Raw genomic sequence first — 230686 nt, 5'->3', positions numbered from 1 at the left:
CCACATTTTCATGGGCAGAAACAACAAAAAATACGTGATCAAATTCAAGGCGAACAAGAATATCAATATGCTCAACAGAATGGGCGTTATCAAAGTGAATTGGCTTTAAAGGCATTATCTCAACCGTTAAATAGAATTGAAGTTGAAATTGATGCGCTATGTACTTATGTCGATTTAAGTCAGGTCGAAATTCCAGTTGAATTTTCAAAAGGTTTTGTGAGTGCTCGAACCAGTCAGCCCTGTCACGGTCAGGCTTTTTTTGCAGGAACACCTGTTGATGGTCATGGTGCACCGAAAGTGATCACGCATGGAATGTCTGTTTTGGCGCAATGGGTGAGAAAGAAACGCTTGGCCAATCCAGAATCGCCAGAGTATGCCAAATACCAAGCCTTATATGCTTCGCAAGGTGTGAAGAATATTGTGATTGAGGCAGGAGATAAAAAAATACTGGGACAAAATATTGATGCTGTACCAGGAATTTTTGATCCACTCATTAGTGAAATGAATAAACAGGTTAAAGCTGGAGCAATTCAGGAAAGTCCTTTAGTACCAAGTGTTGTGCCTTTGCAACTGATTCAATTGGGGCCTTTGGTTTTGGTTTGTTGTCCAGGTGAAATCACCACCACAGCAGGGCAACGGGTGATGCAAACCGTACAACAAGCCATCTCTGCAAATTCGAGTATTAAAAATGTCTGGTTATGCTCTTATTGCAATGACTATATGGGCTATATCACAACCTTTGAGGAATATCAGCAGCAAGCCTATGAAGGAGGACATACTTTATTTGGACAATGGACGTTAAGTGCGGTTCAATTTAAATTTCAGCAATTGGCGCAACAACTGAGTCTTGCTAAAGATCAGCGTGTGTACGATCAAAGTACCCGACCTAAACCTATCCCGAAACAAGAATTAGCAAAAAGAACCAATCAGGGCAATATAAAAACTGCAGTTAGCCAAGGGGTTGCAGGATGAGTGAAGCACATCAGGTTACATGGTCGAATTGGTCAGGCTATCAACAGGCACACCCGCAACTTATTTTAAAACCTCAGAGTTTGACCGAATTAGAGGTTGTAGTTGCTAGTCATACTAAAATTCGGGTGGTAGGAGCAGGGCATTCTTTTTCACCACTGGTCTGTACCGATGCAACGTTAGTGTCTTTAGATCATCTCGTTGGTGTTGATGTTATCGATGAAGAGCGTTGTATTGGGGAAATTTGGGCAGGCACACGTTTGTACCATCTAGATCAATATTTACAGCCGTTCAATCAAACGTTAATGCAACAAGGTGATATTGATCAGCAAAGTCTAGCTGGTGCTGTGTCTACAGGCACACATGGCACAGGTGAGGGGCTGTATTGTATTTCAGGATATGTTGAGGATTTTGAATTACTCACTGCCTCTGGAGAGTTATTGCAATGTAGTCGTACAGAGCATCCCGAAATCTTTGCAGCAGGGCGTGTAGCTTTGGGAAGTTTGGGTATTTTGACGAAAATCAGGATGCAGAATCGTCCTCATTATAAATTAAAAGAATGTATTCAACTTTGTCCATTAGCGGACATGCTGCAAAATATACAGCAATGGAAAATCGAACATCGGCATATTGAATGTTTTATTTTTCCTTACTCTGATCAAGTCATGTTAAAAACATTAGATGATACAGCGGAAGATTTACAACCACGTAAAGCATCTTGGCCATCTGAAGATAGCTTATTGACGCTGTGTTCTGAGTTGACCAAAACATTTCCTACGCTGAATCCGTATTTGCAAAAAATGCTCAGTATTTTTGTTAAACCAACGACCTATGTCGATTGGTCGAGTCAGATTTTTCCGACCCCGCGGACGACTAAATTTAACGAAATGGAGTATCAAATTCCAGTAGCACAGGGCTTAACGTGTTTACAAGAAGTCTTAGCGGCCTTACGAAAAAATAAAGTGTCAACTTTTTTCCCCTTAGAGTTCCGTTTTGTGAAAGGAGATGATATTTGGCTTAGCCCTTTCTATCAGCAAGATTCGATCTCCATTTCTGTACATCAATATCATAAGCAGGATCCATACCTAATCTTTAATGTGGTGGAGCCAATTTTCCAGAAATATCAAGGACGTCCACACTGGGGGAAAATGCATAGTATGACGACTGCACAGTTGCGAAAGTGCTATCCAAAGTGGGATGATTTTATGCGTTTACGTGAACAATTAGATCCTGAACGAAAATTTTTAAATCCATATTTAGAACAGTTATTTTTATCAAAAAAATAGAAAGAATAGGGCTTAATGATGTCGGATATTTTTTTTGAACAATTAAATTATGATCTTAAACAGGTTGCAGTCGGTTTACCTCAGTTGATTGTGGATCAACAGGCACTCGAACAAAATATTCAATATGTAAAAGTAAAATTATTGCAGGCACAGCATTTACAGCCACGTTTGGTGGTTAAGTCCTTGGCGTGCCTGAATTTATTAAAATTACTCAGTGAGCAGTTGCACACACAACGTTTTATGCTTTTCCATTTACCGCAATTGCACTCTATTTTAGAAAACTTTATCGCTGCGGATGTGCTTTTTGGAAAGCCAATGCCAGTGAGCGCAGTCTCAAACTTTTATCAACAGTATCCAGAATGGGCTGCTGTAAAAATTCAATGGTTAGTGGACACTGAGCAGCGTATATTACAATATTTAGCGGTTGCACAGCAGTTTTCGCTACAGTTACAGATTAATCTTGAGATTGATGTTGGGTTGCACCGTGGTGGTATTCAATCTGAGCAAGAGCTGATTCGAATTTTGAATCTTATTCAAAACCATCCGCAATATTTAAGCTTAAGTGGATTGATGGGCTACGATGCCCATGTTACTAAAATACCGAAGTTCATTAAAAAACCAGCTATAGCTTATCGGGAATCTCAAGCCATTTATTTAAATTATAAAGAGTTGATACGCCAACGATTTCCTCATTTATACCGTGATGATCTTTGTTTTAATGGTGGTGGCAGTCCAAGTTTTCATTTGCATGTTCAACAGAGTATTTGTAATGATTTATCTTTTGGTTCGATGTTACTCAAACCAAGTGATTTTGATTTAGCATCATTAGCTGTTTTACAAACAGTGTTATGGATTGCTACGCCCGTATTAAAAGTCCTGCCTTATACGCAACTGCCGGGAATGCCGGTATTGAATAAGCTTCCACATTCATCCAAAGCATTGTTTGTTTATGGCGGATATTGGATGGCAAATTACGTTTATCCTCAGGGAAGTCATCCGCATAGATTGTATGGGCGAAGTGCCAATCAGGAATTGGTTAATGTTCCGAAAAACGCTAAAATTTCGGTCGATGATTATGTATTTTTAAGACCGACCCAAAGCGAAGCCATTATTCCGCAATTTTCAAAATTGTATTGTTATAAAGATCGAGCTTTTGAAGCTTGGGAAACCTTTAGAGAATAAAAAATAGCTTTGAGAAGGTTTTAAAATGGAGCAATGAACGCTGTGATTGGATGACGGATAATCCAACCATTTTGTGAGAGATTTATAGTGATATTTAAAAAATAATTACAATTAAATTTAAAAATCGCACTTAAAACCAGCTAATTTAAGATTAATGTCAGTCTAAGGTTTATAAATACTCAGCAAAGGTGTAAAATTTTGCATACTTTCATTTTCGTTCCACCGATTTTATCTTTTGAGCTTAGTCTCGATCATAATCTCGCGGTGATATGCTCCATTGTACGGGGCATCACTCCTTAAGGATTTTTCTTATGCCGATTATCACATTGCCAAATGGCGATCAAAAAACTTTTGATCAAGCAGTTTCTGTTATGGAAGTTGCACTCAGTATTGGACCCGGTCTTGCGAAAAACACAGTAGCAGGACGTGTAAATGGTCGCTTAGTTGATGCAAGTGATTTAATTACCGAAGATGCAACATTAGAAATTATCACACCTAAAAATCAAGAAGGTGTTGAAATTATTCGCCATTCTTGTGCGCATTTAGTTGGTCATGCTGTTAAGCAATTATTCCCTGAAGCGAAAATGGTGATTGGTCCAGTCATTGAAGAAGGTTTCTACTATGACATCTGGATGCCACGTCCATTTACTTTAGATGATATGGCTGCGGTCGAAGCGCGTATGAAAAAGCTCATCGATCAAGACTATGACGTCGTGAAAAAAATGACACCGCGTGATGAAGTGATCGAAGAGTTCACAGCCCGTGGCGAAGACTATAAATTACGCTTGATTGCAGACATGCCTGAAGAAACACAAATGGGCTTGTACTATCATCAAGATTATTTGGATATGTGCCGTGGTCCGCACGTACCAAATACTAAATTCTTAAAATCATTCAAGCTAACTAAAATCTCTGGTGCTTACTGGCGCGGTGATGCCAAGAATGAACAGTTACAGCGTATCTACGGTACCGCTTGGGCAGATAAAAAAGAACTGGCTGCTTATGTAAAACGTATTGAAGAAGCAGAAAAACGTGACCATCGTAAAATTGGTAAAGCTTTAGACTTATTCCATATGCAAGAAGAAGCACCAGGTATGGTGTTCTGGCATCCGAATGGTTGGACGATTTACCAAGTTCTTGAACAATATATGCGTAAAGTTCAGGAAGAAAATGGTTATCAAGAAATTAAAACACCACAAGTGGTTGATATTTCTTTGTGGGAAAAATCAGGGCACGCAGCGAATTATGCAGAGAATATGTTCACGACTCATTCTGAGAGCCGTAACTATGCTGTGAAGCCAATGAATTGTCCTTGTCATGTACAAGTCTTCAACCAAGGTTTAAAGTCTTATCGTGATCTTCCAATCCGTTTAGCTGAGTTTGGTTCATGTCATCGTAATGAACCATCAGGTTCGTTACACGGCATTATGCGTGTCCGTGGTTTTACTCAAGATGATGCACATATCTTCTGTACCGCAGATCAAGTCGCTAAAGAAGTAGAAGATTTTATTAAACTGACTTTGGACGTTTATAAAGACTTTGGCTTCGAAGAAGTACAAATGAAACTGTCTACACGTCCTGAAAATCGTGTAGGTACAGAAGAAATGTGGGATAGTGCAGAAAAAGCATTGTCTGATGCTTTAGATGCAGCAGGATTACCTTGGGATTTACAACCAGGTGAAGGCGCATTCTATGGTCCGAAAATTGAATTCTCTTTAAAAGATTGTTTAGGTCGGATCTGGCAATGCGGTACAATCCAGTATGATCCGAACATGCCGTTACGTTTAGAAGCTTCATATGTAACAGAAGATAATGATCGTGATCATCCTGTTATGTTACATCGTGCAATTCTTGGTAGTTTTGAACGTTTTATTGGTATACTAATTGAACACTACGCGGGCTTTATGCCACCATGGTTGGCTCCAGTTCAAGCATGTGTAATGAATATTACCGATTCTCAGGCGGTTGCATGTGAGCAAGTCGTCGCAAAACTCAAAGAAAATGGAATTCGAGCAATTTCAGACTTGAGAAATGAGAAAATCGGCTTTAAGATTCGTGAACGTACTTTAGAACGTATTCCTTATTTATTGGTTCTTGGTGACCGTGAAGTAGAGGAAGGTACAGTCAATGTTCGTACTCGTTCTGGAACAAATTTAGGTACTATGTCAATTGATGCATTTGTTGACTTAGTGAAAGTAGCCGTAGCCGAACGCGGCCGGTATATTGTGGAGTAAGAAAGATTAAACAGCCTGACCGTAACCAACAACAAGGTGCTAAAAGCAATCGTCCTGCACTAAACGATGAGATTAAGGCAAAAGAAGTACGTCTTGTTGCTGCAGATGGGGAACAAAGAGGCATCGTTTCACTTGCTGAAGCGTTGCGCGCTGCTGAAGAAGTTGATCTTGACCTCGTTGAGATCGTTGCGAATGCAGAGCCGCCTGTTTGTAAAATTATGGATTTCAACAAACATTTATTTGATCTGAAGCAAAAGCAAAAAGATGCGAAGAAAAAGCAGCATCAAGTTCAGGTCAAAGAAATTAAGCTACGTCCTGGTACAGACATTGGTGATTACAACATCAAGCTGCGTGCTATTCTTCGATTCTTGGAAGAAGGTAACAAGGTCAAAATTACTTTACGTTTCCGTGGCCGTGAAATGGCTCACCAACAGATCGGTTTGGCTCAATTGCAAAAAATTGAAGCTGATGTAGCTGAACACGGTATTGTTGAGCAAGCACCGAAAATGGAAGGTCGTCAAATGGGTATGCTACTTGGACCGAAAAAGAAAAAGTAAGCAGCTTGATTGTCAAAAAAGCACTGCATAAGCAGTGCTTTTTTATGGCTACTATTCCGAATGTAAAATATTGGGGGAAAGAAAAAGACTAGCACTGGCTGGTCTTTTTCTTGATGATTTATTTCACTTCGGGTGACGTCAGTTGTTGTGTTACTTTTTGACCAATTGGAATTTGCCGTGCTAATTTTTCTTCAGGAATAACACGCTGCAATTCTATTTTTAATAGGCCATTTTCATAGTCTGCACGCTGAACTTCAATATGTTCATCTAAACGTAAAGATAATTTAAATGAACGATCGGCAATGCCTTTATGCAGAAATTCAACGCTTGTATCAGATTTTTCTTCAACTGATTTACCTGTGATTGTGAGTACTTGATTTTCAAGATGAATCTCAAGTTGATCTTCATTAAACCCCGCCGTTGCAACAACTATGCGATAGTTATGGTCACCTGTTTTTTCAATATTATACAATGGGTAATTTGGTGTATCACTTTGCATTGCATGATTCAACAAGTCATTGAGTCGGTCAAAACCAATGCTACGACGGAATAATGGACTAAGACTTAAATTGCTCATTGATAGAACCTCCTGAAATTAGCAAAGTTATATAAACAAGTTTTTATCTCTGTATTTGCAGATCCTACAGCAATTATTGCCGTACCTTAAATATAGGATTGCTTTTTTAGATTTCAAGAAAAAAACTCAAAAATAATTAAATTTTTTTGAGAATAGTTCGTTAAATAGCGTGATTACATCGATTAAATTCTACTGTTTATTGTCATAAAACATGCTATAACTAGCGATAAAGCTCAATAATGTGATGTAAAAACGAGAAGGGCAAAAGGTAAACAACATGATTGATCTATATTATTGGGGCACACCCAATGGTCATAAAATTACAATAGCATTAGAAGAAATGGGTCTGGATTATCAAATATTCCCAATCAATATTTTGGAAAATGACCAATTCCAAGCAGACTTTCTTCGAATTTCTCCAAATAATAAAATTCCTGCGATTGTTGATCAGGATGGTCCCAATGGACAGTCGATTTCTGTGTTTGAGTCAGGTGCAATATTACAATATTTAGGACGTAAAACAGGTTTATATTATCCAACGGATGAACAAGAGCGTGTTGAGGTAGAGCAATGGTTGATGTGGCAAATGGGAGGTTTAGGTCCTATGTTGGGGCAAAATCATCACTTTAGTAAATTTGCCAAAGAACAGATTCCTTATGCGATTGAACGCTATGTCACAGAAACAAAACGGTTATATGGTGTTCTCAATAAACAATTGATTGGACAGAAGTTTGTTGCAGGAGAGTATTCGATTGCAGATATGGCGATTCTGCCGTGGATCCTTCGATATGAATGGCAACAGATTCAGATAGAAGACTATCCTTACGTGAAAGAGTATATCGAGCGTATGACTGCAAGACCTGCAATACAAAGAGCTTTGTCGATTAAAGTTTAAAATTCTTTTATGCTAAACTTAAACCACCGCTGCAGGTGGTTTTTTAATATGAGATTAGGATAATGAAAGCATTTTTTATAAATTTTACTCGTATCCTAGAGGTCAATCCGAAACTCTATTGGAGTGTGATAGCCGGTATTGCGGGATGCTTAATTTTATATTTTGCTGAAATTATTCATATTCAGAATTTATTAACGCACTTAGACTCAGCCGATAAGGTCATGCAGCGAGCAGTTTTAGAACCTATTGCACAGCGTTATCAATGGGCACGGATTTTAGTCATCTGTCTGGCAATGATTTGGGCAAATTGGGAATACTTTAAGACTAAAAAGGCTTTGAATCTTAAGTAGAGTTCTTAATTTAATGAATTATGGGCTTGAGAATGAGCATGAAAGAGACGTATCTTCAGCATGTTATGATTTCCATTGGGCTTTTAGTCATTACTGCAATATTGTGTAGTTCGATGCAATATTTTTTTGCACTTGAAGAGTTTTGGTTGGTAGTTTTTACGCTGACATTCATTTCAGGTACTGTATTTTCATTGATCTTTGCATGCGTACAAGCGAAGTTAAAGTAACCTTTACTCAATACAATGATTTTAGTGATTTTACTTTCTATCTATTTATTATTTTATTTCTTTGCTTATACGCATTTGAATGTTGATTGGAATGCTATTTCTGAAGGTAAGTTGGAGTTAACGGTATTTCAAAAATTTACCCTATCTAAATTATCTTATTGGTGTGCTTTTCTATTTCCATTGCTGATTTCTTTTTTGACGAATAGATTTAGAATTAAATCTATATGTGCATCCATGTAATGGCTTATTTTTTATTATTTATTTCTGCATTTGGTGCAGCAACTTTACTGCCTTTACAATCAGAAGCGGTATTGATTGGTTTGTTGGTTTAAGTTAAATATTCTGTTTTTTGGCTGATTTTAGTTGCGTCTTTCGGCAATGTTTTAGGTTCATGTGTAAATTGGTATTTGGGACTGAAAATAGAACAGTTTAAAGATAAAAAATGGTTTCCTCTTTCTGAAACTAAAATGCTAAAAGCCGAAAAAATTTACCAAAAATATGGATTTTGGTCTTTATTACTGAGTTGGATGCCCATTATTGGTGATCCTATTACGTTAATTGCTGGATTGATGAAAGAAAATTTTTGGCGATTTTTACTGATCGTTTCCATTGCAAAAACAGGTCGGTATCTTTTTATTTATTGGGTTTTTATCGGAATTGTATAAATAAGCTTATAAAAAATAAAGGCTCAAAGTGAGCCTTGATTCAGAATAAAAGATCTAGCGGCACTCATCCAGTTTAAATTGGATTTCATCGTTTAATGTTGATTTTTTATAAATCCACAAAGTTTTGTAGCTTCTATTCGTTATGATCTTCACATTCGAAATAGCATCAATAACGTGCTGGTCTAGAGCGTTAATGCCTGAACGCTTTTTCAATTTCACACGACTAACTTCGCCGTGTTTATTCACTTTGAATTTAAACTTGATAAGGCGATCTTGACCTTTTAAAAGGCTTTCATCTAGTTGGAGCGATGGTTGTTGAGTATATTTGAATGGAACGGATTTATTATTTTCCTGCTTTAACCAGTTCTTTGAGGCAAAGGTATAAGTACAGTTATTTTTGTTCGATCGTTTATCTTCAGAATCATCTACTTTTAAGGTAAATGTTTGAAAGCCAATAATGTCTAAAGCTGCACCATCTTTAATATGAGGTTTTACTTTTGCATTACGTACAGCGCTTACTAATTTTTGATCCAACGCTTTTAAGCCAGTACTTTCTTGAATATCAGATTTAATGACGTTACCTGTTTTATCGGCGTAAACACGAACAATGGCAGATCGATCTTGATTGGCTAAATCAGCACTTTGATATTGTAATTGTGGAAATTTAATCCATTGAATACGTGTCGTAAGATGAGGTGTTTCATTTTCCGCTTGAACATTAATGGTGGGGAGTTGCTGCGGAGCACTCTGTAGGGCAGTGATCGGTAAACACATCAATACAGCAAGATAAAGCGTTCTATTCATATTCTGTTCCACCACACATTGAAGGATGTATAAAGTGTGTAATTTAAAATGAGCAGAGTATTTCCTGATTTTGCATAACTCGCAATAGAAAAAAGAAGAGAATAGGGTTTATCTTGAAAATTATTTTGAGCAATGTCTATGCTTGAGTTGATTGGTTTTAATTTAAGAAAACCGGAATTTATTCATTTAATTAAAGGCTATCAGGGTTTTCTGAATTTAAATAATAAGTATTAAGCAAAATTAATTCAGTGTTATCACGGCTAGTTTCAATATTGCAGTAGAGCCAAAGTATTTCGTGTGGAGGATGGGAATGCCGTTTTGTCATGCTGTGCAAAATATAGGCGTGAAGTGTTTAGGCTGTAAGTAGAATATGTCGGGTGGTTTTTGAAATACTGTGCTTCAAACAAAGCACATGCGCATTAAATTTCAGAATAGGCGCTTTTGTTTTATACGATTTTGCTTTAGAATATTGGCTCCCTTACCTGCAGGTCGTTTTTGCAATGGTGCAGACGTTCCGAACAGGTGTTCAAAAGAGGTTGTTATGCCTAAGATGAAAACTCGCCGTGGTGCAGCTAAGCGTTTCAAAGCGACTGCTAACGGTTTCAAGCGTAAACAAGCGTTCAAACGCCACATTTTGACCAAAAAATCTGCTAAACGTATCCGTCAATTGCGCGGCTGTGTAATGGTTCACGTAAGTGATGTTGCTTCAGTTCGTCGTATGTGCCCATACATCTAAGGAGATTATAAATGGCTCGTGTAAAACGTGGTGTACAGGCGCATCGTCGTCATAAAAAAATTCTTGCTCGTGCTAAAGGTTACTATGGCGCGCGTTCACGTGTTTATCGTGTAGCGTTCCAAGCGGTAATCAAAGCAGGTCAATACGCTTACCGTGACCGTCGTCAAAAGAAACGTCAATTCCGCGCTTTGTGGATTGCTCGTATCAATGCTGGTGCTCGTTTAAACGGTTTGTCTTACAGCCGTATGATCGATGGCTTGAAAAAAGCTCAAGTTATTATCGATCGTCGCGTACTTGCTGACATCGCTATGCATGATGCAGTTGCATTTACTGCTTTAGCTGAAAAAGCTAAAAGCGGATTAGCTGCTTAATCATCGTAGATGGTTCAAAAAAGACCGCTTTTAGCGGTCTTTTTTATTTGTATTAGATAATTTGTAGTTTGCTTTTCTTTATAGGGAATTTCATTCTTGTTAGTTTTTCTAATATTGGTATAGAAATATTTAGTTCTTCAGAGATTTTTTCAGCAGATATATTATCTTCCAATATGACATTAATAGCATCTTGAAGTAGAGAAGGAGTTTCTTCTAACATTATAGGGTCTTCAACTTCTTGTTTTGATTCACCATGAACTCTTAAATGAATTACTCCCGTTTTGTATTGATTGTCATCAATTAAATTAAGTTGTTTAGCTCGATATAAAATAGCAGCTTTGCTAATCCCCCAAATTTTTTTGAACTCACTCATTTTAGCCCAATCAAATCGTCCGCCTTTAAATAAAATTGGGAAATTCGTTCTAAGCATAGATTGTGGCAATAAGAGAGAACTGGCAAATCTATGAGCTTGTGATTCAGTTAACGTATCACCTGTAATTACACCATTGTGTAAAACCATATGTCCAACTTCGTGTGCTATATCAAAACGTTGTCGACAAACACTTTTTTTACTTGTGTTTCTGACAATAATTGGCTTTTGGCAAATCAAGGACAGAGCATCGACTTCATTTGAAATAGAATCAAAATCAGTGATAAGTATTCCAATATCTTCACAAAATTCAGTTAAGTTTTGAATAGGTGCTAAACCAAGTTCAAATTGAACTCTAAAATCATCAGCAATTTTTTCGATTTGATCACCAGTTAGTATTGTATGGTCTGTGTCTATAGAATTGATCAAGTATTCAGGTAAATTGACATGTTTTTCAATAAAGCGTAAAAGACGATTTAATTGTTCAGCTCTTGCAATAACAACTTGTTTGGCAAATTGTCTGGATGTTTTTAGACTTCTAAAATGAATTTGATCCTCTTGTAGTGGTGAATGAACTTGATAAAAAAAATCTTCTTTGACATTAAATATGTTACATAAGCTTGCTAAAAGCTCTTCAGTTGGATAACTAAGTCCTGTTTCAAGTTTATGAACATATTGTTTTGACTTGCCAAGTTTATCAGCTACATCTTCAAGGGAAAATTCATTAAAAAGTCTAAGTAGTTTTAGCTCTAGTCCGTTAAAAGAATTAAACATTTTGAAACCTAATTGCAGATTCAATTTTCATTTGATTTGTCAGCAGTTTTACGTTTACTTGATAGATTGCGAGCACGCTTTTGATTATTGCTATCAGGCGTATACAAATCATTAGTAGAAATTGAAGGGGTGAAACTTGAAGAATTATATTCCCAATATGAAACAATATTTTCATTAATGTCATAACTGACAAAACGAACAGTTGCTAGTGGAAAGCCATCCTCATCGAGAGAATACATTAAGAGAAAGTTGGAATAATATGGTAAACCAATATCGCTAAACAAACTTAATTGATCATTTAAAACAAAAGCACCCTTTTTAGTTGGGTAATAATAATTTTTTTCTTCAAAAAAGCGACATGGCGTTTGACCGACTTTGAAAATAAATTTATTAGTTTTATCTAATATTTGAATTCTGAATGGACATAAATTACTTCGAAATTCTCTTAAAAAACAATTGTGTGTTCGTTTGAAAAATACAGTGCCAAAGGTATAATTATCATCATCTTGATCACGTGTATCTCTAAAGCTTTTATCAAAAGATTGAAGCATTAGTTTAGCAATGTATGTTAATTTTTCATCAGTTAGCTCATTGTCAAAAGTCGAGGGGTGGGGGTAATCTGCCATATAACGGTTCCTTTGTTTGGAATTTAACCTAAGATTAGCGAGTCTTTAATTTATTTCATAATTCAATAAACGTCAACCAAAATATTTCATTTTTTAAAGTTTGTCACCTGAGGCTTTTATGCGTAAACAATACCACTTCCGCCAAGTTGGCGTGGATACTTATATTTGGGATGTACATCATTTAGTGCAATTAAGTCAGAATTGTAAAACCAAGGAAGTGCTTTTATTTGAGATTAAAGAACTCAATGAAGCCTATTGGTTTCCAAACACACATCCGACGACACAGCAAATTATTGAGCATATCCGATTGATCAATGATGCAGATTTAACTTATCCCATTATTTTATGTGCAGAAGGGCGAGTAATGGATGGCATGCACCGCGTTGCAAAAGCCAAATTACAGAATTTATCTATAATCAAAGCAGTGAAATTTGAAATAACGCCTCAGCCTGATTTTATCAATATCGATGAAGATGAGCTTGAATATAATGATTAAAGTTTTGAAAAGGTATTACATAATTTCAACAGGAAAGTAGTGTTTGTTAGGAACTGACTCCAATACATTAGAGAGATAATAAAACAGGAGTTTTCCATGTTGGTCGAAATAGAAGGTTTAAAACAAGGCTCGATAGAAGTTAAATTGGAAATTTTACCTAGAGTGGGAGAAATGTTAAAGATCATGTATGGCGCGGATGCTGAGGTACATGGTGAAGTAACTTCAGTGAGTCATTATATTAATCAGCATGCAGATGAACATAAAATATCAATTGCTTTAAAACCCATTAATTAATCGATTTTATAGAGAATATAAAGCAGCTAAAATAAGCTGCTTTTTTATTAAGTTTGTATTTTAGATCTTAAAGACCAAAATAATATGCACAAATACAAATAATCACGGTAATGACAATTAAGGTCAGAACACTAAATTTCCCAACCTTATGATCAGAATGATTCGGTTTAGGTCGAAAAGCTTGTCTGCTCTCTGTAGTTATATTATCAAAAGGTGAAGTAATTTCTTTTTGGGTTAAACGTGCTGATTTGTAGTGATTGGCAACTTTTACGACAAATTTTGCAGTTAAATCATCCAGTTTTTGCGCAAAATGACGTAAATTTAATTGCTCGTCAGGCGTGAAAATCACACCATCTGGATGGTATGGCTGTTGAATTTTCGCTTGGATAAAATTCGATAATGCATCTAGGCGATGTAAAGTTTCATGCGCATAGGTCGCTGGATAATCCGTAGGGAATAAAGATAAAAAATTATTTTTTAGAGGTGCTTCTTCTACATCATTGAGTTGGGTGAAAATCCGACCATCATAAGGTAAATCGATATTCGCTGGTTCTGTAAAACCTTGTGCATATTGAGTATCAAATAACTCATTGTTGGTATAGACCTGAATATCATCCCAATTGGGTTGAGCCAAATCTTGATCAATACGTTTGATTAATTTTGGATTTAGCTCAAAACGCCAAAAAGTTTCATTTCTGATATTCGAACACTGTTCAGTTGGAATTTCATAATCATTGTCTGCGGTATACCATTCAGCCAGTTCTTTACCAAAAATCCATGCGGTTTTTTTTGTCTTTTCATGGCTGACAATAAAATGGGTAATTGGTAATAATTCTACATTTGCATTGGGATTTTGTTCATCATTGAGCACACTTGAACTGTGTAGGCTGATTTTGTCTACGCCTTGTTTCTTCAGACCTTCTAACCAAATCTGAAAATGTTGTGCGAGTAAATGCTGCGACAATAAGTCTCTAAAAAGAAGTGAATGTTGATTAAATATAGAATGTTGTACCCAGTGATTAAAACTTAAATTTTGGGTTAGATATTCATTGCCATAGGTAACCAGTGTCAGTTGCTGTTTCCAAATTTGATCGAGTGCCATTTGTTATAGATCTCAGTGACATTATCTCTGTGAAAGTCTGATTATCTTATCCTTTTTCTGATGGAAAATACTAATCTAATTTTCCTGTCTAGTAGGCTTCATCCATCTGCATAAAAACTGTTAGAATAATGGGTTATATTATTTTTTAAATTGTTGCTTTGAGAGTTACTATGTCACTGGAAGCCCTGACCACTGAAGCGCTCGCTGCGATTGCAGCAGCTCAAGACCTTGCTACACTCGATCAAGTACGAGTGCAATTTACAGGGAAAAAAAGCCAGCTCGCGGAACAATCTAAGGCACTCGGTAAAATGGATCCTGAAGAACGTAAAGTTCAAGGGGCTGCTATTCATGCGGTACGTGAGGCAATTACATCTGCACTGACTGAGCGTCAAACTGAATTGCATAAAGCTGCATTAGAACAAAAACTTGCAAGTGAAACTATTGATATTAGCTTGCCAGGTCGCGGACAAACTGTGGGCAGTATTCATCCTGTTACCCAAGTTCAAGAGCGTATCTGCCAGTTCTTTACCAAAGCAGGCTTTGTGGTTGCGACTGGTCCAGAAGTTGAAGATGATTATCATAACTTTGAAGCATTGAATATTCCAGGGCATCATCCTGCGCGTGCAATGCACGATACTTTTTATTTTGATGTGAATCATTTATTGCGTACCCATACTTCTGGTGTGCAAATACGTACCATGGAAACACAACAACCGCCAATTCGTATTGTATGCCCAGGTCGTGTTTATCGTTGTGACTCAGATCAAACCCATTCACCGATGTTTCATCAAATCGAAGGTTTGTATGTTGCCGAGAGAACCAGCTTTGCAGAGTTGAAAGGCTTATTGGTTAATTTACTGAATGAGTTTTTTGAGAAAGATTTAACAGTACGTTTCCGTCCGTCTTATTTTCCATTCACAGAACCAAGTGCTGAAGTGGATATTATGGATGAACGTGGTCGTTGGTTGGAAGTGTTAGGCTGCGGTATGGTGCATCCAAATGTGCTACAAGCTGCGGGTATTGATCCTGAAAAATATACAGGTTTTGCATTTGGTTTAGGCGTAGAGCGTTTTGCAATGTTGCGTTATGGCATTAATGACTTACGTATGTTCTACCAAAATGATGTGCGTTTTTTACGCCAATTTGCTTAAGACAAAATTCAAAATTTTTAAGGTTTTATAGATATGAAAATTAGCGAAAATTGGCTACGCACGTGGGTCAACCCTGCAATTGATAGTGCAACGTTATCTGATCAATTGACTATGTTGGGTCTAGAAGTTGATGAAATAACACCCGCAGCGAAACCGTTTAGTGGTGTGGTAATTGGTGAAGTCTTAACAGTAGAACAACATCCTGATGCAGATCGTTTACGTGTAACTACAGTTAATATCGGTTCAGGTGAGCCATTACAAATTGTATGTGGTGCGCCTAACGTGCGTGTAGGTATGAAAGTGCCGGTTGCGACAATTGGTGCGGTATTACCGGGTGATTTTAAAATTAAGAAAGGCAAACTTCGTGGTGTTGAATCACAAGGAATGCTGTGTGGTGCTTCAGAAATTGATCTTGAAGACAAAATTGATGGTTTGTTAGAGCTACCAATTGATGCACCCGTAGGAATCAATATCCGTGAGTATCTGAATCTTGATGATCATGTTATTGATATCAGTATTACCCCGAACCGTGGTGATTGCTTCAGTGTCCGTGGTATTGCACGTGAAATTGGGGTGATTAATCAATTACCTGTGATCGCTCCAGAGATTAAAGAAGTTGCTGCAACCATCGCAGATGTGAAACAGGTTGTGGTTGATACTGAAGGTTGCCCACGTTACTTAGGTCGTGTGATCAAAAATGTAAATACTAAAGCAGCAACGCCTGCTTGGATGGAACAAGCTTTAGCCCGTTCTGGTATCCGTCAACATAGTATTTTGGTGGATATTACCAATTATGTATTGATGGAGCTAGGTCAGCCTTTACATGCTTTTGATGCTGCCGCTGTTCAAGGTGCAGTACATGTACGTCAAGCAACAACTAATGAGACATTAGTGTTGTTAAATGAGCAAGAAGTTGAACTATCAGAAAATGTAATGGTGATTGCGGATGACGTGAAAGCATTGGCAATTGCAGGCATCATGGGTGGCTTGTCTTCATCAGTGACAGACCAAACCACAGAAATTTTCTTAGAGTCAGCATTCTTTGCACCGTTACACATTGCAGGGCGTGCACGCCGTTATGGTTTGCATACCGATGCATCGCAACGCTATGAGCGTGGTGTCGATTTTGAATTACCAATGATCGCGATGCATCGTGCTTCTCAGTTGATTCAAGATTTGGCAGGTGGTGAGTTTGGCCCAATTACGATTGCTGAGAAAGTGGAGTTATTACCAACGCGTGAAGCAATTGAATTACATCAGACTCAAGTTGATCAATTGCTAGGTTATTCAATTGAATCTGCATTTATTGCTGACGCATTACAACGCTTAGGTTGTAACGTAACAGCGAAAGCAGAAGGTCAGTGGAGCGTTGTTCCGCCATCACATCGTTATGATATGGCAATTTATCAAGACTTGATTGAAGAGGTTGCGCGTATTCACGGCTATGACAATATTCAGATGAGTCTGCCTGTGATGGATGTCAAGCTCGCAAAGCATCAAGATCAGTTTGATCTTGTACAATTGCGTCAAACTTTGGTGACTTTAGGTTATCAAGAAGCGATTAGCTTTAGCTTTGCAGATTTAAAACTTGAAAAACAGCTTAATCCGAATGTAAATCCATTGGCTTTAGCCAATCCGATTTCAAGTGATTTAGCCGTGATGCGTTCAACATTGTTGTCTAGTTTGATTCCATGTGTACAGCACAACCTGAATCGTCAACAGAATCGTGTACGTTTCTTTGAGTTAGGTTTGCGCTTTGATTATCAAAATGCGCAAAGTATTCATGATCTGAAACAAATTCCAACTTTGGCGATGATTGCTGTCGGTTCTAAGCAGGCTGAATCATGGCATGGCAAAGCACAGCCTATGGATTTTTTTGACCTTAAAGGTGATGTAGAAGAGATATTGGCTGCAGGACGTGTGAAGGTTGAGTATGTACGTTCTGAGCGTGAATGGTTGCATCCAGGACAATCTGCAGAGATCTTGGTTGCAGGAAAATCGATTGGTTATTTGGGGCGTTTACACCCTTCATTAGAAGATGCACTAGATTTGGGCATTACTTGGGTTGCTGAACTGGATCAATTGGCTGTTTTGCAAACTTATGTATCTAATTTTACAGAATTATCACGATTTCCGTCAGTAAGACGTGATATTGCGCTTTTAATTAGTGATAATATTAATGTTAGTGAAATTCAGCAACTTATCGAAAAAACGGGTGGGGAGCTGTTAGACTCAGTTTGGTTATTCGATGTGTATACTGGTCAAGGTGTTGAACAAGGCAAACGCTCTCTAGCATTTGCAGTATTATGGCAGCATCCATCACGTACACTTGAAGATGCTGAAATTAAATCGGGTATGGATAACATTATTCAAGTGTTAGGAAATACCTATCAAGCGACATTGAGGGCCTCATGACAGCATTAACAAAAGCAGAAATGGCTGATCATTTAAGTGAGCTTACGAGTTTAAATCGCCGCGAAGCAAAACAAATGGTCGAATTGTTTTTTGATGAAATTAGCCAAGCATTAATTGCTGGTGAACAAGTCAAATTGTCAGGATTTGGTAACTTTGAGCTACGTGATAAACGTCAGCGTCCAGGTCGTAATCCAAAAACGGGTGAAGAAATTCCGATTTCTGCTCGTCGTGTTGTAACGTTCCGTGCTGGTCAGAAGTTTAGACAGCGTGTAGGTACTGAACAAATTGATGAATAGTTGATATTTTGTTATGAGAAAGCCTTAAGTTCTTACTTAGGGCTTTTTTGTGGCTAATTTATTTTTATTGAGTAACAGTATATTTTAATATGCTTATCGTGATTATTGAGTGTTGCATTGATTGTTTGGTAATAATGGAATTTGTAAAAGTATAGGTATAAAAAAAGAGAACCAAAGGTTCTCTTTTTTTTAATAACAATCTAAGCGATTATTATTTTGCAACTGAAGCAGCAGCAGCATCAACAGTAGAAGCAGCAGCATCAGCAGTAGCTTCAACAGTAGAAGCAGCAGCTTCAACAGTAGAAGCAGCTTCAGAAGCAGTAGCTTCAACAGCAGAAGCAGCAGCTTCTACTTGAGAAGCAGCAGCTTCTGTATTTGGAGCAGCTTCTTCAGTTTTTTTAGCACAACCAACGAAAGCTAAAGTAGTAGCAACTGCAGCAGCAATAGCGATTTTTTTGAATAACATGGCATCACTCTCATAAATTATAATTGAGATTTAAAAAACCAAATTAGCCTGTTTTTTGCTTTTTGCATGAGCAGTCTAATCGGTATGCGGACATGCTATCACTGCGCATTTCGAATTACTACTAGCTGCGTGAAAAAAATTGACAAAACTGATGAAAAAAAGACTCTTTTTTAACAGGTATTTACAATTGAAAATTCAATATGCATAGGAAAGTTAGAGATAACTGCTTGAAGAATAAGATGATATTTTTATTAATATTTTAAAATTCAATTGTTTATGGTTGTTTTTACAAAAAATAACATTGATTGTATGTTTATGTAAGCAATGTCAACCAATAAAAAAGCTATCCATAGAGGATAGCTTTTTTAGACTGCAATAATGAAATTAGTTTGCCGCTTTACGTTTCATTTGATCAAAGAAATCATCATTGGTTTTGGTTTCTTTCATACGATCCAATAAGAACTCCATTGCTGCAAGTTCATCCATAGGATGGAGGAGTTTACGCAAAATCCATACTTTACGTAAATTTTCTTCACTCATGAGGCGCTCTTCACGACGTGTTCCTGATTTTTTAATATTCATTGCAGGGAATACGCGTTTTTCAGAAATACGGCGATCAAGGGTAATTTCTTGGTTACCTGTACCTTTAAATTCTTCGTAGATCACATCATCCATTTTACTACCTGTCTCAATCAAGGCAGTAGAAATGATGGTTAATGAGCCACCTTCTTCAATATTACGTGCAGCACCAAAGAAGCGTTTTGGACGTTCAAGCGCATGTGCATCCAAACCACCTGTTAGTACTTTGCCAGATGAAGGAATAACAGTGTTATAGGCACGGGCTAAACGAGTAATCGAGTCAAGCAGAATAACCACGTCTTTACGATGTTCAACCAGACGTTTTGCTTTTTCAATTACCATTTCAGCAACTTGGACGTGACGTGCAGGTGCTTCATCAAAGGTTGATGCAACAACTTCACCACGGACAGTACGTTCCATTTCTGTAACTTCTTCAGGACGTTCGTCAATCAGCAGTACAATCAGGAAAACTTCTGGATTATTACGAACGATCGACTGTGCAATTGTTTGTAACAACATGGTTTTACCGGCTTTTGGCGGTGCAACAATAATTGAACGTTGACCTTTACCGATTGGTGCAATCAAGTCAACTACACGTGCGGTTAAGTCTTCGCTTGAACCATTACCTAATTCCATGATCAGTTGTTCTGTCGGGAATAATGGTGTTAAGTTTTCAAAAAGAATTTTATTGCGTGAGTTTTCTGGGGTGTCATAGTTAATTTGATTCACTTTTAACAGTGCAAAATAACGTTCACCTTCTTTAGGTGGGCGAATAGTACCGGTAATGGTATCGCCAGTGCGTAAATTGAAACGACGAATTTGTGAAGGACTTACGTAAATGTCATCTGGACCTGCGAGGTACGAACCAGAAGCAGAACGTAAGAAGCCGAAACCATCAGAGAGAATTTCAAGAACACCATCTCCGAAAATTTCTTCACCATTCATTGCATGGCGTTTAAGGATCGCGAAGATAATGTCTTGCTTACGATTACGCGCCATTCCTTCAAGGCCCATAAATTCAGCAATCTTAATGAGTTCGCCAATCGGTTTTTTCTTGAGTTCAGTTAAATTCATATATGATCAGATTAAAATTAGGATGTGTGTGGCACACAGATAAAGGAAAAAGCAGCAAAAGTCGTCCGCAGTACAAGAATTGAGATGGAATTGTTTTGCACAATAACAAACTCAGAATCTGATTTGTTCTTTCGAGGAGAAATGTGTAAAACAATTTCTATTGCCGAGCGGCGATCTTATGTGTTGTGTTTTAAGAAACTGGAAAAGGAAACTCCAGCGTTCCTTGCATAAGAAATATAAGTGAGATCAATGGATTTGTCAATTTACAAGCGAAAAAAATGCGTTATAAAAAATATAACGCATTTTGCATCTCGATTTAGAACACTAAATTAGATGTTTTCATCAATGAAGCTGACTAATTTAGATTTAGGTACTGCACCAATCTGTTGTGCAACTACTTCACCATTTTTGAACATGAGTAAAGCTGGAATATTACGGATGTTGTAATTTACAGCAGTTGCTTCACATGCAGTTACATCAACTTTAACGATTTTGACTTTGCCTTCGTATTCAGCTGAAAGTACTTCAAGCACAGGTGCAATGGCTTTACATGGTGCACACCAACCTGCCCAAAAATCGACAATAACAGGGATATCCGATTTTAAGACATCAGCTTCAAAGTTTGCATCAGTGGTATTAATAAGATTGCCAGACATAGTCTTGCTCCAAAATATTTTAAAGATGAATATAGCTATGGATATAAGTATTACATAGTCATCTTTAACAATGTAGGGGAATACATAAATTTTCATTCTTAATTGTGGATTTGTCCAATTGATGATCACGATATTGTTAATCGGTCTAATCGCGTTGTCATACAATTGTCATATATGTTGAAAAAATAATGACTCATTCATTCGGATAAATAAATGGCTTTTAAATTACGTGTATGTGAATTAATCTAGGCATAATTCTAAAAGAGTTTGTATCAATAATGTCTGATTTTTTAATTGATGAAGAATTACTTGCAGCTATCGATATGGGGTCAAACAGTTTCCATTTAGCGATTGCTCGTGTGGATCATGGCGAAGTTAAAAAAGTCGCATCAATGTCAGAAAAAGTTCAGCTTGCTGCTGGATTAGATGAAAATAAAAATTTAACTGAAGCTGCGCAACAGCGTGGTTTGGCATGTTTGGCCCGCTTTGTGGGTCGTTTAAGCTCAGTGCAACCGAATCGTTTAAGAATTGTTGCGACCAATGCGTTGCGTCAAGCTAAAAATGGGCATGAATTTATTCAAAGAGCCGCTGAAATTTTACCAAAACCTATTGAAATCATTGCAGGACGCGAAGAAGCCCGTCTGATTTATTTGGGTGTGTCACATACGATGGCGAATAGTGGCCGTCGTTTGGTCATCGATATTGGTGGTGGTTCTACTGAACTCATTATTGGTGAAGAGTTTGAACCTATTCATACAGAATCACTACAGATGGGTTGTGTGGCGTATAGCAAAACTTATTTTACTGATGGTGAAATTAATCAAAAAGATTTTGAAAAAGCCGTTGTTGCTGCACGTAAAGAACTTTCTGGTATTGCGAATACTTATAAAGCCGAAGGCTGGGATACTGCAGTGGGTTCGAGTGGTACCATTAAGGCCTGCCGTCAGATTATTGTGAACATGGGCTGGAGCGATGATAAAGAGAATCTAACTCGCGAAGGCTTAGAAAAACTGAAAGATAAGTTGCTTAAATATAAGCATGTTTCAGAAATGGAATTTGACGGTTTAAAAGAAGACCGTCGAGCAGTTTTACCTGCGGGTTTAGCCATTCTTTATGCGGTATTTGAAGTATTGAATATTGACAAATTGGTCTATTCAGATGGCGCATTACGCGAAGGTGTAATGTACGATTTACTGGGTCGTTTCAAGCATGAAGATATTCGTGATCGTAGTGTACAAGCGATGATGGGGCGTTATGGCGCGGATCTTAAGCAAGCGCAGCGTGTGGTCGATACAGCGCAACATTTATTTGATGCTGTGGCTGAAAAATTAAACTTGAATAGTGACGATAGTGATTTACTCCGTCGAGCGGCTTATTTGCATGAAATAGGTTTGGCGATTAGTCATGGTGGTTATCACCGTCATGGAGCATATTTATTACAGCACTCCGATATTGCTGGTTTTTCACAAATCGATCAAAACTATTTGTCACATTTGGTCGCTCATCATCGTCGTAAACTACGCAATGATGCTAAAATTGAGGTGCTCAGAGCTGGTGGTAATAAGCTTGTTTATCTCTCTTTATTACTTCGTCTCGCAGTTTTACTGAATCATAGTCGTAGTGATGAGATGCTTCCTGCCATTGAATTAAGTGTGCTTGATGCGCAACAATGGCAGCTCAGCGTTTCTGGCGATGCCAAACAATGGCCATTACTGGTTGCAGATTTGCATGATGAGCAAGCGCAATTTAAGCATTGGGATATTGAGTTGAATATTCAGTCAGAACAATTTATCGATTAACAACCTATCGATGAGTGATCTATCGGTTTATTAGGGATAATGCTCGACTTATGAAAAATAAAGCTACTCCATCTCAAGCATGGAAAACAGTCCAAATTGCCCGTCATCCTGACCGTCCGCAATTCTTGGACTATGTGGGAGATATTTTCACAGAGTTTGATGCTTTACATGGTGACCGTGTTTTTGGTGATGATGGTGCAATGATTGGTGGTCTTGCACGTTTAGATGGCCAAGCTGTGATGGTGGTCGGTCAACATCGTGGGCGTAGTACGCGTGAAAAATTGCAGCATAATTTTGGGATGAGTAATCCTGAAGGCTATCGTAAATCTCAACGTTTGCTAGATATGGCTGAACGTTTCAATTTACCTGTATTTACGTTTATTGATACCATGGGTGCATATCCGGGCGTAGGCGCAGAAGAACGTGGTCAGGCAGAAGCGATTGCTACCAGTTTGGCGCAACTTTCTAGCTTAAAAGTTCCTGTTATTGCAACAGTTTTAGGTGAAGGTGGTTCAGGTGGTGCACTGGGTATTGGCGTTGCTGACCGTGTGATTATGTTGTCACACAGTATTTACTCTGTGATTTCACCAGAAGGTTGTGCTTCTATTTTATGGAAAACAGCTGAAAAAGCTGAACAAGCCAGTGAAGCTTTGGCTTTAACTGCAGATAAATTGCAAAAAATGGGTATTGTTGAGTATGTTGTTGATGAAGGTGAAGGTGCACATTTGCAGCCTGAACAAATCATGGACAAGTTGAAAGTAGTACTCAAACAAGCTTTAAATGAACTACAACCAATGAGTGCTGAAGAACGATGCGAAGCACGTTATCAACGTTTAATGAAGTTTGGCAGCAACAATTTAGGCTTAGTGTCTTAACACAATTTGAGGCATTTCCAGAAAATAGTTCTTTTCTGATTGGATGTAGTGGCGGCATGGATTCCATGCTGCTTTTGCATCTAATGGCTGAAATATTTCCTAGAAAAGTTCGTGCAATTTACGTTAATCATCAATTACAACAACAAAGTACTGACTGGGCACAATTTGTTGCAGATCAATGCGATTATCTAAATCTTCCCTCTATTCTTCAATCTGTGACTGTATTAGACGGTAACCTCGAAAATCAGGCACGCGAAGCCCGCTATCAAGCATATCTAGATCATCTACAAAGCAACGAAATCCTTATTCTTGCTCATCATCAGCAAGACCAAGCAGAAACTTTAATGTTGCGGCTGCTTTCAGGTGCAGGTGTACAAGGTTTAGCTGCGATGCGCCAAGTCGATATTCGTGATCATTTCACGATTTGGCGCCCCTTGTTAGATATCTCCCGTGAGCAAATTTGCCAATGGACGGCACAACTGAATATCGCTTATGTGGATGACCCAACTAATTTAGATACCCATTATGATCGTGCGTGGTGTAGACAAGAACTTTGGCATATTTTGCAAAGTCGCTATCCTAAAATGCAGCAAGCGGTGGCACGAACGAGTTATTTAATGCAAGACGCTGATGAAATTTTGAAACAAGTTTTAATACAAGATTTAGCACTATGTGGTAATCAAAATCAGCTTGATTTGTTGAAATTTCAACAACTATCCGCTGCACGACAACGACAACTGCTGTCTGCTTGGATGAAAGGTCAGGATACATATCGTCCATCTTTTGAAATGGTACAGCGTTTACAAGCAGAAGTAATTGACTCTAAATCAGATGCACAAGCGGCATTGCATTGGAATGGTTATTATTATGTGCGCTATCAAAAAGTTTTATATCGTTTAGAAAAAGCCGTTTATCTGGCAGAAAAGAAAAGCCTACTTACCGATCAGCAGCTTGGGTTTAAACTCAATCAATTACTCAAATTAGCTTCAGGCCATTTTGAAATTCAGACAACATCTATAGGTTTGTCTTGGGATTTATTGGAACACGATTTAACGTTAAAACAACGTGTCGGTGGTGAGCGAATCCATCTTTATGGCAGAGTTGGAAATTGGCCTTTGAAAAAAGCGATTCAAGAAGCGCATATTTTTCCTTGGATGCGTCATACAATTCAAATATTAAGCATAGATAATGTTATGCTTGGTGTTTTTACACCGAAAGGTTTTTGGTTGGCACAGTCAAAATACTGTGAAGTCGGTGGATGGCGACCAAATTTAATTTCTTAGTTGCAAAGTTCAGATCGAGCGTGATTCATGGGTACAGCTTTAAATTGTAATATTTGTTTTATTGGTGGCGGGAATATGGCTCAAGCCTTAATTGGTGGCTTGATTAGTCGAGGATTGCCTGCAACACGCATAACGGTTTCTGACCCCGTAGAAAAAGTAAGACAATTATTGCAAGAAAAAGATGTACAGGTCATGGATGATAATATTGCGGCCATTCAAGATGCCAATATTGTTGTCTTGGCAGTGAAACCACAGGTGTTAGGGAATATTTTAAAGTCACTTAAGGGCCTGTGTGATGAAAAATTAATTATTTCCATTGTTGCAGGTGCTGAAATTAGTACAATCTCAGCATTAATCGGTACAGAACGCGTTGTTCGGGTGATGCCGAATACACCAGCACTGGTGCAAACTGGTGCGCATGGAATGTATGCGACTGCCGCTGTAGATGCGAAAGACCGTGAACTCGCAACGCAAGTGTTGGCCGCAACAGGTTTAACCCTTTGGGTGGATTCAGAAGCGCAAATTGATGCAGTCACTGCTGTATCGGGTTCAGGGCCTGCATACTTTTTCTATATGATGGAAAGTATGATTCGCGCAGGTAAGAACATGGGCTTAGATGAAAAGGTGGCGACAGCGTTAACCTTGCAAACAGCACTTGGTGCTGCACAAATGGCAATTACCAGTGCAAATTCACCTGCTGAATTACGTAAAAATGTAACTTCACCGAATGGCACAACTCAAGCCGCTTTAGAAGTGTTTGACCGCGCTCAAATTTCACAAAATATTCAAACGGCTCTTGCTGCAGCTCAAAAACGCAGTCAAGAATTAGCTCAAGAATTAAGTGATAGCACGAAATAAATAGACTTACTTTAGGAACGATCCAATATGGGTGCAAATTCTGCGCAAATTTTTGGCATTATCATTAACGTAGCAATTTTGCTCGTATTCTTCCGTTTTTTAATGCAATTGGCGATGGTTAGTCCATACAATCCAGTGGTCTTGTCGACTGTGAAAGCCACTAAAATTGTCGATGTATTTAGTCGTATTTTTCCGACTTTAGCGAAAGGGCGAGTAAATACTGCTGCCTTGGCATTACTCGTCGTATTGTATTTACTGAAAATTTTTGGGGTGATGTATTTATCAGGGGCAATGCCGAATAGTCCTGTGCATTTGCTCATTTTGACTTTTGTTACCATGATTCAGGATCTGATTCGTTTCTGTCGTTATTTAATTTTTGCGACGATTATTCTGAGTTGGGTAGTGATGTTTACCCAGTCTAGATCACCCTATATTGAAGTGATTCAAGAACTTGCAGAACCATTATTGGCACCATTCCGTAAAATTTTACCGAATATGGGCATGATTGATTTATCTCCAATTTTAGCGTTCTTGGCATTATTAATTGCTGAAAAGATGATGGATGCAGCAGCGATTGCATTGTTGACTGGTCTTTAATCGACTGATTTTGAATGTAAAAAGGACTCCGAGGAGTCCTTTTTTATTAGGGGGATTATCTTAGATTAAAGAAAAATTTTAGTTTTCAAGACATCCCTCTAATCCTCTCTCACAAGGAGAGAAGATTCCCAAAGATATTAATGCGCCTCATCCCAATTATGACCTTTACCGACTTCAACCAGTAATGGAACTGAAATTTGCACCACATTTTGCATCGCTTCGGCAATTTTAACTGCTAGCTGATCTGCAATGGCTTCATCTACCTCAAATACTAATTCATCGTGAACTTGGAGTAATAATTTGGCCTGATTTTTCGGCAAGATTTTATCGACTGCAATCATGGCCAATTTAATGATTTCTGCTGCGCTACCTTGCAGAGGCGCATTAATTGCAGCACGTTCCGCCGCTTTACGAATCATCATATTGCGTGCATCTATATCAGGTGTATATAAACGACGACCTAAAATAGTTTCGACAAAACCTTGTTCTGAAGCCACTTGACGCGTCCGTTGCATATATTCATAAATGCCTGGATAACGATGGAAATATTGTTTGATATAGTTTTGTGATTCTTCACGGGTAAAGCCCAACTGACGAATTAAACCAAATTCAGACATTCCATATAATAAACCGAAATTGACGGCTTTGGCCTGACGACGTTGATCATGGGTGACATCATCTAGTGCTACGCCCAAAACTTCAGCCGCTGTACGACGATGCACATCTTGTCCATGATTAAAAGCATGTACCAATGCTTCATCTTGAGAGAAATGTGCCATTAAACGTAATTCAATTTGCGAGTAATCGGCTGCAAGAAGTACTCGACCTTGAGGAGCAACAAAGGCTTTACGAATTTGACGACCAATTTCTTCACGAATCGGAATATTCTGTAAGTTTGGATCGGTAGAAGATAAACGACCTGTCGCAGTTAAGGCCTGATGATAACTGGTATGTACTCGATGTGTTTCAGGGTTGGCTTGTTTGAGTAAGCCATCGGTATAAGTACTTTTGAGTTTTGATAAACCACGATATTCCAGAATCAGTGCCGCAATGGGATGTTCAAGTTTTTCTAAAATACTTTCACTGGTACTGTATTGTCCAGTTGCGGTTTTTTTGCCACCTTTTAGACCGAGCTTGTCAAACAGGACTTCACCGACTTGTTTCGGTGAAGCAACATTGAACTTTTCACCCGCTATTTCAGTGATTTGATTTTCCAAGTTTTGAATGGTATTTGAAAAATCTATGCCTAATTCACCTAAGAAACTTAAATCCAGTTGTACGCCATTTTCTTCCATGCTGGTGAGTACACTGGCTACAGGCATTTCAATGTTATGTAAAATATCGATTAGTGGTGGAATTTCCCGAAGTTTACGATCTAAAACTTCGTATAAGCGATAGGTTACATGTGCATCTTCCGCAGCATAATGTGCAGCTGTTGCTAGCTCAATTTGATTAAAGGTTTTCTGTTTAACCCCTTTGCCAGCAACTTGTTCATAGGTGGTGCTGAGATGGCTCAGGTATAAACGTGCAACATCATCCATGCCGTGACGGGTTGCTACAGAATTTAAAACATATGAAGCCAGCATAGTATCGAAATACCAGCCTTGCAGATGAATTCCGTGATTTTCAAAAATATGTGCATCATATTTTAAATGATGGCCAATTTTTTCAATCGAAGCATCTTCTAAAATAGGTTTAATTTGTGTCAATACTACTTCACGATTTAGTTGTTCAGGTGCGTCTTCATAATCGTGTGCCAGTGGAATGTAGTAGGCATCTTTTGCATCAAAGGCAACTGAAAAACCGACCATTTCTGCAATACGATAATCCAAACTGGTGGTTTCGGTATCAATGGCAAAGCGTTTTTCGCTACTTAAACGTTGAAATAATGTGTCCCAGTCCGCTTGGCTAAGCACGGTATGATAAGTTGCTTGCCCCAGTTGATCATCGACACTACTACTGGTGGCATGATCTTCCTTTGCAGTAATTTCTTGGCTTGGTTCAGCGGTTGCAATGACTTTAGAAGTTTGTTTATAGGTTGAGCTATTGGGATTGTTGGGGTGATCTAACGATTGTAATTGGTTACGGAACTCGAGTTCAGTATATAAATTTCTCAATGCGGATACATTGGGATCGCATAATTTGAGATCTTCATAGGTCAAGTTTAAATCTAAATCAATCACAATACTGGCGAGTTGATGATCAAGTGCAATGCCTTCAACATTGTCTTTAATATTTTGTCCAACTTTCCCTTTGATGTGATCAACATTTTCTAAAATGCCACCAATTGAACCGTATTCAGTCAGTAGTTTTGCTGCAGTTTTGGCACCGACACCGGGTACGCCACGAATACCGTCCGAAGCATCACCCATTAATGTTAAATAATCGATAATTTGGTTAGGCCACACCCCAAATTTTTCAAAAACCCCATTCACATCCATAGGTTTGTCTTTAAAACTGTCTTCAAGCGTGACTTTATCGGTGACCAACTGCGCCATATCTTTATCGCCAGTTGAAATGAGGACTTGGTATCCTTCTTTTTCAGCTCGTTTTGCTAATGTGCCAATCACATCATCAGCTTCTGCACCGGGAAGTGTATATAACGGAATCCCCAAAGCACGAATCAGGGCATGCAGGTATGGAATTTGTTGAGCAAGCTCATCGGGCATACTTGGACGATCACCTTTATAAATCGGTGAAAGTTCATGCCTAAAGGTCGGTTCAGGTGTATCGAAAATCACCGCCATATGTGTCGGTTGAATACGACGCATGAGTTTTTGGATGGCAGAAATCGCCCCACGAATTGCGTTGGTTTGCAAGCCGGTAGATGTAGTTAATGGTGGTAGTGCATGGTAAGCACGAAATAAAAAATATGACCCATCGACCAATACAAATGGTGGCATTAAAAAAATCCTAGTCCAAATAACCAGTTTATTGTACGTGATTTTTTGCTCTTACGCAGAGTCATGATATTAGAGGCTTTACCGAATACCTAATGAATAGCTGAATTGTGCTTGCTGTACTGTTGTATGATCAAATGACTCAGGAAAGAGAAATTGACAAGATGCTGAAAGGGCAGAGCGAAATCCGAATGATTTGGTTGATGGTGTTGATCATCATCGCTGTTGGTGCATGGTTTCTAGAGCTAAAAGTACTGACCTACATCTGTGGTTTAGCATTTGTGGTGAGTGTGATGCACTATGTCGATGCGATTCAAACATCGATGCAAGACATGACACAACAAGTGCAAGTCAAATTTCAGTTGAGTTCAAAGGTTCCTCTATATATTTCATCTATTATCGCCGTTGTTGGTCTTAGTATGCATTGGCGATGGTTGGTTGGGTTAGGCTTAACATCTTGGGTATTCTTTTTTCTGCGTTGGCTCAGGCGTTTAGAGCGTTATTTACTGAATATCAAATTTCAATTACAACAAAATCAATATTCAGTCTCTGCTCAATCGAGTTTGACGCCACAAAATACAATGATGAGAAGCACATTGGACTCATCCGTAGCTGCTCAAACATCAAGTGGTTCATTGGGTTTTATAGATCAATTGAAACAGTGGCTATTGCAAGGTAATCCTGTATTAAAAGCTGCGGTTTTGGTGTTAGTGATTGGTATTATTTTATTATTACGTTTCGTGACTGAGCATTGGCAATTTAGCTTAGCGTTAAAACTCACTATCGTCGCAACGGTTAGTGTTGTGGTAACGATATTGGGTTATCTGCTACGACAAAAAAATCGGAGTTTTGCTTTAGCTTTGCAAGGATTGGGCTTAGCTGGATTATTTTTGACGTTATTTTTTGCTTTTTATAATGATGTCATTTCTTCTTTTTTAATCGCGAGTTTATGCTTTATCGTCATTATAGGCATCACGCTGTGGCTTAGCTTAAAACAGCAAAGTATTGAGCTGGCTTTAATGGCGATGGTGATTGCAGCGATTGCACCATTTACTGTACCGATTCGGGCAATCACCACAAGTGAGTTAGTGGGCTATTATTTGGTGATTAATATCGCAATAGCTATATTAACCACATTACGACCATGGAAAATTCTGAATCAAATTGCTTTTTTAATGACAGTGGCTGTTGCTGGAAGTTATGCCTTTATACATGGGTATCGCGATGAGCGGGCTGTACTCACTGTATTGGTTTTAGCACATACTGCAATTTTTATTTGGCTTAGTCTGCGTTTTAGTCAACTGCTTGCAAAGCAAGATTTAGAGCAATTTAAGTTAAAACCAGCTTTAGATATTGCCTTAATTTTTGGCGCACCAATTATCGGCTATATTTTTTTATATTTGATGTATTTTAATGAAAAGGTGTGGCAAGCGGGTTTGAGCTGTGCTTTTGCGCTGCTCTATGCAGTGTTATATCAATTTGTAAAACGGAATCAGTCGATTCAATTCATTTCAAACAGTTATTTAAGTTTGATGCTGATTTTTATGGTACTGATTCCACCGATTTTATTACATGAGCAATGGAGTGTCGTGGGGTGGGTGATTGAGGGCTTAATCATTTTTATTTATGCCTTATATTACGACTCGGCGATTAGTCGTTATTTGGCTATGGCACTGTTGCTGGTCGCTGGATTGTTCAGTCTATATTATTTAGTCGAGCTACCTGAATTTCCAAGGACAATGTATTGGATTCTCAGTTTGAGCTATTTTGCTGTGGTCATCCTGAGTAATAGTTATAAAGATTTTCAAAAACAATTAACGACATCCATTGTTATTTTCTTTAGTGCTTTGATGTTGTCTGCAACCTGCATGTTGTTGATTTTACTACTCGATCATTTTCATGGCCCAAATCAGTATATTGGCACTTTGCTCATCATCACGATTACCTATGTGATCATGAATGAATGGCTGTTATTCAATAAAGCATTGTGGTCATGGGTGATTCCGAAGTGGGTAGGGCTGATTCCTCTTTATATTTTTGTCCTTATTTTATTGTTTGATCGTAGTCAGAATGGTGCAATCGTTTGGCAATCTACATTTGAACGTTGGGGTGTTGCAGGCTCAGGGTTATTACTCATGGTACTTTGGTTAAGACCCATGGCAGCGCTACGTTTAGAAAAAGAATGGGTGAGCTTGGGGGGATTAATCAGTTTAGGTTTCATGAGTCTGAGTTTGATTCCATCTATGCCGTATATTAGTGTGGTGGTTTTACCCTTGCTATTTTGTGGATGGTGTTTTCTGCAAAAGAACAGCCAAGATTGGAGCAGTTTCTGGCAAACTCGTACAGGCTTAGCTTTAGTAATGCTCTGGATCATTTGTTCACAACTTTTTTCACAACATGCATTTCAGGCGTATCTTTTCCCTATTTTAAATCCTTTTGATGTAGTCACGATTATAACGTTCGTAGGCTTTGGTTGGATGCTGAGTTTGCAACTGAAAGTAGGCATGGATAAAGGGATTATTGCTGTGTTATCTGTTCTAAGTCTACTTTGGTTGAGTAGCTATGTGCTGTTACGTGCTTTGCATTATTATTTTGCGACCCCTTATAACCAAGTAGCATTGTGGCAAGATTCACTGGTTCAATTGAGTTTTACTTTACTTTGGGTCAGTTTGGCATTTATTAGCATGAGTTGGGCTAGCCATAAACAACTGCGTCCAATGTGGATTTTGGGTGGAAGTATTTTAGTAATTGTGACGCTAAAATTGGTCTTATTTGATTTATCACATATCGGTACATTAACCCGAGTGATTTCCTTTTTAGGCGCAGGTTTGGTAATGTTAATTATTGCTTATGTTGCTCCGATTCCAGAACAGAAGAATGGATTAGAATCTAGAGATAGCTAGTAGTACTATATTGATATTCGACAGTATGTTGTGCAATTTAATCTTGATCACACCGACCTTATTTAAAGAATAACCTTAGAGAGTACAGATAATAATACTGGGATTAGCTGGCACGATTGTCATTCAAGTTGATATAACGATCGTGCGCCTAAATTGAGAGAATCAAAGTTGCTTATTTTGTTATTTTTCTTGTTTTAAATCTTGAGCATTTGCATAGTGATCAAGGTTGTCTTGCTCTACAGCACTGTTGGGAGTAGTTCCTCGATCTACAAAACCAATTTTAGGGACTGGAATCTCAATTTGATTTTCTACAAAACGATTGCGAATCCTTTCGTGAATTTCATCTTTGACTTGCATGAAGTTTTTTTGCTGACACCAAAGCGCAAACAATAGTTCAATGGATGATTCACCAAAGGCGGTCACACTCACACGCGGTTTAGGATCTGCTAAGACCAATGGATAGTCATTGGCTACTTCCAATAATACCGCTCGAACTTTATTGATATCTTCATTAAAGTTGATGGCTAAGGTAATCGGAATTCGCCGTATAGGGAATTTGGAAAGGTTATGTACTGGTGCCCGAATTAACTGCTCATTCGGCAAACGCACGTAGACATTGTCCCAAGTCAGTAATTTGACTGAGAGTAAATCAATGGAAATAACCTCGCCTTCAATGGTATGTCCACGAATCAGCGTAATTTGAATGGTATCGCCAATTTCAAAAGAACCTTCACCAATTAGAAATAAACCACTGATTAAGTTGGTCGCAGAAGTTTGTGAGGCAAAACCTAAAGCCACGGTTAAAATACCCGCAGCACCTAAGAAAACACTCAGCTTAAAACCGGCTTCTTTTAGGCCTGTAACAACAAACAACATAAAAATAAAATAAAAAATTCCTCGGCGCCAAACCAATCGTTGATGTGCATTAAACCTTGAACCGATCGTACGAATAAAGGTATTGGAAATAATACGAGCCAATACAAAACCGACTAAGCACAAAGATAAAGCGACCAGTAATTCGCTTAAGCGTTCAGTGTTGATATTGGTAAAAATCCCTTTCAGGCTATCAGCAATATCTTTAGGAATACTTGAACTGAGCATGCGGATCTCTTAAAAAATTGAGTCAAACATATTAAATAAAGCGCCACCTGGTGAACGAGGTGGATGTACATAAGCGACTTCACCAGCGAGTGGTGGGGTTCTATTTTCAATTTTGATACGTGCGGGACGATCATTGCCTTCATAAATGACTTTAATTTGAGAGGTCCACAGTCGTCCAGTGCTTTCACTATAATATAATGGCAGTGCAGGAACAGGGACATTCATACGATCAAAGCGCAACTGATGATTGCTGACATTATGAAAGTCGATGGGCGTAACAGCACGGAATGCTCTGGGTTTTAATAAATTGAGTTCAGTCCGCCCATCCACAGCCGTGGCATAACACATTTCACCGCTACGATGATCAGGGCCAAACCAAGTATCTTTGGGTAAAATAACTGGAATATCAAACAAGGGTTCTTTTTGAGCTTGAAATAAGCCAGAAACCCAAAGTGGGGTACTGATATATAACGTTCCACGTTGACCTGCAGGAATATAAATTGGGTCAACAGGACGAATTACGACTGAACGATCGGCCAAACGTGGCATGAGCTGAAAGGTATTATGTGTTTCTTTAAACATGTAACGTTCAACATGTACAGGTTGTGGGAAAGCAAAATTAACATCCTGAATGCAATGCCATTGTTGTTCGTAGTCATATTGATATCGAGGGCGGTAATATTCCAATCGCCATTCTTGTAAACCACGGGTTAGACGTAATAAAGTCGAACCAAACTGCCATGCTTTAGATTGATTCAATTCAAAATGTTGTTCTCCCCACCATTTGAGATTGCGGAGTTCAGGTTCTAGATGCTCATTTATTTTAGACACCAGCGTTTTCCCTATATTGAATTCTTTGAAAAAACAGACTTCACGCTGTCATTTGCTTAGAGTACACTCAAAACAATTCTAATCATCATTATAAGTTGTAATGCAAGTACTTAAACAATTACAAATACCCTATAGTTTTGCGAAAAAGCATGGAGTGCTGTTACGTTACGAAGGTGATCAAGCTTTTATTGTTCGTCGCCACGATACTGCACCAATTGCTATTCAAGAAGCTCGCCGTTATTTAGGCCGTGTAGCACAATATCAACTTTGTGCTGATACTGATTTTAATCACATGCTCAGTTCAAGTTATGCGGGTGAAACCGGTGAATCTCAACAAGTCGCAGCAGGTTTAGAAGATCATCCCGATTTACTCAGTTTAGCAGATCAAGTTCCTGAAACAGAAGATTTGATGGATCAGGAAGATGATGCCCCGATTGTCCGTTTAATCAATGCCTTACTTTCTGAAGCAATTCGTGTGGGTGCTTCTGATATTCATATTGAAGCTTTTGAGAAAAAACTATCAGTCCGTTTACGCGTAGATGGGCAACTACGTGAAATTGTACAACCCCGCCGTGAACTTGCACCATTATTGGTTTCACGTATTAAAGTCATGGCAAAGTTGGATATTGCAGAAAAGCGTATTCCTCAAGATGGTCGTATTTCTTTAAGACTTGCAGGTCGTGAAGTGGATGTCCGTGTATCAACATTGCCATCTTCACATGGTGAACGTGTGGTGATGCGATTGTTGGATAAGCAAGCAGGTCGTTTAAACATGACCCATTTAGGTTTGATGCCGAGAGATTATGAGCGTTTAACACAATTGGTGCATCGCCCACATGGCATTATTTTAGTGACGGGGCCAACAGGTTCAGGTAAGACCACCACACTTTATGCTGCATTATCAGATCTAAATGATGGATCTAAAAATATTCTAACGGCTGAAGATCCAATCGAATATCAATTGGAAGGTATTGGGCAAACCCAAGTTAACACCAAAGTGGATATGACTTTTGCGCGTGCTTTAAAAGCTATGTTACGTCAAGATCCAGATGTGGTAATGGTCGGTGAGATTCGTGATTTAGAAACTGCGGAAATTGCTGTGCAGGCATCGCTTACAGGTCATCTAGTACTCTCAACGCTGCACACCAATACTGCCATTGGTGCTGTGACACGGTTAAAAGATATGGGGATTGAACCCTTCTTATTGGCTAGTTCTCTTATTGGAGTAATTGCACAGCGATTGGTGAGAACACTGTGTACGCATTGTCATGGTTGGCGTGAAGCTGATGATTTTGAGCAGGCTATTTTTCAAAATTTAAGTGTGGAACAGCATTTGAAATTGCCTATTCCACAAGGTTGTGATCATTGTTCTCATACTGGTTTTACAGGGCGTACCGCCATTTATGAAATTGCCCCGATTGATGATCAAATGCGCCGTTTGATTCATGGTAATGCAGCAGAATATGAGTTGGAAAGTTATGTTCGCCAACAATCTGGTTCTATTCGTGATGATGGTTTAAGAAAAGTGCTCAAAGGTAAAACAACTTTAGAAGAAGTATTGCGTGTAACCAATGAATCTGCTGATTAGGCTGATTCATTTTTATTCATATTAAAATGTAGATTATAAGAGTGAAAATAAAAATTTTAGTGCTATGTTCCAGTGTTAGCCTGAGTTTTAGTAATCTCGGTGTTGCCCAAGTAAATAACTTTAAAGTTTATAAGCAATGTACCGATGAGATGGAATGGTCTTGTGATGTGATACGCGAGGTAAATGCTAAAAAAGAGATATATTTTAAGGACATTAAATCACCGAATGTGGAACGGCTCAACGCAGATTATTATCATATTATGGCATCTTGTGGAAATCCTTGCCAAGTCCATGCTTTTATTGGACGTGATAAAAAGCATGATGACAGAACAGATGGTTTCGTTACGGTAGATCCTAAAACGCAGTGTTTAATTGAAAGTGATGATAAAAAGAATCGAATTACCGCACGACGACTAAATTCAGATAAAAAAATTGAACTGGTGAAGCTGAATCAAAAGTTATTTAATGAAGTCTGGATTCCTGATTATGGTAAATATATGCCTTTTCAGAGTCAGTCACATTTTGATGGACATGGAAATTTAGTGTTAATTGCTGATTATATAGAACCAATACAAGGTAAATCACAGTTTAAAAAGACGTATTTGAACCCATGTAAACTCTAAAGATACATGTAAGCCCTCAAGAAAAAAGGCACTCTAAATTAGTTAGAGTGCCTTTTCGAATTAGATAATTACACTTTTAAAATCAAACAATCACATTTAGCGTCACATCAATATTGCCACGGGTTGCATTTGAATATGGGCAAACGATATGTGCTGCATCCACCAATTTCTGCGCTTCAGCTTGATCCATTCCTTCCAAGTGAATATTTAATTTCACTTCAATACCAAAACCTGTCGGAATGGGGCCAATACCCACTTCGCCTTCAATAAAAGCATCTTTTGAAATGTTGAGCTTATCTCTACCTGCAACAAATTTCATTGCACCAAGGAAACATGCAGAATAACCCGCTGCAAAAAGTTGTTCAGGATTAGTTCCACCACCTGCGCCACCCATTTCTTTCGGTACAGCTAATTTTACATCTAAAATTTCATCTGATGATGTCGCACGTCCATCACGACCACCGGTTGCTTTGGCTTTTGCTGTATATACAACTTTTTCTAAAGACATTTCTATTTTCCTGAAGAAATTTTGATGAGTCTTTATCCTGTAGGATTTTATGAAATAAATAAGCGGTGATTTTGTAAAATTATTGAGGAGAATGCAAAGTCAGGGGGATTAGAATGAAATCAGTTTACGATGTAGCATCAAGGGCATAGAGGCTCGAATTATATTTTGTTCTTCCATATCAAAAGGAACAGTAATCAGTTGAGAGCCTTCATTTTCAATAATATTGAGTAATTGACCACGACTATTGGTTGCACCGGCATGCCCCCACGTCTGACGTTTTTCTCCATGCCAGCCCTGTTGAGCCGCACCTAAAACCTGACATTGGCTGTCCATAGCACGTGCTTGTAACAGTAATTGCCAGTGCATTTGACCTGTTATATAAGTAAATGCAGCAGGTGCAGTTAAAATACGAGCACCTTGTGAGCGTAGAGTTAATGATAGCTCTGGAAAGCGTAAGTCATAACAGACCATTAAGCCAATATCACCAAATGGTGTTCTAGCAACAACAACATCGGTACCAGGCTCAAAAAACTTAGATTCCTGATAACCACCCACAGCATCACTGACTTGTACATCAAATAAATGAATTTTGTCGTAACGAGCTTCGGTCTTTTCTGGGCTAATACATAAACTGACTGTGCGTACACGACCATCTCGAATAACAGAACCATCTGGACGGAAAGGGCAAGGCAGCGTACCTGCAACAATCCAAATCTGATAGTGATGGGCGAGTTGTTCTAAGCGGTGTTGAATCGATTCAAACTGTGCCGCAGTTTCACGTTGCATTCCAGCAGCAAAACAGACAAAGTTTTCAGGAAATACAATCAATGAGGCACCATCTGCTTTACTTTGTTGTATCAATGACTCAATCACACTGAAGTTTGCTTCAATGTCATTTTGGGAATTCATTTGGACAACAGAAAGTAAAGTCATGGTCAATGTCTGAATTGAAAATTAAGCGTTTTGCTTATTAGGAGATGCGCAATCCATGGTATTTTGCTGTTTTTCCAGCTGCTTAACTAATGGCTCAAACATGTTTTGATTGTTTGCATTAAGTTTCATGAGTGTTCTGTGTGCATCAAGAACGGTGCACAGCATAGTATTGTGATTAATGTTGTCATCCATTAAGGCTTTGGTGCAAACATTCGGATCACCGCAATAATTCAAGATGACAAAAACCTGCCCTAAGCCCATGCTATTGGCTAGAGTGCTAATATCAGGATTGGTAGATAACATGACCGCTTGAATATGATGAACTTGTTTCAGCTTTAAGCCTAACTTTGCCAAGATACCTAAAACAGTACTATCGATAAATGTGGTTTCGGTTAAATCAACAATTGCGCCAATGACGTTTTTTTGTTGTTCAATCCTTGCCAAAAGTTTGTCTAGACTTATACAAGATTGGGCACGCACTTCGCCAATAAGCTTAAAAATATGCGTTCCATTTAAGCTTGCATATTCAACATGACCTGTTGACATATAAATGCCATTTGCAGAAAAGGATAGGAAAATTATCACATAGCGCAACTCTATACTCAAGTGGTTGAGTAGCAGAGAATAGTCTATATGAAGGTATACTACTGATTATAAAGTTAATTCATTCTGCGTAAACTGAGGATAGCAATATCATCAGCAACATGATCCGGTGCTTTGAATGATTGATTCTGCAAATGATAGACCAATTGTGCAAATTGTTCATTCAAACCACCATCAAATGGCTCAAGTGCACCATCTGAACAAATAATAAACCGTGCATGACGCGTTAAAGTGCATTCGAACTCTTCAACTTCTAAGTCTTCAGTGAGCCCTAAGGGAAAGCTACTGGTGTTTAAGACACGTGGGGCTTGATTGGGTTCAAAAATAATGGCAGGTGGATAATGTCCAGCACTTGACCATTTTAACGTATGGGTTTCTAAATTCAGCGTTCCAGCAATCATGGTAATGTGCTTTTCAATATTTTCTTGGACCAGCATACCATTGAGTTTCTTAATCAATTCTCTGGGTGTTTTTGAGCGACCATGAAAGGCAGCCATCCAAGATGTCAGTAAACTACTGGTGACACCATGTCCAGAAACGTCAGCTAAATAGAATATGATTTCTTTATCGCTAATTTTCCAATAATCATACCAATCTCCAGATAAGTACGCTGAAGGTTGAAATAAGGTTTCAACTTGATAATTTTGTAGTTCTATGGGGTTAGGCAGTAATTTTCTTTGTAATTCAGCGGCAGAGGGAAGATCACGGCTGTCTTGATTACGTTTATATTGTGCATCAATCTTAGATAATGAATGTTCAGGATGAGCAGGCAGTCTATTCCAGACCCAACCCGCTAAAGCACCTAATTCCCAGGCTTGAGAAAGTGCGGTCCCTTCATTTTCATTGGCTATTACAATGGTTGGCAAAGACCATTGATGATGTAAAAAATCTTGTACATCGGCAATTGCGATAATAGTCGGATCATAGAGATGAATGTCTTCTATTTGAATCATCTGCAGACTCGGAAGCGCATTTAGCACTTGGTCTAAATTGGGAATGTTTCGAGTAGGCTGAATGAAATACATAGAGTTGATAGATGATCCTAAGTTCATGACTGATTATCGTACTAAGATGAGTAGATGTACTATAGATAATCAAATTTTGCTAGTAAGATAAAATTACTTACTAGCAAAGACATTGAATAAAACATTAAAATTATGGCGTAGAGTCTGTCTCAGAATCGTCATCTATAAATGAAATAGCAGCTGCATCTAAACCCTTTTTCTGGGCAATGTTATAATTCAAACGTTGTAAATAAATATCACGAATTGCTGCATATTTATCACCTTGTAAAACATCTTCAAAATCTAATAAGCGTGAACGAGCATTAATCCCACCCAAGATACGATTTCCCCAAATGAGTCCAGTTTGATCACGGGCACTTCGTATCTGCCATAAAGGATTTGCATAACCTTCAGCAATATAGTCGATAGAATTACGCAGAGTGCTTGGGCCAAGTATAGGTAACATGAGATAAGGACCACTTGGAATACCATAATAGCCTAGTGTTATTCCTAGACTCTCTTCTTCAGTATTTAAACCTAAGTGACGCGCAGGATCGGCCATGCCTAACGAAGTTAATGTATTAATGGTAAAACGACCGACCGACTTTAATGCACGGACTGGGCGGCCTTGAACCAATTGGTTTGCAGCATTCCAAGGTTCGCTCAGGTTTTTACGAAACAATGTATAAGAGCTACGAACATCATCAGGCACTTTTTCTTTATATTGCACAGCAAGAGGGCGAGCGATGTATTGATCTAACTTATCATTAAATTGAAAGATTTCACGGTTGAGTGGTTGCAGCGGATCTTTCATTTGATCTGATTGTGCTGCATTGGCATTTACTTTTAAATCAACGCTCTTAATATTCTTAAGTTCTTTTAACGCCTCTAGGCGTGGATGTTTTACTGATTCTAATGATTGACGCTCTAAAAGAGCGTTGTCAGCGGGCTGCACTGAATTATCTTCGGATGATAATGCATCTTGAGCAGAAACTTGAGATGTTAAGCCAAGAGTAAGCAGAGTTGCCCATAAGATATTAAGACGATGCATAAAAAATCCTAAAAGATGATAAACAAAAGCTAAATCTAGCAATACAGTACTCAGTATATTCTAGCAGCCATTAAAAAGAACGTATTAACGCAAATTTGATCAAAAAATGTGATAAAAAGCATTTATTGATTAATAAACACCCACTCGAATAAATTAATTGAGAAAGGGGGTTGTACTGGTTCTGAAATACTGTAGAATGCACATCCATCGGCGGTGATGTTAAACAAAACCTCTGATAAATCAATAAGTTGATTGAGTTATTAAGATTTTCGAAAGAGATTTTAGGGTTTGATTAAAAAATGATTTATTAGAAAATAAGTTAAGCAAAACCAGTTGACTTTCTCTCGAAAGAGGGTAGTATAGCCGACCTAGCTTGCTGATGACGAATCAGCAAGAAGATCATTAAGAGCTTATGAAGAACAACTTGTGTGGATTTTTACTGGTTGATTAATCGAAATTATTTTCATTGATTGATGGTAGAAATTACTCGAAGTTTATTTGAGAAATATTTGTCAGAAAATTGATGAGCCAAGATTGGTAGCCTTTAAGCTACTACTGATTTTAAACTGAAGAGTTTGATCATGGCTCAGATTGAACGCTGGCGGCAGGCTTAACACATGCAAGTCGAGCGGATGAAAGTAGCTTGCTACTGAATTTAGCGGCGGACGGGTGAGTAATACTTAGGAATCTGCCTATTAGTGGGGGACAACATTTCGAAAGGAATGCTAATACCGCATACGCCCTACGGGGGAAAGCAGGGGATCTTCGGACCTTGCGCTAATAGATGAGCCTAAGTCAGATTAGCTAGTTGGTGGGGTAAAGGCCTACCAAGGCGACGATCTGTAACGGGTCTGAGAGGATGATCCGTCACACTGGGACTGAGACACGGCCCAGACTCCTACGGGAGGCAGCAGTGGGGAATATTGGACAATGGGGGGAACCCTGATCCAGCCATGCCGCGTGTGTGAAGAAGGCCTTTTGGTTGTAAAGCACTTTAAGCGAGGAGGAGGCTCCTTTAGTTAATACCTAAAGTGAGTGGACGTTACTCGCAGAATAAGCACCGGCTAACTCTGTGCCAGCAGCCGCGGTAATACAGAGGGTGCAAGCGTTAATCGGATTTACTGGGCGTAAAGGGTACGTAGGTGGTCTTTTAAGTCGGATGTGAAATCCCTGAGCTTAACTTAGGAATTGCATTCGATACTGAGAGACTAGAGTATGGGAGAGGATGGTAGAATTCCAGGTGTAGCGGTGAAATGCGTAGAGATCTGGAGGAATACCGATGGCGAAGGCAGCCATCTGGCCTAATACTGACACTGAGGTACGAAAGCATGGGGAGCAAACAGGATTAGATACCCTGGTAGTCCATGCCGTAAACGATGTCTACTAGCCGTTGGGGTCTTTGAGACTTTAGTGGCGCAGCTAACGCGATAAGTAGACCGCCTGGGGAGTACGGTCGCAAGACTAAAACTCAAATGAATTGACGGGGGCCCGCACAAGCGGTGGAGCATGTGGTTTAATTCGATGCAACGCGAAGAACCTTACCTGGTCTTGACATAGTAAGAACTTTCCAGAGATGGATTGGTGCCTTCGGGAGCTTACATACAGGTGCTGCATGGCTGTCGTCAGCTCGTGTCGTGAGATGTTGGGTTAAGTCCCGCAACGAGCGCAACCCTTTTCCTTATTTGCCAGCGAGTAATGTCGGGAACTTTAAGGATACTGCCAGTGACAAACTGGAGGAAGGCGGGGACGACGTCAAGTCATCATGGCCCTTACGACCAGGGCTACACACGTGCTACAATGGTCGGTACAAAGGGTTGCTACCTAGCGATAGGATGCTAATCTCAAAAAGCCGATCGTAGTCCGGATTGGAGTCTGCAACTCGACTCCATGAAGTCGGAATCGCTAGTAATCGCGGATCAGAATGCCGCGGTGAATACGTTCCCGGGCCTTGTACACACCGCCCGTCACACCATGGGAATTTGTTGCACCAGAAGTAGGTAGTCTAACCGCAAGGAGGACGCTTACCACGGTGTGGCCGATGACTGGGGTGAAGTCGTAACAAGGTAGCCGTAGGGGAACCTGCGGCTGGATCACCTCCTTAACGAAAGATTGACGATCGGTAAGAATCCACAACAAGTTGTTCTTCATAAAGATGTATCTGAGGGTCTGTAGCTCAGTTGGTTAGAGCACACGCTTGATAAGCGTGGGGTCACAAGTTCAAATCTTGTCAGACCCACCAATCTAACGAACACAAGGTTGATGGAGGAATTCATTGAACTTGAGTCACTAGACAAACAGATAGATCATTCTTACGATAGCTGGGGACTTAGCTTAGTTGGTAGAGCGCCTGCTTTGCACGCAGGAGGTCAACGGTTCGACTCCGTTAGTCTCCACCATATATATAGCTAGGTGATTACAGAATTTAATGAATAAGATAGATGCTTAGGTGTTTATATAAATGTTTATTAAATTCTGTGATTTATCACAGTATCTTGACCTGACGAAGGCAAGATAAATCATTAACAGATTATATTTGAGTTGAAATAAATTGTTTAAGGCTCAGAACGAATTAAACATTTAATTGTTACACGCAAGTGAAATGATTGATTGGATATGACGAACTGAGAACTAGCGATTAACTGAATCAAGCGTTTTGGTATATGAATTAGATTGAAGCTGTATGGTGATTAAATTCACAATACTTCGAACTGTATGGCGAAAGCCTGTTGTTGCATCCCTTGTAGGTGCTAACGACTGTTTGGGGTTGTATAGTCAAGTAATTAAGTGCATGTGGTGGATGCCTAGGCAGTCAGAGGCGATGAAAGACGTAATAGCCTGCGATAAGCTCCGGGGAGGCGGCAAATATCCTGTGATCCGGAGATTTCTGAATGGGGAAACCCACTTACCATAAGGTAGGTATCGCATGATGAATACATAGTCATGCGAGGCGAACGAGGGGAAGTGAAACATCTCAGTACCCTTAGGAAAAGAAATCAATTGAGATTCCCTTAGTAGCGGCGAGCGAACGGGGACCAGCCCATTAAGTTATGTGTGTTTTAGCGGAAAGCTCTGGGAAGTGCTACCGTAGAGGGTGATAGTCCCGTACACGAAAGGGCACACATAATGATGACGAGTAGGGCGGGGCACGTGAAACCTTGTCTGAATATGGGGGGACCATCCTCCAAGGCTAAATACTCCTGACTGACCGATAGTGAACCAGTACCGTGAGGGAAAGGCGAAAAGAACCCCTGTGAGGGGAGTGAAATAGATCCTGAAACCGCATGCATACAAGCAGTGGGAGCCGGCATTGTGTCCGGTGACTGCGTACCTTTTGTATAATGGGTCAGCGACTTACATTCAGTAGCAAGGTTAACCGTATAGGGGAGCCGTAGAGAAATCGAGTCTTAATAGGGCGTTTAGTTGCTGGGTGTAGACCCGAAACCGGGTGATCTATCCATGAGCAGGTTGAAGGTTGGGTAACACTAACTGGAGGACCGAACCCACCGTCGTTGAAAAGCCGGGGGATGACTTGTGGATAGGGGTGAAAGGCTAATCAAACTCGGTGATAGCTGGTTCTCCCCGAAAGCTATTTAGGTAGCGCCTCGGACGAATACCATTGGGGGTAGAGCACTGTTTCGGCTAGGGGGTCATCCCGACTTACCAAACCGATGCAAACTCCGAATACCAATGAGTACTATCCGGGAGACAGACTGCGGGTGCTAACGTCCGTAGTCAAGAGGAAAACAATCCAGACCGCCAGCTAAGGCCCCAAAATTATAGTTAAGTGGGAAACGATGTGGGAAGGCATAGACAGCTAGGAGGTTGGCTTAGAAGCAGCCATCCTTTAAAGAAAGCGTAATAGCTCACTAGTCGAGTCGGCCTGCGCGGAAGATGTAACGGGGCTAAAACTATATGCCGAAGCTGCGGATTTGCAATTTATTGCAAGTGGTAGGGGAGCGTTCTGTAAGCCGATGAAGGTGTATTGAGAAGTATGCTGGAGGTATCAGAAGTGCGAATGCTGACGTGAGTAACGACAATGCGAGTGAAAAACTCGCACGCTGAAAGACCAAGGGTTCCAGTCCAACGTTAATCGGGGCTGGGTGAGTCGACCCCTAAGGCGAGGCCGAGAGGCGTAGTCGATGGGAAATTGGTTAATATTCCAATACTTCTGTGTAATGCGATGAGAGGACGGAGAAGGTTAAGTCAGCCTGGCGTTGGTTGTCCAGGTGAAAGGTTGTAGGCATGTATCTTAGGCAAATCCGGGGTACTCTATGCTGAGAACTGATAGCAAGCTAGTTTACTAGCGAAGTGGCTGATACCATGCTTCCAGGAAAAGTCTCTAAGCTTCAGTTACACAGGAATCGTACCCGAAACCGACACAGGTGGTCAGGTCGAGTAGACCAAAGCGCTTGAGAGAACTCTGCTGAAGGAACTAGGCAAAATGGTACCGTAACTTCGGGAGAAGGTACGCTGTCGACGGTGATTCCCCTTGCGGGATGAGCGGTTGACAGCCACAGAAACCAGGCCCCTGCAACTGTTTATTAAAAACATAGCACTCTGCAAACACGAAAGTGGACGTATAGGGTGTGATGCCTGCCCGGTGCTGGAAGGTTAATTGATGGGGTTAGCGTAAGCGAAGCTCTTGATCGAAGCCCCAGTAAACGGCGGCCGTAACTATAACGGTCCTAAGGTAGCGAAATTCCTTGTCGGGTAAGTTCCGACCTGCACGAATGGCATAATGATGGGGGCGCTGTCTCCAGCAGAGACTCAGTGAAATCGAATTCGCCGTGAAGATGCGGTGTACCCGCGGCTAGACGGAAAGACCCCGTGAACCTTTACTGCAGCTTGACATTGAACTTTGATCTTACTTGTGTAGGATAGGTGGGAGGCTTTGAAACCGAGACGCTAGTTTCGGTGGAGCCAATCTTGAAATACCACCCTGGTAATATTGAGGTTCTAACTCTGCTCCATTATCTGGAGCGAGGACCATGTCTGGTGGGTAGTTTGACTGGGGCGGTCTCCTCCTAAAGAGTAACGGAGGAGTACGAAGGTGCGCTCAGCGTGGTCGGAAATCACGCGTAGAGTATAAAGGCAAAAGCGCGCTTAACTGCGAGACCCACAAGTCGAGCAGGTACGAAAGTAGGTCTTAGTGATCCGGTGGTTCTGTATGGAAGGGCCATCGCTCAACGGATAAAAGGTACTCTGGGGATAACAGGCTGATACCGCCCAAGAGTTCATATCGACGGCGGTGTTTGGCACCTCGATGTCGGCTCATCTCATCCTGGGGCTGAAGCAGGTCCCAAGGGTATGGCTGTTCGCCATTTAAAGAGGTACGCGAGCTGGGTTTAGAACGTCGTGAGACAGTTCGGTCCCTATCTACCGTGGGCGTTGGAAATTTGAGAGGATCTGCTCCTAGTACGAGAGGACCAGAGTGGACGAACCTCTGGTGTACCGGTTGTAACGCCAGTTGCATCGCCGGGTAGCTATGTTCGGAAGGGATAACCGCTGAAAGCATCTAAGCGGGAAGCCTACCTCAAGATAAGATTTCCCAAGGACTTTATGTCCTCTAAAGAGCCGTTGAAGACTACGACGTTGATAGGTTGGATGTGGAAGTGCGGTGACGCATGAAGCTGACCAATACTAATTGCTCGTGAGGCTTGACTATACAACACCCAAACAGTTGTATACTTCATATTAATTCATGCAAAATGCTTGATTTAGTTAACGCTAATACTTAAACTTCAACTCAAATATTTCTGTTAATAACTCATTTGACGAAAGCTAGGCATTCAATAAGACCTTGGCGAGTAAGCATAAACAGTTGTGCTGGCGACAATAGCAAGAGTGAACCACCTGATCCCTTCCCGAACTCAGAAGTGAAACCTCTTAGCGCTGATGGTAGTGTGGGGTTACCCATGTGAGAGTAAGTCATCGCCAGCTCATTAATTCTAAAAACACCCCAACTTAACAGTTGGGGTGTTTTTTTATGGGAAATATGTATGGAATAAAGGGGAATAAAATAAAAAGAAGAAAGTTGTTTAAATTATATTTACTATTGTCTGATTTAATTAAAAAATAGTTGATTTATAATAATTAATTTAACCATTAATAGATAAAGATGGAGTTTTAAATGTTAAAAACGGTTTATACGAAAGGGAAAAAACAGCATATTTTAGGGCTTATCGGGTTAGCGAGTTGTTTGGCAACGAGTTATGCACAGGCTATACCTGAAAATTTATTAAAACAAACGATTGAAGCTGAAAAAAGTGTCTACGTAAATACCTTAAAAGATTTAGTAAATATTGAATCTGGAAGTAAAGATCTCGAAGGTGTAAATCACATTGCCAAATTAGTTGCTGCGAGATTAAAAGAATCCGGTGCTGAGGTAAGTATTCTTCCTACTGATGATATTTATCGTATGGATGATACACCTGAACAGACAGGCCCTGTCGTTAAAGCTGTGCTTAAAGGTAAAGGTAGCAGTAAGATTATGCTTATTGCACATATGGATACAGTATATTTAAAAGGGATGTTAAAGGATCAACCTTTTAAAGTTGAGGGTGATAAAGCGTATGGTTTAGGCATTCTTGATGATAAACAGGGTGTTGCAGCAATCATTCATACATTAGAAACATTGAAAAAATTAAATTATAAAGATTATGGCACAATCACCGTTTTGATGAATTCTGATGAAGAAATTAGTTCACCAGGCTCGCGTAAATTAATTACTGAAACAGCGCAAAATCAAGATGTTATTCTGTCTTTTGAAGGTGGTGGTAAGGATGGTAGTTTACGTTTAGCGACTAGTGGTATTGGTGCTGCGTATTTGAATATTAAGGGTAAATCTGCACATGCGGGTGTAAAGCCAGAAGATGGCGTAAATGCACTGACTGAATTATCCTATCAGATTCTACAATTGCAGGATTTATCAAACCCTAAAACAGGGTTGAAATTAAACTGGACGGTCGCAAGTTCGGGTAAAACTCGAAATGTAATACCAGATTCTGCAACTGCACAAGCTGATGTTCGTGCATTGCAGGTAGCAGATTTTCAACAAGTGGAAAAAATTTTAAATGAGAAAATTAAAGTAAAAAAATTATCTGAGAGTCAGGTGAATATAAAATTTGAAGTACGACGACCACCTTTGGTTGCTAGTGCTCAGGCGAAACAGTTGGCTGAAAAAGCACAAACAATTTATAAAGATGAATTCAATTTACCTTTGAAAATTATGTCTGAAGCTACAGGTGGCGGTACAGATGCAGCATTTGCTGGATTAAATTCAAAAGCTGCAGTACTAGAAGGGATGGGGCTTTCTGGTGATGGTGCACATTCTAACAATGCCGAATATATTCAGATGGATACTATTGTTCCACGTTTATATTTAGCAACACGATTAATTATTGATTTATCAACGTCTAAGAAATAATTTAAATTAAAAATCTTCGCCTTTGGGTGGGGATTTTTATCTTTAGTTGAATATACGGAAACTTAACAAAATCTCAGTAAATTTAAATGGATAATGACTAGGATTTCATTTTTTGTGTTGCTTGGACAGGCGTATACTGAGTGGGTATAAGGAGAGCTTATGTCTGAATCAGTTGAGTCCGCACGCTATATCGAGTATGGCACTAAACCTTTTGCCGCGATTTTACTCTCCTTATTCTTGGCTGGTTTTGCCATATTTTCATCATTATATTGTGTTCAACCGATGATGCCTTTTTTGGCTAAGTTCTTTCAGGCCACTGCAACGCAAAGTAGTTTTCCTTTATCTTTTTCAACGATTGCTTTAGCACTCGGACTTCTTTTTGCAGGTTTAATTTCTGATCGTTATGGTCGTAAGAAAATTATGGCCATTTCTTTATTTTCGACTGCAACCTTATTATTGATCAGTTCTTTTTTACCTTATTGGGGAATTTTTTTAGCCACTCGAATGATGCTTGGGTTGGCTGTGAGCGGTGTAGCTTCAGTTGCCATGACCTATATTGGTGAAGAAATTGCACAGAAAGATGTTGGTTTTGCCATGGGGCTTTATATTTCAGGTACGGCAATTGGAGGGATGGGTGGTCGTCTAATTGCTGGGGTGTTACTAGACTATATTTCGTGGCAAGCAGCAACCCTAATCATTGGCTTACTCAATCTGCTTATTGCAATTACTTTTTATCTTGCGCTACCTGCATCGCAACATTTTAAAGCTTATCCGATTCAATGGTCACGTTTTAAAGACTCATTTAAAAAGAATTTTTCAGATGTAAAGCTTCGCTTATTGTTTGCTGAGGGTTTTATTCTCATGGGGTGTTTTGTGACTGTGTTTAATTACATAAGTTATCATCTTTTAGAAAAGCCTTTTGAACTTTCACAAACATGGATTGGTTTAATTTCAATCGCTTATTTATCAGGTATATATAGTTCACCTCGTGCTGCAAGTTGGAGTAAAAAGTATGGTCGGGGCACGGTATTGACCTGTATGTTCAGCAGTATGATTTTAGGTTTGTGGATTATGCTAATTCCATCTATTTGGGTAATTTTACTGGGGTTACTGATTTTTACCTTTTCATTTTTTGCAGCACATTCAACTTCAAGTAGTTGGGTTTCAGTGCAGTCATTACAGTATCGAGCCGTTGGTTCATCCTTATATCTCTTTTTCTATTATTTAGGATCCAGCTTTTTAGGTAGTAGTGGTGGTTTAATCTGGGAAAATTATGGATGGTTTGGTCTAACAATAAGCATTACCTGTGTTTTACTTATTGGCTTATTTTTGGCTTGGAAGTTAAATGGTATGCTTGAAAATAAGATGGTTTAAATTTTTTAAAGATTATCTTAGATAAAATTTTATACGCTAAGATGTATAAGAGCGTGCTGTTAAAACATAAATATATATTTCATTTTTAAAATTTGATTTTACAAAAACTGCTGAGACCTTTTTGATTCATAGCATGATGTCACTAGATTATTAGACTTTATCCGTGAAAAAAGCAATAAAATGATAAATTGTTGTTTGTGTATGTTTTTTAATCAAGCAACATGAATGTAATTCATGCTAAAATGATCGGCTTTCATCTTAGATCTCTCCCGATCGCCATCTGCCAATCGAGATAAATAACCATGTCTACTGCTTATACTGCTCAAACAGCGCCTACTGCGTTGTTTGATTACGACAAATATTGGGCGTCGTGTTTTGAACCCGCACCATTTTTGCCGATGTCACGCGAGGAGATGGATCAACTCGGTTGGGATTCCTGTGACTTTATTTTGGTCTGTGGTGATGCTTATATCGATCATCCATCCTTTTGTTCGGGCATTATTGGCCGTACTTTAGAAGCACAAGGTTTCCGCGTCGGAATTATTGCACAACCTGATTGGACCAATGCTGAAGCATTCCGCGTTTTGGGTAAGCCCAATATCGCATGGGGTGTCACAGCAGGGAATATGGATTCGATGATCAACCGTTATACGGCTGACCGTAAAATTCGTTCAGATGATGCCTATTCACCAGATAATCAACCGAATAAACGTCCAGACCGCGCAGCAACAGTGTATTGCCAACGTGTGCGTGAAGCTTATCCAGATGTGCCAGTTTTATTGGGCGGAATTGAAGCTTCATTACGTCGTATCGCACACTATGATTATTGGTCAGACAAAGTCCGTCGTTCAGTATTGATGGACTCAAAAGCAGATTTATTGATGTACGGTAACGGTGAGCGTTCAATTACTGAAGTCATGCATCGTTTAGCACGCGGCGAAAAAATTCACGAAATTACCGATGTTCGTGGCACGGCATTTATCGTGAATAAATTAAACCGTCCATCTAAAGCTAAATTTGTGGAAATCGCATCGAATGATGTGGATGCCATTGGCCGTGTTGATCCGATCATCAATCCTTATGTGATGACTGAAGATTTAGATGGCTGTGAAATTGAAAAAGATAAGGGTAATTCTTTAACCCAATACCAAAATTTCCAAAAAGAAATTGTAACGAATCAAATTGTTCGTGAAGGGGATCAACTCGATCCTGATACACAAATTGTGCAAATGCAACCTTCATCGAGAGCGATTAAACATAAATTACCGCCACGTGAGTTGGCTGTGATTCGTTTACCTGCCTTTGAAGAAGTGTCGGAAGATCCTGTTCTGTATGCACATGCCAATCGTATTTTGCATTTGGAAACCAATCCGGGCAATGCACGTGCCATGGTACAAAAACATGGTGAACGTGATGTATGGCTCAATGCACCACCAATTCCGTTAACCACGGAAGAAATGGATTACGTGTTTGACTTGCCGTATGCACGTCTGCCACATCCAGCCTATGCTGAAGCACGTTTTCCTGCATTCGACATGATTAAATTCTCTGTCAACATCATGCGTGGTTGTTTCGGTGGCTGTACGTTCTGTTCTATTACCGAACATGAAGGCCGTATTATCCAGAACCGTTCTGAAGAATCGATTCTGCGCGAAGTGGAAAAAATTCGTGATACCGCACCGGGTTTTACCGGCATCATTTCAGATTTGGGTGGACCAACAGCAAACATGTACCGTTTGCAGTGTAAAGATCCTGAAATTGAGAAGAATTGTCGTAAACCATCCTGTGTATTCCCAGGTGTGTGTCAGAACTTACATACTGATCATGCACCGTTAACCCAGTTATATCGTAAAGCACGTGCTTTAAAAGGCATTAAAAAGATTTTGATTGGTTCAGGTTTACGTTATGACTTGGCTGTGTTAAACCCTGAATATGTCAAAGAACTGGTACAGCATCACGTTGGTGGTTATTTAAAAATTGCCCCTGAACATACCGAAAAAGGCCCATTAAATAAGATGATGAAGCCGGGTATTGGGGCTTATGATCGCTTTAAACAAATGTTTGATCGTTTTAGCAAGGAAGCAGGTAAGGAACAATACCTCATTCCTTACTTTATTGCCGCGCATCCGGGAACAACGGATTACGATATGATGAATTTGGCGATTTGGTTGAAAAAGAATGGTTTCCGTGCTGACCAAGTACAGACTTTCTATCCATCACCAATGGCAACAGCGACCACCATGTATCACACCGGTAAAAACCCACTAGCAAAAGTGGCGCGTTATACCGAAAATGTTGACATTGTGAAAGGTGATAGACGTCGTCGTATTCATAAAGCCTTCTTACGTTATCATGATTCAAATAACTGGCCATTACTGCGTGAAGCATTGAAGGAAATGGGCCGTGCGGATTTAATTGGTAACTCGAAACAACATTTAATTCCGACCTATCAACCGGTGGGAACTGAAGGGCAGTATCAATCGGCACGTAAAAAGAATTCAACGGTTGCCGGTGATTCACAAAAACGTAGTGGCGATAATACTGCACGTAGTGCTCAAGCAACGACTCAAGCGCGTCCGTCAAATACCAAAAAACGTCCTGAAAGAGGGCAGATTTTGACTCAGCATACAGGTTTGCCTCCACGTGAAACAGGTGATGCGAAAAAACCGTTTGGTGGCACAAAGCCGAAGGGCAAGTCTAAGCCAAAATCGAAAGCCTAATTTTGATCAGTGAATAAAGAAGGATGCTCAGGCATCTTTTTTTATTGATTTAATTTTCCGACATGACATGATCGTTGAGAAGATTTAGCTCGATACAGAGGCGTGCATAGCTTTTGCTATTTTTTAAAAATTGAAGAGTAAAAATGTGGACTAGATTGTGCTTAACAATGAACATTTGAGGTTATATTGTTAGACAATGAGTTTGTATTTCCATCGGATAGATTTGTATTTCCATAAAAAAATCATTATAACAATGAAGATAAGTTATTTATTTATGTTAACGCATAGATGAAAGTAATTTAAATGATTCAATTTATAATTAAAAAACAATGTAATAAGTCATAGGGTTGAAAATAATAAATTGGAATGATTTTCAAGGTTTATAATAGTTTTGTTGTGATTCGATAGAATTTCTTAACAGAAAGTTTTAATTCCATGGGTTAATTATATAATTGGATGAACAAAAAACGGTGATTTAGCCGAATTATAAAAAAAGAAGGAATGGAAAAAATGGACATGATGGTTTTTGCAAGTTTAGTCATACTTGCTATCGTGATTGTCTTTGCTTATAACGGACTGAAAAATAAGCAAAAAAATGATAGCATTTTAAGACAAAGAGCTGTTCTTAATTCGAGTGAGCAGATTACTTTTACTCGTCTTAAAGAGCTTTTACCAGAAGCAAATGTATTGGCACATGTATCATTTGATGCATTGCTAACAACAAAATATTCACATACACGTCGTAAATATCAAAAGATGTTTGCCAACTTTGTGATTTTGGATAAGGATTACCGTGTAATTGCCGTGGTTGCTTTAGATGATCCAAACTTAGTGAAACGTTCTAGTGCTGCAACGTATCAATATGCATTATTGGAAATGGCCACCTATCGGGTTGTTCGTTATATAGGGGTACCCGAATATCAACAATTACGAGATGACTTTTTAATGGAATCCTCTCAGCTACAAAGTACTGATGCTGAATATCCACCTATCTTTGGGAAGTTAGATCTATACCATGATGGTGTGGCTAAAACTCGTGTTTTTGGCTAAATAAAAATGCATGTTTGTCATGCATTTTTATGGTCATGGAATTGTTATTCGGTGACGTATATATCTGCTGTTGTGGTTAAATCTAATAAGGTTTATTCAGGTTTAACCGCAACCACCGTCATTTCGACTAAAACCTCAGGTCTATACATTTTGGCTTCTACGCAAGTTCGAGGTAAGGCTTGTATATCAGAACACCATGCATCCCAAATTTCATTCATGCCGGCATAATCATGTTCAATGTCTTTGAGGAAAATAGTCACAGACATAATATGACTTTTATCTGTGCCTGCATCTGCTAGAAAACGATCAATGATGTCTAAAGTTTGTTGCGTTTGACCTTGGATATCAAGGCTTAAATCCGATGCAAGTTGTCCTGCTAAATGGACTAAGTTACCTGAAATTGCAATTTCAGAAAAACGTTTTTCTACGTGTAAACGCTGTACAGTCATGCTCGATCCAAAAGTTGATGATGATCTGATAAATTGTACGTGATCCAATTTATTCTGCAAATCACACTGTATTTTTAATGTATAAAAGCTGAAATAAAAATTTGATTGGAAAAATATTGTGAGCTTTGTGCTTGGAAATCTGAGCGAGGATGTTTTTTATTGTAGTTTTGATGGAAAGTGTAGTCATAGCATTGCAATTAATCGCACCCAGATGATGGCTGAGAGCCCTGTAATCTTTGGATTTGATCGTCACACCAATCACAGGACAATAGGCTAAAAGTAAAGGTGATTTCTAGCCTCTCGGCATATACATGGGTAATGTATAGCGCAGATAAGATTACTCTAAAAATAAGTGAAATGGGGGAATAATTGTTTTATTTTTACTCATTCGATTAAAAAATATTCTATTTTATTACATCACCAAAGGGATAATTGAGATTGTTCTTGCTTCTCTGAGAGTTGGTAAACACCGACACCAGCTAAACGAAATTGAAAGTGCTCTGGAATTAACATTTCTTGTATCAGTTGTTGGATCACCAAAATCATTTCTTGTTGGGAGTTTAAAGGCTGTTTAAAGCTTTTACTGTGTTGTAAAACCTGAAAATTTTTGAGTTTTAATTTTACCGTGACACCACGTGCTTGAAATTGTTTTTTTTCTAAATTGTTCCACACTCGTTCAATTAAATTGTTCCAATAGGGCAGGCATTGTATTAGGGTGAAATCTGAATCAAAGGTGATTTCTTTAGAAATTTGTTGTCTTTGGCGTTCGGTTTGTACAGGGCGATCATCAATGCCTTGTGCATATAAGAACAACTGTTTGCCATATTTACCAAAGTGTTGGATAAGCATAGCTTCTTCTATTTTTTGTAAATCTCCCAACGTTTCTAATTGTAATAATTTTAATTTTTCCTGAGTAACTTTACCGACCCCAGGGATTTTTTTGAGTGGCAGATCTTGAATAAAATGTTGTACCTGATGTGGCTTAATAATGCAGATTCCATTGGGCTTATGCCAATCGGATGCAATTTTGGCTAAGAATTTATTCGGTGCAACGCCTGCTGATGCAGTTAGGCCTGTACGGGTGAAAATATCGGCTCGAATTTGTTCAGCCACTTCGGTGGCACTTGGAATCTTTTTTAAATTCTCAGTCACATCTAAATAGGCTTCATCTAAAGATAGAGGTTCAATGAGAGAAGTATATTGTTGAAAAATGGTATGAATTTTATCGGATGCTGTTCGATATTTTTCAAAATTAGGTTCAATCACAACCACTTGAGGGCATAGCTTTCTTGCCTGTGACATCGACATGGCAGAACGGAGTCCGAAAGTTCGTGCCGGATAGGATGCTGCAGCAATGACGGCCCGTGGATGATGTGAGGCAATCACCACAGGTAAGTGTTTTAACTCAGGTTGGTCTTTTAATTCGACAGATGCATAAAAGGCATCCATATCGATATGTATGATTTTTCTCATGTGCGACATGATAAAAGTGAATGCTGTATTCTAACCGATGTGAGTTAAATTTTATTTGTTCATCAATTTAAAGCGTCAATTACTGTCATCGTTAGCATTCAATTCTGCTTGGGAAAATTGCTGATTTGGTTCTTTTCTAAAAATAGATTCCAGTCCTGTTGTGAACCATGGAATATATTGAGGTCAACCACTGTGTTAATCCCTTTAATCTGACCTTGATTGGTTTTTTGCCAAAAAGTCCAAGGGCGTTGGTCTTTTAATTCGGGTGAGCCTTTGTATTCACGAATCCAAATGGGGGGTTGTTTGAATTGATTCAGTAAAATAATATTATAAAAGTTTTTTGAGGTATAAAAAATTGGTTGTTTACCATAATGCTGCTGTAACCGGTCATGCATAATTTTAATTTGTTTTAATAACTGTTCTTTACTGAAATGATTAATACAGTTGCTGTCATATTCCAAATCAATGACTGGGGGGAGAGCATACGCTTTATTCGGGACAGTTTGAATAAAATTCTGTGCTTGAATATCACCATCACGACAGAGGCGATAAAAGTGATAAGCGCCAATACGTAGACCTTGTTCATGTGCACTGAGCCAATAGTCCTGAAATTTATCATCCTGATAATCACCACCTTCAGTGGCTTTTAGGTAGACGAATTGATACTGCTTGGGCGAGATGATTTTCCAATCAATGTCGCCTTGATGATGAGAAACATCAAAACCTTGCACGGGATAAGATTCTGCCGCAGTATTTTGATGAAATGATACAAGCAAAACGAATGTGATACAGCATAATAAGGCTATTCCAATAGAGGATGAATATCGCCCAATAGAGTAGGGTTTTAACGCTCTTTTTTTCATGAGCTAAGTGATCTATTTGCAGAGCTCATTATCATAACGTGCAACAGCCTGTCCTTTGTATTTAAAAACTATATTGGCATATCTTTGGGAATTTGAGAAAAAATATACGCTGTGATGATGTTGATTGCACCCAAACAAATCAATGTGGTGTGAAAGGCATGGGTGATTTGATCTGTACCATAGTAAGTTGTAAAAATATTGAGTAAGGTTCCAGCGAGTGCGACCCCAATACTCATCGATAACATCATAATCATCGATAAAAAGCTATTGCCACTACTGGCATCTTGTTGAGGTAAATCTTTTAAAGTCAGGGTATTCATACTGACAAATTGCAATGAATTCAATGCTCCAAAAATAAAGAAATGGAGCGCACGTAGCCACATCGGCGTATCGGCGGTGGTGAGTGAAAAACTGGCAATACATGCACCGACGAGAACGGTATTGATAAGTAAAAAGTGCCGATATCCGACCCGTTGAATAATGGGGCGGATAATCGGTTTAGAGAATAATGAACCGAGCACCACAGGGGTCACCATAATACCTGCCATAAAGGGTTCGACTTTAAACGCCACTTGCAACATTAGCGGTAAAATAAATGGAATCGCATTCCCACCAAAACGAGCAAAAAAATTGCCTATGATGCCAATGGTGTAGACTTTATTTTTAAATAATTGACTACGGAACAAAGCATTTTGATGTGTATGTGCATGATAAGCATAGAGCCCAGTCGCAACAAAACCGGCAATCAATAAAATATAACTAAAGTTACGAGATATTTCTCGGCTTGCAAGACTTTCAATGCCTAAAGCCATACCGACCATGGCAATGATTAATAAGATAAAACCACTCAAATCGAATTTTTGTACCGAGGGCTCGGTTTTATTTGGCATAGCTTTAAAGGTGACGAACATACCCAACAGACCAATGGGGAGATTAATCAGAAAAATCCAATGCCAAGTTGCGTACTCAACTAAATACCCGCCTAAAGTGGGTCCCATCAGTGGACCGAGTAAACCCGCGAGGCTCATCATACTCATGGCAGATAGGAACTGTACTCGTGGAATGATTTTCAGCATCGCTAAACGGCCGACAGGCAAGAGTAATGCACCACCCAAACCTTGGATGACCCGAAAGAAAATCAATTGATAAAAATTGTGAGATAAACCACAACCTAATGATGCGAGCGTAAAAATGACAATCGCAGCAAAAAATGTATTCCGGACACCAAAACGATCTGCCAGCCAACCACTTAAGGGAATACAGGCGGCTACTGACAGTACGTAACTAATGATCACACCATGCATTCGCAACGGATTTTCATTCAAGCTTTGCGCCATAGCAGGCAGCGCCGTATTAATAATGGTTGTGTCCAAACCTTGCATAAAAAAGCCGATGGAGACGAGAAAAACCAATAAACGAAATTCGGGCTGTAGACGTTGGTGCGTTGGCGTAGCAGTCATGACCATTGCAAGGTGATTGTTTTGTTTAGTCTAATGTAAAGACATTCGACATAGTGTATGAAACTGTAGTCAAGCCACTGCAATACCACAAAAAATTGATGATGCTCTGTTTGAAAATAATTTAAATGTTGAGTAAGTATGCCGTTGGTTTTGGATGACATGGAAAAATAGACCTGAGCAAAGCTATGCAAAAGTGTCATAATCTGCACTTAGTAAATTTGTACTGAGGTGTCTGGTGTTCGTAAAAAGGGTTACAGATTAATGGGGATTGAACTTTTAATGATTGTAGGCTTCTGTTTAGCTGCCTATTCAATCGTAGGAAATGATGTGCCACAAACCTTGGGTACATTTATCTCTTCCAATGCACATCGACCATGGTGGATGCTGTGGTTATACACTAGCAGTATTTTAGCAGTGGTATTGATGTATGGCTGGTGGACTTCAGGCGTTGGAGATGCATCTTATGGGCGATTGGAAACTATTCCATTCCCTCAAGGGGGTATTACTTGGCTGTATATCGTGCCGCCTGTACTACTTATTCTACTCACCAAATATGGTATTCCAGTCAGTACGACATTCTTAGTGCTAACGATTTTTTCACCGAGTAGTTTGGGCGCGATGCTGACTAAATCCATGCTGGGTTATGCCGTAGCCTTTGTCGTTGCGATTATTGTTTATCGAGTGGTGATTAAAAGCGTTACTGTATATTTTACAAAAACGCGGCATCTACCGACACCAAAAACTTGGGTTGCGATTCAATGGATTTCAACCGCTTTTTTGTGGAGTCAGTGGCTGATTCAAGATCTCGCCAATATTTTTGTGTATGTGCCGCGAGTTGTGCCACTGGAATTTATGCTGTTTGCGATTTCTGTTTTTATTGTTTTACTTGGCGTGGTTTTTTATCAACGTGGTGGAGCAATTCAGCAGATTATTGATACTAAAACTGGTGTGGCAGATATTCGTTCTGCGACCATCATCGACTTTATGTATGCAATTATTTTATTGGTATTTAAAGAGTTAAGTAATATTCCAATGAGTACCACTTGGGTTTTCCTTGGATTGTTAGCAGGGCGTGAATTTGCCATGTCACTGCATTTACATGAAGTGAATAAGTATCGAACTTCTCGCAATGTCAGTAAAGATGCTATGAAACTCATGGTTGGGTTGCTAATGAGTATTTTACTGGCAACGACGTTGCCGTGGTTTTATCATTGGATTGAAGGTTGATACATAGCTGTATAAAAACAGCGAGTATTGAACTCGCTGTTTAAATTTCAAATGATGCTTAAACTACAAAATGTTCTGGACTGTCTAAACTTTTAATCGCATTGAAAATTTGATCTGCATGGTTACATACAATTAATTTAGCGCGATGTTGCGGCGGTAAAAAACCTTCTTCTACTGCATGATCGAGTTGCGCAATCAGGTGGTCATAGAAACCGTTCACGTTATATAGCATCATGGGTTTTTGGTGTTGATTGAGCTGACTCCAAGTTGCCACTTCTAGAATTTCTTCAAATGTGCCTAAGCCACCTGGAAGTGCCACAAATGCAGCTGCACGATCTGCCATCATCGCTTTGCGTTCATGCATGGTTTGGACAATGTGTAATTCAGTCAAATGATGATGCGCAATTTCATAATCAAGCATAAATTCAGGAATCACACCGACGACTTCACCACCATGCTCGGTGACAGTATCTGCAACTTGTCCCATTAAACCAATGCTCGCACCACCATAGACAATGCCGAAACCAAGTTCTGCAATACCTGTGGCTAAGGCAATGGCTTTTTCTCGGTAAATAGGATTATTCCCAGAGCGTGAACCACAATAAAGTGCAATCAGATGTTGAGAGGTTTTAATTTTAATATCGGTAAATTCATTTTTCATGTGTTGCAATACGCTATTCTTCAATTATTTTTTCACCTTAACTTAGCATGTTCTGTTTTATCTCTCTAGTTTAAGTCACATAAATGACTTACTTACTGACTAGATTAATATACTAAGTAATAAACTGTTCCGTTGTTGTAAAGAACAGTAATGCCCGTGTTTGAATGACAAAAAAGATGAAATTTTTAGCGATTTTACCTATACTAAAGTTAAGTTTCTCAACAAATGAATCATCATGGGTAGTGGTTGTCGTCGCTCCAAAATTACACCGTTTTTTGAATCAATAAAAGATCAATATAAATTGAAGAAAATCTTCAAGTTTCTCATTTTAGAACATCAAAATGCTGAAATATTTTTGGAGCAAGCTCAATGATATTAGAATGGATGTCAGATCCTTCTGCATGGGTCGGCTTAGCAACTTTAGTTGTATTAGAAATTGTTTTAGGGATTGATAACCTTGTCTTTATCGCCATTTTGGCGGAAAAACTTCCTCCAGAACAGCGCAATACGGCCCGAATCGTGGGGCTATTATTGGCACTATGTATGCGGATGGTCTTACTTGCATCCATTGCATGGGTCATCACGCTTACCGAACCTTTATTCCATATTTTAGAGCATCCATTTTCGGGTCGTGATCTGATTTTATTGTTTGGTGGTGTATTCCTGTTGTTTAAAGGCACCATGGAACTACATGAACGCCTTGAAGGTGGTCAGCAACTCAAAGATGAAAATCCAGTTCATGCCGCTTTTTGGATCGTGATTGCGCAAATTGTGGTATTGGATGCGGTATTCTCGCTCGATAGCGTCATTACTGCGGTGGGAATGGTTAAAGAACTCTCTGTGATGATGATCGCCGTGGTGATTGCGGTCGGTATTATGTTGTGGGCTTCTAAACCACTCATGACATTTGTAAATAAACATCCAACAGTGGTGATTCTATGCCTTGGCTTCCTGATGATGATCGGTTTTTCGCTGATTGTGGAAGGCTTTGGCTACCATATTCCTAAAGGTTATTTATACGCGGCCATTGGTTTCTCTGTTCTGATTGAATTTATGAACCAAACCATGCGTAAGAACCAAGAAAAATTAGTCACCACGAATGATTTACGTTTCCGTACCGCATCTGCAGTGATGCGTATGTTGGGGGGCAAAAGTGCCAATGGTTCCGATAATCTCAATAATCATGTTGAAGATGTTTTAGCCACGCAAGCGATTGCCAATGAAATGTTTGACCCTGAAAATGGGGCATACCATAGTGTGATGGTTCAAGGGGTTTTAAGCTTATCTGAGCGTCCGGTTAAATCGGTGATGACACCACGTCCCGAATTGGAATGGATTGATTTAAATGATGACCATGCCACGGTGAAAGAACGTTTAATGTCGATGACGCATTCACGTTTAATTGTGGCACATGGCGAGTTGGATAATATTGCCGGGATTGTGCTGACCCATAAAGTATTGAATGACTATATTGAAACGGGCATCTTAAGTTTTGAAAAACATTTACGTGAGCCAGTCATTGTGCATGAAAATGCGCAAGTCTTAATGGTGATGGAGCAATTACGTCAAGCGCCCTTACAAATGGCCATTGTACTGAATGAGTACGGTTCTATTGAAGGGATTGCAACACCGATCGATGTATTGGAAGCGATTGCAGGTGAGTTTCCAGATGAAGATGAATTAGAGACCACTGCTGAAAGTTTGGAAGATGGCTCATTAATTTTGGAAGGTTCAACCGATATTCGTTATGTGTCGTTGCTTCTGGGACGTGATTTAGTCGATGAGTCGGAACAGTATTCAACCCTTTCGGGTTATATCTTATCTCATTTAGGTCGTTTGCCTGAAAATGGTCAGCGGTTAAAAGCAGATGGTTATCTGTTTGAAGTCGTGACCATGGATGGGCATAAGATTGAAAAAGTACATATTGTTGAGCTGAAAAAATCTGACAATGAATGATCTTGAATAGAAATTTGAAGAGGCCAGTCGCAAGACTGGCTTTTTTATGTAAAGGTCAAATTGATAATGTTATTGATGCTTAGCTTTGTGAAACAAGATTAAAATTTAACGCTCATTATTCAGTACGCCTAAGTGAACAAGGTCTTAAGCCATTAGAGTGGTGAGGTATCGTTAACTACATTATTAGCCTTAGATTTTGATCATATTGTTGCAGCACACGGTAAGGTATTAGGTTATACAGCCAAAGATGAAATATAGAAGGTTTTAGCCTCGGCTTTTAAATAAAATTTTGCTCATGAGCAGAGCGACTTGAATTATTATGCAGCATCTTTAATTCTTGGTGATGTTATGTCAGGTCAATTATGCCCTTGTGGTTTAGGGTTTTATAGCGAATGTTGTCAGCCCTTACATTTGGGTAAAGTGCGTGCTCAAACGGCAGAGCAGTTAATGCGTTCTCGTTATAGTGCATTTGCTCAGCATGAAATTGATTACATCATTCACACCACAGCACTGGGTCAGCAAGCTGTATTGGATCAAGCGGCTATCGCAGATTGGAGCAAAGCCAATCAATGGTTAAAACTGGAAATAGTCAGCACGAATGAAAAGCTGGACAAAACGCATGCTCAAGTCGAATTTAAAGCGCATTATCATGATGGGCAACAGATTAAAATTCATCATGAAATTTCGTATTTTGTGAAACATGCACAGGCGTGGTATTTCTTAGATCCAACCACAAATCTGCAAATCACCATGAAGCAACCTTGTATTTGTGGTTCGATGAAAAAATTTAAACAATGTTGTGTAGAATATATCTAGTTTTTTTCAAAAGATGTTTTAAAATAGCGCGCATCTTTTACCCATCAGCGGATGACGGGCAATGTTACTCACCATTATTTACATTATTGCGATTACAGCAGAAGCCATGACTGGAGCATTGTCGGCTGGCCGACGAAGTATGGATTGGTTTGGTGTAGTACTGATCGCCTGTGTAACCGCACTTGGTGGTGGTTCTGTGCGTGATGTTTTACTTGGGCATTACCCACTGACTTGGGTGAAACATCCTGAGTATTTGGTTCTGACTTGTTGTGCGGCTTTTGTCACCATTTTAATCGCTAAATGGATGCGTCATTTACATTCAATTTTCTTATTATTAGATGCCTTAGGTTTGATTGGTTTTACCATTATTGGTTGCCAAATTGCGTTACAGATGGGACATGGTTTTGTGGTGTGCGCCGTTGCTGGTGTACTTACCGGTGTATCGGGCGGTATTCTGCGCGATATTCTGTGTAATGATGTACCACTGGTGTTTCGCCGTGAATTGTATGCCTCGATTTCTTTTGTCGCGGTGGTTTTCTATTGGTTCTGTACAGACGTAGGATTGTCTTTAGAAATTACGGTGATTTCGACCTTAATTTTTGGTTTTTCCTTACGTTGTATCGCAATTTATTTCGGTTTAGAAATGCCAAAATTTATCTATAAAGATGATGATGAGCAATCAGCCTCTTCTAAAGATGAAACTTGATCTAATTCTTACGAAATTTTATCCTATAAAATGACCTTGTCTTGTCGCAAGGTCATATCAATAAGCATATAAAATATTCAATCCTGTTGTGAAAGCAGTACCACTTCTTTTAGCAAATTCAGAGATCGTGTTATGGACTTAGTCTCACGCGTACAACGTCTACCCATCGGTAAATTTCACTATACTTTACTGTGGGTGATTGGATTGGGCTGGATGTTTGATGCGATGGATACTGGTTTAATTTCCTTTATCTTGGCGAAGATGGCTGAAGATTGGCAAATGTCACCGACGGAAAAAGGCTGGGTGGTTTCCATCGGTTTTGTAGGCATGGCGATTGGTGCAGTCTTTTCAGGGGGCTTAGCAGATCGAATTGGGCGCCGTACTGTATTTGCAATGACCCTGGTGATCTATAGCATTGCGACAGCACTGTGTGCCTTTGCACCAAACTTAACTTGGCTTTTGGTCTTTCGTTTTATTGTCGGTTTAGGCTTGGGTGGGCAACTTCCTGTTGCGGTGACTTTAGTCAGTGAATATATTCCCGCTCAAGTTCGTGGTCGTTTTATCGTGCTTTTAGAAAGTTTTTGGGGGCTGGGGTGGTTGGCTGCCGCTTTAATTTCCTATTTTGTGATTCCTCAATTGGGTTGGCAGATCGCGTTTCTCATTGGTGGCTTACCCGCAATTTATGTATTTATTATTTTAAAGAAAGTCCCTGAATCAATCCCATATTTAGTCAATCGTGGGCGGATTGAAGAAGCCCATGCTTTGGTACAAAAATTGGAACGTCAATGTGGTGTTGAAGTTATTCAACAAATTGAGGTGAAGCCGGTTGCTTCGCAGCAAAAAGTATCTTTTAAGCAATTGTGGTCAGGTGGTTTCGCACGGCGTAGCTTAATGTTATGGCTAATTTGGTTTGGAATAGTGTATTCCTATTATGGAATTTTCACTTGGTTACCAAGTTTGTTGGTGAAACAAGGTTATAGCATTGTACAATCCTTCGAATATGTTCTTGTGATGATTTTAGCGCAACTTCCGGGTTATGTTGTTGCTGCATGGTTAGTGGAAAAGGCTGGACGTAAAGCAACATTGGCTGGTTTTATTGGCATGTGTGCAGTCTCTGCGTATTTCTTTGGACAAGCCACTACGGTCAACATGATCATGCTGTGGGGCTGTTTAATGTCATTCTTTAATTTAGGTGCTTGGGGTGTTTTGTATACCTATACGCCTGAGCAGTATCCTGCCAATATTCGTGCATTTGGTTCAGGCTGGGCCTCGGCAGTGGGACGTATGGGGGGTATTGTTGCACCCCTAGTGGTAACCCATATGATGGTCATACCGAATGGTTTTAGTCATGTGTTTATGATGTTTACTATTGTACTTTTAGCCGTTGCATTGGTGATTTTAGTTTTAGGTGAAGAAACCAAAGGCAAGACTCTAGAGTCGATTGGTTTATAAAAGTTGGGTGAAAGTGGATGGTTTTTGATTGATCATCCTGTATAAAGTGCATAGTTTTACATCATAAGACGCAATTTGTCGCAGAGTTACCTGACAGCCCCTTGTGTAGTCTAACTCTGCGACATAGCATAAGAACTTAGATACAATAATTATTGATTAGGATTAAAGGTTGTTATGACAATCCTTACGCATCAGGCGACAGAAAACCGTTCCGTAGCAGAATTTACCGAACAAGCTTATCTTAACTATGCCATGTACGTGATTATGGATCGTGCATTGCCGCATATCAGTGATGGGTTAAAACCCGTTCAGCGTCGTATTGTTTATGCGATGAGTGAATTGGGGCTAAAAAATAGTGGTAAGCCAAAAAAATCTGCACGTACAGTGGGTGATGTATTGGGTAAATACCATCCCCATGGTGACTCCGCTTGTTATGAAGCGATGGTGTTGATGGCGCAGCCTTTTAGTTATCGTTATCCCTTTATTGAAGGACAAGGCAACTGGGGTTCACCTGATGATCCGAAATCATTCGCAGCCATGCGTTATACCGAGGCCAAACTGTCACTATATAGTGAAGTGTTACTGTCTGAGTTAGGTCAAGGCACGTGTGATTGGCAGGATAACTTTGACGGCTCAATGAAAGAACCAGTGAATTTGCCTGCACGTGTTCCAAATATCCTGATGAATGGTACAACAGGGATTGCCGTTGGTATGGCCACCGACATTCCACCGCATAACTTGCGTGAAGTGATTAAAGGCACAATTGCACTTATTCGTAATCCAAACCTAACTGATGAAAAAGTCGCAGAATATATTCCTGCCCCAGATTTGCCGACCAAAGCTGAAATTATTACCCCACCTGAAGAATTATTAAAAATTCAAACGACAGGTCGTGGTAGCTATCGTATGCGTGCAATTTATACGGTAGAAAAAAATGAAATTGTGATCACTGAATTGCCTTATCAGGTTTCAGGTTCGAAGGTTATTACCCAAATTGCAGATCAAATGCAGGCCAAAAAATTGCCATTGGTCAGTGATCTGCGAGATGAATCAGATCATCGCAATCCAACGCGTTTGGTGGTGGTGCTGCGTTCAAATCGTATTGATGCTGAAGCAGTGATGAGTCACTTATTTGCAACCACAGATTTAGAATCGAGCTATCGTGTCAATATGAACATGATTGGTGCGGATAGTCGCCCACAAGTTAAATCAATTCGTCGTATTTTATTAGAATGGATTGAAATTCGTAAGAATACGGTCACACGCCGTCTGCAATATCATTTAAATAAAATTGAAAAGCGGTTACATATTTTAGAAGGCTTGATTGTTGCTTTTCTTAATATTGATGAAGTCATCAAAATTATTCGTGAGGAAGATCAGCCTAAACCAGTATTGATGTCGCGTTTTAATATTGATGAGATTCAAGCAGAAGCTATTTTAGAACTCAAGTTACGCCATTTGGCAAAGCTTGAAGAAATGGAAATGCGCCGTGAACAAGATGAATTGGAAGCACGCGCAGCCATTATTCGTGAACAATTGGCTAACCCTGAATCTTTAAAATCACTCATTATTAATGAACTAAAAGAAGATGCCAAAAAATTTGGTGATGATCGTCGTTCGCCGTTGGTGCAACGTGGTGAAGCAACGGCAATGAGTGAACAAGACTTTATGCCAGCTGAACCAGTTACGGTAGTGCTGTCTGAAGCGGGTTGGATCCGCTCAGCCAAAGGGCATGATATCGATGTAGAAAAACTGAATTTCCGTGTGGGTGATCAGTATCTCAGCCATGCCCAAGGCAAAACCAATCAAAAAGTTTATGTATTGGATGAAACTGGTCGGAGTTATGCTTTAGCGATTAATAGCCTACCTTCCGCACGTGGCTTTGGTGAGCCATTAAGTTCGAAATTATCACCTGCCAATGGTATTGGTTTCATGCAAATTCTGATTGCTGATGATGAGCAGGAAATGATTGCAGTCAGTTCTAAAGCGTATGGTTTTAAAACGCAGGCGAAGCAGTTAGATACCAATGCCAAAGCGGGTAAAGCATTCTTAACCGTGCCTGAAGATGCACAAGCGCTGCCACTACAAGTGGTGGCTGAAAGCACGCATTTAGCAATGCTCAGTGATGCAGGGCGTTTATTACTTGTGGATTTGGCAGAATTACCAATTTTGAATAAAGGTAAAGGCAACAAGTTGATGCAACTTGAAGCCAAAGATCAGATTATTTCAATGGTGATGTTGAATTTAACTGAAATGATTCATATAGTTGCAGGTCAGCAGCAATTAAAGTTAAAAGGTGATGACCTATTGAAATATCTGGGTAAGCGAGCAACTAAAGGTCAACTCTTACCACGCGGATATCAAAAAGCAAATAAACTGTTCATTCAAAGATAAAACTAGCATCCATTGATCAAAATACGTTATATATGGGGGGTATTTGTGAAAATGGATGCAATATTAAGCACAAACAAGCCAAAAAACTATGCTTGATATTGAAAAAAGTTTAAAACCAAGGATTACTAATTGGAGAATATGGCATTATGGAAAAGATTTGGTTCGCTGAATACCAAAAGACTGGGATTCCAGAAACAGTAGAATTACCACCTGAGAACAGCTCGCTGATTGATATCTTTGAGCGTAATTTCCAGAAATTTGGTTCACGAGATGCCTTTATCTTTATGGATAAAGCCATGTCGTTCAGTGAACTTGAGCTTGCAAGCCGTAAATTTGCTACATATCTTCAAAGTTTAGGACTGGCACAAGGTTCTCGCGTTGCAGTAATGATGCCAAATGTCCTGCAATATCCTGTAGTTGCCTTAGGTGTATTTCGTGCTGGTTTAGTTTTAGTTAATGTGAATCCGTTGTATACAGCACGTGAGTTAGAGCATCAACTGAATGACTCTGGCACTGAAGCTCTCGTGATTATTGAAAACTTTGCGTCTGTATATCAATCTATTATCGGTAAAACACCAGTCAAGCACGTGATTGTGGCTTCTGTGGGAGATATGCTTGGGACGCTCAAAGGGACGTTAGTTAACTTTGTGTTACGTAAAGTACGTAAACAAATTCCAGACTGGAATATCCCAGGGCATGTTAAGTTCAATACGGCGATCGCGAAAGTGAGCCCAAATAATTATAAACGCCCAAACATTACCTTAAGTGATACGGCAGTCTTGCAATATACTGGTGGTACGACAGGTGTTTCTAAAGGTGCTGAATTAACACATCGCAATCTTGTTGCAAACTTAATGCAAGCAGATGGTATTTTCCAAAGTAAGTTTGGTACGGGCGATGCATCTAAAGATGATCGTATTTTCTGTGCATTACCGCTGTATCATATTTTTGCATTTATGGTTTGTGCGTTGTACGGTATGTACAAAGGTCAAGCCAATGTCTTGATTCCAAATCCACGTGATTTACCCGCTGTCATTAAAGAATTAGCCAAGTACCAACCTGCATTCTTTCCAGCAGTAAATACGTTGTTTAATGCTTTAGTGAATAATGAAGAATTTAAACAGCTAGATCATAGCAAGTTGAAAATGGCGATGGGCGGTGGTATGGCAGTATTGCCATCTACAGCAGCGGCATGGAAAAAAATCACCGGCACCAATATTATTGAAGGTTATGGTTTATCAGAAACCTCGCCAATTGCTACAGCGAATCCACCTGCATCTGAAGAGTTTAGTGGTACGATCGGTATTCCTTTACCGTTAACTGATGTGGCTATTTTGGATGATGATGGTAATCACTTGCCACAAGGTGAGCAAGGTGAAATCTCGATTCGTGGTCCACAGGTAATGAAAGGCTATTGGCATCGTCCAGATGAAACAGCTAAAGTTATGACTGCAGATGGTTTTTTCCGTACTGGTGATATCGGCATCATGGATGGGCGTGGTTATTTTAAAATCGTAGATCGTAAAAAAGATATGATTTTAGTATCAGGTTTTAACGTGTATCCATCTGAAATTGAAGAAGTGATTGCAACACATCCGAAAGTTTTGGAAGTTGCAGCTATTGGTGTTCCTGATGAAAAATCAGGTGAAGTACCTAAATTATTTGTGGTGAAAAAAGATCCAAGTTTAACGACAGAAGAAGTATTGGCATTCGCGAAAGAAAACTTAACTGGTTATAAACGCCCACGTTATGTTGAGTTTATGGATGAATTACCAAAATCAAATGTCGGTAAAATTTTACGTAAAGATTTACGTAAATAATTGATCTGTTACTGTAAAAAAGCGCCGAATTCGGCGCTTTTTTATGGAGAAAAATATATTAAAAATGAAAACTTAAGCGAGTAGATTAATGATGGAGATTATTTATGCATATTGGATTTAAAAAACCATTGGTCAATGTAGGGGCGACCAAAACCGAGAATCCCAGTAAAGGTCAACATGGTACCCATTTGACGACCTAATGCAGAGAGATGAATTGTGCCATAGCTCAAATAAATATCGATAAGACAATAAGCAGCAATAATTGCCAACCATAAGTAGACATTCATTTGTTTGATCCCCACTGCATAAAAGGCAATGACTAGAACAAAAAAGGTTCCCAATGTTGATTGCCAATTGAAATTGGCACAAATGACACAGAGTAAAAAGGCAGTAATAGGTAACACGATTTTAAGGACACGATCAATTTGTCGCTGTTGTTGGCGCTGTTTTTCTAAAATATCAAGCATGATTTTTTGATCTGGCTGCATCTGGTGATCTCCACTACACAATTTTGCAAAACTCTTTACTTAACGAAAATTATAGCAACATTGCCATGTTATGATATTGCTCTGAGAGACTTCATGATGAGAATAAATTCATGTCTGGGATAGATGGCATCATATATTTAATTTTAACTGCCTGTTTACTGCCTTATCTATTTACCATTATTGCTAAAAAAGCGGGTGGCTTTAAGGCCCAAGATAATCAAAATCCACGTGAATTCTTAGCAAAAAAAACCGGATTAGCTGCGCGAGCAAATGCAGTACAACAAAATAGTTTTGAGAGTCTACCTTTATTTATTGCTGCGGTACTCATGGCAGAATATATGGTGATTTCTCAGCATGTTATTATGACATTAGGCATCGCGTATATTATTTTACGAATTCTTTACGGGATTTGTTACCTGTGTAACTGGTCAACCTTGAGATCTGTCATTTGGATGTTATCCATGGCTTGTCCAATTTTTTTACTGGTAATCATCATTAGAATAATTTGATTAAAATTTCAGATCAGCCGGCGTATCTAATTTGTCTATTCAAATTGTATAATCGACAGCAGTGCGCTGAATTAAGCGTTATAATCGACAAGATTTTAAATAAGACCTCACTGTTAAAGAGTATCCCATGAGCTATAGCAATATTCCTGCTGGTAAAGATGCACCAAATGACATTTATGTCATCATTGAAATTCCTGCAAATGCAGCACCAATCAAATATGAAGTAGATAAAGATTCTGACGCATTATTTGTAGACCGTTTCATGGGTACAGCAATGTTCTATCCAGCAAACTATGGTTATGTGCCAAATACTTTGTCTGAAGATGGTGATCCATTAGACGTACTTGTGGTTACCCCATTTCCATTAATTCATGGTGCTGTGATTCGTTGCCGCCCAGTGGGTAAATTGAATATGGAAGATGATGGTGGTATTGATGCAAAATTGATTGCAGTTCCACATGAAAAATTAACACCGTTGTATAAAGATGTTCAGGAATATACCGATCTTCCGCCATTATTAATTAACCAAATTGAACACTTCTTCCAGCACTATAAAGATTTAGAGCCAGGTAAGTGGGTTAAATTGACTGGCTGGGAAGGTTCTGAAGTGGCTAAAGCTGAAGTACTTAAATCAATTGAAGCTGCGAAAAAATAAGCTGAAATTGCCAGCTCAAATATAGAAATTAAAATTTGAGCGCAATAAAAAAAACCTACACCATTGGTGTAGGTTTTTTTATGCAGTGATGATTCTAATGTTGGATTAGAATAATTTCACAGGAATATCAAGGAAGATACGCCATTCGTTGGTATCACCAATATAGGCATTGGTTTGATAGGCATCACTTGCGCGGTAATAAGAATTACGCACACGCAGGCTGGCATCTTTGGCAAAACCACTTTGAATGGTGTATTTGACTTGGTTAAAAAATTCACGTTCTTGAGCATTATCAGTGATATCTCTTACTTTGATATCCCAACCATAAACAAACGCAGTGGTCCAATTTAACCCTGGAACACCATAACCACCAAAGTCTACATTATATTGAATTTGTGCAGATTTTTCATGGTTACCAATGAAGTCAGATAGGTAAGAGTTAGGTAAATAGATGCTTTGGAATCCATCTGCATTTTGGCCATAATCATAACCAACATCACCAGTATTTTGTTGATACGCCAACATCACACTGTGCGAGCCTTGGTTATAAGTTGAAGACAATGCCCAAATATTATTGGTTTTTTCTACGCCTGCTTGACCTGTTTGAGCATAATTAGCATCTACTGGACCAGTTGCAGAATAAGTCGTCGCATTTTTATCAAATTTGGTGTGATAACCACTGACATCAAAAGTTAATGAGCTTTGATTTGCCAATGGGTATTTATAGTTGGCATTCACATAATGACGATCAAGTTTGTCTTGAATATCCAAGCCATAATAAGAGGCCGTAAGTTGATCATCAAATTTGTATTTAGCACCCCAAACCACAGCGCGGTCTAAATGATTGCCATCCGTATTAATCTGATCAGACATTTGGTTTTTAGTAAATTTACCAGCTACCAGTTCTAAATCTTTAATTTCACGGCTGGTTAATAAAGTCCCTTCGAAATACTCAGGCACTAAACGCGTGGTATTACTGGCAAGTACAGGCAAGTCTAAAACTTGAGTACCATAACGAACCGTGGTATTGGAAATACGTGCTTTGACATTCGCACCACCACGTGTCCATTGATCATAGGCATCAACGTTACCATTTGCATCTTTTTCACCATGATTTTTAAGCGCAATCATGTTATTGCCCGCGTGGTTATTGGCTCCAATTTTAAAAGAGAAGTCACCCACAGCGCCAACACCAAAGCCAACAATACCTTGGGTAAAGCCTGAGTCCGCAGTTAAGATTGCTGTTTGAGCCCATGAGCTGGTGTCAGCAACTCCATTTTTTTTATCACGGTTAATATAGCCATTACGCAATAAAACAGATGCATCTGCATCTTCAACAAATCCTTTTGCTTCACTTTGCTCGCTCGCATAAGCTGAAGAAATTAAAGCAGCTTGTATTAATACTACTAATGTTAGTTTTGGTGCCTTTAACATTCCATGCCTCATAAAATGACGAATTACAATTTTGTTTTAAACTAACTTTCAAAATTTGACTAAATTGTATAATTAATTTACAAAAAATGGATATTTTTTATTAACTTTTATTTCACAAAGGTTATGCAAATTATGAATAATCAGCGCATTGTTTGATCTATTTAATGAAATCAGCACTGTATTCGTGTTCTTGGTTCTAACGTCAGCTTGGTCTAAAGATTAAAATATTCGAATGATCACTTGAATTTTTAAATTAATTTTACTCAAAAGTTAAAAAATAAGTAGAATCGACAGCCTTATTTTCTCCCTCTGTTTAGTCGTATGTTTTGTTTATTATCGAAAAAGATCTTGGTATTACCTTTAATTTTGACTTCTTGTTCTGTTTTTGCTGAAAATTCGGTTGGGCATGGCGTGCTGACAGGTGATGTTGGATTAGTCTCACAATATATCTATCGTGGTGGGGTAGAGAATGATGATATCGCAATGCAAGCGGGCTTAGAGTATGCACATCAGAGTGGTTTTTCTGTGGGTTATTGGGGATCTACGCTTGATTATGATGCAACAGATGAAACTCATGCTCATGGTTTTGAACACGATATTTATATTTCTTATGCACAAGAGCTGCATCAAAATTGGGCATATAAGCTTCAGGCGACATCCTATATTTATCAAAATGGTGGAACTGTTGAAGGTGAAAAAGGGGAGCAACGCAAAACCACATCTTTTGATGTCTTGGCTGAATTAGCTTACAAAGATCTTACTTTAGGAGCCGCGGTTTTACTTGCAGATGCATTATCTGGAAATGCGGGTGATGTTTATTTAAGTGCTGCTTATAGCTATGCATTACCGCAAGACTTCAATTTAAATACCTCAATGGGCGTGAGTGCCTATAATAGTCATCATGATGACAGCCTGTTACAAACCAAAAAAGATTTTGCTTTTAATGAAGCGAGAATTGGGGTGAGTAAAAATATTCCACATTTGGGTGCCACAGCATCATTAGACTATATCCTTGGTGGTCAAGATCGTTTAGGTAAGGATTTAAAAAATCATGTGGTTTTAGGACTAAAATATAATTTTTAATTCCAAAATGTAGATGAAAAAAAGAAGTGTATCTAAAATTCAGTAGATGCACTTTTTTTACGCATAAAATATTCACATTTAAAAAAATTATGTTTCTATACGAAAAATTCATTGCATTTTACGCGTATAAAAGCATGCCGAGTACATCATAAAATTGAGATAAACTTTATGTTTTTCATCTCATTATCAATAGAAAATTTACGACTATAGTCTTCATACTCTAGGTCTTGCTATATCACTGAAGACGATCAATATGAGTGCTTTATTCCTCCTTATCATTTGGCAAGTGCGGCTTTTTATTTATAAGTACCGGTATTTTTTAAAACGAGCGAATTTAAAAAATTATTTAATATCAGTTTGTTGAGTGTATTTGTCAATAATCTGAGGTTATAAAAAAACAAATTGGCACAGCAATTGCTGTATCTAAATTGAATTTATTCAATGAACCAAAAGAAAAAATGTTCGCTTAGGGGAGTTTATCCAATGAAATTTACACGTAAAGTATTTGCACTCGCAGTTTTATCTTCTTCCGCAACAATGACAATGGCTGAAGAAAATACGACACTCTCAAAAATGGGTTTAAGTTTTTCGGGAAATGCGGCATTAACAACGGATTACCGTTTTCGAGGGATGACACAAACACTATCTGACCCGGCTGTTCAAGGCAGTTTTACCTTGGCGCATAAATCGGGTATTTATTTTAGTGCTTTTGCTTCTAATGTGAATTTTGGTACTGCTGATCCGCATTTAGAGTTAGATCCATCGATTGGCTTTACAACGCCTTTAAACATATCAGCAAGCGTTAAACCTATCCTCGATATTGGTGTCGTAGAATATAATTATCCTAGTGCAGCAGATGACTTTAACTGGACTGAAGCCTATGCAAAACTAACTTTTGCTGATATTGGAATTAAAGGAAGTAGCTTACTGACCAATGTGAATTACACCAATGACTGGGCAGCAGTAGGTGGGAACAGCTGGAACTTTACCTTGGCCTATTCTGCGCCGATTGCCGATACTGGTTTTGGTGGTGTGGCGAGCGTGGGATATACGACCATGGATAAAGAGGCCTTACCAGATGCCAAAGATAACTATGTCGATTGGAAAGTCGGTGTAAATTATGGCGTGAAGTCTATTCCAGGTTTAACCGCTGAACTTGCCGCGATAGGGACCAATATCGATACCGATGGATTAAGTGATGCCACGCAACGTGGTTTAGAAACGGGTGCGGTCTTTACATTAACTAAAGCATTCTAAAATATTAGAGCGAATGAAAAGGTGACTTAGAGTCACCTTTTCTACACTTGTAGTACTTAAAATTAAGAATGTTATTGAGTCGCTTCAAAAGCGGGATGATATTTAACTTCCCCTTGAGGAAATGAGCCTTCAAAAGAAATGGCTTGAAAATACTCCAGAGGAACGTCTGCTAAAATAAGCCCAGAAATGACTTTAAAGCCAAATTTTGAATAATATTGCGGATCTCCTAATACCACACAACCCGCAGCACCCATGTGTTTGAGTTGATCCAATACTTGGGTCATTAAAGCAGAGCCAACACCTTGATTTTGATATTCCGGTGCAACTGAAATAGGCCCTAGCCCATACCAATTCAGTGCTCCTGAAGAAATAGTGATGGGAGAAATGGCAACATGTCCCACAATCTTATGTTGATATTCTGCCACTAAAGAAATCGTTAAAGCATTTGCTGCTCTTAATGCATTTACAATAAATTGTTCAGTATGGCTGCTATGTTCTACATCCGCAAAAGCTCTTGCCGTAAGGTCGAAAATAGCTTGAATATCATTCTGTTGTTCGCTACGTAGTGTGACCTCTAACATATAAGACCTATATTTGGGTTAATGTGCATTAAGTTTCATTGCTTCGATAAGATAACGCTTCACTTAAATGCATACTTTGAATTTCATGGCTCTGAGCCAAGTCTGCAATGGTTCGAGCAACGCGTAAAACCCGATGATAGGCACGTGCAGAAAGATTGAGTCTTTGTTGTGCCAATTCAATCATTTTTTGAGATGTTTGATCAAGGAAGGCATATTTTTCAAGTTGTTGTGGTGATAAACCATGATTTAAATAACCTTGGCGCTGTATTTGTAGCTGATAGGCTTGAATGACGCGCTCACGTACCGTGTCAGATTTTCTACAGGTTTGGTATCTTGTAATTCTTGTGCTTTGAGTGGGGGGACATCAATATGTAAATCAATGCGATCTAGCAACGGGCCGGAAATACGATTTTGATAGCGCTTAATGGCTTCAGTGGAACATTGACAACGATTATCTTGATTAAAAGCATAACCGCATGGGCATGGATTCATCGCGGCAACAAGTTGAAAATTTGCGGGGAACGTAATTTGTCGTGAAGCCCGTGAAATGACAATTTCCTTAGATTCTAAGGGTTGTCTTAAAACCTCTAAAACTTTTCGATCAAACTCAGGTAACTCGTCGAGAAATAAAATTCCGAAATGAGCCAAGGTAATTTCGCCTGGTTTGGGATGAGAACCTCCTCCAACTAAAGCAATGGCTGAAGCAGTATGATGCGGGGCTCTAAATGGGCGTTGACCAAAATGATGTCGTGTATTCGCAATTGAGTAAATGCTGGCAACTTCTAAATTTTCTTGTGCATTTAAAGGGGGCAAAATACTGGGCAGTCTTGAGGCTAAAAGTGTTTTACCAGTACCCGGTGGTCCTTTAAATAGGATGGAATGTCCGCCAGCTGCGGCAATTTCTAAAGCACGCCGTGGTCGTAATTGTCCTTTGACATCGACTAGATCAAATTTATAGGTGTTTTGAGTATGAGTCTCAGGATTTAGTGTTGCTTCAATTTTGTGCGTATTTGCAAGATGGTCACAGACTTGTTTTAAGTGTGAAGCTGCGAAAACTTTGAATTCTGGCAGTTGAGCTGCTTCTGCCGCATTTTCCTGCGGCAGCAGCAGTCGATGTTTGGCAAATTGGCATGCCATTGCAATGGTTAGCGTTCCTGTGACAGGGCGTAAATGCCCATCTAGCGCTAATTCACCAATAAATTCAAAATCATCTGTTGCATTCTCTGGGAGTTGGCCAGAAGCAATCAATATGCCTAGAGCAATAGGAAGGTCTAGACGGGAACCATCTTTGGGTAAATCTGCAGGTGCTAGGTTAATGGTTAAGCGCTTTGTGGGAAATTGAAAACCACTATTAATAATGGCAGAGCGAACACGGTCCTTACTTTCTCGTACAGCAGCTTCGGCCAGTCCAACAATGGTTAATGACGGTAATCCCTGACTGACATGCACTTCAACTTCTATCAATGGCGCATGTAACCCGAGTAGCCCTCGAGTATAAATTTTAGCAAAAGACATGTTTTTTCCTATTTTGCTTTATTTTTAATCGTTTTTATTCTGTTTTTGCACTAAAGTTGTGCGAAATTTATGGGTTAAATTTTTGGATCAATACATCTAAAGCTTTAACTTGATCTTGAAGTTGGTTTAAACGCACATTGGCATTGTGTAGGGCTATTTTTTGGCGTTCAATTTCATCTTTAGAAACCAAGTCCATTTTTGCTACTGTTTCATTGAGTAGAGTGCGAATATTGTGTTCTAAATCTTTTTTAGGTTGATCAACATGTTCCAAAATGGCGTGTAATAGAGTTTCAATCATGAGCATTCCAAAGAGTCTTACTTTATTTTTTTGCAGTGTAGCATTGCTTAAAGATAGACCCTAGTATTAACTGATTAAGATGGATTTATTCGATAAAAAAGTATAAAAAATCCATGATAAAAACGATGATTTTTAAAGCTAAAACTACATTTTAACGTATAAAATAGAGTATAAATGTAATTGATACTGAAACTGATTAACCTTCCCCCAACCGTTAAGAAAGTTTTGGCATGAATTTTGAACATAAAACCTTACTGGTGGAAAACGCCGAAGGAAAACAACATGAAACTCGTAACTGCAATTGTAAAACCATTTAAGTTAGATGATGTGCGTGAAGCACTCTCTGAAATTGGCGTCCAAGGGATTACCGTAACAGAAGTTAAAGGTTTTGGTCGTCAGAAAGGCCACACTGAACTCTATCGTGGTGCTGAATATGTGGTTGATTTTTTACCTAAAGTGAAAATTGAAATCGCAATCAGTGATGACATGGTCGATTCAGTGATTGAATCTATTACCCGTGTTGCAAGCACTGGGAAAATTGGTGATGGAAAAATCTTTGTCACTAATTTAGAGCAAGTTATTCGTATCCGTACAGGTGAAACAGGTCCAGATGCTGTTTAACTTGGCATAAAGTTTGCTAGTTATGCTTATTGGTGCATAACTCAAAAATAGGTTGGGGGATACGAATGAAAAGAATGCTATTTGCGCTTAGTTTGTCTGGCGCACTATTGGGTGGATCTGTATTAGGTGGCTCAGTTGCGTGGGCTGAAGAAAGCACAGCTGTGTCATCTACTATAGCGAGTGTTACCAATTCAGGTAGCGAATCTATAACGACAATAACAACTCCACCTGTTACAGCAGTTCCTGCTGAACCTGTAAAACAACAGCCAAGCTTAAATACTGGCGACACCGCATGGGTTTTAGTTTCTACTGCGCTTGTTTTACTGATGACCATTCCCGGTTTAGCACTCTTTTACGGTGGTATGGTTCGTAAAAAAAATGTTTTGAGCACCATGGCACATAGTTTGGTTGCGGCTGGAATTGTCAGTATTGTCTGGGTAGTGATAGGTTATTCCCTCGCATTTGGTACGGGTAATGCCTTTATTGGTGGTTTAGATAAAGCCATGCTTTCAGGCATCACCACAGAAGCCTTAACAGGTACAATTCCTGAAATCCTATTTGTTATTTTTCAAATGACCTTTGCCATTATTACCGTTGCGATCATTAGTGGTTCAGTCGCTGAGCGAATGAAATTTAGCGCCTTTGTTGCCTTTATTGCGCTTTGGGTTGTCGCTGTATATGCTCCGATTGCACACTGGGTCTGGGGTGGTGGTTGGTTAATGAATGATGGCGCACTTGATTTTGCTGGTGGTACAGTCGTTCATATTAACTCAGGTGTTGCTGGTCTTGTTGCGGCGTATATGCTCGGTAAGCGTATGGGCTTAGGCAAAGAATCTATGGCACCACATAACTTAACCTTAACAGTATTGGGTGCAAGCCTCGTATGGGTGGGCTGGTTTGGATTCAATGGTGGCTCTGCATTAGGTGCAAATGGCTCAGCAGCCTATGCTTTAGTTACCACACAAGTTGCTGCCTCAGTTGCCTCAGTGACATGGCTCATTGTTGAAAAAATTGTTCGTGGTAAAGCATCAGTTTTGGGTGCGGCATCGGGTGCTATCGCTGGTTTGGTTGTGATTACACCAGCAGCAGGTTATGTCACCGTTGCTGGAGCATTGCTAATGGGTGCTGTAGGTGGTGTGGTTTGTTTCTGGGGCACGACTGCGTTAAAGCGTCTCTTAAAAGTTGATGATTCACTCGATGCCTTTGGTCTACATGCGGTCGGTGGTATTGTTGGTGCAATTTTAACTGCGGTATTTGCAAGTTCATTTATTATGGGCGATAAAGCGCCAGCAGATATGCTGCATCAATTATGGGTACAAGTGGAAGGCGTGTTGGCGACCATTGGCTACTCGGCGGTTGTGACTTTTATCTTACTTAAAATGATTGATGTAGTGATTGGTCTTCGGGTTGAATCTGATGATGAACGTATGGGACTCGATTTAAGTCAGCATGGCGAACGGATTGAATAAGCATTTAAAGCAATAACTATATATTGTGTAAAACAGCCCATTTGGGCTGTTTTTTTTCCATATCTTGCGTAAAGCTCAACAAAATTAAGATTTTTTGCTACACTAGATCTATCCATAAGATGTGTGTAATTAAACCACTATGCATTGTCCATTTTGCAACGCCGCAGATAGTAAAGTGATCGATTCGCGTTTAGCAGCTGAAGGCTGTCAAATTCGTCGACGTCGTGAGTGTATCAGTTGTAGTGAACGATTTACGACCTTTGAAAGTTATGAGGTGGTGATGCCACGCGTGACCAAGTCAGATGGTAAAAACGAACCCTTTGATGAGGAAAAGTTACGCCGCTCTCTTCGGCATGCTTTACAAAAACGACCTGTAACACAAGAACAAATTGAAACCGTATTAAGTGATATTCAATTACAAATCCGTCGTTTAGGTGAACGTGATGTGCGTTCGCGCACCATTGGTGAAATTGTGATGCAGGCTTTATTTGCGCTAGATCATGTAGCCTATGTACGTTTTGCTTCTGTTTATCAAGACTTTCAGGATGTTGAAGCTTTTCGTCGTCAAATTGAGCAAATGCAACATCGTGACCATGAGCACTAAGAAATTGTACTGTCTAAAATATGATCCTTCAGTAGGAATACTATGTCTGATTTAAATCAAGATGCTATTCAGCAAGACCGCATGTGGATGCAAAAAGCGATTGCACTTGCCAAATTGGGGCAGTATTCCACGCGACCGAATCCAAATGTTGGATGTGTCATCGTTAAAGATGGGCAATTGGTCGGTGAGGGTTTTCATCCTAAAGCAGGACAAGCACATGCTGAGGTCTTTGCTTTGCAGGCTGCTGGTGAAAAAGCACAAGGTGCAACAGCTTATGTGACTTTGGAGCCTTGTGCCCATTATGGACGTACACCACCATGTGCCAAAGCTTTGGTCGAAGCCGGTATTGCAAAAGTCGTGATTGCTTGTGCTGATCCAAATCCATTGGTTGCAGGGAAAGGTGTTCAGATTTTAAAAGATGCAGGTGTTGTCGTAGCCGTTGGAATATGTGAATTAGAAGCCAAGCAACTGAATAAAGGCTTTTTAAAAGCCATGGCAACGGACATGCCTTATGTGCGTCTAAAAGTTGCATCGAGTTTAGACGGTCGCACCGCGATGGCTTCAGGTGAGTCAAAATGGATTACAGGTGCTGAAGCCCGTGAAGATGTACAACATTGGCGCGCAATTTCAGGTGCGGTGATTACTGGAATTAATACGGTATTGGCCGATGATTGCCAGCTCAATGTACGTCAGTTACCAGATGTGGATATTACGACGATTGTTCAACCGAAGCGAGTGGTTTTAGATCGGCAAGGGCGGTTACCTTTAAATGCGAAAATTTTAGAAGTTCCAGAAACTGTGATGGTGATGGGGCCATTTCGTCCAGAACTTGCTGGCTTAGGCGTGGTACAATTAGAGGTTCAGTCTTTAAGCGATCTGTTAAGAACCTTAAAAGATTTTCATATTTATGATGTATTGATTGAAGCAGGTGCAACACTGGCTACCGCATTTTTGCAGGAACAATTGGTTGATGAAATGATCAGTTATGTCGCTCCGACATTTTTAGGCCAATCAGCACAAACTATGTTCAATGCTAAATTTAACACTATGGCAGAACAACTTCGTTTTAAGCTTGCAGATGTAACCCAAATGGGAAATGACCTTCGCTTAAGCTTAATCCCTTTGCAAGAGACAGTATGAATCCAGAGTCTTCGGTTTATCACAAACGTCGTCATGCTGCGCGTACGACGGATGAGTATCTTTTTAACCAACTTGTCCCCTATTTAGGGAATAAGCGCCGATTATTGCATTTAATTTTAGAAGCACTTGAGATTACAGGGACTTTAAATACAGGCAGTAAACGTGCTCCAATTTTTGCAGATTTTTTTGCAGGAAGTGGGGTGGTTTCGCGTTTAGCTCGTCAAAATGGTTATCGTGTCATTGCCAATGATTGGGAACCGTATAGCCATGCTTTAAATCATGCAATTTTGGCCTGTACAGAAGCACCGGCATTTAAAGAGTTGGGTGGCTACCAAAAAGCAATAGATTATCTGAATCGTTTACCTGAGGTAAAAGGTTGGGTAACGCATAATTTGTGCCCGCGTAATGATGAAATTTATGATCCAAGTCGTGATCGTCTGTTTTTCAAACGTCGGAATGGGATGCGTATTGATGCCATCCGTCAGCAAATTGCAACGTGGCAGGCACAGGGCGCAATTGATGATGTCGAAATGAGTGCCTTGCTGGCACCTTTACTGTATTCGGCGAGTTTTGTGAGTAACACCAGCGGTGTATTTAAAAGTTTCCACCATGGTTGGGGCGGTAAAACCCAGACAGCTTTAGAGCGGATTGAATCATTATTATGGTTATCACCTAGTCGTTTTTCTCCAGTGGGGGACACGAAACAAAAAAATCCAATGGCAGAAATGTGGTGTGTAGATGCACAACATTTGGCCAACCAAATGAGTGGCTTTGAGGTGGATGTCGCTTATTTAGATCCACCGTATAATCAGCATGCTTATAGCAGTAATTATCATGTGTTAAATTCATTGACCCTGTGGGATCAAACTGATTTACCGACACCGGATACCAAAGGCTTTAAAGGTGGAATAGATCGCGCTTGGCGTAAAGAACGTCCAAGCTCTTATAATTCGTCTAAATATGCGCAAGAAGCTTATGAAAAATTATTGTCGACGATTAATGCACGTTATATTCTGACCAGTTACTCGACTGATGGTAATATTGCAGCCAAAGATTTGCTCAAGGCCAATCTAGAGCGTGGCAAAGTGACGTTATTGACCCAAGACGTGCCACGTTATCGCGTCAGTAAGCAACGCCAGTCTGAGCGTGCGCGTGTATTAGAGTTTATTGTGATTACTGATACACATGCGAAATCAGGACCACCCTTAAGACAATTATTAGGACAGCTTTATCATTTTGCAGAATTGGGTGGGGTCGATACGTCGGGTGCCAGCACACAATTGGCATTGTGGTAAAACAATACGAGATCTAGCTTATGTTCACAGGCATTATTGAAAGTTTAGGTAAAGTTGAAAGCTTACAAAGTGTAGGCGGAGATGTACGTTTACGTATTCATACCAATTTAGATATGTCTGATGTCCACTTGGGTGATTCTATTGCCACCAATGGTATTTGTTTAACTGTGATTGATTGGGGCGAGAACTGGTATGCTGCCGATGTTTCACGAGAAAGTTTAAATCGCTCAACCTTAGCGAATTGGAAAGTTGGACAAGCGGTTAATGTCGAAAAAGCGATGTTGCCAACCACACGTTTTGGTGGGCATATTGTCAGTGGTCATGTCGATGCGGTTGGTGAAATCACCGTAGCACGTTCCGACGCACGTTCTTTGTATTTTGAAGTAACTGCACCAGTTGAAATTGCGAAATATTTAGCAGAAAAAGGTTCAGTAACTGTCGATGGCATTAGCTTAACCATCAATTATTTACGTGGAAATATTCTTAGTTTAAACCTTATTCCACATACGGCTGAACGAACCAATATTGGTACATGGAAGGTGGGTGCTCAAGTTAATTTGGAAGTGGATATACTTGCGCGTTATATTGAGCGTTTATTGTTGGGTGATAAAGCCGCTGAGCCTAAAGCAGAGTCAAAACTCAGTATGGCATTTTTGGCGGCCAATGGTTTTTTGAAGTAAAATAAAAAAATTAAAATAACCTTATTTTAAAAACTTTTTTCATAGTAATGTGTTTGTAATAACACACGATTTCAATGAAAAAAATGAACGAGAGAGCAAGGTATTGATTGATTTTTTATTACATCTTGAACAATTGCTACCAGTCTTACTTGAGAATTATGGTTTATGGATTTATGCCATTTTGTTTCTGATTATTTTTGCAGAGACAGGCTTTGTTTTTATGTTTTTTCTGCCTGGTGATAGCTTGCTCATTGCAATTGGGGCATTATGTTCAACCACGGAACTCATACATTTACACTATATGGGTGTATCGCTTTTCATTGCCTCAGTGTTAGGTTATTTGGTTAACTTTTACTCAGGTCGGATCTTGGGTTTAAAGTATTTTAATGAACATTCACGCTGGTTTAAGCCCGAATATGTTACCAAAACTAATGCTTATTTCGACCGGCATGGTGGAAAAACAATTTTAATTGCCCGGTTTATTCCCTTTGTACGCTCTTTTGCGCCATTTGCTGCGGGTTCAGGTTATATGAATTTGATGAGCTTTATGGTGTATAACATATTGGGTGGATGGATTTGGATTAGTTTACTGCTAGGGATTGGCTATGGTGCCGGAAATTTATTTTCAGCATTATTGAATCAATTTTAAGGGCTTAAATGCTTGATCAGTGAGCCGAATAAACAAGCCCAATAGTGGGCTTTTTAAATGCTTGAATTATTTTGAATGAGGTCTGTTTAAAGCAAATTTTCTAAGGATTTGGTTGCGTCATTGAAAATAATCCTTGCGAGTAAAATGATTGGCTGCTCAGTAGAATCGAGCGCATCAGATTCAAGAACTGTGCAGACAATCCAGCCTTATTTTTCTATTGAAAATGTTGAATGCTTTAAAATATAAGCAATTTCTTCCTGAGCTGCACTTTGTAGTTTCTCTCGAAAAAATTGCACTGTTTGCTCAATTAAAGTTTCTGCTTCTAATTCTAAGCGTAGACGTACACTCTCAAGTTCAGACATCATGTCTGCATCTTTAATTCGGAATTGACCCTGTGCATAATCAATCGCAGGGAAGTCAGGGTTTTTATGATAACGACTACAATATTCAGCAATTTCAAAATCGATTTTTTGCCCTAAAGCAATGAGAGCTAGGCGTTGTATTTCAAACTGCTTAATTTCATCTTGCTGTAATTCTAGGTTGTACGCAGCTTGTCGTGCGCGCTTTTCTGCAAGCGAATTTTCAAGTGCGAGTTGTTTACGAACTCGAGCCTCTTCAATCAATTGCGCTTTTAAATCGGCATAGGCCTGTTCAACCTGTAATTGGGAAACTTGCATGGCACGCAGATCATTATCGAGCCATTGCTGAAGATCAGATTCAGAGGTGAAAAGGTCACAGATGCGATGGAGGTCATCAAAAAAAGATTGGCGCACAGCTTCAGGCGCATCTAACCAACGCTTTTTAAAATCTTGACCGACATTTAATGCCACCACGCATCTCCTTTTAAACGTATATTTTTAACAATACATTAATGTTCTGAAAATTATAGTTTGAATGTTTGGGGCGTTATCCCCAATCGGCGATAGGTTTTGAACTTCTCACGACCAATTTGTTTTGCATTTTCATCATTTTCAATGATTTCAATAATGTGACTAAATTGGGGCAATTGTTCAAGTGCCTGATTGTTAAAATTAAACACAATCCATTCATTTGATGTTGGCAAATCCGCCGAAATGCAGATTGGAGCATGTATTTGCTCAATACCATGTGCCAAAAAACTACTCGGATCAAAGCACCATAAGTACTCATCGAGCTGTTGCTGCAATTCTAGATCTGGACAATATAACCAAATTTTTTCAGATTTACGCAAAATTTTACGGCATAAACGACAAGCGCTATCGACTTGTCGTTCAGGACTTTTTTCAAAAAGATAAAAGCTAACTTTAGCCATTGTTTTTCGCACGATTCGCAAGGAATTGCATTAATAATGGTACAGGACGACCTGTCGCGCCTTTATTTGCACCAGAATTCCATGCAGTACCGGCAATATCTAAATGTGCCCAGCGATAGTCACGAGTAAAGCGTTGTAAGAAACACGCCGCGGTTACAGCACCTGCTTTAGGGCCACCGATATTGGCAATATCTGCAATTGGTGAGTCGAGTTGTTCTTGATAATCATCAAGTACGGGCATACGCCAGACACGGTCAAAAGCGGTTTGCCCAGCTTGTGTTAATTCAGCAGCAAGTTCATCATCAGGGGTAAATAAACCAGAAACCACAGAACCCAAAGCAACCACGCAAGCGCCGGTTAACGTCGCAATATCAATGACAAGAGCAGGATTAAAACGTTTGATATAGGTTAATGTATCACACAGTACCAAGCGACCTTCGGCATCCGTATTTAAAATTTCTACGGTTTGACCGCTCATGGTGGTAACAATATCACCCGGACGTGTTGCTTTTCCTGAAGGCATATTTTCTGCAGCAGCAATTGCAGCAACCACATGAATAGGTAATTGTGCTTCACAGAGGGCACGCATGGTTCCAAGTACCGATGCTGCACCACACATATCAAATTTCATTTCATCCATACCTAGTCCAGGTTTGAGTGAAATACCGCCAGTATCAAACGTTACGCCTTTACCGACAAGGACAATCGGTGCTTGGTCTGTATGGGCTTTATATTCAAGCGTGATGACACGGCCTGGACGATTTGAACCTTTACTGACAGCTAAAAAGGAATTCATTCCTAAGTCAGCCATTTGCTGTTCATTGATCACGGTTACTTTTAACAAATCGGGATATTGAGTTGCCAGCGCAACAGCTTGTTCTGCAAGATATTCAGGGAAACAAATATTTCCCGGACGATTGCCTAAGTCACGTGCAAAATTTTGACCATGTGCTACTGCTTCAAGCAAACGTAATTGTTCTGTAGTGAGGGTAGATTGCGTTGCGATTAGCTCAATTTGTGCTAAAGCAAAGGTATTTTTTTTCGATTTATATTCATCAAAGGCATAGGCAGCCTGAGTCAGGCTTAAAGCAAATAAATAATGCAATTCAACTGGAAGCGCTGAGATATCAATACTGATCTGTTTGAATTTTTTTTGTGACGCTTTGATAATGGTTTGTGCGATTTTTGCTAATTTAGCGGGCTTAAATTCAGCAGCTTGATCTAAACCAATTAAACTACTATTGGCATGTCCAGCAATTTTTCCGATCAGCGGTAAAACTTCATTCAGGCTAGCTTTAAATAGGGTTGCACTGATGAGATCATCTAAATCATTGATTTTATATGTTGATTGAGATTGTTTTAAGTTGTCAGCATCGACCAAAATGAATAAAGCTTGGCTAGCAGTATCGGCTAAGAGTGAGGTGTTTAGTGTAAGTTTCATAGCGTGTATGTGTGCCTTTTAAGACGATTCAAATCATTAAACCATTGAACCACTAGCAATGATAGAATTTCAATGTGGTTTTATATTTTTAATATTCGAGTAAACTACTCTTGTTCATTTAACCCAATTCTGGAAGCTTACTTTGATTATAAGACGTTACCTTGTTAAACAAGTGGTGTCGACCTCTTTGGTTGTGGTTACGCTGCTCACACTGATCATGATGGGTGGGCGTTTGATCAAATATTTTGGGGTCGCTGCGCAAGGTCGCTTAGATGTCAGTATTTTGTTTAGCATCATTGGCTATCGATTACCTGAATTTTTAACCCTGATTCTTCCATTGGGTTTTTTTATTGGATTAATGCTAGTTTTTGGTCGTCTCTATGTCGATCATGAAATGGCAATTTTTAATAGTAGTGGTATCAGTAAACATCGACTCGCACGCTTACTTGTGCCTGTAACGATTGTTTATTTAATTATACAAATTGCATTGATGGTGTGGATTTCACCTTGGGGATTACGTCAATTTTATCAATTGACTTCAACTCAAGCGATTCGTACGGGCTTTGATTTAGTACGTCCAAAAGAGTTTATTTCATCGGGTGCTTATACTATTTACGCAGGATCTTTGTCTGAAGATCGTAAAAATTTAAAAGACGTCTTTTTTTATCAGCGTGCTGACAAAGCAGATAAACCAGATGTGATGATTTTAGCCAAAGAAGCTACACGTGTTGAAATTGCCAATGATACAGCCAGTGTAGTCGATCTGGTGCAAGGTCATCGCTATGAGGTTTTTCCAGGTACAGCAAAATACACCCAAATCGAATTTCAATCATATCGTCTACGTTTAGAAAGTGATAAAGAAGCCAAATTTGAAAGTACTGAAGTAGAAGCCTTACCATTTTCAAAATTGTGGGAAACACGTGAAGACCCCGTGATTGTCAGTGAGTTAGGTTGGCGTATTTTTGTACCATTCACTATTTTTGTGGCTTTGGCACTCGCGGTTGCACTCTCTGAAGTCACCCCTCGTCAGGGACGTTATTTAAAACTATTTCCAGCCTTGATGATTTTTGCCAGTTTAATTGTTGCTTTAATGGCGATTAAAACCCGTGTCAGCAAAGGTGAGATGGGAATTGGGGCTTATCCTGCGGTATTGATTTTTTATATGATGGCCGCGGCTATTTTTTCTAGAAAACAAAAATTAGCACCGAAAATTAAGAACCAAATTAAGCGGGTGAGATCATAATGTTAGCACGTAAAATTTTAGCCAAACATGTGACCAAAACCACTGCACTTGCTATGTTGGGTGCGATGTTAATTTTGGCGGTATTACAGGTTTTATTTACGTATTTAGGTGAATTAGGCGCATTAAAACCAGGTTATGGGGCATGGCAAGCTTTTCAATTTGTTATGTTTGGAGCACCGTATTATTTAAATCTGATTTTGCCTATTGCTGCTCTCATTGGGGCAGTATTGGGTTTAGGTGCTTTAGCTTCAAATAGTGAATTGATTGTGATGCGTGCAGCAGGCGTTAGTTTATGGCGTATTGTGGGTTGGGTGATGCGACCAGCTTTACTCTTGGTGGTCTTTTCTTTTGCTTTAACAGAATGGGTGATTCCCTATACCACTGAACAGGCAAAGAGCGTGAAAAGCAATCATAGTGTTGCAGCCTTGGGCGAAGTGAAAGGCTATTGGACACGTGAAGGTCAGCGTTTTATTTATATTGATTATGCCAATTCACAAGGCAATTTAAAGCAAGTTCAAGTCATCGATTTTGATCCAGAATATCGCCTTAAATCATTACTCAATGCTGAACAAGGTCAGTTTATTCAAGATGGGCAGTGGAAACTGACGAATGCCACGCAAATGAATATCCTTGCTCAAGGGAATGCTGATTTAGTCCAAAGCGCACAACAAAATTTAGCTTTAGCTTTAAAACCCAAATATGTCCATATGGTGACGATTGATCCTGAAGATTTAGCACCAAGTCAATTGGTGAGTTTTATGCGCTATATGAATGAATATAGCCAAGTGCCAAAAACCTATCAATTGGTCTTTTGGCAAAAAGTAGGTTCGCCATTTGCGTTATTGGTTTTAGTTTTGGTGGCTTGTTCATTTGTTTTTGGGCCATTACGGCAACAATCCATGGGCTTTCGTTTAGTGATCGCTTTATTTGTTGGTTTGGGTTTTTACTATTTGCAGGACTTCCTCGGCTATGCAAGTTTAGTGTATTCACCTTCACCAGCATGGTTTGTTTTTGTCCCGATAGGACTGATGTTGATTGTGGGTAGTTATTTGCTACATCGAGCCAAATAAATCACATCTAAAGTTGGAATGGGCTGGGTGGCTTTAAACAATCCAGTTTGAATAGAGTCTTACCTCAAAAAGCGGTAAGATATTGCGATAAATTTGTAGATAAAAAGAGTGTAATTATGACGGATGCAACTGCTGGCAAAATCCCTCACGTATTGGTGATTATGGATGGTGTGGGTCATCGTGAAGCGGTCAAGGACAATGCATTTCTTGCTGCAAAAACGCCGAACTTAACGGCAATGCAACTCAAGCATCCGCATAGTTTGATTTCAGGTTCAGGCGAAGATGTTGGTTTACCTGATGGTCAAATGGGCAATTCAGAAGTAGGGCACATGAATCTTGGTGCAGGTCGTGTGCTATATCAAGACTTTACTCGAATTACCAAAGATATTCGCACAGGTGCTTTCTTCGAACATCAAGTCCTGATTGATGCGGTAGAAAAAGCCAAAGCAGCCAATGCTGTGGTGCATATTATGGGTTTGTTATCTGAAGGTGGGGTACATTCTCATCAAGATCATATCATTGCTATGTGTGAGCTGGCATTGAAACGTGGGGCAACGGTTTATTTACATGCATTCCTTGATGGTCGTGATACGCCACCACGCAGCGCACAACCCTCTTTAGAAAAATTAGATGCAGTATTTGCCAAATATCCAAATCAAGGGCGCATTGCCACGATGATTGGCCGTTATTTTGCGATGGATCGTGATAACCGTTGGGATCGTGTTGAGCAAGCTTATCGTTTACTCACAGAGGGTGAGGCATTTCGTGTGGTTTCCTCTGCGGTTGAAGGCTTAGAACAAGCCTATGCTGCATCAGAAAATGATGAGTTTGTTAAAGCTACGCGCATTGGTGAAATTGCGAAAGTTCAAGATGGGGACAGTATTGTCTTTATGAATTTCCGTGCGGATCGTGCTCGTGAAATTACCAAAGCTTTTGTTGAAAAAGACTTTGCTGGGTTTGAACGTAAAGTGGTTCCAACCTTATCTACATTTGTCATGTTAACGCGCTATCAAGCATCAATTGATGCTGCTGTGGCGTATATGCCAGATGCCTTAAAAAATTCAATTGGGGAATATTTATCTAATCTAGGTAAGACCCAATTACGGATTGCTGAAACTGAAAAATATGCGCATGTCACCTTCTTCTTTAGTGGTGGACGTGAAGATGAGTATCCAGGTGAAAAACGTATTTTAATTCCATCACCGAATGTTGCGACCTATGATTTAAAACCAGAAATGAGTGCTTATGAAGTTACTGATGAGTTGGTCAAAGCAGTGAACTCACGTGAGTTCGACTTATTGGTGGTGAACTATGCCAATGGGGATATGGTTGGTCATACGGGCATATTTGATGCAGCTGTTAAAGCAGTAGAAGCTGTTGATGCCTGTTTGGGGCGTTTGTATGATGCAGTGATGGCAAATCATGGGCATATGTTAATTACAGCCGATCATGGTAATGTGGAACAAATGCAAGATTATGTCAGTGGGCAAGTCCATACACAGCATACAACTGAGCTAGTACCGTTTATCTATGTGGGCCCAACTTCAGCAACGATTGCTGAAGGTGGCGTATTGGCAGATGTTGCTCCGACCTTACTCAGTCTAATGCAGCTGCCTATTCCAGATGATATGCAAGGGCATAATCTGATTACCCTTAAAGCATAAATATGTTTCTCAAATAGGTGAATGAATGACTCAAGCTTGGAAATATATTGCTGTGTTAACAGGGGTGCTGACAAGTGGTAGTCATTCAGTCTGGGCTGTAGAAAAAGTTTCTGCAGCACTGGATTTTGATGAGGTTATGGAAGAACAGCGTATTGCTGAAGTGCCAATTGAGTCCATCCAACAGTTTGTACAAATTTATGGCACAGTTAAAGACAACTATGTTGAAGAAAAGTCGGATGACGTTCTATTTTTACAAGCGATTAAAGGCTTAGTTGGAGGCTTAGATCGTTATTCTCGTTATTTAACTCAAGAAGAATATAAGCAACTGTTACAATATACTGAAGGGGACTTAGCCACAGCTGACTTTGATGTGAGCTATGACAGCCATGCTCATCAATGGCAAATTAAAAATTTGCATGAAAACTCAGACTCTTTTCAACTTGGTTTAAACAATGGTTTTACAATTTTTAAAATTGACAATCAAGAACTTAAAAATTTAAATAAACAACAAGTAGATGATTTATTGCATGGTTCGATTGGTTCAAGCTTTCAATTACAACTTAATGCTAAAAGTCCAGTCATTACGATTGTCCGTAATAAAAAGTTAGATGTAGCAGATATCGAATCTGAGTTATTACATAATCAAGTTTTAGTTTTAAAGATTAAAGTTTTTCAACAGGATACAGCCAACGAAATTAAAAGATTATTGGAAGAATATAATTCAAATAAATTAAAAGCAGTTTTGATAGATTTAAGAAATAATCCAGGTGGCTTATTGTCTGCTGCAGTAGAAACTGCTGATTTATTTTTAAGCCAAGGTCTGATTGTTTCAACGCAAAGCCGCTCTGAAGGTGATCAGCAATTTCAAGCTTTACCAGGGGATGATTTTCCTCATGTAAAGTTAGGCATTCTCATTAATGGCCGTTCCGCCTCTGCCGCAGAGGTTTTTACCGCAGCATTGAAAGAGCATAAGCGTGCTTGGATTATCGGTGAAAAAAGCTATGGTAAAGGCGTAGTGCAAAAGCTTTTTCCTTTAGCCAATGGTGCGGCATTACAAATGACGGTATCGCATTACTATACACCCAATGGCTTGATGATTGATGGGCAAGGTATTCGCCCAAATCAGGAATATCCTTGGCCATTGGAGATGAAAGAAGAGACTTATCTCAATAATGTTACAGAGCTATTATTGAAACATAAAGAGTAGAGGTCTCGACTTTATATTTATCCCCAGATAATTTAATTTTATCTATAGGCTAGCTAGTCTTCGGTATCTAAGCCAAATTTTTTCAAACGATAACGTAAAGACCGAAAGGTCATGCCTAGTTTTTTAGCCGCTAGTGTTCTATTCCAATGGGTTTGATTCAGTGCTGTCAGCAGAACTTCTTTCTCGACGTTCTCTAAAAATTGCTCTAAACCTTCTTCAGGAATTTTTGCTGCATCTAGCGGTTGGGCTTGAGTGATTTGGATAAAATCCGATTTTTCATTGGACTCTTTCACTAGCGTTGTATAGCTAGATTGGGGTTGCAAATGTGAAGGCGCAATGAATTCTTCATCGCACAGTGTGATTGCCCGTTCAATGATATTTCGCAGCTCTCTGACATTCCCAGGAAAATAATTTTGGAGTAAAAGCGCCTGTGCTGCATTGTTCAGTTGCTTGGTTACAATGCCCCATTCGCGACAAATTTGTTCAATAAAATGATGGGCAAGGATGAGAATATCTTGCCCACGCTCACGTAATGGAGGCAGTGCAATATCCATGACATGAATACGGAAGAATAGATCCTGTCGAAACCGTCCATGTTGAACACGTTCTTCTATATTCTGATGACTGGCACTAATAATGCGAAAATCGACGTCGATTTCTTTTTCACTGCCAAGGGGACGAATTTTTTTCTCTTGTACAGCACGAAGTAACTTGGCTTGCATAGATAAAGACAGTTCTGCAATTTCGTCTAAAAATAAGCTTCCACCATCGGCAGCTAAAATAAGACCTTGCTTGTCTTGCGTTGCTCCTGAAAAACAACCTTTAACATGACCAAATAATTCACTTTCCATTAAGTCTTCAGAAATTGCCCCACAATTAATGGCAATAAAGGCTTGTTCACGTCGATTACTGAGTTGGTGGATTAAGTTGGCAACGACCTCTTTTCCTGTGCCTGACTCACCTGTGATGAACACAGGTGCTTGAGAGCGTGCAATTTTTTTAATCGACTCTCTGAGTTTTTGAATGGGTTGAGATTCACCAATCAGCATTTTAAATTCAAGCTGAGATGATACCGATTCTGAATCGATAAAAGGGACAAGCAATGCCTTGCCTAACAGTTGTTGTAAATGCTGTTGATTAATCGGTTTGCTGACAAAATCAAAAGCACCTGCTTTTAGTGAAGCAATCGCAATGTCCATATTACCATACGCTGTTAATACGGCGATGGGGGTTTTGGGATGGTTTTGAGTAACGTGCCTAACTAAATCGAGTCCACTGCCATCAGGAAGATTTAAGTCGGTAATACAGGCATTATATTTATACTCACTAAAAAAATATTTGGCTTGCTCTAAATGATGTGCCATATGCGTTTTTATACCCATACGGGCTAAACTCATTTGCATAAGCATGCATAAATCTTGTTCATCATCAACAAGTAATACTAATGGTTGCTGTGTAGCCATAACCCCAAAAAACCTAAATGATTAAACGATGAGTGGGCACTCAATCCTGAAGCATGCCCCTTGTTGTTTTTGCTCTACATAGATCAATTTGGCTTGATTCGCCTCACAAATACTATGTGATAGGTATAATCCTAAACCAGTTCCGCTGGTTTCGGTACTAAAAAAAGGTTGAAAAAGTTGTGATAAGTCTTGTTTGCTGATGCCATTGCCAAAGTCGATCACATCAATATTGATATTGTGCTCAGTTTTAAAAATATGAATTTGAATAAATGCCGCATTGATGGCGTTATGTCTGAGTGCATTGCGAACTAAATTAATAAAAACTTGCCTCAATTGAGAGGCATCGAAATATATATTGAAGTTCTCTGCAAAATTAAATTGAATCTTAGATTTTACATCGGATAAGTCATGTTGAATCAGATCATCAATGAATGGTTTTAAAGCAATCTGGGTTGCCAAGGTTTTTTTATTTTTGGCCATGTCTAAAGTGTCTTGAATAATTCGATCAATTCGCTGAGCTTGCTTGCTGATCATATGATTGAGTAGTTCTTTTTGATCAGTATCACTGCCTATTGTTAGTTCATTCGCTTGAACAATAGCGGCAAGTGGGTTTCGAATTTCATGCGCAATACTGGCTGAAAGTTGTCCTAAGGCAGCTAGTTTGAGTTGTTGTACTTTCTGATTGAGTTTTTGAGCATCTTCTAAGACCAATAACGTGAGTGCCTGTTGTGGAACGATTAATTTTTGCACTCTTATGTCAACAGAATAGGTCGATTGTTGTGATTCAAATTGGAAACGTTCACCATCTCTGAGCGTAGCAGATTGAATGCTTTTAAATAAATCGGGTTGGAAGGTGGCCAGATGATATTGTTCATGTGCATATAGGGGGGAAATTCCGAGTAAAGCACACGCTGCTGGATTACTCACAATGATTTTAAAATTTTCATCTACAACCAAATACCCCACTTCAATTTGTTCTAAAATATAGCGATTAATATTTTGTAATTTGAATAATTCAAGTGATTGTAAGGTGTTGAGGGACTCTAAGACCTGAAAACGGCGAATTGCAACTTGTCCAATGCCATAAACGACAAAAAATAAAAACGCCAATAAAGCACTGTTCCCAATATTATTTAAATTGGAATAATCAAAAAAACTACCAAAAAATTGTTGATAAACAATAGAGATAACAGAGGCGAGTGTAATTAATAAGGCTTTATTCTTCGTGAGAAGGAAGTTGGCTGCAAAAACCGTAATGACAAAAAGTAAGCTAATGGAAAGATTTGGGCCTCCCAAAGCAAAGGTCAAAGTACTTAAAAATGCGACATCCACCAAGAAAATCGCAATAAATTGTGGGGAGATGGCATGTGGGTAAAATTTGAGTGCGAGCATTTGCCCAATGCCAAATAGGGCAAAAGTGATTAAGGCATAAAAATAAAGACTCGGGTACTCATAATATGAAGTCTGATTTTCTAAAGTAATGAGAAAAATCAGGATTAAACTTAAGGCAATGGTTAAACGATAGCCTGAGTATAGGGTACCTAAACGGTAAATCGTTTGATAGATTGGAATAGATACCACAGGCGACATATAGGCACTCTTGAAAATTAAGCAGTGATCTAGGGTTTAATCAGACCATAACGAATGGCCAAGTGAGTCAATTTCACATCACTATCTAGATTGAGTTTTTCAAAAATACGATAACGATAAGTATTCACAGTTTTGACACTGACAAAGAGCTTATCGGAAATTTCTTGGGCACTAATACAATTCACAACCATCATCGCAACTTGCATTTCACGTTCAGACAGCGCATCAAAAGGAGAGAGTTGAGTATCTGATAAATACGAGCTGGCGAGTTGTTCAGCAATGTCTGCACTGAAATATTTGCCACCTTGCATGACTTTTTTAATGGCGCGAACCATTTCAGAGATTGGCGCACCTTTGGTGATATAACCACGTGCCCCAGCTTTTAAAAGTAAGGAAGGATAAGGTTCTTCTGCTAAACCACTGACGGCTAACACCTTAGTTTCAGGTGCTGTTTGTAATAGGCGACGCGTTGTTTCAACACCGCCAATACCCGGCATATTGACATCTAATAGCACGATGTTGGGGTGATGTTGTCTAACCAAGGTAATGGCTTCTTCGCCAGATTCGGCTTGTCCGATAACGTGTACGTCAATTTGGTCTTCTAACATTCTACAGATGCCAGTACGTACTAACTCATGGTCATCTACCACTAGAACCGTGATCACATTAGCCTCCTTAGATATTTTAATAAGCAACTTTTTTGTTACATAAAGCAAAAATTACTTGCAATGTTATAACGAAATTAGCAATGCTATCTCTAATGTTCACTAAATAATTGTGCACAATAGCGTGATTTGATATGTGTTGTAATATTAATCACGTTTAGGTGTAAATGTAAGTCATATTTGAGGTAATAAGCAAGATGGCTAGAAACCTCCCTGAGATGAGAGAGTTACCATGAAAAAGTCCAAAAAAATGTTGATGCAGGGATTGAGCTTATCTGTGCTGCTCGGTTTGAGCTCAACAAGTTTTGCAGATCTCGTGATGAATTCTTCAGGGAATCCTGGCCAAGCGGCGATGAGTTGGTCATCATCGGACGCCAGTCAATTATTAAATAATGATTCACTTGATGACGATGCGGATGAAATATCGCCTCAAGGCTCAACAACATTGACCACAACGATTCGTCAGGCTAATAATACGCCTGTTACGACAACAGCTAAACCTGTTCAACTTGTGGATACCTCTCGGTATGGCAGCCAACCCTCTGTCAATGCGCGTGCTGCTTTAGTCATGGATGCACAAACGGGTGAAGTGCTGTATAGCAAAAACACCAATTTGGCATTACCCATTGCATCGATTACCAAGCTCATGACTGCCGTAATCACTGCAGATGCACGTTTGAATATGTCAGAAGACATTACCTTACAGCAAATTGATTTTGCAGGTGCTGGCGGTAAAAACTCCAGTTCAACATTAAAAGCGGGCGATACGATGAATCGTGCTGAAATGTTACTGGTGGCTTTAATGAAGTCTGAGAACCCAGCAGCAGCGGCTCTGGCACGAACTTATCCGGGTGGACGATCTGCTTTTGTAGCGGCGATGAATGCGAAAGCACGTCAATTGGGGATGAATACAACCCATTATGTTGAGTCCACAGGTTTGGATCCACACAATATTTCTTCTGCACGTGATTTAGGGATTTTGGTTAGTAGTGCATCCCAATATGGTTTGATTCGTCAATTTTCAACCACCGCACATTATGATTTTAATTTAGGTTATCGCGTATTAAAATCAAACAATACCAATGCTTTAGTACGTAATGGCGGCTGGAATATTAATATTTCTAAAACGGGTTATATTAATGAAGCAGGACGTTGTGTAGTGATGCATACCACTGTGAATAATCGTCCAGCAGTTGTGGTTTTGCTAGGAGCAAGTACTTCTCAAGCACGTACCAATGATGCAACCAATTTATTGAATTGGGTCAGTAATTTGCCAAAACGTATTTAATTGCATTCATTGCAAAATAAAAAAACCTGCATCATGCAGGTTTTTTTATTTTGATGAGATCTTACATATTAGAAAGAATAGATTCTTTCACTTGACTCATTGTGGCATCAATTGACAACATAACGGCATCAGCACATTGCTTAATTGCTGTGTCAGGGTCTTTCAAGCCATTACCCGTTACAGTACATACAATCACTGAACCTTCAGCAATTTTACCTGCTTTAATGTCACGAATTGCACCACCAATAGACGCGGCAGAAGCAGGTTCAACAAAGACACCTTCGTACATCGACAGTAAGCGTTGTGCTTCTAAAATTTCAGCATCGGTTAATTCATCAAACCAACCATTTGAATCACGTACTACGGCTTTCGCATGATTAAAACTTTGTGGATTACCAATACGGATGGCTGTTGCAACAGTTTCAGGATGTTCTACTGGGCCACCACGTAGGAAGGGTGCAGCACCAGAGGCTTGATAACCGACCATAATTGGACGGCCTTCAGGGTTTGGACCTGTAAATTTGTCAGTTGCAGCGTCATAAACCACTTGTTCAAATTCTTCAACTGGTTGGTTGGCAACTGCTTCGGTATAACCCATCCAATGTGCAGTGATATTACCTGCATTACCTACAGGTAAGCAGTGGTAGTCAGGCGCACGACCCAAAGCTTCTACGATTTCATAAGCAATAGTTTTTTGACCTTGCAAACGATATGGATTGATTGAGTTTACAATCGTAACAGGTGCTTGATCAGCGACTTCTTTAACCAAACGCATACCGTCATCGAAGTTACCACGAATTTGCATGGTAATTGCGCCGTACATCATTGCTTGTGCCATTTTACCCATGGCAATTTTGCCTTCTGGGATTAACACAAATGCTTTGATTCCTGCACGTGCAGCATAAGCCGCAGCGGCTGCAGAGGTATTTCCTGTTGAAGCGCAGATAATCGCTTTAGAACCATCTTCAACAGCTTTGGTTACAGCCATGGTCATGCCACGGTCTTTAAATGAACCAGTCGGGTTTAAGCCCTCATACTTCACATAAATTTCAACATTTTTACCAATAATACCTGGAATATTATCTAACTTAATGAGCGGCGTATTACCTTCATTTAAGGAGATAGCACGTGTAGTTTTAGATACTGGTAAGCGGTCACGATAGCGATCAACAAGTCCTGTATAGCGATTTGCAGTAGACATGGTGGTGTTCCAATTATAAGTAGAGCTGGTGAGGGTTAAAGCCCTCAACCTGATTAGTTATCAAGCAATTCTAAACGAATTCTTACGATTTCGCCATGAATAGCCGGTAGGGCTTGAATTTGAGCAATGGCCTCATTCATTTTTGATTCCACGATTGGATCGGTCAATATCACAATCGGAATTAAATCTTTTAAGCGAGGTTGCTGCATAATGGCATCAATACTAATACCGACACGGCTTAGAATCGTAGTGACATCAGCAAGTACGCCGGTTTGGTCTTCTGCATTTAAACGTAAGTAGTAGCCTGTGGTCATTTCATCACTGCTTAAAATATTTAAGTCAGATAATGCTTCAAACGCGAGTTGTGGAATGGTGCCTGAACCATCTTCGGTATAAATGATGTCACGGACAATATCGACCACATCTGCAACCACAGCAGAAGCAGTTGGACCTGCACCTGCACCTGCACCGTAATATAAGGTCGGACCGACTGCATTGGCTTGGACTAAGACGGCATTTTTCACGCCGTTAACATTGGCAATCAGTTCTTCTTCAGGAATTAGGGTAGGGTGGACACGTAGTTCAATGCCTTGAGCCGTACGGCGTGCAATACCCAAATGTTTAATGCGATAGCCCAGTTCTTCAGCATATTTCACATCTTGTGCGGTGATCTTGGTAATGCCTTCGGTATAGACTTTATCAAGCTGTAATGGAATACCAAATGCACATGAAGCAAGAATCGTTAGTTTATGTGCAGCATCAATTCCTTCAACATCAAACGTAGGATCAGCTTCGGCATAGCCTAGTTCCTGCGCTTCTTGTAGTACATCGGCAAAGGCACGACCTTTTTCACTCATCTCAGTCAAAATGAAGTTGCCAGTACCATTAATAATTCCTGCCAGCCAATCAATTTTATTGGCAGCCAAACCTTCACGAATCACTTTAATAATGGGTATGCCACCTGCTACCGCAGCTTCATATGCGATTTGCACGTGGTGATCATCTGCTGCTTTAAACAACTCATTGCCATGCTCAGCAAGTAAGGCTTTATTTGCAGTGACCACTTGTTTGCCGTGCTTAATCGCTTCCATGATGACCTCGTATGCAGGATGAATGCCACCCATTACTTCAACCACAACATCAACATCGGGTTGGCGTACGATTTCAAGCAAATCTGCACTTTGTTTTACGCTTGCAGGTAAATTTAAATCAGGACGTGGGCGACGTGTGCCCACATGGGTAATTTCAATTTCACGACCGGTGCGACGTCTAATTTCAGCAGCATTTTCTTGTAATAGTTTAAGGGCTCCACCGCCTACGGTCCCAAGACCGAGTATTGCCAGACGAACTGGTTTCACGTCACACTCCAATTATGCATATAAATTATATTAGGATTAGATCATAGCTAAAAAATACGCCAGACTCTAGAGTCTGGCGTATCTTTATATTATTGTATAAAAAATAGTAAATTAACCAATAAAAATTAGTTATTTAAACGTTGTTCCAATTCATCGGCAGTCATGTAAGCACCAATATGTTCACCTGCTTCATTATAGATTGCAGGGGTACCATTGACGCCCATGTTGAGGCCGAGTTGATATTGGTCACGGACTGGATTTTTGCAAGTGGCTGCAGGTAATTGAACCCCTGCAATGGCTTGGTCAAATGCAGTTTGACGATTGGCACTACACCAGACACTTTCCATGGCTGGCATAAATTGTTCACCACGTGGCCAAGCAATATAACGGACTTCAATGCCTTTAGCCGTGATTGCAGGAATTTGTTCATGTAGTTTGTGGCAATACGGACAGCTTGCATCGGTAAAGACATAAATCACATGTTTGGTTTTACCTTGCGCAGGATAAACCAGTAAATCTTCTTTTTTCAGGGAAGAGAGGTGTTTTTTATTTTCAGTGCTTTGTAACTTGTCACTAATGCTACTCAGTTGTTTACCACCGAGACGAATGACATCCCCTTGGATGAGGTATTTACCATCACTGGTGGCATAGACTGAATTGGTACCTTGCATATTTACCCAATACAAGTTCGGTACTTCTGTTGGTTTTACATCGGTAATTTTGGCAGTAATGCCAGCAGTTTTAAAATGGTTTTGTAAGGTCTGAATCAGTCGCTGCTGAGAGTTGCGCTCGGTTAAGTTTGACGCTTCACCCGTTGCAGGTGCTGTTGCTGTCAATGTGCCATCATCTTTTTTAGCATCTGGTTTTGAGCATGCAGTCAATACTAACCCGCTGGTTAGTATACAAGCCATCATCAATTTCGAACGATTCAATTGCATAAACAACTCTTTCTGTTTTTCAGCATTATTTTAAGTGGTTAAGAATAGCAAAAAAATACACCCAGTTCGTTAAAACTTGATTAAGGGGGGTAAATTGGCGATATAAATACCACAGTCCTTATTTTATGCTTAAGCCCGTGGATGATGTTGTGCATGTAATTCTTGCATACGAACTTGCGCGACATGGGTATAAATTTGTGTGGTGGATAAGTCACTATGGCCCAGCAGCATTTGTACCACACGTAGATCGGCGCCGTGATTGAGTAAGTGTGTGGCAAAGGCATGTCTTAATGTATGTGGAGACAGTTCGGTCTGCACGCCAGCTTGTAGTGCATAGCGTTTAATGGCATACCAAAAGTTTTGTCGGCTCATAATGCCGCCATGTTGGGTTAAAAATAAATAATCCGTGGATGATTTATACAATGCTGCTCGGGCTTCAGCTAAATATTTTTCAACCCACTCACATGCTATTGCGCCCAATGGAACAAGACGTTCTTTATTACCTTTGCCGACAATACGCAAATAGCCTTGCTTTAAATTAATTAAATCCAAACGTAGATTTAACAGTTCAGTCACACGTAAACCACAAGCATACAAAACTTCCAACATGGCACGATCTCTTAAACCTAATGCGGTACTAATGTCAGGTGCTTGAATGAGCATGTCCACATCTTGTTCTGATAAGTCTTTAGGTAAAGCCCGCCCGAGTTTTGGGGTTTTATGTGCCGCAACAGGGTTGTCTAAACGAATTTTCTGTTCGCGTAAAAATTTATAAAATGAACGTAGTGCAGATAAGCTACGAGCAATAGAACGAGGACTTTTACCTTGTTTGGTGAGTGCAATTAAAACATCAGAAATTTCATCATGCGTCCAGTCTGGCAAGTAGGCAGAGCTCAATTCACTACATTGGATCAGGTCAGATAAATATGCATTTCGGGTATGTGGACTAACCGTGTGTGCAATTAAATAATCTCTAAAGCTTTGTAAAAAGTTTAAATTTTCAGGAATGGTAACTGCTGTAGGAATACGGGGTTTTTTATTCAGCATGGGTTATTTTGACTTCGGAAGTACAATTTAAGAATGTAGCATTGAAATGTAGATTAAAAAAACTCTAAACTCACATAGGGCAGCTAAATGAGAATTGTAATCAGACCTCACTTGGTAATTATTCTCATTTGTATGTATAATAAATTCAGTTTTGAAATAATTTCAGGGTTAGATGCAGTGCGTTTGTCAGAATTGAAAGTAAAGCAGACTGCGATTATCAGCAAAGTAAATCGTACTTTAAGTGATAATTCGAGTTCTCCCGATCTCATTGCGAGCCGTTTGGAAACATTGGGTTTTGTACCGGGCACATCGGTGCAGGTGATTACCAAAGGTATTTTTGGCGGTGATCCTATTCTCATTCAAGTGGGCTTTACCCGATTCGCGCTGCGTAAAGTCGAAGCTGAAAAAATTGAAATTAATCTTGAAAATACTGATGATTCTATAGGAGTTTCCGCATGAGTGATGCGTTACGTATTGCCTTGGTGGGAAATCCTAACTGCGGTAAAACCTCTTTATTTAATCATTTAACGGGAACGCGCCAAAAAGTTGCAAACTATGCGGGCGTTACTGTTGAGCGTAAAACGGGTACTTTTAACTTACCTTCGGAGCGTATAGTTCGTGTTTTAGATTTACCCGGAACATATAGTTTAGATGCAACCAGCCCAGATGAAGAAATTACCCGCGATGTGGTGCTGGGAAAAATTAAAGATGAACAACATCAAGATGCATTTCTGTGTGTGGTGGATGCCAGTAACTTAAAGCTGCATTTGGGTTTAGTGCTGGAAGTCATTGCGCAGGGCAAACCAATTTTATTGGTGCTCAATATGATGGATGAAGCACGCCGTCGTGGCATGCAGATCAATACCCAAAAATTGTCCCAACGTTTAGGTATTCCGATTGTTGAGACTGTTGCAGTACGCAATGCTGGAATTGAAAATTTAATCGCAGCTTTAGATCAAGGCAAGTTTAGAACGCCAGATACTGAGTTGAGTGATATCGGCATTCAGGGCTCGATTCATCAAAAGGTAGATTCTATCCTTAAAGATGTTGTGAACTTTGTAAATCATGAAGATAAACGCACAGATTTCCTCGATAAAATATTTTTACATCCTGTCTTTGGTTTAGTCAGTCTTGCAGTAATGATGTTCGTCGTGTTCCAAGCAGTATTCTCTTGGGCTGCACCGTTTATGGATGGAATTGAATCTTTATTTGGGCGTTTAGGTGAATTGATCGGCGCTTATATTTCACACCCATTGCTGCATAGTTTGGTGGTGGATGGCATTATTGCTGGAGCGGGTAGTGTTCTTGTTTTTTTGCCACAAATTTTAATTTTATTCTTTTTTATTTTGGTCTTAGAAGAGTCAGGTTATTTGCCACGTGCTGCATTTTTACTGGATAAGTTGATGTTTAAAGCAGGACTGAGTGGCCGTGCTTTCATCCCACTGCTTTCAAGTTTTGCTTGTGCAGTTCCAGGGGTAATGGCAACTCGGAGTATTAGTGACCCTCGAGATCGTTTAGTGACGATCTTGGTTGCACCCTTGATGACCTGTTCGGCTCGTTTACCCGTCTATGCACTTTTGATAGCGGCATTTATTCCATCAACGACAGTTTGGGGCTTTCTGAATCTACAAGGTTTAGTTCTGTTTGGTTTGTATATGGCAGGCATTGTGAGTGCATTGTTGGTGGCATTTGTCTTAAAATTTTTCCAAAAAGATAAATCACAACATGCATTACTGATGGAGTTGCCAAGTTACCGTATTCCAGATGTCAAAAGTATTTGGATTGGATTGTTGGATCGTGCCAAAATTTTCTTAAAGCGTGTCGGTGGTATCATCTTCGCCCTCTCGATTTTGCTGTGGTTCTTATGTACTTTCCCGCAAGCACCCGATAATGCGGCATTACCTGCGATTGATTATAGTTTTGCAGGGATGCTTGGGCATATCATGCAGCCGATTTTTGCACCAATTGGCTTTAATTGGCAAATTTGTATTGCCCTGATTCCAGCAATGGCTGCACGTGAAGTGGTCGTTGCTGCTTTAGGTACGGTATATGCCTTATCTGCAACCAATGATGATGCGATTGCACAAGGTTTGTCACACTTAATTAGTGCGGATGGTACGGGGTGGTCATTGGCAACGGGGCTATCCTTATTGGTTTGGTTTATCTATGCACCGCATTGCTTAGCGACTTTAGCGACAGTCAAGCGTGAAACAGGCTCATTGAAAATAGTTGGGAGTATGGTCGCATATTTATTTGGTTTGGCCTATTTAATGTCATTCCTTACCTATCAGATTGCGTCACATTATTTCGGTGTATAACCGAAGGAGATTGAGATGGTTGAATTACTGATTATTACCGCATTGGTACTTTGGAGTGCTGTTGTGGTGTTTAAGAAAGTTTTTCCGAAAACTGCAAATTCAGTTTTTATGTCTTTGTCGAACAGTTGTAGCAAGCAAGGTTGGTCAACTTTAGCGAAGTGGCTAAAGCCAGCTGCGGTGATGGGTTGTGGTGGTAGCTGTGGTTGTAGCAGTGATGAATCGGATAGTCCTAAAAAGATAGAAGTCCAAGCGGTGAAATGGAAATAATACGTTTGCTTGAGATAAATTTAAAAAAGCCGTCATAATTGATGGCTTTTTTACGCACTGACACAAAAAACTCTAGAGAAAGTTAAAACAGAAAAAGCAATAAAATCGGCAAAGTGCTAACATTTTGCAAGTTTAAAAAAATCAAATGCTGGTGGGCAAAATGTTAATACAACGTGGTGGTTTAAAAGTCGTGGCTGGACTTGGAGTTTCAGGGGTTTCAGCAGTTAATTTTTTACATGACAAAGGCTACCGCGTTGCTGTAACGGATTCCCGAGAAGTTCCGCCAGGACATGACCAAATTCCTGCTGATGTGCAAACCCATTTTGGTCAATTTGACCAAGAATTATTGCTCCAAGCTGAAGAAATTATTATTAGTCCTGGGCTTGATCCTAAACTTCCAGAAATTCAGGCTGCGATTGCGAAAGGTATTCCTGTCGTGAGTGAAATTCAAATTTTACGTCGTGCCACGGATAAACCTATCATCGCAATTACCGGCTCGAATGCGAAAAGTACTGTTACGACTTTGATTGGTCTTATGGCGCAAGAGGCCGGTGTTAAAGTGGCAGTGGGGGGGAATTTAGGCCGCCCAGCATTGGATTTAACCAAAGATGATCCTGACCTTTATATTTTAGAATTATCAAGTTTTCAGCTTGAAACGACATCGCATCTTAATGCCGAGGTCGCAGTGGTTTTGAATATCAGTGAAGACCATTTAGACCGCCATGGTGATATGTTTGCTTACCACACTGCAAAACATCGTATTTTCCAAGGTGTCAAAAAAGTGGTGTTTAACCGTGATGATTCATTGACGCGTCCGTTGGTACCAGATGCTACGCCAATGCAAAGCTTTGGCTTAAATGCACCTGATTTAAATCAATACGGTGTTCTTAAAGAAGATGATGGCACAATATGGTTGGCACGTGGTCGCGAGCGTTTATTGAAAAGTATAGAAATGTATATGCAGGGAACGCACAATGTGGCTAATGCATTGGCCTGTCTGGCACTTGGTGAGGCGATTGGCTTACCTCGAGATTCGATGCTTGAAACACTAAAAACTTTTAAGGGCTTAGAACATCGCTGTGAATTTGTTAAAGCAGTGAATGAGGTTCGTTATTATAACGATTCAAAAGGCACCAATATTGGTGCAACTTTAGCTGCCATTGATGGCTTAGGTGCAGCAATTGAAGCACAACCAGGAAAAGTGCTGATTATTTTGGGTGGGCAGGGTAAAGGTCAAGACTTTACCGCTTTACGTGATTCGCTCAGCAAGTATGCCAAGCTGGTCGTGCTGATTGGTGAGGATCGTTCCATTATTGAGGCAGCAATTCAAGGTACAACCTCAATAATGCATGCAGAAACCTTAAAACAAGCCGTGGAAGTTTGTCAGCAGCATGCACAGGCTAAAGATGTGGTGTTGTTATCGCCCGCTTGTGCAAGTTTTGATATGTTCAAAGGCTATGAGCAGCGCGGTCATCAGTTTGTTGCTTGTGTGAATGAACTCAACTAAGAATAATCATAAGGAATAGAATATGGCTGGGTTAGCTCAGACAACCATAAGTAAAATTAATCAAGTGTATGACAAGTGGTTACCTAAACTTCCAGCGGAGCTTACCGCTCGAAATGTCTTAATTTTTTGTGTGATTGCTTTGCTATGCATTGGTTCAGTCATGGTGGCTTCAGCCTCTATGCCTTATGCAGAACGTATGCATGAGGCTCCTTTTCACTATGTGATTCGTCATGCGATTTCCATTGTGGTTGCTGCTGCTGCTGCATTATTTGTATATAAAATTTCGTTAAATGTTTGGTTTAAAAATACCTTTCCATTTTGGTTGCTGACTATTTTTTTACTGCTTGCTGTATTGTTGGTGGGGACAGAGGTCAATGGTTCTACGCGATGGATTCGTATAGGTGGATTTACCTTACAGGCAACGGAAGTGGCTAAGGTTATGATGGCCATTTTTACGGCTGATTATGTGGTGCGACGGGCTGAAGAAGTTCGAAATAATATCAAAGGTTTAGTCCGCTTGGGTGCGGTGATGCTCATTACGGTCGGGCTGATTATTGCAGAACCTGACTTGGGTGCAACAGTGGTAATTGCGGTGATGATGTTGGGGGTTTTTTTCCTTGCAGGCGCACCTTTAATCCAGTTTGGTATTGCATTTGGTGCAATTTTATCTGCATTTGTATTTTTGATTGTATTTGAACCGTACCGTTATGAGCGTTTAATGTCATTCTCAAACCCTTGGGCCGATCCCTTGGGTACAGGCTATCAACTTTCTAATGCACTAATGGCATTTGGTCGAGGTGAATGGTTCGGCGTTGGTTTAGGGCATAGTATCCAAAAAATGTCATATCTTCCAGAAGCACATACTGACTTTATGTTGGCGATTCTAGGTGAGGAATTTGGTTTCTTTGGGATTGCAACAGTATTAACGCTGTCATTCGTGATGTTGGCATGTTGTATTCGTATTGGTCATCGTGCATTGCAACATCAATATTTACGTGCAGGCTATTTGGCCTATGGAATCAGTATTATTTTCTTATTACAGATTTTGGTAAATGCAGGCATGAATATGGGTATGTTACCGACCAAAGGTTTGACTTTGCCATTCATTAGTTATGGTGGGTCATCTTTAATTATGTGTGCAGTGATGATTAGCTTGATTTTAAAAATTGATGTAACAACACAAAAGGCTAATCCTGCAAGAGAAGAATCGAGTTTCTAAAACCGATTCCCTTATAGAGGAAAATGGTGTGACTAGGTTGAGGTCACACCATTTTTTTTGCATAAATATCAACCAAGATGACTGTTGCACCGTATTTGGGAATATTTGAAAGGTCAAGTAATGGAGTGGTTGAGATTAAATTTTATCAACATGCGGGATTTCGATTTTGAAACTCAGTATAAAAAGAGTTTATAGATAAATACCATTCATCTCGGTTCCCTGCGGAATACGCTTAATATCCCACTGAGCGATTGCCTGAGCCAGCATTTTATGTGGTTGATCTAAATCTACAGGATGTTGTCCTAAGGCCAAAATGGCGTGTTGAAGCAACTGAGGTGCATTTTGAAGATCTAAGGCGCGTGCTAAATTTTGTTTTGACAGTTTTTGACCTTCAGCATTCATGGCTAAAGGTAAGTGCATATATTGTAATGTCGGATAATTGAGTAATGAGCCCAACCAGATTTGACGTGCAGTATTGTCGAGTAAATCTGCACCACGAACGACATGCGTCACGCCTTGTAGATAATCATCAACGACTACAGCTAACTGGTAGTTAATAATGCCATCACGGCGTTTGAGTACAAAATCGCCCAACTGGTTTTCTAAATTGGAACAATGAGAGCCTTGTAAGCGATCTTCAAAGCAAATGTTCTGATTTGAAACTTTAACCCGAATGGCATGTTGTTCGAAGGGGAGGTGTAAACCTCGGCATGTCCCTGCGTAGATATGATTTGAGCCTAATATTTTACGGGTACACTGGCAAGCATAGATCAAATCTTTTTGCTTAAGTTGTGCTAAAACAGCTTCATAAAGATCTAGACGATCTTTCTGAAAAATAATTTTGACATCAGATTCAAATTCAAAGGCATCTAGACATTGGAGAATGTGTTGTTCACTGTCAGGATAAATGCGTGGAATGTCAGTATCTTCTATACGGACAATCCAAGTTCCTTGCTGTGCTTTAGCATCGCAATAACTTGCAACAGCAGTAATTAAAGAACCAAAATGCAACGGGCCGGTTGGCGATGGCGCAAACCGACCCGTATAACGGTGATTTTGTGTCGACATGAATGACTCAAATTAACCGTTATTTTGCTTCTCTTTGATTTCTGCTAATGTTTTACAGTCAATACATAAAGTTGCAGTTGGACGTGCTTCTAAACGACGTAAACCGATTTCGATACCACAAGTTTCACAGAAACCGTAGTCATCGTTTTGAATCGCTTCAATCGATTGTTCAATTTTACGAATGAGTTTGCGTTCACGGTCACGGGTACGCAATTCAATCGCAAACTCTTCTTCTTGCGTTGCACGGTCATTTACATCTGGAAGTGAAGATGATTCATCTTGCATGGTGTTCAAGGTGCGATCAACTTCAGACATGAGTTCAGTTTTCCACGCGAGCAAAATTTTACGAAAATGCTCGAGTTGCCCTTCAGACATGTATTCTTCATTTTTTTTCGGTTGATAAGGTTCAATACCAAAAAGGCTTGCTGTCGTACCGCCTTCTGATGCCTTTGGCTTAGTTTTACGGACACGTTTCGTAGCTTTTTCGTCTACAATAGCATCGGTTTGTTCATCTAAGATTTGGTTTTGATTTTCAGTCGCCATAAAGGGCATTCCTCATCATATACGTATATCTATACGCAAAAAATATGGTGATATGCAAGTATTTTTATCGCTGCCGATAGAATGTTGCCATCGGGGGTCGTCATCATATAGAGTTTTTACCAAAGATGAAAGCCATGAATCCAATGATCTGACTTTATGCATATCTTTATAGGAGCAATAACTTAATGGAAAACATAGCAAATGGAAAGCTAATAACCTGAAATTTCCTGCATTATTTTTTGGCTAAAGTTTTTAAGTCGAAAAACTTCAGTTTCAAATTCGCCATTTTCTTTTAATTGTAAATAACGATAACCAGGCGCCATATCATCTAAAGCGAAATTATGACTCAATGGCTTAAATTGGACACAGGTTGCTGGTGTGGATAAAAATGAAATTCCATTCCAAACATGCTTAGAATCTTGATGGACATGTCCGTAAATGACCGCTTTAATATGTTTAAAATGTTCTAAAATGTGAATAAATTCTTCTGTATTTTTGAGTTTATGTTGATCTATCCAATGTGATTTCATTGCAAAAGGATGATGATGACAGGCTAAAATAATATTTTTATCGAGCTGTTGTTCAAGAATCTGCTTGAGATGTTGTAGTTGCTCTGTTTGAATCCAACCATCAGTCTGTCCTTGTACGGCACTATTTAATAAAATAATGCTCCATTCACCTAGCTCAATTACTGTGGGTATCGGATCTGGGGTGTGAAAAGGGAAGTGAGCTAGATCATCATGATTCCCTGGAATTTGGAAAAAAGGAATTCCAAGTTTTTGCATGTAATTTTGATAGCGCGTATATGTTTCTGGATTGGCGATTTGTGCCAGATCCCCAGTATGAATCAGCGCATCAATATGCGGAAAGCGCTGTAATAAATCATCTATCACGGCATGAAAGTTTTGTTCAGGATTGATCTGCACGAATTCCGTTTCAGGCTGATCCATGAGATGAGTATCTGTAATTTGAATAATAATTTTATTCTGTAAATTCGGTGGTTTTAATGTTGGCATGTCTTCCCCTAGACACATTTATAATGTAGATATATGTTGCTTAAGCCATTGTAAAGCCATAATGACAGGTGCATTACGTAATCGGTTACCGTTTAATAATGTATTGAGTTCTGAGTATTGAATTAAATGTAATTTTATATTCTCACCTTCATCCAGCATACCGAAAATACCACCTTCGGAGGGTAGTGTTGTTTGGGCACTATATAAATGAAAAATTTCATTGCAGGCACCCGCTGAAGGATAAAAAGTAAATAGATGTTCTAATTGGTTGATTTCACAGCCTGATTCCTCAAGGCTTTCACGTCTTATACAGCTTGCTGGTGATTCATCACCATCAAGCACGCCTGCAATAATTTCAAGTTGCCAAGGGGAATCAATATCTTGTATTGCTCCTACTCGGAACTGTTCAATTAAGGCAAATTTTTGTTGTTTGTCATTGTAGATTAAAACACCGGCAGCTTCTTTACGTGCAATCAATTCACGTGAGATCACAGGCGTAGAATCATCTTGATTAAACAGGCGATGCTTGAAACTTACTTTCTCCACTTGAACAAAACCTTGAAACACAGATTCACGTGATTCTATTTTAAAATCGGTGTGGTCATAGGTCGCGTGTTGAAGAATATCCATAAACTCAATTAGAAGGAAACATGTTTATTTCATCCTAACTGAGAATTGGAAGAAGACAAATATTTTTTTAAATCTTTACACTTTATGGTACAACTTTTGCCCATGTTCCTGATAAGCGGTTTTCATTGCTTCGAGACCTGCTTCAACATTGGAATCTGACTCTTTATGGAGCTTGGCAATATTTTGATTTTGCGCATAATCCCGCACATTTTGTGTGATTTTCATAGAGCAAAATTTAGGCCCGCACATTGAACAGAAATGCGCAGATTTATGGGCTTCTTTAGGCATGGTCTCATCATGCATTGAACGAGCAGTGTCTGGGTCTAGACTTAAATTAAATTGGTCATCCCAGCGGAATTCAAAACGTGCCTTTGAAAGCGCATTATCTCGTACTTGTGCCCCCGGATGGCCTTTAGCTAAATCGGCAGCGTGTGCGGCAATTTTATACGTAATAATGCCATCTTTGACATCTTTCTTATTCGGTAAGCCTAAATGCTCTTTCGGTGTGACATAGCAAAGCATAGCTGTACCATACCAACCAATCATGGCTGCGCCAATTGCAGAAGTAATATGGTCATAGCCCGGGGCAATATCCGTGGTTAAAGGGCCTAGTGTATAGAACGGTGCTTCTTGGCAAACTTCGAGTTGTAGATCCATATTTTCTTTAATCATATGCATAGGCACATGCCCCGGACCTTCAATCATCACCTGAACATCATGCTCCCAAGCCCGGTGCGTGAGTTCACCTAAAGTACGTAGTTCGCTAAATTGAGCTTCGTCATTGGCATCTTGAATACAACCTGGTCGTAAGCCATCGCCTAAGCTAAATGAAATATCATACGCTTTCATGATTTCACAGATTTCATCAAAATGGGTGTAGAGAAAGTTTTCTTCATGATGTGCCAAACACCACTGCGCCATGATTGAGCCACCGCGTGACACGATACCTGTTAAGCGATTTGCAGTTAAAGGAACATAGCGTAAAAGTACACCTGCATGAATGGTAAAGTAATCTACCCCTTGTTCGGCTTGTTCAATCAAGGTGTCTTTAAAAATTTCCCAAGTTAAATTTTCGGCAACACCATCGACTTTTTCTAACGCTTGATAGATAGGTACCGTTCCGATTGGGACTGGTGAGTTGCGGATAATCCATTCGCGCGTTTCATGGATGTTTTTACCAGTGGATAAGTCCATGATGGTGTCTGCACCCCAACGCGTCGCCCACGTCATTTTCGCTACTTCTTCATCTATGCTCGAACCCAGCGCAGAGTTTCCGATATTGGCATTAATCTTAACCAAAAAATTACGCCCAATAATCATCGGTTCAATTTCAGGGTGGTTGATATTTGCTGGAATAATAGCGCGACCTTCAGCGATTTCCTTGCGTACAAATTCAGGCGTGATTTCTTTTAGATTTTTTGCACCAAAATTTTCACCGACATGTTGGCGCATATCAACACCTTCACCTTGACGCTGATTTTCACGAATTGCAATATATTCCATTTCAGGCGTAATGATGCCTTGGCGTGCATAATGCATTTGCGTCACGTTTTTACCCAATTTGGCACGACGGGGCTTTTGAATATGGGCAAAACGAATATTTGCAGTGCGAATGTCATTGGCGCGTTGTTGGCCAAATTCTGAAGACAGATTGTCTAAACGTTGAGTATCTTGGCGTTCTTCAATCCAGGTTTCACGGACATAAGGTAGGCCTTTATTCAAGTCAATTTGGATCGATGGATCGGTATATACGCCGGAAGTGTCATAAACCATCACAGGGGGATTATATTCTCCACCTAAACCAGTTGGGGTGTCTGAGAGGGTAATAGCACGCATGGGAACTTGAATATCAGGGCGTGAACCTTGGAGATAAACTTTAGATGACGCAGGTAAAATACGGGTTAAATCTTTGGCATCTTGCTCATGTTGAGCAGAAACAGGGGCTGAAGATAGATTCGTTAATTGGCTCATTGCAATGATCCTTATGAATGACATCAACGAATCAAGCACGACCAAAAACGTGGCAGACTTATCTGATGTTCAAATCTGAGTTGAATTGAAACAATAGATAAATTGAGGGCTTAAGTTTTCAGATGGCTTGATTCCTACGCAGGTCTTAACCTGATCAGGTTCAACGGTACTTGTGTTTAAGTTCATTCTGGTCATAAGACTAGAAGATACTGACACAATCTCAGCGAGGGTTTACTCGCGCTCCGTCAAGCTATGTGAGAGATATTATCATGTGATGTGGATAAAAACACTCACATTAATGATCTGTTTTAGCGGAATGAATATTGCGTATTTACACGCTATTCATGGCTATTATTGATGATTTTTAATGTATATATTTCTGATTTAATATTAAATTGGGTCAATTTTTCCAGTTAAATCACGATAAAATTTAGTGTCATTTGTAAAATAGGATGTTGGTATAGAACGTTAATGCAGTATTAGGTGAAGAGCTTAAAGGTCGGTTTGGAGTGTGCTGAATGGATGTTGCTTAGGGAATAAATAGCACAAGAACTCAGCTATATAAATGTTGGGTTGATGATGAAATAATCATCTACTGTCATCAAAACTTCATACAAGCTATGTTTTAATATTCACCGGTACTGTTTTCATTGCGCTGTAAGTGGAGTAACTCATCTTGAGCCCAAGCAACCCGATTTTAAATCATCATATTTCCTCGCAATTTAATGAGGATTTACAAGATGTAAATACTAAATTTATGACCATGGGTGGTTTAGTTGAGCAACAAGTTGCGAATGCGATTCATGCTTTGCTCGACACCAATGCGAATTTAGCAATAGAAGTGCAATTTCAAGACAATATTGTCAATCGCTATGAGCGTGAAATTGATGAAGCACTCACCCTCATTTTGGCACGTCGCCATCCTGCTGCGATTGATTTACGCATGGTGATTGCTATGAGTAAAGCCAATACTGACTTAGAGCGGATTGGTGATGAAGCGTCAAAAATTGCGCGTATTGCCCAGAATTTATGTGAGGAAGGTGAGTCGCCACGCGGTTACATGGAAACACGCCATATTGGTAACCAAGTTCGGGTAATGATTCATGAAGCATTAGATGCATTTGCCCGTGTGGATGCAGAGCAAGCTTTAAAAGTTTTACTTGCAGATGCAGATATTGATCGTGAATATCAATCTGCTACACGGACATTGATGACGTATATGATCGAGGATCCTCGTTATATTAGTCGCGTGATTAATGTGATGTGGATATTGCGTTCTTTAGAGCGTATTGGGGATCATGCCCGTAATATTTCTGAGCAAGTTATTTATATGGCTAAAGGTTTTGATGTGCGCCATACCAGCGTCGAAGAAATTGAAGAAAAGGTGCAAAATAGTCATTAAGTTAAGCAAATTGAAAGCTCTGGATGATTCAGGGCTTTTTATTGATGAATGATTTCTGTTTAATTAAAAGTATTTTAAGAAACGCAACGCAAAAAAAATTCCTAGACTTTGGGGAAAATCTAGGAAATAAAACTTAAAACTAAGTGTTGAATCTTATGTACTTAATATAGTGGCGTTATCTGTAAAAGTCATCGTCTTTTTTGTGACGCTTTGTAAGTTTTTATTGTTAAGTGTAGTTTGTGTCATTAAATCTGGTTGATCTGCTAGCTAGGTCTTGTGACCAGGCGCTAATCCAATAAAAACTATTATGAGAATATGAAAAATTATTAAATCGAATGGAATAACGTCAATCAACAATGTGAGGATTGAAAAAATCCCCACGGAGGTGAGGATTTTGATTTGAGAGATCATGTTGAACTGAAAAAAGAATCACTGCTTAGATTTAGATAAAGCTCATATGCTTGTTCTAGATCATTTTAAGGTCATGCTTTTTTAGTTCAGATATGACCTATATGTTTACTCAGGCTTCCAACCTTCGGCTTTTTCGACACTATCATCGTTAGCAAAGAATTTTTCACGCTGTTCTTCTAAAAACTTTTTTGCATCAGCTTCAAACACATTTAAACGCTTTTCATTAATCAATGTCGTTTGATGTTGTAACCATTCTTGCCAAGCTTGTTTCGAAACAGAGTTAAAAAATGCTTCACCTTTTGGACCTGGAAAGGGTGCAAAAGCTAAGCCTTCCATCTCTTTTTGATACTTGCGGCAAAATACTTGTCGAGTCATCTTCTAATCCTTAAGCGTAAAGTTTTTCTAAGCGAACGTAAGCACGTTCAATGGCTGCGGCAACTTGGTTTGGTGCAGTACCACCAATATGGTTGCGAGCATTAACAGATGCTTCTAAGGTTAAAGCTTTCTCAAAGACATCAGCTTGAATGAGGTCTGAGAACTGTTGTAATTGTTCCAGTGTGAGTTCAGATAAATCTTTGCTTTCTTGTACACCTAAAGCCACAGCTTTACCGACAATTTCGTGTGCATCACGGAAAGCCACACCATTTTTAACTAAATAATCGGCGAGATCCGTTGCTGTTGAGAAGCCACGCAGTGCTGCTTCACGCATGATTTCAATATTTGGAACCAATGCAGGAATCATGTCAGCAAATGCCATCAGTGAACCACGAACCGTATCAATCGCGTCAAATAGTGGTTCTTTATCTTCTTGGTTGTCTTTATTGTAGGCTAATGGTTGACCTTTCATGAGGGTCAAAAGACTCATTAAGTCACCATAGACGCGACCGGTTTTACCGCGAATAAGTTCAGGAACATCTGGATTTTTCTTCTGTGGCATAATAGAAGAGCCTGTGCAGAAACGGTCAGGAATATTCACAAATTTGAATTGCGCTGAAGTCCAAAGGATCATTTCTTCAGACATACGTGATAAATGCATCATGATTAAAGATGCCGCAGCAGTGAATTCAATGGCAAAATCACGGTCAGAAACTGCATCTAAAGAGTTTTCACAAACTGCTTCAAAGCCTAACAGTTCAGCAGTATATGCCCGTTCGATCGGGTAGGTTGTACCCGCAAGTGCTGCTGAACCTAATGGTAAGCGATTAACACGTTTACGGCAGTCAATTAAGCGCTCAGAGTCACGTACGAGCATTTCAAACCATGCCATTAAATGATGACCGAAGGTTACCGGTTGTGCAGTTTGTAGGTGTGTAAAGCCAGGCATAATGGTATTGGTATTTTGAGCCGCTAAACCTAAAATGCCTTTTTGTAATTTTTCCAGTAATTTTAAGATCGCATCAATTTCGTCACGCACATATAAGCGAATATCAGTTGCAACTTGGTCGTTACGGCTACGCCCAGTATGTAATTTTTTACCCGTGATGCCAATGCGGTCGGTTAAAAGTGATTCAATATTCATGTGCACATCTTCGAGCTCAATGCGCCATTCGAAATTGCCAGCTTCAATTTCCGCTTGAATGGTGTTTAAACCGTTGATGATGTCATCACGTTCTTGTTGAGTCAGTACGCCAACTTTAGCCAACATCGTTGCATGTGCAATAGAACCCGCAATATCTTGTTTATAAAAGCGTTGGTCAAATTGCACAGATGCTGTAAATTCAGCAACAAAGGCGTCAGTAGCTTCAGAGAAACGACCGCCCCACATACCCGAAGTTTGGGCTTGTGACGGATTTGAGGAATTAGATGATGTGGTCATGTCGGCTCAATAAAGTAAAAAGCAGTAGATTTAAGCGGAGTATAACAAATTCGGGTTCACTTGCCGCAGCTCAACAGGATGAATCTGGTAGAAAAAACCAACAAAATTTTTATCAATCCTATTTTTTTAGCAAAATGGGTAATTGGCAATATTTAATCGAATTGTTTATTGCCAGCAATGTTTTGGCTTTATTGATTGCACTTGCGGAGGCGCAGTCTTGGGGCAATTTGCAAGCAGGTCACGTTATACAATATATTTTATATATCAATTGGATATTGCTGGCATTTGTAGCGTTAATTGATGTTTTTCAAAAAAAAATACAAAAATTCAATGCGATTGAAAGTTCCATATTTGGCTTTTTTTTATTACAAGGAATTGTATTTTTTACCACGATTGTTTTAAATCTGGTCGGCTATTGGGGGGCTCATCATTCCTTACAAAATTTTTTATGGGCAAATTTGACTGATAATTTAGTACTACATTTGAGTTATGGGGTGTTATTGGGGGCATTTTGTTTGCGTTATATCTATATGCGCGAGCAATGGTTATTACAGCAAAATAGTGAATTGAATGCGCGTATACAGGCGATGCAAGCACGTATACATCCACATTTTTTGTTCAATAGCTTGAACAGTGTAGTGAGTTTAATCAGTATTGATCCCGATAAAGCGGAACAGATGTTAATTGATCTTTCTCGTTTGTTTAGAGCCAGCTTTCAAGAATTAAAATTGGTCAGCCTAAATGAAGAAATAGAATTATGCCGTCATTACATTGCGATTGAGCAAATCCGATTGGGGGATCGTTTGCAGGTTGAATGGAATATTCAACAACCATTACAACTATTACAAGTTAAAATTCCCCTGTTAACGTTACAGCCGTTGATTGAAAATAGTATTTTTCATGGCGTTGAGAAAAAAATAATCGATGCTAAGATAGGCATACTGGTTGAAATATTGCAAAATCAAGTCACTATAGTCATTACTAACCCGTTTATTCAGGATAAAATAAAAGCCCGGGAAGGGCATGGTATTGCAATAGAGAATGTAAAGCAGCGTTTAAAAGCGCACTTTGGGAATGGCGTACAATTTCGTAATTATGCCAGTAAGGAATTGTTTACGACCGTTATTCAATATCAAAATAAATAAAACAAGTCAGGGTTAACACATTAAAAAAATCATCGTTAACAGGGGCAAGGAGGTAAAATGGACATCCTTATTTGTGATGATGAGCCACTCGCAGTAGAGCGTTTGTCTCGCTTAGTATCGCAATTGGGACATCATGTGATTGCGACAGCACAACATGGTATACAGGCATTAGAAATGGTTCAGCAATATGAGCCAGATGTTATCTTGCTTGATATTCAAATGCCTGAAATGGATGGATTAACTTGTGCACAACATTTAAGTCGCTTGAATCCCATGCCTGCCGTGGTGTTTTGTACGGCTTATGACGTGCATGCTTTACAAGCGATCCAATCTCAAGCAAAAGGATATTTGCTGAAACCTATTGCAAAATCAGAGCTGCAAACCGTTTTAGACAATGTCACGAAACTGACTCAAGCTCAAATATCTAATATAGAACAAAAAGAAATCATGGAAGAAAAAAACCAAAGGCAGCAGATTGCTGCAAAAACCTATCGTGGACTGGAGTTGATTCCCATTGAAAATATTTATTATTTTCTTGCAGATCAAAAATACGTTACGGTCAGGCATAAAAATGGCAGTGTATTGATTGATGAAACCTTGAAAGATTTAGAGCAAGAATTTGCACATAAATTTATTCGAATTCATAGAAATGCATTGATTTCATTGGACTATCTTGATGGAATGGAGGTCATTACCTCTGGACAATATCATGTGCGCTGTCGCGAGCTAGATGAAAAGTTAGCAGTCAGTAGACGACATTTACCGCTCCTTCGAGAGCGAATGCAAAATTTATAAAATTTGTATGAATTTAAACGATTTTAGATAATTTACTTGCATTTTCAGGGTATCCAGTTAAGTTTAGAGTGTTTAAAGTTTGGCTGCTCTGAAATGATGAAAACCTTGAAAATAGCAACACGTCAAAGTCCGCTTGCATTATGGCAAGCAGAACACATTCGTGCACGATTAGAGATGCTGCACACGGATCTACACGTCGAGCTCATCACTTTTGTGACTCAAGGCGATAAAATTTTAGATACACCATTGGCTAAAATTGGTGGCAAAGGCTTATTTGTGAAAGAGTTAGAGGCTGCGTTGTTAGATGGACGAGCAGATTTGGCTGTGCATTCGATGAAAGATGTGCCGATGCAATTACCTGAAGGCTTAGAACTTGCGGTCATGTGTGAACGTGAAGATCCTTTTGATGCTTTTGTATCCAATCATTATCAAAAATTTGAAGATTTACCCCAAGGTGCTAAGTTGGGTACATCAAGCTTGCGCCGGAAATGTCAAATTTTAAAACAACGTCCCGATTTAGATGTGATTGATCTACGTGGTAATGTTGGCACACGCTTATCTAAGCTGGATGCAGGATTGTATGATGCGATTATCTTGGCAAGCGCAGGTTTAAAACGTTTAGAATTGAATGAGCGTATTCGTCATACTCTTACGCCAGAACTCAGTTTGCCAGCAGTAGGGCAAGGTGCTTTGGGTTTGGAGTGTCGTAGCAATGATCAGCGCGTTTTGGACTTAATTTTGCCATTGATGCATCCAGAAACCAATTTGTGTGTACGTGCAGAACGTGCATTTAATGCATATTTGGAAGGTGGTTGCCAAGTTCCAATCGCGGGTTATGCAACATTAACTGAAGATGAATTGAACCTTGAAGGACGTGTCGGAAGTGTTGATGGTCAAACGTTACTTTATGCTCGAGTGAAAGGTTCTGTGGATCAGGCTGAACAATTAGGTGTGCAACTTGCAAAAGATTTGTTAGGTCAAGGTGCAGGTGAATTACTAAAGGCATTCCATTAATTTGTTATGCAATTTATTAATACGAGACCTGCAGATCGTGCCCAAGCATTAACCGAATGCTTGGCTCGCTCTGGTTTTCAGGTGCTAAATTTACCGTTGTTAGAACTCAATGCATTACCGTATTCAGAAAAATTACAACAACTGTATGCACAACTTTTAGAAACTCAAATGATTGTTGTAGTCAGTCCGACTGCGGTCAATATTGGGATGCAATATTTACAGCAAAGTGGTGTATTACAATCACAATTAAATCATATTCAATGGATTGCTGTTGGTCAGACCACTGCCAGAACTTTAGAAGCTTATGGGATTCAAAGCCTTATTCCAGCCGTAGAAACCTCTGAAGGAATGTTAAGTTTACCGATTTTTCAAAATAGGTCAGATTTAACACGAATTGCATTTTGGCGGGGTGAGGGTGGACGGCAATTTATGATGCAGCACTGTCTTGATCATCATATTCAAGTGCTCAATTTTTTATTATATGAACGTCATTGTCCTGCGAGTAGCGCGGTAAAATTTTCTCAATTAATAACGTCATTTTCCGAAAATCCACAAACATATTGGATGTGCGTGAGTAGTGAAGCCAGTTGGAAGAATTGGCTTTCTTTATGCCAAGAACATACCAGTTTATTGCAAAATTGCCATTATTTAGTGTTAGGTGAGCGTTTGTATCAAGTTTTGCAACATGATGAAAACAAGGCACAATACCATTTCAGGTTCAGTAAAATATTAAATTTACATCCGAATACTGTGCTTGAAAAAATTACTGAGTTGCAAAGGGAATTATGAAAAAGTTTATTTATGTCTTATGTTTAGTCGGTATCGCATGGCTGATTAAGTTGAGCTATGACTTTTATCAGATCTCGGCTCAGCTTGAGACTTTGCAAAATGCACTGCATCAAAGTGAACAGCAGAATGCAAATTTAAATGATCGCCTAGTGGCACTTCAGCGACAAACTGTGGGTCAGCAAGATCCAAATTTAGTGATGGATTCAAAGCAGATTAAAACTGAGGTGGCATCAGGCTTAAGTCCAAATCTGGTGATTCAACAGCAATTAGAATTGGTTCAGTTTGCGCTACAGCAACACCAGTATGTATATGCTGTTGAAAAGTTGAATCAGCTGGAACAAGCGCTTGAACATTATGCACTGGCTGATACGATAAAGAAAAGTTTGCAGCAAAGTATTGAGCAAGATAAACAAAATATTCAACAGTTTGTATTGGCAAGTAATGCACAACAAACACTATTAGAAGATATTTTACATCAGTTAGATCAAGAAATTGCCAAAGAATTAGAGAATACGCAATTAAAACCATCGAAGAGTGTGACTGAGCATTTTTGGCAAAAATGGTTTCAGATCGATGTGGTGACACAACCATCCTCTGAATTGGTAAACCGTAAAATTATTTTAAAAGAAACCCAGTTGCGTATTTTATTGGCTCAACAGGCTTTGGCGCGTGGGGAAGTGCTTGAGTATCAAATGATGTTGAATCTTGCTATCCAGCAATGCAATGCTTTACCTGATGCTGCAAGCCAGAAATATAAACAACAACTAATTAATCTGAAACAAATCCAAATGCTTCCTGCACCGAAGTTGAATAGTATAGCGATTTTAGGGTAAGCACATTATGAAACAGATTTTACTTGCTTATGCGCTGGTTAGTTTAATTATCATCGCGATTATGAGTGTGATGAGCTATGGTGCAGGAGCTGGCTATGTATATCTGTTATGGCATGGGGTTCAAATTCAAACCAACGTATGGGTTGTGTTGTTTTTAATAGTTGTGGTGAGTCTTTTTTTACAGATGTCATGGCTGATGTTAAAGCGGTCAATTCATCGCGAAAAACGTCAATTAGAGCAGGTATTAAATTTTAGTCATTTACATCCTTATGAGCAATTGGGGGTGATTTGGATATTAGACGGTGAAGAAGAGCAACAGGCATTTGTACAACAGGTCTTTGATCAGTCTGGTTTGCTTAAGCAAGTGGTGTATGCAAGGCTTAAATACCAACAAAACCAATATGCTGAGGCTTTAGTTGATCTTGAACGGAGTCCAGCATCGGCATTTGAGTTGGCTGAGATTCAGCGCATTGAAATTTATTTGGCCCAAAATGATGCACAGCAAGCGTTAACGCATTTAGAATTTTTAAATGGTCATGCCTTATCTCCTTGGTTAGATCAGGTGAATTTAGCATATACGCAACGCATGTCAGAATTGTGGGGGATATACGCGGTACAATTCCCTTGGCAATATTTACATTCGACACAATTTGGCCAATTAAATACGGCAATGAAAAATGACTGGCTCGTCCAAATATTGGGGCAGTTTGAACAAGCCAATTTAGAAGAAATTGAGCTTTTGCAGCAACGTTATATTGAATTGGCGGAGCATATTGCAACCTTATCTTTTGATACGAGAAAGTTATGGTTAAAAGTATTATCTCGATTATCTGAAATGGGGCAGCAGCATCAGAATTTGGCACTACAAATGCTTGATGAGCAATTTGATCAAGATGTATTTTATCTGTGGTTTCAACACCAGTTATTGAAGCAAGTGCCAGATTATGATGCGCTTGAACAGAAAATTAATCAGTTTGAAAGCAAATATCCAGGTATGCCTGTATTTAGTTTTGCCAAATGGCATATATATATTGCCACGGGTCGAATGGATGAAGCAAAGGCATTATTAAGTCTTTATCCTAAAAATATATTGATGAATTATTTGAGAATTAAAGCAACATTTAATGGGAATGAGGAATTGATTCAGCAACTTAATTTAGTATTTGAAAAAGATGCTAATTTTATCCAATTTAAAATATGAGAATAGTCATGGATGAACTTTTAAATTACCCAGTGATTTATGAGCAAAAAGTTGCTTGGGGAGATATGGATGCTTTTGGTCATGTGAATAATGTGATTTATTATCGTTATATGGAAAGTGCGCGTATTGCTTATTTTGATCAGTTGAATATTTTTGCACAGAATATTTATACAGTAGTATCTTCAAATCAATGTCAGTATTTAAAACCAGTAGTTTATCCAGATCATTTGAAAATCGGTGTACGTGTCAATGAAATTCGGAATAGTGCGATTCGTATGCATTATGTGTTGTGGAGTGAGCAGCAAAATGCGGTTGTTGCAACAGGGGATGCTGTGATTGTATTTGTTGATCCTATTGAAATGAAAAAAACCTTAATTCCGGTTGAAATTAAAAATATGATATTAACTTTAGAGCAATCGGTTAATCATGAATTAAGTTAACTGTGTCATTATTTAAATATTTTATTCATTTTAATCGTATATTTTTATGTTGTTTTAAAACGTTATACATATTGATTATTGGTATCAATAAAAATATTATGAGTAAGAAATTATTGTTGATAATAATTATTCAAATTTATGGAGTTTAAATGATGCCAGATATTAGTAATTTATCAGTTGAAGAATTAAGACGTTTAACCGTACAAGCAGAAGCGTTGATTGAATCAAAGAAAGATCAAGAAATTGAAGATGCTTATAATAGTATTATGCAAATTGCCGAAACTGTTGGATTAAGTTTGGAGCAATTGATTGAATACGGGACGCAAAAACGTAAGAAAACAACGCGCAAAGCTGTAGAGCCACGTTATCGCAATAAAGATAACGGTGCTGAGACGTGGACTGGACGCGGTAAACAACCACGCTGGTTAGTCGCACAGCTTGAAAAAGGTGCGAAATTAGAAGATTTTCTTATTTAATTTCATCGAATTGTCATTCGATCATCTTAAAATTAAAAAAACCAAGCAAGAATGCTTGGTTTTTTTATATGAGTGAATTGGCGATATGCAAAATATATGCATAATGGTGTTGAATAAGGGCATCAGCTTACATGGAAGAAGAAATGAATAAATTGGTAAGGGCTGGATGAAGAATAAATCAAAACAAATAACTTGGTGGATCATTGGGGTTACCGCTTTTTTAGTTTTTGTATTGTTACAAGTCCCAGCATCGTGGTTGATTGCAAAATTTTATAAAGATAACCAGATCCTACAGAATGTGAGTGGCAATATTTGGCAAGGACAGGCCGATTGGCATAAAGGCAATTTACGAGGCTCAGTGGCGTGGAAAACACGACCTTTAGATTTACTGTTATTACGGCTTGGTGCTGATCTTGATATTCATAGCGGACAAACCCAATTACAAGGTATTGCTGCTTATGGGCTGGGCAAAAAAATTATTATTAAACAAATGTCGGGGCAAATTGCTCCTGAAACATTAAAAACAATTGTGAATTGGCAATGGCCAACAAATGCAATCCAATTGACAGATCTTCAATTTAGCCTCAATAAAGACCAAGGTTTTCGTGATACAGCGGGAACGCTGCAATGGGCTGGAGGAGAGTTGATTTATACCTTTGGTCAGCGTCAAGACCGTATGAATATGCCATCCTTATTGGGGCAGTTGAAAGATGAGTCTGGAAAATTACAGTTTGATATTCAAGATCAACGTAGCCAAAAAATGGCCAACATTGGATTGGATCAAAATATGATGTTGGATGTTCAGCTGACACAAAGATTATTGCTGAATGTGCCATCGTATGATGGTAAAGCTGGTTTGGATACTTATGTCATCAGTAGTCGGCAACCCCTTGTGCAAGGTGGTTTTTAATGATGGATATGCAAGCGAAATTTGAAAATATTTCTTGGGGAAAAGCGGATAAATTAGCTCCGCTTGTCTTGTTACTGCTTATTTTAGCGTTATGTTGGAAATTGGCATCAATATTTTGGTGGGTTGTGGCACCCCCTCAAGTGATCAATCCTGAATCAGTGACTTTGGGTTCGCAGCAACAACTTGTTCCCAATATTTCTGGCTTTGCATTGTTTTATGAAGCAGGATCTGCGGCTAAAGCAGATGACCAAATGCAAATGCAATTGCAGGGCGTGGTATTGGGTTATCCGAATCGTTATTCATCCGCCGTGATCAAAGTTAATGAAGTGGCTGATCGTTATGCGGTTGGACAAAATATTGAAGGCAGTTCTTACCAGCTTGCTGAAGTGTATTGGGACCATATTGTGTTAAAACAAAGCAATGGTTCGGTGCGCGAATTGAAATTTAAGGGTCTTGAAAATTTGAATCAACCCATGATTCCTACTCAAACTGCTAATTCAGCGCATTCGCCAACAGCATCTGAAAATACGCCTTCTGTAAATTCTGAACAAAATGCACTCGGTCAGGCCATTCAAAAAATGAACGAAGATCGGGATGCTTATATGAAAAACATGGGTGTGAATACGGCTGGTGGGCAAGGTTATGAAGTGACCGAGCAAACACCATCTGCGTTAAAGAGTAAATTGGGGTTACGGTCAGGAGATCGTATTCTTTCTCTGAATGGGCAAACAGTCGGTCAAGGACAAAGTGACGTACAACTGTTAGAACAAGCAAAAAAAGAGGGGAAGGTACGCATTGAAATTAAGCGTGGTGATCAGGTGATGACCATTCAGCAAAGTTTGTAAATGTTAGGCTTACAAATAAAATTAGGAAAGATAATAAGTTATGGCTTTTTTGAATCATCATCGACCGCTTTGGGCTTTAGTTGCTGCAGCACCTATGTTGGCAGCAGTGAGTACTGCAACCCAAGCACAGACTTGGAAAATTAACTTACGTGATGCTGATCTAACTGCATTTATTAATGAAGTTGCAGATATTACGGGGAAAAATTTTGCTGTAGATCCACGTGTGCGCGGTAATGTAACGGTTATTTCAAATAAGCCTTTAAATAAAAGTGAAGTCTATGACTTATTTTTAGGGGTTTTGAATGTCAATGGTGTAGTTGCTGTGCCATCTGGAAATACCATCCGTCTAGTTCCTGACAGTAATGTCAAAAATTCGGGTGTGCCTTACGATTCGGGCCGCAATGCACGAGGTGACCAAGTGGTGACTCGAGTACTCTGGTTGGAAAATACCAATCCAAATGACTTGATTCCAGCCTTGCGTCCTTTAATGCCTCAATTTGCGCACCTAGCAGCTATTCAGGGGACCAATGCTCTGATTGTTTCTGATCGCGCCAGTAATATTTATCAGCTAGAAACGATTGTTCGTAATTTAGATGGTACGGGTCAAAATGATATTGAAGCGGTGACTTTACATGCCAGTCAAGCAGAAGAAATTATTACATTATTAGAGTCGATGTCTACCACGGGTGCTTCAAAAGATTTTGCTGGCGCACGTGTGCGTATTATTGCAGATGCACGTACCAATCGTATTTTAATTAAAGGTGATACGGCAACTCGGAAACGTATTCGCCATATGATAGAAATGCTCGATGTTCCATCAGCAGATCGACTGGGTGGGTTAAAAGTCTTTAAGTTGAAGTATGCCAGTGCTAAAAGTTTATCGGAAATTTTACAAGGTTTAGTCACGGGCCAAGCGGTCAACTCTAATTCCAATTATTCATCTTCAAATAGTAATTCAAATAATGGTATGAACAATTTGATGAATAATAATTCATCGGGTAATTCGGGTTCCAATGGCGGTTCAAGCATTTCAACACCAGGGATTAATTTAGGTGGTGGCTCTACTAAAAATAATCAAAATAATAATGTCAGTAGTTTTAATGGCAATGGCGTCAGTATTATTGCAGATGGTTCACAAAATGCATTGGTGGTCAAAGCTGACCCACAATTAATGCGTGAAATTAGCGCTGCGATTCAACAGCTTGATGTACGCCGTGAACAGGTTTTGATTGAGGCGGCAATTATTGAAGTGGCTGGAGATGACGCTGATCAACTGGGCGTTCAATGGGCCTTGGGTGATTTAGCCAGTGGTGTGGGCTTGGTGAACTTCTCCAATGTGGGTGCAGGTATTGCCAACTTGGCGGCTGGATATTTGACTGGTGGTGCTGCTGGTTTAGGTGCCGCATTAACCTCGAGTAAAAATGGAGTCGGTTCTGTTATTGGTATTGGGGATTATAAAGAGGGTGCAGATGGTTCGCGTAAACTCTATGGTGCACTGATACAAGCATTAAAATCCAATGTAAAATCAAATCTCTTATCTACTCCATCCATTGTCACCATGGATAATGAAGAAGCCTATATTGTGGTGGGTCAGAATGTACCCTTCGTGACAGGGTCGGTCTCAACTTCATCAACGGGGGGGAATCCGTATACCTCTGTAGAACGTAAAGATGTCGGTGTAACCTTGAAAGTGATCCCTCATGTGGGTGAAGGTGGCACGGTTCGTCTTGAGGTCGAGCAGGAAGTTTCAGCTGTGCAAGATAAAGGTCAGGCCACAGACTTGGTGACCAGTAAGCGAGCCATTAAAACCTCAGTTTTGGCTGAGCATGGACAAACCATTGTCTTGGGAGGCTTGATTTCAGACAATAGTATCCATAGTCGTCAATCTGTACCCGGTTTGGGTTCTCTTCCGGGGATTGGTTACTTGTTTAGGGCAGACAATAAAATTGCGGAAAAGCGCAATCTGTTAGTATTTATTCATCCAACGATTGTGGGAGATAATGCCGATATACGCCGTATTGCACAGCAACGTTATGATCAATTGTATAGTTTGCAATTGGCCATGGATAAGGATGGTAACTTTTCCAAGCTCCCTGAAAATGTAGAAGATGTTTATCAACAACGACTACCGATTACTTCAAGTATTACTGCGCAGCCGAAAGTTGAAAACTATCAAGCTGTACCATCGGGTGGAACCATGTCGAAGGGTGTTGTGATAACTCCTCTTGCGATTGAAGCACCTGTACAAAAAGTGAGAGTAGAGCTAGTACCCGATTGAAGTGAATAGAATATTGATAACAGTGTTATCTGTGTCTTGATGATCAGTGTGTAAAAATACAATGCTGCCGTGTTAAGATAAATTTGAATCAGAATGAGAAAATCGTCATGACTTGGAAATTACAATCTGTTACTGGTGAGTCAACAGGAGAGGCTGTCAATATTGATCGTGATATGTTGATTGGCCGTCATCAGGATGCTGATTTTGTTTTGCAATCGGCTGAAATTTCTCGTCGCCATGCTGCACTTGTGTTGAAAGACAATATGCTCTGGATTCAAGATTTGAATTCATCGAATGGTACATTTGTGAATGATGTACGTATTGCACATGAAACTTTATTAAACAATAAAGATATTGTTCAATTTGCAAGTTTGAAATTTTCGGTTATTCAGGTTGCTCAAGATGAGTTTACTGAAAGTGTTTTAGAACCAATTGTGACTGAATCTCAAACGCTGGAACAACCTGCTGAAGCGATTGCAACTTCTGAATATGTCGCTGAAAAGACGCCTGAGATAAGAACAGAAAATGCAGTGCAGCATACGCCAGCTGAAGCAATGAATGATGCTGGTATGCCAAGTTTGACTGAGCGTGCTGCGGAAGTGGTGGTAACGCCAGAAGGGATGCCTGAGCGTGTGGCTATACCGAAGCCTGCACCTATTCCGCAAGGCATCGATATCAAAGCTAAGCCTGAATCTGCATCCATTGTTATTCCAGAAGCTGAGCCAGTGGTAAGTCCGCAACAAGAACAAAAGACAAATGCTTCGGTTGGATTAATCACGATTGTTACATTGATTGTTCTGGCTATTTTAGCTTGGCTATTCTTTAAATAAGGCTGATGATCCATGCAATCAAGGCATGCAATGGCATGCCTTTGTTATTTGAATGAAGTGATTTTAAGATGGTTTAGAGGTATACGATGAGTGTGGCGAAATTAGAACAACGAGAATTAATTTTATTTGATCTAGATGGAACTTTGGTTGATTCAGCTTTTGATTTATATCGGGCGATGAATCTGAGTTTAGAGCGCTTAAATTTGCCCATAGTGACTGAAGCACAAGTTCGTATTTGGATTGGTAAGGGAACCTCACTTTTTTGTAGTAGTACCTTGCAATATCTGCAAGGCGAAGTGAATCCGGTGTTACATCAGCAATTGCTTGACACTTTTTTAGAAATTTATAACGCAGAACCTTGTGTCGACACTCAGCCATTTCCAGGCATTCTGGCATTTTTAGACTGGGGTTTGGCCAACAATAAAAAATTGATTTGTGTGACCAATAAGCCAGAACAGCCGGCACGGAAAATTCTTGAAGTGTTGGAGATGGATCATTATTTTGTAGATGTCATTGGAGGTGATCGCTTTGAACAGCGTAAGCCGCATCCAAAGCCCTTGCTTTATTGTGTGGAGCAATATGCTTCGTCATTTGATACAACTTTAATGATTGGCGATTCAAGTAATGATGTGGAAGCAGCACGTCGTGCTGAGGTCGATTGTGTTGTGGTGAGCTATGGTTATAATCATGGTGAGGATATTCGTTTGTGTCAGCCGCAGCAAATTGTGAATGATTTAACAGAATTACTTTAAGTGATATTAGGTTTGGAATAATTCGGTGATAAGGAAGAGGGATGAAAAGTTATAACGTTTTTCGATGGCGTCATTAAGTCAATTTAAAAGTAGCACTTTACTTAGTACATTCGAAAATAGAGAGAATTCCTCATGACCACTCAAACTCAATTTGAACAATTAAAATCGGTTGGCTATAACCTTATTCCTGTCTATCGTCAAAGACTGGCAGATACAGATACACCTTTGTCTGTATTTGCACGGTTAAAACAACATAAACAAGCCTATTTATTTGAATCTGTCGAAGGTGGGGAGAATTGGGCGCGCTACTCCATTATTGGTCTAGGTGAATCTACGGTTTTTTCCTGTAATGCAGGACAACTCACGGTTCAAGCAGTCGATGGTCAAATTGCTACACAACTGTGTAGTGATCCGTTTCAATATATTCGTGATTATTTAAGTCAGTTTAAAGTACCTACGACTCAAGAGCTTCCAGCTTTGCCAAACTTTACTGGAGGATTGGTGGGGTATTTTGGCTATGATGCTGTGCGCTATATTGAGCCGCGATTAAAAAATGTACCTGCAGCTGATCCGGTGGGTTTACCTGATATTTGGATGATGCTGTCTAAAACGGTTATCGTATTTGATAATTTAAAAGATACCCTTTTTCTCATTGTGCATGCTGAAACCAATGATGTGGATGCTTATCGCAAAGCGCAAGCGCAGTTGGATGCATTGGAAGAGTTACTTGCAACCCCAATTAGCTTAAAAGCAAAAAAACATACACCACCACATTTTGTATCTTTAACGGGTAAAGAGAAGTATTTAGAGTCGATTGAAACGGTTAAAGAGTATATTCGTGCTGGTGACGTGATGCAGGTGGTACCAGGGCATCGCATGGTGTCTGATTTTGATGGTGATCCGCTACAAGTTTATCGTGCTTTGCGTCATTTGAATCCATCGCCGTATTTGTTCTTGGTGCAAGGGCAGACCTTAACAGATCAGAAACCGTTTTATGTGGTGGGTTCATCTCCAGAGATTTTATCGCGTTTAGAAAATGGTATTGCTACGGTACGTCCGTTAGCAGGAACGCGACCACGCGGAAAAACCAAAGAAGAAGATTTGGCTTTAGAGAAAGATTTACTTTCTGATGAAAAAGAAATTGCTGAACATCTTATGTTGATCGATTTAGGTCGTAATGATGTTGGTCGCGTCTCTAAAATTGGTAAAGTACAAGTCACTGATCAAATGGTGATCGAGCGTTATTCGCATGTGATGCATATTGTCTCCAATGTTCAAGGCGAAGTTTTGGATGATGTCGATGCTTTGGATGTTTTTAAAGCAACTTTTCCAGCGGGAACACTTTCAGGTGCACCTAAAATTCGTGCGATGGAAATTATTGATGAAGTTGAGCCGGTAAAACGCGGTATTTTTGGTGGAGCTGTCGGTTATTTAGGCTGGCATGGTGAAATGGACATGTCAATTGCGATTCGAACCTGTGTCATTCGTGAAAATAAAGTCTATGTTCAGGCTGGAGCAGGGCTGGTTGTGGACTCAAATCCTGAATCTGAGTGGAATGAAACCCAAATAAAAGCTCGTGCAGTGATCAAAGCGGTTGAATTATCATCAAATGGTTTGATTTTATGAGTTTTTAGCGTTTTTTTTGAAAAAAACACTTGCAAGGTTTCAGAGTTTTGCTAAACTGCACACCGTTCCGATACGAAACGTACGAAACAAAAGAAACGCCGGCATAGCTCAGTTGGTAGAGCAACTGACTTGTAATCAGTAGGTCCACAGTTCGAATCCGTGTGCCGGCACCATCTTAAAGTTTTGTAGTGTAAGTAGTAAAAGAGCAGCACTGAAGTAAGTGTAAAAGGTGGGATTCCCGAGCGGTCAAAGGGAGCAGACTGTAACTCTGCCACGTAAGTTTCGAAGGTTCGAATCCTTCTCCCACCACCATTAAATACTTCGAAAGTGAATAGTACCAACCTTAAGCGGGAGTAGCTCAGTTGGTAGAGCGGCAGCCTTCCAAGCTGCATGTCGCGAGTTCGACCCTCGTCTCCCGCTCCAATCGAATATTTATTTTGCTCTTATAGCTCAGCGGTAGAGCACTCCCTTGGTAAGGGAGAGGTCTCGAGTTCAAATCTCGATAAGAGCTCCAGATTACAGTTTAGTAGATTACTCTACATAGTTCCCCAAAAGCAGGCTTATTAGTCTGCTTTTTAAGTATTTAGGTGTCTAGCTTTTTAGGCGATTGTCGATACTGAGTTGTTTTGACCCGTGTTCGACGTAAACGAGGAAGATCATCATGGCTAAGGCTAAGTTTGAACGTAATAAGCCACACGTAAACGTGGGTACAATTGGTCACGTCGACCATGGTAAAACAACTTTAACAGCTGCGATTGCAACTGTATGTGCTAAACAATTTGGTGGCGAAGCGAAAGACTACGCTGCAATTGACTCTGCACCAGAAGAAAAAGCACGTGGTATTACAATTAATACTTCGCACGTAGAATACGACTCTCCAGCTCGTCACTACGCGCACGTAGACTGTCCAGGTCACGCCGATTATGTTAAAAACATGATCACTGGTGCTGCTCAGATGGATGGTGCAATCCTTGTATGTGCTGCGACTGATGGTCCTATGCCACAGACTCGTGAACACATCCTTTTGTCTCGTCAGGTTGGTGTACCTTATATTCTTGTATTCCTTAACAAGTGTGACCTTGTTGATGATGAAGAATTACTTGAATTAGTAGAAATGGAAGTTCGTGAACTTCTTTCTACTTATGACTTCCCAGGTGATGACACTCCAATCATTCGTGGTTCAGCACTTGCTGCACTTAACGGTGACGAAGGTCAGTATGGTGTTCCTGCTGTTCTTGCTCTTGTTGAAGCGCTTGATACTTATATTCCACAACCAGAACGTGCAATCGATAAAGCATTCTTAATGCCAATCGAAGATGTATTCTCTATCTCTGGTCGTGGTACGGTTGTAACAGGTCGTGTTGAAGCTGGTATCGTTAAAGTTGGCGAATCAGTTGAAATCGTTGGTATTAAAGATACAGTAGTGACTACTGTAACTGGCGTAGAAATGTTCCGTAAATTGCTTGACGAAGGTCGTGCTGGCGAGAACTGTGGTGTTCTTCTACGTGGTACTAAGCGTGAAGACGTTCAACGTGGTCAAGTACTTGCTAAACCAGGTACAATCAAACCGCATACTAAGTTTGATGCTGAAGTATACGTGCTTTCTAAAGAAGAGGGTGGTCGTCATACTCCATTCCTTAATGGTTACCGTCCACAATTCTATTTCCGTACAACTGACGTAACTGGTGCGATCCAATTACAAGAAGGCGTGGAAATGGTTATGCCTGGTGACAACGTAGAAATGTCAGTAGAATTAATCCACCCAATCGCAATGGACCCAGGTCTACGTTTTGCGATCCGTGAAGGTGGTCGTACGGTTGGTGCTGGTGTAGTTGCTAAAGTAACTGTGTAATAAGTTTAAAAGATGCTCATACCGAGAATTGCGATTCTCGGTATGTTTTTATAAAGGTTAGTAGTTCAATTGGTAGAGCGTCGGTCTCCAAAACCGAATGTTGGGGGTTCGAGTCCCTCCTGGCCTGCCAGATTATTTTTTAATAAAAAAGCTTGATGCCGGCTAAATTGTCATATAATAAGTCGCGAAACCTACGACGAGTACAAAAATGTCGAATGATAAATCACGTGACGCCATGGGCGACGCAGCAATTCCTCAAAGAAATAATTCAGCTGAAGTAGTTGGTTCTGATTCTCCACTCGATATTATTATGTGGATAATTGCATTGGCTTTGATCATTGCTGCACTTATGGTGAATCAGTTTTTGCCTGGATATTGGGCGCCAGCAAATAATATTTGGGTGCGCATAGGGGTAATTATTGCTTGTATCGTTGGGGCTTTGGGTTTATTATACGCCACCCATCAAGGCAAAGGCTTTGTTCGTTTGCTTAAGGATTCGCGTATAGAACTACGTCGAGTGACTTGGCCAACGAAACATGAAACAGTAACTACTTCATGGCAGGTTTTACTAGTCGTTGTTGTTGCTGCAATCGTTTTGTGGTGTTTTGACTACTTAATTGGTTGGTTTATGAAGTTTATTATCGGGTAAGAGAGCTATGAAACGTTGGTACATTCTTCATGCCTATTCAGGTTATGAAAAACAAGTGATGCGTTCACTTAATGATCGAATCCAGCGTAGCGCTGTTGCTGATAGTTTTGGTGAAGTCCTCGTTCCTACCGAAGAAGTGGTGGAAATGAAGGATGGTAAGAAACGTAAGTCAGAGCGTAAATTCTTTCCAGGCTATGTATTGGTCGAAATGGAAATGAATGATGATACTTGGCATATCGTCAAAGAATGTCCAAAAGTATTGGGTTTCATTGGTGGTACAGCAGAAAAACCTGCGCCAATTACGCAAAAAGAAGCTGATGCGATTCTTGCTCGTGTACGCAATACTGGTGAAGCACCTCGTCCTAAGACAATGTTTGAGCCAGGCGAAGAATTATTAGTTACAGATGGTCCATTCACAGACTTTAAAGGTGTGGTGGAAGAAGTCTTGTACGAGAAGTCACGTTTAACGTTGACGATTAATGTATTTAATCGACCAACTCAAGTTGAATTGGAATTTCGCCAAGTCGAAAAAACAATTTAATTTCAATTGGTTGGAAAAACGCCCGATTTATCGGGCATTATTATTATAACAATGATTTATCGTTGTTATACGTAGACTTGGGGAGCCTAGCGGCGTCTGTACCCAGAGGTAATTTGAAATGGCTAAGAAAATTGACAGCTATATCAAGCTGCAAGTTCCAGCTGGTAAAGCAAATCCATCTCCACCGATTGGTCCTGCATTGGGTCAACGTGGTGTTAACATCATGGCATTCTGTAAAGAATTCAATGCTGCGACACAAAAAGTTGAAGTTGGTCTTCCAATTCCAGTTGTGATTACTGTGTATAACGATAAATCGTTTACATTTATCATGAAAACTCCTCCTGCTGCGATTCTTCTTAAGAAAGCTGCGGGTATTCAAAAGGGTTCAGCTGTACCTAACAAAACTAAAGTTGGTAAGTTGACTCGCGCTCAGTTGGAAGAAATTGCGACTACTAAAGAACCAGATTTAACTGGTGCTGATTTAGACGCACGTGTACGTACCATTGCTGGTTCTGCGCGTTCTATGGGCTTGGAAGTGGAACTATAAGACATGGCTAAGTTAACTAAACGTCAAAAAGCTATTGCTGCTGCTGTTGAAGCTCAAAAAGTTTACACTTTGGAAGAAGCGGTTCAGGTTCTTAATGAACTTTCAGCTGTTAAATTCAAAGAATCTATGGATGTATCGGTAAACTTGGGCGTTGACCCACGTAAATCTGATCAAGTTGTTCGTGGCGCGACTACACTTCCTGCAGGTACTGGTAAAACTGTACGTGTTGCTGTGTTTGCTCAAGGCGCTGCTGCTGAAGCAGCTAAAGCTGAAGGCGCGGACATCGTTGGTTTTGATGATCTTGCTGAAAGCATTCAAGCGGGTAACTTGGACTTTGATGTTGTAATCGCAGCTCCTGACGCTATGCGCGTTGTAGGTAAGTTGGGTACAATTCTTGGTCCACGTGGTTTAATGCCTAACCCTAAAGTTGGTACTGTAACTCCTGACGTAGCGACTGCAGTTAAAAATGCAAAAGCTGGTCAAGCGCGTTACCGTGTTGACAAAGGTGGTATCATCCACGCTGCGATTGGTCAAGTTGGCTTTGAAGCTGCTGCGATCCGTCAAAACCTTGAAGCTCTTGTAGCTGACCTTAAGAAAGCAAAACCTGCGACTTCTAAAGGTATTTATATCAAGAAGATCACTTTGAGCTCGACTATGGGTCCTGGTTTGATCGTTGATGTAGCAAACGTTACTAAATAATTTTACGTTTCGTAAAATTATTACAGAATTTTAAAGCCCTGAGCAATATTTGAAGTAGTGCTTCAAATATTGCGCAAGACATCCGGCTTCGGAAATCTTGCAAACTTAGGCAAACTTTGAATTGATAAATTTATTTATCAGCGTCAAAGACCTCGGGCGAGGAGGGTTCTTCGGAGCTTTCTTCTTAAAATTTCAGTCCGAGTAGACGCGGTGGTGTGATTTATTCCTCCTCCGCGTGTAAGTCAAATCTTTGTTGACTTACGAATTGGGAGTGTACTCGTTTGAGTACATAAATCACTGTTAGGAGGATTTACAATGGCTCTTCTTATAGAAAGCAAAAAACAGATCGTTGCTGAAGTGGCTGAAACTGCTTCTACAGCTTTCGCTGCCGTTGTTGCTGACTACCAAGGTTTAACTGTTGGGCAATTAACTGCTCTTCGTGTTGAAGCTCGTAAACTAGGTGTTGCTACACGTGTTGTACGTAATACTTTGGCTAAACGTGCTCTTCAAGATACGCAATTCGCTATTTTGAATGACAACCTTGTTGGCCCAACAATCTTAGCATTCTCAACTTCTGAAGACGATATGGGTGCAGCTGCACGTTTGTTCGAAGAATTCGCTAAAACTAACAAAGCATTTGAATTAAAAGCTGCTGCATTTGACGGCAAACTTTATCAAGGTGCGGACATTAGTGTTATCGCAAATCTTCCGAACCAAGAAAAAGCGCTTACTATGCTCGCATCTGTTCTTCAAGCTCCTATTTCGAAATTGGGCCGCTTACTTACAGCGCTTCAAGAGAAAAACGAAGCTCCAGAAGTTACAGAAGCTTAAATCTACTTTCACACCATTCAATACCCATTTGGAGTTACTCTCATGGCTTTAACAAACGAAGAAATCCTAAACGCAGTTGCTGAAAAAACTGTTCTTGAACTTGTTGAACTTATTTCTGCTTTCGAAGAGAAATTCAACGTATCTGCTGCTGCTGTAGCTGTAGCTGCTGGTCCTGCTGCTGCTGCTGCTGAAGAGCAATCAGAATTCAATGTTGAATTGACTTCTTTTGGCGCGAACAAAGTAGCTGTAATTAAAGCAGTTCGTGAAGTTACTGGTCTTGGCTTAAAAGAAGCTAAAGACATGGTTGAAAGCGCTCCAGCTATCCTTAAAGAAGGCGTTTCTAAAGAAGAAGCTGCTGACCTTAAAGCTAAGCTTGAAACTACTGGTGCTACAATTACTGTTAAGTAATTTGTGCAGGAGTCGATTTTTTTATAATCGGCTCCAAAAATGGCTGATGGCTCTTGGGTCATCAGCCTTTTTGCGTTACAATAACCGGCTGAATTTTAAGTTGATAGACGAAAAATCGTCAATTTTAAAAATAAACAAGTTAAATCAAATGCTTACCAATATTTTTCACTATTAAAAATATTGTTAAGCGTTTTAATACCACCGAAAAATTGCAGCATTTGTAAAGGTGGTGGTCATATCGACCTGCGTAATTCCTTCTGAGCCCGTTCTGCAGGCGGGCTTAGTTTACTTTCCGAGGACTCCAGATGGCATACTCATATACCGAAAAGAAACGGATCCGTAAGAATTTTGGTAAATTGCCCCAAGTGATGGATGCTCCGTACCTGCTCGCGATTCAAGTCGACTCGTACAGAACATTCCTACAAGGCGGTAAAACTCCAAAAAATCGCGAAGATATCGGTCTCCAAGCGGCATTTCGTTCAGTGTTTCCAATTGAAAGTTATTCTGGCAATGCTGCTTTAGAATTCGTTGAGTATAGTCTTGGTAAACCAGAATTTGATGTGCGCGAATGTATTCTTCGTGGCTCAACTTTTGCGGCACCAATGCGCGTAAAAATTCGTTTGATCATTAAAGATCGTGAAACGAAATCAATCAAAGACGTTCGTGAACAAGAAGTATACATGGGTGAAATGCCACTCATGACCCAAAATGGTACTTTTGTGATCAATGGTACAGAGCGTGTAATTGTATCTCAGTTACATCGTTCACCAGGCGTATTCTTTGATCATGATAAAGGTAAGACACACTCAAGTGGTAAGGTGCTTTATTCTGCACGTATCATTCCTTACCGTGGTTCATGGTTAGATTTTGAGTTTGATGCTAAAGATTTAGTTTACGTTCGTATCGATCGTCGTCGTAAATTGTTAGCCACGGTTGTTCTACGTGCTCTAGGTTATAATAACGAACAAATCCTAGATATGTTCTATGAAAAAGTGCCGGTATACCTGGATATGGGTAGCTACCAAATTGACCTCGTACCTGAGCGTCTACGCGGTGAAATGGCACAATTCGACATTGCTGATAATGATGGCAAGGTGATTGTTGAACAAGGTAAGCGTATTAATGCACGTCATGTACGTCAAATGGAAGCATCTGGCTTAACTAAGCTTCCAGTACCTGATGAATATTTATATGAGCGTATTGTTGCTCAAGATGTACCTTTACATAATGGTGAAGTCATTGCTGCAAATACAGTACTGAGCCATGAAGTGATGGTGCGTTTGGCTGAAGGTGGTGTTAAACAATTTAACCTACTGTATACCAACGACATCGACCGTGGTTCATTCGTTGCTGATTCTCTACGTGCGGATGCGACTGAAGGTCGTGAGCAAGCACTGGTAGAAATCTACAAAGTGATGCGTCCAGGTGAGCCACCAACGAAAGAAGCAGCTGAAAACTTATTCAATAACTTGTTCTTCTCAACAGAGCGTTATGATTTATCGCCTGTAGGTCGTATGAAGTTCAACCGTCGTTTGGGTCGTCCTTACGAAGTTGGAACAGATCAGAAGTCACGTGAAGTTGAAGGTATTCTTTCAAATTCAGACATCATTGACGTACTTAAAACACTCGTTGAAATCCGTAATGGTAAAGGCGAAGTAGATGATATCGATCATTTAGGTAACCGTCGTGTACGTTCTGTTGGTGAAATGACAGAGAATCAATTCCGTGTTGGTTTGGTTCGTGTTGAACGTGCTGTTAAAGAGCGTTTAAGCCAGGCTGAAACAGATAACTTGTCTCCGCAAGATTTAATCAATGCGAAACCAGTTGCTGCTGCAATCAAAGAATTCTTTGGTTCAAGTCAATTGTCTCAGTTCATGGATCAAAATAATCCATTGTCTGAAATTACACATAAACGTCGTGTATCAGCGCTTGGGCCTGGTGGTTTGACACGTGAACGTGCTGGCTTTGAAGTACGTGACGTACATCAAACTCACTATGGTCGTGTATGTCCAATTGAAACGCCAGAGGGTCCAAACATTGGTTTGATCAACTCGCTTTCTGTATATGCAAAAGCCAACGATTTTGGTTTCTTAGAAACTCCATATCGTAAAGTTGTTGATGGCCAAGTTACACTCGATATCGAATATCTTTCTGCGATTGAAGAAGTGGGTACTGTGATTGCACAGGCCGATTCTGCATTGGATCAAGATGGTCGTTTGGCTGAGGAATTTGTTTCTGTACGTCATCAAGGTGACTTTGTTCGTATGCCACCTGAAAAAGTGACGCATATGGATGTATCTGCACAGCAGGTTGTTTCTGTTGCAGCATCACTTATTCCATTCCTTGAACACGATGATGCCAACCGTGCATTGATGGGTTCAAACATGCAACGTCAGGCTGTACCGACTTTGCTTGCTGACAAGCCTCTTGTTGGTACAGGTATGGAAGCGAACGTAGCGCATGACTCAGGTGTATGTGTTATTGCACACCGTGGCGGACGTATCGAGTTTGTTGATGCGTCTCGTGTGGTTATTCGTGTTAATGAAGATGAAATGATCGCGGGTGAAGCAGGTGTAGATATCTACAACCTGATCAAATATACACGTTCAAACCAAAATACTTGTATTAACCAAAAAGTTCTTGTGAACTTGGGTGATAAAGTTGGTCGTGGCGATGTATTGGCTGATGGTCCATCAACGGATGGTGGTGAATTAGCTCTTGGTCAGAACATGCGCGTTGCGTTCATGACTTGGAACGGTTACAACTACGAAGACTCGATCTTACTTTCTGAGCGTGTACTTCAAGAAGACCGTTTAACCTCAATTCACATTCAAGAATTATCATGTGTAGCACGTGATACTAAATTGGGTGCGGAAGAAATCACTGCGGATATCCCGAACGTAGGCGAAGCTGCACTGTCTAAGTTGGATGAGTCAGGTATCGTTTATATCGGTGCCGAAGTGACTGCGGGTGATATTCTTGTTGGTAAAGTAACCCCTAAAGGTGAAACGCAATTAACACCTGAAGAAAAATTGCTTCGCGCAATCTTCGGTGAAAAAGCGGCTGACGTGAAAGATTCTTCTTTACGTGTTCCATCGGGTACTAAAGGTACCGTCATTGACGTGCAAGTATTTACACGTGATGGTATTGAGAAAGATGAACGTGCTCAAGCGATTGAGAAAGCTCAACTTGATGCTTACCGTAAAGACTTGAAAGAAGAATACAAAATCTTTGAAGAAGCTGCACGTGAACGTATTGTTCGCTTGTTGACTGGTCAAGAATCGAATGGTGGTGGTACAACTAAACGTGGCGACAAACTTTCTGAAGAGTTGTTATCTGGTTTAGAGTTTGTTGATCTACTTGAGATTCAACCGACTGATGAAGGTATTGCTGAGCGTTTAACTCAAATTCAAGTGTTCTTAAAAGAGAAGAGCATTGAAATTGATGAGAAATTTGCTGAGAAAAAACGCAAACTTTCTACAGGTGATGAGCTTACAACTGGTGTATTGAAAGTTGTTAAAGTGTATTTGGCTGTAAAACGTCGCATCCAACCGGGTGATAAAATGGCCGGTCGTCATGGTAACAAAGGTGTTGTCTCTAACATCTTACCAGTCGAAGACATGCCACATGACATCCATGGTGTTCCTGTCGATATCGTACTTAACCCATTGGGTGTACCGTCACGTATGAACGTGGGTCAGATTCTTGAGACTCACTTGGGTATGGCAGCAAAAGGTCTTGGCGAAAAAATTGACAAGATGTTGCAACAACAACGTACTGTTGCTGAATTGCGTATCTTCTTAGACAAGATTTATAACAAAGTTGGTGGCGAGCAAGAAGATCTTGATAGCTTAACTGATGATGAAATCTTAGCGCTTTCTAAAAACTTGCGTAAAGGTGTTCCTTTAGCAACGCCAGTATTTGATGGTGCTGATGAAAGTCAAATCAAAGAGTTGCTTGAGCTTGCAGACATCCCACGTACAGGTCAAACCGTCTTGTATGATGGACGTACAGGTGAGCGTTTTGACCGTCCTGTAACTGTTGGTTATATGTACATGCTGAAATTGAACCATTTGGTTGATGATAAAATGCATGCACGTTCTACTGGTTCTTATTCTCTTGTAACGCAACAGCCATTGGGCGGTAAAGCTCAGTTTGGTGGTCAGCGTTTCGGTGAGATGGAGGTCTGGGCACTTGAAGCATATGGCGCAGCGTATACGTTGCAAGAAATGCTTACAGTTAAATCGGATGACGTTGAAGGCCGTACTCGCATCTATAAGAATATTGTAGATGGAAACCATTATATGGATCCGGGCATGCCTGAATCGTTCAACGTATTGACCAAAGAGATCCGTTCTTTAGGTATCAACATTGAACTGAAAAATGGTGACTAAGCTTTAGGCTTAATCCAAATTTTCAGGAAAAAACAATATTTGTGACCCAGTCGGGGAGTGAAAAGCTCCTCGACACACGGAGAAAAAAATTGAAAGACTTGCTCGATATCATGCGCAAAAAGACGGATTCAGACGGTCATGCTCCAGTAGAGTTTGATCGCATCCGTATTGGTCTTGCGTCACCAGAAATGATTAAGTCATGGTCTCATGGTGAAGTTAAAAAACCTGAGACGATTAACTATCGTACCTTTAAACCAGAACGTGACGGTTTATTCTGTGCCAAAATTTTTGGACCAGTAAAAGATTACGAATGCTTGTGTGGTAAATACAAGCGTATGAAATACAAAGGCGTCATTTGTGAAAAATGTGGCGTTGAAGTAACGACTGCAAAAGTTCGTCGTGAGCGCATGGGTCATATTGATCTTGCATCTCCAGTGGCGCACATTTGGTTCTTGAAATCATTACCATCTCGTATCGGTCTATTATTAGACATGACTTTACGTGATATTGAACGTGTATTGTATTTCGAATCATACGTTGTAACTGATCCGGGTATGACTCCAATGGAGAAATACCAACTTCTTAATGATGAAGAATACTTCACTGCATTAGAAGAACATGGTGATGAATTCAGCGCGAAAATGGGTGCAGAAGCGATTCAAGACTTGTTGAAAGACATCGATCTTGAAGCTGAAATTGCTCGTTTACGTGAAGAAATTCCACAAACAACTTCAGAAACGAAGCTTAAGAAAGCTTCTAAACGTTTGAAGTTGATGGAAGCATTCAACGACTCGAACAACAAACCAGAATGGATGGTGTTGACTGTACTTCCAGTTCTTCCACCTGATCTTCGTCCGTTAGTTCCACTTGAAGGTGGTCGTTTCGCGACTTCTGACTTGAACGATCTTTATCGTCGTGTGATTAACCGTAACAACCGTTTAAAACGTCTTTTAGACCTTGCTGCTCCAGACATTATCGTACGTAACGAAAAACGTATGTTACAAGAGTCTGTAGATGCATTGTTAGACAATGGTCGTCGTGGTCGCGCAATCACAGGTTCAAACAAACGTCCGTTGAAATCTTTGGCAGATATGATCAAAGGTAAACAAGGTCGTTTCCGTCAGAACTTGTTGGGTAAACGTGTCGATTATTCTGGTCGTTCGGTAATTACCGTTGGTCCTACTCTACGTTTACACCAATGTGGTCTTCCAAAGAAAATGGCACTTGAATTATTCAAACCATTCATCTTTGCAAAACTACAAGCTTCAGGTCAAGCAACCACCATTAAAGCTGCGAAGAAAATGGTTGAGCGCGAAACTCCAGAAGTTTGGGACGTTCTTGCTTCTGTGATTCGTCAACATCCAGTGATGTTGAACCGTGCGCCAACACTTCACCGTTTAGGTCTTCAAGCATTTGAACCTATTCTGATTGAAGGTAAAGCGATTCGTTTGCATCCGTTGGTCTGTGCTGCGTTTAACGCCGACTTCGACGGTGACCAAATGGCGGTACACGTACCATTAACCATTGAAGCTCAGTTAGAAGCTCGTGCGTTAATGATGTCGACCAATAACATCTTGTCACCTGCGAATGGTGAGCCAATTATCGTACCTTCTCAGGACGTGGTCTTGGGCTTGTATTACATCACTCGTGATGCAATCAATGTCCAAGGTGAAGGCATGGTGTTTGCGGACACGGATGAAGTCAACCGTGCATTGGCAACAGGTCAAGTGAACTTACACGCTCGCGTTAAAGCACGTGTACACCAGACTGTAATTGATGAAGATGGTAATCGCGAACAGCAAACGATTATTGTAGATACGACTCCAGGTCGTTGCTTACTTTGGGAAGTTGTTCCTGAAGGGATGGATTTCCAACAAATCAACGTTGAGATGACTAAAAAGAACATCTCTAAATTGATTAACTCTTGCTACCGTAAATTAGGTCTAAAAGATACCGTTATCTTTGCGGATCAATTGATGTACTTGGGTTTCCGTCAAGCGACTCGTTCAGGCGTTTCGGTGGGTATGGAAGACATGCTTATTCCACCACAAAAACAAGCAATTATTGAAAAAGCAGAAGTTGAAGTTCGTGAAATTGAACAACAATTCGAGCAAGGTTTCGTAACTGCTGGTGAGCGTTATAACAAAGTCGTCGATATTTGGGCACGTACCAATGACCAAGTCGCGAAAGCGATGATGGACAACTTGTCTTTTACTACTGTTAAAAACAAACAGGGTGAAGATGAGAAGCAAAAATCATTCAACAGTATCTACATGATGTCTGACTCGGGTGCCCGTGGTTCGGCAGCTCAGATTCGTCAGCTTGCGGGTATGCGTGGTTTGATGGCGAAACCAGATGGTTCGATCATTGAAACCCCAATTAAAGCAAACTTCCGTGAAGGTTTGACAGTACTTCAGTACTTCATCTCAACACATGGTGCGCGTAAAGGTTTGGCCGATACAGCACTTAAAACAGCGAACTCAGGTTACTTGACTCGTCGTTTGGTTGACGTTGCACAAGATTTAGTAATTACAGAACCAGATTGCGGTACTTTAGACGGTTTAGTGATGACACCATTCATTCAAGGTGGTGATGTTATTGAAAACCTTGGTGCACGTGTATTAGGTCGTGTGGTTGCTGAAGATGTGAAACGTGTTGGTTCTGACGAAGTTCTACTGCCACGTAATACTTTAATTGATGAAAAACTTGCTGCATTTATTGAAAATGCGGGTGTAGATGAAATTAAAGTACGTTCAGTTGTAAACTGTGCGTCTACCTTTGGTGTATGTGCAAAATGTTATGGTCGTGACTTGGCTCGTGGTCATCAGGTAAATCCTGGTGAGTCTGTGGGTGTTATGGCTGCACAATCAATTGGTGAACCGGGTACCCAGTTAACCATGCGTACATTCCACGTGGGTGGTGCTGCAAGCCGAACTTCTGCTGCAAATAGCGTTCAAGTACGTAACAAAGGTACAGTACGTTTCCATAACGTAAAAACTGTACAACATGCCAAAGGTCACTTGGTATCTGTTTCGCGTTCAGGTGAAATTGGTATTGCCGATGATTTAGGTCGTGAGCGTGAACGTTACAAACTGCCATACGGTGCATCAATCTTGTTGAAAGATGGTGAAGCTGTTGAAGGCGGTGGTATTGTTGCAACTTGGGATCCGCATACACATCCACTTGTTACGGAAGTAGCAGGTAAAGCACGTTTCAGCCAAATCGCTGATGGCGTGACTGCAACATCAAAAACTGATGATGCAACAGGTATGACCTCTACCGAAATTTTACCAGTAACGGCTCGTCCAGCTTCTGGTAAAGATTTACGACCTGCAATTGTGTTAGATACAGTTGATGGTGGTGAGCAATTCTACTTCTTGCCACAAAATACCATTGTGACCGTCCGTGATGGCGAAACGATTGGTGTGGGTGACGTTATTGGTCGTGTACCACAAGAAACTTCACGTACACGTGATATTACCGGTGGTCTACCACGTGTAGCGGACTTGTTCGAAGCACGTAAACCGAAAGAGCATGCAATCTTGGCTGAAATTTCAGGTGTTGTAAGCTTCGGTAAAGAGACCAAGGGTAAGAATCGTCTTGTGATCACTCCGGATGATGGTTCTGAAATTTATGAAGAACTGATTCCGAAATGGCGTACCATGAACGTGTTTGAAGGCGAACATGTAAACCGTGGTGAAACCGTTTCCGATGGTCCGCAAAACCCGCATGACATCTTACGTTTGAAAGGCGAAGTTGCGCTTACGAACTATGTTGTAAATGAAGTGCAAGACGTTTACCGTCTCCAAGGTGTAAAAATCAACGATAAGCATATTGAAGTCATCGTACGTCAAATGTTGCGTAAAGTTGATATCACTGATGGTGGTGATACTAGCTTCATTAAAGGCGAACAAGTTGAGTACATCCGCGTGGTTCAAGAGAATCAAGCAGTATTGGCTCAGAACAAGTTCCCTGCGAAGTTTGAACGTTTATTGATGGGTATTACCAAAGCATCGCTTTCTACTGACTCGTTCATCTCTGCTGCATCGTTCCAGGAAACCACTCGTGTGTTAACTGAAGCGGCCGTAACAGGTAAAGAAGATGAGTTACGTGGCTTGAAAGAGAACGTTGTTGTAGGTCGCTTGATTCCGGCAGGTACGGGTCTTGCATACCACTTAGAACGTCGTCGTCAAGAAGCTGAAGCTGCAGAGCATGAGCTTGTAAATGACTTCTCTGATGTAGACCAAGCATTCTCTCAAGCATTAAACGAAGATTCTTTCTAAGTTTAATGTTTGAAATAAAAAAGGCGCCTTAGGGCGTCTTTTTTTATATTTTTATAAAATTCAAATGTATAAAAATTTTAAAAGATTGAATTTGGTAAAAGTAACAAAAAATACTTATTTAAACCATTAAACAGGAATAAGCTAATAACTAAAGATAATGAGGAAGTCATCCAATGAAAAAAATTCTTGTGGTTTTATTATGTAGTACCTTTCCACTCATGGCATTAACGGGTTGTACAAATATGTCTGGGAATGAAAAGCGGATTGGTACAGCAGCATTAGGTGGTGCGGTCGGTGGTGGTCTTGGAAATCACGTCGGTGGAGGTTTAGGGGCAGCAGTTGGTGCTGGTGGTGGTGCCGCAGTTGGTAGTAAAGCGCAAAATGGTTCGAACCGTAATGCAACATATAGTGGTGTAGGAGCAGGTATAGGCTCCGTGCTTGGTAAAGGGATTTTTGGTGGTGATGCTGGTGCAGCCATTGGTGGTGCGATTGGTGGCGGAGCTGGTGCAGCCATAGAACAAAATAAATAAGTAAAAAAGCGCGTTCAGCGCTTTTTTTATATCTGAAATTTAAAAGATTGAGTTTGTTTTGGGCAAATAGAGTGTATTTTTTGAAGTTCAAGAAAATAGATCGATTATGGGGATGTGAACTGCCATCAACGTGAGTGCTGAACAAATGATGCTTGCCTAGGTTAAATGCATGTTGATATAAACTGTATAATTTTAAGATGTTGCTTGAGTAAAAAATTGCTAGAAAGGGATTGTCTGTATCTGTTGGATAATTTTTGACATGGTCAATTCTAGTTTTCTATTTTTAAATCATAATAAATAACAAAGTGACATATGGTATTGATCAAGATGATGCCAGTTACAACAAATGAATAATCAAGACTAAAAACAAATAGGTGACTCAATGCACGCTCAAACTCATTGGATTCCAACTCAAGATGGGCAAAAACTCTATGCCAAAACTTGGGGGGATCAAAATAAAACAGCCATGGTTTTGGTGCATGGTTATCCCGATAACCAAGAGGTTTGGGAGCCGATTATTGAACAGTTGGTGCATGATTTTTATATTATTACTTACGATGTGCGTGGGGCGGGACAATCCAGTGTGCCCAAGCGAATTCGTGATTATGCTTTAGCACGTTTATCTTTAGATTTAGAATGTGTCGTGGATGCTTTACTTCCCAATCGTCACTTTCACTTAGCGGCTCATGATTGGGGCTCGATACAATCTTGGGAGTCAGTGACTGAACCGAAATTTAAAGATCGTATTCAATCTTATACGACGATATCGGGGCCATGTTTAGATCATGCTGCATTTTGGATGCGCGATCAATTTACCCATGAAAAACGTAAATTTTTCAAACAACTGGTCAAATCTTGGTATATCGTGGCTTTCCAATTGCCGCTCCTTGCACCGACGGTCTGGCATTTTTTTAGTCCAGAGCGATGGGGCAAGGTATTAAGTCAATTAGAAAAAACACAAGGTTTACCATTGAATCCAAGCATTTCTGCAGATGGCCAGCATGGTATTGGATTGTATCGAGCCAACTTTATTCCACGTTTAATTCGACCAAGGCAACGTTTTGCAATTTGTCCTGTACAAGCACTGGTATTAAAACGAGATAACTTTGTAAGCCCTGAATTGATTGATGAAATGCCAAAATGGGTGAATGATTTTGAACGCGTTGAAGTGGATGCTAATCATTGGGCGGTACTAAGTCGTCCTCAAGAAATTGCTCAATATATCAAAACATTTGCCCAAAAAAAATCAGTATAAGCGGTATTTAAACGGGCATAAAAAGTGGTATATCACCACTTTTTATTATGCGTGAAACAGGACAGATGAGTAAATTAAAAGATTAATCTCTGATAAAATACCTCTTTTTTTCAAAACCCTTTTCTTATGATTGCAATTATCGCTGCTATCGTGGTCATGTTCGGGCTTTCTTTAGCTCGTGTACCTGTTGTTTTTGCACTCATTATTGGTGCCCTGACTGGTGGACTATTGGCTGGTTTAGGCCTTCAGGGGACTTTGGAGGCATTTAATAATGGTTTGGGTGGTGGCGCTAAAATTGCTTTAGCTTACGGTGTGCTAGGTGCTTTCGCTTTGGCTTTGGCACGTTCAGGGTTACCTGATTTACTGGCTTATAAGTTGATTCAAACTTTAAAAGCAGATAGTGATAGTAAATCGCAAAATAAAGTGAAATATATCATTTTTGTGACCATCGCTTTAGCTGCTGTCTCTTCTCAAAATTTAATTCCTGTACATATCGCATTTATTCCAGTATTAATTCCGCCTTTATTGGGGGTATTCAATCATTTAAATCTTGATCGACGCGCAGTAACTTGCTTATTAACTTTTGGTTTGTGTGCAACGTATATGCTGATTCCTGTCGGGTTCGGTGCAATTTTTCTAAATGATATTTTGGCGCAAAACATTAATATCTTTGGTAAACCGTATGGGTTTGTGATTAATAATGAACAAATTCCGTATGCGATGATGATTCCTGTATCAGGCATGTTTGTGGGTTTGTTGGTTGCATTATTTATCAGTTATCGTAAACCACGTTATTACCAAGACATTCAAGTTGAAGAAAAAGTTCACAGCATCACAGGTGAAATGACCGCCGATGAAGCGGATGATACCGTGCCGAAAATTGCTAAATTCACGATATTTATGGCTGCTTTTGCAGTGATGGCAACACTAACGGTGCAATTGTATTCAGATTCCATGATTCTTGCAGGATTGGTCGGTGTGGCGATTTTGAGTTGTGCGGGCATTTTTAAATGGAAAGAAGCGGATGATGTCATTATTACCGGTATGCGGATGATGGCATTGGTCGGCTTTATTATGATTGCTGCACAAGGTTTTGCTGCGGTTATTGAAGCTACGAATCAAGTGCCTGCCTTGGTTGAGGCATCTGTTCATTTGATTGGGGATAGTAAGGCTTTAGCTGCTTTCTTAATGTTGCTGATTGGTTTGCTGATTACTTTAGGTATTGGTTCTTCTTTTTCGACAGTGCCTATTTTAGCAATTATTTATGTACCACTTTGTATTCAATTTGGTTTTAGCCCGATGGCGACGATTGCGATTATTGGTACAGCCGCTGCTTTGGGGGATGCGGGTTCACCTGCCTCAGATTCAACTTTAGGCCCGACTTCTGGCCTGAATATGGATGGACAACATGACCATATGAAAGATAGTGTTATTCCGACGTTCTTACATTTTAATATTCCATTATTGGTGTTTGGGTGGATTGCAGCAATGGTGCTTTAATTCAAATTAATATTTTTATGTCTTGGGTTTAGTTTAATTTCACCTAGAATATTAATAGATGTATTTTAAATGACTATTAAAGGGTGGATTATAATAAAACCAAGTTTAGCACTCAGATATAATAAAAATATTGATTAACATAGTTGGTTTTTTAAAACCAACTATGTTGGTCTGATTAAAATAAATATATATTATTATCAATTGTTTATAAATAAATACAAATAACGTAAATTAATATTTGTTGCATATTAATTAAACTCATGTCTATTATTAATAAATGTTTATTTTTTGTTGTCTTTATTCTTCCTTGGGGTGTTTGAAATGTTAAAAAAAACTGCTTTTATTCTATTGTTGGGAATGTCTGCTTCGGCAATGGCGGGGCAATGGCAAGTGAAAGTTGGGGCTTCAGCCATCGCATCAACCAATGATACGAGTATTGCTCCTGGTGTTGTGGTTAAGGCCGATAATGAGCTGGCATTTACGCCATCAGTTGAATATTTTTTTGGTGATACGCCATTTTCTGCTGAATTATTATTGGCAACGCCCGTGAGCCATGATGTTTTATTGAATGATACCAAAGTGGCAAAAATTAAACATTTACCACCGACAATTACCGCAAAATATAATTTTAAAAATATGACCCGCTTTACTCCCTATGTGGGTCTTGGTGGTACCGCATTTATTGCGTGGGATGAAGAAGGGGTAGCCAAAGATGTTAAAGAAGCCTTTGGTGTCGCGGGTCAAGTGGGCTTTAACTTCCAACCTGCAGATGCAAAAAACTGGGGTGTTTATGTGGATGTACGTTATGCTCAATTGAGTCCAGAAGTCACTTTGGTTGATGGTACTAAGTTTGATTTAGATATTGATCCAATTGTGTATACATTGGGTTATAGCTATAAATTCTAATTTCAAAAATAATCGTTAAAAAACCTCAGAGATATACTGAGGTTTTTTTTATTGCGGTATGATTAAAATAATTGAAGAAATTTGATTAGATAGAGTTTAATGCTTCGCACGATTCCTTCATTGAACTGGAATTAATGATATGAAAAAAATAATTTTTACCTTCATAACTTTTAATTTATTGCTTGTTTCTTTGAATATTCATGCCGCGAGTTTTAAGTGTGAATGGGCAAAAACTAAAACAGAAAATGCAATATGTGAACATCGGTCTTTAAATGATGCAGATGTTAAAATGGCGACAACCTATAATATTGTTCGCAAACTGGTCGCGATGGGCACCCGAGGTGTCATTCAGGATCAGCAAGTGAAATGGCAAGAATTGCTTGATCAATGCCAAGATAATGTTGCGTGTTTAACGGATGTTTATAAAATGCGTCAGCAAAAACTCGATATCTATATGAACCATATTTATCAGCAAGGTCCTTTTTAATAAAAAATTTGATTTTGCTATTGAAAAATCAACGCCACACTCCAATTCATTAAGCATTCGATAACAAGATTGTGATGTATTTAAGGAGTGATTTATGAGCGAACAGAGTACACAAAAACATAGTTTTCAAGCTGAAGTGGCACAGCTGTTACATTTAGTGACGCATTCTCTTTATTCAAACCCAGATATTTTTCTACGTGAATTGATTTCTAATGCCTCGGATGCGTGTGACAAACTACGTTTTGAAGGTATCAATCATCCTGAATATTATGAAAATGATCCGGACTTGCATGTTCGCGTTAGCCTAGATAAAGAACTTAAAACCATTACTATTTCAGATAATGGAATTGGTTTGAGTCAACAAGAAGCAATTGATCATTTAGGTACCATTGCAAAATCAGGTACCAAAGATTTCATGTCGAAACTCTCTGGTGATCAAAAAGCCGATGCGCAACTGATTGGCCAGTTTGGTGTTGGTTTTTATTCAGGTTTTATTGTTGCTGAAAAAATTACCGTGGAATCACGTCATGCAGGGCTTCCAGCATCTGAAGGTGTTCGCTGGATTAGTGCAGGTACAGGTGATTTTGAAGTTGAGCAAATCAATAAAGCATCACGTGGTACCGATATTATTCTACATTTACGTGATGATGCACTTGAGTATTTAGAGTCGCACAAAGTTAAACAGATTATTAATAAGTATTCTGATCATATTAGCTTGCCGATAGAAATGCAGAAAGAAGTTTGGCAACAAGAAGAAGTTGCTGAAGGGGAAGAGTCAAAACCGGGTCAAATGGTCAAGACGGATGAGTGGGAAGTCATTAACTCAGCCAGTGCTTTATGGACACGTAATAAGAATGAAATTACAGAAGAGCAGTACATTGAGTTTTATAAAAACTTAACCCATGACTTTGATGCACCATTGGCTTGGGCGCATAACCGTGTTGAAGGTAGTACTGAATATACGCAGTTATTGTATGTTCCGAGCAAGGCTGCAAGTAATATTTTCACTCGTGAAGCCAAAGCGGGCATTAAACTGTATGTAAAACGTGTCTTTATTATGGATGAGGCGGACAACCTTATTCCAAATTATCTACGTTTTGTGCAAGGTGTGGTTGATAGTGCAGATCTTCCTCTGAATGTGAGTCGTGAGCTGTTACAAGAAAGCCGTGATGTTAAAACTATTCGTGAAGGTAATGCCCGTCGTGTCTTAACCATGTTGGATGGTTTGACAAAATCAGAAGATGTTGTTGATCAGGAAAAATTCAAAACTTTCTATGCTGAATTTGGTTCAGTACTGAAAGAAGGCTTAGGTGAAGATCAGAGCAATCGTGAACGCATTTTAAAATTACTTCGCTTCTCGACGTCGACCAGTGATGAAATTTCAACCTCATTGGCCGATTACAAAGCGCGAATGAAAGAAGGGCAAAAAGCGATTTATTATGTGACTGCAGATAGCTTAAATGCTGCAAAAAATTCACCACAATTGGAACTGTTTAAGAAAAAAGGCATTGAAGTTCTATTGATGGCTGATCGTGTGGATGAATGGGCGATGGAATTCGTGCATGAATTTGACGGTACACCAATGCAAAACGTCTCTAAAGGTGCTGTTGACTTAGGCGACTTGCAAGATGCTGAAGAGAAGCAAGCACTGGAAGCGGCTGCTGAACAATTTAAGCCTGTTGTAGAGCAGCTTACAGCCGCTTTGAAAGCCAAAACAAGTCAAGTCCGTGTTACCACGCGTTTAGTCGATTCGCCTGCTTGTTTAGTGACGAGTGAAGGCGAGTTGTCGCCACAATTGGTGCGGATGTTGAAACAGGCAGGACAAGCTGTTCCTGAAAGTAAGCCAATTTTGGAAATTAATCCGGAGCATCCTTTGGTGCAAAAATTACAAGGTTCTGCTCAATTTGACGATTTAGCCAATGTGATTTTTGATCAAGCGGTGATTGCAGAGGGCGGTTTACCTGAAGATCCTGCTGAATATGTAAAACGCATTAATAACTTATTATTGAAATAATATTGAAGTAAAAAAGGGCTATGAGATATAGCCCTTTTTTATGTTGGTTGATCTTCTTTAAAAGTGCAGCTCAAAGCCCAAACGACTTCCGAATGTATGATCAAGGGCATTTTGCTTGTTATTGTAATAATTCAAATCACTTTGAATGTATAACCAGTTGCGCCATATGGGTTGCTGCCATGAAAGATACGGTCCCCAACTATTTAAGGTCATTTCTTTATCATAATAACCACTGCTATACATGCCTAAAATTAGCGAATGATTTTTTAAAAATTGATATTTTTGATAAGTTCGGTCTTCCCAAATAAAGTTTTCATCTTCATGGTTCATATAAGTCAGATTAAATTGGCTATAAGCTGAGGCGATTTGAGATTGAGTATGGCTGAGTTTCAGTTTGGTATTAAAGAAGTTTTTATTGTCTACGCCATAGCGATAGGTTTGGGAAGTGTCTAATTTTAAGTTTTGATCAATATTCCAATTTTGAGATGCATTGAGTTGAACATAGACATCTTGATTTGAATTTGAACCTAAGCGCATATCATTTTTAAAAGGGAGTAGCTGTGACAAGCTAGATAAGGTCTCAGTAATAAGATCAGAGCGACTTTTTTTCTGAAATTTTGACTGATTTTTCTGTATTTTCGAAGAAAATTGATCGTGTGGTTTCGGATTTAATTGTTCGGTCTGCTGAGTTCGTTGTTGCAGTGAATCTGCACCAAAAACTTGCAGCAGTGATTGAATATATTCTTCTGTTACTGGTGTATTGTCATCAATGCTATCAACCGTCATGTCACCATTTTGTGTTGATTTTAACTTGCTTTGTTTAAGCTGACAGGCAGATATGGGGCTAAAATTAAAATGACGGATGGAATATTGAAGAGAATATACAATCCGAACTTTTGGAGTTGTAGCAGATAAGTCATCAATATGTAGGCAAAATAAAATTATACCGCTCAGTAATATAAACAGTAGAATCATGGTTTTAGAAGATGCTAAGCGATAAAATAACATTTAGATCAATACAAGTGATCCAATTTTTTGTTTAGTATACTTAGAATTTCTTAAAAAATATTTAAAAACTAAAACAGGGCCTCTAAGCGAACCAATGCACTGACAAAATTGCTCCGATCTTCACGATGATCATTAAAATAGTTTAAGTCACCTTGTACAAAAAACCATTCACGCCATAAGGGTTGTCGCCAAGATATAAAAGGTCCCCAACTATTTAAACGCAGGTCACTGTCATTGTAGTAACCACCAGTATAGATCCCATAGTTAAACCGATTATTTTGAAAAAACTGATGCTGTCGATAAATACGGTTATCCCAAGTTAAATGATCCTCTTGTTCATCGGCATAAGTCAAATTGAACTGGCTGGATAAGAAGGCTTGATTGGGGCGTGCATGGGTCAGTTCCAAATTGGTTCTTAAATAATTTTCACTTTTGATTCCATAACGGTAAATTTGTTCTGCATGGAATGAAAAATTATTAGATAAAGTCCAATCTTTTTCCGCTTTTAAACGAGCATAAATATCACTGCCGGAACGGATTCCGAGATCGGCATCCACGTCAAAAGGCAGTTTTTTACTCATTTGTGACCAACGGAGCGCAATGGAACTGTTGTCATCTTTAATTTGCTTACGATCTATATTTTTATTTGTAGCGGTATCCGTATTTTCATTGGTGATCGCAATATTATTGTAAATTTCATTATCGAGAGAGTCATCTCCAAATACCACACTTAAGCGTTTTTCCAAAGTTGGCAGTCGGATTTTCCCGCGAATTCTGGGTTGAATTTCATAATGATCATACTTATTCCAACTGTTATCAGCCAAGATTCGCAGCGTTGCAGTTGCTGGTTTATCTGGATTACTGTCGCCAAACCAATGATCCATTTTTATGGCTGTCTGATCTGCCCAATTTCGAATGGATTTCTGTGTATGATCTGCCCAGGTCAGATCTTCAGTTTCGGTGGTGGTTGGAACAAATGGGAGATTAGATTGTTCAGGTAGTATCGTAGGGGTTGCATCAATTATTTTTGGAATATAGCTTAACCATCCCAAATGATTTTGGTTTAGTGAGGCGCTGACTTCTGTATTCGCATTTGAAGTGGCATCATCAGTATTTTGTGCACAGCTATAAGCACTAAAGAAACAGCCGAGCAATAGGGCAGAATATTGCTTTGAAAATAAGCGAATTTTGTCTTTATACATAGTCCCTCTTTTTCTAATATTGGATTTATAGGTTTAGAAACTAATCAATACTTAAAATGTGAAGGTGGTTTTGTTATAACCGTTGAAATAATAAGATTTACTTAGTTTTATCAAACTTGGCTTTGAAAATAAAGCCTTGAACCGTATAAAAAATATTATAACTCAGTGATTCTATTCAGTAGTGTGATTTTTGTTAATTAAGTAATTGATTTAATTGTTATAGTATTTTTATGCATTCACTATAAGGCTTGTTTAGTTAACAACTATGTAAGTTTTAATGCTAATGGTAGTCATGATTTATGCTGATCGGATAGAGTTAAAGGCAAGCTTGAAGAGTTGTATGCATATCGGATGAATTTTATTGAAAAAGCTTTTACTTGAATAACATTATCATTTGAAATATTGAGAGTCTGCTACAGAATTTAAGTTTTTAAATGAGCTGAAAAATTTAAAAGTGATACATACTAAAAATCCCCCAAAGTGGAGGATTTCAGTCTTATAGAATAAGAAAAATAAGAAACTACAGCGCATAAATACGTAAATTAAGCCAAGTATTCTAATGAAGATGAATTATCTTAACAATCCTATTTTTGCAACGCTGCATTGCAAAAATAGGTGTATTGACTGTCATGCTATTGCGGAGGTTGGGAAGGATCTGATTTAAAACTTATTTTGTTGATATATCACAGGAATCATCATGGCAAGTTGGAGCATCTTCTTGGACAATATCATCGCTTTTAGCCGTTGAAAGTGCTTGTTGCATGACCTGTAAAAATACTTCACGTGGCTGTGCACCTGAAAGCGCCAGTCGCTGATCAAAAACAAAGAAAGGTACGCCAGTTACTTGTAATTGTTCACGGGCAATTTTTTCATCATGATGCACGAAATCTGCAAATTCTTCGGAATCTAGTACATATTCAACTTCAGTATGATCTAGTCCAATGCGTGACGCCACATCTTCAACCGTTTCGCGCTCACCAATCGACATGCCTTCAGTCATATAGGCATGAAAAAAAGCTTCTTCTGCTTCATTGCCCAGTCCTTTGCTTTGTGCAAGATGGATAATACGATGTGCATCAAATGTATTTCCAGAATTGGCTTGTTCCCAGTTAAATTGGATGCCTTCTTCTGCCGAAACTTGAGCGATATTTCGTTCCATTTCTTGTGTTTGTTCAATGGTACGACCATACTTTTTCGCTAGACGTTCAGTATTGGATGTATCGTGTTTTGCAGGTGCATTTGGATCAAGTTCGAAGCTATGCCAAATGATCTCTAAGTCAATTCCAGCCTCAGCAGCGACATGTTCTAAACGCTTTTTGCCGATATAGCAAAACGGACAGACCACATCTGACCAAATATCTACGCGCATAGTAATTCTCAAAAATAATGGATTAAATAAGTAGTGGGGCTGAACTTTAAAATTTAAAGTTGAGCGGGTTTAAGTGGGGCGAAAATGAGCTTGATCATGATCATAAACGCTAGTTTGGATTCTCTAGATATTGATAGGCTGCGGCAGTACGTCGCAGTAAGGTCCAAGCACAACCGATATTCATGAGGATTAAAGCAATCAGCATGGCGTAATCTTGTTGCCAAAAATAATACTCAATTGCGACCGCGATACAGCTGACAGTCAGTAATGCCATGCGGTGTTGCTTTGCCATAGGACCTGTAAAGTTTGAGGGTGCACCAATAGAAACGGCCAGTGTACGTACATAGGCGGTTAATACGGCCAGTAGTGCTGCCAACCAACCCAATGTTTCGCCCCAAGAGACAGATAGAATAGAATAACCCGCAGCAATGATAATGATCGGATCCGAAATACGGTCTGGAATATCATTAAATAACTCACCAGAAGCGGTTGATTTTCCGCCTTCAATAGCGACCATGCCATCAAATAAATTACACAGTAAGCGCGCTTGAATAAACAGTGCTGCAGCAATCATCCAGCAGGAACGGTATGCAATATTCTGTACGGACATCAGCAAACACAAGCCTGAAAATAGCGCAAAGACAATACTTAATATCGAAATTTGATTGGGTGTAATCGATTTTTGACTGAGCCATTTGGCACAATTTTTACTAAGCTGATTACCTCGTACTTTCAAAGGGCGTCGAGCATCGAGTTGATCGTGGTCTGGCATGGTTTGGTCTCTATTTATGTTGTTTATACCAAAAATGGGTTTAAGGCATTTGATATTGTTTATAGTGTTGGTAGAGTTTGAAATTAGTAAAAATAGCAAAAAGAAAAGCTACTGTTAAAATTGGACTTAGGGTATATAGAATTGAGGGTGTGCCAATTAAATGATGGATTAAGATTAACAAACTTCCAGTGCATAAAACGGTGAGTATCGGTGGAAGCAACAGTTTGGCTGTTAAGTTTTTAAAATAATTAAATTGTTGATCAATGATAAAGGTCATAAAAAGGGTAATCACAAAGCTACAAATCCCTTGGATTAAGCCAGAAATGATGCCATGTTTTAAGCTGCCTTGTTGTGTATTGATATAGAAGCTCCAACCTCCCCACAGTAAAAAAGCAAAGCAAGCAGAGATCAGATTATAGCTACGACTGGTTTTTATAATTTGCGTCATGAGGCGATTAAAACTTAAAGATTGTTGATATTTAATACGATAAAGTGGTCAAAATACAAGCTTTGTATAAAACATTATATTTTTCAATTAGCTAAAATTTATTGATTAAAAAACATTCAGTAAACTTGAAAATATCGTTATGCTAAAACGAAACCCATTAGAAAAATAATTTGAGGTGTTTATGCGCCGTATTTTGATTGTTGTCGGAATAATCCTACTTGTGATCGCAGCCGTTCTTTTTATTGAACATGAATCAGTGAAACGCAATGAAGCCAATCGTCAGATGTTTGATGTAGTGATGTCTGAAAAGATGAGTGAACTATATGATCAGGCTCAAGACTGGTCTAAGCCTGTGCAGTTGAATGTGCATGATGATCGTTTAAAGGGTGACTATAAGGTTTTATCAGAATTTTTATTAAGCTATTGGATGAAGAATGTTGAAATTCGTAATGCCTATTTACGTGAGTTGAAAGCGGTGAAGTGGGATCAGTTTTTAGATGTGGATCGCTTGGATATTGACCGTAAAAATGGTTATAAAGAAACTGAAAATATGCTTCAAGTTGCACATCAAGTCACAGAACAGTATCAGCAGCAGAATTTACAGAATAAGAAAGAAGCTATAGCCACAGTGAAATCTTTGTCTATAGATCGGGATATACGTAATCCGTTACAAGCTAAATTAGAACAAAATTTAAAAGTAGATCAAGAAAACTCTTTGATTTTATTGGAGCTACAAATTTTAACCAAAGCGGATGAAATGTTTAAGATGTTAAAAATGTATAAGTGGCAAAAACAGGGTGATAAAATTTTATTTGCTGAGGATGCGCAGGTGAAACAGTTTAATACTTTGTATCAGGATGTTTTACAGCTCAACGCAGATATTGAGCAGAAAAAAGCACAAAATGCAGAGGCCTTAGAAGGAGAATTATAAAATATTGTATTGATTGAAATGAGTATATGTTATTTCAGAGCAACTGATTTTTTCTTAATCATGCATCGTGTTTTTTTGTTCTAAAAAATGAAATCAATGTCGATATGAACCGTTTATCTGAGGTTTAGTGAAGCAAGAGATCGTTTGTTATAGTCTATTTTATGGACTATTTAGTTTTGCCGAATCATTTTTAGATGATGATTCATTTTGTGGGGGAATGTATGAAATTTTTTATGCTTGTGACTGTGCTGACTTATATTTGGTTACCAATGGCACAGGCAGAGGAAACGCCCTTATTGCCAACGATCAAAGTGATGGCAGAATCTGAATTGCGTGAAGAGGTGGGTTTTATTCCTTTTCAGCAAGATAAAACTGTACGTAAAGTTTTACAGCATAAAATAATGAAAAATGAGCAGGATATACAAAATTTTGTTGTAGATGGAAGTATCCGAGAGATTGACTACCAGCCGATAGCAGCTAAACCAGATATGAGTCAACTTTCTCCCGCATTACAGCAATATGTATTAGCCGTGGCTACGGGCTTACAGTCGTCTGATCCAACCACAGGTTTATTTACGATGCTTAAACAGTTTGGTATTGATCGTAGTAATGTGGATGGTATGCGTAGTGGAACCGTTAAGTTGAATCTAGACCCAAATTTATTGCAACAATTAAAAGATAATAACTGGCAGATCAAGTAAGTCTAGATGTCATAAATTATATAAAAACTCTTATTTAATGATGCCAATCAGATAATTGGCTTTTGTTGTTGTACATTAATGATAATGCTTTGGGACGCCAAAACGATGAAACCGCTGATAGCACAGATGTAACAAGCGACTGAAGTGAATTGTTTTAATTTGATTGTCTGTGCGATGATACCGATGATATATCTGCGCAGCCTGACTTTCCTTTTGCGTTTAAAGCTTGGGAATTAAGAGCTTTGTATGAAGGTTGGAACATTGTGAAATACAATAAAAATATCGGTGAGTTGCATCGGGTCGATGCAGAAGGGAATAGGATTAAACAGCATTTTGCGACCTTGTTGGCGCAGAAAGCTAAAATCGCCATTTAAGTACTTCGATCAAAATAATTTTAAGCAGATTTCTAAAGTACTAGTACCAGCTTTTTTCTCAGCTTGCACAACTGTCCAAAATTTTTTAAATAACTTAATTAAGTTAAAGTTTCTTGATAAATTCTAATTAAATAGCTTAAAAGGATACGAAATTTTATGAATATATATTCTGAAGAATTATGGGGGAATCTCAGTAATCTTAGTAAAAAAAGCCAATTTAGGAGAGCTGCGATTTCGTATGTTTCAAGTGATGAGGATTTAGAGTTTTTAGAAGGTGACCTACTTATTGTCAATGCATCAGATCATGTAATTGAAAGTGGTGGCACATCAGCTGATTTATTAGAAAAACTATTGGAAAAGGGTGTAATACTTTACTCAAATCCTACTTTACATACTAAGCTAATTATTTTTGACGAATATATTTACATAGGATCAGCAAATATTTCTAAGAATTCTAAAGAAAACTTAATAGAAGCGGGTGTAATAGTTTCTTATGTAGATCAGCCACACCTACTCAATAAATGTCAAGAAATTTTAATATCAATACAGAAAGACAAGAAAACTATTTTACTTAATAGTGATGAGGTTAGCCGTTTAAAAGCGTTACCAGTAAAGCAAAAGATGGTAGTTCCCCGTGAGAGATTTAAGCAAACTGAATTAATTAAAAAATATTGGGCTCTAGGAACTTATGAAAAGGATTATAAGGGAGATTATGAGCAGATCGAGGCTCAATCACAGACCTTAGTAAATGCTAATAATAGTGTTGATTGGTTTTTTATAAAAGAACGTCATGCGAAACAACTTTTTCAGAATTGTGAGGCAGGGCATTCAGTCATTTTATTTAAAAGAGAACAACATAATGATTTTATTGAATATATAGAACTAGTTTCAATTCTGCATATCTCTACAGATGAGCAAAATAATAAAATATATTTCTACAAGTCACTAAGTACCTTTTGTGTCAATGAAAAAAGAGAATTTTTAGAAAGTAAATTAGCCAAAACATATGCTACAAAATGGATAGGTAGAGAGTTATATAAAAATGAAGTAAAAGAAATAAAAGAAAATCTTTTAAATAGCTTCTAAAAAAAACCCCGCAATAAGCGGGGTTCTTTTATCTCAGTATTTAATTAAATATTAAACACGTTCGATAATCGTTGCGATCCCTTGACCAAGACCGATACACATAGTTGCAAGACCAATTTGCGTATCTTGCTGTTCCATCACGTTCAACAACGTTGTTGTGATACGTGCACCAGAACAACCCAATGGGTGACCCAGTGCAATTGCACCACCGTTTAAGTTGATCAGGTCTTGTTTGTCATAAATGCCTAAGCCTTTCATTACAGACAAGCCTTGTGCGGCAAATGCTTCATTCAATTCAAACGTTTGAATGTCGCTAATGCTCAAACCAGCGCGTTTAAGTGCTTTTTGTGTTGCAGGTACTGGACCATAACCCATGATCGCAGCATCACAACCCGCAACTGCCATAGAGCGGATTACAGCACGTGGCTTAAGACCTAATGCTTGAGCACGTTCAGCAGACATAAGCAACATCGCAGAAGCACCATCAGACAAAGCTGAAGATGTTGCCGCAGTGACCGTACCACCTTTCGGATCAAATACAGGACGTAAAGCTTTGAACGTTTCAATGTTGGCATCTGGACGAATTACTTCGTCGATGTCACACAGAATTTTGAAGCCATTGGCATCATGACCTTCAACACCTACAATCTCGTTTTTGAAACGACCTTCTTGCGTTGCAGCCCAAGCACGGCGGTGAGATTCCACACCAAACGCATCTTGTTCTTCACGGGTAATGCCGTTCATACGACCTAGCATTTCAGCAGTTAAGCCCATCATGTTAGATGCTTTAGCATAGTGTTTAGATGCTTCAGGGTTCAGGTCAACACCGTGCATCATCCCTACGTGACCCATATGCTCTACACCACCGATGATGAAAATATCACCTTGGTTTGTTGCAATTTGAGCCGCAGCAGTATGGATTGACTGCATAGAAGATCCGCAAAGACGGTTTACAGTTTGACCACCAACAGTCTTAGGAAGATCTGCTAAAAGTACGATGTTACGAGCAATGTTCAGACCTTGTTCTAAAGTTTGGTTAACACAACCCCAAATCAAGTCTTCAACTTCGTTGACATCAAACTGATTACGAGCAACTAAAGCACGTACTAATTCAGCAGATAAGCTGTCAGCACGCACATTGCGGAACATACCGTTTTTGGTTTTACCCATTGCAGAACGTACGCCATCAACGATGACAACGTCACGCGGATTTAAAGTAGCCATTCACGTTGCTCCTTAACCGTAGAATTTTTTGTTGTTAGTAGCCATATCACGCAACATTTGTGGCGCTTCATAAGCTTTACCTAAATGCGCATATTTGTCGCAAAGCGCAACATACTCAGCTACACCTGTTTGATCGATGTAACGGCATGGGCCACCACGGAATGGAGGGAAACCAACACCCATGATCATTGCCATATCTGCCTCAGCAGCGGTAGCAACGATGTTGTCTTCTAAGCAACGAACGGTTTCGTTACAGAAAGTCAGCATCATACGATCAATGATTTCTTGTGCATCAAACTCATGTTTTTCAGTCGTTGCCATAGATGCAACAAGCTCATACGCTGTTGGGTCAACAGTTTTCGCTTTCTTGCCTTTACGGTCAAGCTCATACTTGTAGAAACCAACGTCGTTCTTTTGCCCCAGACGTTTGTTTTCGTACATGATTTCAATCGCGCCTTTATAGTCAGGCTTCATACGGTCAGGGAAACCTTCTGCCATGACCTCTGCACCATGTACACCTGTATCAATACCGACAACGTCGATGAGATAAGCAGGGCCCATTGGCCAGCCGAATTTTTCCATCACTTTATCAACTTGCTGGAAGTCAGCACCGTCTTTAAGCAATAGGTCAAATGCACCGAAGTAAGGGAACAACACACGGTTTACAAGGAAGCCAGGGCAGTCATTCACAACGATTGGTGTTTTACCCATTTTCTGAGCAAGAACCACAGTCGTCGCAATCGCTTCATCAGACGTTTTCTCACCACGGATCACTTCTACCAAAGGCATCATGTGAACTGGGTTAAAGAAATGCATACCGACAAAGTTTTCAGGACGTTGTAGCGATTCAGCCAAACGTGTGATTGAAATCGTAGAAGTATTTGATGCAATAATAGTATTTTCACGAACTGATTTTTCAGTATCCGCAAGTACCGCAGCTTTAATCTTCGGATTTTCAGTCACAGCTTCAATCACGATGTCCACATCTTTAAACTCATCTAAGCTTAAAGTTGGGCGGATACGCGCTAATGTTTCACCCATTTTTGCAGGGGTCATCTTTTTGCGTTCAACTTGTTTAGTCAACAGTTTAGTTGCTTCAGACATACCTAATGCCAATTGTGGATTACCAATATCTTTCATGATAATTGGTGTACCTTTGCTTGCCGCTTGGTAAGCAATACCACCACCCATGATACCTGCGCCCAATACAGCCGCTTGGTTAACAGGATGTGCACCTTTTTCATGTTTTTTAGAGGTTTTTTTCACAACTTGGTCATTGAGGAATAAACCAATCAATGCACCTGCTTGTGGTGTAACTGCGGCTTTAGCAAATGCTTCAGCTTCAGCTTTAAGCGCATCATTACGTGTTAGGCTTGCACCCGTTTGTAATGAATCAAGTAGAAGCTTTGGTGCAGGGTATTGCGCTGGATTTGCTTTTGCAAGTACCACACCTTTAGATGAGTTAAACGCCATCATCTGTTCAAGCATATCAAGTTTAACAGGCTCTAATTTTTCTTGACGTTTTGCTTTCCAGTCTAAACGACCTGAAATAGCTTGTTTAACCAAGTCAATTGCAGCATCTTGTAATTTGTCAGCAGCAACAACTGCATCGACAGCGCCATCTTTGAGTGCTGCTTCAGGGCGTTTACTTGCAGAAGTTGCAATCCACTCAACCGCATTATCAATACCAATCACACGGCTTAAACGAACCGTACCACCGAAACCTGGAATAATCCCAAGCTTCACTTCTGGTAAGCCCACTTGAGCAGTTTGCGACATGACACGGTAGTCACAGACTAAGCACATTTCGAAACCGCCACCCAATGCAATCCCATTGATTGCAGCGACTTTCGGAATCTCCAAATCTTCAAAACTATTAAACACGTCGTGAACAGGCATTGCCCATTCGACAATTGCTTTTTCACCTTGAGCGAAGTTGTCACCAAACTCAGTGATGTCCGCACCGACGATAAATGTAGATTTAGCAGAAGTAACGATTAAGCCTTTGATAGAACTGTTAGCTTTAACAGCTGCAATTGCGGCTTTAAAATCTTCAAGCGTTGTACGGTTGAATTTGTTAACCGACTCACCTTGTAAGTCAAAGCGGAATTCTGCAATTCCGTCCGAAAGCATTTGGACGGTAATGGCATTGCCAGCGTGGATCATGCCCTGATCTCCTTTTTTGGAGGACTTCTAAGTTGATGTTTTGAAGCGTGTGTACTTTTTCTGCACACATTTCTACTTCGCTAATCTTACGATAACTATAGCTAAAAAAAACATAACAAGTTGTATCAAGCCGTGACGCAAGGGTCATCAATTTTTTTGTAGCAATATTTTGTAATTTGTCGCTTAACCCGTGATTTTGAATTTTAAAATAGGATGAAGTTTTTGTTTTATTGAATATTTTTTTCAATTCTGAGCTTTAAAATCGTGAATTAAATACTTAAATTTAAGTCTAAAAAATAGTAACTTTTAGTCAAAATGGTCAATGCCATGTTTGTCATGTGGATTCATTGCTACATAAATAAAGCATCCGATCAAAATATCCCCATAAATTTTCAAATTTGTTATAATTTATGGCATTTTTAATTCATCCATTGTTCAGGCCAATTGACCTGATAAAGCTCTTTTGGGTATATCTATGTTTAAGTGGATTATATTGGCGATTTTTGTGATATCGGCGTTGTATATCCAAAATCGAGGTAAAGTGCGTCATTCGTTTTACCGCCAATTTTTTGACCATTCAACTCTTTTCGCACCAATCAATTTCTTGATGTATATGTTCTCTAAGGTACCCAATCAGCCTTATGTTGAAACACAACATTTTAAAGATTTGAAAGTACTGGATGAAAATTGGGAAATGATTCGTGATGAAGCGAAAGCACTCTATGCACAAGGCGGTATTAAAGCATCGAGTAGTTATGATGATTTGGGTTTTAACTCCTTTTTTAAAACAGGTTGGAAGCGTTTTTATCTCAAATGGTATGACTCTGCACATCCATCAGCAGCCGAACTTTGCCCCAAAACTACTGCATTATTAAAAAAATTGCCGACCATTAAAGCTGCTATGTTCACTGAACTTGCTCCAAAGAGCCGTTTGGTACGTCATCGTGATCCTTATGCAGGTTCGTTGCGTTATCATCTTGGTTTAATCACGCCAAATGATGACCGTTGTTTTATTGATGTCGATGGTCAAAAGTATTCTTGGCGTGATGGTGAAAGTGTAGTGTTCGATGAAACCTATATTCACTATGCTGAAAACACCACAGATCAAAATAGAATTATTTTCTTTGCGGATGTCGAGCGACCACTGACGAACAGCTGGATGTCACGTTTTAACCATTGGTTTGGTAAAAAAGTAATGACAGCCGCAAGCTCGCCAAATGAAGTGGGAGACCAAACGGGTGGTTTAAATAAAGTTTTTGGTTATGTATATCAAATTCGTATTCAAGCCAAAGCCTTAAAGAAAACGAATAGACGTTTATATTACGTCTTAAAATGGTTCTTGATGTTGGGTATTTTCTTCCTCATATTTATCAGACCTTATGTATTTTAAGATTCACGAACTCTATTCTCCTTATCTTCTGCTTACTTAAAGGAAAAGATAGGGAAATGATTATCCAACTGGATAAAGAAATACCTTTCGGTACAATCAAGTATTGACTTGGTTGCTTAGAAAAATTTAAAAATAAATTACCAAAATATGGGCTCATTCGAGCCTAATTTTTTTGCATTCAATAACCTATACTAAAAAAGATCATGCTGTTGCAAAAATGTGTTTGGGTCACTTCAGCGAAAGGATGGAATATTTTTGCTGTTATTATTGTTGAATGTTTTTTATCTATATTATTGATTTTTTTGATCAATTAACGATGTATATTGAATGCAGTCTGAGGTAGAAATTTTACGGATTACGAGCTTGCCTAGTGAGCAAAATCTGATTGATTACTCCGACAAATAGAATGGACTCAGAAGACAAAATGAAAAATATCAGTGTATTATTGATCTCAATGTTATTTCTAACTGCTTGCGGTGGCGGTTCAGGTGATAGTCATTCAAATGATAAAGAACAGTTGGCATCTCAAGATCTTTATCGTATGACTGGAGATCCACTTTTCAATTTAGAGCTAAGTCGATATCGAATTGATCAAAAAAATAACTTGAGTGTGGCGTATTTAAGGCAAGGAATGTCTGGTCTTGACGCGGTAAAAAACTATGTAACGCAGGAGGGAATTTCCACCTTCATGCCGCAAAAACTGGACAAAGAGACTTATTTGATTGGTGAAAATGCTCATTTTGATGGTGAAACGTTAGCATATACGGTCAGTAACTATAGTCCTGAAAAACCTTTTTTGAATAGCACTGGAAAACCTTTGCTGATTTCTAATCAATTTAAAAAAATTGATGTTTCAGGTTTACCTCTAGTAGAAGATAAAAACAACGTAGTACGACAATTATACAGTAGTGCAACAGGTCAAATTTTAGCAGCGCTTTTGGGTCTTTATTATGATGCTTCTGATCGATTTCCTAAGGGTTCTGTGTGTTGGCAGAAACAATCAGTCAAGAATAGTCAGGATTATATTGAATTTTATCCAGATACCACGATTCAGCATGTCAGTGAAGATAGTGTAATTCAAACAATAGCACATTGGAATTACGTCGACTGGACAAAATTCAAACAGGGGGAAGGTCAGCCAAATCTTGCGAATGTTCAATTAAGTATTGAGGGTAAAAATTATTGGGGTTTTTATCATGAACAGAATGAATCATTTAAAGATACTCCTAATGAATTTGCATGTGATTATTTAAATGAGGTTGCATTTAAAGCTGTATCTCGATCCATTGAAAAATTATTGAACAAACCTAATGAAGAAAAATAAGCTTATTCACAACAGTAGACTTGAAAAATGCATGATCGATCTACATCATCCATGGATAGCCCAACTTAAAAGTCTACTGTGAACGAAAACGCGTGTGAAAATATCGAAAAGATTTTAGCCAATATGACGACTTTGCCCGGTGTTTATCGCATGCTCGGCAAAGACGGTGAATTACTGTATGTCGGCAAAGCCAAGAATTTAAAAAATCGCGTGTCGAGCTATTTTGTTAAAACGATTGAGCATCCGAAAACACAGGCATTAGTAGCACGCATTTATGACATTGAAACGCTGATTGTTCGTTCTGAAACTGAAGCATTGCTACTCGAACAAAATTTAATCAAGCTGCATCGCCCACCATATAATATTATGTTGCGGGATGATAAATCCTATGTCTATATTTTTGTTTCAGCAGATCAACCTTATCCACGCATTGCCAGTGGTCGTGGCAAGGGCAAACATCAAGTGGGTAAGTTTTTTGGACCTTATCCAAGTGCCTATAATGCCCGTGATACTTTATTGGTTTTACAAAAACTTTTTAACGTGCGCCAATGTGAAAATAGCTATTTTTCACAGCGTAAACGCCCCTGTCTACAGTATCAAATTAAACGTTGTACCGCGCCGTGTGTGGGGCTCATTTCTCCCGAAGACTATCAGGAAGATGTTCAAAATTCGATCCGTTTTTTACAAGGAGATACCAAAGAGCTGAATCAGGAACTGATTCGTAAAATGGAGCAGGCAGCGGAAAGTTTAGAGTTTGAAAAAGCCGTATTTTACCGTGATCGTATGGCATTGTTACGCGAAGTACAGTCACAACAAGCCATTTATAAGTTAAAAGGTGAAGCTGACATTCTCGCGATTGCTTATCAGGCTGGGGTAACTTGTGTTCAGATTATGCATGTACGGAATGGCAAAATGTTAGGCGGTAAAAGCTATTTCCCCGATATGTTAGATGATGATTTAGGACAAATGCTGTCTGACTTTATGGCGAACTTTTATTTCCAAGTGGCAGATGAAGTGCCAGCTGAGTTAATTATTAATGTTGATATTCCAGATCGCCAAGAAATGGAGCAGGCATTACAGCAGCAATTTGAAAAGAAAGTTCAGATTAAACCCAATGTCCGTGAAACGCGTGCCGAGTGGCTTGAGTTGGCAGAGATGAATGTGCAACATGCCATTAAAGGCAAGTTGGCGAATCATTTAGAGCTCAATGAACGTTTTCATCAGTTGGAAACAATACTGGATCGACCGATTGATCGTATCGAGTGTTTTGATATTTCACATACCATGGGGGAAGCGACCATTGCATCGTGTGTAGTCTTTGATGCCGGCGGTGCGCGGAAACGAGATTATCGTCAATTTGCCATTGAAGATATTACTGGTGGTGATGATTATGCTGCCATGCGTCAAGCTTTAATCCGTCGTTATAAAAAAGCCATGTTGCCTGACTTACTGTTGATTGATGGCGGCAAGGGGCAGTTAAATATGGCGATGCAAGTGATGCAAGAACTTGAATTGGATGCGTTTATGGTGGGGGTGTCTAAAGGTGAAGGGCGTAAACCTGGCTTAGAAACGCTACATTTTACTGATGGTACCAAAATTCAATTACCTGAAGATAATAAAGCTTTACATTTAATCCAACAGGTACGTGATGAAGCGCATCGTTTCGCCATTACCAAACATCGTGCCAAACGAGATAAACGCCGTGGTGGTTCAGTCTTAGAAGCCATTCCGGGATTAGGACCGAAACGTCGCCGTGATTTATTGACGCATTTTGGAGGGATTCAAGGTGTACTTAAGGCTGCTGAACATGATTTAAAAATGGTTCCAGGTTTGGGAGATGTTATGGCACGGACAATTTATAAAATTTTACATGAATAGTTTATTTTAATTTTTTTCAATTGATTATTGAATAGATCAGCAAGCTTGATTTTTACATCAAGCGGAATATAAGTGCATGGTCATTTGCCAAAATGCTCACTGACGCAGCAGTCATTGATCATTCACAACACTAGGTAAAATATGAAACATTAAGTGACATAGAAAAGTGCTTGAGGATAAGCAATGTCATTTACCCAAACTCTCAAAGATATTGAACAAAATGAATGGATTGACATTCCAGCCGGATGGTTGCAAGGACGGACTATTTTTGGCGGTTTAGTGGCAGGTTTGTTGATGCATAAAGCCGTTACGACCATCAATGATCCATCCCAGCATCTTCTCAGTGTTAGTGTGACCTTTGTCGGACCTGTTCAAGAAGCCAAAGCTAAAATGACGGCTGAAATTTTAAGACAAGGAAAATCCGTCACTACCATTGAAGTCCGTTTATGGCAAGATGATGCCGTGCAGAGTATTTTACTGGCAAGTTTTGGTATGCAGCGTGAATCGAGCATTCATGTGCGTAATGAAATTCAAGCGCCTGATTATCCTGCTGTTGATGAACTGAAAATTTTGCCAAAGAATGCTTTTGCACCGCAATGTTTCCAGCAGTTTGAATTGGCATGGGCTGAGGGGCATTATCCTTGTTCAGCCAGTGACAAACCCGATTTTGGTGGATGGTTTAGATTTGATCCTGAGTTACATGAAAATCGTGTGATGTCAGTTGCAGACTTGATGATTTTATTTGATGTATGGCCGCCAGGCGTATTACCGATGTTTAAAAGTATGTTGCCTGCCAGCACACTGACTTGGCATGTCACTTATGTACATCCAATTCAACATCAAATCCATGATTGGTTTAAATATAAAGTCGTCACCGAATATGCAGGCGAAGGCTATGCAACTGAATATGCACATATTTGGGATGCCGATAATCGTTTAATTGCGATTTCTCGACAGACGGTGACCGTATTTGCCTAGTCGACAGTTTCACGTGAATCGTTTAAAGTATTGGCAAGATTAGAGCTTTTCTCTATACAGCTGTTTGCTTATAACGAATGATAGGTAAATAGGGGACAAACTGGCGTGGCGGTGTCTATGACTACAGGTCGAATCCTGAATATTCCAAATATCTTGACGCTGGCACGAATTGCGTTAATTCCAGTATTTTTAATTATTGCGTATTGGCCACCTGCAATTGGGGTTGGTGGCCATGAAGGCAGTATGATGCGGCATATGGTTTTGACTGCTGTTTTTGTTATTGCAGCAGTAACGGATTGGCTAGATGGATATCTGGCACGTACCTTAAATCAATCCTCAGCATTTGGACGTTTTTTAGATCCAGTGGCTGATAAATTAATGGTGGCTGCGGCACTGATTGTCTTGGTGCAATGGCAACCAAATATTGCCATGGCTTTTGCTGCCATTGTCATTATTTCACGTGAGATCACCGTTTCAGCTTTACGTGAGTGGATGGCAGAATTAGGTGCACGAACCAATGTGGCTGTATCAACAGTCGGTAAATATAAAACAGCCTTTCAAATGATAGCCATTACGGTATTTTTGCTCAATTGGCAGCCGTTGGAAATGTTGGCTTATGGGTTATTATATACCGCAGTTGTTTTAACATTATGGTCGATGTTTATTTATTTAAAAGCAGCTTGGCCGTATTTAAAACAACCTTAAATTGAATTGAACAATAAAAAAGCCTTTCATCATGAAAGGCTTTTTTATATTTGAAGCAGAATCAAGTTCTTAGACTTTTTCACAAATTAACAGAGGTGTCATAAGTTCCCCGATTTGATCATTTGTTCCTATTACCGACTGAGCACGCATTTGGCTGTTAGTGATGACCATCTTCGCTTGTATCTGTGCTTAATCAAGAAGCGTTGATCGCTTCAAGTTTAATTGCGATGAGAGTTATATAAAGTGCGAGATTTATTTTCTTGCACTACAGAATGATAGTCCGTTAACTGATGATTTTCTGAAAGTGCCAAGAAACGTTTTTCTATTTGCTCTGCATTTTCCTTTAAAATTTCAATCAGTTTATCAATATTAATAAATTCAAAGCGATTTTTTGACGCGACCACCGTCAGTGCTAAAGGTGCTTCTTTACTTGAAAATTTTACTGGTACAGATAAACCTGAAACGTTGGGGTCGAGTTCACCACGTGAGAGATAGTAGCCTTGCTTCTTAATTTTTTTCATTTTTGCAATAAAGGTATCTTCGTTATGTGCAAATCCGACTTTCTCTAATTCAGTTGAAAAGGTTTGATAATATTCATGAATTTTTTGCTTAGAGAGATGCGCCATAATGACTTTAGGGGACGAGCCCATAAAAACTGGACGAGGGCAGCCACGACCATAAGAAAATATTTCTACATTTTTGAATGTTTCATGATGAATATCAATGCAATAATTACTGTTTAGATGGGTCAGTAAGCAACATAATTCCGTTTTTTCAGAAATTTCCTGCATAAAAGGAATACTAATTTGGACTAAAGGATCCGTTGTTCTGGAAATATAATCCATCACGGCAATTTTTGGACCTAAGGTGTAGTCCCCAGAAGTACCACTTAAACGTTGTAAAATATCAGCGGAAACTAATTCTTTTAAATAACGATAACTGGTCGGTTTAGATAAACTGAGTTCTTCACAAATTACATCAACATTAATGACTGGACGCGATACTGAGAATAAATCTAGTACGGTGAGAATTTTACCAAAACTTGAAAGCGCCATTGACGACCTACTATATCGCTGAACATCAGAAAAAAGAATGTAGTGTTACCTTATAACAAAAAAGGCGGATATTGCCGAGTCATTTATCGATCACATACGCTATTTAAAGCATTTTTATACTGCATTTTCAAATGCGGGTTATGTCCATTTATAGAAGAAAACCGCCATAAATATACGATATATTATCGTTATATGATTTTTTAATTAAATAAAAATTTATTTTTAGGTTGATTTGTAGTATAAATATCCAATAATGAGTTTGCGCTGAGTATTTTGGTGTGAATTTAGTCAAACTTTCTCATATTCTATGAATAAGCCTTTTTAATGGGTCAAATACAGTTCCGTATTTGATTTCAGAGTCACATGATTGAATGTCTCTAGCTGCAAAGCCCCATTTGTACATGTAACTGTTATTTTTGTGGTTTACAGAAAAATATAAGCATGTAGAGAAAGATATTTCTGAGCATTCAATCGGATCATCTCGATGTTTTTATTCAAACCGTTATTGGCCTTTCGACCCAGTAAGCTTGATCTTATTTTTGCGACAAAAACATTTATTGCAGCGATGCTGGCACTTTATATTGCCTTTGCTTTAGATCTGGCGTATCCGATGTGGGCAATGGGCACAGTCTTTGTGATTGCTAATCCCTATGTGGGAATGACGTCTTCCAAAAGTATTTATCGGCTGTTAGGGACAATTGTGGGGGCAATTTTTGCAGTTGCAGTGACGCCATCACTCATCAATACGCCGTTGTTGTTTACTTTGGTACTCGCAGCTTGGGTCAGTATTTGTCTGTATATTTCGTTATTAGATCGGACTCCAAGAAGCTACGTATTTATGCTGGCGGGATATACCGCAGTGCTGATTTGTTTTAATGCAATTGCCTATATTGATACGGTCAGCATTTTTGATATGGCATTGGGGCGTTGCTTAGAAATAGCCTTAGGTGTGGTATGCAGTGCCGTGGTCTCGGCGACTATTTTTCCCATGCATGTAGGGCCGATATTACAACATCGTGTGAATAAGACCATGCAAGATACCAAAGCCTTATTTGATCGTATTTTATCAGATGAGCGGCATCACGATAATTACACCACTTTACTGGCTCATATTACGAGAGATACCTCTGATATTCATGCTATGGCCGTGCATTTGAGTTATGAACAATCTAAATTCAAAGGAATTACCAAGCCAATACAAGAATTACTACACCAAGTCACCATGCTGGTCGCTAATTTGGTTGCCATCTCTGAACGCTTAAAACAGTTGGACCAAATTGATTTGTCTTATCGACAAAATTTAAAAAAATTGCATGACCATGTTATTGAATTTTTAAAGGATGATCAGCGTATACAAGAAGATGAATTGGATCAACTTCCTGTGAGTTTTGATACAGATTTTGATTGGATCTTACAGCAAGCCCATCTAGATCAACGGGTTATGTTGAGTAGCGTTAAAATGGATGTTCGTCATTTTATACAGAATGTACGTGCTGTGAAGCTTATTTGGCAACGGATTCAACACGGTGACTACAGTTTACCTGAATCGATTGCTGCATTAACCACGAATTACCCGAGTTTGCATCGTGATTATGGCATTGCCGTTCGTGGTGCTATTTCTGTCTTCATGACCATATTGATTGCAACGGCACTTTGGATTTTAAGTGGTTGGAAAGTCGGTTTTATGATGGCGCAATTGGCTGTGATTTGTGCTTGTATTTTAACGGCATTAGACAATCCAGTTCCGGCTTTGAAGGTTTTTGTTCGAGGAAGTATTTACGGTACATTTATTATCTTTATTTACGCCTATGGCATCTTTCCTCATGTAACGACGTTCTGGCAATTGGTCGTGGTATTGGCACCTTTTCTGATCTATTTTTTAAGTATGTTTCCACATCCACAATTGGTGGGTTTAGGCTTACCATTGGTGATGGTGACAGTCATGGGGCTGAATTTACATAATCACTATTCATTGGATCAGGTGATGTTTTTTGACAGCTCAATTGGTTCCATTTTGGGTCCCATTATTGCGATTTTCGTGATTCATTTGGTTCGGGCGATGTCTCCAGATATGACGGCTCAACGGATGTTGTCTGCACATTATCGAGATATGCAGCAGGCTATTTATATGGATTATGGATTGGCATTTAGAATTCATTTACGCGGTATGTTGGATCGAATCGGTCTACTAAATACCAAGCAAGTTCAGTCGGATGAGCTCAAAAGTGAAATTAACAAGGCCTTGATTGAATCCAGTGCCATGATTGATTTATCGCGTTTACATGAGTTGGTCGCGAAATTACCTTCAGAGTCAGACATCGTGACTTTGATTGAGCAATTACAACAGCAGCTTGTTCAATGGTTGGATAGTAAATCTAAGCGTATGCCTGAAACCAATCAATTGAAAATAATCAGGTTGCAACTGCATCAAGTAGATCGAGCAGCACAAAATATTCAGGATCAGGATATTCGTCAGCGTATTCAAATTTCAGTCAATAATATTCGCAATAGTATTTGTCATGATGGTGGTATTAATGCAGAAGACATTGCTATCGCTAGGGTTGGAGTATAGGTATGGGTGAGCTGAATATTTACGGTGTCTATGTTCCTATATTTTTAATTCAAGCCATCTTGGCTTATCTCCTATTTAAGATCGTGACTTTAGCAACAAATCAATGGATCGCTAAAGGTTGGGTTGCTATTCCAGGCATATTTAACTTATGCCTTTACATTATTTTGTTGTGGTTAATGCATTGGTTTTTTATTTTGTGTTTGAATTAAGTATTGGATTTTAGTGGTTGATTGATTCGGGTTGGTTTTTGAGTTTGATGATTGAGTGGGTTGAGAAAATGAATACTTTTGATAAGCGTAAAGTGATACGGCCAATCGTTCTACTGGTGGTTGCAGTGCTTGCGATTTTTTGTGTCGTGCATATTTGGAATTATTATAATGCTGAACCCTGGACACGTGATGGTCGTGTACGTGGCGATGTCATTCAAGTTTCATCTGATATTTCTGGATTAGTCACCGAAGTTTTAGTGCAAGACAATCAGGCCGTGAAAAAAGGGCAGGTTCTTTTTAAGATTGATCTTGCACGGCAAACGTTAGATGTTGAACAAGCTAAATCAGAGTTAGCGAAGGCGAAATCTGGACTTGCTGAAGCTGAAGCGAGTTTAGCTCAGACCAAAGCCAACGTGGTAAAATCTCAAGCCAATCTTACACTTGCAGATAAAACAGCAACTCGTTATTCAGACTTAATGAATGGTGCAATTTCGAAACAGGAGCAAGATCAAGTCTTTGCAGCCAAGGACCAGTCGCATGCTGAACATGAACAGTTACTTGCAGCGATTGAACAAGCGCACGCCAATATTAAACAGCAACAAGCTTTAGTTGAAGTGGCAAACAGTAATCTGCATTTGACACAGCTCAACTTGAATCGCGCTGAAGTTGTTGCACCAGCAGATGGAACATTATCGAATTTTGATCTGCGCGCGGGAAATTATGTCAAAGTTGGACAAGCTGTTGCAGCATTATTAGATCGTAAACAATTATATGTTGTGGGTTATTTTGAAGAAACAAAACTGAATAAAATACATGTGGGTGACTCAGCCAGTATCCAGTTAATGGGGGATACGCAAAAAATAAAAGGTCATGTACAAGGCATTGCATCGGGAATTGAAGACCGTGAACGGACTTCATCTTCAGGTTTATTGGCCAATGTTAATCCAACTTTCAGTTGGGTGCGTTTAGCACAACGCGTCCCCGTAAAAATAGTATTGGATGAACTCCCGCATAATGAATTGGCTTTTGTGGCTGGTCGTACCGCAACGGTTCATATTTTAGAAAGTACTCAAAAATAAATAAACCCATCTCAGTGATTAAATTTACCCATCGAAAGATGGGTCTACACTTGATTCATTTACATAGTTAAGTCTGCCATTGCAGGCATATTCAGATTGAGATAGACCAGCAAAAATTCAATGAAAATTGGAATGCTGAAAAGTGGGTTGAGATCGAGATATCCCGTAAATAGTATCTGCTGATTGTGGAGTTGCTTGGATCCTTGCATGACCTAAACCTTTACTTACGCCATAAACAATAAAAGTTTTAGTCATGTTTATACTTTAAATTATGGGGTTAAACCTTCAGGATTTCGGTACCAACTTTCAATAAATAAAGCTGCGGCGATGCTATCTGCAGCCAGATTTTTAGCACGCCCTTGAGCCTGATAATGATCTAATTCATCACGAGCTTCTCGAGTCGTTAAACGTTCATCCACCATTAAGGTTTCAATATTGGTTTGATGGCGTAAACGCCGTGCAAATTTACGCGCACGTGCAGAAAGTTCAGACTCTGAATCATCCATATTTAAGGGTAGACCCACTAAAAATAGATTCGGTTGATGTTGTTTTACAATCTTTAACAGTTCATCCCAATTGGGAATCCCATCTTTCATGGGAAATAGTGCAAGCGGTGCAGCACTTTCAATGATAGAAGAGCCAACTGCCATTCCCATTTTCTGTGTGCCAAAATCAAAAGCAAGAATGAGTTGTGGTTGTGATAAATCAGGCATGTCCAATCTCAGAAGATAACCAAGTACGGTCTACGCCTATTTTACGATATGCAGCATCCCAACGGTCGCTATAAGGCAAATTAAAAATTAAATCCATATCAGAGTCACAAATTAACCAATCACCACGGGCGATCTCTTCTTCTAATTGATGCTTCGTCCAACTGGCATAGCCCAACGCAATTTGATAACGCCCCACACCTTCGTTATGTGCAATCGCATCTAAAATATCTTTACTGGTGGTGATACAAACATTTTCGCCTACTGCAATGGACGAATGCCATGTAGGTTGCCCAGTATGTAGAACAAATCCAGCTTCTGGACGTAACGGTCCACCTTGCAAGACTTCATGTGGATTAACATGATCCGCATTGATATCTAAGTCGTTTAATAGCTCTTTAATTTGTAGACCTGAAGGGCGATTAATAATAATTCCTTGTGCACCATCCGCATCATGACGAGCTAAATACACGACTGTATTGGCAAAAAAATCATCTACCATGTTGGGAGGGGCAATTAGACAATGATGCATTAAGTATTGTTTGGGCACCGAAGGGCTTCTCCTAAATGTTTATTACTGAATTTTAATGATTCAGTTTTATCATATATTCATGTTTTTATTACCATAGCCTATTTAAGCGATATTGAACATGTCATTTCAAATATAAAATGAAAAGTAAACAGAAATTATCGAGAAGTCAAAGTTAGTTTTATACTTGTTTTACTTAAGATATTTAAAATGTAAATTTTAATGATTTAAAAATATCTGTTGATAATGGTGAAAAGTATATTGGGGTGGATAAAAACTATTCACCAGCTCATTTATTTCTATTGAATAACTCAAAAGACCAGTCGTTCAAGCTGCTGATCTTAATTGTTTATGCATTTAATTTCACTGCTTGAAATTTTAACTGACGTAATTGCTTGGCATGTTGCAATGTCGTTTCGCTAATTTCAACGCCGCCAGTCATGCGCGCTAGTTCAAAGATACGTTGATCTTCCTCTAATTCTAAAATAGTACTGCTTGCTGGATCAGTTTGTAATTTTTTCACCAACAAATGTTGATCAGATTGAGCTGCAACTTGGGCTTGGTGGGTAATACAGATGATCTGTACGTGCTGACCTAAATCTGCAAGTAGTCGACCAACAATTTCAGCAGTGCCACCACTAATTCCGACATCAATTTCATCGAAAACTAACACTTCAGCTTCGGTTTTTTCTGCATTCATGACCTGCATGACTAGGGCAATACGTGACAGTTCGCCACCCGATGCGACGCGAGCCAGCGGTTGAGCAGGAATGCCTTTATTGGCTGTAAATAAGAGCTGAATAAAACTAAAACCTTCAGCAGAAACTTGCTCTAAAGGTTCAAATTTAAATTCAAAATAAGCTTCTGGTAGTGCTAGTATTTTAACTTGTTCAGTTAATTGTTTCGCTAAGGGTAAGGCTGCTTCACGACGAATCGTATCAAGATGTTGGGCTTTGTCTAAAAAAAGTTGATACGCTATTTCAACGTGTTCCGCTAAAATTTCAGGATCTTCTAGTTGTTCCAGTTGTTCCAGTTCGTGTTGCCATTGCGCATGCTGATTTTTTAGCTCTTCTGGCTGAATACGATATTTTCGAGCTAAGCGATGAAATACTTCTAATTGAGTATTGAGCTCTTCCATCCGTTCAGGATCAAAACTTTGACGATCAATAAACTGTCGTAAATTGGCAGTTGCATCCTCAATTTCACTTTGTGCATTGACGAGTGAGTTATAAATCTCAGCGAGTTGTTCACTTCGTCCTGCATGTAGTTCTAGGCGACGAAGAATTGAAGAAACTTCCTGTGCAATATTTTGCTCAGATTCATCTAACGCATTCAGACTATAGCTACAGTCTTGCATGATATGTTCATGATGACTGAGACGATCAAACTCTTGTTCAGTTTCTTTATAGTCAATTTGAAGAATATCTTCGAGCTCTTCCAATTGTAAGGCTAATGTTTCAAGACGCTGTAAACGATTAGTTTGTGCATCAATGGCTGCTTGGTGGATACGAATATTTTTTTGCCATGCATTATAAGTATCACGAACCTCTTGAGCAGGTTGATAAAAATTATAATAACGATCTAACCAATGTTTAGGATAAGGTGGTTCTAATAATTGTTGTTGGCTATGCTGGCTATAGAGTTGAACCAAAAGCCGTCCTATTTCTTTTAGTTCAGATAAACTGCTTGGACGACCATTAATCCATGCTTTACTTCTGCCTGTCGCAAAAATAACGCGACGCAAATGAATTTCACCAGACTCATCCGCGAGTTCATGGATTTTTAGCCATTCTGCTTCAGGACTATGTTCCTGATAGCTAAATACCGCTGTTACATCTGCTTTTTCAGTCCCATATCGAACATAATTGGTATCGGTGCGTTCGCCTAAACAGGCAGAGAGGGCATCTAGTAATAGCGATTTACCGGCACCTGTTTCCCCAGTGAGTACGTTGAAACCTTGCTCAATATCAATGGCTAAGTTATCTGCTAAAGCAAAATTGATGAGATTTAAGTGTGTCAGCATAAACGCATCCAAGCTGCGAAAAGTGTTGTTATAAGATAGTGAAGTTTTGTTTTAGTCACAAGCCACTTAGTATTCGAATATTAAGTGATTTTATAATTCTAACTTAAAATTTAGATCGAAATGAGATTCTCACTTAAAAAACATAGCTGAAGAAGTAACATTAATAAAAATAGATCATGAATACCTTGTTTTTAATGCGTAATCAGAACTATTTATAGTTGTAATACTTAAGATTTTTTTCATAAAAATGGTTGGAAAATTGATGCACATGAAACATTGATTGATTAGTTGATCGAGCACAATTAAACTGTCGAAATCATAATTTATATAAATGCGCATTATTTGGGAGAATACGCATGTCATCACAATTTGATCATGTTTCAGTCGTAAAAAAATCAAATGTTTATTTTGGCGGTTTATGTGTAAGTCATACCGTCCAATTTGAAGATGGGACGAAAAAAACATTAGGGGTTATTCTTCCAACCGAACAAGCATTAACATTTGAAACACATGTGCCTGAGCGAATGGAAATTATTTCGGGTGAATGTCGGGTGAAAATTGCTGACAGCGAAGCGCATGAATTATTTCGTGCTGGGCAGTCATTTTATGTGCCAGGCAATAGCAAATTTAAAATAGAAACTGATGATATTTTAGACTATGTGTGCCATTTAGAAGGTTAATTGACTGCAATGATTTGCAGTGTTTTAGCGAAGAAATTTTCACGATAATCGGTTAAACTAGCGTATTCATAAAATCCTGTAAAGTCAGCTTTGCAGGATTTTTCTTTTCTATCATAAAATCATCAAATGAGGTCGTTCATGGCTAAACCTGAATATTATTATGGCGTTCACTCTGTGGAGTCATTGTTGGAGCTTGAACCTGAACGTGTACTGACTTTGTTCACTTTGAAAGGGCGTGATGATCAACGCTTACAAAAAGTTTTGCAGTTGGCTGAACCTTTTGGCATTAGTGTGCAGCAAGCGAGTCGTGATAGTTTAGAAAAATTAGCTGGCTTACCTTTTCATCAAGGTGTGGTTGCTGCAGTGCGTCCGTATCCTATTTTGAATGAAAAAGATCTGGATGACTTATTAACTGCAACACCAAATGCTTTCTTGTTGATACTAGATCACATCACGGATCCACATAATTTAGGTGCATGTGTACGTACAGCAGCGGCAATGGGTGTGGATGCGGTAGTTGTTCCTCGTGACCGTTCTGCAAGTTTAACGCCAACCGCACGTAAAGTTGCTGCGGGTGGTGCTGAAAAAGTTAAATTTATACAAGTGACCAATTTGGCGCGAACACTAGGTCAACTTCAAGATGACTTTAATGTTCGCATTATTGGCACCATGTTAGATGATAAAGCTCTACCATTGCATCAATGTGATTTCACTGGGCCAATCGCGATTGTGATGGGTGCCGAAGATACAGGTTTACGCCCAATTACACAGTCTAAATGCGACCAAACCGTTTACATTCCAATGTCGGGTAACTTACAAAGCTTAAACGTGAGTGTGGCAACTGGTATGGCTTTGTATGAAGCTTGCCGTCAACGCCAAGCCCAATAGTTTTATCGTAGATGACTCGATTGACTTTACAAAAATGAATGGAGTGATAGGTTGCTATACTAAACTAAAATGGCGCCTCAATTTTAATTTATCTGAGAAAAATCATGATGACCTCCCGTACCCAAGGCTATATTTATGTAGCAATTACCATGTGTATTTGGGGGGGATTCACCATTACCGCAAGACTTAATGCCATTTGGCATATTAGCGCATGGGATATTGCTGTTCTGCGTTTTTCTTTGGCATTTTGTATTTTAATGCCGATTTTAATTTATAAAAAAGATCTTAATTTTCTCTTTAAAAAAGAGCCATTTGTATTGGCGATGATTGGCGGTGTTGCATATTGTTTAACGTCTTATAGTGCTTTCCATTATGTTCCTGCCGCGCATGCTGCTATTTTTCTAAATGGCTGTATTCCCTTGTGTACTGCACTGGCGGCATATTTTATTTTTAAACAAGCCTTTGATAAACATACTTGGTTGAGCCTCAGTATCATGCTCAGTGCTATTTCAGTGATGAGTCTATTGATGTATGAGGAAACTGGTGTTGCTTTTGGTTTTGGGGATTTGTTATTTTTGATTAGTGCTATTTGGTGGGGGATTTTCACGGTATTGTTAAAACAATGGAAACTCTCAGCATGGCATTCGATGGCTGGTGTGGCCATTTGGTCCGCAATAGTTTATGTACCAATTTATTTATTATTTTTGCCCAAGCATTTAGATCAAGCATCAATGCCGCACCTTGTAATGCAAACTATATTTCATGGTGTTTTTGTGGTGATTGTTGCAACACTGACCTATGTTGAGGCGATTAAACGACTTGGAGCCTTTCAAGCGGGAAGTGTTGTGACATTAGCTCCCTTTATTGCTGCAATTGTTGCTGTGCCTTTATTAGGCGAACCGCTGAGTTTTGCAATTATTTGTGGCTTAATTGGTATGGGAGTAGGGGCATTGCAACCGTGGCGTTGGTTCGGGCGTAAGGATAGCCTGCAACTTGCTTTAGATCAAAAAAATCAACTCAAAAATAAATAGGATGATGGGGGAGCTCTAACTTAATTCACTTCGGGCTAAATATTGTAGATGTAAGGGTTTGAGCTGTGCATACAGCTGTTCTAGATGCCCGTCATTCAATACCCTATCATCGGCTTGAGCTTGTTTTTGTCGTCTTGGCATTTGTGCGGCTATAATTTTTCTAATTTGCTCAATATTTTGACCATCTCGTGTGGAGGCTCTTTGCAGTTGTACTTCTTCACTCGCATCAATCAGTAGGGTGTGTTGCGTGAGTTGGTGTTGATTGGTTTCGAACAGTAAGGGCGAAACTAAGATTACATAAGGACTGGTTGCCGCATGTAATTGTTGAATAATCGAAGTTCGAATCGCTGGATGGGTGATTTGCTCCAGTTGATGCCGTGCATCTGCTTCTTTAAAGATATAGTCACGCAGAGCTCGGCGATTAAGCTCGCCATTTTCAAGCAAGACCCAGTCGCCAAAAGCTTTTTGAATTTTAGCTAAAGCGGGTTGTCCTTTTTTAACAATTTCTCTCGCGACAATATCTGCATCAATCACTTGGATGCCTTGGGTTTCAAACCATTGACTCGCAGCAGATTTGCCACTGCCAATTCCCCCTGTTAAACCCAAGATAAACGTCATGCTTAAATCCTATTAACCACCTAAATATACTTTCATAATTTGCTCACCCCATAAAAAGGCAATCCAACCGGCAATGGCAATATAAGGTCCAAATGCAAAAGGTTGATTTTCTTTGCGGATTTTGAGCAAAATAATTCCAATAATTGCACCAACCAGTGAAGAAAGTAACACAATCAGGGGCAACATGAGTGGGCCCATCCAAGCACCGAGCGCTGCCAATAATTTAAAATCACCATAGCCCATGCCTTCTTTACCAGTGATGACTTTAAAGAGGTAATACACAATCCAGAGGCATAGGAAACCAATAACATAGCCCCAAATTGCTGATATTGGTGTGGTATATAGGCTAAAACTATTGACGGCTAAACCTAAAGCTGCAAGCGTAAGGGTAAAGCGATCGGGGAGTAATTGTGTATCAAAATCAATAAAGGTTAAAGCAATCAGTGTCCATGTGAGGATGAGTCCAAAGAGCATCTGCAGGGTAGGGCCAAATACAGCCACAATCGTTAAAGAGCAGAGCATAGTGAGCATTTCTATACATGGATAGCGAAAACTAATGGGATTTTTGCAGCTACCACATTTGCCTCGAAGTAAAATCCAGCTGATGACAGGAATGTTTTGATACCAGTGGATTTTGGTTGTGCACTTTGGACAGGTCGATGCAGGTTGGCTTAAGCTCAGTTTTTCTGTATCTATAATGGCTTGTTCAGGATGCAGCAGCATTTGGCATTCTTGATGCCATTCTTTTTCCATGATTTTGGGGGTTCTAAAAATGACAACATTTAAAAAACTACCAATACATAAACTTAAGACACCAACAGCGAGATAAAGAGCAATTGGTGTGTGAATAAAATAATAAATCAGTTCTTGCATTAGACCACTGAACCCATTTGGAAAATTGGAAGATACATGGCAATAACCAGACCACCAACGAGTACGCCCAATACAGCCATAATTAATGGTTCCATCATTGAAGTCAGACCATCGACTGCATTATCAACTTCGTTTTCAAAATGGGTGGCAACTTTATCCAGCATTGCATCGAGTGCACCAGACTCTTCGCCAATCGCTACCATTTGGATGGCCATTGAAGGAAATTTATTGGTCATTCGCATCGCAAATTGTAATTGTTGCCCTGTAGATACATCATCGCGAATTTTAAGTACAGCCGCTTCATACACACAATTGTTGGTTGCGCCAGCAGTTGACTCTAGAGCATCAATCAATGGTACACCTGCAGCAAAGGTAGTCGCTAAAGTACGGCTATAACGGGCAATAATAGCTTTATAGACTAAATCACCAAAAATAGGGGCTTTAAGCGCGGCTTTATCGAGTAAGTCTCGAAATTTTTTACTGCGCTTTTTAGCTTCAAGAAAAGCAGCAATCACTGCACCAATAACAAGAATTAGGATAAACCAGTACTTTTGCATCCAGTTTGACATATTCACGACCATTTGGGTAAAAGCTGGCAGGTCTGCGCCAAAAGAACTGAAGAGGTCTTGGAAAACTGGTACTACTTTTACCATCAAAATAATGGTAACAATTAAAGCGACCACAATCACGGATATCGGGTATTTCATGGCTTTTTTGATTTTTTGTTTGAGTAATTCGCTTTTTTCTTTATAAATTGCCACTCGATCTAACATGGTTTCAAGTGCACCAGATTGTTCACCTGATTCAACCAGTGAGCAAAAGAGTGTGTCAAAATATTGTGGATATTTTTTTAGTGCTCCTGCAAACGTATTCCCTCCCTCCACTTCACCTTTAATTCCCAATACCACTTCGCGCATGGATGGATTTTCAAGGCCTTCAGCTACAATTTCAAAGCTCTGTACCAAAGGTACGCCGGCTTTCATCATGGTCGCAAGCTGTCGAGTAAAAATTGTGATATCTAAAGTTGTGACCTTTTTCTTCATTAACCCTTCGAAAATGTTTTTACGTTTTTCTCGAATGGTGCTGATATTAACCCCTTGTTTTCTCAGGGTGACTTTGGCGAGTGCCATATTGCGAGCAGGCAGTTCCCCTTTGATTTTGACCCCTTTACGATCAACCCCATCATAAGCAAATGTTGGCATCATTTGAGCTTTTTTGACTGCCATAATGTATTCCTTAATATATTGATTATTCTTTATTCACTGGTCACACGGTTAATTTCTTGTAAAGAAGTTAAACCATTAATGACTTTGATTAATCCAGAACGTCGTAAATTATTAAACCCCGATCTTTCCGATGCTGCTGCAATTTCTAATGCATTACCATCTTCCATAATAATTTTTGAAATTTCTGGTGTCACTTTCATGACTTCATAAATACCAACACGGCCTTTATAGCCTTCTCTACATTCAGTACAACCGATAGGTTGATAAATTTGGAATTCAGGGTCGGATAAATCCTGTTCTGTAAATCCCATTTCTAATAAACTGTGTTTAGGAATATCAGCTGGCACCTTGCAATAACTACATAAGCGACGTGCTAGACGTTGTGCAATGACTAGATTTACAGAGGTGGCAATATTAAAAGAAGGAACCCCCATATTTCTTAAACGGGTTAAAGTTTCTGGTGCACTGTTGGTATGGAGTGTGGACATGACCATATGGCCCGTTTGCGCGGCTTTAATCGCAATTTCAGCAGTTTCTAAATCTCGAATTTCACCCACCATGATAATATCAGGATCTTGGCGTAAGAAAGATTTTAAAGCGACCGAGAAGCCCAAGCCAACTTTTGGATTAACATTGACCTGATTAATACCTTCTAAGTTAATTTCGACTGGGTCTTCGGCGGTGGAAATATTCGAACTTTCAGTATTTAAAATATTGAGACCGGTATATAAAGAAACCGTTTTACCTGAGCCCGTAGGACCCGTAATAAGGAGCATCCCTTGCGGTTTATCTAAGGCTTCCATAAATAATGCTTTTTGATGTTCTTCATAGCCGAGTGCATCAATCCCGAGCATTGCACTCGATGGATCGAGAATACGTAGTACCAGCTTCTCACCAAATAGCGTTGGTAAAGCATTGACACGAAAATCAATGGCTTTATTTTTTGAAATTTTGAGCTTAATACGGCCATCTTGCGGGATGCGTTTTTCAGAAATGTCCATTTGTGACATCACTTTCAGGCGTGATGCTAAACGGGTTGCCAATTGTAGAGGGGGATTGGTAATGTGGCGTAACACACCGTCGACACGGTAACGGACACGATAGGTTTTTTCATAAGGTTCAAAATGTAAGTCAGAGGCACCCATGCGGATCGCATCAATCAATAATTTGTTAATATATTTAACAATCGGCGCTTCTTCTTCTGATTTTTCCTCAGTTTCTGAGTCTGTTGTAGCATCATCTGTTTGAATGAGATCAACATCAAAGTCATCATCACCAAAATCAAAGTTGGTTTCTTGAGTAAAATATTTTTCTAAATATTTGATTAGTTTATCGTGCTCAACAATAACAGGTTCAATATTCAGGTTACTGTTAAAGCGGATAGCATCAAGCGCTTCGATATTGGTTGGATCACTAGTGGCAATATAAAGTACGTTGCCACGATGTACTAAAGGTAAGACATGATGTTTATTAAATAGATTGTTATCGACTAAATCTTGAGGGAATAGATGTGGGTCAAATGCATTGAGATCAAAAAATGGTTCACCGAATTCAAGCGAAATCATTTCTGCAATCAGTAAGGGTGAGACTTTTAAATGTTCGATTAAGTACGCAACGAGATTGACTTTATTTTTTTTCGAACCTTCTATTGCCGTTTGCATTTGTGGCGCAGAAACAATACCGTCCTCTACAAGACGACGAATGTAACCAGAAAATTTAGGCGAACCTTGCTGTATAGCCATCCCCAATGTACCTTAAATTCATTTTATAATTTGAATACTAAAATTATACGGTGATCGTTAAAAATATCTATATTTAAAAGCACTGATAGCAAAAGATAATCGATAAATAGTATGCGCCAATTATAATTCTATAGCTTAACTATGAAATGTTCAGCGTTTATTTTTTTAAGCTCATATAACAGTTACGCTAATTAGCCTATGAAAATATTCTTATTCTGAAAAAAATCCGTGTAGAATGTGCTCATTTTCGATAATAGGGTTAGATGTATGTCGGGTTCGACTATTATTCCTTGGGTTGTCGGCAATTGGAAAATGAACCCATTGCAAGCTAACGCGGAACAACTTATTCACGATTTGAAACAATGTTTTAGCCAAGTAGAAATTTCAGCGCAAAGCTGTCATGTCGGCGTTGCGCCTGTATCTATTGCGCTATTGAATGTTCAAGATCAATTACGTGGCAGTATGATTAATACAGTTGCTCAGGATGTCTCTCGTATTGCTGGCTTAGGTGCTTATACGGGCGAAGTGAGTGCTGAATTATTAAGTGATAGTGGTATTCAATTTGTTTTAGTAGGGCATTCGGAACGCCGTGAAATTTTTTCGGATACAGCAGAAGTTGTAAAAGAAAAGGTGAAAAATGCGTTAAGTGCTGGACTGACCGTGATTTATTGTGTCGGTGAAAGCTTAGAGCAACGTGAAAAGGGTCACGCTGAGCAAGTGGTATTACAGCAAATTTGTGATATCGCAGCGATTGTTCAAGCAGAGAAGTGGCAGAAAATTATTATTGCTTATGAGCCTATTTGGGCGATTGGTACAGGAAAAACAGCTTCTCCAGAAGATGCACAAACCATGCATGCTAAGATTCGTGAAGGTTTGAGCCAGATTACGGCTGAAGGTAAAAATATTGCAATCTTATATGGCGGTAGTGTTAAGCCTGAAAATGCAGTAGAGTTGGCGGCTTGTCCAGATATTGATGGTGCGCTGGTTGGCGGTGCGTCATTAAATGCCGAGTCTTTTTATCAAATTGCTCAGGCATTCGCAAAAACAAAATAACGAGGAGTTCAGCATGCAGACATTTGTGCTGGTAGTGCATATCATTTTAGCCGTATTGATGATTGTTTTGATTCTTGTGCAACATGGTAAAGGTGCAGATGCAGGTGCTTCTTTTGGTGGTGGTGGTGCCGCAACTGTATTTGGTGCGTCAGGTTCTGCTAACTTTTTGACCCGTTTAACGGCAATTCTTACAGCATTGTTTTTTGTGACAAGTTTGAGTTTAGCCGTTTTTGCGAAAAAGCAAACCAGTGATGCCTATGGATTAAAAACCGTGCAAACGGCACCTCAACCAATCGCGCCATTGCAACCAAATTCGGGTGAAACTTCACCAACCACACCAAAATAACCTGAATTGTTGAAATTAAACCTTTCAATTTTGCAGGCAAGCTACTAGAATGCGACACAGCTGCGGTGGTGGTGGAATTGGTAGACACGCTACCTTGAGGTGGTAGTGCTTTCGGGCGTGGGGGTTCAAGTCCCCCCTTCCGCACCAACAATGAACCAGATTGTTGGTGTTAGCAGCGAAAAAACATTGATGCGGGATGGAGCAGTCTGGTAGCTCGTCGGGCTCATAACCCGAAGGTCGTTGGTTCAAATCCAGCTCCCGCTACCATTTTAATTAAGATGCAACTTAATTAAGAACAATTATTTAACTGAAAGGTTAAGGTTGTATGTAAATTTGCAGTATAGTTGCGGGATGGAGCAGTCTGGTAGCTCGTCGGGCTCATAACCCGAAGGTCGTTGGTTCAAATCCAGCTCCCGCTACCATTTTAATTAAGATGCAACTTAATTAAATACAATTATGAAGCTGAAAAGTTTAAATTGTCTATAAAATTGCAGTATAGTTGCGGGATGGAGCAGTCTGGTAGCTCGTCGGGCTCATAACCCGAAGGTCGTTGGTTCAAATCCAGCTCCCGCTACCATTTTGATTAAGGTGCAACTTGATCAGGACAAGAAATTAAAGATTGATTGAAAAATGTTTAATTCTTGTGTATAATTTTGCAACGTTGATGCGGGATGGAGCAGTCTGGTAGCTCGTCGGGCTCATAACCCGAAGGTCGTTGGTTCAAATCCAGCTCCCGCTACCAAGTTTCTAAAAGGGCTCACAGATAGGTGGGCCTTTTTGCACAGTGGACTTTAGTTTTCTGTGTAATAATAGGGGCGATTACGCCCTTTTTTATTGGCTATCGTGTGGTGTAGACATCAATTGGTCAAAAAGTCATGCTTCACTATAGTAAGTTTGAATCGGTCCAATGAGCGATTGAATCGCACAAATATGACGAGAGTAAATGAAGCTATCAAATAAAACTCAAGCACTCCACGACTTAATTGCTCCGGCAGTGCAAGCTTGTAATGTAGATCTTTGGGGGATTGAATTCATTCCTCAAGGTAAACGTTCTTTATTGCGTATTTATATCGACAAACCTGTCGGTGAAAATGCAACACCATTCATTAGTGAAGATGGTGATGAAGAGTTGGGACGTGGTATAGGTGTGCAAGATTGCGTACGTGTAACCCAACAAGTCGGCGCAATGATGGATGTTCATGATCCAATTTCTGGAGAGTACTCCTTAGAAGTTTCTTCTCCAGGTTGGGATCGTCCTTTTTTTCAACTTGCACAAATGCAGGCTTATGTCGGTCAACAGATTGCCTTCCGTCTGATTTCAGCTGTAGAAAACCGTCGTAAATTTCAAGCGAAGTTGGTATCGGTTGATCTTGAAAATGAATTCATTCAAGTGGAAGTTGAGCAGCAACAAGTGCTTGAGATTGATAGTAATAATATCGACAAAGCGAATTTGATCTATCAAGACTAAATTTAATTTATAAGAATTTGAATAGTAGGTGACTTATGGGCCGTGAAATTCTTACCGTTGCGGAGACGGTTAGTAATGAAAAAGGTGTTAGTCGTGAAGCGATTTTTGAAGCACTTGAGCAAGCGCTTGTAGCTGCGACGAAGAAAAAATTCTACGAAGGCACAAATTCTGAAGAAGCTCAGCTTCGTATCGAAATTGATCGTAAAACAGGTGAATATCGTACTTTCCGTCAGTGGGAAGTGGTTGCTGATGAAGATCATGAGATGCCTGCATGCCAAGATGCAATCTCAGACTTAGATCCAGAAAAATGGTCAATTGGTGATATTCGCGAACTTGAAGTGACATCTATCGAGTTTGGCCGTATTGCAGCGCAAATTGCCAAACAAGTGATCGTACAAAAAATTCGTGAAGCAGAACGTGCGTTAATAGCTGATGCTTATGAAGAAAAAGTCGGTGAACTTGTTTATGGTGAAGTGAAAAAACAGACCAAAGATGGTTTTATCATTGACTTAGGTGATAATGCTGAAGGTTATTTAGCACGTGAAGAAATGATTCCTAAAGAACTTCTTCGTCCTAAACAACGTCTTACAGCCATTCTTTACAATGTCAATCGTGAAGGTCGTGGTGCACAATTGTTATTGTCACGTGCTAAGCCGGACATGCTCATTGCTTTAATGAAGAAAGAAATTCCTGAAATTTCTGAAGAAATCATTGAAATTAAAGCAGCCGCACGTCAACCAGGTGTTCGTGCTAAAATTGCTGTGAAAACCAACGATCATCGCATTGATCCAGTGGGTGCATGTATTGGTATGCGTGGTACGCGTATTCAATCGGTACAATCTGAATTAAATGGTGAGCGTATTGATGTTGTGGTTTGGTCTGATGATCCAGCTCAATATATTGCCAGTGCTTTAGAGCCTGCTGATGTATCCGGTATTGTGATTGATGAAGACGCGAAAACTGCGGACATTATTTTTGCAACCAGCGATCAATTGGCTCGTGCCATTGGTTCGCAAGGTCAAAATGTTCGTTTGGCTTCTGAGTTAACTGGCTATAAGTTAGATATGATGCTTGAAGATGAGTATCGTGCTCGTCAACAAAATGAAGCACAACAATATTTAGATATGTTTGTTGAGCGTTTAGAAATAGAAGAAGATCTTGCAATGGCGTTGGTGGAAATGGGCTTCACTTCTCTTGAAGAAGTGGCATACGTTCCTGCTGAAACATTTGATGAGATTGAGTTAGATGCTGACTTAGTAGAACTATTACAAAGTCGTGCAAAAGAAGCTGCTTTAGCAGATGCGTTAAAACAGCAAGAAAATATTCAAGATCCAAGTGCTGAACTTCTTGCAATGGAAGGGATGACTTCAGAGATCGCTTATGCATTAGCCGCTCGTGGCGTAATCACTGTAGATGATTTGGCAGACCAAGCAACTGACGATATTTCTGATATTGAAGGTTTAGGTGCTGAAAAAGCAGGACAGTTGATTATGAAAGCACGTGAATCATGGTTTAACTAGGAGGTAATACATGACGGATAAGTCAATTCAAGAGTTAGCAGTCAGCGTAGGACTTCCGGTTGAAAAGCTTCTAGATCAAGTCCGTGAAGCTGGATTACCGCAAAAAATGGCTGATGATAAAATTACTCACGAACAGCAAGATGCTCTGGTCAACCATTTGAAAAAATCTCATGGTCAAGATACGAGCAATGCAGGAAAAATCACGTTGAAACGTAAAACAACAAGTACGGCTAAAGTAGCCAGTACTTCTGGTAAGGCAAAAACGATTAACGTTGAAGTTCGTAAAAAGCATACCTTTACGAAGCCAAATCCTGAGCAAATCAAAGCTGAAGCTTTGGCTAAAGCAGCCAATGCCCAAGCGAATCAACAAGCACCTGAAGCTTCAGTAGCAAAAGCAGCACCCGCTGGTGGTAAAGCAAATGCAAATTTAGAAGCAATGCGTGCTGCAGCAAAACAACAAACTGCTGCAAAAGAAACACCTAAAGCTGCTGTGGTTGTTAAACGTAAGTCAAACAACAAGCCAATTACTAAAGCGACTGTGAAAGTAATTGAAACGCCTGAACAGAAAAAAGCACGTGAAGCGCAAGCTGCTCAACTTAAAGCAGCTGAAGAAACAGCACGTCGTAAATCTGCTGAAGAAGCGCAGCAACGTACACTTGAACAAATGCGTCAAATGGCGTCTAAATATTCAGGTGATGAAGCAACTGCAACTATTCGCGTCGTTGATGACTCTCCGCTTGCTGCTGGTCTTGTAGGTCAAGCCTATGAAGATTCATTTGCAAAAGAAGACCGTGAAATCAAACGTGGTGGTAACACAACCAGTACACGTGCACCGAAAAAAGGTGGACGTCGTGGTCAAGAAGAGCAAAGTTTCAGCAAGCAACCTAAACGTGGTCTGAAAACCAGTCAGGCTGGTAAGCATGGTTTTGAAAAACCTGTTAAGAAACAAGTTTATGATGTAGAAATTGGTGAAACTATTGTTGTTGCAGACCTTGCAGCAAAAATGGCGATTAAAGTGCGTGAAGTGATTAAATCACTCATGAAAATGGGTGAGCTTGTAACTCAAAACCAAGCCATTGAGCAAGACATTGCAGCACTTGTTGTTGAGGAAATGGGTCATAACCCAGTTCGTGTTTCTGATACTCAAGCAGAAGATAATTTACTTGAAGCAGCTGAAGAAGCGCGTGGTGCACAAACTACGCGTCCTCCAGTGGTGACAATCATGGGTCACGTTGACCATGGTAAAACATCGCTTCTTGACCGTATTCGTCGTGCAAAAGTAGCACAAGGCGAAGCGGGCGGTATTACACAGCATATCGGTGCTTACCATGTAACGACTGATAAAGGCATTATTACATTCCTTGATACACCGGGACATGCTGCATTTACTGCAATGCGTTCACGTGGTGCGAAAGCGACTGATATCGTGGTTCTTGTTGTTGCTGCAGATGATGGTGTTATGCCACAAACTGCGGAAGCAATTGATCATGCGCGTGCAGCGGGTACGCCAATTATTGTTGCAATCAACAAAATGGATAAAGAATCTGCTGATCCAGATCGCGTATTGAACGAATTGACCGTGAAAGAAATCGTGCCTGAACAATGGGGTGGTGATGTACCAGTTGCCATGGTTTCAGCACACTCTGGTCAAGGTATCGATGAACTTCTTGACTTGATTTCAATTCAAGCTGAATTGCTTGAATTGAAAGCATCTGAAGAAGGTGCTGCACAAGGTGTGGTTATTGAAGCACGTGTAGACAACAGTCGTGGTGCGGTTACCTCAATTCTTGTACAAAATGGTACTTTGAATGTTGGTGACTTGGTTCTTGCGGGTGCATCTTACGGTCGTGTTCGTGCGATGACAGATGAAAATGGTAAGCGTATTCAATCAGCAGGCCCTTCAATTCCAGTTGAAATTTTAGGTTTACCTGAAGCGCCAATGGCGGGTGACGAAGTTCTTGTTGTGACTGATGAGAAGAAAGCGCGTGAAGTTGCTGATGCACGTATGGCACGTGAACGTGAACAACGTCTTGAGCGTCAAAGTGCAATGCGTCTTGAAAACATTATGGCATCTATGGGCAAGAAAGATGTGCCTTATGTCAATGTTGTACTGAAAACTGACGTTCGTGGTACGCTAGAAGCATTGACTGTTGCATTGAGCAGCTTGTCGACTGACGAAGTTCGTGTTCGTGTGATCGGTTCAGGTGTGGGTGCAATCACTGAATCTGACGTTACATTGGCTGAATCTTCAGAAGCGGTACTGTTCGGCTTTAACGTACGTGCGGATACAACTGCACGTCAAAAAGCAGATGCAGATGGCATTGATATTCGTTATTACAGCATCATTTATGAATTGATTGATGATGTGAAAGCAGCAATGAGCGGTAAACTTGCACCTGAACATCGTGAAACGATTCTGGGTGTGGCTCAAGTACGTGAAGTATTCCATTCAAGTAAGTTTGGTGCGGCTGCAGGCTGTATGGTTCTTGAAGGTATGTTACACCGTAATAAACCAATCCGTGTCCTTCGTGATGACGTGGTTGTGTTCCAAGGTGAGCTTGAATCTCTTCGTCGTTATAAAGAAGTGGTTGAAGAAGTACGTGCTGGTATGGAATGTGGTCTTGCCGTGAAAGGTTATAAAGACATCAAAGCACTTGATAAAATTGAAGTGTACGATGTTCAATTGATTAAACGGAGTCTTTAATGGCGGGTAGTCAACGTCTTAAGCGTATGGCCGATACAGTACAACGTGAGTTGTCAGAACTGATTCGTCAAGAGCTTAAAGATCCACGCTTAGGTGGTCTTGTGACCATCTCGGCGGTGAAAGTCAGCCCAGACTTAGGTTATGCAGAAGTTTATGTCACTGTAATGGGACGTGAATTAGGCGATGATCAAAGTGAAGTTGCAAATCAAGAAACTTTAGCCGTATTAAATGGTGCTGCTGGGTTTTTGCGTCACGAATTAGGTCGTCGTATCAAGACACGTATAACGCCACGTTTGCGTTTCCATTATGATAAAACCAATGCATACGGTAACTATATGTTTGGTCTTATTGCAGAGGCGGTTAAAGACTTGCCTGAGCAGAAAGAAGACGAATAGTTATCTTGAGTATTCCATCAAAGCCACCTTCGGGTGGCTTTTTTGTGGATAACTTAAAAGTTATGCACATCAGATAAGATGCATTAAAGAAAAGCAACACTTCAATTTTAAAAACTGTTTAGAATGATCTTTTATATCAAACAAATACTAATAAATATTTGAGGATTCAAATGAATAGTCGCATTAAAAAAGGCGTGTTGGCTGTTATCTTGACCAGTACGTTGTTATTTTCAGGTTGTGGTTACAACACCTTGCAAGCTAAAGATGAAGCTGTGATCGGTTCTTGGTCGGAAGTACAAAATCAGTATCAACGTCGTGCAGACCTCGTGCCAAATTTAGTCAATGTGGTGAAAGGCTACGCTACGCATGAAGAAAAAGTTTTGACTGAGGTAACACAAGCACGTGCAAATGTTGCAGGCTTGAAAGTCGATAAAGATGTTTTGGAAAACCCTGAGTTGTTTAAGAAATATCAAGAAGCACAATCTCAAATGACGGGTGCTCTATCACGCCTATTGGCTGTCACCGAAAACTATCCAGACTTAAAAGCCAATGAGCAATTTCGTGATTTACAAGTTCAGCTCGAAGGAACTGAAAACCGAATTGCTGTGGCGCGTAATCGTTACATTGCAACAGTGCAAGATTACAACACCTATGTTCGTCAATTCCCACAAGCGATGACGGCAAAAGTCATTGGAATGAAACCTAAACCTAATTTTAGCGCTGAAACCAGTGCGCAAAAAGCACCGACAGTGAGCTTTAACTAGGTTAGTCATGTGTAATGGATAAATAGGTATTGATATGATTGAAATGAGCAGCAAATCCTATATAAGTCGATTGCATGTTTACATGCTGATGGGACTTATTCTGTTGATGCTTGCTTTACAGTCTAGCGCGTGGGCTGAGGTTGCAACAGCAACAAATGATGCTGAAGATGCGGTGGTAGTGGCTAAGATTACAGGTCAACAGCCAGCAGCACTGAACATTCCAAATGTGATGAGTTCGGATCGTCATGAAAAAAATAATGGAAGTCAGTCGAGTAATGTCACACAAACTTCAACATCACCGCCACAAGTGGAGAATGATCTGGCGGATGGTGAGTCTATTCGCGCAATACCAACGCTAAATCAACCGATTATAGACCAAGCCCATGTTTTATCTGCAACACAGAAGCAAGCCTTAGAACAAAAAATACGTCATTTGTATGATCAGGGTAAGGCTCAAATTGGGATTGTGATTGTACCAACCACAGGTCAAGAAAGTATTTTTGACTATGCTATGCGTGTTGCACAACAATGGCAATTGGGTTCGGCAAAGCAAGATAATGGCTTACTGATAGCCGTTGCTGTGAATGATCATCGTATACATATTGCGACAGGCTATGGTTTGGAAGGTGTTATTCCCGATATTATTGCTAGTCGAATTATTCAGAAGCAAATTACGCCTTTTTTTAAACAAGGGCAGTATGCTCAAGGTTTAGAGGCAGGTTTAGCTGAAATTGAACGAATTCTAAATTTAGACCCAGAGATTGCACAACAAGCAGCCGAAGAGTTAAAGCAGCATCAAGCGCAAGCACTACATGAACAACAGGCCAAAGAGCAAACTTTAACCACGTCTATAATTATTTTGATTGTAGGGATTTTTGCCTCTTTTATGATTGGTAATCGTTTAAGTGCTTCTGTTGCAGGAGTAACGGTGTTTGCTGCTGGTCTGATCTATGGTTCGGGTATTGTCATGAGTTTAGTTTTAGGCTTTGGTGTTTTTTTCTTACTGATTACCTCAGTGGCACAGCTTATTTTTCAAATATTTTTGTCTAGTGGTGGGCGCGGCGGCGGAAGAGGAGGTGGTTTTGGTGGTGGCGGCTACAGCGGTGGTGGTGGCGGATTTGGCGGCGGAGGAGCATCAGGCTCATGGTAACAACAACAGATACGACAGCAATTATAACTGAACCTAAATTGCAGGAAAAAATACAACCCAGTTTAAAGCGTTGGCTGAAACATTTTTTCTATTTGCCTGCATCAAAACGTTATTTTTCTAAACAAGATCAGGCTGCAATTGCTGAAGCAGTACAGCAAGCTGAGCAGGGGCATGTAGGTGAAATTCAAGTGGTGATCGAGGGGCATATTCCGAGTCATCAAGCCTATCATCAAAATGCACGAAGTCGTGCACAACAGTTATTTGCTGAATTGGGTGTTTGGGATACGGAACACAATAGTGGCATTCTGGTCTATTTAAATTTGTGTGAGCAAGCCGTGGAAATTATCATTGATCGCGGTATTAATACAGCCACTACACAACTCGCATGGCAAAAAATTTGTGATGAAATGATTGTGAATTTGAAGCAGAAAAAATATAGAGCCGCAGTGATCAAAGGGGTTTTGGATATTGGTCAAATTTTAGATCAGTTTTATGAACATAAAGTTATAGATAATTCTGATGAGTTATCAAATTTTCCTAAAATTATGAACTGAATCAAGTCTATGTGACAAGGAGTGTCACTTTTTTACAGAAAACTACTTTAAACAAACACAAAATTAAAAAAACTCTTGTATTTAAAAAGATAGGACATAGAATGATAATGTTTCAGTAGTTTTACGTTTTTTTCACAAGAATAAAACTGACCAGCTACATAAAAATGCTTGCAAAAGCAATAAAAATTTAAACATTGTGGAGAATGTTATGAAATTGGTACAAAAGGGTTTTACCCTTATTGAGTTAATGATCGTTGTTGCGATTATCGGTATTTTGGCAGCAATTGCGATTCCTGCTTATCAAGATTATATTACGCGTGGTCAAGTGTCTGAAGCTGTAACTTTAGCGGGTGGTTTGAAGACACCTCTAGCTGAATACGGTGCTGATAAAGCGGGATGGCCATCTAAATTGGTTGGCCCAAATGCTACACCTGGTGTTGGTGAAATTAATTCGACCTTAGTGGGTAAATACTCAACAGTGAATGATACTGTGACTGGTCAATATCCAGCAGGTGTGATTACTGCTAAAATGACTAATGGTAAAGCAGCTGCAGCAGGTAAAGAGACTTTAACTTATACTACTGATGATGGTGGTTCTACTTGGGCTTGTGGTAACACTTTAGTAGGTACTGCTCAAGGCGCTGGTACGACAATTGAGGTTAAATATTTACCAAATGCTTGTAAGCCTTAATAATTAATTATGGTGTTTAAAAAAGATCCTACGGGATCTTTTTTGTTTTTTAAAAAAATTAATGGAGTAGTGATAATTGAATTGGAAAAATCGTTTTTATGCGATGGGGGTGCATGCTTTATTTTCATTGGTATTGTTGAGCATTGCACTTATTTTGGTATTTAAACTTTGGTATCCTGCACCATTAGATCAGGCGATGGGCGTGACACAGGTATTTTGGGTGATTCTCGCAATAGATTTAATATTGGGGCCATTGCTCACCTTTGTAATATTTAATCCTAAAAAGAAAGAGTTAAAATGGGATTTGTTAATTATTGTATTGATTCAATTATCAGCCTATGTATATGGGCTGTACACTGTTGCTCAAGGCAGACCCGTTTGGCAGGTTTTTGTGGTGGACGATATAGAGTTGGTAAGAGCAATAGATTTAGACTCTACTTCAAAAAGAAAAAATGATAATGAATATCAAGCTAAGCTTTTTAGTCAGCCTCGTTGGGTTGCCGCTGTATATTCTTTAGATCCTCATGTTGCATCTCAGCAGAAACAAGATGAGATGTTTGGAAAGAGTCTTGCAAGTCGTCCAGAAACATATCAGTCATTACAAAATAGATCTGAACAGATTAAAGCAAAAGTTCAGAATTTAGATAATTTATTTAAATTTAATGCAAAAGCAGATGTTGAAAAAAAATTAAGTGCCTTTAATAATTTTAAAATCATAGGTTTTTTACCAGTAAAAAGTCTCTCGAAAGACATGGTGGTTTTAATTGGTGAGAATGCACAGCCAATAGCAATTATTGATTTAAGACCGTGGAGCTAATAAATAATGTTGTTTAAGTGACGATTATTGTCAAGTCTTCGCTAATTAAAAAAATTGTATGTATTTATTTCCTAGTATTTATTAATATTTTATCGCTGTTGATATACAAATAATGTTAAATGGCTAGGAAATTATAATGAAAGGTTTTACATTAATTGAATTGATGATTGTTGTTGCAATAATTGGTATTTTGGCAGCGATTGCTGTTCCACAATATCAAAATTATATTACGCGTGCTCAAGTATCTGAAGCTGTTGTTTTGGGTTCGGGAATGAAATCTGCATTAGGAGATTATGGTTGGAGTCGTGCAGCTTGGCCGACAAAATTAGTAGATCTTAATGCAGTAGCTTCGACGAATGAAATTAACGTTAATTTGGTAGGTAAGTACTCAAAAATGGATAATAAGGTTGTAGGGACATATCCTAGTGGTCAAGTTACAATGACAATGACAACTGGTATGGCAAATGGCCAAACTATATTGTTTCAAACTACTGATGGTGCTTCCACATGGACATGTACACCAGGAACATTGAACTCAAAGTATAGAAGTAATGCATGTAAGTAATGTTGCAAAGTGAAATTAAGTATTTTATATGGTAAATTGAAAAATATTATGTAGTTTATGTGGGAAATACTTATTTTATGATGATAGTTTCTATCGTTAATATTTTGAGATGTATAAGATATAGTTCAATTATTTAGTCAATAGTTAGTGTTAAAAATAGCCCAACAATATTTTTGTTGCTATGGAAAATAAAGTAGAATTTTTTGATTTACAATGCTATGAGATTAAAACTATTATCCCATGCCGAAATATAAACTGAGTGTATAATGTGCTCAGTTTTTTTTTAACTGAACTTCATGAAAGCTTACTTTCTTTACCTTTCAGCATTGCTCATTGCTACAGCATGGCTGCTTCCAATTCACCAAACGCCTTGGACAACATTTGAAAGTGAAATACTTACTTTTCTTTCAGGTTTGGCATTATTGGGTGCTTTTTTAAAACAAAAAATACAAATAGCGAAGCCACAGATTATTGCCAGCATAATTTTGATTATTCCATTATTACAGTGGCTATTTGGACAAATCCTTTATTTTAGCAATGCCTTATTGAGCTTTGTCTATATATTTGCATTTTGGTTGATGGTTGTGTTGGGTTATAACCTTTCAATCACAAGTCCTGCGCGAGAAAAAGTCATCAAAAACTGGAGCTTATTGGTACTCACCGTAGGCTTGATTTCGAGTTTAATTGCAATTTTGCAATGGTTGCAACTGAGCCATTATTTTTCCCCATATATGAATATTTTGAAAGGGAATCGACCTTTTGCAAATTTTGGACAGCCAAATAATTTAGCCACGTTTTTAACCTTGGGCACATTAGCCTGCTTATATTTTTATGAAAAGCGCATAGTTCCAAATGTGATACTTATTCCAAGTGCATTGATTTTAATATTTACCATTGCTTTGACCCAATCTAGAACATCATGGGTGGTTTGCTTATTTATATTGCTTTATTGGGGAGTGAAACAATATCAACAACCTAAACGTTTTGGTTGGATAAAGTTACTGGCATGGACGGCGATTTTTATTGGCTTTATTAGCTTCTTACCGAGTCTCAATCATCTACTTGAAGCTATTTCGAATCAGCAAATTGCAGAAACGGCATCTGTGGTTGAGCGAGCATCTTCAGGCTATTTACGCTTAGATATGTGGTCGCAAATGTTGGTTGCTATTTCGGAGCAACCTTGGTTAGGTTATGGATGGAATCAAACAGGGATTGCACAAATCACAGCATTTGATGTATATCCATCCCATGAGTGGATTAAAAGTGCGCATAATGTCATTCTTGATCTGTTGGTGTGGAATGGTATTCCAATCGGTGCATTGATACTTCTTTATTTAACGTGTTGGCTCTATTGGCTTAACAAAGGTGTACAAGACTTAGAGTCAGTGATTGCAATATTAATGGTCTGTGCCATTCTGATTCATGCTTTGCTTGAATTTCCGATTCATTATGCTTATTTTCTTTTACCCTTAGGTTTTTTATTGGGCGTGATTCAAGCACGATATGCGCGATTACCGTCAATAACTGTAAATGTATCGATTGTACGAGGCGTATTTATCCTTTCACTACTCTTGATTGCAGTAATATATCGAGATTACAACCTTTATAAGCAGCAAAGTTCGATTGTACTTAAAACACATCCACTAAGCTTAGAACAACAACAGGTCATGCAACAGAAAATCTGGTTGCTCGATCAATTTTCAGATCGGATTTGGTGGATTGGATTAGATCCCTTTACCAAGATGTCTAAACCACAATTGCAGCATGTGGGACGTATGGTTGCGAATACCGCTTCAAAATATGATCTATATAAATATGCGCAAGTGCTTGTGTTTAATGGCCAGTTTGATGAAGCAAAGCATCAATTATGGATCTTAAAAACTTTGCATGGTCAGCAACGTTCATTTGAAGAGCTTTTGAAAGCGCCTGTATCTAAATAGTATTTGCTTTACATTAGGTAATAAAAAATCCCCAAATGGGGATTTTTTTTGCCATGCTTATATCTGGCTTTGGATATAATTTTCAATACCCACATGTTCAACTAAATCAATTTGGGTGGTGAGCCAATCCCAATACTCTTCTTCTTTCTCTAAAATTTCTTGTACTAGATCGCGTGTCACATAATCTAAATTTTGTTCAGAAAGCGTGACGGCTAATTGAAGTGCTTCAATATTCTCTTTAACTTTACGCACATCACAATTCAAAACTTCTACAGTATGTTGACCAATATAAAGTTTGCCTAGATGTTGTAAATTCGGTAAACCTTCTAAAAATAGCACGCGTTCAATAATCTTATCGGCATGTTTCATTTGGCGAATAGATTCTTTATATTCTGCTGAACCTAATTGTTCAATTCCCCAGTCATTGAACATACGCGAATGTAGGAAATATTGGTTAATAGCAGTCAGGTGATGATAAAGAACCTGATTGAGTTGGTTGATGATGTCTCGATTGCCTTTCATGGTTAATACTCCATTTATTCACGCTGCCTTATCGCATAAGGCAATCTCTATTATTTACTCTAGATATCTTAATCAAGTTTATCTTGAGTTTCGAGTGATTTATGGAACAGCAAATGAAAATCGCAATCAAAAACAATTGTTATTGAATTTTGGACTAAAAATAACTGAGCTTTGAATGGTGATGCGGAGATAAAATGAGTTTAAGTTAACCTTAGGAGGATTTCATTGTGGCACTTTTATTCATGCGGCTATAGAAATGCGACCAGCAATCTCAGCCAGCTCTTGGTTGATGATGCTTTTTGCTTCTGGCGCACAACGTCCACAGCATGTTCCCAATTCAAGTAAATCACGAATTTCACGATAACTTTCAGCACCATTAGCAACAGCATCTTTAATATCTTGATCTGTGATACCACGACATAAACATACGTACATTTTTTGGGCCATAAGATTAAATGCGATATGTAATATTAGTGATAATTGTTATCACTTGTCAATAAAATTCATTTCAATTTATATGTGCGTTTATTGGACTTTTGAATAAAAAAATACCACCTGATCGGTAGTATTTAAAGTTAAAAATTAAACTATTGATTAATCATTAAATTATTAATTAATGATTGCAATACCATCCATTTCAACCAAAGCATCTTTAGGAAGGCTTGCAACTCCTAATGCTGCACGAGCAGGGTAGGGTTGAGCAAAATACTCTCCCATAATCTGGTTGACCAGTTGGAAGTGGGAAAGATCCGTTAAGAATATATTCAATTTTGCGATGTCTGCTAAAGAGCCACCTGCAGCTTCACACACGGCTTTTAAATTATCGAAAACACGACGAATTTGTGCATCAATTCCTTCAACCAGCTGCATACTGTAACAATCTAGTCCAATTTGTCCAGAAAGATAGAGTGTGTTTCCAGCTAAAATTGCTTGAGAATAGGTGCCGATTGCAGCAGGGGCATTTTCAGTATGAATCACTTGGCGGGACATCAATTTCTCCTTTTTCATCTGATTTCATCATAATGGAAGTGAGTGCGCCACGAAAGGTTTTCTTGTCTCTAAATTAACTGGCATGTGACACGGCGATAAGTGCAGCAGGCATATTTAAGCGAGAAATTCGTGGAAAACCAAGCAACATGCGTAACTCTCGGATAATTTGTGCAACTTGTTTGCGATTATGTACCACAATATTGACGTATGTTTTACCATCTTGAGATTGAACCATTTCAACCCCAGTTTTTGCTTTACGGCATTGATAAATTAAATCAGAAATCTGCTCATCATTCAGTAACATATCAATGCAGAGATAGGCGGTGAAGCTGACATCTTCGACTTCATCAGAAGTCCATTGCAAAGGCATGATATTTTCAGGATGCAAATGTTGTTCATGTAATAAATTATGGCAACGTGCACGGTGTACGATTAATCCGCGACGAGAGAGGTGACCTTGAATAGGGTCGCCTAAAACGGGATTGCAACAATGTGCATATTTAACATCAACACCCTCAGTGCCTTGAATAAGACGATCTGACAATATTGCATTATCATTATGGCCTTGCGCAAATAAATGATTGGCGACAAGTTGTGGAAGTAAGTCACCTACAGCAATTTGTTCAAATAAGGTTTCTTGGTTGGGAATGTGACGCCATTGCAGTAAATCAATCCAATCCTCTTCAGATAAATCATCGACTGAGCGGTTAAATAACTTTAATGCACGATTTAACGCTTGCTGGCCAACCAAACGTTGTTCTTCTATATCTTGTTCTTTCAGGATGTTTTGTAAGGCACGGCGCGCTTTTTGTGTATTAATGAAGCTGAGCCAATCGGGGTTCGGTGTAGCCAATACATCGGTAATAATTTCAACAACTTGTCCACTAGCTAATGGCGTGGAAAGAGCTTTGAGTTCACCATTTATTTTTGCACCAACAGCATGGTTGCCTAAAAATAGACTCGCTGAATATGCAAAATCAACCACAGTGGCACCTTGAGGTAATTCATGTAATTGACCATGTGGGGTATAAACCCAAATTTTTTCTTGATGTAAGTAATCGAGTAGGTCACTAAACGTGGTTTTAGCACAGGCACCATCTATGAGCACATTCAGGTTTTGCATCGAGGCTTGAATGGCTGAGCGACAAGCTTGCGGGGCATTTTCACCAAGCACCACACCAAAACGTGCTGCCTTACGCATTAATTCGGTTTGAATGGTCAAGGAAAGTGTCGTTTTTTCGCCTTTGAGTTTTAACATTAAGGATTGATTGCCACCAGGTAAAGGTTTGCGAATATGATCGGCATAATGTAAAACTTGAAAATTTTCTTTTAGGGCTTCAACCAAGCGATCACAATCGGCAATGCTTTGTAGAATAATTTCAAATGCGTGACTGTGGGTCAGTTCGTGTAGATTAATATCATTTTTAACAAAGTGGCGTAACAATTCAATATTATTGTCTTTCTTTTTAATACGACCTTGAATTTGATAAGTATTTAACAGGTCGGACAGGTTCTGTTCCCAAGTGGATTGATATTTACAGCGTTCTGGTTTGGTCTGTGCTAAGGATTGTTGAATATTGTTATACATATCCAAATCTAGATTTTGATAACACAAATGTTCTAAATTATCCGCCATTTCATTCATACCCACTAAACGTGCCATGGGTACAAAGATATCAAAAGTTTCTTGTGCAATTCGCGCACGTTTATCTGGACGTAAAGCGCCCAGTGTTGTCATATTGTGGTAACGATCGGCGAGTTTAATAATGATCACTCGAGGATCTTGCAAAGTGGCTTGGAGAATTTTTCTGAAAGATGCAGCTTTATTATATTCTTTATCGCTAGAATGGCTGAGTTTGGTTACACCATCGACCAGTTCAGCCACGGTTCGGCTAAATTTTTGGCTAATATCATCTTTGGTGAAATCGGTATCTTCAATGACGTCATGTAGCAAAGCAGCCATTAGGGTTTCGGCGTCAAGACGCATATGCGCCAAAATGCAGCTGACCGCAATCGGGTGTAAAATATAAGGTTCACCACTTTTACGGGTAATGCCAGAATGTGCCATATCAGCATAATCACAGGCTACAAGAACTCGCTCGACATCACTTGTAGGCAAGTATGCATCGATAATCATATTGAGCTGTTGCTTGGCTTTGCTGACCTCTTCACCTGGCATATAACACCTATATTCAATTTTTAATTTGACAAATTTTTTGCAATCTTTGAATGAAAATAAAATTGCACTACTGGTCAATTTTTTCAAAAAGAAATACTTTAATTTTTTTAACAAATATTTAGCGATTTGTCTAATGTTTCATATCAGATTCGCAAATAAAAAAGGCCTAGTCTGAAAACTAGGCCTTTTTTATTGGTTAAATCTTATTGAAAAGAAAAACCATCTAAATTCAAGCTATTTGCAGAAAGTGCTAAATCTAAGCTAGACGTTTGGTAATCTTGATCACGTTGTTTTAAAATATCTTTAGTGACATGGCCAGAGGCAATTTCACGTAAAGCAACAACAGTTGGTTTATCATTGTCCCATTCTACAGTTGGTTCAATACCTTGACGTGCCAATTGACGCGCGCGTTTGCTTGCCACTAGTACAAGCTCAAAGCGGTTGTCCACATGGTCTAAACAATCTTCAACGGTTACGCGTGCCATAAGAATTCTCGTTTGAATATAAATTTTTTAAATAGACTGCGCAGTATAAAATGCTTTCAGTATAGACTCAAGTTTTAATCGCGGTATTCATCAGGATTGTGGAGTGATGAGTTGTTGAATTAAGAGCTGATGGCGCTCGGCTTGCTGACTAAGCTTCAAGCGATTGGCATTAATGACGGATTCTAAATCGTGTAAAGCTTTATTAAAGTCATCATTAATAATGATGTAGTCGAAATTTACATATTGTTGCATATCTTCGACGGCACAACTGAGACGATGTTCAATCACCTCTACAGAGTCAGTACCACGATTCGATAAGCGTTGGCGTAAATCAAATTGAGTCGGCGGTAAGATAAAGATTTGCTTAGATTCAGGAAAAAGTTTACGAACTTGTTCGGCACCTTGCCAGTCAATTTCAAGTAAAACATCATGTCCTTTGGCCAATTGCTCTTTTACAGTCGCTTGAGCGGTACCATAATAGTTACCAAAAACTTCTGCAAACTCAATAAATCCACCTTGTTCAACGAGAGAAAGAAAAGATTCTTTGCTGGTAAAATGGTAGTGCACACCATCTAACTCACCAGGACGTTGCGTACGCGTAGTATGAGAAACAGAAACGTGTAAATTGCTGACACGTTCAAGTAGGGCTTTTACAAGAGATGTTTTGCCCGTTCCTGAGGCTGCAGAAACGACAAACAATAGACCCGACATGATATTTTTCCTGATATGATAAAATATCTTCTCTATTTTAAAGTAGACGAGTATCAAACAAAATAGCAACTTGCAATTTGTTTGTAGTTTTATCAATAAATTTATCTCAGAATTTAAGCGAAGGTTGAGGGCTTTATGGAAATTGTATTGGCGAATCCACGTGGTTTCTGTGCAGGTGTCGACCGAGCAATTGCGATCGTCAACCGTGCGCTTGAATGTTTTAATCCGCCTATTTATGTACGCCATGAAGTTGTGCATAATAAGTTTGTGGTCGATGATTTACGTCAGCGCGGTGCTATTTTTGTCGAGGAGCTCGATGAAGTTCCTGATGATAATATTGTAATTTTTAGTGCGCATGGCGTATCGAAAGCCGTTCAACAAGAAGCAGAGCGTCGTGGTTTAAAAGTATTTGATGCAACTTGTCCTTTGGTGACGAAAGTGCATATTGAAGTCACCAAATATGCACGTGAAGGTACTGAAGCCATTCTCATTGGTCATGAAGGTCATCCAGAAGTTGAAGGAACTATGGGGCAATATGACAAAAAGAATGGCGGCGATATTTATTTGGTAGAAGATGAGGAGGATGTCGCTTCTTTAAATGTACATCATCCTGAAAAAGTCGCTTTCGTGACCCAAACTACCTTATCGATTGATGATACTGCGAAAGTTATTGATGCTTTGCGTCGTAAATTCCCAAAAATTCAAGGTCCGCGTAAAGATGATATTTGTTATGCCACGCAAAATCGTCAAGATGCAGTGCGTGATTTAGCCAATCAATGCGATGTTGTTTTAGTTGTGGGTTCACCAAATTCCTCGAATTCTAATCGATTACGTGAGTTGGCCGAACGTATGGGGAAACATGCTTATCTGGTTGATAATGCCGATGAGCTTAAGCAGGAGTGGTTTAATACCGCTGATAAAATTGGGGTGACAGCAGGTGCATCCGCCCCAGAGATTTTAATTAAGCAAGTGATTCAGCGTTTACAAGACTGGGGTGCAACAGCACCACAAGAACTGAGTGGTCGTGAAGAAAATATTACATTTAGTTTACCTAAAGAGTTACGTATCTCTGTAATTCAGGCATAACTGTTAAAGAGGTAACACTCTCTTTAAATTCTTAATTTGACAGGTAATTGTATTTTGGCAATTATCTGTTTTTTTATGCCTTCTATCCTTTATGTGTTCAATTTGTAATTAAGTTAGGTATTATTTTTAATAGGGTAAAGTTTTGCTATTGGGGATCGGGATGCAAAAAAACAAAGGATTTACCTTGGTTGAGTTAATGGTAACCATTGCAGTATTGGCGATTATTGCCACGATGGCGGTTCCTTCTTTTAATCGACTTATATTGAGTCAGAAGTTAAATAGTAATACGCGGGCATTGGTCAGTGCATTTAATCTTGCAAAGTCACAGGCCTCGGTAATGAAGAGAACTGTAGCTGTATGTCCTAATAAAACTGTTGCTGGGGCAGCTTACACAAAAGATGATTGTGCGACGGCAGCGATTGTAAATTATACGACTACAACTGATCCAAAAGAAAAGGCAGATTTACTTGCAAATCAAGTGATCTTAGTAGCGATTGATTCTCGGGTAGATTTAAAATCTGGCAGTGCAACTCAAATTGTATTTAATGAAATAGGTTCAAGTGGGGCTCAAAAAACCATGAGTTTATGTGCAGGCAAAGAATTGCGAACGATAACTATTTTGCAATTAGGTAATGTGACCCAAACGACGGGAACTTGTTAAATGATAATAATAAAACATCAAAAGGGTGTTGGCTTGATGGAGGTTTTGGTCGCACTGTTATTACTGGCAATAGGTGTACTTGGTTATACGGTATTACAGTTAAGAGCAGTCGATGCCTCTTCAGAAGCACTTTCACGTTCACAGGGTATGCTTGTTTTAAGAGGGCTTGCTGAGAATATTCGAGCAAATCCAGATGGGCAGACAAGCTATCCAGCAGCAGTACGTGGATATACATCATTAACCAGTGCTCCTACAGCACCAGCGGCAAGTTGTTTGAACCCTTCAGTAAAATGTACGCCACAGCAAATGGCGATATATGATGCCTACAATACAGCCCAATCGGCTTTTGATATCGGTATGCATATTACGATGACAGATTGTCCAGGTGTATCTGCTGCACCAGTGAAACGCCAATGTTTATTTATTGCATGGGGTGACACAACCTTATCAGCAACGACTAGTACAGCTGATGTGAGTAATTGCATGTCAAGTGCTGGTATTTATACTGCAAACTCGAAATGTCTCATGATGGAGGCATACTGATGAATAAAAAGATGACTACATTGAATGTCGAAAAAGGTTTTACATTACTTGAATTAATGATTGCCTTGGTTTTGGGGCTTTTGGTTGCTGCTGCTGCAATTCAATTATTTATTGGTGGATTTTTGACTTCTCGTATGCAAGAAGCCAATGCGGAATTACAGAGTAGTGGTGTATTTGGGCTAGATTATATGGCTCGTGATATTCGTTTAGCCAATTTCGGAAATATTGTACGTCCAGATTTAAATGATCAAACGCCATGGGGCGGAATTGTGTTGACAGCGCTTGATGCAACCAATAACAAAACGAATATTCCCTATCCAGCAGCTGCACCATTTATTTCTTCAGGACTTCTAAGTCACAGTAAAGGGAATCAGGAAGATGTTAGTACTGTGAAAAATGAATGGCAAGGTTTATCCAATGTTGATTTAACAAGTGATCAACTCACCATTCAATTTGTTGCACCAAATGATATGGTGAATTGTGAAGGGCAGAATGTTCAGGAAGGGGATTATGTTATTCAGCGTTATTTTTTGAGACGTGATCCAGCCGATGCAACATCAGGAGTTAATTTTGGTCTTGCATGTGATGCTAATACCCCAACAGCATTAGGAGCGAATCCAATAGCAAAACCAACGACTATTACAGCTTTTGGTGATGCTGGACAGATTATTATGCCACGTGTGGATCACTTTACTGTCCAATTTGGAACGCGTGACAGTAATAATAATTTAGCCTATTACACGATTAATCAATATCGAGCAGCAGCAAATACAGCAAGAGCAAAAACACCTGCCGAAGAACCACCACGGATAGTATTGGTGAAAATGGCCGTTCTTGTGCGTTCATTAGATGATACTAAAAATAAAAATATTGATTTAACGAAAAAAATATTAATTTTGAATCAAAGCGTTACGCTTAATGATGCCAAAACACAGTATGCGCGCCGAGTTTATACAACATCAGTTGCTATGCGAAATGGTTTGGGGGTACCTCGATGAACTCAAATTCTAAAATGAAAATGCATCACCAGCGTGGAGCAACCTTAATAGTTGTTTTAATTATGTTAGTGCTGATTACGATTATGGGGATTATGGGAATTCGTACAGCGATGACATCGTTGAATATTGCGACGAATAGTCAGGTTGGACAGCTTTTATCTCAAACAGGGGATACTCCAAGTAATTATTTTTTGAATGTGTCAGATTATGGACACTTAACGCAAATAACTACCGCCGTAGGTCAGGCAATTGCATTACACAAAGCAAGTCCTGGTAAAGAGGTTGTCTTTTGTTATAAGCCAACTTCGAAAGAAATTGTGGATAGTGCATTTGACACGACCGTTTTAATTCCACCAGATGAGACTGTAGCTTCAGATACTAAAGCGACTATTGATTCAGTTTATAACAATCGTAGTGGGTTTTGTGATTTAACAAAAGATTTTGGCAGTTCGCGCGAAGCTGTGGTGACTCAAGTTGCTGTTAAAGTAATTTCAGAACCGAGCGCTGCAATTGGTGCTGACCTTGAAAGAGGATCTGATCAGTCAGTAGGAGCAACTGTTGCAAAAGATAAAGTTGAAGCTCGTATTCGTATTACTTCGACTGCCATTATGCCAAGTTTTTCTCGTAATAATATTGAAGAAATTCAAAAGTGTATTGGTAGCTCGGCAACAGTAGGCTATATCAATGATAATCTTGCTAAAGAATTAAAGGGGAAACAGACTATGGCTGGCTGCCTAGTTGGAAAAGGTGTTCCAGTCAGTACTCAAGTCCAAGAAATGGAAATGAGATCCCGTGATATTCAAGTTGAAGCACCTTAAAAGGTGGGAGAACAATGATGAAAAAACAGAAAAATAGGTTCGTTCTTGAAACTAAAATGACGCAATTAAGTCGAGGAATTTCTTTTGTTTCCGCTTTTGTTGGTACAACACTGATTGCTTCTTCGGTAGTTCAGGCAAGTGATTTACAGATTTATGCTAATCCTACCGCTGGTAAAAAAACGATTGTGATGATGTTGGATACTTCTGGAAGTATGGGAGGGGGCGATAGCGGTCAGACTGGATCACGAATAACACGATTGAAAAATGGTATGAATGCATTTTTGGATAGTAATAATCCCACGTTAAAAGACGTTCGAGTTGGGTTGGGGCATTATTCAGTCGGTGGTGATGGTAAGACTGCTCGGATTTTAGTGGAAGCCAAAACTTTAGATGAGGTTGGTTCTGCACAGCGAGTAAAATTAAAAGATGCAGTCAAAAACTTAACAGCCTCTGGTGGTACGCCCACAGCACATGCTTATGCTGAGGCAGCAGCTTATTTAATGGGAACTACAACCTTACGTAAGTACGAATATAATGTAGGGAACTCAGTTGTTCCTGTTTATTTTTATGCCAGTGGAGATTGGTATGTTTGTGACACCATTCAGGGGGATAAATGTTCGAGTTGGACTGCATCATCCACACCACCTGCTGCAGAGCTAGGTACAAATTCAAAAAGTTGTACAGTGATAATGAATGGCAAAAATAGCAAGGGAACTTGTTATAGTAAAACAGGTGCTTTTACACTAAATCCGCCTGTGAATAGTGGGTTTTATGCTTCTGATTCTTCTGTAAAGAATTCGTATAATTATATTTCTCCTCTACCTGCTCCGGCAGATCGGGTAACTTGTGATGGACAAGGTGTGTATGTCTTGTCCGATGGTGAGGCGAATGGTTCGAGTGCATCAGAAGCGAATGCATTAATGTCCACAACATTGAGTAATAATGGCGCAGGATTTTCATGTCCAACAACTGGTGGATTAGTTTCAGGTACAGATGCTGCCTGGAATTGCATGGGTGAATATGCAAAAAAATTATTTGATAAAAATAGTAATCCGGCTGGGATATCTATTCAGACCGCATTTGTTGGTTTCGGTAGTGACTTTAATACCTTAACTGATACTCATGTTCAGCAGGCATGTAAATTAAGTTCAAGAACGCAGCCGGATCGTACAGGAGATGATGCTTGCTCTCCTGGTCAGAATGGATCACTTGCATTGACATATCCAGGATATGGCAATGGGGGGTTCTTTAAGACACAATCTCAACAGGGCGTGACTGATAGTGTTATTGCATTTATTAATAATCTGGGCAAAGCGCCTTTAGAACCATTGACGACTGGTGCAATTTCTGTGCCGGTGGATAATTTAAATCCATCAGGTTTACAACCCTATGGTTATTTACGTGGTTTAGAGCCTAACCCACAGGGTACTGATCTTGCTTGGGCTGGTAACTTGAAAAAATATCAAGTTATACAAAAGGGAGCTAACGCAGGTGCTTTTGCCGCAGCAGATGGAGCTACATTAGTTTATGATAAACAGGGTGGCTTTAACACAGGAACTAAAGACTTATGGAACAATAGTAGTGTCTATAGTGGGAACAATTATAATGATGGAGGGATTATTCGTCTAGGTGGAGCATATTCTAAAGTTCCTATGCCAATTCTTGGGCAAGCAGAAGACCTCAAAATTAAACCGCCACAATATGCATATGCAGCAAATGCAAATGCGGTGCGAAACTTATTTACTGATGTAAATGCAAATGATGCTGCGAATTTAACAAATGCTGGTAATAATACGAGTCTGTTAAAAGTTCCAGGTGGAACGATTCCAACTAGTGGAGCAGCAGCATATGTACTCTCTCAATTTAAATCGCAAACGACTTTAAAAGATTTTCCTGTTTTAACAAAAATTAAATTACTGAATTATCTTGGATTTAGCATCCCTTATGATGAGACAGCAACTAAACTGCCTGATACGCTAGAAATACCTAAAGCACCACATTTGGCGATGGGCGGAAGTATCCATTCATTACCTGTACAGTTGACATATTCAGGTACTTTGGATGAAACAGGTACTTTAACCAATACTCGCAATCAATCGGTTCTGTATGGAACGATGGATGGTGGCTTACATATAGCGGATAGTCAGACTGGTCAAGAACAGATGGTTTTTGTGCCTGCTGAACTTTTAAGAAGTAAATTAGGTTCTAAGGCATTAATCAAAGGTCAGACCGATGATAATTCACCTGTATCAGGTACAGATGGGGCATGGATTTCTGACTCTACTTATAAAACTCAACGTGGTTCTTCATCAGCTGAGACCAGTACAGTAAAAGCACTGACCATGAATATTTATGGTGGTATGCGCATGGGGGGCGGGAGTTACTATGGCCTTGATGTCCTCAATCCTGCAAGTCCTAAGTTATTATTCAGATTGGGAGCAGATGTTACTGGATTTAGCCGTATGGGGCAGTCATGGTCCAAGCCAGTATTGGCTAATGTCCGTTATCAAGGCAAAAACCGTCGGGTCATGATTGTCGGTGGTGGCTATGACCAATGTTATGAAAATCCAAGATTTGCTCTAAATACGAAAGTTTCAGATACAGATTTTCCTGATACAACTTGTAATAGTAAAACTCAGGCGCAAGGTAATGCCGTGTATATGGTTGATGCGACAACAGGTGAGTTAATCTGGTCTACAACCTATAGTGCGAACTCAGCAGATGGTGATAAAAAATATCTTCTACATAGTATTGTCAGTCGTATTGGTGCAATAGATCGCGATGGTGATGGTCTAATTGATAACTTGTATTTTGGTGATCTAGGTGGGCAGGTATTCCGTGCTGATTTTGATAACTATCAAACTCAAACAGGCTCAAGCTATAGTAATTTTGGTGTGCGTGTTGCACGAATTGCGAATTTAGCGAGTAACGATACTACAAATAATAAGTGGGATTATACTGGTAGCAAAGCACCTCGTTTTTATGAAGCACCAACACTAACAATTCATGATGAAGGTGCGAATACATTCCTAGTAGTTGGTCTTGCTTCAGGGAATCGAAGTACACCTTTGGATGTTGTGCCAACAGTTGGGCGTGAAAAGTTATTACCAACCACAGCACTCAATGACCGCTCAGTTAATAATGTTTATGGTTTGATAGACCGAGATTTTATAAATCCAGCACTGATGAAATCTACTGCAAGTTTAAAAACAGTTGCTATTACTTTAGATAAATTACAACAAAACCCACAACTATTGACTGGTCTAGTTGCTAATAAATTCTTTGGTTCTAGTAGTAGCATTAAAGAGGGATGGTATCGCTCCTTATCGAGCATGAGTACTGGTGCTGAACGAGGTGGTACGGCATTTCGTGTGGCTGGCGGTATGAAAGCCTATGAAGAGCCATTTGCAATAACTGGAAATCTTATTATTCCAGTCTATGATCCTCAAGGTACGGGAATTGCGGATCAAGATCCATGTAAGCCAAGAATCGTCGGCGAAACTGACCGTCAGAAGTACTGCTTGCCATTTGGAGCCTGTTTAAAATCTGATGGAACGGTAGACAGTGGGCCAGGTGGTCGTGAAAGTAAAACAGGCTTCCAAACTAAAACAACAGACTGTCCTCCTGGGGTGGCTGAGTGTAACAGTGATCCAATCGGTTCGGGGATTCGTGGTTTAGCACTTGCTCCAATTGCCGGTCCGGGAGCATGCTCAGATAAAACACTCACTGGTAATGAAAAGGGAACTGGAAAATGGAGCTGCCAGCAGATTATTAATCCAACACGATGGTATGATAAATGGATCAAATAAACCCTGAGTTCAGCTCATCTATTGTCCAGTCCACTTATTTAAAGGTAAGTGGACTTAAAAAAGCTCAACAAGGATTTACCCTTGTTGAGCTAATGGTCGTGGTGGTCATTATTACAATTTTTGCTGTAATTGCGATTCCTTCATATCAGGAGTATGTAAGGCGTAACCAAGCATCCGCTGCGGAACAAGAAATCCAAAAAATTGCGGAACAATTGGAGCGATTTAGAGCTAAAAATTTTACTTATCGATGTTTTGATCCTAAATATTTATATGGCGGCACGATCAGTATTAATGGAAGTAATCGATGTAAAAATGACGATCCTTTAGTCGAAGTGAACTTACCTCAAGGAGCAACAGGTACCAATATAAAATATGTCATTACAATTATGGATTTACAAGATACTAGTAAAAAGTTGACAGATGATGCAGCTTTGGGGCGCAGTTATGCTATAAAAGCATTGTCTAAAGACGCAAATAAAAATTATACCTATTTGCTGACCAGTGTTGGATTACGTTGTAAAAATAAAACATCAGCTAACGTAGCATATACAGACTGTGGTGCTCCAACTAACGGAATGGAGAGCTGGTGATGAATCAAAAAGGTTTTACACTTGTGGAACTGATGATTGTAGTTGCAATTATTGGAGTTTTGACGGCTATTGCTTATCCAAGTTATCAGCAATATGTAATTAAAACAAAACGAGTCGATATGCAGTCTGCAATGATGCAAATTTCTCGAAATCTTGTAAATTATAAGATGGCTAATAATAATTTTTCAGGTCGTACGGTTGCTAATGTATTTGGCGGTGCTGTATATCCGACATCCGGCCCTGTACTATATGATCTGGCTTTAACGGATATTGATGGTACGCAACCTTTAACAGCAACAGCTGCCAAAGTGAATACCTGGCTACTAATTGCTACTCCAACAGGTGCACAGACTGGAGATGGACATCTTATCTTGAATCATCGTGGAGAGCGATGTTGGACGAAAGGTTCTGATAAAAACGGTGGTACTGCTTGTGTCCCATCTGCTGCTACAAATTGGGACGGCAACTAAGTTCCAAATTCAAAACTGTGGATAAATAAATTTTGATCTTCCTTTCATAGAAAATATAACGTAAAATATTGCCCTCTATGAAAGGGGTTTGAAATGCTACCGATGGTCGGTACAGGGATAATCCGTAAAAACTATAAGGTTCTATCATGGTCGTAATTCGTCTAGCACGCGGTGGTGCTAAAAAACGTCCGTTCTATCAAGTTATTGTAACTGATAGCCGCAATGCGCGTGACGGTCGTTTCATCGAACGTATCGGTTTCTTTAACCCTACAGCTCAAGGTCAAGCAGAAAAAATTCGTTTAGATGCTGATCGTTTTGCTCATTGGGTTGCTCTAGGCGCTCAACCGTCTGAACGTGTTGCTTCTTTAGCTGCTCAAGCTAAGAAAGCTGCAGCTACTGCATAACTACTTGTAGTAGGAAAGCCCATGACACCAACACAGAATGTTCCCGAAGATCGTATTCAGATTGGACAGTTACGTTCAGCATATGGATTAAATGGGTGGCTCTGGATCTATTCCAATACAGAACCTATGAGCAACATCTTTGACTATCTTCCTTGGTACATTGAGACCAAAGAAGGTTGGCAGAGTGTAGATGTAAAACGTTGGAAACCGCATGGCAAAGGCTTAGTTGTTTCGCTTAAGGGTGTGAGTGATCGCACTGGAGCGGATAGCTTGGTTGGAACCAATGTTTGGATTTCTCAATCGCAACTTCCGAAAGCAGGAATGGATGAGTTTTACTGGACAGATTTGAAAGGCTTAACAGTGTTAGGTTTGGATGATACTGAACAAGAAGTAAATCTCGGTAAAATCTATGAAATGTTTGAGACAGGTGCTAACGATGTGATGGTGGTTCACGCAACACCTGATAGCGTTGATGCTGAAGAGCGTATGATTCCATGGCATAAAGATGTGGTACAGCGTGTTGATCTAGAAGCTGGTCGTATTTACGTTAATTGGGGCGTAGATTACTAATCCTTAACAGGATTAATGCATTCGGAAAATAGAGGAGTCTGCGATGTTTTTTGCAGTCATTACGCTTTTTCCTGAAATGTTTGAAGCGATTACAGCCTACGGTATTAGCGGGCGTGCAGCAAAACGTGACATTGTACAAGTAACTTGTATTAATCCTCGTGATTATGCTGAGGGCAACTACAAACGAGTGGATGAACGTCCATTTGGTGGTGGTCCAGGTATGGTGATGATGGCTGAGCCTTTGTCTCAAGCAATCAAACATGCCAAAGAGCTTGCTTCGCGAGCAGGATGCGTTCATGTTCCTGTGGTGTATATGTCCCCACAAGGAAAGACCTTAAATGAAGCTGCAGTACAACAGTTTGTCGAATATGATGGATTGATTGTGCTTTGTGGGCGTTATGAAGGTGTTGATGAGCGTTTGATCCAGCAATATGTTGATCAGGAATGGTCGATTGGTGATTACGTATTATCGGGTGGCGAGCTTCCTGCGATGGTTTTATTGGACAGTATTATTCGGAGACTTCCGGGTGCAATGTCTGATGAACAATCACACGTGCAAGACTCATTTGTGGATGGTCTTTTAGATTGCCCACAATATACTAAGCCTGATCATTTTGAGGGTTTGGATGTGCCTGAGGTTTTGAAATCTGGGCATCATGCCAATATTGAAAAATGGCGTTTTGTGCAGCGTTATCAGCGTACGCTTGAGCGTCGTCCAGAGTTGGTCGACAAGGTGGAACTGACAAAGCAGCAGAAAAAATGGCTTAAAGATATAAATATTTAAATTTAATTTAAATATTCTTTAATAGGCTCTTTATTGATTGAGATGGTCAATAATAAAGAGAAAGATAATCGGGTATATGCGCTTAGCCTCTATACCTAGCGATGATTAGACCTCTTCTGACTCGCACTTTGGAGATACCCCCATGAGCGGTAAGCATCCTTTAGTACAAATTATTGAAAATGCGCAATTAAGAACTGATCTACCTGCATTTGCACCAGGTGATACAGTTATTGTTTCTGTAAAAGTTAAAGAGGGCGATCGTGAACGTCTTCAGGCTTTCGAAGGTGTGGTAATTGCGATTAAAAACCGTGGTTTAAACTCTGCATTTACAGTACGTAAAATTTCGAGCGGTGTTGGTGTTGAACGTGTTTTCCAAACACATTCTCCAATCGTAGCTAAAGTTGAAGTTAAACGTCGTGGTGCTGTTCGTCGTGCTAAACTTTATTACCTACGCGAATTGTCTGGTAAAGCTGCACGTATCCGTGAAAAATTACCAGCTCGTAAAGTTAAAGCTTAATTTTAAGTTTTATACGAGTCAAAAAATGCGCCTTAAAGGCGCATTTTTTTTATTTCTAATTTTTTATAAACCTTCAAGTTTTAAACGATTGGCCTGTTGCCGATACTGAGCCACAGGATCAGGCGAGAACAGGGCACGTAATCCAAGAATTTGATTGACTTGATCTAAGTGACTTTGATCATAATTATCACGAATGACTTGCCCCAAATGGGTATTACATCGACTGACTAAGCCATCATTATCTCTATTCTTATAAGATAATGGGGCTAATTGAGAGATGGCACTATCTACAACATCAAAAATATTGGTGACTTGTGATGTGCCTGTCCATGAATAATGATACACACCATTATTGGTAATTTTTTGACCCTGACTACAATCTTTGGGAATGGCGGCACTTGGGTATTGAGCATTAAATTCTGCTGCACCTTGTTCACTGATACTTTTTAGTGAGTGCTCCAAATTATTGGGCAAGCTGGGATTGCCTTCCAGTAAGCTGGTCACGGGTGCAAGAATATATTGCCCGACAATCGTCAATAGTGTTTTAGCGGTAGTGTTATTTAAAATATCATCGGCTACTTTTGAGCCTTTGATCGTTCCAGCCACTGCGGTCAGTGAAGCGACTTTTTCTGGGGCAACAATTTCAATATAGCGAATCGTTGGTCCTCCATGGCTATGACCAATTAAATTAACTTTTGTAGCACCGGTGATGGCCAGTACTTCATCCACTTGCTGTAACAATTGTTCACCACGCAGTTCTGTACTTTCTAAGGGTGAAACTTGTGTGGCAAATACCGTGGCTCCATTGCGAGCTAAATCAGGTAAGACTTGATAAAAATAATCAATGCCAAAGCTTGCCGTACCTAAGCGAGTAAAACCAAACATGCCATGATTAAATACAATTGGATATTTGGTTCTTGCATAATTTGATGTAACCAGTGAACTTTTGACATTTTGTAAATTGGTTGCGAATGTGGTTGATGCAGAAAATCCGCAGATCAGTGTGATGAGTGAGATTTTAAAGATATGGTTCACAATATTTCCCTTTTGAATTTTTAGTTTTGCATTTTTAAAATTATTGAGGCATCTAGATGCTCAATGGGCTGATAAAATATTTTATAGACCTTGTAGTTTTAAGCGGTTGGCATGTTGTCGGTAAACAGAAACTGGATCAGGAGAGAACAAGTAATCCCGTAATCCTAAAATTTGATTGACCTCATCAAAATGATTCCAACGATAGTCATCACGAATAGTTTTCCCTAGCTTGCTACTGCATTTACTGACTAGGCCATCATTGGCTTTACCACTAAATGCAACCGGTCCTAATGCCGTCAGTGCAGTATCTGGATCAAGTAAATTGGTTGTATTCGCAATACCTGTCCATGAATAGAAATAAATTCCTTTGGCTTGAGCAGCACCATCTGCACAGGACGTTGTTGGCATACCAAGGGGAAATTTGGTGTTGTAAACCATGACTCCAGCTTGTGACATACTATAAATAGATGCTTTAAAGTCTGAGGGTAAATTGGATTGTTGTGCAAAATTGATAACAGGAGCGACGAGAGTATTCACCACCTGTGCCAATAGACCGGTGAGCAGCGGTGTATTTTGAACTAAATCGGCAACAGCAGAACCACCATTCACACCAGCGACGGAGCTAACGGAAGCCACTAAATCAGGGCGAATACCTGAAATGTAACGTGCAGTTGGCCCACCATGACTGTGGCCAATTAAATTCACCTTGGGTTGTCCTGTTAAGGCAATCACTTCTTCAACTTGTTGCAATAATTGTTCCCCTCGAACCTCAGTAGATTCTAAAGGTGAAACCTGAGCAGCGTAGGCAGTCGCACCATGACGAGCTAAATCGGGTAAAACTTGATACCAATAATCAAGCCCAAATTCGGCATTGCCCAAGCGATTAAACCCAAACATACCGTGTGCAAATACAATCGGATATTTAGTTTGGGCATAGTTATCGGCCACATAAGATGTCGTGGCTTTTTGTAGACCAGCAGCGGCAGTGCTGTGTTGATAGCTTAAACATGTCAGCAGTCCTGCGACGAGTATTCTTGCTTTCATTTTTATTCCTTAATTTTGTTTTTGTTTGAATGATAAAAGCGTTGTTTGTTGTACCTCCTGATCTATTGCAGCTTAAAAGGGTTGAATTACTGATTAATTGCTAAAGGGTAATTTTCCACCTTGATCATGAACACGTTCAAAAGTATGTAGACGAAGTTGTTCAGATGAATTGTTAAATTGTTGAGCTTTTAACTGCTCCACAGCAGCTTGTTTTGCAGCATCACTCATTGAGCTTTGTGTGATGTGGTCACGGTCAGTTAAATATTGATTGACGCGTTGCTTCCAATCATCACGTTGGACATCTAGCTTTTCTAGGCGTTGTGTTGCTTCTGGACCGACAAGATTGGTACGCATTTGGTGCAATTCATCAGCTGAACCACCACGTGCTTTAATTTCTGCAGTCAGTTTTCTTAAATCTTCAAGTTGTGAAAGTTGTTGTAAATTTTCTTTCCAATCTTCAGGTAAATTATTGAATAGTTTTTTTAATTTTTGTGCCTTTTCTTCCGGAGATAAATGCTTATCATCCATGACCTCTATACGATCTAAGGTGTAGTTATTATAGGTATCTTCTTTACCAAACAAGCCTTCAATTTCATAACCTGAAAAAAATTGTGTGCGTAAGTTTTTAATATTTGAAAAAATAGTCCGGTAGTATTGAGGATCTTCTGGTTTAACATTCGGCGCGGTGAGTTGTCCAAGTTGCTCACGATATTGTAGATAACGTGACCATAGATCGCTCAATTGTGACAAAATTGGTTCTTTAAAGCTGGCTTTTACATAGTGAATAAAATCAGTTTTAATTTGCTGAATATTTTTTTCACCATATTGGGTAATGAAATATTCAAAGCAGTCTTTGGTTTGTGCATTGACGACTAAGTGATTGCTTTGATCAGCATGAATTTGACAGTTAATTTGTGTATCTTGTTGGCTTTGGCTGCTGAATGCCTGTGAGGATTCGGTTGTCATGTTGGCAGCAGTTATAGTGCTAGCATTGGTTTGAGCTTGAATATGAGGTGAATTCTCTTTATTGCCTTGGTTCGAATCATGTGGTTTTAACCAAAAAATAAAAGCCAAGATCACAACGATGATAAATCCGAGGATGATCCCTCTATATTTTTTCTGCATTCCCTGCACAGCCATACAGCTTCCTTTGATTTTGTTATTTTGATTAAAAAATAATCTGACATAAAAAAATAAAATTCACAGGTAAAAATTGTAAAAATGGATAAGTGGATTTGTTAAGATACGCACCAAGATTGCACGAATTATGTAGATCATGTCCCTGAAAGCTCAGAAAATCTCTCGTCGCCATATTAGTGGTGTTTTTTTATTGAATAAGCCATTAGGTCTTAGTTCGAATGCCGCTTTACAAAAAGTTCGTTGGCTATTGAGAGCACAAAAAGCAGGACATACAGGCGCCTTGGATCCATTGGCATCAGGGTTATTGCCTATTTGCTTAGGTGAAGCAACCAAGTTCTCACATTATTTATTGGAATCGACTAAACGCTATCAAACTGTAGTGAAGTTGGGTGAAACCACAAGTACCGGTGATGTTGAGGGGGAAGTTTTACAGTCCAGTCCAGTCCAGTTATTAACAGCAGAAACAATAGAAGAGGTATTGGCGCAATTTCGGGGTGATATTCAACAAATACCACCGATGTATTCTGCCTTAAAAAAAGATGGGCGTCCTCTGTACGAGTTGGCGCGCAAAGGGATTGAAATTGAACGTGAAGCGCGTCCAATCACCATTTATGATTTGACTTTACTTGGTTTTACAGAAGATAGCCTGAGCTTAGATGTGACTTGTTCTAAAGGAACTTATATTCGAGTCTTGGGTGAGGATATTGGCCATGCTTTAGGTTGTGGTGGACATCTGATCCAATTACATCGTACTAAAACTGGGCATTTTGATCTTATTCCTGAATATACCATTGAATATTTAGAAAGCTTAACTGAGCAACAGCGTGAGGCCTTGCTGTTACCTGTTTATGCGCCAGTTGATCACTTCCCCAAAATACAAGTGCCTGAAGGGCGTGCTGATTATTTCCAGAAAGGAATGGAAAGTAATATTGAGCATGCTGCAGAAGCACAAGTGATCGTCTTTGATGGTGAGAAGTGTTTAGGTTTAGCTGAAATCACGGATAAAAAGCGTTTAGTGCCGAAACGTGTGCTTAACCTCTAAACCGATATAGATATACAAGAGTAGAAAGTTATGGAATTCGATTTAATCCTCAGTTTGGTTTTCTTTGCCTTTTGTGCTGGTGCAATTGATGCAGCTGTGGGTGGAGGGGGATTGATTCAAATTCCTGCACTTATGGGCGCATTACCGAACTATGCAACGGCAACAGTTTTTGGTACCAATAAGCTGGCTTCTATTTGTGGCACAGCTTCAGCGGCATTATCTTATTTACGTCAAGTTAAATTGCAGTGGAAGTTACTTGCCGTTATTGCTGTTACAGCATTTATCAGTTCCTTTGGCGGAGCCGCCTGTGTTTCAATGATTCCGCAGGCGGTTTTAAAACCCTTTGTTTTATTCATGCTGATTGTTATAGCGATATATACCTTCATGAAAAAACAATTTGGGCAAGTGCATTTCCAGCAGGAAATTACGCCTAAAATTCTGTTATTGGCCGGAGTAGGTGGTCTATTAATTGGATTCTATGATGGGATTTTTGGCCCAGGTACGGGTAGTTTCTTTATTTTCTATTTTATTCGCTATTTAAAAGTCGATTTTTTACATGCTTCAGCGTTGTCTAAAATCGGAAACTTTATGACCAATTTTGCAGCCTTGAGCTTCTTCATTCCAACTGGGCATGTGTTGTTTCAATTGGGATTAATAATGGCTGTTGCCAATGTTGCAGGTTCTATTGTTGGTGTGAAAATGGCACTGAAATATGGTAGTGGATTTATTCGAATTCTATTTTTAATTTTAGTCAGTATTTTAATTTGTCGTTTGGGTTATCAGATATTGATGGCTTGACTATGAAAATACGCTTATACAAGATGGCTTATTAGCCATCTTTTTAATGGTTTTTTTAAATTAATCTGGATGTCAGTCAGCGGGTTTTCTGGCTCTAAAGGTGATGCCAATCGATGCAAGCATAATGCAAACTAAGGCTATACTTTGCCAAATTGAAATATGTTCATTGAGTAAGACTAAGCCCGCAATTGCACCCAGTGCAGGAGATAAGCTAGATAGCGTTCCATAACTGAGTTTATTTAAGTGTTTGAGCGCCATTAAATCTAAGGCATACGGAAGAGCAGTGGCCAATAAGGCGATTAATAATGCCTGTCCCCAATATTGAGTTTGCATGAGTGCAGTCGGATTGTGCATTGCGCTGATCGGTAGCATGACCAAAGCTGACAATACGATTGCAATACTTAGTGCATGCATACCAATATTTTGTCGTACAACGCGTTGACCATAAAAGATATAAAAGGCCCAACACACTCCAGCACCAATGGCGAATGCAGCCCCAAGATATGAAAAACTATGCTGCGTTGCATCTTGCCAAGGCACCATTAAGGTAACGCCAATAATGGCAAGACAAACCCAAAGATAATCACTTTTTTGTTTAATCGAGAGCAAAGCTAAGGTGAGGGGACCTAAGAACTCTAAACCAACAGCAATACCTTGTGGTAGTTTGCCTAGAGAAGCATAAAACAATACATTCATTAAACAGACCGAACCACTATAAAACAGTAAATCTTTCCATTTTAAATACGGAAGTCGTTTGATGATTTTCCAAGAACGGAACATTAAAATAATTAAAATAGAGGCAAAACTTAGTCTAAGCGTCACCACGGTGAGGGGATCTAGAACTTCAAACAACTGTTTGGCAAATGATGCGCTGATCTGATACGCCACCATGGATAAGATCATATAAAAAACAGCTGTAAGATTAGTGTTTTGCATAAATTAAGCAGATCAGAATGACATTGCGGATAGTAGCATTTTCTTTTCAATAATTTTACATTTCGAAACTATATGAAAAATCATTTAATATTTTCCTATGATATGGTTTTAACTGAGGTAAGATAAATACATATATTATAGATAAATGACACAAATTTAGGTAAACAAGATGTCAAATAGCATAAGTAATAAAATAGATTCTGAGCCAATCAACCCGAATTTATTTGAATTTATTCAACAAGATAATTTGGATGATTATTATCAGTGGGTAGTCGATAGTGAATCTATTGCTGTAGCAACTTCGGATGAGCAAGCGCAACAACGAATTGATATATTGATCCATGCATCGAATAACAACCATGCTGCTGCAACAATATTATTGGGGCAATGGCACCGACTTGGGCATTATGTGCCACAAAACCCAGACGCCGCGATCTTATTATTTCAGCAGGCCGTAAACTTGGGTGCAGTCGTTGCTCATTTAGAGTTGGCGGATATTGGCTTACAGGGTTTGAGTGAAAAAATTAATTTACAGCAAGCATTTAAGCATTTGCATCTGGCGACTTTAGCTGGAAATCGTGATGCACAGTATTCTTTTTCTCAGTGTTTTAAACAAGGCTTAGGTACAGAAAAAGATGAAGAGCAAGCACTGTATTGGCTAGAGCAGGCAGCCCAAAATCATCATGGTGATGCTCAGTTTGAGCTTGCAATGTTATTACCTTTAGAGCATGAACAGCATTTATTTTTATTAAATGCATCGGCACAAAATGGCAATATTCAAGCCATGTTATGTATGGCGACTCATGCGCAGCATCAGCAGAATATGGAACAGGTATTGTCTTGGTTATATAAAGCTAAAGCTGAAAATTCACCACGAGCTTGTTATATCTTGGCACAGCTGTATCGAGGTGGTGTCGGTATTGCAGCAGATTTGCCACAAAGTATAGCGCTTTTACAACAAGCCGCTGATTTTGGGGATATCAATGCCTATTTTGAACTCTTTAAAGCATATAAAAAGGGAGGCTTAGGTGTGCGTAAAAATAAAAAAATAGCCATTAAATACTTAAATTTAGCCAAAGAAAATCAGCATATTGAAGCAGCAGCTATTGAATTTTAATGGATTATATTCATGGTTTGGTGGAAGAATATTTTAAACTTAGGTCAGCGTGATTTAGTGCAATTAAAGACACAGATTTATCAGCATACCCGCGGTCGTTTATTTGTAGTGGGTGATCTGCATGGTTGTTATGATCAACTCATGCAAAAACTTGCAGATGTACAATTTAATTTTGAGCAAGATCTATTGATTGCCGTGGGGGATTTGGTTGACCGTGGGCCAGAAAGTTTAAAATGTCTCAATTTGATTGATCAGCCTTGGTTTAAGGCGATTCTGGGTAACCATGAAGAAATGTGTATTTTATCCAAAGTCGATCGGAAAATGGCGAATTTACATGCCGATCATGGCGGGGAATGGTTTTATCATTTAGCCCCGATTCAGCGTGAACAAGTCCGAAAGCAATGTCTGACCTTACCTGTGATTTTGGAAGTTGAATTTCAAAATCAGCGTTATGGTTTTGTACATGCTGATATCGACCACAATGATTGGAATGAATTTAAACAATCCGTTCAATCTCAGCATGAACTGGCGCTATGGGGAAGAGGGCGCATTCGTAATAAACGCCCAGCTTTATATGGCAAAATTCAAGGCATTGATCAGGTTTTCCTTGGACATACCGTGATTGATTTTGTCACAAAACGAGACAATTGTTATTATCTCGATACAGGCTGTGTATTTGGACGGAAGCTAACCCTAGTTGAAATTAGCCCGAGTATTTCTATTGAACAGCAAATAAAAGTGGTTGATTAAAATATCTGATCAAGCTTTTTTTGAATCTAAACTTCGCTGATTGAATACTTAATTTTTCACCTTGGCTTCGGCTTTTTTCCTTGCTTGCTGTGTGGTATACGTACAGCCAATCGATGCACAAATAATCACAGATAGTGCGAGCCATTGTGTCCAAAGCAGTTGCTCATTGAGAAAGATAAAACCTGAAAAAGCGGCGATAGCAGGTTCTAAACTCATGAGTGTTCCAAAACTTAATGCAGTTAAATTTCTTAACGCAATCATTTCTAGAGTAAAAGGCAAGGCGCTGGCAAGAATAGCCAGTGCAATAAAGTAGATTAAGTTTGAAGGTTCAAAAACCGCTGCCGTCATACCTGAAAATAGGGCAATGGGCATTAAACATAGCATGCCGACAAACATGCCTAAACACACAGTATGATTGCCTGAAATGCCAGAAGGTCTTTGCCCTGCAACAATATACATTGCCCAACATGCGCCTGCGGCAAGTGCAAATATGATACCAATTGGGTCTAAAGGTTGCACAGCTTGATCAAAGGGAAACAATAAAACTAAGCCTAAAATGGCAAGTCCCACCCAAACAAAATCAAATTTTTGTCGTGCATAATATAAAGCAACGCTGAGTGGGCCGATAAATTCAAATGAAACGGCAATCCCTAAAGGTAAACGTGCTATAGATAAATAAAATAAAGCATTCATTCCTGCAATGGCAAAACCATAAGCAATGATGGAAGGCCATTTCACCAATCTGAAATTAATTTTCCAAATTCTAAAAATAATAGCCAAAATGATTGCGCTCATAAATATGCGCATGACCGCTACAGTTAAAACAGGAAATTGTTCAAATAATACTTTGGCTAAAGAACCACTGCTTTGCAGACTCATCATAGCGACTAAAAGTAAAAAAATTGCTTGGAGGTAGGATGTTTTTTTTAGATTGAGCATGTAACTAAAAGAGCCTTTAATCGGTAAAGGAATGATAGCAGTATTTTTATCAAACAATAAAAAACCACAGCTAGAAAGCTGTGGTTTTTGAGTAGCATTATTCTTTAGAACAATACGCGAACTCGGATTGTACCTTCAACTTCGTTTAGGGTATCCAAAGCTTCTTTAGATGCAGTTGCATCAACGTCCATGACTAAGTAACCAACGTCACCTTTAGTCATTAATGATTGACCTGAGATGTTGATGCCGTGTTCAGCAAACAAGTTGTTAATTTTAGAAAGAACGCCAGGAATATTTTTATGAATGTGCAGTAAACGGTGTTTACCTTCAGTCAATGGCAATGCAATTTCTGGGAAGTTCACAGCAGATAAGGTCATGCCTTTATCTGAGTAAGCAACAAATTTCTCTGCCACTTCTAAACCGATGTTCGCTTGCGCTTCCATGGTCGAACCACCTACGTGAGGCGTTAAAATTACATTGTCTAAACCACGAAGTGGAGAAACAAATTCTTCACCATTGGCTTTAGGTTCTTTCGGGAATACGTCAACTGCAGCACCGGCAATATGACCCGATTTAATCGCATCAGCAAGATCTTCAATGATTACACATGTACCACGTGCAGCATTAATGAAGATAGAACCTTCTTTCATTTGCGCAAATTGGTTTTTGCCAAAGAAGTTACGTGTAGATGGTACGTCTGGCACGTGCAAAGACACCACGTCAGCAGTAGCAAGTAACTCTGCCATAGAACCGACTTGACGTGCATTACCCATAGGCAATTTTGTTACTGCATCATAATAAATGACGTGCATACCTAAGCTTTCAGCAAGTACTGAAAGTTGAGAACCAATAGAACCGTAACCTACGATACCTAAAGTTTTGCCACGCGTTTCGAATGAACCCACTGCCGATTTGTTCCAACCACCACGGTGAGTTGAAGCAGATTTCGCAGGAACACCACGAAGTAAAAGAATTGCTTCAGCAAGTACCAGTTCAGCCACTGAACGTGTATTTGAATATGGTGCGTTAAATACTGGAATACCACGAATCATCGCAGCATTTAAGTTCACTTGGTTGGTACCGATACAAAAACAGCCAACAGCGATAAGCTTGTTGGCTGCTTCAAATACTTCGTCAGTCAACTGAGTACGTGAACGAATACCGATGAAGTGAGCATCTTTAACCGCTTCTTTCAACGCTTCACCCTCAAGCGCAGTTTTACGGGAATCGATGTTGGTGTATCCAGCAGCATTTAATGTGTCAATTGCGTTTTGATGAACGCCTTCTAACAACAAGAAACGAATTTTATCTTTAGGTAGTGAAAGATGTTGGCTCATTACGGCTCCGCTACAAAGGCCAAATTTAGTCGCAATATGATACCATAGAGATGGGTCTATAGATATTTCGTTTATGACGGAGAACGTGGATATTTGTCTACGATTTCTTATAAGCTATATTGATAAAATGGATGAGTCTGTATTTTGCTGCTATTCCATACAACTTGTATTTAAGTTATGCATAAACTGTAAATATTGTATGCATATATGAGGCTTTATCCAATTTAGTCTTAACGGTAGAATACAGTAGAGCTTGGCGGTAAATTTTGAAAAATGATGTTTACTTTCAGATGAATGCTTTTTATCAAGCCATTTTAAAATGAAACGCTATAGTCCCCAAAACCACTTGTTTATATCTTGCTAGGTCCGCAAAACGATGAATGCTCCAGTTACTTTAGCACCTGAATTATTGACCCAATTGACGGAAATTGTCGGTGAAAATCGTATTAAAACCGATGCTGACAGTTTAGAAAATTGGGGTCGTGATCATACTAAACACTTTGATCCAAACCCATCTGTCATCGTTTTTCCATCGAGTACTGAACAAGTGCAAGCGATTGTCAAACTTGCCAATCAATTTGATGTTGCGATTACCCCATCGGGTGGTCGTACGGGGCTATCGGCTGGTGCTGTGGCAGCGAATGGCGAAATTGTTGTTAGCATGGACAAAATGAACCAAATTCTTGAGTTCTTCCCTGCAGACCGTATGGTACGTGTACAAGCAGGTGTGGTGACTGAACAATTGCAAAACTATGCGGAAGAACAGGGCATGTATTACCCGGTTGATTTTGCATCTTCAGGTTCTTCACAAATTGGCGGTAACATTGGCACCAATGCTGGCGGTATTAAAGTCATTAAATACGGCATGACGCGTAATTGGGTATTGGGTTTAACCGTTGTGACGGGTAAAGGCGATGTACTGCGTTTGAATAAAGGCATGATTAAAAATGCCACGGGTTATGCATTACAACATTTGTTCATTGGTGGTGAAGGTACTTTAGGTCTAGTGACTGAAGCTGAAATGAAGCTGGAACGCCAACCGCATGATTTACAAGTGATGGTATTGGGTATCCCAGATTTTGAGTCAATCATGCCTGTGTTGCATGCCTTCCAAAATAAAATTGATTTAACTGCATTTGAATTCTTCGGTGAATTGGCGATGCAGAAAGTCTTGGATCATGGTCATGTGCAACGTCCATTTGAAACGGCTTGTCCTTTCTATGTTTTGCTCGAGTTTGAAGCGCCGTATGAGCCAATTATGGATGCGGCAATGGAAATCTTTGAGCATTGTATGGAACAAGGTTGGGTGCTAGATGGCGTAATGAGCCAAAGCTTAGACCAAGTGCATAGCTTATGGCGTTTGCGTGAAGACATTTCTGAATCCATTGCGCCATTTACTCCATACAAAAATGACATTTCTGTGTTAATTACCCATGTTCCTGCATTCATTAAAGAAATTGATGCAATTGTGGAAGCGAATTATCCTGATTTTGATATTTGTTGGTTCGGTCATATTGGTGACGGTAACTTGCACTTAAATATTTTAAAACCTGCTGATTTAAGTAAAGATGAATTCTTTGCTAAGTGTCAGGTGGTGAATAAATACGTATTTGAAACCGTGAAAAAATACGATGGTTCAATTTCTGCGGAACATGGTGTAGGTATGACCAAAAAGCCATATCTTGGCTACACGCGTTCTGAAGAAGAAATTGGATATATGAAGGCATTGAAACAAGTATTCGACCCGAAAGGCATAATGAATCCGGGTAAATTGTTTGATTTATAAGATGTTAAACATATAGGGCTACATGGTTTCTATATTGTAACCAAGCAAGGCATAGCATTATAAAGGCTATGCCTTTTTGTTTTGGGGAGTCTAAAGATGTTTCGTTTGTTTTCAATTTTTTCGGTGTGTGCAGTGGTATTTTCTGGCTGTGCGACGACTGAAAAATTAGCCAGTAAAGTGAGTTTTTCTGGTTCAGATGCACCAATGCAACAGGTGTTAAAAGCTCAGCCTGATATTTTAAAAGAGCAAAATAGTCTTTCTATACGTCAAGTATTTAACCGTGTTGAGGCTCCAACTGCGGCTCAAATTGCAGTGATTGAGTCGAATTTAATGGATGATTCTGTTTCTGCCATTCGTACCGATTATATTTTTAAGTTGGTAGAGCACGATTGGAAATTGCAGGAAACCAAGAAGAGTTATCAGTGTGCACGAGGCAGTAATACTAAAAGTTTTCAAACTAAACGATGCTCTTAGTTAATTGTTTATGATTGAATTTTAGGCTTTAGTCCTCATTTAAAACGTATCAGATTTGGTACGTTTTTTAGTTTTGGGGAAATAATAACAATGAATATTTTAATTGTCGGTAACGGTTTTGATTTGTCGCATTACTTACCGACGAAGTATGATCATTTTATGGATGTGATGGGTGCAATAGAAAATTGGGATATTGCTAATGGTGAAATGAGTTTTGATGATCTATTTGGATCGTTGTATGAGAAAGAAGACTATTTTTTTGGTTATACCAAAGCAATGTATGACACAGATCAAATTAAAATTTCAGTTGATCAGATCAAAGAGCTTAAAATAAAGCTAAAAGAAAATGTATGGTTTAGATTCTTTTTACATCATGTCAATAATATAGAAACATGGATTGATTTTGAATCTGAGTTTGCCAAGGCTTTAGACTTAGTAGCAATTTTCAGTGAAAAAGCTGAGAGAATTTATCAATTTAATGAAAAATTAGAAGAATTAGTTTTATGTAGGACTGAGAAAGAACAAAATAAATATATTTTATTTAAAGAGAAAAGTATTCAAAAATTATTTTTATTAGGAATACTGGATTCATTAATTGAGAATACTCACAATGCAAAAATTAACAGGAAATATTATAGAAATAATAAACTAGATTTGGATATTAATTCACATTTAATAATTGAAGATCTTGAGCGCAACTTAAATAATTTTATAAAGCTTTTTGATTGGTATCTTGTAAATATAGTGGAAAAATTAAGTCCCTATAATAAAATCAACAAAGAAAAATTTACTTTTGATATAGAGCACTTAGATATTTTATCATTTAACTATACTCGAACATTAAATCGGTTTTATACACCTGATACAAAAATTGAATTCATACATGGTCGTGTAGGTAAAAGCTTAGTTCTAGGCATTTCCGATCTTAAAAATGAGTTCTTAAAAAAGTTTAAAAATTATAGCTTTACTAAATATCATCAAAAATTGTTAAATAATACTGACTATCTTTTTTTAAGAGAAAATAAAGAATTGATGTCATTAATTGATTCAAATTCTATTGGTCAAAAAAATATTAACATCTATATTTGGGGACATTCATTAGCTGAATCAGATGAATCTTATATAAATGAAATCTTTTCATTTAATCAAAAGCCGAATGTTCAATGTCTTGTAACTGTCTATTTTTATGGAAATGATGCACCTCGGCTTTTAAATAATTTATTAGATATTCTAAAAAAAGATAAAGTTGAGTTATGGATGAAAAAAGGGTGGCTTAAATTTAAACCAAATCCTGATATTGTTGAATTAAATAATATTGAGCCTGTTGAATTACCAAAAATTGCAAAAGCTTAATTTCTTTCTTTAGATTGTCTCTGCTAAACTATAACGATAGAGCCAACTCAACGTACTTGGCTCTGTTATAAAACCTCACAATTACTTATTTTTATCTACTCAGACACCTTGTGAAAACGGTGTTTAAAACCGCTTAAAACTAAGCGTACTTTCTAAAATTTATATTTAAATTCTCAGTGCTTGCCATTGGGCTGATGCTTATCTCCCTAAAAAAAGTAATCAGCCTTTGTAAGCCTATAACGATATGTAGAAAATAATGCAAAAAACTCAAACCACAACGTTGAGCCGTGCAACGCTCATGTTCCCATTGGCATTGGTACTGTTTGAATTCTCAGTCTATATTGGCAATGACTTAGTCCAACCTGCAATGCTCGCCATTACTAAAGAATTTGGTGTAAGTAGCTCATGGGCACCATCTTCAATGTCTTTCTATTTATTGGGTGGGGCATGTGTAGCATGGTTACTTGGCCCACTGTCTGACCGCATAGGTCGAAAAAAAGTTTTACTCGCCGGTGTACTTTTCTTTGTTATCTGTTGCTTACTCATTTTACTCACTCATAATATTGAGTCCTTTTTAGCATTACGTTTTCTACAAGGCTTTGGATTATCAGTCATTTCCGCTGTAGGCTATGCCGCAGTCCAAGAAACCTTTGAAGAACGTGATGCGATTAAAGTTATGGCGCTGATGGCAAATATTTCTTTACTTGCACCATTACTTGGGCCTGTATTGGGGGCTTTCTTAATTGACCATCTATCGTGGCATTGGGGCTTTATTGGTATAGCTTTATTGGCTTTTCTGAGCTGGTTTGGCTTAAAAGCAAAAATGCCCAGTTCTCAAGTCAGTAAGCCGAAGCAACCATTTCGCTATGTACTGGATGATTTTAAACAGGTCTTTAAAAATAAAAGATTCTTAATTATGACCTTGTCATTACCAATGCTTGCAATGCCACTCATGCTATGGATTGCTTTATCTCCAGTCATGTTGGTGGAAGAATTAGGTCTAAGCAGTATGCAATATGGATTAGCACAATTTCCAGTATTGGGTGGTCTGATACTGGGTAATATTGCCCTGATTAAAATTATTGATAAATTAGCCCTAGGTAAAACAGTATTATTTGGTCTACCGATTATGCTTTTAGGCAGCATAATTGTCTTAATCGGAGCGATTTGGAACGATTACTTTATTTATTGTGTGATTTTAGGCATGACCTTGATTAGCTTTGGTGAAGGCATTAGTTTTTCTATACTTTATCGTTTTGCACTCATGTCATCAGACGTTTCAAAAGGAACAGTCGCAGCAGCTGTTTCAGTGTTAATGATGTTGAGTTTCTTTTTCGTGATTGAATTGGTGCGAGTACTCTATGAACATTATCATTTGTTGGCATATGGATTGGTCTGTTTTGCGTTAATCGCTTTATGGTTCAGTTATCCGCGTAAGATGTTGAATACTATTTTGTTGGAACGTAAACAAAGAGGAGAGTTTTAACCTTTTTCTTTTAAGCGATGAAGGCTAAAACATTATTCAGAAGGAGCATGAGTTAATGCTCCTTTCTTTTTATCTTTTTAAAAGATCGATTTAGTTTTGTTCTAACTTTTTGAGTTTATGATCAAACACAAAAGGTCCAAACGGCAAAATTGAAGCAATTAAACCGAAAATAAACATCTTAATCGACCACTTTTGTTTTTCACAAACCACAAATAAAACCGCTAAGAAGGCAATGAACAGTATTCCATGCCCCATGCCTACATATTTCACCATGATGGGATTGTCCCAAATGTATTTCATTGGCATTGCAATTAATAGCAGTAGTAAAAAAGAAATGCCTTCTAAAAAGCCAACAACACGTAAAGATTTGATATTCATGGTCACTGTTTAAACATGAGAATGAATTTCGAGTGTAGCTGAGTCACGGCTAAAGTTGAATGAAAATTCCAATAAAATTCTTGGTTTCATTTGCAGTAATAGCATCATACTTAAATGTAATCTTTGGTTTTTTATTTAATATCCAAATTGAATAAAGCTGTTTTGAGTTTAAGTAACTCAGGTAAGGTTTCTAACAATAAACTGATTTGTTTCAATGCTAACAGCAAATTATCAGACAGATCATCTTGTGTACTTAATTGTTGAATTTCAGCGAGCTTTTGTTGAATTTTTTGCTCATCTAAAGCGTGTTGATTAAGCATGACATCATTGAGTAGCTGCTTACACCATCGCATTAACGCTAGAATCTGTTGATCTTGGACTTGCTCACGATGACTTCCCAATGCAGAGACATAGCTGAGCTGACTATGGCTATATACCAAATAACGGAAGGCATTATGAATTAAATCTGGGTTAGGATTCGGTTCGGTACTTAAGCTTGAAATCATACTGGATAATTCAATTTGCGCATTATGAGCATTCCGCCGTGCAGCTCGGTAAGTCATACTATTATTTTTACCCTGTTGGTACTGTTCAACAATGGCATCGAAATAATCCAAAGTTGCTTGCGTACTTTTTTGAATGGTCTTGGAGATATTACGAAAGTTCCAATCTGGCCAAATGAAGCTCACTGCAAACCATGCGATTAAACAGCCCAAAATCGTATCAACTATTCGAGGTAAAATGATCTCATAACCAGTACCTTTAAGATTAAAAATCAATAACACCATTAACGTAGCCATGAGTGTTGCCATGGCATATTTTTTAGAACGTAAATAGAAAAAGCACACACCAAAAATAATGGTCAGTATTAATTGTCCTTCAATACTGGGCACAAAATATAAAATAGGGATGCCTAAAACCACGCCTAAAAGTGTACCTAATGTGCGTAGTTTTAAACGACTTTTGGTCGCAAAATAACTCATCTGACAAACGAATAAGCTGGTGAGTAAGATCCAGTAGCCATTTTTGGCAAAGGGCAACAGGGACAGGGCATAACCGACTGTAAACACAAATGCGATACGCACTGCGTGTCTAAATAGTGCTGATTGTGGAGTGAGATGTTGTTTAAGTTTGAGCCATAAATCTTGAGCACCATGAATATCATCATCTAACAGATTAATATTTTGTTGCTGTTGATGGTTATTGCCATGATAGTGTTGTTGGTAATGATATTGTTCAATGCTTAAATTTATAAATTGATCCCGAATTTTCGTGAGATTACGTAAAATTAAGAGTAAGTTTTTGACTTCTAAATTGTGTGGATTTTCGTGAATCCATTGATGAATAGAATGTTCTAAATTACGTAGTGCTATTTCGGTATCAGCCTTGGCTTGAAAGGGCTGTTGATGCAAAATGGCATGTGCAAGGGCTTGGCAGCTTTGAGCGTGTAGGCGTACATTTTTTTGTATGCGAAAGATTAAATCGGTGCGGCTAAAATATTGATGAATGTTTTCATAATGTAAATAATTAGACGTGGCTTGTTCATGAATATCTTGTGCTAAAAAGTATAGGTTGAGCCAGTAAATCGTATTTTTATTGGCACGAGAGGCTTTTAAACGGGTAAGTAAGGAGCCTTTGGTTATATTTAAACTTTGTACTACTTGGCTATTTTGTAGAGAAAGTTCATAGACCCATTGTTCAATATTCTCGGTATTATCAGGATCAAATAGCTTAGATTTAATGTTAAGAAGTTGTCCGAGTGCATTAAAGTTCTGCGCTAAATTATCTTGTAAGGCTTGAGTGGGTTTGAGTAAATAAAAGAGAATGGCACTCATGCCATACCAAAGGGTACCCATCACAAAATAGCTAGGCTGTTGATACCATTCGCTGTACTCTCCCAAGCCAAACATGGTGTAAATAGACAGTAGAATCGTACCAAAGGAAATGCTGGCATAACGTTGCCCCAATGCACCCATTAAGATTAAGACGGCACTGGAGAGTGATAAGTATAGAATAAAGAAAAGTTTATATGGATACAGCGCGTCTAAAATGCTGCTGACCGTAAAAAATAACACACAGACATAGCCCAAATTTCTCAGGCGTATACTGAGGCGATCATCAAAGTCCGTCAGTGCTGTTGCAATTGTTCCTAAGGTTACAGGAACAATCAAATGTTGATAGCCTAAAAAATACAACCCAAGTGTAGTCCCGCTTAGTACGATAAAAATCTGTAAGCAATATACCCAAATAGAATTGGATTTAAAGTTTTGGTAAAGCTGTTGCAGACTATTCACAGGACGTATTCGCAAAAGTAAGGGCTTGAACGAATTCTAGTTTATCGTGTTGGTTCAGCTGCCGAATATTTATTTAGATGAAAATGTGTAAAAAATGCTGGTGATCATGATGGAATGACACCGCAAGCAATACGTGCTCCACCACCACCTAAGGGTTTTGGTCGGTCGGAATAGTTGTCACTCCCTGCATGCACCATAATCGTCAAACCCTGAATATCTTTAAGCTTTAAACGTGGTGCAATGACGGTGGTATTGGCATGACCATCTGAGTCGACATTGAGCACGGGTAAATCACCTAAATGGCCATCATTGGGGGTGCCATGCATGACATGATTGGGATTGAAATGACTGCCTGCAGCTAAAGCAGCACCTATTTTTCCATCTTTTGCCGCAGGTGCACAGGAACCATTTTCATGAATATGGAAACCATGATATCCAGATGGTAATTCTGAGAGATGTGAGGAAATCGTTAAGCCTTGTGGGCTATCTTGAAAAGTAACTGTTCCAATTTTTTGTTGAATGCCTTGAGATGTCACGGCATGTAGATCTGCAATTTTTTGTGGTAATTTGTTTTTATGAATATGTGATGTGGTTGATTTCGTTGTGCTACATCCTACCGTGAATAATGCAATGCAAGTCGTTAAAGCAGACAGTTTTAAAAAAGTGGAAAGCATGATGACGCAT

At 39.3% G+C, this 230686-nt stretch carries 203 protein-coding genes, 12 tRNA genes, 3 rRNA genes, 5 pseudogenes and 1 riboswitch (1 of these 224 running past the window's edge); of the genes and pseudogenes, 149 read left to right on the top strand and 74 right to left on the bottom strand.

All coding sequences use genetic code 11. The annotated features are described in order from the left end of the window. From B9T28_RS01400 to infC, 5 genes are all read left to right on the top strand, one after another. Nucleotides 1–972: the 3' portion of a neutral/alkaline non-lysosomal ceramidase N-terminal domain-containing protein gene (locus B9T28_RS01400; protein WP_086202172.1), read on the top strand. It extends 768 nt beyond the left edge of the window; 972 of the gene's 1740 nt are visible here — the last part of the coding sequence; the start codon falls outside the window, past its left edge; it ends in the stop codon at nucleotides 970–972. Further along, a complete protein-coding gene (locus B9T28_RS01395) occupies nucleotides 969–2255 on the top strand; it encodes a D-arabinono-1,4-lactone oxidase (RefSeq protein WP_086202171.1) in 1287 nt (428 codons plus the stop codon). Before B9T28_RS01400 ends, B9T28_RS01395 begins: the two co-directional genes overlap by 4 nt. An 18-nt stretch (nucleotides 2256–2273) precedes the next feature. Then, a complete protein-coding gene (locus tag B9T28_RS01390; protein WP_086202547.1) occupies nucleotides 2274–3437 on the top strand; it encodes an alanine racemase in 1164 nt (387 codons plus the stop codon). A gap of 311 nt (nucleotides 3438–3748) precedes the next feature. Then, the gene (gene thrS / locus B9T28_RS01385) at nucleotides 3749–5671 is read left to right on the top strand and encodes a threonine--tRNA ligase (RefSeq protein WP_086202170.1); all 1923 of its coding nucleotides are present in this window, start codon (nucleotides 3749–3751) and stop codon (nucleotides 5669–5671) included. 5 nt (nucleotides 5672–5676) lie between these two features. Then, on the top strand, nucleotides 5677–6228 hold the full coding sequence (infC, locus tag B9T28_RS01380) for a translation initiation factor IF-3 (RefSeq protein WP_086202169.1): 552 nt from the start codon (nucleotides 5677–5679) through the stop codon (nucleotides 6226–6228). A gap of 118 nt (nucleotides 6229–6346) precedes the next feature. Here the strand turns inward: infC and B9T28_RS01375 are convergent, their stop codons facing one another. Beyond that, nucleotides 6347–6805 carry an Hsp20 family protein gene (locus tag B9T28_RS01375; RefSeq protein ID WP_086202168.1) on the bottom strand — a complete coding sequence of 153 codons (459 nt, stop codon included), beginning with the start codon at nucleotides 6803–6805 and terminating at the stop codon, nucleotides 6347–6349. A gap of 277 nt (nucleotides 6806–7082) precedes the next feature. On the opposite strand from B9T28_RS01375, the gene B9T28_RS01370 reads away from it, so the two are divergent. The 4 genes and pseudogenes from B9T28_RS01370 to B9T28_RS01355 all read left to right on the top strand — a co-directional run bounded on the left by B9T28_RS01370 (nucleotide 7083) and on the right by B9T28_RS01355 (nucleotide 8942). Beyond that, nucleotides 7083–7700 (top strand): glutathione S-transferase N-terminal domain-containing protein, encoded by a 618-nt coding sequence (locus B9T28_RS01370; RefSeq protein WP_086202167.1) that lies wholly within the window; start codon nucleotides 7083–7085, stop codon nucleotides 7698–7700. A 62-nt stretch (nucleotides 7701–7762) separates the two neighbouring features. Beyond that, a complete protein-coding gene (locus B9T28_RS01365) occupies nucleotides 7763–8050 on the top strand; it encodes a hypothetical protein (protein WP_086202166.1) in 288 nt (95 codons plus the stop codon). Nucleotides 8051–8088: 38 nt separating this feature from the next. After that, a complete protein-coding gene (locus tag B9T28_RS01360) occupies nucleotides 8089–8277 on the top strand; it encodes a hypothetical protein (protein ID WP_086202165.1) in 189 nt (62 codons plus the stop codon). Between the two features lie 239 nt (nucleotides 8278–8516). Beyond that, nucleotides 8517–8942 (top strand): annotated as a pseudogene (locus B9T28_RS01355) (YqaA family protein). Nucleotides 8943–8996: 54 nt separating this feature from the next. Here the strand turns inward: B9T28_RS01355 and B9T28_RS01350 are convergent. Beyond that, complete coding sequence (locus B9T28_RS01350) at nucleotides 8997–9746, bottom strand: TonB family protein (RefSeq protein ID WP_086202164.1); 750 nt, start codon at nucleotides 9744–9746, stop codon at nucleotides 8997–8999. A gap of 541 nt (nucleotides 9747–10287) precedes the next feature. Between B9T28_RS01350 and rpmI the strand changes: the two genes are divergently transcribed. Beyond that, on the top strand, nucleotides 10288–10482 hold the full coding sequence (gene rpmI, locus B9T28_RS01345) for a 50S ribosomal protein L35 (RefSeq protein ID WP_004278281.1): 195 nt from the start codon (nucleotides 10288–10290) through the stop codon (nucleotides 10480–10482). A gap of 11 nt (nucleotides 10483–10493) precedes the next feature. After that, the gene (rplT, locus tag B9T28_RS01340; RefSeq protein ID WP_086202163.1) at nucleotides 10494–10853 is read left to right on the top strand and encodes a 50S ribosomal protein L20; all 360 of its coding nucleotides are present in this window, start codon (nucleotides 10494–10496) and stop codon (nucleotides 10851–10853) included. Between the two features lie 52 nt (nucleotides 10854–10905). Here rplT and B9T28_RS01335 read toward each other — a convergent pair whose 3' ends face one another. Together B9T28_RS01335 and B9T28_RS01330 are read right to left on the bottom strand one after the other, a co-directional pair. After that, nucleotides 10906–11997: a helix-turn-helix domain-containing protein gene (locus B9T28_RS01335; protein WP_086202162.1), complete on the bottom strand. Its 1092-nt coding sequence runs from the start codon at nucleotides 11995–11997 to the stop codon at nucleotides 10906–10908. Between the two features lie 20 nt (nucleotides 11998–12017). Continuing rightward, nucleotides 12018–12623 (bottom strand): hypothetical protein, encoded by a 606-nt coding sequence (locus B9T28_RS01330; RefSeq protein ID WP_086202161.1) that lies wholly within the window; start codon nucleotides 12621–12623, stop codon nucleotides 12018–12020. A gap of 118 nt (nucleotides 12624–12741) precedes the next feature. Here B9T28_RS01330 and B9T28_RS01325 point away from each other — a divergent pair, with 118 nt between their 5' ends. Together B9T28_RS01325 and B9T28_RS01320 are read left to right on the top strand one after the other, a co-directional pair. Beyond that, nucleotides 12742–13119, top strand: a complete 378-nt coding sequence (locus tag B9T28_RS01325) for a hypothetical protein (RefSeq protein WP_086202160.1) — start codon at nucleotides 12742–12744, stop codon at nucleotides 13117–13119. 96 nt (nucleotides 13120–13215) lie between these two features. Continuing rightward, on the top strand, nucleotides 13216–13413 hold the full coding sequence (locus B9T28_RS01320; protein WP_086202159.1) for a hypothetical protein: 198 nt from the start codon (nucleotides 13216–13218) through the stop codon (nucleotides 13411–13413). A gap of 67 nt (nucleotides 13414–13480) precedes the next feature. On the opposite strand, the gene B9T28_RS01315 is transcribed toward B9T28_RS01320, so the two are convergent. Continuing rightward, entirely contained in the window at nucleotides 13481–14515 is a 1035-nt protein-coding gene (locus tag B9T28_RS01315; RefSeq protein WP_086202158.1) for a hypothetical protein, read from the bottom strand. Nucleotides 14516–14685: 170 nt separating this feature from the next. Here B9T28_RS01315 and pheS point away from each other — a divergent pair, with 170 nt between their 5' ends. The 3 genes from pheS to B9T28_RS01300 are packed head-to-tail and all read left to right on the top strand — an operon-like array spanning nucleotide 14686 to nucleotide 18377. Next, the gene (pheS, locus tag B9T28_RS01310) at nucleotides 14686–15666 is read left to right on the top strand and encodes a phenylalanine--tRNA ligase subunit alpha (RefSeq protein WP_086202157.1); all 981 of its coding nucleotides are present in this window, start codon (nucleotides 14686–14688) and stop codon (nucleotides 15664–15666) included. A 33-nt stretch (nucleotides 15667–15699) separates the two neighbouring features. Further along, nucleotides 15700–18081 (top strand): phenylalanine--tRNA ligase subunit beta, encoded by a 2382-nt coding sequence (pheT, locus tag B9T28_RS01305; RefSeq protein ID WP_086202156.1) that lies wholly within the window; start codon nucleotides 15700–15702, stop codon nucleotides 18079–18081. Further along, nucleotides 18078–18377 (top strand): integration host factor subunit alpha, encoded by a 300-nt coding sequence (locus B9T28_RS01300; protein ID WP_086202155.1) that lies wholly within the window; start codon nucleotides 18078–18080, stop codon nucleotides 18375–18377. The genes pheT and B9T28_RS01300 overlap by 4 nt, the downstream gene beginning before the upstream one ends. Nucleotides 18378–18588: 211 nt before the next feature. Here the strand turns inward: B9T28_RS01300 and B9T28_RS01295 are convergent, their stop codons facing one another. The 3 genes from B9T28_RS01295 to trxA all read right to left on the bottom strand — a co-directional run bounded on the left by B9T28_RS01295 (nucleotide 18589) and on the right by trxA (nucleotide 21152). After that, nucleotides 18589–18843 (bottom strand): hypothetical protein, encoded by a 255-nt coding sequence (locus B9T28_RS01295; RefSeq protein WP_086202154.1) that lies wholly within the window; start codon nucleotides 18841–18843, stop codon nucleotides 18589–18591. Nucleotides 18844–19227: 384 nt separating this feature from the next. Then, the gene (gene rho, locus B9T28_RS01290) at nucleotides 19228–20496 is read right to left on the bottom strand and encodes a transcription termination factor Rho (RefSeq protein WP_086202153.1); all 1269 of its coding nucleotides are present in this window, start codon (nucleotides 20494–20496) and stop codon (nucleotides 19228–19230) included. 329 nt (nucleotides 20497–20825) lie between these two features. Next, a complete protein-coding gene (gene trxA, locus B9T28_RS01285) occupies nucleotides 20826–21152 on the bottom strand; it encodes a thioredoxin (RefSeq protein ID WP_086202152.1) in 327 nt (108 codons plus the stop codon). 278 nt (nucleotides 21153–21430) lie between these two features. On the opposite strand from trxA, the gene ppx reads away from it, so the two are divergent. Genes ppx through B9T28_RS01260 form a run of 5 tightly spaced genes read left to right on the top strand, consistent with a single transcriptional unit; the run spans nucleotide 21431 to nucleotide 26564 of the window. Continuing rightward, nucleotides 21431–22951, top strand: a complete 1521-nt coding sequence (gene ppx / locus B9T28_RS01280; RefSeq protein WP_086202151.1) for an exopolyphosphatase — start codon at nucleotides 21431–21433, stop codon at nucleotides 22949–22951. A gap of 50 nt (nucleotides 22952–23001) precedes the next feature. Then, nucleotides 23002–23826: an acetyl-CoA carboxylase carboxyltransferase subunit alpha gene (locus B9T28_RS01275; protein ID WP_086202150.1), complete on the top strand. Its 825-nt coding sequence runs from the start codon at nucleotides 23002–23004 to the stop codon at nucleotides 23824–23826. After that, complete coding sequence (gene tilS, locus B9T28_RS01270; protein ID WP_086202149.1) at nucleotides 23763–25109, top strand: tRNA lysidine(34) synthetase TilS; 1347 nt, start codon at nucleotides 23763–23765, stop codon at nucleotides 25107–25109. Before B9T28_RS01275 ends, tilS begins: the two co-directional genes overlap by 64 nt. Before the next feature lie 27 nt (nucleotides 25110–25136). Next, on the top strand, nucleotides 25137–25967 hold the full coding sequence (proC, locus tag B9T28_RS01265; protein WP_086202148.1) for a pyrroline-5-carboxylate reductase: 831 nt from the start codon (nucleotides 25137–25139) through the stop codon (nucleotides 25965–25967). A gap of 27 nt (nucleotides 25968–25994) precedes the next feature. Then, nucleotides 25995–26564 carry a YggT family protein gene (locus B9T28_RS01260; protein WP_086202147.1) on the top strand — a complete coding sequence of 190 codons (570 nt, stop codon included), beginning with the start codon at nucleotides 25995–25997 and terminating at the stop codon, nucleotides 26562–26564. 137 nt (nucleotides 26565–26701) lie between these two features. Here B9T28_RS01260 and polA read toward each other — a convergent pair whose 3' ends face one another. Beyond that, nucleotides 26702–29467, bottom strand: a complete 2766-nt coding sequence (gene polA / locus B9T28_RS01255; protein ID WP_086202146.1) for a DNA polymerase I — start codon at nucleotides 29465–29467, stop codon at nucleotides 26702–26704. 161 nt (nucleotides 29468–29628) lie between these two features. Between polA and B9T28_RS01250 the strand changes: the two genes are divergently transcribed. After that, on the top strand, nucleotides 29629–32367 hold the full coding sequence (locus B9T28_RS01250) for a DUF2339 domain-containing protein (protein ID WP_086202145.1): 2739 nt from the start codon (nucleotides 29629–29631) through the stop codon (nucleotides 32365–32367). Between the two features lie 180 nt (nucleotides 32368–32547). On the opposite strand, the gene B9T28_RS01245 is transcribed toward B9T28_RS01250, so the two are convergent. Continuing rightward, the gene (locus B9T28_RS01245; RefSeq protein ID WP_086202144.1) at nucleotides 32548–33468 is read right to left on the bottom strand and encodes a mechanosensitive ion channel family protein; all 921 of its coding nucleotides are present in this window, start codon (nucleotides 33466–33468) and stop codon (nucleotides 32548–32550) included. 9 nt (nucleotides 33469–33477) lie between these two features. Next, nucleotides 33478–34299: a DUF432 domain-containing protein gene (locus B9T28_RS01240; RefSeq protein ID WP_086202143.1), complete on the bottom strand. Its 822-nt coding sequence runs from the start codon at nucleotides 34297–34299 to the stop codon at nucleotides 33478–33480. Nucleotides 34300–34399: 100 nt separating this feature from the next. On the opposite strand from B9T28_RS01240, the gene gspE reads away from it, so the two are divergent. Next, entirely contained in the window at nucleotides 34400–35887 is a 1488-nt protein-coding gene (gspE, locus tag B9T28_RS01235) for a type II secretion system ATPase GspE (RefSeq protein ID WP_086202142.1), read from the top strand. Nucleotides 35888–35928: 41 nt separating this feature from the next. Beyond that, nucleotides 35929–36510, top strand: a complete 582-nt coding sequence (locus B9T28_RS01230) for a hypothetical protein (RefSeq protein WP_086202141.1) — start codon at nucleotides 35929–35931, stop codon at nucleotides 36508–36510. Nucleotides 36511–36592: 82 nt separating this feature from the next. Here the strand turns inward: B9T28_RS01230 and B9T28_RS01225 are convergent, their stop codons facing one another. The 5 genes from B9T28_RS01225 to B9T28_RS01205 form a co-directional block, all read right to left on the bottom strand. Then, nucleotides 36593–37018, bottom strand: a complete 426-nt coding sequence (locus B9T28_RS01225) for an organic hydroperoxide resistance protein (protein WP_086202140.1) — start codon at nucleotides 37016–37018, stop codon at nucleotides 36593–36595. A gap of 108 nt (nucleotides 37019–37126) precedes the next feature. After that, nucleotides 37127–37951: a carbon-nitrogen hydrolase family protein gene (locus tag B9T28_RS01220; RefSeq protein ID WP_086202139.1), complete on the bottom strand. Its 825-nt coding sequence runs from the start codon at nucleotides 37949–37951 to the stop codon at nucleotides 37127–37129. 21 nt (nucleotides 37952–37972) lie between these two features. Next, nucleotides 37973–38497 (bottom strand): anti-anti-sigma factor GigB, encoded by a 525-nt coding sequence (gigB, locus tag B9T28_RS01215; RefSeq protein WP_086202138.1) that lies wholly within the window; start codon nucleotides 38495–38497, stop codon nucleotides 37973–37975. Nucleotides 38498–38610: 113 nt separating this feature from the next. Further along, nucleotides 38611–39579, bottom strand: coding sequence for an RsbU family protein phosphatase GigA (gigA, locus tag B9T28_RS01210; protein WP_086202137.1), 969 nt, complete (start codon nucleotides 39577–39579; stop codon nucleotides 38611–38613). A gap of 130 nt (nucleotides 39580–39709) precedes the next feature. Further along, nucleotides 39710–40609, bottom strand: a complete 900-nt coding sequence (locus tag B9T28_RS01205; RefSeq protein ID WP_086202136.1) for an MlaA family lipoprotein — start codon at nucleotides 40607–40609, stop codon at nucleotides 39710–39712. Between the two features lie 563 nt (nucleotides 40610–41172). Here B9T28_RS01205 and B9T28_RS01200 point away from each other — a divergent pair. The 9 genes from B9T28_RS01200 (at nucleotide 41173) to B9T28_RS01160 (ending at nucleotide 53179) form a co-directional block, all read left to right on the top strand. Then, nucleotides 41173–42710, top strand: a 16S ribosomal RNA gene (locus B9T28_RS01200). A gap of 61 nt (nucleotides 42711–42771) precedes the next feature. After that, a tRNA-Ile gene (locus B9T28_RS01195) sits at nucleotides 42772–42848 on the top strand. A gap of 81 nt (nucleotides 42849–42929) precedes the next feature. Next, a tRNA-Ala gene (locus B9T28_RS01190) sits at nucleotides 42930–43005 on the top strand. Nucleotides 43006–43379: 374 nt separating this feature from the next. Beyond that, nucleotides 43380–46274, top strand: a 23S ribosomal RNA gene (locus B9T28_RS01185). Between the two features lie 160 nt (nucleotides 46275–46434). Next, nucleotides 46435–46549, top strand: a 5S ribosomal RNA gene (rrf, locus tag B9T28_RS01180). The 16S, 23S and 5S rRNA genes sit together here with 2 tRNA genes alongside, the layout of an rRNA operon. A gap of 190 nt (nucleotides 46550–46739) precedes the next feature. Continuing rightward, a complete protein-coding gene (locus tag B9T28_RS01175; RefSeq protein ID WP_086202135.1) occupies nucleotides 46740–48035 on the top strand; it encodes a M20/M25/M40 family metallo-hydrolase in 1296 nt (431 codons plus the stop codon). A gap of 159 nt (nucleotides 48036–48194) precedes the next feature. After that, nucleotides 48195–49409: an MFS transporter gene (locus B9T28_RS01170; protein ID WP_086202134.1), complete on the top strand. Its 1215-nt coding sequence runs from the start codon at nucleotides 48195–48197 to the stop codon at nucleotides 49407–49409. 302 nt (nucleotides 49410–49711) lie between these two features. Beyond that, on the top strand, nucleotides 49712–52129 hold the full coding sequence (locus B9T28_RS01165; protein WP_086202133.1) for a YgiQ family radical SAM protein: 2418 nt from the start codon (nucleotides 49712–49714) through the stop codon (nucleotides 52127–52129). Nucleotides 52130–52639: 510 nt separating this feature from the next. Continuing rightward, nucleotides 52640–53179, top strand: a complete 540-nt coding sequence (locus tag B9T28_RS01160) for a DUF2726 domain-containing protein (protein ID WP_086202132.1) — start codon at nucleotides 52640–52642, stop codon at nucleotides 53177–53179. A 92-nt stretch (nucleotides 53180–53271) separates the two neighbouring features. On the opposite strand, the gene B9T28_RS01155 is transcribed toward B9T28_RS01160, so the two are convergent. The 4 genes from B9T28_RS01155 to mdtD form a co-directional block, all read right to left on the bottom strand. Next, nucleotides 53272–53628: a RidA family protein gene (locus B9T28_RS01155; RefSeq protein WP_086202131.1), complete on the bottom strand. Its 357-nt coding sequence runs from the start codon at nucleotides 53626–53628 to the stop codon at nucleotides 53272–53274. A gap of 417 nt (nucleotides 53629–54045) precedes the next feature. After that, nucleotides 54046–55101: a DNA polymerase IV gene (dinB, locus tag B9T28_RS01150; RefSeq protein ID WP_086202130.1), complete on the bottom strand. Its 1056-nt coding sequence runs from the start codon at nucleotides 55099–55101 to the stop codon at nucleotides 54046–54048. Nucleotides 55102–55199: 98 nt separating this feature from the next. Continuing rightward, nucleotides 55200–55964, bottom strand: a complete 765-nt coding sequence (locus B9T28_RS01145; RefSeq protein ID WP_086202129.1) for a glycoside hydrolase family 25 protein — start codon at nucleotides 55962–55964, stop codon at nucleotides 55200–55202. Nucleotides 55965–56032: 68 nt separating this feature from the next. Further along, nucleotides 56033–57424 carry a multidrug transporter subunit MdtD gene (mdtD, locus tag B9T28_RS01140; RefSeq protein ID WP_086202128.1) on the bottom strand — a complete coding sequence of 464 codons (1392 nt, stop codon included), beginning with the start codon at nucleotides 57422–57424 and terminating at the stop codon, nucleotides 56033–56035. A 261-nt stretch (nucleotides 57425–57685) separates the two neighbouring features. On the opposite strand from mdtD, the gene B9T28_RS01135 reads away from it, so the two are divergent. Continuing rightward, nucleotides 57686–58651, top strand: coding sequence for a hypothetical protein (locus B9T28_RS01135; protein WP_086202127.1), 966 nt, complete (start codon nucleotides 57686–57688; stop codon nucleotides 58649–58651). Between the two features lie 58 nt (nucleotides 58652–58709). Here the strand turns inward: B9T28_RS01135 and B9T28_RS01130 are convergent, their stop codons facing one another. Beyond that, a complete protein-coding gene (locus B9T28_RS01130; RefSeq protein WP_086202126.1) occupies nucleotides 58710–59312 on the bottom strand; it encodes an LOG family protein in 603 nt (200 codons plus the stop codon). Nucleotides 59313–59681: 369 nt separating this feature from the next. On the opposite strand from B9T28_RS01130, the gene B9T28_RS01125 reads away from it, so the two are divergent. From B9T28_RS01125 to B9T28_RS01100, 6 genes are all read left to right on the top strand, one after another. Then, on the top strand, nucleotides 59682–61268 hold the full coding sequence (locus B9T28_RS01125) for a TerC family protein (RefSeq protein ID WP_086202125.1): 1587 nt from the start codon (nucleotides 59682–59684) through the stop codon (nucleotides 61266–61268). Between the two features lie 348 nt (nucleotides 61269–61616). Further along, on the top strand, nucleotides 61617–62084 hold the full coding sequence (locus B9T28_RS01120) for a YchJ family protein (RefSeq protein ID WP_086202546.1): 468 nt from the start codon (nucleotides 61617–61619) through the stop codon (nucleotides 62082–62084). Nucleotides 62085–62145: 61 nt separating this feature from the next. Further along, on the top strand, nucleotides 62146–62790 hold the full coding sequence (locus B9T28_RS01115; protein ID WP_086202124.1) for a trimeric intracellular cation channel family protein: 645 nt from the start codon (nucleotides 62146–62148) through the stop codon (nucleotides 62788–62790). 132 nt (nucleotides 62791–62922) lie between these two features. Beyond that, nucleotides 62923–64242, top strand: coding sequence for a niacin transporter NiaP (niaP, locus tag B9T28_RS01110; protein ID WP_086202123.1), 1320 nt, complete (start codon nucleotides 62923–62925; stop codon nucleotides 64240–64242). 174 nt (nucleotides 64243–64416) lie between these two features. Continuing rightward, a complete protein-coding gene (gene parC / locus B9T28_RS01105; RefSeq protein ID WP_086202122.1) occupies nucleotides 64417–66636 on the top strand; it encodes a DNA topoisomerase IV subunit A in 2220 nt (739 codons plus the stop codon). A gap of 146 nt (nucleotides 66637–66782) precedes the next feature. Then, nucleotides 66783–68456, top strand: a complete 1674-nt coding sequence (locus B9T28_RS01100; RefSeq protein WP_086202121.1) for an AMP-binding protein — start codon at nucleotides 66783–66785, stop codon at nucleotides 68454–68456. Nucleotides 68457–68554: 98 nt separating this feature from the next. On the opposite strand, the gene B9T28_RS01095 is transcribed toward B9T28_RS01100, so the two are convergent. Continuing rightward, the gene (locus B9T28_RS01095; RefSeq protein WP_086202120.1) at nucleotides 68555–68944 is read right to left on the bottom strand and encodes a hypothetical protein; all 390 of its coding nucleotides are present in this window, start codon (nucleotides 68942–68944) and stop codon (nucleotides 68555–68557) included. Between the two features lie 110 nt (nucleotides 68945–69054). Between B9T28_RS01095 and B9T28_RS01090 the strand changes: the two genes are divergently transcribed. Beyond that, on the top strand, nucleotides 69055–69453 hold the full coding sequence (locus B9T28_RS01090) for an MAPEG family protein (protein WP_086202119.1): 399 nt from the start codon (nucleotides 69055–69057) through the stop codon (nucleotides 69451–69453). Nucleotides 69454–69580: 127 nt separating this feature from the next. Beyond that, on the top strand, nucleotides 69581–70108 hold the full coding sequence (gene ppa, locus B9T28_RS01085) for an inorganic diphosphatase (RefSeq protein ID WP_086202118.1): 528 nt from the start codon (nucleotides 69581–69583) through the stop codon (nucleotides 70106–70108). A gap of 105 nt (nucleotides 70109–70213) precedes the next feature. On the opposite strand, the gene B9T28_RS01080 is transcribed toward ppa, so the two are convergent. After that, on the bottom strand, nucleotides 70214–71542 hold the full coding sequence (locus B9T28_RS01080; protein WP_086202117.1) for an OprD family outer membrane porin: 1329 nt from the start codon (nucleotides 71540–71542) through the stop codon (nucleotides 70214–70216). A gap of 348 nt (nucleotides 71543–71890) precedes the next feature. Here B9T28_RS01080 and B9T28_RS01075 point away from each other — a divergent pair, with 348 nt between their 5' ends. Together B9T28_RS01075 and B9T28_RS01070 are read left to right on the top strand one after the other, a co-directional pair. Next, complete coding sequence (locus B9T28_RS01075; protein ID WP_350308290.1) at nucleotides 71891–72625, top strand: TorF family putative porin; 735 nt, start codon at nucleotides 71891–71893, stop codon at nucleotides 72623–72625. A 483-nt stretch (nucleotides 72626–73108) separates the two neighbouring features. Then, nucleotides 73109–73882 carry a TorF family putative porin gene (locus B9T28_RS01070; RefSeq protein ID WP_086202115.1) on the top strand — a complete coding sequence of 258 codons (774 nt, stop codon included), beginning with the start codon at nucleotides 73109–73111 and terminating at the stop codon, nucleotides 73880–73882. Nucleotides 73883–73953: 71 nt separating this feature from the next. On the opposite strand, the gene B9T28_RS01065 is transcribed toward B9T28_RS01070, so the two are convergent. The 3 genes and pseudogenes from B9T28_RS01065 to B9T28_RS01055 all read right to left on the bottom strand — a co-directional run bounded on the left by B9T28_RS01065 (nucleotide 73954) and on the right by B9T28_RS01055 (nucleotide 76276). Then, nucleotides 73954–74463, bottom strand: a complete 510-nt coding sequence (locus tag B9T28_RS01065) for a GNAT family N-acetyltransferase (RefSeq protein WP_086202114.1) — start codon at nucleotides 74461–74463, stop codon at nucleotides 73954–73956. Nucleotides 74464–74491: 28 nt separating this feature from the next. Continuing rightward, nucleotides 74492–75978 (bottom strand): annotated as a pseudogene (locus tag B9T28_RS01060) (YifB family Mg chelatase-like AAA ATPase). 67 nt (nucleotides 75979–76045) lie between these two features. Further along, nucleotides 76046–76276, bottom strand: coding sequence for an accessory factor UbiK family protein (locus tag B9T28_RS01055; RefSeq protein ID WP_086202113.1), 231 nt, complete (start codon nucleotides 76274–76276; stop codon nucleotides 76046–76048). A 282-nt stretch (nucleotides 76277–76558) separates the two neighbouring features. Here B9T28_RS01055 and glnK point away from each other — a divergent pair, with 282 nt between their 5' ends. The 7 genes from glnK (at nucleotide 76559) to B9T28_RS01020 (ending at nucleotide 82734) form a co-directional block, all read left to right on the top strand. Next, the gene (gene glnK / locus B9T28_RS01050; RefSeq protein ID WP_004868205.1) at nucleotides 76559–76897 is read left to right on the top strand and encodes a P-II family nitrogen regulator; all 339 of its coding nucleotides are present in this window, start codon (nucleotides 76559–76561) and stop codon (nucleotides 76895–76897) included. A gap of 65 nt (nucleotides 76898–76962) precedes the next feature. Then, on the top strand, nucleotides 76963–78366 hold the full coding sequence (locus tag B9T28_RS01045) for an ammonium transporter (protein ID WP_086202112.1): 1404 nt from the start codon (nucleotides 76963–76965) through the stop codon (nucleotides 78364–78366). Between the two features lie 139 nt (nucleotides 78367–78505). Continuing rightward, entirely contained in the window at nucleotides 78506–78970 is a 465-nt protein-coding gene (gene nrdR / locus B9T28_RS01040) for a transcriptional regulator NrdR (protein WP_086202111.1), read from the top strand. 42 nt (nucleotides 78971–79012) lie between these two features. Continuing rightward, nucleotides 79013–80110, top strand: coding sequence for a bifunctional diaminohydroxyphosphoribosylaminopyrimidine deaminase/5-amino-6-(5-phosphoribosylamino)uracil reductase RibD (gene ribD, locus B9T28_RS01035; RefSeq protein WP_086202110.1), 1098 nt, complete (start codon nucleotides 79013–79015; stop codon nucleotides 80108–80110). Next, nucleotides 80107–81405, top strand: a complete 1299-nt coding sequence (locus tag B9T28_RS01030) for a DNA adenine methylase (protein WP_086202109.1) — start codon at nucleotides 80107–80109, stop codon at nucleotides 81403–81405. The genes ribD and B9T28_RS01030 overlap by 4 nt, the downstream gene beginning before the upstream one ends. 20 nt (nucleotides 81406–81425) lie before the next feature. Further along, nucleotides 81426–82085, top strand: a complete 660-nt coding sequence (locus B9T28_RS01025) for a riboflavin synthase (protein ID WP_086202108.1) — start codon at nucleotides 81426–81428, stop codon at nucleotides 82083–82085. A 103-nt stretch (nucleotides 82086–82188) separates the two neighbouring features. Then, nucleotides 82189–82734: a VTT domain-containing protein gene (locus B9T28_RS01020; RefSeq protein ID WP_086202107.1), complete on the top strand. Its 546-nt coding sequence runs from the start codon at nucleotides 82189–82191 to the stop codon at nucleotides 82732–82734. A 206-nt stretch (nucleotides 82735–82940) separates the two neighbouring features. On the opposite strand, the gene blhA is transcribed toward B9T28_RS01020, so the two are convergent. From blhA to B9T28_RS01005, 3 genes are read right to left on the bottom strand one after another with little or no spacing between them, the layout of a single operon-like run. Then, nucleotides 82941–83564, bottom strand: coding sequence for a cell division protein BlhA (gene blhA / locus B9T28_RS01015; protein ID WP_086202106.1), 624 nt, complete (start codon nucleotides 83562–83564; stop codon nucleotides 82941–82943). A 53-nt stretch (nucleotides 83565–83617) separates the two neighbouring features. Next, nucleotides 83618–84025: a DNA polymerase III subunit chi gene (locus tag B9T28_RS01010; RefSeq protein ID WP_086202105.1), complete on the bottom strand. Its 408-nt coding sequence runs from the start codon at nucleotides 84023–84025 to the stop codon at nucleotides 83618–83620. Beyond that, entirely contained in the window at nucleotides 84018–85466 is a 1449-nt protein-coding gene (locus B9T28_RS01005) for a leucyl aminopeptidase (RefSeq protein WP_086202104.1), read from the bottom strand. The genes B9T28_RS01010 and B9T28_RS01005 overlap by 8 nt, the downstream gene beginning before the upstream one ends. A gap of 142 nt (nucleotides 85467–85608) precedes the next feature. Here B9T28_RS01005 and lptF point away from each other — a divergent pair, with 142 nt between their 5' ends. The 4 genes from lptF (at nucleotide 85609) to B9T28_RS00985 (ending at nucleotide 90650) form a co-directional block, all read left to right on the top strand. Then, a complete protein-coding gene (gene lptF, locus B9T28_RS01000) occupies nucleotides 85609–86709 on the top strand; it encodes an LPS export ABC transporter permease LptF (protein ID WP_086202103.1) in 1101 nt (366 codons plus the stop codon). Beyond that, a complete protein-coding gene (lptG, locus tag B9T28_RS00995; RefSeq protein ID WP_086202102.1) occupies nucleotides 86709–87779 on the top strand; it encodes an LPS export ABC transporter permease LptG in 1071 nt (356 codons plus the stop codon). Before lptF ends, lptG begins: the two co-directional genes overlap by 1 nt. Before the next feature lie 116 nt (nucleotides 87780–87895). Continuing rightward, on the top strand, nucleotides 87896–89443 hold the full coding sequence (gene gpmI, locus B9T28_RS00990; protein ID WP_086202101.1) for a 2,3-bisphosphoglycerate-independent phosphoglycerate mutase: 1548 nt from the start codon (nucleotides 87896–87898) through the stop codon (nucleotides 89441–89443). Nucleotides 89444–89468: 25 nt separating this feature from the next. Further along, nucleotides 89469–90650: a S41 family peptidase gene (locus tag B9T28_RS00985; protein ID WP_086202100.1), complete on the top strand. Its 1182-nt coding sequence runs from the start codon at nucleotides 89469–89471 to the stop codon at nucleotides 90648–90650. 53 nt (nucleotides 90651–90703) lie between these two features. Here the strand turns inward: B9T28_RS00985 and B9T28_RS00980 are convergent, their stop codons facing one another. The 3 genes from B9T28_RS00980 to gacA are packed head-to-tail and all read right to left on the bottom strand — an operon-like array spanning nucleotide 90704 to nucleotide 94368. After that, on the bottom strand, nucleotides 90704–92113 hold the full coding sequence (locus B9T28_RS00980; RefSeq protein ID WP_086202099.1) for a sigma-54-dependent transcriptional regulator: 1410 nt from the start codon (nucleotides 92111–92113) through the stop codon (nucleotides 90704–90706). Nucleotides 92114–92134: 21 nt separating this feature from the next. Then, nucleotides 92135–93703 (bottom strand): sensor histidine kinase, encoded by a 1569-nt coding sequence (locus B9T28_RS00975; protein WP_086202098.1) that lies wholly within the window; start codon nucleotides 93701–93703, stop codon nucleotides 92135–92137. Between the two features lie 29 nt (nucleotides 93704–93732). Continuing rightward, a complete protein-coding gene (gene gacA / locus B9T28_RS00970) occupies nucleotides 93733–94368 on the bottom strand; it encodes a response regulator transcription factor GacA (RefSeq protein ID WP_086202097.1) in 636 nt (211 codons plus the stop codon). A gap of 232 nt (nucleotides 94369–94600) precedes the next feature. Between gacA and pbpG the strand changes: the two genes are divergently transcribed. After that, nucleotides 94601–95656, top strand: a complete 1056-nt coding sequence (gene pbpG / locus B9T28_RS00965) for a D-alanyl-D-alanine endopeptidase PBP7/8 (RefSeq protein ID WP_086202096.1) — start codon at nucleotides 94601–94603, stop codon at nucleotides 95654–95656. Between the two features lie 61 nt (nucleotides 95657–95717). On the opposite strand, the gene thrC is transcribed toward pbpG, so the two are convergent. The 4 genes from thrC to xerD all read right to left on the bottom strand — a co-directional run bounded on the left by thrC (nucleotide 95718) and on the right by xerD (nucleotide 100200). After that, a complete protein-coding gene (thrC, locus tag B9T28_RS00960) occupies nucleotides 95718–96857 on the bottom strand; it encodes a threonine synthase (RefSeq protein ID WP_086202095.1) in 1140 nt (379 codons plus the stop codon). Between the two features lie 53 nt (nucleotides 96858–96910). After that, complete coding sequence (locus B9T28_RS00955) at nucleotides 96911–98215, bottom strand: homoserine dehydrogenase (protein ID WP_086202094.1); 1305 nt, start codon at nucleotides 98213–98215, stop codon at nucleotides 96911–96913. Between the two features lie 125 nt (nucleotides 98216–98340). After that, complete coding sequence (locus B9T28_RS00950; RefSeq protein ID WP_086202093.1) at nucleotides 98341–99153, bottom strand: DsbC family protein; 813 nt, start codon at nucleotides 99151–99153, stop codon at nucleotides 98341–98343. A 129-nt stretch (nucleotides 99154–99282) separates the two neighbouring features. Next, the gene (xerD, locus tag B9T28_RS00945; protein WP_086202092.1) at nucleotides 99283–100200 is read right to left on the bottom strand and encodes a site-specific tyrosine recombinase XerD; all 918 of its coding nucleotides are present in this window, start codon (nucleotides 100198–100200) and stop codon (nucleotides 99283–99285) included. Nucleotides 100201–100377: 177 nt separating this feature from the next. Between xerD and B9T28_RS00940 the strand changes: the two genes are divergently transcribed. From B9T28_RS00940 to ftsW, 5 genes are all read left to right on the top strand, one after another. Further along, nucleotides 100378–100659 carry a FeoA family protein gene (locus tag B9T28_RS00940; RefSeq protein ID WP_086202545.1) on the top strand — a complete coding sequence of 94 codons (282 nt, stop codon included), beginning with the start codon at nucleotides 100378–100380 and terminating at the stop codon, nucleotides 100657–100659. Next, the gene (gene feoB / locus B9T28_RS00935; protein ID WP_086202091.1) at nucleotides 100656–102518 is read left to right on the top strand and encodes a ferrous iron transporter B; all 1863 of its coding nucleotides are present in this window, start codon (nucleotides 100656–100658) and stop codon (nucleotides 102516–102518) included. Before B9T28_RS00940 ends, feoB begins: the two co-directional genes overlap by 4 nt. Nucleotides 102519–102533: 15 nt before the next feature. After that, on the top strand, nucleotides 102534–102785 hold the full coding sequence (locus B9T28_RS00930) for a DUF6587 family protein (protein ID WP_086202090.1): 252 nt from the start codon (nucleotides 102534–102536) through the stop codon (nucleotides 102783–102785). Nucleotides 102786–102945: 160 nt separating this feature from the next. Beyond that, a complete protein-coding gene (gene murD / locus B9T28_RS00925; RefSeq protein ID WP_086202089.1) occupies nucleotides 102946–104292 on the top strand; it encodes a UDP-N-acetylmuramoyl-L-alanine--D-glutamate ligase in 1347 nt (448 codons plus the stop codon). 22 nt (nucleotides 104293–104314) lie between these two features. Then, nucleotides 104315–105511, top strand: a complete 1197-nt coding sequence (ftsW, locus tag B9T28_RS00920) for a putative lipid II flippase FtsW (RefSeq protein ID WP_086202088.1) — start codon at nucleotides 104315–104317, stop codon at nucleotides 105509–105511. A gap of 189 nt (nucleotides 105512–105700) precedes the next feature. Here the strand turns inward: ftsW and gluQRS are convergent, their stop codons facing one another. From gluQRS to thiC, 5 genes are all read right to left on the bottom strand, one after another. Further along, on the bottom strand, nucleotides 105701–106579 hold the full coding sequence (gene gluQRS, locus B9T28_RS00915) for a tRNA glutamyl-Q(34) synthetase GluQRS (protein WP_086202087.1): 879 nt from the start codon (nucleotides 106577–106579) through the stop codon (nucleotides 105701–105703). A gap of 12 nt (nucleotides 106580–106591) precedes the next feature. Continuing rightward, complete coding sequence (gene dksA / locus B9T28_RS00910; RefSeq protein WP_086202086.1) at nucleotides 106592–107122, bottom strand: RNA polymerase-binding protein DksA; 531 nt, start codon at nucleotides 107120–107122, stop codon at nucleotides 106592–106594. Between the two features lie 209 nt (nucleotides 107123–107331). Next, nucleotides 107332–108138 carry a 3',5'-cyclic-AMP phosphodiesterase gene (gene cpdA / locus B9T28_RS00905; RefSeq protein ID WP_086202085.1) on the bottom strand — a complete coding sequence of 269 codons (807 nt, stop codon included), beginning with the start codon at nucleotides 108136–108138 and terminating at the stop codon, nucleotides 107332–107334. 18 nt (nucleotides 108139–108156) lie between these two features. Then, nucleotides 108157–108768: an NUDIX domain-containing protein gene (locus B9T28_RS00900; RefSeq protein ID WP_086202084.1), complete on the bottom strand. Its 612-nt coding sequence runs from the start codon at nucleotides 108766–108768 to the stop codon at nucleotides 108157–108159. Between the two features lie 75 nt (nucleotides 108769–108843). Then, a complete protein-coding gene (gene thiC / locus B9T28_RS00895) occupies nucleotides 108844–110739 on the bottom strand; it encodes a phosphomethylpyrimidine synthase ThiC (protein WP_086202083.1) in 1896 nt (631 codons plus the stop codon). Between the two features lie 114 nt (nucleotides 110740–110853). Beyond that, nucleotides 110854–110994, bottom strand: a riboswitch (TPP riboswitch). Nucleotides 110995–111415: 421 nt separating this feature from the next. On the opposite strand from thiC, the gene phoU reads away from it, so the two are divergent. Then, nucleotides 111416–112141 carry a phosphate signaling complex protein PhoU gene (gene phoU / locus B9T28_RS00890; RefSeq protein ID WP_086202082.1) on the top strand — a complete coding sequence of 242 codons (726 nt, stop codon included), beginning with the start codon at nucleotides 111416–111418 and terminating at the stop codon, nucleotides 112139–112141. Between the two features lie 516 nt (nucleotides 112142–112657). Here the strand turns inward: phoU and B9T28_RS00885 are convergent. Beyond that, nucleotides 112658–112927, bottom strand: coding sequence for an oxidative damage protection protein (locus B9T28_RS00885; protein WP_086202081.1), 270 nt, complete (start codon nucleotides 112925–112927; stop codon nucleotides 112658–112660). Nucleotides 112928–112937: 10 nt separating this feature from the next. Further along, on the bottom strand, nucleotides 112938–114368 hold the full coding sequence (gene argH, locus B9T28_RS00880; protein ID WP_171263422.1) for an argininosuccinate lyase: 1431 nt from the start codon (nucleotides 114366–114368) through the stop codon (nucleotides 112938–112940). Between argH and B9T28_RS00875 the strand changes: the two genes are divergently transcribed. The 34 genes and pseudogenes from B9T28_RS00875 (at nucleotide 114359) to htpG (ending at nucleotide 149198) form a co-directional block, all read left to right on the top strand. Further along, complete coding sequence (locus tag B9T28_RS00875) at nucleotides 114359–115513, top strand: sensor histidine kinase (protein WP_086202080.1); 1155 nt, start codon at nucleotides 114359–114361, stop codon at nucleotides 115511–115513. The genes argH and B9T28_RS00875 overlap by 10 nt on opposite strands. Before the next feature lie 57 nt (nucleotides 115514–115570). Next, nucleotides 115571–116308 carry a LytR/AlgR family response regulator transcription factor gene (locus B9T28_RS00870; protein ID WP_086202079.1) on the top strand — a complete coding sequence of 246 codons (738 nt, stop codon included), beginning with the start codon at nucleotides 115571–115573 and terminating at the stop codon, nucleotides 116306–116308. 96 nt (nucleotides 116309–116404) lie between these two features. Continuing rightward, entirely contained in the window at nucleotides 116405–117322 is a 918-nt protein-coding gene (gene hemC, locus B9T28_RS00865; protein ID WP_086202543.1) for a hydroxymethylbilane synthase, read from the top strand. 6 nt (nucleotides 117323–117328) lie between these two features. Continuing rightward, a complete protein-coding gene (locus B9T28_RS00860) occupies nucleotides 117329–118111 on the top strand; it encodes a uroporphyrinogen-III synthase (protein ID WP_086202078.1) in 783 nt (260 codons plus the stop codon). Then, nucleotides 118108–118944, top strand: a complete 837-nt coding sequence (locus B9T28_RS00855; RefSeq protein WP_086202077.1) for a hypothetical protein — start codon at nucleotides 118108–118110, stop codon at nucleotides 118942–118944. Before B9T28_RS00860 ends, B9T28_RS00855 begins: the two co-directional genes overlap by 4 nt. Nucleotides 118945–118951: 7 nt before the next feature. Next, a complete protein-coding gene (locus B9T28_RS00850) occupies nucleotides 118952–120145 on the top strand; it encodes a YfgM family protein (RefSeq protein ID WP_086202076.1) in 1194 nt (397 codons plus the stop codon). Nucleotides 120146–120153: 8 nt separating this feature from the next. After that, nucleotides 120154–120585: an acyl-CoA thioesterase gene (locus tag B9T28_RS00845; protein WP_086202075.1), complete on the top strand. Its 432-nt coding sequence runs from the start codon at nucleotides 120154–120156 to the stop codon at nucleotides 120583–120585. A 149-nt stretch (nucleotides 120586–120734) separates the two neighbouring features. Continuing rightward, nucleotides 120735–121061: an H-NS histone family protein gene (locus tag B9T28_RS00840; RefSeq protein WP_086202074.1), complete on the top strand. Its 327-nt coding sequence runs from the start codon at nucleotides 120735–120737 to the stop codon at nucleotides 121059–121061. 166 nt (nucleotides 121062–121227) lie between these two features. Beyond that, a complete protein-coding gene (gspN, locus tag B9T28_RS00835) occupies nucleotides 121228–121971 on the top strand; it encodes a type II secretion system protein N (protein WP_086202073.1) in 744 nt (247 codons plus the stop codon). Then, nucleotides 121971–122816, top strand: coding sequence for a type II secretion system protein N (locus tag B9T28_RS00830; RefSeq protein WP_434057109.1), 846 nt, complete (start codon nucleotides 121971–121973; stop codon nucleotides 122814–122816). The genes gspN and B9T28_RS00830 overlap by 1 nt, the downstream gene beginning before the upstream one ends. A 40-nt stretch (nucleotides 122817–122856) precedes the next feature. Next, nucleotides 122857–125134 (top strand): annotated as a pseudogene (gspD, locus tag B9T28_RS00825) (type II secretion system secretin GspD). Between the two features lie 67 nt (nucleotides 125135–125201). Then, nucleotides 125202–125924, top strand: coding sequence for an FHA domain-containing protein (locus B9T28_RS00820; RefSeq protein WP_086202071.1), 723 nt, complete (start codon nucleotides 125202–125204; stop codon nucleotides 125922–125924). Between the two features lie 86 nt (nucleotides 125925–126010). Next, nucleotides 126011–126676, top strand: a complete 666-nt coding sequence (locus B9T28_RS00815) for an HAD-IA family hydrolase (RefSeq protein WP_086202070.1) — start codon at nucleotides 126011–126013, stop codon at nucleotides 126674–126676. A 132-nt stretch (nucleotides 126677–126808) separates the two neighbouring features. After that, nucleotides 126809–128302, top strand: a complete 1494-nt coding sequence (gene trpE, locus B9T28_RS00810; protein WP_086202069.1) for an anthranilate synthase component I — start codon at nucleotides 126809–126811, stop codon at nucleotides 128300–128302. Nucleotides 128303–128399: 97 nt separating this feature from the next. Then, nucleotides 128400–128475: transfer RNA gene (locus tag B9T28_RS00805), tRNA-Thr, on the top strand. Between the two features lie 55 nt (nucleotides 128476–128530). Beyond that, a tRNA-Tyr gene (locus B9T28_RS00800) sits at nucleotides 128531–128614 on the top strand. Between the two features lie 35 nt (nucleotides 128615–128649). Beyond that, nucleotides 128650–128725 (top strand) — tRNA-Gly (locus tag B9T28_RS00795). A gap of 16 nt (nucleotides 128726–128741) precedes the next feature. After that, nucleotides 128742–128816 (top strand) — tRNA-Thr (locus B9T28_RS00790). Between the two features lie 147 nt (nucleotides 128817–128963). Further along, entirely contained in the window at nucleotides 128964–130154 is a 1191-nt protein-coding gene (gene tuf, locus B9T28_RS00785) for an elongation factor Tu (protein WP_086202068.1), read from the top strand. A 54-nt stretch (nucleotides 130155–130208) separates the two neighbouring features. Further along, nucleotides 130209–130284: transfer RNA gene (locus tag B9T28_RS00780), tRNA-Trp, on the top strand. A gap of 78 nt (nucleotides 130285–130362) precedes the next feature. Continuing rightward, nucleotides 130363–130803: a preprotein translocase subunit SecE gene (secE, locus tag B9T28_RS00775; protein WP_086202067.1), complete on the top strand. Its 441-nt coding sequence runs from the start codon at nucleotides 130363–130365 to the stop codon at nucleotides 130801–130803. 7 nt (nucleotides 130804–130810) lie between these two features. Next, nucleotides 130811–131344 carry a transcription termination/antitermination protein NusG gene (nusG, locus tag B9T28_RS00770; RefSeq protein WP_086202066.1) on the top strand — a complete coding sequence of 178 codons (534 nt, stop codon included), beginning with the start codon at nucleotides 130811–130813 and terminating at the stop codon, nucleotides 131342–131344. Between the two features lie 118 nt (nucleotides 131345–131462). After that, on the top strand, nucleotides 131463–131891 hold the full coding sequence (rplK, locus tag B9T28_RS00765) for a 50S ribosomal protein L11 (protein ID WP_086202065.1): 429 nt from the start codon (nucleotides 131463–131465) through the stop codon (nucleotides 131889–131891). Nucleotides 131892–131894: 3 nt separating this feature from the next. Next, nucleotides 131895–132590 (top strand): 50S ribosomal protein L1, encoded by a 696-nt coding sequence (rplA, locus tag B9T28_RS00760; RefSeq protein ID WP_086202064.1) that lies wholly within the window; start codon nucleotides 131895–131897, stop codon nucleotides 132588–132590. 315 nt (nucleotides 132591–132905) lie between these two features. Further along, entirely contained in the window at nucleotides 132906–133421 is a 516-nt protein-coding gene (rplJ, locus tag B9T28_RS00755; protein WP_086202063.1) for a 50S ribosomal protein L10, read from the top strand. Nucleotides 133422–133463: 42 nt separating this feature from the next. Continuing rightward, entirely contained in the window at nucleotides 133464–133829 is a 366-nt protein-coding gene (rplL, locus tag B9T28_RS00750) for a 50S ribosomal protein L7/L12 (protein WP_086202062.1), read from the top strand. Between the two features lie 305 nt (nucleotides 133830–134134). Then, on the top strand, nucleotides 134135–138223 hold the full coding sequence (gene rpoB, locus B9T28_RS00745; protein WP_086202061.1) for a DNA-directed RNA polymerase subunit beta: 4089 nt from the start codon (nucleotides 134135–134137) through the stop codon (nucleotides 138221–138223). 89 nt (nucleotides 138224–138312) lie between these two features. Beyond that, the gene (gene rpoC / locus B9T28_RS00740) at nucleotides 138313–142506 is read left to right on the top strand and encodes a DNA-directed RNA polymerase subunit beta' (RefSeq protein WP_086202060.1); all 4194 of its coding nucleotides are present in this window, start codon (nucleotides 138313–138315) and stop codon (nucleotides 142504–142506) included. A 173-nt stretch (nucleotides 142507–142679) separates the two neighbouring features. Then, entirely contained in the window at nucleotides 142680–143036 is a 357-nt protein-coding gene (locus B9T28_RS00735) for a YMGG-like glycine zipper-containing protein (RefSeq protein WP_086202059.1), read from the top strand. A 382-nt stretch (nucleotides 143037–143418) separates the two neighbouring features. After that, nucleotides 143419–144291 (top strand): alpha/beta fold hydrolase, encoded by an 873-nt coding sequence (locus tag B9T28_RS00730; RefSeq protein WP_086202058.1) that lies wholly within the window; start codon nucleotides 143419–143421, stop codon nucleotides 144289–144291. A gap of 126 nt (nucleotides 144292–144417) precedes the next feature. After that, nucleotides 144418–145791, top strand: a complete 1374-nt coding sequence (locus tag B9T28_RS00725) for a Na+/H+ antiporter family protein (protein WP_086202057.1) — start codon at nucleotides 144418–144420, stop codon at nucleotides 145789–145791. 321 nt (nucleotides 145792–146112) lie between these two features. Then, a complete protein-coding gene (locus B9T28_RS00720) occupies nucleotides 146113–146697 on the top strand; it encodes an OmpW/AlkL family protein (RefSeq protein ID WP_086202056.1) in 585 nt (194 codons plus the stop codon). 139 nt (nucleotides 146698–146836) lie between these two features. Then, a complete protein-coding gene (locus B9T28_RS00715) occupies nucleotides 146837–147184 on the top strand; it encodes a lysozyme inhibitor LprI family protein (RefSeq protein WP_086202055.1) in 348 nt (115 codons plus the stop codon). 94 nt (nucleotides 147185–147278) lie between these two features. Beyond that, on the top strand, nucleotides 147279–149198 hold the full coding sequence (gene htpG, locus B9T28_RS00710) for a molecular chaperone HtpG (protein ID WP_086202054.1): 1920 nt from the start codon (nucleotides 147279–147281) through the stop codon (nucleotides 149196–149198). A gap of 57 nt (nucleotides 149199–149255) precedes the next feature. Here the strand turns inward: htpG and B9T28_RS00705 are convergent, their stop codons facing one another. The 5 genes from B9T28_RS00705 to B9T28_RS00685 all read right to left on the bottom strand — a co-directional run bounded on the left by B9T28_RS00705 (nucleotide 149256) and on the right by B9T28_RS00685 (nucleotide 153997). After that, entirely contained in the window at nucleotides 149256–150206 is a 951-nt protein-coding gene (locus B9T28_RS00705; RefSeq protein ID WP_086202053.1) for a hypothetical protein, read from the bottom strand. Nucleotides 150207–150274: 68 nt separating this feature from the next. Continuing rightward, the gene (locus tag B9T28_RS00700) at nucleotides 150275–151408 is read right to left on the bottom strand and encodes a hypothetical protein (protein WP_086202052.1); all 1134 of its coding nucleotides are present in this window, start codon (nucleotides 151406–151408) and stop codon (nucleotides 150275–150277) included. A gap of 667 nt (nucleotides 151409–152075) precedes the next feature. Then, nucleotides 152076–152777, bottom strand: a complete 702-nt coding sequence (locus B9T28_RS00695) for a DsbA family oxidoreductase (RefSeq protein ID WP_086202051.1) — start codon at nucleotides 152775–152777, stop codon at nucleotides 152076–152078. 109 nt (nucleotides 152778–152886) lie between these two features. Continuing rightward, entirely contained in the window at nucleotides 152887–153549 is a 663-nt protein-coding gene (locus tag B9T28_RS00690) for a CDP-alcohol phosphatidyltransferase family protein (RefSeq protein ID WP_086202050.1), read from the bottom strand. A gap of 40 nt (nucleotides 153550–153589) precedes the next feature. Further along, entirely contained in the window at nucleotides 153590–153997 is a 408-nt protein-coding gene (locus B9T28_RS00685; protein WP_086202049.1) for a hypothetical protein, read from the bottom strand. Between the two features lie 181 nt (nucleotides 153998–154178). Here B9T28_RS00685 and B9T28_RS00680 point away from each other — a divergent pair, with 181 nt between their 5' ends. From B9T28_RS00680 to B9T28_RS00665, 4 genes and pseudogenes are all read left to right on the top strand, one after another. Continuing rightward, a complete protein-coding gene (locus B9T28_RS00680; protein ID WP_086202048.1) occupies nucleotides 154179–154928 on the top strand; it encodes a hypothetical protein in 750 nt (249 codons plus the stop codon). A gap of 221 nt (nucleotides 154929–155149) precedes the next feature. Continuing rightward, entirely contained in the window at nucleotides 155150–155629 is a 480-nt protein-coding gene (locus B9T28_RS00675; RefSeq protein WP_086202047.1) for a hypothetical protein, read from the top strand. A gap of 60 nt (nucleotides 155630–155689) precedes the next feature. Then, nucleotides 155690–156003: pseudogene (locus B9T28_RS00670) on the top strand (tellurite resistance methyltransferase TehB); the annotation flags it as partial. A gap of 156 nt (nucleotides 156004–156159) precedes the next feature. Beyond that, on the top strand, nucleotides 156160–157089 hold the full coding sequence (locus B9T28_RS00665; protein WP_086202046.1) for a phospholipase D family protein: 930 nt from the start codon (nucleotides 156160–156162) through the stop codon (nucleotides 157087–157089). Nucleotides 157090–157140: 51 nt separating this feature from the next. Here B9T28_RS00665 and fadA read toward each other — a convergent pair whose 3' ends face one another. Both fadA and fadB read right to left on the bottom strand, forming a co-directional pair. After that, on the bottom strand, nucleotides 157141–158313 hold the full coding sequence (gene fadA, locus B9T28_RS00660; RefSeq protein ID WP_086202045.1) for an acetyl-CoA C-acyltransferase FadA: 1173 nt from the start codon (nucleotides 158311–158313) through the stop codon (nucleotides 157141–157143). 12 nt (nucleotides 158314–158325) lie between these two features. Continuing rightward, entirely contained in the window at nucleotides 158326–160479 is a 2154-nt protein-coding gene (gene fadB / locus B9T28_RS00655) for a fatty acid oxidation complex subunit alpha FadB (RefSeq protein WP_086202044.1), read from the bottom strand. A gap of 475 nt (nucleotides 160480–160954) precedes the next feature. On the opposite strand from fadB, the gene lpxO reads away from it, so the two are divergent. The 5 genes from lpxO (at nucleotide 160955) to pgsA (ending at nucleotide 166754) form a co-directional block, all read left to right on the top strand. Next, nucleotides 160955–161869 carry a lipid A hydroxylase LpxO gene (gene lpxO / locus B9T28_RS00650; protein WP_086202043.1) on the top strand — a complete coding sequence of 305 codons (915 nt, stop codon included), beginning with the start codon at nucleotides 160955–160957 and terminating at the stop codon, nucleotides 161867–161869. A gap of 424 nt (nucleotides 161870–162293) precedes the next feature. Continuing rightward, the gene (locus tag B9T28_RS00645) at nucleotides 162294–163193 is read left to right on the top strand and encodes a hypothetical protein (protein WP_143222586.1); all 900 of its coding nucleotides are present in this window, start codon (nucleotides 162294–162296) and stop codon (nucleotides 163191–163193) included. A 78-nt stretch (nucleotides 163194–163271) separates the two neighbouring features. Further along, nucleotides 163272–165071 carry an excinuclease ABC subunit UvrC gene (gene uvrC / locus B9T28_RS00640; RefSeq protein ID WP_086202041.1) on the top strand — a complete coding sequence of 600 codons (1800 nt, stop codon included), beginning with the start codon at nucleotides 163272–163274 and terminating at the stop codon, nucleotides 165069–165071. A 183-nt stretch (nucleotides 165072–165254) separates the two neighbouring features. Continuing rightward, a complete protein-coding gene (locus B9T28_RS00635) occupies nucleotides 165255–166049 on the top strand; it encodes a thioesterase family protein (protein WP_086202040.1) in 795 nt (264 codons plus the stop codon). A gap of 117 nt (nucleotides 166050–166166) precedes the next feature. Then, nucleotides 166167–166754 carry a CDP-diacylglycerol--glycerol-3-phosphate 3-phosphatidyltransferase gene (gene pgsA / locus B9T28_RS00630; RefSeq protein ID WP_086202039.1) on the top strand — a complete coding sequence of 196 codons (588 nt, stop codon included), beginning with the start codon at nucleotides 166167–166169 and terminating at the stop codon, nucleotides 166752–166754. A 218-nt stretch (nucleotides 166755–166972) separates the two neighbouring features. Here pgsA and B9T28_RS00625 read toward each other — a convergent pair whose 3' ends face one another. After that, nucleotides 166973–167809, bottom strand: coding sequence for an IclR family transcriptional regulator (locus tag B9T28_RS00625; RefSeq protein WP_086202038.1), 837 nt, complete (start codon nucleotides 167807–167809; stop codon nucleotides 166973–166975). A gap of 484 nt (nucleotides 167810–168293) precedes the next feature. Here B9T28_RS00625 and B9T28_RS00620 point away from each other — a divergent pair, with 484 nt between their 5' ends. The 3 genes from B9T28_RS00620 to B9T28_RS00610 all read left to right on the top strand — a co-directional run bounded on the left by B9T28_RS00620 (nucleotide 168294) and on the right by B9T28_RS00610 (nucleotide 171669). Further along, nucleotides 168294–170381 carry an FUSC family protein gene (locus B9T28_RS00620; protein ID WP_086202037.1) on the top strand — a complete coding sequence of 696 codons (2088 nt, stop codon included), beginning with the start codon at nucleotides 168294–168296 and terminating at the stop codon, nucleotides 170379–170381. Nucleotides 170382–170383: 2 nt separating this feature from the next. Further along, nucleotides 170384–170590, top strand: a complete 207-nt coding sequence (locus B9T28_RS00615) for a DUF1656 domain-containing protein (protein ID WP_086202036.1) — start codon at nucleotides 170384–170386, stop codon at nucleotides 170588–170590. Nucleotides 170591–170658: 68 nt separating this feature from the next. Further along, nucleotides 170659–171669 carry an HlyD family secretion protein gene (locus tag B9T28_RS00610; protein WP_086202541.1) on the top strand — a complete coding sequence of 337 codons (1011 nt, stop codon included), beginning with the start codon at nucleotides 170659–170661 and terminating at the stop codon, nucleotides 171667–171669. Between the two features lie 144 nt (nucleotides 171670–171813). Here the strand turns inward: B9T28_RS00610 and B9T28_RS15175 are convergent. From B9T28_RS15175 to recN, 4 genes and pseudogenes are all read right to left on the bottom strand, one after another. Then, nucleotides 171814–171924 (bottom strand): annotated as a pseudogene (locus B9T28_RS15175) (short-chain dehydrogenase); the annotation flags it as partial. Between the two features lie 14 nt (nucleotides 171925–171938). Beyond that, on the bottom strand, nucleotides 171939–172382 hold the full coding sequence (gene ruvX, locus B9T28_RS00605) for a Holliday junction resolvase RuvX (RefSeq protein WP_086202035.1): 444 nt from the start codon (nucleotides 172380–172382) through the stop codon (nucleotides 171939–171941). Continuing rightward, a complete protein-coding gene (locus B9T28_RS00600; RefSeq protein WP_086202034.1) occupies nucleotides 172375–172929 on the bottom strand; it encodes a YqgE/AlgH family protein in 555 nt (184 codons plus the stop codon). The genes ruvX and B9T28_RS00600 overlap by 8 nt, the downstream gene beginning before the upstream one ends. Before the next feature lie 328 nt (nucleotides 172930–173257). Further along, complete coding sequence (gene recN / locus B9T28_RS00595; protein ID WP_086202033.1) at nucleotides 173258–174931, bottom strand: DNA repair protein RecN; 1674 nt, start codon at nucleotides 174929–174931, stop codon at nucleotides 173258–173260. Between the two features lie 356 nt (nucleotides 174932–175287). Between recN and ppnP the strand changes: the two genes are divergently transcribed. The 3 genes from ppnP (at nucleotide 175288) to B9T28_RS00580 (ending at nucleotide 177530) form a co-directional block, all read left to right on the top strand. Further along, a complete protein-coding gene (gene ppnP, locus B9T28_RS00590) occupies nucleotides 175288–175611 on the top strand; it encodes a pyrimidine/purine nucleoside phosphorylase (RefSeq protein WP_086202032.1) in 324 nt (107 codons plus the stop codon). 138 nt (nucleotides 175612–175749) lie between these two features. Beyond that, on the top strand, nucleotides 175750–176499 hold the full coding sequence (gene rlmB / locus B9T28_RS00585) for a 23S rRNA (guanosine(2251)-2'-O)-methyltransferase RlmB (protein WP_086202031.1): 750 nt from the start codon (nucleotides 175750–175752) through the stop codon (nucleotides 176497–176499). Between the two features lie 104 nt (nucleotides 176500–176603). Beyond that, a complete protein-coding gene (locus B9T28_RS00580; protein WP_086202030.1) occupies nucleotides 176604–177530 on the top strand; it encodes a DMT family transporter in 927 nt (308 codons plus the stop codon). A 15-nt stretch (nucleotides 177531–177545) separates the two neighbouring features. On the opposite strand, the gene coaE is transcribed toward B9T28_RS00580, so the two are convergent. From coaE to pilB, 4 genes are read right to left on the bottom strand one after another with little or no spacing between them, the layout of a single operon-like run. Continuing rightward, a complete protein-coding gene (gene coaE, locus B9T28_RS00575; protein ID WP_086202029.1) occupies nucleotides 177546–178148 on the bottom strand; it encodes a dephospho-CoA kinase in 603 nt (200 codons plus the stop codon). 12 nt (nucleotides 178149–178160) lie between these two features. Next, nucleotides 178161–179021: a prepilin peptidase gene (locus B9T28_RS00570; protein WP_086202028.1), complete on the bottom strand. Its 861-nt coding sequence runs from the start codon at nucleotides 179019–179021 to the stop codon at nucleotides 178161–178163. Further along, a complete protein-coding gene (locus B9T28_RS00565) occupies nucleotides 179021–180247 on the bottom strand; it encodes a type II secretion system F family protein (protein ID WP_086202027.1) in 1227 nt (408 codons plus the stop codon). The genes B9T28_RS00570 and B9T28_RS00565 overlap by 1 nt, the downstream gene beginning before the upstream one ends. A 29-nt stretch (nucleotides 180248–180276) precedes the next feature. Continuing rightward, entirely contained in the window at nucleotides 180277–181989 is a 1713-nt protein-coding gene (gene pilB / locus B9T28_RS00560) for a type IV-A pilus assembly ATPase PilB (protein WP_086202026.1), read from the bottom strand. A 267-nt stretch (nucleotides 181990–182256) separates the two neighbouring features. Here pilB and tpiA point away from each other — a divergent pair, with 267 nt between their 5' ends. The 18 genes from tpiA to B9T28_RS00470 all read left to right on the top strand — a co-directional run bounded on the left by tpiA (nucleotide 182257) and on the right by B9T28_RS00470 (nucleotide 195956). Next, the gene (gene tpiA / locus B9T28_RS00555) at nucleotides 182257–183042 is read left to right on the top strand and encodes a triose-phosphate isomerase (RefSeq protein ID WP_086202025.1); all 786 of its coding nucleotides are present in this window, start codon (nucleotides 182257–182259) and stop codon (nucleotides 183040–183042) included. Nucleotides 183043–183055: 13 nt separating this feature from the next. Beyond that, nucleotides 183056–183388, top strand: a complete 333-nt coding sequence (secG, locus tag B9T28_RS00550) for a preprotein translocase subunit SecG (RefSeq protein WP_086202024.1) — start codon at nucleotides 183056–183058, stop codon at nucleotides 183386–183388. Between the two features lie 62 nt (nucleotides 183389–183450). After that, nucleotides 183451–183535, top strand: a tRNA-Leu gene (locus B9T28_RS00545). Nucleotides 183536–183578: 43 nt separating this feature from the next. After that, nucleotides 183579–183655 (top strand) — tRNA-Met (locus tag B9T28_RS00540). A gap of 78 nt (nucleotides 183656–183733) precedes the next feature. Next, nucleotides 183734–183810 (top strand) — tRNA-Met (locus B9T28_RS00535). A 78-nt stretch (nucleotides 183811–183888) separates the two neighbouring features. After that, a tRNA-Met gene (locus tag B9T28_RS00530) sits at nucleotides 183889–183965 on the top strand. An 88-nt stretch (nucleotides 183966–184053) separates the two neighbouring features. Then, a tRNA-Met gene (locus tag B9T28_RS00525) sits at nucleotides 184054–184130 on the top strand. Nucleotides 184131–184331: 201 nt separating this feature from the next. Next, on the top strand, nucleotides 184332–184856 hold the full coding sequence (gene rimP / locus B9T28_RS00520) for a ribosome maturation factor RimP (RefSeq protein WP_086202023.1): 525 nt from the start codon (nucleotides 184332–184334) through the stop codon (nucleotides 184854–184856). Between the two features lie 35 nt (nucleotides 184857–184891). Next, the gene (gene nusA / locus B9T28_RS00515) at nucleotides 184892–186376 is read left to right on the top strand and encodes a transcription termination factor NusA (protein ID WP_086202022.1); all 1485 of its coding nucleotides are present in this window, start codon (nucleotides 184892–184894) and stop codon (nucleotides 186374–186376) included. Nucleotides 186377–186386: 10 nt separating this feature from the next. After that, on the top strand, nucleotides 186387–189080 hold the full coding sequence (infB, locus tag B9T28_RS00510; RefSeq protein ID WP_086202021.1) for a translation initiation factor IF-2: 2694 nt from the start codon (nucleotides 186387–186389) through the stop codon (nucleotides 189078–189080). Continuing rightward, a complete protein-coding gene (locus tag B9T28_RS00505; protein ID WP_086202020.1) occupies nucleotides 189080–189475 on the top strand; it encodes a ribosome-binding factor A in 396 nt (131 codons plus the stop codon). The genes infB and B9T28_RS00505 overlap by 1 nt, the downstream gene beginning before the upstream one ends. A gap of 170 nt (nucleotides 189476–189645) precedes the next feature. Continuing rightward, nucleotides 189646–190239, top strand: a complete 594-nt coding sequence (locus B9T28_RS00500; protein ID WP_086202019.1) for a LemA family protein — start codon at nucleotides 189646–189648, stop codon at nucleotides 190237–190239. A 34-nt stretch (nucleotides 190240–190273) separates the two neighbouring features. Further along, nucleotides 190274–191389 (top strand): TPM domain-containing protein, encoded by a 1116-nt coding sequence (locus tag B9T28_RS00495; RefSeq protein WP_086202018.1) that lies wholly within the window; start codon nucleotides 190274–190276, stop codon nucleotides 191387–191389. Further along, on the top strand, nucleotides 191383–191943 hold the full coding sequence (locus B9T28_RS00490; RefSeq protein ID WP_086202017.1) for a TPM domain-containing protein: 561 nt from the start codon (nucleotides 191383–191385) through the stop codon (nucleotides 191941–191943). Before B9T28_RS00495 ends, B9T28_RS00490 begins: the two co-directional genes overlap by 7 nt. A gap of 208 nt (nucleotides 191944–192151) precedes the next feature. Beyond that, nucleotides 192152–192634 (top strand): pilin, encoded by a 483-nt coding sequence (locus B9T28_RS00485; RefSeq protein WP_086202016.1) that lies wholly within the window; start codon nucleotides 192152–192154, stop codon nucleotides 192632–192634. 76 nt (nucleotides 192635–192710) lie between these two features. Further along, nucleotides 192711–193451, top strand: coding sequence for a TfpX/TfpZ family type IV pilin accessory protein (gene tfpZ, locus B9T28_RS00480; protein ID WP_086202015.1), 741 nt, complete (start codon nucleotides 192711–192713; stop codon nucleotides 193449–193451). Between the two features lie 136 nt (nucleotides 193452–193587). Next, complete coding sequence (locus B9T28_RS00475; RefSeq protein ID WP_086202014.1) at nucleotides 193588–194016, top strand: pilin; 429 nt, start codon at nucleotides 193588–193590, stop codon at nucleotides 194014–194016. Between the two features lie 296 nt (nucleotides 194017–194312). Then, nucleotides 194313–195956: an O-antigen ligase family protein gene (locus B9T28_RS00470; protein WP_086202013.1), complete on the top strand. Its 1644-nt coding sequence runs from the start codon at nucleotides 194313–194315 to the stop codon at nucleotides 195954–195956. Between the two features lie 57 nt (nucleotides 195957–196013). On the opposite strand, the gene bfr is transcribed toward B9T28_RS00470, so the two are convergent. The 6 genes from bfr to gmk all read right to left on the bottom strand — a co-directional run bounded on the left by bfr (nucleotide 196014) and on the right by gmk (nucleotide 200843). Continuing rightward, nucleotides 196014–196478, bottom strand: coding sequence for a heteropolymeric bacterioferritin subunit Bfr (gene bfr / locus B9T28_RS00465; protein WP_086202012.1), 465 nt, complete (start codon nucleotides 196476–196478; stop codon nucleotides 196014–196016). Nucleotides 196479–196718: 240 nt separating this feature from the next. After that, nucleotides 196719–196913 (bottom strand): bacterioferritin-associated ferredoxin, encoded by a 195-nt coding sequence (locus B9T28_RS00460; protein ID WP_086202011.1) that lies wholly within the window; start codon nucleotides 196911–196913, stop codon nucleotides 196719–196721. Between the two features lie 174 nt (nucleotides 196914–197087). Further along, a complete protein-coding gene (locus B9T28_RS00455) occupies nucleotides 197088–197468 on the bottom strand; it encodes a RidA family protein (RefSeq protein ID WP_086202010.1) in 381 nt (126 codons plus the stop codon). A 73-nt stretch (nucleotides 197469–197541) separates the two neighbouring features. Continuing rightward, complete coding sequence (locus tag B9T28_RS00450) at nucleotides 197542–199647, bottom strand: RelA/SpoT family protein (protein WP_086202009.1); 2106 nt, start codon at nucleotides 199645–199647, stop codon at nucleotides 197542–197544. 203 nt (nucleotides 199648–199850) lie between these two features. After that, a complete protein-coding gene (gene rpoZ / locus B9T28_RS00445) occupies nucleotides 199851–200132 on the bottom strand; it encodes a DNA-directed RNA polymerase subunit omega (RefSeq protein ID WP_086202008.1) in 282 nt (93 codons plus the stop codon). Nucleotides 200133–200222: 90 nt separating this feature from the next. Next, nucleotides 200223–200843, bottom strand: coding sequence for a guanylate kinase (gene gmk / locus B9T28_RS00440; protein WP_086202007.1), 621 nt, complete (start codon nucleotides 200841–200843; stop codon nucleotides 200223–200225). A 135-nt stretch (nucleotides 200844–200978) separates the two neighbouring features. Here gmk and ispH point away from each other — a divergent pair, with 135 nt between their 5' ends. From ispH to rplS, 12 genes are all read left to right on the top strand, one after another. Further along, nucleotides 200979–201929 carry a 4-hydroxy-3-methylbut-2-enyl diphosphate reductase gene (gene ispH, locus B9T28_RS00435; RefSeq protein ID WP_086202006.1) on the top strand — a complete coding sequence of 317 codons (951 nt, stop codon included), beginning with the start codon at nucleotides 200979–200981 and terminating at the stop codon, nucleotides 201927–201929. A gap of 160 nt (nucleotides 201930–202089) precedes the next feature. Then, nucleotides 202090–202590: a GspH/FimT family pseudopilin gene (locus B9T28_RS00430; RefSeq protein WP_086202005.1), complete on the top strand. Its 501-nt coding sequence runs from the start codon at nucleotides 202090–202092 to the stop codon at nucleotides 202588–202590. Next, entirely contained in the window at nucleotides 202591–203133 is a 543-nt protein-coding gene (gene pilV / locus B9T28_RS00425) for a type IV pilus modification protein PilV (protein ID WP_086202004.1), read from the top strand. Continuing rightward, a complete protein-coding gene (locus tag B9T28_RS00420) occupies nucleotides 203133–204131 on the top strand; it encodes a PilW family protein (protein ID WP_252053398.1) in 999 nt (332 codons plus the stop codon). Before pilV ends, B9T28_RS00420 begins: the two co-directional genes overlap by 1 nt. Then, nucleotides 204128–204949, top strand: a complete 822-nt coding sequence (locus B9T28_RS00415; protein ID WP_086202003.1) for a pilus assembly PilX family protein — start codon at nucleotides 204128–204130, stop codon at nucleotides 204947–204949. Before B9T28_RS00420 ends, B9T28_RS00415 begins: the two co-directional genes overlap by 4 nt. Before the next feature lie 56 nt (nucleotides 204950–205005). Next, nucleotides 205006–208758: a VWA domain-containing protein gene (locus tag B9T28_RS00410; RefSeq protein ID WP_434057113.1), complete on the top strand. Its 3753-nt coding sequence runs from the start codon at nucleotides 205006–205008 to the stop codon at nucleotides 208756–208758. Then, entirely contained in the window at nucleotides 208746–209348 is a 603-nt protein-coding gene (locus B9T28_RS00405) for a type IV pilin protein (protein WP_086202002.1), read from the top strand. Before B9T28_RS00410 ends, B9T28_RS00405 begins: the two co-directional genes overlap by 13 nt. Then, nucleotides 209348–209818, top strand: a complete 471-nt coding sequence (locus B9T28_RS00400) for a type IV pilin protein (protein ID WP_171263421.1) — start codon at nucleotides 209348–209350, stop codon at nucleotides 209816–209818. Before B9T28_RS00405 ends, B9T28_RS00400 begins: the two co-directional genes overlap by 1 nt. Before the next feature lie 146 nt (nucleotides 209819–209964). Further along, a complete protein-coding gene (gene rpsP, locus B9T28_RS00395) occupies nucleotides 209965–210222 on the top strand; it encodes a 30S ribosomal protein S16 (RefSeq protein ID WP_086202000.1) in 258 nt (85 codons plus the stop codon). 21 nt (nucleotides 210223–210243) lie between these two features. After that, on the top strand, nucleotides 210244–210792 hold the full coding sequence (gene rimM, locus B9T28_RS00390) for a ribosome maturation factor RimM (RefSeq protein ID WP_086201999.1): 549 nt from the start codon (nucleotides 210244–210246) through the stop codon (nucleotides 210790–210792). Between the two features lie 43 nt (nucleotides 210793–210835). Further along, nucleotides 210836–211576, top strand: coding sequence for a tRNA (guanosine(37)-N1)-methyltransferase TrmD (trmD, locus tag B9T28_RS00385; RefSeq protein WP_086201998.1), 741 nt, complete (start codon nucleotides 210836–210838; stop codon nucleotides 211574–211576). A gap of 142 nt (nucleotides 211577–211718) precedes the next feature. Then, on the top strand, nucleotides 211719–212093 hold the full coding sequence (gene rplS, locus B9T28_RS00380; protein ID WP_068889114.1) for a 50S ribosomal protein L19: 375 nt from the start codon (nucleotides 211719–211721) through the stop codon (nucleotides 212091–212093). 63 nt (nucleotides 212094–212156) lie between these two features. On the opposite strand, the gene B9T28_RS00375 is transcribed toward rplS, so the two are convergent. The 3 genes from B9T28_RS00375 to B9T28_RS00365 form a co-directional block, all read right to left on the bottom strand. Further along, nucleotides 212157–213119 (bottom strand): esterase/lipase family protein, encoded by a 963-nt coding sequence (locus B9T28_RS00375; protein ID WP_086202538.1) that lies wholly within the window; start codon nucleotides 213117–213119, stop codon nucleotides 212157–212159. Nucleotides 213120–213209: 90 nt separating this feature from the next. Further along, nucleotides 213210–214172, bottom strand: coding sequence for a lipase family alpha/beta hydrolase (locus B9T28_RS00370; protein WP_086201997.1), 963 nt, complete (start codon nucleotides 214170–214172; stop codon nucleotides 213210–213212). Nucleotides 214173–214265: 93 nt separating this feature from the next. Continuing rightward, complete coding sequence (locus tag B9T28_RS00365; protein ID WP_086202537.1) at nucleotides 214266–215297, bottom strand: lipase secretion chaperone; 1032 nt, start codon at nucleotides 215295–215297, stop codon at nucleotides 214266–214268. A gap of 151 nt (nucleotides 215298–215448) precedes the next feature. Here B9T28_RS00365 and truB point away from each other — a divergent pair, with 151 nt between their 5' ends. Both truB and B9T28_RS00355 read left to right on the top strand, forming a co-directional pair. Beyond that, on the top strand, nucleotides 215449–216354 hold the full coding sequence (gene truB, locus B9T28_RS00360; RefSeq protein ID WP_086201996.1) for a tRNA pseudouridine(55) synthase TruB: 906 nt from the start codon (nucleotides 215449–215451) through the stop codon (nucleotides 216352–216354). A gap of 30 nt (nucleotides 216355–216384) precedes the next feature. Further along, nucleotides 216385–217152, top strand: coding sequence for a sulfite exporter TauE/SafE family protein (locus B9T28_RS00355; RefSeq protein ID WP_086201995.1), 768 nt, complete (start codon nucleotides 216385–216387; stop codon nucleotides 217150–217152). A 72-nt stretch (nucleotides 217153–217224) separates the two neighbouring features. On the opposite strand, the gene B9T28_RS00350 is transcribed toward B9T28_RS00355, so the two are convergent. Then, nucleotides 217225–218088 (bottom strand): EamA family transporter, encoded by an 864-nt coding sequence (locus B9T28_RS00350; protein WP_086201994.1) that lies wholly within the window; start codon nucleotides 218086–218088, stop codon nucleotides 217225–217227. 169 nt (nucleotides 218089–218257) lie between these two features. On the opposite strand from B9T28_RS00350, the gene B9T28_RS00345 reads away from it, so the two are divergent. After that, a complete protein-coding gene (locus tag B9T28_RS00345; protein WP_086201993.1) occupies nucleotides 218258–219205 on the top strand; it encodes a tetratricopeptide repeat protein in 948 nt (315 codons plus the stop codon). 30 nt (nucleotides 219206–219235) lie between these two features. Continuing rightward, a complete protein-coding gene (locus B9T28_RS00340; protein ID WP_434057112.1) occupies nucleotides 219236–219955 on the top strand; it encodes a metallophosphoesterase in 720 nt (239 codons plus the stop codon). Nucleotides 219956–220003: 48 nt separating this feature from the next. Here the strand turns inward: B9T28_RS00340 and B9T28_RS00335 are convergent, their stop codons facing one another. Both B9T28_RS00335 and serA read right to left on the bottom strand, forming a co-directional pair. After that, the gene (locus tag B9T28_RS00335; RefSeq protein ID WP_086202536.1) at nucleotides 220004–220894 is read right to left on the bottom strand and encodes an EamA family transporter; all 891 of its coding nucleotides are present in this window, start codon (nucleotides 220892–220894) and stop codon (nucleotides 220004–220006) included. 104 nt (nucleotides 220895–220998) lie between these two features. Beyond that, complete coding sequence (gene serA, locus B9T28_RS00330) at nucleotides 220999–222231, bottom strand: phosphoglycerate dehydrogenase (RefSeq protein WP_086201991.1); 1233 nt, start codon at nucleotides 222229–222231, stop codon at nucleotides 220999–221001. A gap of 376 nt (nucleotides 222232–222607) precedes the next feature. Between serA and B9T28_RS00325 the strand changes: the two genes are divergently transcribed. The 4 genes from B9T28_RS00325 (at nucleotide 222608) to craA (ending at nucleotide 227330) form a co-directional block, all read left to right on the top strand. Next, nucleotides 222608–224017: an FAD-binding oxidoreductase gene (locus B9T28_RS00325; protein WP_086201990.1), complete on the top strand. Its 1410-nt coding sequence runs from the start codon at nucleotides 222608–222610 to the stop codon at nucleotides 224015–224017. Nucleotides 224018–224113: 96 nt separating this feature from the next. Next, on the top strand, nucleotides 224114–224491 hold the full coding sequence (locus B9T28_RS00320) for a hypothetical protein (RefSeq protein WP_086201989.1): 378 nt from the start codon (nucleotides 224114–224116) through the stop codon (nucleotides 224489–224491). A 90-nt stretch (nucleotides 224492–224581) separates the two neighbouring features. Continuing rightward, nucleotides 224582–225844, top strand: coding sequence for an AbiH family protein (locus B9T28_RS00315; RefSeq protein ID WP_086201988.1), 1263 nt, complete (start codon nucleotides 224582–224584; stop codon nucleotides 225842–225844). Nucleotides 225845–226100: 256 nt separating this feature from the next. Continuing rightward, nucleotides 226101–227330 (top strand): chloramphenicol efflux MFS transporter CraA, encoded by a 1230-nt coding sequence (gene craA, locus B9T28_RS00310; protein ID WP_086201987.1) that lies wholly within the window; start codon nucleotides 226101–226103, stop codon nucleotides 227328–227330. Nucleotides 227331–227420: 90 nt separating this feature from the next. Here craA and B9T28_RS00305 read toward each other — a convergent pair whose 3' ends face one another. The 3 genes from B9T28_RS00305 to sodC all read right to left on the bottom strand — a co-directional run bounded on the left by B9T28_RS00305 (nucleotide 227421) and on the right by sodC (nucleotide 230676). Further along, complete coding sequence (locus B9T28_RS00305; protein ID WP_086201986.1) at nucleotides 227421–227708, bottom strand: DUF3817 domain-containing protein; 288 nt, start codon at nucleotides 227706–227708, stop codon at nucleotides 227421–227423. Nucleotides 227709–227839: 131 nt separating this feature from the next. Continuing rightward, a complete protein-coding gene (yccS, locus tag B9T28_RS00300) occupies nucleotides 227840–230002 on the bottom strand; it encodes a YccS family putative transporter (RefSeq protein WP_086201985.1) in 2163 nt (720 codons plus the stop codon). A 104-nt stretch (nucleotides 230003–230106) separates the two neighbouring features. Next, nucleotides 230107–230676, bottom strand: coding sequence for a superoxide dismutase family protein (gene sodC, locus B9T28_RS00295; protein ID WP_086201984.1), 570 nt, complete (start codon nucleotides 230674–230676; stop codon nucleotides 230107–230109). Nucleotides 230677–230686 lie beyond the last annotated feature (10 nt).

The sequence above is a fragment of the Acinetobacter silvestris genome (genome assembly GCF_002135235.1).
Classification (GTDB): Bacteria; Pseudomonadota; Gammaproteobacteria; order Pseudomonadales; family Moraxellaceae; genus Acinetobacter; species Acinetobacter silvestris.
Note: the sequence above shows the minus strand (reverse complement) of the source record. Positions and strands in the feature narration are given on the sequence as shown.

Excerpts from the sequence above, each read along its gene's own strand:
- B9T28_RS00320 (WP_086201989.1), top strand. The coding sequence starts at position 224,114 with ATGTTTCGTTTGTTTTCAATTTTTTCGGTGTGTGCAGTGGTATTTTCT.
- B9T28_RS00450 (WP_086202009.1), bottom strand. The coding sequence starts at position 199,647 with ATGCCAGGTGAAGAGGTCAGCAAAGCCAAGCAACAGCTCAATATGATT.
- B9T28_RS00355 (WP_086201995.1), top strand. The coding sequence starts at position 216,385 with ATGGAATTCGATTTAATCCTCAGTTTGGTTTTCTTTGCCTTTTGTGCT.
- B9T28_RS00365 (WP_086202537.1), bottom strand. The coding sequence starts at position 215,297 with ATGCAGAAAAAATATAGAGGGATCATCCTCGGATTTATCATCGTTGTG.
- B9T28_RS00715 (WP_086202055.1), top strand. The coding sequence starts at position 146,837 with ATGAAAAAAATAATTTTTACCTTCATAACTTTTAATTTATTGCTTGTT.
- B9T28_RS01135 (WP_086202127.1), top strand. The coding sequence starts at position 57,686 with ATGGGGATTGAACTTTTAATGATTGTAGGCTTCTGTTTAGCTGCCTAT.
- B9T28_RS01160 (WP_086202132.1), top strand. The coding sequence starts at position 52,640 with ATGGACATGATGGTTTTTGCAAGTTTAGTCATACTTGCTATCGTGATT.
- htpG (WP_086202054.1), top strand. The coding sequence starts at position 147,279 with ATGAGCGAACAGAGTACACAAAAACATAGTTTTCAAGCTGAAGTGGCA.
- serA (WP_086201991.1), bottom strand. The coding sequence starts at position 222,231 with ATGAGCCAACATCTTTCACTACCTAAAGATAAAATTCGTTTCTTGTTG.
- B9T28_RS01375 (WP_086202168.1), bottom strand. The coding sequence starts at position 6,805 with ATGAGCAATTTAAGTCTTAGTCCATTATTCCGTCGTAGCATTGGTTTT.
- feoB (WP_086202091.1), top strand. The coding sequence starts at position 100,656 with ATGAGTGATGCGTTACGTATTGCCTTGGTGGGAAATCCTAACTGCGGT.
- nusA (WP_086202022.1), top strand. The coding sequence starts at position 184,892 with ATGGGCCGTGAAATTCTTACCGTTGCGGAGACGGTTAGTAATGAAAAA.
- secE (WP_086202067.1), top strand. The coding sequence starts at position 130,363 with ATGTCGAATGATAAATCACGTGACGCCATGGGCGACGCAGCAATTCCT.
- secG (WP_086202024.1), top strand. The coding sequence starts at position 183,056 with ATGCAGACATTTGTGCTGGTAGTGCATATCATTTTAGCCGTATTGATG.
- B9T28_RS00875 (WP_086202080.1), top strand. The coding sequence starts at position 114,359 with ATGTGGTCATGTCGGCTCAATAAAGTAAAAAGCAGTAGATTTAAGCGG.
- ftsW (WP_086202088.1), top strand. The coding sequence starts at position 104,315 with ATGGCTGGGTTAGCTCAGACAACCATAAGTAAAATTAATCAAGTGTAT.
- proC (WP_086202148.1), top strand. The coding sequence starts at position 25,137 with ATGGGTACAGCTTTAAATTGTAATATTTGTTTTATTGGTGGCGGGAAT.
- mdtD (WP_086202128.1), bottom strand. The coding sequence starts at position 57,424 with ATGACTGCTACGCCAACGCACCAACGTCTACAGCCCGAATTTCGTTTA.
- B9T28_RS00980 (WP_086202099.1), bottom strand. The coding sequence starts at position 92,113 with ATGGCTACACAGCAACCATTAGTATTACTTGTTGATGATGAACAAGAT.
- B9T28_RS00860 (WP_086202078.1), top strand. The coding sequence starts at position 117,329 with ATGCAATTTATTAATACGAGACCTGCAGATCGTGCCCAAGCATTAACC.
- pilB (WP_086202026.1), bottom strand. The coding sequence starts at position 181,989 with ATGGCTATACAGCAAGGTTCGCCTAAATTTTCTGGTTACATTCGTCGT.
- nusG (WP_086202066.1), top strand. The coding sequence starts at position 130,811 with ATGAAACGTTGGTACATTCTTCATGCCTATTCAGGTTATGAAAAACAA.
- rlmB (WP_086202031.1), top strand. The coding sequence starts at position 175,750 with ATGGCTAAACCTGAATATTATTATGGCGTTCACTCTGTGGAGTCATTG.
- B9T28_RS00325 (WP_086201990.1), top strand. The coding sequence starts at position 222,608 with ATGAATGCTCCAGTTACTTTAGCACCTGAATTATTGACCCAATTGACG.
- gluQRS (WP_086202087.1), bottom strand. The coding sequence starts at position 106,579 with ATGTCGACACAAAATCACCGTTATACGGGTCGGTTTGCGCCATCGCCA.
- B9T28_RS01070 (WP_086202115.1), top strand. The coding sequence starts at position 73,109 with ATGAAATTTACACGTAAAGTATTTGCACTCGCAGTTTTATCTTCTTCC.
- B9T28_RS00985 (WP_086202100.1), top strand. The coding sequence starts at position 89,469 with ATGACTCAAGCTTGGAAATATATTGCTGTGTTAACAGGGGTGCTGACA.
- polA (WP_086202146.1), bottom strand. The coding sequence starts at position 29,467 with ATGCCACCATTTGTATTGGTCGATGGGTCATATTTTTTATTTCGTGCT.
- ispH (WP_086202006.1), top strand. The coding sequence starts at position 200,979 with ATGGAAATTGTATTGGCGAATCCACGTGGTTTCTGTGCAGGTGTCGAC.
- B9T28_RS00845 (WP_086202075.1), top strand. The coding sequence starts at position 120,154 with ATGGATGAACTTTTAAATTACCCAGTGATTTATGAGCAAAAAGTTGCT.
- nrdR (WP_086202111.1), top strand. The coding sequence starts at position 78,506 with ATGCATTGTCCATTTTGCAACGCCGCAGATAGTAAAGTGATCGATTCG.
- dinB (WP_086202130.1), bottom strand. The coding sequence starts at position 55,101 with ATGAGAAAAATCATACATATCGATATGGATGCCTTTTATGCATCTGTC.
- B9T28_RS01315 (WP_086202158.1), bottom strand. The coding sequence starts at position 14,515 with ATGGCACTCGATCAAATTTGGAAACAGCAACTGACACTGGTTACCTAT.
- B9T28_RS00565 (WP_086202027.1), bottom strand. The coding sequence starts at position 180,247 with ATGGCAGTCAAAAAAGCTCAAATGATGCCAACATTTGCTTATGATGGG.
- lptG (WP_086202102.1), top strand. The coding sequence starts at position 86,709 with ATGTTAGCACGTAAAATTTTAGCCAAACATGTGACCAAAACCACTGCA.
- B9T28_RS00350 (WP_086201994.1), bottom strand. The coding sequence starts at position 218,088 with ATGCAAAACACTAATCTTACAGCTGTTTTTTATATGATCTTATCCATG.
- B9T28_RS00850 (WP_086202076.1), top strand. The coding sequence starts at position 118,952 with ATGAAACAGATTTTACTTGCTTATGCGCTGGTTAGTTTAATTATCATC.
- B9T28_RS01395 (WP_086202171.1), top strand. The coding sequence starts at position 969 with ATGAGTGAAGCACATCAGGTTACATGGTCGAATTGGTCAGGCTATCAA.
- B9T28_RS01330 (WP_086202161.1), bottom strand. The coding sequence starts at position 12,623 with ATGGCAGATTACCCCCACCCCTCGACTTTTGACAATGAGCTAACTGAT.
- B9T28_RS00625 (WP_086202038.1), bottom strand. The coding sequence starts at position 167,809 with ATGGCGCTTTCAAGTTTTGGTAAAATTCTCACCGTACTAGATTTATTC.
- murD (WP_086202089.1), top strand. The coding sequence starts at position 102,946 with ATGTTAATACAACGTGGTGGTTTAAAAGTCGTGGCTGGACTTGGAGTT.
- rplT (WP_086202163.1), top strand. The coding sequence starts at position 10,494 with ATGGCTCGTGTAAAACGTGGTGTACAGGCGCATCGTCGTCATAAAAAA.
- rho (WP_086202153.1), bottom strand. The coding sequence starts at position 20,496 with ATGAATTTAACTGAACTCAAGAAAAAACCGATTGGCGAACTCATTAAG.
- B9T28_RS00315 (WP_086201988.1), top strand. The coding sequence starts at position 224,582 with ATGAATATTTTAATTGTCGGTAACGGTTTTGATTTGTCGCATTACTTA.
- B9T28_RS01170 (WP_086202134.1), top strand. The coding sequence starts at position 48,195 with ATGTCTGAATCAGTTGAGTCCGCACGCTATATCGAGTATGGCACTAAA.
- B9T28_RS01335 (WP_086202162.1), bottom strand. The coding sequence starts at position 11,997 with ATGTTTAATTCTTTTAACGGACTAGAGCTAAAACTACTTAGACTTTTT.
- tuf (WP_086202068.1), top strand. The coding sequence starts at position 128,964 with ATGGCTAAGGCTAAGTTTGAACGTAATAAGCCACACGTAAACGTGGGT.
- B9T28_RS01300 (WP_086202155.1), top strand. The coding sequence starts at position 18,078 with ATGACAGCATTAACAAAAGCAGAAATGGCTGATCATTTAAGTGAGCTT.
- B9T28_RS01225 (WP_086202140.1), bottom strand. The coding sequence starts at position 37,018 with ATGTCTTTAGAAAAAGTTGTATATACAGCAAAAGCCAAAGCAACCGGT.
- B9T28_RS01295 (WP_086202154.1), bottom strand. The coding sequence starts at position 18,843 with ATGTTATTCAAAAAAATCGCTATTGCTGCTGCAGTTGCTACTACTTTA.
- B9T28_RS00570 (WP_086202028.1), bottom strand. The coding sequence starts at position 179,021 with ATGCAAGAACTGATTTATTATTTTATTCACACACCAATTGCTCTTTAT.
- B9T28_RS01125 (WP_086202125.1), top strand. The coding sequence starts at position 59,682 with ATGATATTAGAATGGATGTCAGATCCTTCTGCATGGGTCGGCTTAGCA.
- B9T28_RS01045 (WP_086202112.1), top strand. The coding sequence starts at position 76,963 with ATGAAAAGAATGCTATTTGCGCTTAGTTTGTCTGGCGCACTATTGGGT.
- B9T28_RS00420 (WP_252053398.1), top strand. The coding sequence starts at position 203,133 with ATGAATAAAAAGATGACTACATTGAATGTCGAAAAAGGTTTTACATTA.
- B9T28_RS00870 (WP_086202079.1), top strand. The coding sequence starts at position 115,571 with ATGGACATCCTTATTTGTGATGATGAGCCACTCGCAGTAGAGCGTTTG.
- pgsA (WP_086202039.1), top strand. The coding sequence starts at position 166,167 with ATGACTACAGGTCGAATCCTGAATATTCCAAATATCTTGACGCTGGCA.
- B9T28_RS00615 (WP_086202036.1), top strand. The coding sequence starts at position 170,384 with ATGGGTGAGCTGAATATTTACGGTGTCTATGTTCCTATATTTTTAATT.
- B9T28_RS00495 (WP_086202018.1), top strand. The coding sequence starts at position 190,274 with ATGATTGAAATGAGCAGCAAATCCTATATAAGTCGATTGCATGTTTAC.
- B9T28_RS01365 (WP_086202166.1), top strand. The coding sequence starts at position 7,763 with ATGAAAGCATTTTTTATAAATTTTACTCGTATCCTAGAGGTCAATCCG.
- B9T28_RS00830 (WP_434057109.1), top strand. The coding sequence starts at position 121,971 with ATGATGGATATGCAAGCGAAATTTGAAAATATTTCTTGGGGAAAAGCG.
- dksA (WP_086202086.1), bottom strand. The coding sequence starts at position 107,122 with ATGGCGACTGAAAATCAAAACCAAATCTTAGATGAACAAACCGATGCT.
- trxA (WP_086202152.1), bottom strand. The coding sequence starts at position 21,152 with ATGTCTGGCAATCTTATTAATACCACTGATGCAAACTTTGAAGCTGAT.
- argH (WP_171263422.1), bottom strand. The coding sequence starts at position 114,368 with ATGACCACATCATCTAATTCCTCAAATCCGTCACAAGCCCAAACTTCG.
- B9T28_RS01325 (WP_086202160.1), top strand. The coding sequence starts at position 12,742 with ATGCGTAAACAATACCACTTCCGCCAAGTTGGCGTGGATACTTATATT.
- trmD (WP_086201998.1), top strand. The coding sequence starts at position 210,836 with ATGTTTTTTGCAGTCATTACGCTTTTTCCTGAAATGTTTGAAGCGATT.
- B9T28_RS00950 (WP_086202093.1), bottom strand. The coding sequence starts at position 99,153 with ATGCAATTGAATCGTTCGAAATTGATGATGGCTTGTATACTAACCAGC.
- glnK (WP_004868205.1), top strand. The coding sequence starts at position 76,559 with ATGAAACTCGTAACTGCAATTGTAAAACCATTTAAGTTAGATGATGTG.
- B9T28_RS00820 (WP_086202071.1), top strand. The coding sequence starts at position 125,202 with ATGACTTGGAAATTACAATCTGTTACTGGTGAGTCAACAGGAGAGGCT.
- lpxO (WP_086202043.1), top strand. The coding sequence starts at position 160,955 with ATGTTTAAGTGGATTATATTGGCGATTTTTGTGATATCGGCGTTGTAT.
- B9T28_RS01080 (WP_086202117.1), bottom strand. The coding sequence starts at position 71,542 with ATGTTAAAGGCACCAAAACTAACATTAGTAGTATTAATACAAGCTGCT.
- pheS (WP_086202157.1), top strand. The coding sequence starts at position 14,686 with ATGTCACTGGAAGCCCTGACCACTGAAGCGCTCGCTGCGATTGCAGCA.
- rpoZ (WP_086202008.1), bottom strand. The coding sequence starts at position 200,132 with ATGGCACGCGTAACCGTTGAAGATTGTTTAGACCATGTGGACAACCGC.
- B9T28_RS00410 (WP_434057113.1), top strand. The coding sequence starts at position 205,006 with ATGACGCAATTAAGTCGAGGAATTTCTTTTGTTTCCGCTTTTGTTGGT.
- B9T28_RS00685 (WP_086202049.1), bottom strand. The coding sequence starts at position 153,997 with ATGACGCAAATTATAAAAACCAGTCGTAGCTATAATCTGATCTCTGCT.
- trpE (WP_086202069.1), top strand. The coding sequence starts at position 126,809 with ATGACCACTCAAACTCAATTTGAACAATTAAAATCGGTTGGCTATAAC.
- B9T28_RS01360 (WP_086202165.1), top strand. The coding sequence starts at position 8,089 with ATGAAAGAGACGTATCTTCAGCATGTTATGATTTCCATTGGGCTTTTA.
- gigB (WP_086202138.1), bottom strand. The coding sequence starts at position 38,497 with ATGTCAACAGGTCATGTTGAATATGCAAGCTTAAATGGAACGCATATT.
- xerD (WP_086202092.1), bottom strand. The coding sequence starts at position 100,200 with ATGCTGAATAAAAAACCCCGTATTCCTACAGCAGTTACCATTCCTGAA.
- B9T28_RS00645 (WP_143222586.1), top strand. The coding sequence starts at position 162,294 with ATGAAAAATATCAGTGTATTATTGATCTCAATGTTATTTCTAACTGCT.
- B9T28_RS00975 (WP_086202098.1), bottom strand. The coding sequence starts at position 93,703 with ATGTCGCCTGTGGTATCTATTCCAATCTATCAAACGATTTACCGTTTA.
- B9T28_RS01245 (WP_086202144.1), bottom strand. The coding sequence starts at position 33,468 with ATGCTCAGTTCAAGTATTCCTAAAGATATTGCTGATAGCCTGAAAGGG.
- B9T28_RS00735 (WP_086202059.1), top strand. The coding sequence starts at position 142,680 with ATGAAAAAAATTCTTGTGGTTTTATTATGTAGTACCTTTCCACTCATG.
- B9T28_RS00620 (WP_086202037.1), top strand. The coding sequence starts at position 168,294 with ATGTTTTTATTCAAACCGTTATTGGCCTTTCGACCCAGTAAGCTTGAT.
- B9T28_RS00720 (WP_086202056.1), top strand. The coding sequence starts at position 146,113 with ATGTTAAAAAAAACTGCTTTTATTCTATTGTTGGGAATGTCTGCTTCG.
- rpsP (WP_086202000.1), top strand. The coding sequence starts at position 209,965 with ATGGTCGTAATTCGTCTAGCACGCGGTGGTGCTAAAAAACGTCCGTTC.
- B9T28_RS01005 (WP_086202104.1), bottom strand. The coding sequence starts at position 85,466 with ATGAAACTTACACTAAACACCTCACTCTTAGCCGATACTGCTAGCCAA.
- truB (WP_086201996.1), top strand. The coding sequence starts at position 215,449 with ATGTCCCTGAAAGCTCAGAAAATCTCTCGTCGCCATATTAGTGGTGTT.
- B9T28_RS00665 (WP_086202046.1), top strand. The coding sequence starts at position 156,160 with ATGAATATATATTCTGAAGAATTATGGGGGAATCTCAGTAATCTTAGT.
- ppa (WP_086202118.1), top strand. The coding sequence starts at position 69,581 with ATGAGCTATAGCAATATTCCTGCTGGTAAAGATGCACCAAATGACATT.
- pheT (WP_086202156.1), top strand. The coding sequence starts at position 15,700 with ATGAAAATTAGCGAAAATTGGCTACGCACGTGGGTCAACCCTGCAATT.
- rimM (WP_086201999.1), top strand. The coding sequence starts at position 210,244 with ATGACACCAACACAGAATGTTCCCGAAGATCGTATTCAGATTGGACAG.
- B9T28_RS01120 (WP_086202546.1), top strand. The coding sequence starts at position 61,617 with ATGTCAGGTCAATTATGCCCTTGTGGTTTAGGGTTTTATAGCGAATGT.
- pbpG (WP_086202096.1), top strand. The coding sequence starts at position 94,601 with ATGAAAAAGTCCAAAAAAATGTTGATGCAGGGATTGAGCTTATCTGTG.
- B9T28_RS00345 (WP_086201993.1), top strand. The coding sequence starts at position 218,258 with ATGTCAAATAGCATAAGTAATAAAATAGATTCTGAGCCAATCAACCCG.
- B9T28_RS01115 (WP_086202124.1), top strand. The coding sequence starts at position 62,146 with ATGTTACTCACCATTATTTACATTATTGCGATTACAGCAGAAGCCATG.
- B9T28_RS00405 (WP_086202002.1), top strand. The coding sequence starts at position 208,746 with ATGGATCAAATAAACCCTGAGTTCAGCTCATCTATTGTCCAGTCCACT.
- gspN (WP_086202073.1), top strand. The coding sequence starts at position 121,228 with ATGAAGAATAAATCAAAACAAATAACTTGGTGGATCATTGGGGTTACC.
- B9T28_RS01205 (WP_086202136.1), bottom strand. The coding sequence starts at position 40,609 with ATGCATCGTCTTAATATCTTATGGGCAACTCTGCTTACTCTTGGCTTA.
- craA (WP_086201987.1), top strand. The coding sequence starts at position 226,101 with ATGCAAAAAACTCAAACCACAACGTTGAGCCGTGCAACGCTCATGTTC.
- B9T28_RS00700 (WP_086202052.1), bottom strand. The coding sequence starts at position 151,408 with ATGTATAAAGACAAAATTCGCTTATTTTCAAAGCAATATTCTGCCCTA.
- hemC (WP_086202543.1), top strand. The coding sequence starts at position 116,405 with ATGAAAACCTTGAAAATAGCAACACGTCAAAGTCCGCTTGCATTATGG.
- B9T28_RS00855 (WP_086202077.1), top strand. The coding sequence starts at position 118,108 with ATGAAAAAGTTTATTTATGTCTTATGTTTAGTCGGTATCGCATGGCTG.
- gigA (WP_086202137.1), bottom strand. The coding sequence starts at position 39,579 with ATGTATTTCATTCAGCCTACTCGAAACATTCCCAATTTAGACCAAGTG.
- B9T28_RS00635 (WP_086202040.1), top strand. The coding sequence starts at position 165,255 with ATGTCATTTACCCAAACTCTCAAAGATATTGAACAAAATGAATGGATT.
- B9T28_RS00690 (WP_086202050.1), bottom strand. The coding sequence starts at position 153,549 with ATGCCAGACCACGATCAACTCGATGCTCGACGCCCTTTGAAAGTACGA.
- B9T28_RS01025 (WP_086202108.1), top strand. The coding sequence starts at position 81,426 with ATGTTCACAGGCATTATTGAAAGTTTAGGTAAAGTTGAAAGCTTACAA.
- B9T28_RS01390 (WP_086202547.1), top strand. The coding sequence starts at position 2,274 with ATGTCGGATATTTTTTTTGAACAATTAAATTATGATCTTAAACAGGTT.
- tpiA (WP_086202025.1), top strand. The coding sequence starts at position 182,257 with ATGTCGGGTTCGACTATTATTCCTTGGGTTGTCGGCAATTGGAAAATG.
- ppx (WP_086202151.1), top strand. The coding sequence starts at position 21,431 with ATGTCTGATTTTTTAATTGATGAAGAATTACTTGCAGCTATCGATATG.
- B9T28_RS01095 (WP_086202120.1), bottom strand. The coding sequence starts at position 68,944 with ATGCAGCCAGATCAAAAAATCATGCTTGATATTTTAGAAAAACAGCGC.
- infB (WP_086202021.1), top strand. The coding sequence starts at position 186,387 with ATGACGGATAAGTCAATTCAAGAGTTAGCAGTCAGCGTAGGACTTCCG.
- gpmI (WP_086202101.1), top strand. The coding sequence starts at position 87,896 with ATGACGGATGCAACTGCTGGCAAAATCCCTCACGTATTGGTGATTATG.
- rplS (WP_068889114.1), top strand. The coding sequence starts at position 211,719 with ATGAGCGGTAAGCATCCTTTAGTACAAATTATTGAAAATGCGCAATTA.
- B9T28_RS01145 (WP_086202129.1), bottom strand. The coding sequence starts at position 55,964 with ATGAAAAAAAGAGCGTTAAAACCCTACTCTATTGGGCGATATTCATCC.
- niaP (WP_086202123.1), top strand. The coding sequence starts at position 62,923 with ATGGACTTAGTCTCACGCGTACAACGTCTACCCATCGGTAAATTTCAC.
- B9T28_RS00580 (WP_086202030.1), top strand. The coding sequence starts at position 176,604 with ATGATGACCTCCCGTACCCAAGGCTATATTTATGTAGCAATTACCATG.
- bfr (WP_086202012.1), bottom strand. The coding sequence starts at position 196,478 with ATGAAAGGCAATCGAGACATCATCAACCAACTCAATCAGGTTCTTTAT.
- B9T28_RS01130 (WP_086202126.1), bottom strand. The coding sequence starts at position 59,312 with ATGAAAAATGAATTTACCGATATTAAAATTAAAACCTCTCAACATCTG.
- thrC (WP_086202095.1), bottom strand. The coding sequence starts at position 96,857 with ATGTCTACTGCAAATCGCTATACAGGACTTGTTGATCGCTATCGTGAC.
- ppnP (WP_086202032.1), top strand. The coding sequence starts at position 175,288 with ATGTCATCACAATTTGATCATGTTTCAGTCGTAAAAAAATCAAATGTT.
- cpdA (WP_086202085.1), bottom strand. The coding sequence starts at position 108,138 with ATGCCAACATTAAAACCACCGAATTTACAGAATAAAATTATTATTCAA.
- B9T28_RS01175 (WP_086202135.1), top strand. The coding sequence starts at position 46,740 with ATGTTAAAAACGGTTTATACGAAAGGGAAAAAACAGCATATTTTAGGG.
- B9T28_RS01065 (WP_086202114.1), bottom strand. The coding sequence starts at position 74,463 with ATGTTAGAGGTCACACTACGTAGCGAACAACAGAATGATATTCAAGCT.
- B9T28_RS00415 (WP_086202003.1), top strand. The coding sequence starts at position 204,128 with ATGAACTCAAATTCTAAAATGAAAATGCATCACCAGCGTGGAGCAACC.
- B9T28_RS01030 (WP_086202109.1), top strand. The coding sequence starts at position 80,107 with ATGAATCCAGAGTCTTCGGTTTATCACAAACGTCGTCATGCTGCGCGT.
- recN (WP_086202033.1), bottom strand. The coding sequence starts at position 174,931 with ATGCTGACACACTTAAATCTCATCAATTTTGCTTTAGCAGATAACTTA.
- B9T28_RS00460 (WP_086202011.1), bottom strand. The coding sequence starts at position 196,913 with ATGTACGTATGTTTATGTCGTGGTATCACAGATCAAGATATTAAAGAT.
- B9T28_RS00885 (WP_086202081.1), bottom strand. The coding sequence starts at position 112,927 with ATGACTCGACAAGTATTTTGCCGCAAGTATCAAAAAGAGATGGAAGGC.
- B9T28_RS00725 (WP_086202057.1), top strand. The coding sequence starts at position 144,418 with ATGATTGCAATTATCGCTGCTATCGTGGTCATGTTCGGGCTTTCTTTA.
- ruvX (WP_086202035.1), bottom strand. The coding sequence starts at position 172,382 with ATGCCTGATTTATCACAACCACAACTCATTCTTGCTTTTGATTTTGGC.
- B9T28_RS01100 (WP_086202121.1), top strand. The coding sequence starts at position 66,783 with ATGGAAAAGATTTGGTTCGCTGAATACCAAAAGACTGGGATTCCAGAA.
- B9T28_RS01260 (WP_086202147.1), top strand. The coding sequence starts at position 25,995 with ATGGGTGCAAATTCTGCGCAAATTTTTGGCATTATCATTAACGTAGCA.
- gspE (WP_086202142.1), top strand. The coding sequence starts at position 34,400 with ATGCAAGTACTTAAACAATTACAAATACCCTATAGTTTTGCGAAAAAG.
- B9T28_RS01155 (WP_086202131.1), bottom strand. The coding sequence starts at position 53,628 with ATGACTGTACAGCGTTTACACGTAGAAAAACGTTTTTCTGAAATTGCA.
- B9T28_RS00490 (WP_086202017.1), top strand. The coding sequence starts at position 191,383 with ATGGTAACAACAACAGATACGACAGCAATTATAACTGAACCTAAATTG.
- B9T28_RS00430 (WP_086202005.1), top strand. The coding sequence starts at position 202,090 with ATGCAAAAAAACAAAGGATTTACCTTGGTTGAGTTAATGGTAACCATT.
- B9T28_RS01275 (WP_086202150.1), top strand. The coding sequence starts at position 23,002 with ATGAAAAATAAAGCTACTCCATCTCAAGCATGGAAAACAGTCCAAATT.
- B9T28_RS00840 (WP_086202074.1), top strand. The coding sequence starts at position 120,735 with ATGATGCCAGATATTAGTAATTTATCAGTTGAAGAATTAAGACGTTTA.
- B9T28_RS00675 (WP_086202047.1), top strand. The coding sequence starts at position 155,150 with ATGAAATTTTTTATGCTTGTGACTGTGCTGACTTATATTTGGTTACCA.
- B9T28_RS00485 (WP_086202016.1), top strand. The coding sequence starts at position 192,152 with ATGAAATTGGTACAAAAGGGTTTTACCCTTATTGAGTTAATGATCGTT.
- B9T28_RS00455 (WP_086202010.1), bottom strand. The coding sequence starts at position 197,468 with ATGTCCCGCCAAGTGATTCATACTGAAAATGCCCCTGCTGCAATCGGC.
- B9T28_RS01250 (WP_086202145.1), top strand. The coding sequence starts at position 29,629 with ATGCTGAAAGGGCAGAGCGAAATCCGAATGATTTGGTTGATGGTGTTG.
- B9T28_RS00900 (WP_086202084.1), bottom strand. The coding sequence starts at position 108,768 with ATGGATATTCTTCAACACGCGACCTATGACCACACCGATTTTAAAATA.
- B9T28_RS00305 (WP_086201986.1), bottom strand. The coding sequence starts at position 227,708 with ATGAATATCAAATCTTTACGTGTTGTTGGCTTTTTAGAAGGCATTTCT.
- B9T28_RS00705 (WP_086202053.1), bottom strand. The coding sequence starts at position 150,206 with ATGTTATTTTATCGCTTAGCATCTTCTAAAACCATGATTCTACTGTTT.
- thiC (WP_086202083.1), bottom strand. The coding sequence starts at position 110,739 with ATGAGCCAATTAACGAATCTATCTTCAGCCCCTGTTTCTGCTCAACAT.
- B9T28_RS01090 (WP_086202119.1), top strand. The coding sequence starts at position 69,055 with ATGTCTGGGATAGATGGCATCATATATTTAATTTTAACTGCCTGTTTA.
- B9T28_RS00610 (WP_086202541.1), top strand. The coding sequence starts at position 170,659 with ATGAATACTTTTGATAAGCGTAAAGTGATACGGCCAATCGTTCTACTG.
- B9T28_RS01010 (WP_086202105.1), bottom strand. The coding sequence starts at position 84,025 with ATGGCTAAAGTTAGCTTTTATCTTTTTGAAAAAAGTCCTGAACGACAA.
- rplL (WP_086202062.1), top strand. The coding sequence starts at position 133,464 with ATGGCTTTAACAAACGAAGAAATCCTAAACGCAGTTGCTGAAAAAACT.
- B9T28_RS01320 (WP_086202159.1), top strand. The coding sequence starts at position 13,216 with ATGTTGGTCGAAATAGAAGGTTTAAAACAAGGCTCGATAGAAGTTAAA.
- B9T28_RS00730 (WP_086202058.1), top strand. The coding sequence starts at position 143,419 with ATGCACGCTCAAACTCATTGGATTCCAACTCAAGATGGGCAAAAACTC.
- B9T28_RS00335 (WP_086202536.1), bottom strand. The coding sequence starts at position 220,894 with ATGCTCAATCTAAAAAAAACATCCTACCTCCAAGCAATTTTTTTACTT.
- rpoB (WP_086202061.1), top strand. The coding sequence starts at position 134,135 with ATGGCATACTCATATACCGAAAAGAAACGGATCCGTAAGAATTTTGGT.
- rplK (WP_086202065.1), top strand. The coding sequence starts at position 131,463 with ATGGCTAAGAAAATTGACAGCTATATCAAGCTGCAAGTTCCAGCTGGT.
- B9T28_RS01220 (WP_086202139.1), bottom strand. The coding sequence starts at position 37,951 with ATGACTTTACTTTCTGTTGTCCAAATGAATTCCCAAAATGACATTGAA.
- sodC (WP_086201984.1), bottom strand. The coding sequence starts at position 230,676 with ATGCTTTCCACTTTTTTAAAACTGTCTGCTTTAACGACTTGCATTGCA.
- B9T28_RS00815 (WP_086202070.1), top strand. The coding sequence starts at position 126,011 with ATGAGTGTGGCGAAATTAGAACAACGAGAATTAATTTTATTTGATCTA.
- coaE (WP_086202029.1), bottom strand. The coding sequence starts at position 178,148 with ATGACGTTTATCTTGGGTTTAACAGGGGGAATTGGCAGTGGCAAATCT.
- pilV (WP_086202004.1), top strand. The coding sequence starts at position 202,591 with ATGATAATAATAAAACATCAAAAGGGTGTTGGCTTGATGGAGGTTTTG.
- rpmI (WP_004278281.1), top strand. The coding sequence starts at position 10,288 with ATGCCTAAGATGAAAACTCGCCGTGGTGCAGCTAAGCGTTTCAAAGCG.
- B9T28_RS01350 (WP_086202164.1), bottom strand. The coding sequence starts at position 9,746 with ATGAATAGAACGCTTTATCTTGCTGTATTGATGTGTTTACCGATCACT.
- B9T28_RS01165 (WP_086202133.1), top strand. The coding sequence starts at position 49,712 with ATGTCTACTGCTTATACTGCTCAAACAGCGCCTACTGCGTTGTTTGAT.
- tilS (WP_086202149.1), top strand. The coding sequence starts at position 23,763 with ATGCGAAGCACGTTATCAACGTTTAATGAAGTTTGGCAGCAACAATTT.
- B9T28_RS00475 (WP_086202014.1), top strand. The coding sequence starts at position 193,588 with ATGAAAGGTTTTACATTAATTGAATTGATGATTGTTGTTGCAATAATT.
- rplJ (WP_086202063.1), top strand. The coding sequence starts at position 132,906 with ATGGCTCTTCTTATAGAAAGCAAAAAACAGATCGTTGCTGAAGTGGCT.
- B9T28_RS01370 (WP_086202167.1), top strand. The coding sequence starts at position 7,083 with ATGATTGATCTATATTATTGGGGCACACCCAATGGTCATAAAATTACA.
- fadB (WP_086202044.1), bottom strand. The coding sequence starts at position 160,479 with ATGATCCACGCTGGCAATGCCATTACCGTCCAAATGCTTTCGGACGGA.
- ribD (WP_086202110.1), top strand. The coding sequence starts at position 79,013 with ATGTCTGATTTAAATCAAGATGCTATTCAGCAAGACCGCATGTGGATG.
- B9T28_RS01055 (WP_086202113.1), bottom strand. The coding sequence starts at position 76,276 with ATGATTGAAACTCTATTACACGCCATTTTGGAACATGTTGATCAACCT.
- B9T28_RS00400 (WP_171263421.1), top strand. The coding sequence starts at position 209,348 with ATGAATCAAAAAGGTTTTACACTTGTGGAACTGATGATTGTAGTTGCA.
- B9T28_RS00505 (WP_086202020.1), top strand. The coding sequence starts at position 189,080 with ATGGCGGGTAGTCAACGTCTTAAGCGTATGGCCGATACAGTACAACGT.
- B9T28_RS00470 (WP_086202013.1), top strand. The coding sequence starts at position 194,313 with ATGAAAGCTTACTTTCTTTACCTTTCAGCATTGCTCATTGCTACAGCA.
- B9T28_RS00930 (WP_086202090.1), top strand. The coding sequence starts at position 102,534 with ATGGTTGAATTACTGATTATTACCGCATTGGTACTTTGGAGTGCTGTT.
- rimP (WP_086202023.1), top strand. The coding sequence starts at position 184,332 with ATGAAGCTATCAAATAAAACTCAAGCACTCCACGACTTAATTGCTCCG.
- gmk (WP_086202007.1), bottom strand. The coding sequence starts at position 200,843 with ATGTCGGGTCTATTGTTTGTCGTTTCTGCAGCCTCAGGAACGGGCAAA.
- B9T28_RS00500 (WP_086202019.1), top strand. The coding sequence starts at position 189,646 with ATGAATAGTCGCATTAAAAAAGGCGTGTTGGCTGTTATCTTGACCAGT.
- rplA (WP_086202064.1), top strand. The coding sequence starts at position 131,895 with ATGGCTAAGTTAACTAAACGTCAAAAAGCTATTGCTGCTGCTGTTGAA.
- parC (WP_086202122.1), top strand. The coding sequence starts at position 64,417 with ATGACAATCCTTACGCATCAGGCGACAGAAAACCGTTCCGTAGCAGAA.
- thrS (WP_086202170.1), top strand. The coding sequence starts at position 3,749 with ATGCCGATTATCACATTGCCAAATGGCGATCAAAAAACTTTTGATCAA.
- B9T28_RS00370 (WP_086201997.1), bottom strand. The coding sequence starts at position 214,172 with ATGAAAGCAAGAATACTCGTCGCAGGACTGCTGACATGTTTAAGCTAT.
- B9T28_RS00680 (WP_086202048.1), top strand. The coding sequence starts at position 154,179 with ATGCGCCGTATTTTGATTGTTGTCGGAATAATCCTACTTGTGATCGCA.
- B9T28_RS00695 (WP_086202051.1), bottom strand. The coding sequence starts at position 152,777 with ATGCGCGTAGATATTTGGTCAGATGTGGTCTGTCCGTTTTGCTATATC.
- fadA (WP_086202045.1), bottom strand. The coding sequence starts at position 158,313 with ATGGCTACTTTAAATCCGCGTGACGTTGTCATCGTTGATGGCGTACGT.